This is a genomic window from Streptomyces sp. NPDC007025, from assembly GCF_042869455.1.
In the GTDB taxonomy this organism is placed as follows: domain Bacteria; phylum Actinomycetota; class Actinomycetes; order Streptomycetales; family Streptomycetaceae; genus Streptomyces.
Genome location: NZ_JBIAFT010000012.1, coordinates 1 through 227452, shown reverse-complemented (window position 1 = coordinate 227452; position 227452 = coordinate 1). Strand labels below are relative to the sequence as shown.

214 protein-coding genes, 5 tRNA genes and 3 pseudogenes (1 of these 222 cut by a window edge) are annotated in these 227452 nt (G+C 71.4%); 63 read left to right on the top strand and 159 right to left on the bottom strand.

The genetic code is table 11. The features are described 5' to 3' along the window. A protein-coding gene (locus ACFYMO_RS24075) for a DUF5682 family protein (RefSeq protein ID WP_388548791.1) crosses the window boundary here: on the bottom strand, positions 1-1694 show its 5' portion. Its footprint begins 817 nt before the window's first position; the window shows 1694 of its 2511 coding nt (coding positions 1-1694); its start codon is at positions 1692-1694; its stop codon lies beyond the left edge, outside the window. Further along, positions 1691-2803, bottom strand: coding sequence for an AAA family ATPase (locus tag ACFYMO_RS24070; RefSeq protein ID WP_366772505.1), 1113 nt, complete (start codon positions 2801-2803; stop codon positions 1691-1693). Before ACFYMO_RS24070 ends, ACFYMO_RS24075 begins: the two co-directional genes overlap by 4 nt. 226 nt (positions 2804-3029) lie before the next feature. Here ACFYMO_RS24070 and ACFYMO_RS24065 point away from each other — a divergent pair, with 226 nt between their 5' ends. Together ACFYMO_RS24065 and ACFYMO_RS24060 are read left to right on the top strand one after the other, a co-directional pair. After that, positions 3030-4487: an SWIM zinc finger family protein gene (locus ACFYMO_RS24065; RefSeq protein ID WP_366772491.1), complete on the top strand. Its 1458-nt coding sequence runs from the start codon at positions 3030-3032 to the stop codon at positions 4485-4487. Positions 4488-4723: 236 nt separating this feature from the next. Then, positions 4724-6493: a DUF5691 domain-containing protein gene (locus ACFYMO_RS24060; RefSeq protein WP_388548878.1), complete on the top strand. Its 1770-nt coding sequence runs from the start codon at positions 4724-4726 to the stop codon at positions 6491-6493. Between the two features lie 224 nt (positions 6494-6717). Here the strand turns inward: ACFYMO_RS24060 and ACFYMO_RS24055 are convergent, their stop codons facing one another. Beyond that, on the bottom strand, positions 6718-7128 hold the full coding sequence (locus tag ACFYMO_RS24055) for a cobalamin B12-binding domain-containing protein (protein WP_019354843.1): 411 nt from the start codon (positions 7126-7128) through the stop codon (positions 6718-6720). An 819-nt stretch (positions 7129-7947) separates the two neighbouring features. Between ACFYMO_RS24055 and ACFYMO_RS24050 the strand changes: the two genes are divergently transcribed. Next, a complete protein-coding gene (locus tag ACFYMO_RS24050) occupies positions 7948-9861 on the top strand; it encodes a M23 family metallopeptidase (protein ID WP_388548787.1) in 1914 nt (637 codons plus the stop codon). Positions 9862-9974: 113 nt separating this feature from the next. On the opposite strand, the gene ACFYMO_RS24045 is transcribed toward ACFYMO_RS24050, so the two are convergent. Both ACFYMO_RS24045 and ACFYMO_RS24040 read right to left on the bottom strand, forming a co-directional pair. Then, complete coding sequence (locus ACFYMO_RS24045) at positions 9975-12548, bottom strand: ATP-dependent DNA helicase (protein WP_366772488.1); 2574 nt, start codon at positions 12546-12548, stop codon at positions 9975-9977. A 193-nt stretch (positions 12549-12741) separates the two neighbouring features. Next, positions 12742-13095 carry a hypothetical protein gene (locus ACFYMO_RS24040; protein WP_366772487.1) on the bottom strand — a complete coding sequence of 118 codons (354 nt, stop codon included), beginning with the start codon at positions 13093-13095 and terminating at the stop codon, positions 12742-12744. 371 nt (positions 13096-13466) lie between these two features. Here ACFYMO_RS24040 and ACFYMO_RS24035 point away from each other — a divergent pair, with 371 nt between their 5' ends. Next, entirely contained in the window at positions 13467-14585 is a 1119-nt protein-coding gene (locus tag ACFYMO_RS24035) for an NlpC/P60 family protein (protein ID WP_366772486.1), read from the top strand. A gap of 211 nt (positions 14586-14796) precedes the next feature. Here the strand turns inward: ACFYMO_RS24035 and ACFYMO_RS24030 are convergent, their stop codons facing one another. Then, complete coding sequence (locus ACFYMO_RS24030; RefSeq protein ID WP_388548783.1) at positions 14797-15498, bottom strand: hypothetical protein; 702 nt, start codon at positions 15496-15498, stop codon at positions 14797-14799. 118 nt (positions 15499-15616) lie between these two features. On the opposite strand from ACFYMO_RS24030, the pseudogene ACFYMO_RS24025 reads away from it, so the two are divergent. From ACFYMO_RS24025 to ACFYMO_RS24015, 3 genes and pseudogenes are all read left to right on the top strand, one after another. Next, a pseudogene (locus tag ACFYMO_RS24025) lies at positions 15617-16132 on the top strand (class II aldolase/adducin family protein); the annotation flags it as partial. A 777-nt stretch (positions 16133-16909) separates the two neighbouring features. Next, positions 16910-18313: a hypothetical protein gene (locus ACFYMO_RS24020; RefSeq protein WP_388548780.1), complete on the top strand. Its 1404-nt coding sequence runs from the start codon at positions 16910-16912 to the stop codon at positions 18311-18313. Between the two features lie 271 nt (positions 18314-18584). Continuing rightward, positions 18585-19067 carry a DoxX family protein gene (locus ACFYMO_RS24015; RefSeq protein WP_366772483.1) on the top strand — a complete coding sequence of 161 codons (483 nt, stop codon included), beginning with the start codon at positions 18585-18587 and terminating at the stop codon, positions 19065-19067. A 190-nt stretch (positions 19068-19257) separates the two neighbouring features. Here the strand turns inward: ACFYMO_RS24015 and ACFYMO_RS24010 are convergent, their stop codons facing one another. Together ACFYMO_RS24010 and ACFYMO_RS24005 are read right to left on the bottom strand one after the other, a co-directional pair. Then, positions 19258-19530 carry a hypothetical protein gene (locus ACFYMO_RS24010; protein WP_366772482.1) on the bottom strand — a complete coding sequence of 91 codons (273 nt, stop codon included), beginning with the start codon at positions 19528-19530 and terminating at the stop codon, positions 19258-19260. Then, positions 19527-21389, bottom strand: a complete 1863-nt coding sequence (locus ACFYMO_RS24005; protein WP_388548776.1) for a PspC domain-containing protein — start codon at positions 21387-21389, stop codon at positions 19527-19529. The genes ACFYMO_RS24010 and ACFYMO_RS24005 overlap by 4 nt, the downstream gene beginning before the upstream one ends. A 151-nt stretch (positions 21390-21540) precedes the next feature. Here ACFYMO_RS24005 and ACFYMO_RS24000 point away from each other — a divergent pair, with 151 nt between their 5' ends. Both ACFYMO_RS24000 and ACFYMO_RS23995 read left to right on the top strand, forming a co-directional pair. Next, positions 21541-22890 carry a PspC domain-containing protein gene (locus ACFYMO_RS24000; protein ID WP_388548773.1) on the top strand — a complete coding sequence of 450 codons (1350 nt, stop codon included), beginning with the start codon at positions 21541-21543 and terminating at the stop codon, positions 22888-22890. Between the two features lie 83 nt (positions 22891-22973). Beyond that, positions 22974-23702: a LuxR C-terminal-related transcriptional regulator gene (locus ACFYMO_RS23995; RefSeq protein WP_388548875.1), complete on the top strand. Its 729-nt coding sequence runs from the start codon at positions 22974-22976 to the stop codon at positions 23700-23702. 399 nt (positions 23703-24101) lie between these two features. Here ACFYMO_RS23995 and ACFYMO_RS23990 read toward each other — a convergent pair whose 3' ends face one another. The 4 genes from ACFYMO_RS23990 to ACFYMO_RS23975 form a co-directional block, all read right to left on the bottom strand. After that, positions 24102-24704: a recombinase family protein gene (locus tag ACFYMO_RS23990; protein ID WP_388548771.1), complete on the bottom strand. Its 603-nt coding sequence runs from the start codon at positions 24702-24704 to the stop codon at positions 24102-24104. A 253-nt stretch (positions 24705-24957) separates the two neighbouring features. Then, positions 24958-25374: a Dabb family protein gene (locus tag ACFYMO_RS23985; RefSeq protein ID WP_366772478.1), complete on the bottom strand. Its 417-nt coding sequence runs from the start codon at positions 25372-25374 to the stop codon at positions 24958-24960. A gap of 51 nt (positions 25375-25425) precedes the next feature. After that, positions 25426-26673, bottom strand: a complete 1248-nt coding sequence (locus ACFYMO_RS23980; protein ID WP_366772477.1) for an MFS transporter — start codon at positions 26671-26673, stop codon at positions 25426-25428. 349 nt (positions 26674-27022) lie between these two features. Further along, a complete protein-coding gene (locus ACFYMO_RS23975; RefSeq protein ID WP_366772475.1) occupies positions 27023-27589 on the bottom strand; it encodes a TetR/AcrR family transcriptional regulator in 567 nt (188 codons plus the stop codon). Between the two features lie 385 nt (positions 27590-27974). Between ACFYMO_RS23975 and ACFYMO_RS23970 the strand changes: the two genes are divergently transcribed. After that, positions 27975-28274, top strand: a complete 300-nt coding sequence (locus tag ACFYMO_RS23970) for a hypothetical protein (protein ID WP_388548766.1) — start codon at positions 27975-27977, stop codon at positions 28272-28274. Between the two features lie 133 nt (positions 28275-28407). Here the strand turns inward: ACFYMO_RS23970 and ACFYMO_RS23965 are convergent. The 5 genes and pseudogenes from ACFYMO_RS23965 to ACFYMO_RS23945 form a co-directional block, all read right to left on the bottom strand. Continuing rightward, positions 28408-28695: pseudogene (locus ACFYMO_RS23965) on the bottom strand (transcriptional regulator); the annotation flags it as partial. A gap of 152 nt (positions 28696-28847) precedes the next feature. Continuing rightward, a complete protein-coding gene (locus ACFYMO_RS23960) occupies positions 28848-30017 on the bottom strand; it encodes a tetratricopeptide repeat protein (RefSeq protein ID WP_366772473.1) in 1170 nt (389 codons plus the stop codon). A 200-nt stretch (positions 30018-30217) separates the two neighbouring features. After that, positions 30218-31189, bottom strand: coding sequence for a hypothetical protein (locus ACFYMO_RS23955; protein WP_388548763.1), 972 nt, complete (start codon positions 31187-31189; stop codon positions 30218-30220). 242 nt (positions 31190-31431) lie between these two features. Next, positions 31432-31671, bottom strand: coding sequence for a DUF397 domain-containing protein (locus tag ACFYMO_RS23950; protein ID WP_366772471.1), 240 nt, complete (start codon positions 31669-31671; stop codon positions 31432-31434). After that, on the bottom strand, positions 31668-32453 hold the full coding sequence (locus ACFYMO_RS23945; RefSeq protein ID WP_366772504.1) for a helix-turn-helix transcriptional regulator: 786 nt from the start codon (positions 32451-32453) through the stop codon (positions 31668-31670). Before ACFYMO_RS23945 ends, ACFYMO_RS23950 begins: the two co-directional genes overlap by 4 nt. 165 nt (positions 32454-32618) lie before the next feature. On the opposite strand from ACFYMO_RS23945, the gene ACFYMO_RS23940 reads away from it, so the two are divergent. From ACFYMO_RS23940 to ACFYMO_RS23930, 3 genes are all read left to right on the top strand, one after another. Next, positions 32619-32837 carry a hypothetical protein gene (locus tag ACFYMO_RS23940; RefSeq protein WP_027760798.1) on the top strand — a complete coding sequence of 73 codons (219 nt, stop codon included), beginning with the start codon at positions 32619-32621 and terminating at the stop codon, positions 32835-32837. Further along, a complete protein-coding gene (locus tag ACFYMO_RS23935) occupies positions 32834-33085 on the top strand; it encodes a hypothetical protein (protein ID WP_019354868.1) in 252 nt (83 codons plus the stop codon). The genes ACFYMO_RS23940 and ACFYMO_RS23935 overlap by 4 nt, the downstream gene beginning before the upstream one ends. A gap of 197 nt (positions 33086-33282) precedes the next feature. Beyond that, positions 33283-34272 carry a hypothetical protein gene (locus ACFYMO_RS23930; RefSeq protein ID WP_366772470.1) on the top strand — a complete coding sequence of 330 codons (990 nt, stop codon included), beginning with the start codon at positions 33283-33285 and terminating at the stop codon, positions 34270-34272. A 25-nt stretch (positions 34273-34297) separates the two neighbouring features. On the opposite strand, the gene ACFYMO_RS23925 is transcribed toward ACFYMO_RS23930, so the two are convergent. The 3 genes from ACFYMO_RS23925 to ACFYMO_RS23915 all read right to left on the bottom strand — a co-directional run bounded on the left by ACFYMO_RS23925 (position 34298) and on the right by ACFYMO_RS23915 (position 36191). Beyond that, the gene (locus tag ACFYMO_RS23925; RefSeq protein ID WP_366772469.1) at positions 34298-35197 is read right to left on the bottom strand and encodes a polysaccharide deacetylase family protein; all 900 of its coding nucleotides are present in this window, start codon (positions 35195-35197) and stop codon (positions 34298-34300) included. 161 nt (positions 35198-35358) lie between these two features. Further along, positions 35359-35901: a hypothetical protein gene (locus ACFYMO_RS23920; RefSeq protein WP_366772468.1), complete on the bottom strand. Its 543-nt coding sequence runs from the start codon at positions 35899-35901 to the stop codon at positions 35359-35361. After that, complete coding sequence (locus ACFYMO_RS23915) at positions 35898-36191, bottom strand: helix-turn-helix transcriptional regulator (protein WP_366772467.1); 294 nt, start codon at positions 36189-36191, stop codon at positions 35898-35900. Before ACFYMO_RS23915 ends, ACFYMO_RS23920 begins: the two co-directional genes overlap by 4 nt. Before the next feature lie 129 nt (positions 36192-36320). Here ACFYMO_RS23915 and ACFYMO_RS23910 point away from each other — a divergent pair, with 129 nt between their 5' ends. Then, entirely contained in the window at positions 36321-37499 is a 1179-nt protein-coding gene (locus tag ACFYMO_RS23910) for a hypothetical protein (RefSeq protein WP_388548757.1), read from the top strand. A gap of 25 nt (positions 37500-37524) precedes the next feature. Here ACFYMO_RS23910 and ACFYMO_RS23905 read toward each other — a convergent pair whose 3' ends face one another. Next, complete coding sequence (locus tag ACFYMO_RS23905; protein ID WP_388548754.1) at positions 37525-38880, bottom strand: hypothetical protein; 1356 nt, start codon at positions 38878-38880, stop codon at positions 37525-37527. Positions 38881-38993: 113 nt separating this feature from the next. Further along, positions 38994-40577 carry a glutamine-hydrolyzing GMP synthase gene (gene guaA / locus ACFYMO_RS23900; RefSeq protein WP_366772464.1) on the bottom strand — a complete coding sequence of 528 codons (1584 nt, stop codon included), beginning with the start codon at positions 40575-40577 and terminating at the stop codon, positions 38994-38996. Positions 40578-40876: 299 nt separating this feature from the next. Here guaA and ACFYMO_RS23895 point away from each other — a divergent pair, with 299 nt between their 5' ends. Beyond that, complete coding sequence (locus ACFYMO_RS23895) at positions 40877-41182, top strand: chorismate mutase (RefSeq protein WP_388548751.1); 306 nt, start codon at positions 40877-40879, stop codon at positions 41180-41182. 770 nt (positions 41183-41952) lie between these two features. On the opposite strand, the gene ACFYMO_RS23890 is transcribed toward ACFYMO_RS23895, so the two are convergent. Beyond that, positions 41953-43803 carry a GMC oxidoreductase gene (locus tag ACFYMO_RS23890; RefSeq protein ID WP_388548748.1) on the bottom strand — a complete coding sequence of 617 codons (1851 nt, stop codon included), beginning with the start codon at positions 43801-43803 and terminating at the stop codon, positions 41953-41955. Positions 43804-43943: 140 nt separating this feature from the next. Continuing rightward, entirely contained in the window at positions 43944-45566 is a 1623-nt protein-coding gene (locus ACFYMO_RS23885) for a succinic semialdehyde dehydrogenase (RefSeq protein WP_366772461.1), read from the bottom strand. Positions 45567-45907: 341 nt separating this feature from the next. On the opposite strand from ACFYMO_RS23885, the gene ACFYMO_RS23880 reads away from it, so the two are divergent. Continuing rightward, a complete protein-coding gene (locus ACFYMO_RS23880) occupies positions 45908-46897 on the top strand; it encodes a BtrH N-terminal domain-containing protein (RefSeq protein ID WP_366772460.1) in 990 nt (329 codons plus the stop codon). A gap of 30 nt (positions 46898-46927) precedes the next feature. Here ACFYMO_RS23880 and ACFYMO_RS23875 read toward each other — a convergent pair whose 3' ends face one another. From ACFYMO_RS23875 to ACFYMO_RS23860, 4 genes are all read right to left on the bottom strand, one after another. Beyond that, the gene (locus tag ACFYMO_RS23875; protein WP_388548745.1) at positions 46928-48715 is read right to left on the bottom strand and encodes a serine/threonine-protein kinase; all 1788 of its coding nucleotides are present in this window, start codon (positions 48713-48715) and stop codon (positions 46928-46930) included. Between the two features lie 97 nt (positions 48716-48812). Further along, positions 48813-52208, bottom strand: a complete 3396-nt coding sequence (locus ACFYMO_RS23870) for a protein kinase (protein ID WP_388548742.1) — start codon at positions 52206-52208, stop codon at positions 48813-48815. A gap of 358 nt (positions 52209-52566) precedes the next feature. Further along, the gene (locus ACFYMO_RS23865; RefSeq protein WP_366772457.1) at positions 52567-54870 is read right to left on the bottom strand and encodes a serine/threonine-protein kinase; all 2304 of its coding nucleotides are present in this window, start codon (positions 54868-54870) and stop codon (positions 52567-52569) included. Positions 54871-55093: 223 nt separating this feature from the next. Continuing rightward, entirely contained in the window at positions 55094-56800 is a 1707-nt protein-coding gene (locus tag ACFYMO_RS23860) for a glycerol-3-phosphate dehydrogenase/oxidase (RefSeq protein ID WP_366772456.1), read from the bottom strand. A gap of 231 nt (positions 56801-57031) precedes the next feature. Between ACFYMO_RS23860 and ACFYMO_RS23855 the strand changes: the two genes are divergently transcribed. Next, positions 57032-58291 carry a nucleotide sugar dehydrogenase gene (locus tag ACFYMO_RS23855; RefSeq protein WP_366772455.1) on the top strand — a complete coding sequence of 420 codons (1260 nt, stop codon included), beginning with the start codon at positions 57032-57034 and terminating at the stop codon, positions 58289-58291. Between the two features lie 427 nt (positions 58292-58718). Here the strand turns inward: ACFYMO_RS23855 and ACFYMO_RS23850 are convergent, their stop codons facing one another. The 4 genes from ACFYMO_RS23850 to ACFYMO_RS23835 all read right to left on the bottom strand — a co-directional run bounded on the left by ACFYMO_RS23850 (position 58719) and on the right by ACFYMO_RS23835 (position 63146). After that, positions 58719-59834 carry a GuaB3 family IMP dehydrogenase-related protein gene (locus ACFYMO_RS23850; protein ID WP_366772454.1) on the bottom strand — a complete coding sequence of 372 codons (1116 nt, stop codon included), beginning with the start codon at positions 59832-59834 and terminating at the stop codon, positions 58719-58721. Positions 59835-59927: 93 nt separating this feature from the next. After that, positions 59928-61433: an IMP dehydrogenase gene (gene guaB, locus ACFYMO_RS23845; RefSeq protein WP_366772453.1), complete on the bottom strand. Its 1506-nt coding sequence runs from the start codon at positions 61431-61433 to the stop codon at positions 59928-59930. A 142-nt stretch (positions 61434-61575) separates the two neighbouring features. Next, a complete protein-coding gene (locus ACFYMO_RS23840; RefSeq protein WP_019354888.1) occupies positions 61576-62190 on the bottom strand; it encodes a sigma-70 family RNA polymerase sigma factor in 615 nt (204 codons plus the stop codon). 344 nt (positions 62191-62534) lie between these two features. Then, a complete protein-coding gene (locus ACFYMO_RS23835; RefSeq protein WP_003948568.1) occupies positions 62535-63146 on the bottom strand; it encodes a response regulator transcription factor in 612 nt (203 codons plus the stop codon). 367 nt (positions 63147-63513) lie between these two features. Here ACFYMO_RS23835 and ACFYMO_RS23830 point away from each other — a divergent pair, with 367 nt between their 5' ends. Further along, on the top strand, positions 63514-63954 hold the full coding sequence (locus ACFYMO_RS23830; RefSeq protein WP_366772452.1) for a WhiB family transcriptional regulator: 441 nt from the start codon (positions 63514-63516) through the stop codon (positions 63952-63954). Positions 63955-64089: 135 nt separating this feature from the next. Here the strand turns inward: ACFYMO_RS23830 and ACFYMO_RS23825 are convergent, their stop codons facing one another. Then, entirely contained in the window at positions 64090-65001 is a 912-nt protein-coding gene (locus ACFYMO_RS23825; RefSeq protein WP_366772451.1) for a LysR family transcriptional regulator, read from the bottom strand. Positions 65002-65091: 90 nt separating this feature from the next. Between ACFYMO_RS23825 and ACFYMO_RS23820 the strand changes: the two genes are divergently transcribed. Together ACFYMO_RS23820 and ACFYMO_RS23815 are read left to right on the top strand one after the other, a co-directional pair. Continuing rightward, complete coding sequence (locus ACFYMO_RS23820) at positions 65092-65781, top strand: MOSC domain-containing protein (RefSeq protein ID WP_366772450.1); 690 nt, start codon at positions 65092-65094, stop codon at positions 65779-65781. 133 nt (positions 65782-65914) lie between these two features. Continuing rightward, positions 65915-66688: an SDR family oxidoreductase gene (locus tag ACFYMO_RS23815; RefSeq protein WP_366772449.1), complete on the top strand. Its 774-nt coding sequence runs from the start codon at positions 65915-65917 to the stop codon at positions 66686-66688. A gap of 139 nt (positions 66689-66827) precedes the next feature. On the opposite strand, the gene groL is transcribed toward ACFYMO_RS23815, so the two are convergent. From groL to ACFYMO_RS23800, 3 genes are all read right to left on the bottom strand, one after another. Then, positions 66828-68456 (bottom strand): chaperonin GroEL, encoded by a 1629-nt coding sequence (gene groL / locus ACFYMO_RS23810; RefSeq protein WP_019354893.1) that lies wholly within the window; start codon positions 68454-68456, stop codon positions 66828-66830. A gap of 180 nt (positions 68457-68636) precedes the next feature. Next, positions 68637-68945, bottom strand: a complete 309-nt coding sequence (gene groES, locus ACFYMO_RS23805) for a co-chaperone GroES (protein ID WP_019354894.1) — start codon at positions 68943-68945, stop codon at positions 68637-68639. 181 nt (positions 68946-69126) lie between these two features. Next, positions 69127-69501, bottom strand: a complete 375-nt coding sequence (locus tag ACFYMO_RS23800; protein ID WP_366772448.1) for a hypothetical protein — start codon at positions 69499-69501, stop codon at positions 69127-69129. A gap of 57 nt (positions 69502-69558) precedes the next feature. Here ACFYMO_RS23800 and ACFYMO_RS23795 point away from each other — a divergent pair, with 57 nt between their 5' ends. Then, positions 69559-70746 carry a class I SAM-dependent methyltransferase gene (locus ACFYMO_RS23795; protein WP_366772447.1) on the top strand — a complete coding sequence of 396 codons (1188 nt, stop codon included), beginning with the start codon at positions 69559-69561 and terminating at the stop codon, positions 70744-70746. A 12-nt stretch (positions 70747-70758) separates the two neighbouring features. Here the strand turns inward: ACFYMO_RS23795 and ACFYMO_RS23790 are convergent, their stop codons facing one another. The 7 genes from ACFYMO_RS23790 to ACFYMO_RS23760 all read right to left on the bottom strand — a co-directional run bounded on the left by ACFYMO_RS23790 (position 70759) and on the right by ACFYMO_RS23760 (position 78909). Beyond that, on the bottom strand, positions 70759-72213 hold the full coding sequence (locus tag ACFYMO_RS23790) for a hypothetical protein (RefSeq protein WP_388548732.1): 1455 nt from the start codon (positions 72211-72213) through the stop codon (positions 70759-70761). Further along, positions 72203-74317 (bottom strand): hypothetical protein, encoded by a 2115-nt coding sequence (locus ACFYMO_RS23785; RefSeq protein ID WP_388548729.1) that lies wholly within the window; start codon positions 74315-74317, stop codon positions 72203-72205. Before ACFYMO_RS23785 ends, ACFYMO_RS23790 begins: the two co-directional genes overlap by 11 nt. A gap of 185 nt (positions 74318-74502) precedes the next feature. Then, complete coding sequence (locus tag ACFYMO_RS23780) at positions 74503-74760, bottom strand: hypothetical protein (RefSeq protein ID WP_366772444.1); 258 nt, start codon at positions 74758-74760, stop codon at positions 74503-74505. Beyond that, positions 74760-75881, bottom strand: coding sequence for a tRNA (adenosine(37)-N6)-threonylcarbamoyltransferase complex transferase subunit TsaD (gene tsaD, locus ACFYMO_RS23775; RefSeq protein WP_388548726.1), 1122 nt, complete (start codon positions 75879-75881; stop codon positions 74760-74762). The genes ACFYMO_RS23780 and tsaD overlap by 1 nt, the downstream gene beginning before the upstream one ends. Continuing rightward, complete coding sequence (rimI, locus tag ACFYMO_RS23770) at positions 75874-76428, bottom strand: ribosomal protein S18-alanine N-acetyltransferase (protein WP_388548871.1); 555 nt, start codon at positions 76426-76428, stop codon at positions 75874-75876. Before rimI ends, tsaD begins: the two co-directional genes overlap by 8 nt. Positions 76429-76547: 119 nt before the next feature. Then, positions 76548-77222, bottom strand: a complete 675-nt coding sequence (tsaB, locus tag ACFYMO_RS23765; RefSeq protein WP_366772442.1) for a tRNA (adenosine(37)-N6)-threonylcarbamoyltransferase complex dimerization subunit type 1 TsaB — start codon at positions 77220-77222, stop codon at positions 76548-76550. A 130-nt stretch (positions 77223-77352) separates the two neighbouring features. Further along, complete coding sequence (locus ACFYMO_RS23760; RefSeq protein WP_388548723.1) at positions 77353-78909, bottom strand: DUF2993 domain-containing protein; 1557 nt, start codon at positions 78907-78909, stop codon at positions 77353-77355. Positions 78910-79237: 328 nt separating this feature from the next. On the opposite strand from ACFYMO_RS23760, the gene ACFYMO_RS23755 reads away from it, so the two are divergent. Continuing rightward, positions 79238-79813, top strand: a complete 576-nt coding sequence (locus ACFYMO_RS23755) for a hypothetical protein (RefSeq protein ID WP_388548720.1) — start codon at positions 79238-79240, stop codon at positions 79811-79813. A gap of 108 nt (positions 79814-79921) precedes the next feature. Here ACFYMO_RS23755 and ACFYMO_RS23750 read toward each other — a convergent pair whose 3' ends face one another. The 5 genes from ACFYMO_RS23750 to ACFYMO_RS23730 form a co-directional block, all read right to left on the bottom strand. Further along, positions 79922-80137, bottom strand: a complete 216-nt coding sequence (locus ACFYMO_RS23750; protein WP_366772439.1) for a hypothetical protein — start codon at positions 80135-80137, stop codon at positions 79922-79924. 159 nt (positions 80138-80296) lie between these two features. Further along, positions 80297-80968, bottom strand: coding sequence for a tRNA (adenosine(37)-N6)-threonylcarbamoyltransferase complex ATPase subunit type 1 TsaE (gene tsaE, locus ACFYMO_RS23745; RefSeq protein ID WP_388548717.1), 672 nt, complete (start codon positions 80966-80968; stop codon positions 80297-80299). Then, a complete protein-coding gene (locus tag ACFYMO_RS23740; protein ID WP_366772438.1) occupies positions 80898-82295 on the bottom strand; it encodes an alpha/beta fold hydrolase in 1398 nt (465 codons plus the stop codon). The genes tsaE and ACFYMO_RS23740 overlap by 71 nt, the downstream gene beginning before the upstream one ends. Before the next feature lie 83 nt (positions 82296-82378). Then, positions 82379-83557: an alanine racemase gene (alr, locus tag ACFYMO_RS23735; RefSeq protein ID WP_388548868.1), complete on the bottom strand. Its 1179-nt coding sequence runs from the start codon at positions 83555-83557 to the stop codon at positions 82379-82381. A gap of 157 nt (positions 83558-83714) precedes the next feature. Further along, positions 83715-84272 carry a DinB family protein gene (locus ACFYMO_RS23730; RefSeq protein WP_366772437.1) on the bottom strand — a complete coding sequence of 186 codons (558 nt, stop codon included), beginning with the start codon at positions 84270-84272 and terminating at the stop codon, positions 83715-83717. 159 nt (positions 84273-84431) lie between these two features. Here ACFYMO_RS23730 and ACFYMO_RS23725 point away from each other — a divergent pair, with 159 nt between their 5' ends. Beyond that, the gene (locus ACFYMO_RS23725) at positions 84432-84959 is read left to right on the top strand and encodes a GNAT family N-acetyltransferase (RefSeq protein WP_388548712.1); all 528 of its coding nucleotides are present in this window, start codon (positions 84432-84434) and stop codon (positions 84957-84959) included. 75 nt (positions 84960-85034) lie between these two features. Here the strand turns inward: ACFYMO_RS23725 and ACFYMO_RS23720 are convergent, their stop codons facing one another. From ACFYMO_RS23720 to ACFYMO_RS23710, 3 genes are all read right to left on the bottom strand, one after another. Beyond that, entirely contained in the window at positions 85035-86525 is a 1491-nt protein-coding gene (locus ACFYMO_RS23720) for an NAD(P)H-hydrate dehydratase (protein WP_366772435.1), read from the bottom strand. A 50-nt stretch (positions 86526-86575) separates the two neighbouring features. Continuing rightward, the gene (locus tag ACFYMO_RS23715; RefSeq protein WP_019354917.1) at positions 86576-86944 is read right to left on the bottom strand and encodes a holo-ACP synthase; all 369 of its coding nucleotides are present in this window, start codon (positions 86942-86944) and stop codon (positions 86576-86578) included. Positions 86945-87065: 121 nt separating this feature from the next. After that, a complete protein-coding gene (locus ACFYMO_RS23710) occupies positions 87066-87311 on the bottom strand; it encodes a hypothetical protein (protein WP_276478286.1) in 246 nt (81 codons plus the stop codon). A 215-nt stretch (positions 87312-87526) separates the two neighbouring features. Here ACFYMO_RS23710 and coaA point away from each other — a divergent pair, with 215 nt between their 5' ends. Further along, positions 87527-88513, top strand: a complete 987-nt coding sequence (coaA, locus tag ACFYMO_RS23705) for a type I pantothenate kinase (protein ID WP_366772434.1) — start codon at positions 87527-87529, stop codon at positions 88511-88513. Between the two features lie 127 nt (positions 88514-88640). Here the strand turns inward: coaA and glmM are convergent, their stop codons facing one another. The 4 genes from glmM to ACFYMO_RS23685 form a co-directional block, all read right to left on the bottom strand. Next, positions 88641-90014: a phosphoglucosamine mutase gene (gene glmM / locus ACFYMO_RS23700; protein WP_366772433.1), complete on the bottom strand. Its 1374-nt coding sequence runs from the start codon at positions 90012-90014 to the stop codon at positions 88641-88643. Between the two features lie 275 nt (positions 90015-90289). Further along, positions 90290-90793 (bottom strand): 30S ribosomal protein S9, encoded by a 504-nt coding sequence (gene rpsI / locus ACFYMO_RS23695; protein ID WP_019354921.1) that lies wholly within the window; start codon positions 90791-90793, stop codon positions 90290-90292. A gap of 42 nt (positions 90794-90835) precedes the next feature. Then, positions 90836-91279: a 50S ribosomal protein L13 gene (gene rplM / locus ACFYMO_RS23690; protein ID WP_366772432.1), complete on the bottom strand. Its 444-nt coding sequence runs from the start codon at positions 91277-91279 to the stop codon at positions 90836-90838. 318 nt (positions 91280-91597) lie between these two features. Continuing rightward, complete coding sequence (locus tag ACFYMO_RS23685; protein WP_366772431.1) at positions 91598-93271, bottom strand: ATP-binding cassette domain-containing protein; 1674 nt, start codon at positions 93269-93271, stop codon at positions 91598-91600. A gap of 66 nt (positions 93272-93337) precedes the next feature. Between ACFYMO_RS23685 and ACFYMO_RS23680 the strand changes: the two genes are divergently transcribed. Further along, positions 93338-94258: a hypothetical protein gene (locus ACFYMO_RS23680; protein ID WP_366772430.1), complete on the top strand. Its 921-nt coding sequence runs from the start codon at positions 93338-93340 to the stop codon at positions 94256-94258. Between the two features lie 137 nt (positions 94259-94395). On the opposite strand, the gene truA is transcribed toward ACFYMO_RS23680, so the two are convergent. The 32 genes from truA to rpsJ form a co-directional block, all read right to left on the bottom strand. Then, complete coding sequence (gene truA / locus ACFYMO_RS23675; RefSeq protein WP_366772429.1) at positions 94396-95256, bottom strand: tRNA pseudouridine(38-40) synthase TruA; 861 nt, start codon at positions 95254-95256, stop codon at positions 94396-94398. A 95-nt stretch (positions 95257-95351) separates the two neighbouring features. Then, positions 95352-95843, bottom strand: coding sequence for a 50S ribosomal protein L17 (gene rplQ, locus ACFYMO_RS23670; RefSeq protein WP_366772428.1), 492 nt, complete (start codon positions 95841-95843; stop codon positions 95352-95354). Positions 95844-95967: 124 nt separating this feature from the next. Beyond that, positions 95968-96990: a DNA-directed RNA polymerase subunit alpha gene (locus ACFYMO_RS23665; protein ID WP_019354927.1), complete on the bottom strand. Its 1023-nt coding sequence runs from the start codon at positions 96988-96990 to the stop codon at positions 95968-95970. A gap of 149 nt (positions 96991-97139) precedes the next feature. Next, positions 97140-97766: a 30S ribosomal protein S4 gene (gene rpsD / locus ACFYMO_RS23660; RefSeq protein ID WP_019354928.1), complete on the bottom strand. Its 627-nt coding sequence runs from the start codon at positions 97764-97766 to the stop codon at positions 97140-97142. Positions 97767-97791: 25 nt separating this feature from the next. Continuing rightward, complete coding sequence (gene rpsK / locus ACFYMO_RS23655; protein WP_016473404.1) at positions 97792-98196, bottom strand: 30S ribosomal protein S11; 405 nt, start codon at positions 98194-98196, stop codon at positions 97792-97794. 67 nt (positions 98197-98263) lie between these two features. Further along, on the bottom strand, positions 98264-98644 hold the full coding sequence (gene rpsM, locus ACFYMO_RS23650) for a 30S ribosomal protein S13 (RefSeq protein ID WP_019354929.1): 381 nt from the start codon (positions 98642-98644) through the stop codon (positions 98264-98266). 174 nt (positions 98645-98818) lie between these two features. Next, a complete protein-coding gene (rpmJ, locus tag ACFYMO_RS23645) occupies positions 98819-98932 on the bottom strand; it encodes a 50S ribosomal protein L36 (RefSeq protein ID WP_003956441.1) in 114 nt (37 codons plus the stop codon). Between the two features lie 66 nt (positions 98933-98998). Next, on the bottom strand, positions 98999-99220 hold the full coding sequence (gene infA, locus ACFYMO_RS23640; RefSeq protein WP_003948620.1) for a translation initiation factor IF-1: 222 nt from the start codon (positions 99218-99220) through the stop codon (positions 98999-99001). A gap of 300 nt (positions 99221-99520) precedes the next feature. Next, positions 99521-100357: a type I methionyl aminopeptidase gene (gene map, locus ACFYMO_RS23635; protein ID WP_360290891.1), complete on the bottom strand. Its 837-nt coding sequence runs from the start codon at positions 100355-100357 to the stop codon at positions 99521-99523. A gap of 399 nt (positions 100358-100756) precedes the next feature. Further along, positions 100757-101407: an adenylate kinase gene (locus tag ACFYMO_RS23630; protein WP_027760768.1), complete on the bottom strand. Its 651-nt coding sequence runs from the start codon at positions 101405-101407 to the stop codon at positions 100757-100759. Continuing rightward, positions 101407-102720 (bottom strand): preprotein translocase subunit SecY, encoded by a 1314-nt coding sequence (gene secY / locus ACFYMO_RS23625; protein WP_019354932.1) that lies wholly within the window; start codon positions 102718-102720, stop codon positions 101407-101409. Before secY ends, ACFYMO_RS23630 begins: the two co-directional genes overlap by 1 nt. A gap of 184 nt (positions 102721-102904) precedes the next feature. Beyond that, entirely contained in the window at positions 102905-103363 is a 459-nt protein-coding gene (rplO, locus tag ACFYMO_RS23620) for a 50S ribosomal protein L15 (RefSeq protein WP_075002194.1), read from the bottom strand. A gap of 1 nt (position 103364) precedes the next feature. Continuing rightward, a complete protein-coding gene (gene rpmD, locus ACFYMO_RS23615) occupies positions 103365-103547 on the bottom strand; it encodes a 50S ribosomal protein L30 (RefSeq protein ID WP_019354934.1) in 183 nt (60 codons plus the stop codon). Then, positions 103547-104149: a 30S ribosomal protein S5 gene (rpsE, locus tag ACFYMO_RS23610; protein WP_366772426.1), complete on the bottom strand. Its 603-nt coding sequence runs from the start codon at positions 104147-104149 to the stop codon at positions 103547-103549. Before rpsE ends, rpmD begins: the two co-directional genes overlap by 1 nt. A gap of 43 nt (positions 104150-104192) precedes the next feature. Beyond that, entirely contained in the window at positions 104193-104576 is a 384-nt protein-coding gene (rplR, locus tag ACFYMO_RS23605; protein ID WP_075002196.1) for a 50S ribosomal protein L18, read from the bottom strand. A 3-nt stretch (positions 104577-104579) separates the two neighbouring features. Continuing rightward, the gene (gene rplF, locus ACFYMO_RS23600) at positions 104580-105119 is read right to left on the bottom strand and encodes a 50S ribosomal protein L6 (RefSeq protein ID WP_019354937.1); all 540 of its coding nucleotides are present in this window, start codon (positions 105117-105119) and stop codon (positions 104580-104582) included. Positions 105120-105142: 23 nt separating this feature from the next. After that, positions 105143-105541, bottom strand: coding sequence for a 30S ribosomal protein S8 (gene rpsH, locus ACFYMO_RS23595; protein WP_019354938.1), 399 nt, complete (start codon positions 105539-105541; stop codon positions 105143-105145). Between the two features lie 164 nt (positions 105542-105705). Next, positions 105706-105891 (bottom strand): type Z 30S ribosomal protein S14, encoded by a 186-nt coding sequence (locus ACFYMO_RS23590; protein ID WP_019354939.1) that lies wholly within the window; start codon positions 105889-105891, stop codon positions 105706-105708. Between the two features lie 2 nt (positions 105892-105893). Beyond that, positions 105894-106457: a 50S ribosomal protein L5 gene (rplE, locus tag ACFYMO_RS23585; RefSeq protein WP_019354940.1), complete on the bottom strand. Its 564-nt coding sequence runs from the start codon at positions 106455-106457 to the stop codon at positions 105894-105896. Continuing rightward, the gene (gene rplX / locus ACFYMO_RS23580; protein ID WP_026004359.1) at positions 106457-106780 is read right to left on the bottom strand and encodes a 50S ribosomal protein L24; all 324 of its coding nucleotides are present in this window, start codon (positions 106778-106780) and stop codon (positions 106457-106459) included. The genes rplE and rplX overlap by 1 nt, the downstream gene beginning before the upstream one ends. Positions 106781-106782: 2 nt before the next feature. Further along, on the bottom strand, positions 106783-107151 hold the full coding sequence (rplN, locus tag ACFYMO_RS23575) for a 50S ribosomal protein L14 (protein WP_019354942.1): 369 nt from the start codon (positions 107149-107151) through the stop codon (positions 106783-106785). Between the two features lie 124 nt (positions 107152-107275). Further along, positions 107276-107560, bottom strand: a complete 285-nt coding sequence (gene rpsQ, locus ACFYMO_RS23570) for a 30S ribosomal protein S17 (protein ID WP_019354943.1) — start codon at positions 107558-107560, stop codon at positions 107276-107278. Then, on the bottom strand, positions 107560-107784 hold the full coding sequence (rpmC, locus tag ACFYMO_RS23565; RefSeq protein WP_019354944.1) for a 50S ribosomal protein L29: 225 nt from the start codon (positions 107782-107784) through the stop codon (positions 107560-107562). The genes rpsQ and rpmC overlap by 1 nt, the downstream gene beginning before the upstream one ends. Next, entirely contained in the window at positions 107784-108203 is a 420-nt protein-coding gene (rplP, locus tag ACFYMO_RS23560; RefSeq protein WP_019354945.1) for a 50S ribosomal protein L16, read from the bottom strand. Before rplP ends, rpmC begins: the two co-directional genes overlap by 1 nt. Before the next feature lie 3 nt (positions 108204-108206). Then, the gene (rpsC, locus tag ACFYMO_RS23555; protein WP_075002197.1) at positions 108207-109037 is read right to left on the bottom strand and encodes a 30S ribosomal protein S3; all 831 of its coding nucleotides are present in this window, start codon (positions 109035-109037) and stop codon (positions 108207-108209) included. Continuing rightward, on the bottom strand, positions 109037-109384 hold the full coding sequence (gene rplV, locus ACFYMO_RS23550; protein ID WP_360290973.1) for a 50S ribosomal protein L22: 348 nt from the start codon (positions 109382-109384) through the stop codon (positions 109037-109039). Before rplV ends, rpsC begins: the two co-directional genes overlap by 1 nt. A gap of 43 nt (positions 109385-109427) precedes the next feature. Beyond that, a complete protein-coding gene (gene rpsS / locus ACFYMO_RS23545; protein ID WP_019354948.1) occupies positions 109428-109709 on the bottom strand; it encodes a 30S ribosomal protein S19 in 282 nt (93 codons plus the stop codon). Between the two features lie 13 nt (positions 109710-109722). Continuing rightward, positions 109723-110559, bottom strand: a complete 837-nt coding sequence (gene rplB, locus ACFYMO_RS23540) for a 50S ribosomal protein L2 (RefSeq protein WP_366772425.1) — start codon at positions 110557-110559, stop codon at positions 109723-109725. A gap of 47 nt (positions 110560-110606) precedes the next feature. Then, a complete protein-coding gene (rplW, locus tag ACFYMO_RS23535; RefSeq protein ID WP_019354950.1) occupies positions 110607-111029 on the bottom strand; it encodes a 50S ribosomal protein L23 in 423 nt (140 codons plus the stop codon). Continuing rightward, positions 111029-111676 carry a 50S ribosomal protein L4 gene (rplD, locus tag ACFYMO_RS23530; protein ID WP_019354951.1) on the bottom strand — a complete coding sequence of 216 codons (648 nt, stop codon included), beginning with the start codon at positions 111674-111676 and terminating at the stop codon, positions 111029-111031. The genes rplW and rplD overlap by 1 nt, the downstream gene beginning before the upstream one ends. Positions 111677-111683: 7 nt before the next feature. Further along, positions 111684-112328, bottom strand: a complete 645-nt coding sequence (gene rplC / locus ACFYMO_RS23525) for a 50S ribosomal protein L3 (protein ID WP_366772424.1) — start codon at positions 112326-112328, stop codon at positions 111684-111686. A 14-nt stretch (positions 112329-112342) separates the two neighbouring features. Then, entirely contained in the window at positions 112343-112651 is a 309-nt protein-coding gene (gene rpsJ / locus ACFYMO_RS23520; RefSeq protein ID WP_016909683.1) for a 30S ribosomal protein S10, read from the bottom strand. An 851-nt stretch (positions 112652-113502) separates the two neighbouring features. Between rpsJ and ACFYMO_RS23515 the strand changes: the two genes are divergently transcribed. The 6 genes from ACFYMO_RS23515 to ACFYMO_RS23490 all read left to right on the top strand — a co-directional run bounded on the left by ACFYMO_RS23515 (position 113503) and on the right by ACFYMO_RS23490 (position 121498). Further along, entirely contained in the window at positions 113503-114012 is a 510-nt protein-coding gene (locus tag ACFYMO_RS23515) for an SRPBCC family protein (protein ID WP_019354953.1), read from the top strand. 258 nt (positions 114013-114270) lie between these two features. Next, on the top strand, positions 114271-114672 hold the full coding sequence (locus ACFYMO_RS23510; RefSeq protein ID WP_388548684.1) for an SseB family protein: 402 nt from the start codon (positions 114271-114273) through the stop codon (positions 114670-114672). Beyond that, positions 114672-115358, top strand: a complete 687-nt coding sequence (locus ACFYMO_RS23505) for a hypothetical protein (protein ID WP_366772422.1) — start codon at positions 114672-114674, stop codon at positions 115356-115358. Before ACFYMO_RS23510 ends, ACFYMO_RS23505 begins: the two co-directional genes overlap by 1 nt. Beyond that, complete coding sequence (locus ACFYMO_RS23500; protein WP_366772421.1) at positions 115358-119890, top strand: putative T7SS-secreted protein; 4533 nt, start codon at positions 115358-115360, stop codon at positions 119888-119890. Before ACFYMO_RS23505 ends, ACFYMO_RS23500 begins: the two co-directional genes overlap by 1 nt. After that, positions 119854-120369: a S1 RNA-binding domain-containing protein gene (locus ACFYMO_RS23495; RefSeq protein WP_388548679.1), complete on the top strand. Its 516-nt coding sequence runs from the start codon at positions 119854-119856 to the stop codon at positions 120367-120369. Before ACFYMO_RS23500 ends, ACFYMO_RS23495 begins: the two co-directional genes overlap by 37 nt. 217 nt (positions 120370-120586) lie before the next feature. Beyond that, positions 120587-121498: an NADAR family protein gene (locus ACFYMO_RS23490; protein ID WP_366772419.1), complete on the top strand. Its 912-nt coding sequence runs from the start codon at positions 120587-120589 to the stop codon at positions 121496-121498. Between the two features lie 136 nt (positions 121499-121634). Here ACFYMO_RS23490 and ACFYMO_RS23485 read toward each other — a convergent pair whose 3' ends face one another. Further along, complete coding sequence (locus ACFYMO_RS23485; protein WP_366772418.1) at positions 121635-122264, bottom strand: helix-turn-helix domain-containing protein; 630 nt, start codon at positions 122262-122264, stop codon at positions 121635-121637. Positions 122265-122377: 113 nt separating this feature from the next. Here ACFYMO_RS23485 and ACFYMO_RS23480 point away from each other — a divergent pair, with 113 nt between their 5' ends. The 3 genes from ACFYMO_RS23480 to ACFYMO_RS23470 all read left to right on the top strand — a co-directional run bounded on the left by ACFYMO_RS23480 (position 122378) and on the right by ACFYMO_RS23470 (position 123945). Beyond that, positions 122378-123070, top strand: a complete 693-nt coding sequence (locus tag ACFYMO_RS23480; RefSeq protein ID WP_388548674.1) for an FMN-dependent NADH-azoreductase — start codon at positions 122378-122380, stop codon at positions 123068-123070. Continuing rightward, the gene (locus ACFYMO_RS23475) at positions 123067-123390 is read left to right on the top strand and encodes a DMT family transporter (RefSeq protein ID WP_388548671.1); all 324 of its coding nucleotides are present in this window, start codon (positions 123067-123069) and stop codon (positions 123388-123390) included. The genes ACFYMO_RS23480 and ACFYMO_RS23475 overlap by 4 nt, the downstream gene beginning before the upstream one ends. Before the next feature lie 201 nt (positions 123391-123591). Beyond that, complete coding sequence (locus ACFYMO_RS23470; RefSeq protein ID WP_366772415.1) at positions 123592-123945, top strand: hypothetical protein; 354 nt, start codon at positions 123592-123594, stop codon at positions 123943-123945. 99 nt (positions 123946-124044) lie between these two features. On the opposite strand, the gene ACFYMO_RS23465 is transcribed toward ACFYMO_RS23470, so the two are convergent. Continuing rightward, positions 124045-125064 (bottom strand): hypothetical protein, encoded by a 1020-nt coding sequence (locus tag ACFYMO_RS23465; protein ID WP_388548668.1) that lies wholly within the window; start codon positions 125062-125064, stop codon positions 124045-124047. Positions 125065-125180: 116 nt separating this feature from the next. Here ACFYMO_RS23465 and ACFYMO_RS23460 point away from each other — a divergent pair, with 116 nt between their 5' ends. Further along, positions 125181-125636, top strand: a complete 456-nt coding sequence (locus tag ACFYMO_RS23460; RefSeq protein ID WP_366772500.1) for a GNAT family N-acetyltransferase — start codon at positions 125181-125183, stop codon at positions 125634-125636. Between the two features lie 119 nt (positions 125637-125755). Here the strand turns inward: ACFYMO_RS23460 and ACFYMO_RS23455 are convergent, their stop codons facing one another. The 4 genes and pseudogenes from ACFYMO_RS23455 to ACFYMO_RS23440 form a co-directional block, all read right to left on the bottom strand. Beyond that, positions 125756-126139 carry a hypothetical protein gene (locus ACFYMO_RS23455; RefSeq protein ID WP_388548665.1) on the bottom strand — a complete coding sequence of 128 codons (384 nt, stop codon included), beginning with the start codon at positions 126137-126139 and terminating at the stop codon, positions 125756-125758. 77 nt (positions 126140-126216) lie between these two features. Next, complete coding sequence (locus ACFYMO_RS23450; protein WP_366772412.1) at positions 126217-126423, bottom strand: DUF397 domain-containing protein; 207 nt, start codon at positions 126421-126423, stop codon at positions 126217-126219. Then, a pseudogene (locus tag ACFYMO_RS23445) lies at positions 126420-126965 on the bottom strand (DUF5753 domain-containing protein); the annotation flags it as partial. The gene ACFYMO_RS23450 and the pseudogene ACFYMO_RS23445, both read right to left, overlap by 4 nt. A gap of 213 nt (positions 126966-127178) precedes the next feature. Next, a complete protein-coding gene (locus ACFYMO_RS23440) occupies positions 127179-127988 on the bottom strand; it encodes an alpha/beta fold hydrolase (RefSeq protein WP_388548662.1) in 810 nt (269 codons plus the stop codon). A 110-nt stretch (positions 127989-128098) separates the two neighbouring features. Here ACFYMO_RS23440 and ACFYMO_RS23435 point away from each other — a divergent pair, with 110 nt between their 5' ends. Further along, complete coding sequence (locus ACFYMO_RS23435) at positions 128099-128926, top strand: helix-turn-helix domain-containing protein (RefSeq protein WP_388548659.1); 828 nt, start codon at positions 128099-128101, stop codon at positions 128924-128926. Positions 128927-129082: 156 nt separating this feature from the next. On the opposite strand, the gene ACFYMO_RS23430 is transcribed toward ACFYMO_RS23435, so the two are convergent. Then, positions 129083-130069, bottom strand: coding sequence for an alpha/beta hydrolase (locus ACFYMO_RS23430; protein WP_366772409.1), 987 nt, complete (start codon positions 130067-130069; stop codon positions 129083-129085). A 141-nt stretch (positions 130070-130210) separates the two neighbouring features. Between ACFYMO_RS23430 and ACFYMO_RS23425 the strand changes: the two genes are divergently transcribed. Both ACFYMO_RS23425 and ACFYMO_RS23420 read left to right on the top strand, forming a co-directional pair. Then, positions 130211-130837, top strand: a complete 627-nt coding sequence (locus ACFYMO_RS23425; protein WP_366772408.1) for a helix-turn-helix domain-containing protein — start codon at positions 130211-130213, stop codon at positions 130835-130837. Positions 130838-130924: 87 nt separating this feature from the next. Then, complete coding sequence (locus tag ACFYMO_RS23420) at positions 130925-131359, top strand: glutaredoxin domain-containing protein (RefSeq protein ID WP_366772407.1); 435 nt, start codon at positions 130925-130927, stop codon at positions 131357-131359. A 63-nt stretch (positions 131360-131422) separates the two neighbouring features. On the opposite strand, the gene ACFYMO_RS23415 is transcribed toward ACFYMO_RS23420, so the two are convergent. The 6 genes from ACFYMO_RS23415 to ACFYMO_RS23390 all read right to left on the bottom strand — a co-directional run bounded on the left by ACFYMO_RS23415 (position 131423) and on the right by ACFYMO_RS23390 (position 137897). Continuing rightward, positions 131423-132199, bottom strand: coding sequence for a hypothetical protein (locus tag ACFYMO_RS23415; protein WP_388548654.1), 777 nt, complete (start codon positions 132197-132199; stop codon positions 131423-131425). Positions 132200-132471: 272 nt separating this feature from the next. After that, positions 132472-133164, bottom strand: a complete 693-nt coding sequence (locus ACFYMO_RS23410) for a hypothetical protein (RefSeq protein ID WP_388548651.1) — start codon at positions 133162-133164, stop codon at positions 132472-132474. A 161-nt stretch (positions 133165-133325) separates the two neighbouring features. Continuing rightward, entirely contained in the window at positions 133326-133748 is a 423-nt protein-coding gene (gene panD / locus ACFYMO_RS23405; RefSeq protein ID WP_019354973.1) for an aspartate 1-decarboxylase, read from the bottom strand. A 175-nt stretch (positions 133749-133923) separates the two neighbouring features. Then, a complete protein-coding gene (locus tag ACFYMO_RS23400; RefSeq protein ID WP_366774942.1) occupies positions 133924-134964 on the bottom strand; it encodes a LacI family DNA-binding transcriptional regulator in 1041 nt (346 codons plus the stop codon). A gap of 135 nt (positions 134965-135099) precedes the next feature. Beyond that, positions 135100-136899, bottom strand: coding sequence for a discoidin domain-containing protein (locus tag ACFYMO_RS23395; RefSeq protein ID WP_366774943.1), 1800 nt, complete (start codon positions 136897-136899; stop codon positions 135100-135102). Next, positions 136896-137897, bottom strand: a complete 1002-nt coding sequence (locus tag ACFYMO_RS23390) for a DUF1996 domain-containing protein (RefSeq protein WP_388548647.1) — start codon at positions 137895-137897, stop codon at positions 136896-136898. Before ACFYMO_RS23390 ends, ACFYMO_RS23395 begins: the two co-directional genes overlap by 4 nt. Positions 137898-138264: 367 nt before the next feature. On the opposite strand from ACFYMO_RS23390, the gene ACFYMO_RS23385 reads away from it, so the two are divergent. Continuing rightward, positions 138265-140127 carry a coagulation factor 5/8 type domain-containing protein gene (locus ACFYMO_RS23385; RefSeq protein ID WP_388548644.1) on the top strand — a complete coding sequence of 621 codons (1863 nt, stop codon included), beginning with the start codon at positions 138265-138267 and terminating at the stop codon, positions 140125-140127. A gap of 196 nt (positions 140128-140323) precedes the next feature. Here ACFYMO_RS23385 and tuf read toward each other — a convergent pair whose 3' ends face one another. The 15 genes from tuf to ACFYMO_RS23310 all read right to left on the bottom strand — a co-directional run bounded on the left by tuf (position 140324) and on the right by ACFYMO_RS23310 (position 159446). Beyond that, positions 140324-141517 (bottom strand): elongation factor Tu, encoded by a 1194-nt coding sequence (gene tuf, locus ACFYMO_RS23380; protein ID WP_276478322.1) that lies wholly within the window; start codon positions 141515-141517, stop codon positions 140324-140326. Positions 141518-141765: 248 nt separating this feature from the next. Then, a complete protein-coding gene (fusA, locus tag ACFYMO_RS23375; protein ID WP_366771776.1) occupies positions 141766-143889 on the bottom strand; it encodes an elongation factor G in 2124 nt (707 codons plus the stop codon). 39 nt (positions 143890-143928) lie between these two features. After that, positions 143929-144399: a 30S ribosomal protein S7 gene (gene rpsG / locus ACFYMO_RS23370; RefSeq protein ID WP_019354980.1), complete on the bottom strand. Its 471-nt coding sequence runs from the start codon at positions 144397-144399 to the stop codon at positions 143929-143931. Positions 144400-144401: 2 nt separating this feature from the next. Next, positions 144402-144773 carry a 30S ribosomal protein S12 gene (rpsL, locus tag ACFYMO_RS23365; RefSeq protein WP_003948652.1) on the bottom strand — a complete coding sequence of 124 codons (372 nt, stop codon included), beginning with the start codon at positions 144771-144773 and terminating at the stop codon, positions 144402-144404. A gap of 366 nt (positions 144774-145139) precedes the next feature. After that, positions 145140-145601, bottom strand: a complete 462-nt coding sequence (locus tag ACFYMO_RS23360) for a DUF1707 and DUF4190 domain-containing protein (RefSeq protein ID WP_366771775.1) — start codon at positions 145599-145601, stop codon at positions 145140-145142. Between the two features lie 312 nt (positions 145602-145913). Continuing rightward, complete coding sequence (locus ACFYMO_RS23355) at positions 145914-149813, bottom strand: DNA-directed RNA polymerase subunit beta' (protein WP_366771774.1); 3900 nt, start codon at positions 149811-149813, stop codon at positions 145914-145916. Positions 149814-149905: 92 nt separating this feature from the next. Then, entirely contained in the window at positions 149906-153388 is a 3483-nt protein-coding gene (gene rpoB, locus ACFYMO_RS23350) for a DNA-directed RNA polymerase subunit beta (RefSeq protein ID WP_366771773.1), read from the bottom strand. A gap of 530 nt (positions 153389-153918) precedes the next feature. Continuing rightward, positions 153919-154308: a 50S ribosomal protein L7/L12 gene (gene rplL / locus ACFYMO_RS23345; protein WP_099883455.1), complete on the bottom strand. Its 390-nt coding sequence runs from the start codon at positions 154306-154308 to the stop codon at positions 153919-153921. A gap of 150 nt (positions 154309-154458) precedes the next feature. Then, positions 154459-155031, bottom strand: coding sequence for a 50S ribosomal protein L10 (gene rplJ / locus ACFYMO_RS23340; RefSeq protein WP_366771771.1), 573 nt, complete (start codon positions 155029-155031; stop codon positions 154459-154461). 368 nt (positions 155032-155399) lie between these two features. Then, positions 155400-156278 (bottom strand): hypothetical protein, encoded by an 879-nt coding sequence (locus ACFYMO_RS23335; protein WP_366771770.1) that lies wholly within the window; start codon positions 156276-156278, stop codon positions 155400-155402. A 272-nt stretch (positions 156279-156550) separates the two neighbouring features. Beyond that, on the bottom strand, positions 156551-157276 hold the full coding sequence (gene rplA, locus ACFYMO_RS23330; RefSeq protein WP_366771769.1) for a 50S ribosomal protein L1: 726 nt from the start codon (positions 157274-157276) through the stop codon (positions 156551-156553). A 79-nt stretch (positions 157277-157355) separates the two neighbouring features. Next, the gene (gene rplK / locus ACFYMO_RS23325) at positions 157356-157790 is read right to left on the bottom strand and encodes a 50S ribosomal protein L11 (protein ID WP_075003444.1); all 435 of its coding nucleotides are present in this window, start codon (positions 157788-157790) and stop codon (positions 157356-157358) included. A 232-nt stretch (positions 157791-158022) separates the two neighbouring features. Beyond that, positions 158023-158901 (bottom strand): transcription termination/antitermination protein NusG, encoded by an 879-nt coding sequence (nusG, locus tag ACFYMO_RS23320; RefSeq protein WP_366771768.1) that lies wholly within the window; start codon positions 158899-158901, stop codon positions 158023-158025. Positions 158902-158974: 73 nt separating this feature from the next. Further along, complete coding sequence (gene secE, locus ACFYMO_RS23315; protein ID WP_366771767.1) at positions 158975-159256, bottom strand: preprotein translocase subunit SecE; 282 nt, start codon at positions 159254-159256, stop codon at positions 158975-158977. A 117-nt stretch (positions 159257-159373) separates the two neighbouring features. Beyond that, a tRNA-Trp gene (locus tag ACFYMO_RS23310) sits at positions 159374-159446 on the bottom strand. A 314-nt stretch (positions 159447-159760) separates the two neighbouring features. On the opposite strand from ACFYMO_RS23310, the gene ACFYMO_RS23305 reads away from it, so the two are divergent. Both ACFYMO_RS23305 and ACFYMO_RS23300 read left to right on the top strand, forming a co-directional pair. After that, positions 159761-160999, top strand: coding sequence for a pyridoxal phosphate-dependent aminotransferase (locus tag ACFYMO_RS23305; RefSeq protein WP_366771766.1), 1239 nt, complete (start codon positions 159761-159763; stop codon positions 160997-160999). 109 nt (positions 161000-161108) lie between these two features. Beyond that, a complete protein-coding gene (locus ACFYMO_RS23300) occupies positions 161109-162164 on the top strand; it encodes an adenosine deaminase (protein WP_388548632.1) in 1056 nt (351 codons plus the stop codon). A 101-nt stretch (positions 162165-162265) separates the two neighbouring features. Here ACFYMO_RS23300 and ACFYMO_RS23295 read toward each other — a convergent pair whose 3' ends face one another. From ACFYMO_RS23295 to ACFYMO_RS23270, 6 genes are all read right to left on the bottom strand, one after another. Beyond that, positions 162266-163339, bottom strand: coding sequence for a UDP-N-acetylmuramate dehydrogenase (locus ACFYMO_RS23295; protein ID WP_388548629.1), 1074 nt, complete (start codon positions 163337-163339; stop codon positions 162266-162268). Positions 163340-163504: 165 nt separating this feature from the next. Continuing rightward, complete coding sequence (locus ACFYMO_RS23290; RefSeq protein WP_366771763.1) at positions 163505-163939, bottom strand: MaoC family dehydratase; 435 nt, start codon at positions 163937-163939, stop codon at positions 163505-163507. 5 nt (positions 163940-163944) lie between these two features. Next, positions 163945-164406, bottom strand: coding sequence for a MaoC family dehydratase N-terminal domain-containing protein (locus ACFYMO_RS23285; RefSeq protein WP_366771762.1), 462 nt, complete (start codon positions 164404-164406; stop codon positions 163945-163947). A gap of 148 nt (positions 164407-164554) precedes the next feature. Continuing rightward, positions 164555-164719: a 50S ribosomal protein L33 gene (gene rpmG / locus ACFYMO_RS23280; RefSeq protein WP_019354206.1), complete on the bottom strand. Its 165-nt coding sequence runs from the start codon at positions 164717-164719 to the stop codon at positions 164555-164557. A gap of 90 nt (positions 164720-164809) precedes the next feature. Further along, a tRNA-Met gene (locus tag ACFYMO_RS23275) sits at positions 164810-164882 on the bottom strand. Positions 164883-164922: 40 nt separating this feature from the next. Continuing rightward, positions 164923-164995: transfer RNA gene (locus ACFYMO_RS23270), tRNA-Thr, on the bottom strand. Positions 164996-165270: 275 nt separating this feature from the next. Here ACFYMO_RS23270 and ACFYMO_RS23265 point away from each other — a divergent pair. Both ACFYMO_RS23265 and ACFYMO_RS23260 read left to right on the top strand, forming a co-directional pair. After that, positions 165271-166578, top strand: a complete 1308-nt coding sequence (locus ACFYMO_RS23265; protein WP_366771761.1) for an amidohydrolase family protein — start codon at positions 165271-165273, stop codon at positions 166576-166578. An 82-nt stretch (positions 166579-166660) separates the two neighbouring features. Continuing rightward, the gene (locus ACFYMO_RS23260) at positions 166661-167341 is read left to right on the top strand and encodes an NAD(P)H-binding protein (protein WP_366771760.1); all 681 of its coding nucleotides are present in this window, start codon (positions 166661-166663) and stop codon (positions 167339-167341) included. 178 nt (positions 167342-167519) lie between these two features. Here ACFYMO_RS23260 and ACFYMO_RS23255 read toward each other — a convergent pair whose 3' ends face one another. Beyond that, on the bottom strand, positions 167520-167993 hold the full coding sequence (locus ACFYMO_RS23255; RefSeq protein ID WP_366771759.1) for a carboxymuconolactone decarboxylase family protein: 474 nt from the start codon (positions 167991-167993) through the stop codon (positions 167520-167522). A gap of 227 nt (positions 167994-168220) precedes the next feature. On the opposite strand from ACFYMO_RS23255, the gene ACFYMO_RS23250 reads away from it, so the two are divergent. Continuing rightward, a complete protein-coding gene (locus ACFYMO_RS23250) occupies positions 168221-168613 on the top strand; it encodes a nuclear transport factor 2 family protein (protein WP_388548622.1) in 393 nt (130 codons plus the stop codon). A gap of 187 nt (positions 168614-168800) precedes the next feature. Here the strand turns inward: ACFYMO_RS23250 and ACFYMO_RS23245 are convergent. The 3 genes from ACFYMO_RS23245 to ACFYMO_RS23235 form a co-directional block, all read right to left on the bottom strand. Continuing rightward, positions 168801-168917, bottom strand: a tRNA-OTHER gene (locus ACFYMO_RS23245). 72 nt (positions 168918-168989) lie between these two features. Beyond that, a complete protein-coding gene (locus ACFYMO_RS23240; protein WP_388548619.1) occupies positions 168990-169562 on the bottom strand; it encodes a GNAT family N-acetyltransferase in 573 nt (190 codons plus the stop codon). Next, the gene (locus ACFYMO_RS23235; protein ID WP_388548616.1) at positions 169559-170332 is read right to left on the bottom strand and encodes a GntR family transcriptional regulator; all 774 of its coding nucleotides are present in this window, start codon (positions 170330-170332) and stop codon (positions 169559-169561) included. The genes ACFYMO_RS23240 and ACFYMO_RS23235 overlap by 4 nt, the downstream gene beginning before the upstream one ends. A 496-nt stretch (positions 170333-170828) precedes the next feature. Between ACFYMO_RS23235 and ACFYMO_RS23230 the strand changes: the two genes are divergently transcribed. The 13 genes from ACFYMO_RS23230 (at position 170829) to ACFYMO_RS23170 (ending at position 181523) form a co-directional block, all read left to right on the top strand. Then, positions 170829-171095, top strand: coding sequence for a DUF6284 family protein (locus ACFYMO_RS23230; protein ID WP_388548613.1), 267 nt, complete (start codon positions 170829-170831; stop codon positions 171093-171095). Beyond that, positions 171092-171538, top strand: coding sequence for a Pycsar system effector family protein (locus ACFYMO_RS23225; RefSeq protein ID WP_388548611.1), 447 nt, complete (start codon positions 171092-171094; stop codon positions 171536-171538). Before ACFYMO_RS23230 ends, ACFYMO_RS23225 begins: the two co-directional genes overlap by 4 nt. Before the next feature lie 337 nt (positions 171539-171875). After that, entirely contained in the window at positions 171876-173819 is a 1944-nt protein-coding gene (locus tag ACFYMO_RS23220) for an FtsK/SpoIIIE domain-containing protein (protein WP_388548608.1), read from the top strand. Then, positions 173819-174277, top strand: a complete 459-nt coding sequence (locus ACFYMO_RS23215) for a hypothetical protein (protein ID WP_388548605.1) — start codon at positions 173819-173821, stop codon at positions 174275-174277. The genes ACFYMO_RS23220 and ACFYMO_RS23215 overlap by 1 nt, the downstream gene beginning before the upstream one ends. After that, a complete protein-coding gene (locus ACFYMO_RS23210; RefSeq protein ID WP_388548603.1) occupies positions 174274-175344 on the top strand; it encodes a DUF2637 domain-containing protein in 1071 nt (356 codons plus the stop codon). The genes ACFYMO_RS23215 and ACFYMO_RS23210 overlap by 4 nt, the downstream gene beginning before the upstream one ends. Then, positions 175341-175547, top strand: coding sequence for a hypothetical protein (locus ACFYMO_RS23205; RefSeq protein ID WP_388548600.1), 207 nt, complete (start codon positions 175341-175343; stop codon positions 175545-175547). Before ACFYMO_RS23210 ends, ACFYMO_RS23205 begins: the two co-directional genes overlap by 4 nt. 20 nt (positions 175548-175567) lie before the next feature. Next, a complete protein-coding gene (locus tag ACFYMO_RS23200; protein ID WP_175488416.1) occupies positions 175568-175726 on the top strand; it encodes a hypothetical protein in 159 nt (52 codons plus the stop codon). A gap of 104 nt (positions 175727-175830) precedes the next feature. After that, positions 175831-176511: an SAM-dependent methyltransferase gene (locus ACFYMO_RS23195; protein ID WP_388548596.1), complete on the top strand. Its 681-nt coding sequence runs from the start codon at positions 175831-175833 to the stop codon at positions 176509-176511. Beyond that, complete coding sequence (locus tag ACFYMO_RS23190; protein ID WP_388548594.1) at positions 176508-177137, top strand: DNA cytosine methyltransferase; 630 nt, start codon at positions 176508-176510, stop codon at positions 177135-177137. Before ACFYMO_RS23195 ends, ACFYMO_RS23190 begins: the two co-directional genes overlap by 4 nt. Continuing rightward, a complete protein-coding gene (locus tag ACFYMO_RS23185; protein WP_388548591.1) occupies positions 177134-177970 on the top strand; it encodes a bifunctional DNA primase/polymerase in 837 nt (278 codons plus the stop codon). The genes ACFYMO_RS23190 and ACFYMO_RS23185 overlap by 4 nt, the downstream gene beginning before the upstream one ends. Before the next feature lie 3 nt (positions 177971-177973). Then, positions 177974-179449, top strand: coding sequence for an ATP-binding protein (locus tag ACFYMO_RS23180; protein ID WP_388548588.1), 1476 nt, complete (start codon positions 177974-177976; stop codon positions 179447-179449). A gap of 460 nt (positions 179450-179909) precedes the next feature. Further along, entirely contained in the window at positions 179910-180098 is a 189-nt protein-coding gene (locus ACFYMO_RS23175) for a helix-turn-helix transcriptional regulator (protein WP_388548585.1), read from the top strand. 57 nt (positions 180099-180155) lie between these two features. Continuing rightward, a complete protein-coding gene (locus ACFYMO_RS23170) occupies positions 180156-181523 on the top strand; it encodes a tyrosine-type recombinase/integrase (RefSeq protein WP_388548582.1) in 1368 nt (455 codons plus the stop codon). A 164-nt stretch (positions 181524-181687) separates the two neighbouring features. Here ACFYMO_RS23170 and ACFYMO_RS23165 read toward each other — a convergent pair. Then, positions 181688-181769, bottom strand: a tRNA-Tyr gene (locus ACFYMO_RS23165). Positions 181770-182039: 270 nt separating this feature from the next. Here ACFYMO_RS23165 and ACFYMO_RS23160 point away from each other — a divergent pair. Further along, positions 182040-182528: a YajQ family cyclic di-GMP-binding protein gene (locus ACFYMO_RS23160; protein WP_019354201.1), complete on the top strand. Its 489-nt coding sequence runs from the start codon at positions 182040-182042 to the stop codon at positions 182526-182528. A gap of 196 nt (positions 182529-182724) precedes the next feature. Here ACFYMO_RS23160 and ACFYMO_RS23155 read toward each other — a convergent pair whose 3' ends face one another. The 12 genes from ACFYMO_RS23155 to ACFYMO_RS23100 all read right to left on the bottom strand — a co-directional run bounded on the left by ACFYMO_RS23155 (position 182725) and on the right by ACFYMO_RS23100 (position 194406). After that, entirely contained in the window at positions 182725-183129 is a 405-nt protein-coding gene (locus tag ACFYMO_RS23155) for a YccF domain-containing protein (RefSeq protein WP_360296828.1), read from the bottom strand. Next, positions 183126-183992 (bottom strand): zinc metalloprotease HtpX, encoded by an 867-nt coding sequence (gene htpX / locus ACFYMO_RS23150; RefSeq protein ID WP_019354199.1) that lies wholly within the window; start codon positions 183990-183992, stop codon positions 183126-183128. Before htpX ends, ACFYMO_RS23155 begins: the two co-directional genes overlap by 4 nt. 245 nt (positions 183993-184237) lie before the next feature. Then, positions 184238-185839 (bottom strand): NADH-quinone oxidoreductase subunit N, encoded by a 1602-nt coding sequence (locus tag ACFYMO_RS23145; RefSeq protein ID WP_366771756.1) that lies wholly within the window; start codon positions 185837-185839, stop codon positions 184238-184240. Beyond that, positions 185836-187422 carry an NADH-quinone oxidoreductase subunit M gene (locus ACFYMO_RS23140; RefSeq protein ID WP_366771755.1) on the bottom strand — a complete coding sequence of 529 codons (1587 nt, stop codon included), beginning with the start codon at positions 187420-187422 and terminating at the stop codon, positions 185836-185838. Before ACFYMO_RS23140 ends, ACFYMO_RS23145 begins: the two co-directional genes overlap by 4 nt. A gap of 1 nt (position 187423) precedes the next feature. Continuing rightward, positions 187424-189478, bottom strand: coding sequence for an NADH-quinone oxidoreductase subunit L (locus ACFYMO_RS23135; protein WP_388548577.1), 2055 nt, complete (start codon positions 189476-189478; stop codon positions 187424-187426). After that, on the bottom strand, positions 189475-189915 hold the full coding sequence (nuoK, locus tag ACFYMO_RS23130) for an NADH-quinone oxidoreductase subunit NuoK (RefSeq protein ID WP_366771752.1): 441 nt from the start codon (positions 189913-189915) through the stop codon (positions 189475-189477). Before nuoK (ACFYMO_RS23130) ends, ACFYMO_RS23135 begins: the two co-directional genes overlap by 4 nt. Beyond that, complete coding sequence (locus ACFYMO_RS23125; protein ID WP_366771751.1) at positions 189915-190529, bottom strand: NADH-quinone oxidoreductase subunit J; 615 nt, start codon at positions 190527-190529, stop codon at positions 189915-189917. The genes nuoK (ACFYMO_RS23130) and ACFYMO_RS23125 overlap by 1 nt, the downstream gene beginning before the upstream one ends. After that, complete coding sequence (locus ACFYMO_RS23120; protein WP_366771785.1) at positions 190526-191134, bottom strand: 4Fe-4S binding protein; 609 nt, start codon at positions 191132-191134, stop codon at positions 190526-190528. Before ACFYMO_RS23120 ends, ACFYMO_RS23125 begins: the two co-directional genes overlap by 4 nt. Positions 191135-191241: 107 nt before the next feature. Next, on the bottom strand, positions 191242-192198 hold the full coding sequence (locus ACFYMO_RS23115) for an NADH-quinone oxidoreductase subunit H (protein ID WP_388548574.1): 957 nt from the start codon (positions 192196-192198) through the stop codon (positions 191242-191244). Continuing rightward, positions 192198-193379, bottom strand: coding sequence for an NADH-quinone oxidoreductase subunit C (locus tag ACFYMO_RS23110; protein ID WP_388548571.1), 1182 nt, complete (start codon positions 193377-193379; stop codon positions 192198-192200). Before ACFYMO_RS23110 ends, ACFYMO_RS23115 begins: the two co-directional genes overlap by 1 nt. Further along, on the bottom strand, positions 193376-194044 hold the full coding sequence (locus ACFYMO_RS23105; RefSeq protein WP_388548568.1) for an NADH-quinone oxidoreductase subunit B: 669 nt from the start codon (positions 194042-194044) through the stop codon (positions 193376-193378). The genes ACFYMO_RS23110 and ACFYMO_RS23105 overlap by 4 nt, the downstream gene beginning before the upstream one ends. Next, positions 194035-194406 (bottom strand): NADH-quinone oxidoreductase subunit A, encoded by a 372-nt coding sequence (locus ACFYMO_RS23100; protein WP_019354189.1) that lies wholly within the window; start codon positions 194404-194406, stop codon positions 194035-194037. The genes ACFYMO_RS23105 and ACFYMO_RS23100 overlap by 10 nt, the downstream gene beginning before the upstream one ends. Positions 194407-194888: 482 nt before the next feature. Here ACFYMO_RS23100 and ACFYMO_RS23095 point away from each other — a divergent pair, with 482 nt between their 5' ends. The 3 genes from ACFYMO_RS23095 to rarD all read left to right on the top strand — a co-directional run bounded on the left by ACFYMO_RS23095 (position 194889) and on the right by rarD (position 199217). After that, a complete protein-coding gene (locus tag ACFYMO_RS23095) occupies positions 194889-196817 on the top strand; it encodes a 2-oxoacid:acceptor oxidoreductase subunit alpha (RefSeq protein ID WP_388548565.1) in 1929 nt (642 codons plus the stop codon). Further along, on the top strand, positions 196810-197958 hold the full coding sequence (locus ACFYMO_RS23090; RefSeq protein WP_388548563.1) for a 2-oxoacid:ferredoxin oxidoreductase subunit beta: 1149 nt from the start codon (positions 196810-196812) through the stop codon (positions 197956-197958). Before ACFYMO_RS23095 ends, ACFYMO_RS23090 begins: the two co-directional genes overlap by 8 nt. A 242-nt stretch (positions 197959-198200) precedes the next feature. Further along, the gene (rarD, locus tag ACFYMO_RS23085; RefSeq protein ID WP_366771747.1) at positions 198201-199217 is read left to right on the top strand and encodes an EamA family transporter RarD; all 1017 of its coding nucleotides are present in this window, start codon (positions 198201-198203) and stop codon (positions 199215-199217) included. Positions 199218-199636: 419 nt separating this feature from the next. Here the strand turns inward: rarD and ACFYMO_RS23080 are convergent, their stop codons facing one another. The 4 genes from ACFYMO_RS23080 to ACFYMO_RS23065 all read right to left on the bottom strand — a co-directional run bounded on the left by ACFYMO_RS23080 (position 199637) and on the right by ACFYMO_RS23065 (position 204266). Beyond that, complete coding sequence (locus ACFYMO_RS23080) at positions 199637-200536, bottom strand: ABC transporter permease (RefSeq protein WP_366771746.1); 900 nt, start codon at positions 200534-200536, stop codon at positions 199637-199639. Further along, positions 200523-201494 (bottom strand): ABC transporter ATP-binding protein, encoded by a 972-nt coding sequence (locus tag ACFYMO_RS23075; RefSeq protein WP_366771745.1) that lies wholly within the window; start codon positions 201492-201494, stop codon positions 200523-200525. Before ACFYMO_RS23075 ends, ACFYMO_RS23080 begins: the two co-directional genes overlap by 14 nt. 178 nt (positions 201495-201672) lie before the next feature. Beyond that, complete coding sequence (locus ACFYMO_RS23070) at positions 201673-202896, bottom strand: DUF2092 domain-containing protein (protein WP_366771744.1); 1224 nt, start codon at positions 202894-202896, stop codon at positions 201673-201675. A 356-nt stretch (positions 202897-203252) separates the two neighbouring features. Further along, positions 203253-204266, bottom strand: coding sequence for a polyprenyl synthetase family protein (locus tag ACFYMO_RS23065; protein WP_366771743.1), 1014 nt, complete (start codon positions 204264-204266; stop codon positions 203253-203255). 383 nt (positions 204267-204649) lie between these two features. Here ACFYMO_RS23065 and fahA point away from each other — a divergent pair, with 383 nt between their 5' ends. Continuing rightward, a complete protein-coding gene (gene fahA, locus ACFYMO_RS23060; RefSeq protein WP_366771742.1) occupies positions 204650-205864 on the top strand; it encodes a fumarylacetoacetase in 1215 nt (404 codons plus the stop codon). Positions 205865-205921: 57 nt separating this feature from the next. Here fahA and recQ read toward each other — a convergent pair whose 3' ends face one another. The 16 genes from recQ to ACFYMO_RS22980 form a co-directional block, all read right to left on the bottom strand. Continuing rightward, on the bottom strand, positions 205922-207826 hold the full coding sequence (gene recQ / locus ACFYMO_RS23055; RefSeq protein ID WP_366771741.1) for a DNA helicase RecQ: 1905 nt from the start codon (positions 207824-207826) through the stop codon (positions 205922-205924). A 177-nt stretch (positions 207827-208003) separates the two neighbouring features. Continuing rightward, positions 208004-208387: a cupin domain-containing protein gene (locus ACFYMO_RS23050; RefSeq protein ID WP_026004235.1), complete on the bottom strand. Its 384-nt coding sequence runs from the start codon at positions 208385-208387 to the stop codon at positions 208004-208006. A 172-nt stretch (positions 208388-208559) separates the two neighbouring features. Next, positions 208560-210239, bottom strand: a complete 1680-nt coding sequence (gene nuoN, locus ACFYMO_RS23045) for an NADH-quinone oxidoreductase subunit NuoN (protein ID WP_366771782.1) — start codon at positions 210237-210239, stop codon at positions 208560-208562. Positions 210240-210244: 5 nt separating this feature from the next. Further along, positions 210245-211894, bottom strand: a complete 1650-nt coding sequence (locus ACFYMO_RS23040; RefSeq protein WP_366771740.1) for an NADH-quinone oxidoreductase subunit M — start codon at positions 211892-211894, stop codon at positions 210245-210247. Between the two features lie 3 nt (positions 211895-211897). Continuing rightward, positions 211898-213793, bottom strand: coding sequence for an NADH-quinone oxidoreductase subunit L (gene nuoL, locus ACFYMO_RS23035; protein WP_388548555.1), 1896 nt, complete (start codon positions 213791-213793; stop codon positions 211898-211900). Positions 213794-213806: 13 nt separating this feature from the next. Beyond that, positions 213807-214106 (bottom strand): NADH-quinone oxidoreductase subunit NuoK, encoded by a 300-nt coding sequence (gene nuoK, locus ACFYMO_RS23030; protein WP_019354175.1) that lies wholly within the window; start codon positions 214104-214106, stop codon positions 213807-213809. After that, positions 214103-215035 carry an NADH-quinone oxidoreductase subunit J gene (locus ACFYMO_RS23025; protein WP_366771738.1) on the bottom strand — a complete coding sequence of 311 codons (933 nt, stop codon included), beginning with the start codon at positions 215033-215035 and terminating at the stop codon, positions 214103-214105. The genes nuoK (ACFYMO_RS23030) and ACFYMO_RS23025 overlap by 4 nt, the downstream gene beginning before the upstream one ends. After that, a complete protein-coding gene (nuoI, locus tag ACFYMO_RS23020) occupies positions 215032-215658 on the bottom strand; it encodes an NADH-quinone oxidoreductase subunit NuoI (RefSeq protein ID WP_388548864.1) in 627 nt (208 codons plus the stop codon). Before nuoI ends, ACFYMO_RS23025 begins: the two co-directional genes overlap by 4 nt. 37 nt (positions 215659-215695) lie before the next feature. Then, positions 215696-217120, bottom strand: coding sequence for an NADH-quinone oxidoreductase subunit NuoH (gene nuoH, locus ACFYMO_RS23015; protein ID WP_388548551.1), 1425 nt, complete (start codon positions 217118-217120; stop codon positions 215696-215698). Continuing rightward, the gene (locus tag ACFYMO_RS23010) at positions 217117-219630 is read right to left on the bottom strand and encodes an NADH-quinone oxidoreductase subunit G (protein WP_366771735.1); all 2514 of its coding nucleotides are present in this window, start codon (positions 219628-219630) and stop codon (positions 217117-217119) included. The genes nuoH and ACFYMO_RS23010 overlap by 4 nt, the downstream gene beginning before the upstream one ends. Next, positions 219627-221015: an NADH-quinone oxidoreductase subunit NuoF gene (gene nuoF / locus ACFYMO_RS23005; RefSeq protein ID WP_388548861.1), complete on the bottom strand. Its 1389-nt coding sequence runs from the start codon at positions 221013-221015 to the stop codon at positions 219627-219629. Before nuoF ends, ACFYMO_RS23010 begins: the two co-directional genes overlap by 4 nt. Positions 221016-221020: 5 nt before the next feature. Then, positions 221021-221740: an NADH-quinone oxidoreductase subunit NuoE gene (gene nuoE, locus ACFYMO_RS23000; protein WP_388548858.1), complete on the bottom strand. Its 720-nt coding sequence runs from the start codon at positions 221738-221740 to the stop codon at positions 221021-221023. A gap of 11 nt (positions 221741-221751) precedes the next feature. Next, positions 221752-223083, bottom strand: coding sequence for an NADH-quinone oxidoreductase subunit D (locus ACFYMO_RS22995; RefSeq protein WP_019354168.1), 1332 nt, complete (start codon positions 223081-223083; stop codon positions 221752-221754). Further along, the gene (locus ACFYMO_RS22990; RefSeq protein WP_366771734.1) at positions 223084-223833 is read right to left on the bottom strand and encodes an NADH-quinone oxidoreductase subunit C; all 750 of its coding nucleotides are present in this window, start codon (positions 223831-223833) and stop codon (positions 223084-223086) included. A 175-nt stretch (positions 223834-224008) separates the two neighbouring features. Then, positions 224009-224563: an NADH-quinone oxidoreductase subunit B family protein gene (locus ACFYMO_RS22985; RefSeq protein ID WP_026004232.1), complete on the bottom strand. Its 555-nt coding sequence runs from the start codon at positions 224561-224563 to the stop codon at positions 224009-224011. 14 nt (positions 224564-224577) lie between these two features. After that, positions 224578-224937 (bottom strand): NADH-quinone oxidoreductase subunit A, encoded by a 360-nt coding sequence (locus ACFYMO_RS22980; protein ID WP_019354165.1) that lies wholly within the window; start codon positions 224935-224937, stop codon positions 224578-224580. Between the two features lie 754 nt (positions 224938-225691). Between ACFYMO_RS22980 and ACFYMO_RS22975 the strand changes: the two genes are divergently transcribed. Then, a complete protein-coding gene (locus tag ACFYMO_RS22975; protein WP_366771733.1) occupies positions 225692-226495 on the top strand; it encodes a C40 family peptidase in 804 nt (267 codons plus the stop codon). 405 nt (positions 226496-226900) lie between these two features. Here ACFYMO_RS22975 and ACFYMO_RS22970 read toward each other — a convergent pair whose 3' ends face one another. Continuing rightward, positions 226901-227428, bottom strand: a complete 528-nt coding sequence (locus ACFYMO_RS22970) for a transposase (RefSeq protein ID WP_388548855.1) — start codon at positions 227426-227428, stop codon at positions 226901-226903. Positions 227429-227452 lie beyond the last annotated feature (24 nt).

Genomic DNA, 227452 nt, shown 5'->3' with positions numbered 1-227452 from the left:
CCCGCGTCGGTACCCCGCACATCGCCGTAGCGCAGCGTGCGCACCAGCGCCGGGAGGGCCCGCGCCAGGTGGCCGACGTCGGACTCCAGCGCGGCCCGGTCGGCCAGCACCCGCATCACCACCGGAAGCGCGTCCGGCAGCCGGGCCAGCAGGCACAGTTCGGCGAGCGCGGTGACGTCGGCCAGCGCGGTGCCGGGTTCGACGGCCCGGGACCGCGCCTTGGCGGTGGCCGCCTCGTGCACGGTCGTGCCCCAGATCCCCGCCTCGGCCACCCGCACGGACAGCTCCGGCTCCCAGCGCAGCCGCCAGCTCTCCCGGAAGGTGCCGGTACTGCCGCTCCGGGAGCGGACGGGCTCGCCCCAGTCGATGCCGAGCAGCCGGAGCCGGTGCAGCAGCCGGCTGCGTGCCGCGTCGGTCTCTTTGCGCAGATCCAGGTCGAGCTCGCGTTCTGCGGCGGACGGCTTGAGCCGCACCGCGCGCTGACAGCGTGCGAGGTCGCGCTGGAGGGGGACGGCCGGGCCTCCCTCGGGCACCTCTCCCAGTACGTCACCCACCACGAGCCGGTCCCGGATCAGCTCCAGCGGCACGTCGGAGCCCTCGCACAGCACGGACCGCACCGCGTCCGTCGTCTCCGTCAGCCCGGCCAGCGGGCGCCCGCGCAGCGTGGCCAGCGTCCCGGCGAGCCGTACGGCCTCGATGAGGTGCGCGGAGGAGACCTGGTGGTCCTGCTCCCGCAGCAGCCCGGCCACTCGGGTCATCCAGCGCTCCACCGGCCGGTCCGGGGCGGTGAAGAGGTGGCGATACCACCCGGGCGAGGCGATGCCCGCGCCGTATCCGGACCGGCGTGCCAGTCGCCGGTGCGTCCAGGGCACCCAGGTGACCTCGGCCTTCACCTTGGGGAGCCCCTTGAGGGCACGCCGGTCCGCGGTGACCGTGGCGGCCTCGGTGAGCGCCGGTACATGCCAGGCGCCACAGACCACGGCGGTGCCGGCGTCCCCGAACTCCTTGCGGGCCTCGCGCAGGCGCAGCCGCATGTGCGCCTCCCGGACGAGGTCCCGCTGGTGGCCGCCCGCGCCGTGCACCGCGCGAAGTTCGGCCATCGCCTCGCCGAGCGCCGCGAACGGCTCGTAGGGGTCGGCGCCGGGAGCCGCGCCGCGCCGGTGCTCGACGGCGTCCTCCCACCAGCGCTCCGGGTCGTCGTACCCAGCCGCCTCGGCGAGCGCCGCCAGCGGGTCGAGCCGGACGCCGCTGCCGCCCTCGGGCGCGGCGTCCGGGTCGGCACCAGGATCGGCGTCCCCGGCGGCACCACCCCCGTCGGTGCCGCCGGGGACCGTCTCCTGCTCGCCCTCGCTCATGGCGAGCGTGTGGGCGGCGGGCAGGTCGATGAAGCGGACCGGGACCCCGCGTCGCACGGCCCAGCGGATCGCCACCCATTCCGGTGAGAACTGGGCCAGCGGCCAGAAGGCGGCCCGGCCCGGCTCGTCCACGGCGTGGGCCAGCAGCGCCACCGGCGGGACCATGCCCTCGTCCCCCGCCGCGGCGGCCACCGCGTCGGCCTCGGGAGGGCCCTCGATCAGGACGACGCCCGGTTCGTACGCCTCCAGCACGGCACCGACCGCCCGGGCCGAACCCGGGCCGTGGTGCCGGACCCCCAGCAGCAGCGGACCTGCCGCGCCCCCTGCGCCAGCCGTCATGCGGACACCTCTCGGCAGGCCCGGTAGAAGTCCTTCCAGCCGTCCCGCTCTCGGACGACGGCCTCGAGGTACTCCTGCCACACCACCTGGTCGGCGGACGGGTCGCGGACCACGGCGCCGAGGATGCCGGCGGCCACGTCCCCCGACCGCAGCACTCCGTCCCCGAAGTGCGCCGCCAGCGCGAGCCCGCCGGTCACGACCGAGATGGCCTCGGCCGTGGAGAGCGTCCCGGAAGGGGACTTGAGCTTCGTACGGCCGTCGCCGGTGACTCCCTCCCGCAGCTCGCGGAAGACGGTGACCACCCGGCGGATCTCGTCGAACCCCTCGGGCGCGGGCGGCAGGTCGAGGGAACGGCCGAGCTGGCCGACCCGGCGCGCCACGATGTCCACCTCCGCCTCGGCGGTCTCCGGCAGCGGCAGCACCACCGTGTTGAAGCGGCGGCGCAGCGCGCTGGACAGCTCGTTGACGCCCCGGTCCCGGTCGTTGGCCGTCGCGATCAGATTGAATCCGGCGACCGCCTGCACCTCTTCGCCCAGTTCGGGGATGGGCAGGGTCTTCTCCGAGAGCACGGTGATCAGCGTGTCCTGCACATCGGCCGGGATCCGGGTCAGCTCCTCGACCCGCGCCGTCATGCCCTCGGCCATGGCACGCATCACCGGACTCGGCACCAGAGCCTCCCGGCTGGGGCCCTGGGCGAGCAGTTGCGCGTAGTTCCACCCGTAGCGGATCGCCTCCTCCGCGGTGCCCGCCGTGCCCTGGACGAGCAGCGTCGAGTCGCCGCTGACGGCCGCCGCCAGATGCTCGGACACCCACGTCTTGGCGGTGCCGGGCACGCCGAGCAGGAGCAGCGCGCGGTCCGTGGCCAGGGTGCTGACCGCGACCTCGACGATGCGGCGCGGCCCGATGTACTTGGGGGTGATGACGGTGCCGCCGGGGAGCTCGCCGCCGAGCAGGTAGGTGGCCACGGCCCATGGGGACAGCCGCCAGCGGGCGGGCCGCGGACGGTCGTCGGCCGCGGCGAGGGCCGCCAGCTCCTCGGCGAAGGCTGTCTCGGCGTGCGGCCGCAGCGCGGCAGCGGGAGCGGCCGGGCCGGCGGCCGGCTCTCCCACGGACTCGGCAGCCGGATCCGCGACATGGCTCTCGGTCACAATTCCCCCTCGGAGCAGACCGGTTCTGGAAAAAGACAAGGGAATGGCCAAGGAAGGGAACCCCCCGCGCCGCAGCGCCTCGGCCGATCCGCGAACCACTCTGCACCCCGGCACTGACAATCGCTCTGACCTGCACTTCCGCCCGGTCGACGGGGAGTTGTCAGTGGCGCCGCCTACCGTCTTCGACATGGGTGGACAGGCGGTCCGCTGGACGGCGGAGCAGGTAAGGGCGCTGGCGCCGGACGATGCGTCACGTCGCGCGGGGAACAAACTCTCGGCTCCCGGGCCGTGGACGGAGGCCGGGTGGGGCAACGGCGCGGTCTGGGGACAGTGCAAGGGCAGTGGAAGCAAGCCGTACCAGACGGTGGTGGATCTCGACGGCGGCCAGGGGCCCGGATACCGGTGCTCCTGCCCCAGCAGGAAGTTCCCGTGCAAGCACGCGCTCGGCCTGCTCCTGCTGTGGGCAGGCGGCGAGACGACGGTCGTGGCGGGGGGCGAGCCGCCGGAGTGGGCCGACGGTTGGCTCGGCGACCGCAGGCGGCGTGCGGAACAGAAGGCGGGACGCGCGCCGGACGGGGCGGCAGCCGAACAGGCCGCGGCAGGCACCGGGCACGGCGCGGACGACGACGTACGGGCCGAGGCCGCGCACCGCCGTGCGGCGCAGCGCGCCGAGCGGATCACGGCCGGTACCCAGGAGCTGGAGCAGCGGCTGGCGGACCTGCTGCGCGGCGGGCTGGCGGGCGCGGAGCAGCGGGGGTACGCGCCGTGGGAAGAGATGGCGGCCCGCATGGTCGACGCCCAGGCTCCGGGCCTGGCGGCCCGGATACGCGAGCTGGGTGCGATACCCGGCTCCGGCGAGGGGTGGCCCGGTCGGCTGCTGGCCGAGTGCGCCCTGCTCCACCTGCTGGTCGGCGGCTGGCGGCGGGCCGCGGAGTTGCCCGCGCCGTTGGCCGACACCGTCCGTACCCGGGTGGGTCTGACTCTGGAGGCGGCCGACCTGTTGGCGGAGCAGGAGGCGCTGGTCCGGGACGAGTGGCTGGTCCTGGCCCAGCGGGACACCGACGAGGGGCGCCTGACGGTCCGCCGCGTGTGGCTGTACGGCCGGACAGCGGGACGGCACGCCCTGCTGCTGTCCTACGGCGCGGGCGGCCGCGCTCCGGAGCTGGCGCTGCCGGTGGGCGCGGCGTTGGACGCGGAGCTGGCCTACTACCCGGGCTCCGGTTCGCTGCGGGCTGCTCTCGGCCGGCGGCATGGCGCACTGCTGCCGGGCTTCCAGCCCTCCGGCGCAGGCGTCCAGGAGGCACTGGAGGGCTATGCGCGGATGCTCCGGGAGGATCCGTGGGCGGAGAGCCGTCCGTGTGTGCTGGAGCGTGTGCTGCCCGTGCCGCCCTCCGACGCCGACACGGCGGGCGGCGCCGTGAGGGCGGGCCGCGGCGGCCGGTCCGGTCAGGGTGCCGCCGGTTGGCAACTGGCGGCGGCGGACGAGGAGTCCGCGCTGCCGGTGGCGCCGGGCACCGGTGCGGCGGCCCTGTGGAGACTGCTGGCGCTCTCCTCGGAGGGTCCGGTCACCGTCTTCGGCGAGTGCGGCCACCGCGGCTTCGCCCCGCACACGGCCTGGCACGAGGGCCGGGCCGTCCCGCTGTGAGAGGGAGGGCGTCAGGCAGTCAGGCATCGGCCGGGACGACGCAGGGGCCGCCGGCCCGATCGGGGGGGGGCGGGAGCAGGGCCTGCCCGGTCGGGGCGGAACGGGGGCACCGGTGAGAGCGGAGCAGGACCGCGGGGTCGGAGGGGAGTAGAAGACTCCGATCGAGGTGGGCGGCGGACAGGCAGACGGACGGGCGGAAGGTGCCACGAATGGCAGGCGTGACGGGAGGGGCGGACATGGCGGTCGGCACGGAGACGGGACGGCACCCCCGCGAGGCGCAGCCGTCGCATGACGGCACCGGCGGGCAGCAGGAGGACCTGGGGCACGAGGAGCCCCGAGGGCACGGGGAGGAGCGGGCGGGCCAGGAGGAACGGGGGAACCAGGAGGAGCTAGAGGAGTGGGGGGAGTTGGTGACCGCGGCACTGCTGGGGGCCGAGCGGCGGCGGCCGCCCGGCGGGAGCGTGACGGCCCTCCTGGGCGCCGCGGCCACCGAGACGGTCCGCCGGCGGGCCGGTGTACGTCCCGCGGTCCCCGGGCAGCGGCCCGGGCCCGCACCGGCCGACGAGCGGCCACCGCTGCCGGGCGCGGCCGAGCGCCGGCTGGCGGCGCTGCTGGCCGACCGGGCACCGGGCGGAGCCTCGGCGTCCGGGCGGCGCGGCGCGGGTCCGGATCTGGGTGAGCTGTTGCCGCAATGGCTGACGGAGGCGAACGCCCACGGCTACCGGGCGCCGACCGCCCTGTTGCCCGCTCTGTTGGACGCGGCACGAGCCCGTACCGACCTGCGTGCCGAAACACTGGCGTTCGCCGGCCCGCGGGCACTGTGGCTGGCCCGGTACAACGCGGACTGGAAGTTCGCGCTGCGCGACGGCGTCCGCCGCCGGGCGCCGGACGGCGGACCGGACGAGACCGAGCGGGTCTGGCAGGAGGGCCTGTTCGCCGAGCGGGTCGCGCTGCTCACGGCGGTGCGCCGACGCGATCCGGACGCCGCGACGGCACTGCTCGCCTCCACCTGGCAGACCGAGCGGGCCGAGGACCGGCTGATGTTCCTGGACTCGCTGCGCGAGGGCCTGCACTCCTCCGACGAGCCGTTTCTGGAGCGCGCGTTGGCCGACCGCAGCCGCACAGTGCGGGCGACGGCGGCCGAGTTGCTGGCGGCGCTGCCCGGCTCTGCGCTCGCCGGCCGGATGGCGGACCGCGCCCGGGGCTGCGTGGCCCCGGACCCGACCGGCGGCAACGGCATCGCGGTGACGGCACCGAACACGTGCGATGCGGACATGCAGCGCGACGGGATCGTGCCCAAGCCACCGTCGGGCCGGGGCGAACGGGCCTGGTGGCTGTGCCAACTGGTGGAGTCGGCCCCGCTGGAGGTGTGGGGCGAGCAGTTGGGCGGGGCGACCCCGGCGGAGATCGTCGCGCTGCCGGTCGCCGACGGGTGGCGGGACGATCTGCACGCGGCCTGGTGCGGTGCCGCCGTACGGCAACGCAACGCCCAGTGGGCCCGTGCACTCATCGGTGAGCCGACCGAGCCGTTCACCGAAGGGCCCGGCGACCCGGCCAAGCTGCTGTCGGTGCTGCCCGAGGAGGAGCGAGGTGCGTGGGCCGCGCGGTTCGTGGCGGCGCACGGGCTGTCGGAAGCGTTCCGGGTACTGGGGATGTGCGGGGTGCCGTGGCCGCTGCCGCTGGGGCGGGCGGTGGTGGACGCGCTGGAGATCGCCCGGGACGCGGGCAGCTATCCGTGGAGCTTCAGCGGGGTGATGGGGCTGGCCGAGCGCTGTCTGGACCCGTCGGACACCGAGCGGCTGGCGCCGCTCGCCGCGGTGCCCGACGAGAAGGAAGGCGAGTCCCCGGGTGCGGGTGCGTACTGGGCGGAGTCATTCCAGCGGCTCCTGGCCACCCTGCGGTTGCGCGCCATGATGCTCGCGGAACTCCGGAACGAGGTGCCGGACAACGAGGTGCCGGACAGGGAGCCGGACCGAGAGCCGGAAGTCTCCGGGCCGACCGGCTGACGGACGGCGCGCGGCGGTCCGTCGGCTCCCGGGATCCGCCGCCGCAGCTCCCGGGGCCCGGCGGTTCCGGGGCCGGACAGCCTCGGGGACCGGCGGTCCAGCGGCGGGCGGCTTCGGGCGCGGCTCGTGAGGTGAGATGCCGAAGAGTCGGCCGCCGGGCAGCGGGGCCGCCCCTCGGGGCGGCTGGGCGAACGGAGACCGGCGGCCGACAGCCGCCCGTGGTCTCAGGCCGCGACCGGGCCCACGTGGGTGCGGATCCAGTCGACGACCTCGGTGGTGGTGGCACCCGGGGTGAAGATCTCGGCGACGCCCTGCTCCTTGAGCAGCGGGATGTCGTCCTCGGGGATGATGCCGCCGCCGAACACCTTGATGTCGGTGGCGTCCCGCTCGCGCAGCAACTCCAGTACGCGGGCGAAGAGCGTGTTGTGCGCGCCGGAGAGGATGGAGAGGCCGATGGCGTTCGCGTCCTCCTGGATGGCGGTGTCCACGACCTGCTCCGGTGTCTGGTGCAGCCCGGTGTAGATGACCTCCATACCGGCGTCGCGCAGGGCCCGGGCGATGACCTTGGCACCGCGGTCATGGCCGTCGAGCCCCGGCTTGGCGACCACCACGCGGATCGGACCCGTCACATCCATCACTGCCTCCCTCAAGGACGACCTCCAGGCCGGAACGGGCCCCGGGGTGTGAACGCACGTTATCTCCAGCATCCCGCACCCGTCCCGCTCCGCGCTCGCAAGGGAGGGGGAAATCACACACGGGCCCCGGATTCCCGCGCCCCCCGACCATCCTCTGACCCCTTGCCCCGATCCCGATCCCGATCCCGGCCCCGATCCCGGCCGGGGCCGGGGCCGGGGCCTTCTCGCCCTCCCTCAAGGAGGACCTCCCGGGCTCCCGGCCGCCCCGGCTTCCCGCCGTCGCCGCGGTCCCGCGGGCCGCGCAGCGGGGCGTGCTCGCCGCTCGGGGACGGCTGTGCGTGGGCGCAGCCCCATCACGCGGGACGCTCCGGTTTCGGCGCGCGGCCTCGACAGCTCCGCACGCCCGACCGAACGGTCTGCCCGCACCGCCCGGAGGCCTCGACCGACAGCCGGAAACGGCCGGTGCGGCTCGTCGGTCAAGGGTGTGAGAGGGCGACGCCGGCGGTGTCGGCCATGTGGTGCTGCCGGTGGGTTGCGACGCGTCCGCCCTATTCCGGGGTGAGTTGGAAGCGGGGGGCGTACCGGTGGCGATGATCGTCAGATCGGGCACCGGGACGACGGACTGGTCCGTCCGAGCGGCTCACTCTTTCGAACGAATTTCGAACTCAGCCGCTGCGGCCGGTCCGTAGTCCGCCGAAAGGCGGCCGATTGCCCTTTTCCTGCGTCGCCAAAACCTGCCGAAGATTGTGGCCGTCGCATACCCCCGGGTACAGTCGCCCGCATTGCTCCGCCCCTGTCGCCTAGGCGAAAGAGAAGTTGGTGGTGAACGACCGTCATCCGTCGGGAGTCCCGAATCCCGACGACGACCCCGGTTCCGGCTTCTCGTACGGCACCTACGGCGTGGACCACGGACAGTCCGCGTACGGCGCCTATCCCCAGGAGAGCTACCAGGCCGGTCCGCACGACGCGTACTCGGCCGATACCTACACACCTTCCGGTGACTCCTACCCCGCGGGCGGCTCTTACCCCTCCTACGGCGACGATCCGCTCTTCGGCGCTCTCCCGGGCAGTGACGGCGGCAACGCCGCCACCAGCGCCTGGGACGCCACCACCGCCTGGGGCACCGGCAGTTACCAGCCCGACGCGATGGCGGGCCCGGACGGTTCCGCAGGCGCCGCGGCCGCCCCCGGTTTCGGCCAAGGGCACCCCGTACCGGGCGACGGCACCGGCCAGTGGACCTTCGGTACGCAGGAGACGGGCAACTGGGACACGACATCCTGGGGCACCGGCGGCTGGCAGACCGCAGTTCCGCAACCCGGCGACTGGGCGACCGACGGCCACGGCACGGCGTTCGGCCACGACGGCCGGCCCGGATACGACGGCCGGCCCGGATACGACGGCCGGCCCGGATACGACGGCCGGCCCGGGTACGAGGGCCGGCTCGGATACGACGGCCGGCCCGGGTACGAGGGCGGCGCGTACGAGGGCGGCGCGTACGAGGGCGCCGCATACGGCGGTTTCGAGCACGCCGCGTACGACGCGCCCCCGGCCTACGACGCGCAGGCCGCGTTCAGCGGGTACGAACGGCCGCAGGACGACCAGGGGGGCTACGGCGTTCCCGGCGGCCACTCCGCGCAGGAAGGCTGTCACCCCCAGGGCGGCTACGGGGACCATGACGCTTTCGGCGGTGCGGAGACCGGTTACGGGGATGGGACCGCGCAGTTCGGCTTCGACCCCGGCTATACCGCCTCCGGACACCACCCCGAGCAGGAGCAGGAAGCCACAGCCCAGTGGAACTTCTCCGTGCTGGCGCAGGGCGAGCACGGAGCGGACGAGCACGAGCAGGCCGACGCCTTCGGCCACGAACCGCCGCATGAGCACGGGTTCGACTCCGCCGAGTCCGACTTTCTCGTGACGTCGGAGTCGGAGTCGGAGGAGGTCCGGGAGGGGCACCTCGGCGCACCCGCCGCACTCGGCGGCGGCGGGTCGCACGGGCGCGGACGGCGACGCTCCCTCAAGCCCCGCCGCCGGGCGCTGATGACCGTGGCGGTTCCGTCCGTCGCCGTCATGGGGGTCGCGGGCGCGGCGGCGGCGAGTGTGATGGGCGACGACGGCAAGGACAAGGACAGCACCACTGTCGCGGCGCCGGACGCCTCTCCCGTGAAGCCTTCGAACGTCAACAGCAAGCTGGACACCCAACTTCAGGGACTCTCCGCGGACGCCGACGACTTCGCCGACCGCGCCAGCCGCACCCAGGAGCGCATCGACCTCAAGCAGCGCCAGGAAGCGGAGAAGGAGCGCAAGGCGAAGGAGGCGGCGCGCAAGGAGGCACTGCGCCCCAAGTTCGTCATTCCCGTCAAGAACCACACGCTCAGCGCGCGCTACGGCCAGGCAGGCGTCAACTGGATGTCGATCCACACCGGGATCGACTTCCCCGTCAGCTACGGCACGCCCGTGATGGCCGCGACCGACGGCACCGTCTCCACGAAGCACAGTGTGGCGTACGGGAACATGGCCATCGTGACCGCGAAGGACGGCACCCAGACCTGGTACTGCCATCTGAGCAGCAACAAGCTCCGCTCCGGCTCGGTCAAGGCGGGCGATGTGATCGCCTACTCCGGCAACTCCGGCAACTCCACCGGCCCGCATCTGCACTTCGAGGTCCGTCCCGGTGGCGGTTCGGCGGTGGACCCGATCCCGTGGCTGCAGAGCAAGGGCCTCAGCATCAGCTGAGAACCGGACCCCGGATCAGCTGAGAACCGGCCCCGGCCTCCGGGGCGTGGCTCCCGGACGTGACCCGGCGCCCGGACCGTGCGGTCCGGGCGCGACGCGTCGGCGCCCTCGCCCTACAGCTTCTCCACGGGCGCGTAGCGCAGCAGCAGCCGTTTGGGCTTCTCGCCGCCGAAGTCGATCGTCGCCTCGGCGTTGTCCCCGCTGCCCTTGACCGACTGCACCGTGCCGAGTCCGAAGCTGTCGTGGGTGACGCGGTCGCCGATCTGGAGGGAGACCACCGGACGGTCGCCGGCCCGCCGGGTCGCGAACCCCGAGGGACCGCCCCGCCGGGCGGCGGCTCCCCTGCTGGAGGAGAGGGTCACCCCGATCCCGGCACCCGTCGCCGCACCCGTCCCGCCGACGCCCAGGCCGCCGCCCCCGCTGCCGGTGCGCTTCCAGTCGAGGAACTCGGCGGGGATCTCCTCCAGGAAGCGGGAGGGCGGGTTGTAGGAGGGCTGGCCCCAGGCGCTGCGCATTCCGGCGCGGGTGAGGTACAGCCGTTCCTGGGCGCGGGTGATGCCGACGTAGGCGAGCCGGCGCTCCTCCTCCAGTTCCTTGGCCTGGCCGAGTGCCCGCATGTGCGGGAAGACGCCGTCCTCCATGCCGGTCAGGAAGACCACGGGGAACTCGAGGCCCTTGGCCGTGTGCAGGGTCATGAGCGTCACGACGCCGTCGTCCTCGCCCTCCTCCGGGATCTGGTCGGAGTCGGCGACCAGGGCGACCCGCTCCAGGAAGTCGGCGAGGGTGCCCGGCGACTCGTCCTCACCCCGCTCCTGTTCGAACTCCAGCGCGACGGCGGCCAGTTCCTGGAGGTTCTCGATGCGGGTCTCGTCCTGCGGGTCGGTGGAGGCCTGGAGCTCCGCGAGGTACCCCGTCTGCTCCAGCACGGCCTCCAGCACCGTGGCCGGACCGGCGCCGGACTCCACGATGGTGCGCAGCTCCTCCATCAGCGTGTTGAACCGCTTGACGGCGTTGAGGGAGCGCGCGGCCATGCCGTACGCCTCCTCGACACGGGCGAGCGCCTGCGGAAATGTGATCTTCTCGCGCAGGGCCAGCGCCTCGATCATGGCCTCGGCGCGCTCGCCGATGCCGCGCTTGGGCACGTTGAGGATGCGGCGCAGCGGCACCGCGTCCTCCGGGTTGGCCAGCACCCGCAGATACGCCAGTATGTCGCGGACCTCGCGGCGCTCGTAGAAGCGGACTCCACCGACGACCTTGTAGGGCAGGCCCACGCGGATGAAGACTTCTTCGAAGACGCGGGACTGGGCGTTGGTGCGGTAGAAGACGGCGATGTCGCCGGGGCGGACGCGGGCCGCGCCGTCGTCACCACCGCTCTCGGTGCGGCCTCCGCTGCCCGTGCCGGAGCTCCCCGCCGTTCCGGGGCCGTCGGCCTCCCCGTCGCTGAGCCGGTCGATCTCCTCGGCGACGAACTGGGCCTCGTCGTGTTCGGTGTCGGCGACGTAGCCGGTGATGCGCGGGCCGGAGCCCGCCCGGGTCCAGAGGTTCTTGGGGCGGCGGTCCGCGTTCCGCTCGATGACCGCGTTGGCGGCGCTGAGGATCGTCTGCGTGGAGCGGTAGTTCTGCTCCAGCAGGATCGTGGTCGCGTCCGGATAGTCCTCCTCGAACTGGAGGATGTTGCGGATGGTGGCCCCGCGGAAGGCATAGATGGACTGGTCGGCGTCGCCCACGACGCACAGCTCGGCCTGCTCCTCGGCCGGGCCTACCAGCTCGCGCACCAGTTGGTACTGGGCATGGTTGGTGTCCTGGTACTCGTCGACCAGGACGTGCCGGAAGCGGCGCCGGTAGTGCTCGGCCACGTCGGGGAAGGCCTGGAGCAGATGGACCGTGGTCATGATCAGGTCGTCGAAGTCCAGCGCGTTGGCCTCGCGCAGCCGGGCCTGGTACATCGTGTACGCCTCGGCGAGGGTCTTCTCGAATCCGTCGGCGGCCCGGCCCGCGAAGTCCTCCTCGTCGACCAGCTCGTTCTTGAGGTTGGAGACCTTGGCGCTGAACGCCTTGGGCGGGAAGCGCTTGGGGTCCAGATCCAGGTCGCGGCAGACCAGGGCCATCAGGCGCTTGGAGTCGGCCGCGTCGTAGATCGAGAACGAGGAGGTGAAGCCCAGCTTCTTGCTCTCGCGGCGCAGGATGCGCACGCACGCGCTGTGGAAGGTGGAGACCCACATGGACTGCGCGCGCGGCCCCACCAGCTCGGCGACGCGTTCCTTCATCTCGCCGGCCGCCTTGTTGGTGAAGGTGATGGCGAGGATCTGCCCGGGGTGCACGTTGCGGGCACCCAGCAGGTGGGCGATGCGGTGGGTGAGCACCCGCGTCTTGCCCGAACCCGCTCCGGCGACGATGAGCAGCGGGGAGCCCGCGTGCAGCACGGCGTCCCGCTGCTGTTCGTTCATCCCCTCCAGCAGCGCGGCGGGGTCGATGACCGACCGGGGGGCGCCGTCGCGGTGGTGGGCGTCACGCGCGGCGGTTCCGCGGGCGCCGCCCGCGAAGGTGCCCGCGAAGAGATCGTCCGGGATCTCCTCGGCGGGGGCCGGGCCCCCGTCCTCCTCGGGGTCGGGCGGCGGCGCCGCGCCCGCCTCGGGTGCCGCGCCGTCGAGGTCCGCCAGGAAGCTGTCGTCGAAAAGGCTGCTCATCGTCGTCCGAGTCTAGGCCGCCGTGCCGACACTCCGGAGCCCTGTGGAAAACCGGGGTCACCCGCACCTTCAGCTGACCCTTTTGCGTATTTTCTGCGACTCGTTCCGTGCGGCCGATGCGGCGCCGCAGGCAGCCTGGCAGCCCTCATGCCGCCGTACCGCCGGATGCGCCGTACCGCCGAGGAGTGCACGCTCAGACCCAGAGCACGGCGATGAAGATGTTCGCCGTCGTCAGCAGGCCGACCGAGCCGAAGAGCGGGGCGCTCAGCCGCTCCTCGTCGCGCTTGACGTAGGTGACTCCGAGAATCACCACGAGCAGCGCCAGCTTGAGTCCGACCTTGACGTTGTTCACCGTGCCGCCGTCCGCCTGGTGGAGTCCGACCAGTGCCACGCCGGTGATCAGCATGGTCAGCGCCCCGTGCAGCATGCTGGGGCTGATCCGGGCCTCGCCGCTGCCGATCGCCTTCAGCTGGGCGAGGAAGCCGCCCAGCAGCGCGGCTATGCCGATGATGTGCAGGCCGACGAAGATATTGATCAGTACGTCCATGGCCGCGAGCGTATCCGGGTGTTTTCGGGGCCTTTAGCACGCCCCCGGCTTCCCCGCAGGCACTCGCCCCCGGCCGGTCAGGACCGCGCATGGACCCCCGGCTTCGAGTCGACGGGTGACGCGGTCCGGACGGCAAATGGACGAAACGGCTCACTTGCGGTCATCCCCGTGCCTCTTCGGTTCCCTTCCGCATAGCGTCCTCGTCACGTGGCCGCGCCCCGCCGGTCGGCGCGGCCACCCCCGCGGCAGGAGCAGGTGCGATGCGCCCGGCGCCGCCGCGGGAACGTGCCCGGCACCGTCGCACCGCACCGTGGACGTGCGCAGCCGCGCCCGTAGGACCCGTCAGCACCAGTGAGGAAGTGACGGCCGCCATGGCCTCGCACCGCAAGCCCACCCCCCGCCCCTTCGCCGCGTTCACCGCGCCCGCGGTCCGCACCGCTCTCACCCTCGTCCTCGCGGGCGCCGCGGGAGCCACCTCCCTCCAGGGGTCCGCCTCGGCGCAGCCACGGACCCCGCAGCCGGGCACGGCCCGCGTCAAGGCGAAAGTCGACCGGCTGCACCGGGAGGCCGAGCGGGCGACCGAGGCGTACAACGGTGCCCGGGAGAAGGCGCGGAACGCGCGGACCAGGCTGGAGGCACTGGGGGACGAGGCGGCCCGCCGGCAGCGGAAGTTGAACGCTTCCCGGCGGACGCTCGGCTCCTACGCGGCGGCGCAGTACCGCGACGGCAGCGGCGTCGACCCCGCCCTGCGCCTCGTGCTCACCGCCGCCCCCGAGGACTACCTTGAGCGCGCGGCGACCACCGAGCGCGCCGGGGACCGGCAGGCGGCGGCCGTGCAGCGCGCCGCGCACCGCGGGCGTCAGGTCGCCCAGGTGCGGGAGGAGGCGGCGGGGGTCTCCGCGGAGCTGGCGGAGGCGGCCGAGCGCACCCGCCGCCACAAACGCACCGTCCGCACCAAGCTCCAGCAGGCGCAGCGGCTGCTCGGCGAGCTCACCGCCGAACAGCGCGCAGCCGTGCTCGAGGAGAAGCCCCGCACAGCCCGCACTCGGCCGCACCGGCCGTCGCGGAAGGCGGATGCGGCCCGCGGCGGCGGCCCGGCAGTCCACCCGGCGCCGGAGGAGTCGCCCGGACCCGCGCCGGTCGGCCGCGCCGCGCGGGCGGTCGCGTTCGCCCGCGGCGCCCTGGGCACACCGTATGTGTGGGGCGGCACGGGCCCGTCCGGGTACGACTGCTCCGGTCTGACACAGGCCGCCTGGCGGGCCGCCGGCGTCTCGCTGCCGCGCACCACATACAGCCAGATCCACGCCGGCAGGCGGGTGCCGCGGGGCGACCTCGCCCCCGGTGACCTGGTGTTCTTCTACGACAGCGTCAGCCACGTCGGGCTGTATGTCGGCGGCGGCCGCATGATCCACGCCCCCCGGCCCGGTACCGCGGTGCGCGTGGCTCCGATCGATCAGATGCCGTACGCCGGAGCGGTGCGCCCCGCGTGACCGCCCCGGCAACCCGTGGCCCCGCTCGGGCCCGCCGCGATCCCGGCCGCCGCGGAAGCAGCCCTGGCGGGCGACGCCGTCCCAGTGGTCACCGGCCCCAGGGCGTCCGGGCCGCCGATACCAGCCGACACCGAGCGACACCGACCGGCCGGCACCAACACACCGACACCGGCCCACCCACACCGACCGGCTCAGCGTTCACGATCCGCGTTCAGCTACCGGGTGGCAGCAGGTCGCTGGTCAGCGCGAAGGCCGAACGCGCGGAGCCGAGCAGGGCGTTGATCCGGGCGAGGACCCGATCCGTCCGCTGTGGATTCTCGGTCTGGACCGCCTCCGCCAGGTCGTCGGCATACTCCTGTGCCCGTACGGCCTCCTCGGGCTCCGCGCTGCGTGCGTCCTCCCTCAGCGCGTCGATCAACTGCCGGTGTGAGACGTCGTGCACGCCGGCGGTGTTGCCGTGACCGCCTTGAGCCACAGCATGCGGGCTGCTGACGTTCGCCACGACGAAACCACCGGAATTGGCCGAGATATGCACCGCTTCGCTTCCCCCTGCCCACATGAAATTCTTCCGGTACTCGTCCCATCCCGCCTGCGTCGGACCATAGCTACCGGGCTTCCACCCGTATGTCTTGATCAGACGATGCTTGAGCGGTTCCGCGAGGACGAGCATGACATCGGCGCGGTTCCATCCCTGATCCGTGGAGTAGTCCGCCATGCGTATTCCCCGTCGGCCGGGCCCGGTGGATCTTCTGCAGATCTCCCGGAAGACCTGGTTCTGGTACGCCGCGGCCTGCGCGGGGGTGATGGACGGCGGAGGGAGCCGTCTCCTGTGCCGCCTGTCGCGCACCACCACGAACAGCTCGCGCAGCACGATGCAGAGGGTGGCGAGGACGATCAAGATGAACAGGAACAACGCCCGCCGCCTCCTTCCGCAAAGTGCTCTCATCCTAGGCAAGTTGGCGCACCGGGGACGGACGCGGGACCGCGTACCCGCCGGACCGGTCAGGCGAGGATGCCGACCGAAGCCACCAGTGCGGGAGGGGAGCCGCCACGTCAATCAGGCAGCGTGCGCGGTTCACTCTCACGTGCATTGCGCGCGACTCGATGTGGTGACCGTCGCCCACTGCCATACGACGTACGGGCGGGTCTTCGCGGCGCTCGGGGAACCGCTGGAACCGCTCACCCAGGAGGCGTGCGCCTGCTACGAGGACCACGCGCCTCCGGACCGGCGGACAGGCGTGACCGTGGACGACGGGGACGGCGCGCGGACTGCTGCCGTCCTCAACCCGCACAAGGCCGTCATCCTGCGCAATCACGGCTTGCCGGCGGTCGGGGACTCGGTGGACGCGGCAGCCCGGTGGTTCCTCCAGCCGGAGCGCGCCTGCGGGACACAGCTCCCCGCGAAGGCGGCAGGAAGGCCGTTGCCCGTCGAGCACCGGAATGTCGTGACAGCCCGCGAACCGCTCGGCGGCGATCTTGCCGTATGGCGCAGCTATCAACCTCTCTACACGAGGATCACCCGGCACGAACCGGACCGGCTGAGCTGACATCGGCTCATGTAAGGCACAATCCCCTTCCAACCCACGGAAGTTGAGAGGCGGGGTTGCACAGTGGCCGTGGACACGGCGCAGGACGGCCCGGAGGGCCCGGGCGACGACGACGGGCACGACCGCGGCGCACCGGACTCGAGTGCCGCCCGCGGCACGGGTCGGCCCTCCGATACGGGCTCCACCTCGGGCGCCACCGGCTCCGCCGCGAGTACCGCTCCCGCGGCGGGCGCCGCCCCGGCCGCGGGCACCGGCCGGAGCGGGGGCACCGGCCCGAACGCGGGCACCAGCCCAGCCGCGGGGAAGAGCTCCGCCGCGGCACGGGACTCCGCCGCGGGCAGGGGCAGCGCCGCCAGGGGCAGCGCAGCGGCACGGGGAACCGGCCCGAACAGGGGCGCCGCGACCGACCCGGGCGCTGCCACCGGCAAAGGCTCTGCCACCACGCCCGGCCCCGCGACAAGCTCAGGCGCCGCACCCGGAGCATCCGGTGCCACAGGAACAACCGGGAAGGCCGGGTCTACGGGGAAGGCCGAAACGACCGGGACCGCAAAGACGTCCAGGACCACAGGAACGGCCGGGACCACCGGGACCACAGGTACGGCCGGAACCGCAAGAACGACCGGAACCGCAAGAACGGCCGGGGCAACCGGCGCGGCCCGAGAGGCCTCCGCCCCCGGCGCGGGCCGCGTACCCGGCGCACGCTCCGCCACGTCCCCCTCCCACCGCGCCCCGCGCACCCCGCGCCCCCCGGAGGGAACGACCGCAAGGGTTCCACCGATGCCGACCCCATCACCCACCTCGCCCGCGTCACCCGCGTCACCCGCTTCGGCTCCCTCGGCTCCGCCGCGCCCCTCGACCCCGCCGTTCATCCCCTCCCGCCCCTCCGACGGCGACAGCGGTAGCACCGGCGGCGGCAGCAGCAGCGGAAGCAGCGGCGAGAACAGCGGCCGGGCGACCTGCCAGTGCGACGACTGTCCGCACGGCGCCCGCCAGAGCTACCGCAAGGCGCTGGCTGCCTTCGTGCAGCGCCGGGACGAGCTGGCGGCGGGCCTGGGTGTCCCGGTCGGGCTGGCGCACTCGGCGGGGGCCTCCCGCCAGTGGGTGTCCGACGAACTGACCGGAGCGGCGCGGGCGCTCGCCGACCGGAGCCGCGAGGAGGGCGAGGCGTGGGTGGCGCGGCTGTGGCGGCGCACCGTGGGCACCGTCTGGGCCGCGGCCGGGTTGCTGCTGCTGGTGCAGTTGCTGACCGCGCTGGCGGGCGGCTGGTCCACGGGCCGTACCGCGGGGCTGGTGGCGGCCGGTGTCTCGGCGGTGGGGCTGTCCGTCGCCGCCTGGCTGCACCGTTCGCGGGGCGGGGTGCTGGCGCCGGTCATCGGTGAGGACAACCGGCTGTCCACCTCCCGGACGGTGGCCGCCGGGTGGGTGCTGCTGTCCGTCTTCGCCGTGCTGGTGCTGGCCGTCGAGCTGGCAGCGGCACCCACCCCGGGGGATCGCCGGGCGCTGCTGACCGGGCTGGATCTCTCCCGCGGCGCCGGCGTGGTCACCGTACTGGCGCTCACCTGCGCGGTCGCGGTCGTGGTGCGCCGCACGGTGGCGGTTCGGGTGCAGGGCAGGCGGCTGCAGAAGGTGCGTGCCGACCGGCCGCACGCCGCCGATCTGCTGACCGACGACGCGGGCCGGGGCGCGTTCTCGGACGTGCAGTACGTGCTCATCAACGGAGTCGCGGTGGTCTTCGCCGCGGTCCGGCTGTCCCGCCAGCCCGAGCGGCTGCCCGACCTGCCCTGGGGGCTGGCCCTGCTGGTCGTCGTCTCGGCGGCGACGTATCTGGCCGGGAAGTACGCGGAGGGCGGCCGCCCCGTGGTGCTCTCGGTGGTGCGGGCCCGGGAGATGGGGGACCTGCACTCGCCCATCCGCACCGGCGACGACATCGAGATCCGGGGGGCGGGCTTCGTCCCGCCGGGCGCCACCGCACCCGATCGGCTGGCCCGGGTGGTGGTCCGGGTCGGCACCGTCCACGTGCACGCTCCGCTGATCCCGGTGACCGGCGGTTTCGCGGGCCCGGCGGACACCGTGCTGAACGTCCCCGTACCGGCCGAGGTCGAGCCGGGGCGGGTGGAGGTCCAGGTGGTCACGGCGGCGGGCGCGGAGACCAACCGCTATCCGATCGACGTGGTCGAGTGACCGTTCCTGCGGCGCTGCGCGGCAGGTCTCCCGGAGAGGTCGCGGGGCACTTGCCAGCCGGGTAGGCCGTGGGTGAAGAATCGCCTCCGCACGCGAACACGGCTGCGAGAGGCGGGAGCGACGCATGTCTGTGACAGGGCCGACGGGTGGCCAGGGGCCAACGGGTGGCCGTGGGCCGGCAGGCGGCCGTGGACCGGGACCGGCAGGCGGCCGGGCGGACGAGGGACCCAGGGCCGTCAGCGGCTACCCGGGGCCGGTCGCGGGAGGGCCGTTGGGCGCGCGCGGTCTCGCCGCCCGCCACGCGCTGCTGCCGCTGCGGCTCTTCCTCGGCGTCACGTTCCTCTACGCGGGCATCGACAAGCTGACCGACCCCGACTTCCTCACCGGTTCCGGTCCCGGTTCGTTCGCGGCGACGCTGACGGCCGTGCACGACTCCGCGGCAGCCGGCTGGATGGTCGAGTTGGCGCAGCAGAGCCCGCAGGGGTTCGGTACGGCCATCGGCGTCGGGGAAGTGGCCATCGGCCTGGGCACCCTGTGCGGCCTGTGGGCCCGTGTGGCGGCCGCGGGCGGGGCGCTGCTCTCCTTCTGCCTGTGGATGACGGTGAGCTGGGCCAGCGAGCCGTACTACTACGGCAACGACCTGCCCTATCTGATGGCATGGCTGCCGCTGCTGATGGCGGGGGCGCCGATGTTCTCGCTCGACTCGCTGCTGGCGGTGCGCAAGCGCCGCAAGGGTCAGCAGATCTTCGGCTGACGGTTCCTCGCCGACAACGGGCTGACAGTTCCTCGGCGGACAACTCTTCCGCTGACGGCAGCGGGCCGCCTCGGCCCGCGGTGGCCAGGACGCGGCGGCCGGAACTGGCCGGGACGCAGTGGCAGGAACGGAGCCCGAAGAGGCGGCGCGGCGGGTGCGGGTGCCTCGTCGTCCCCCGTCGGTCCGCCCGTCATGCCCCCCGCGCGCCGTGTCCGCCGCGCTCGCGTCCGCCGCTCTCGGGCCCGCCGGGCTCGCGCTGCTCCCGGCGGCGGGCGACCGAGCGGCGGGCCAGGAACGTCGCCAGCGCGGTGAGTCCCGCCAGCACCAGTGCGCCGGGCACGACCACCAGCAGCAGCCAGAAGGGGATGTTCACCTCTCCCGCGGCGTCCAGCAGGTAGAGCACCGCGACAGCGATCATGGCCAGCCCGAGCAGCAGCCGGGACGGTTCGAAGCGGTGCCTCATCGGGTCCCTCCCACCGTGGATGCGTCCGCGCCGCGGAACTGCCGTGCCCCGCCGGAATCCGCGCCGGGGCCGCCCCGGTTATCGGACGCGGCCTCCTCGGCGTGGGAGCGGAGACCGGGCTCGGCGGCGAGTGCGGCGCTCTGCCGGGTTCCGCCGCCGGACGATGTCCCGGTGTCGGTCCGTTCGCCCGAGGGCAGCGCCCGGACGATCTCGACGCGGCCCGCGCCGGCGCTCAGGTTCACCACGATCGTGCCCTCCGGCTTCGCGTCGTCGAACGGGCGCAGGGTCAGCTTCCGGTTCGTCCCCAGGCCGCTGGCCCGGTCGTGGACGACCTCTCCGTCGGCGTCCAGTGCGCGAGGGAAGCTCAGCTCACCCATACCGACGTCCGCGCGCACCTCGACCACCGCGTTCGCCGGTACCACGACCTTGATCTCGCCCGCGCCGACCCGCGCCCCGGTCCGCAGCGTCTGGCCCGCCTTCAGGCCCGTGCCGCTCAGATCCAGTTCCCCGGTGCCGGAGCCGAGCTCGTAGCGTGGCCGGACCTCGGCGGCGGAGGTGGGCATCCAGTGCGTCTCGCGGACGTGTGTGGCGATGTCGTCCGGCAGCGCGGAGGCGCCCGCCAGCAGCCCCGCCGTCAGCACGACGCAGACGAGGGTGCCCGGCCCGGTGCGGCCGACGAACGCGCTGAGCGCCAGGCCGAGGCCGAAGACCGCCAGCGCGCAGCTCAGACCGACGACGAGGGTCGTGCCGAGCGGATGGGTCTCCCACGCGGCTGCGGTGCCGATCCCGCCCGCCAGCAGCGCGAGGAGCAGGGTGAACCCGCCCAGTGATCCGCGGCCGCCCCGGCGGGCGGGGGGCATCCCGCCGGTACCGGCACCTCGGGCCGGCACCCTGGGCGGTCCCCAGGGGCTCCCGTAGGAGGCGGGCGGGGTCGCGGCGGGAAGGGCGTCCTCGGGGCCCCACAGGTAGCCGGTCGCCCCGCCCGGCTGCCACGGCGCGGGACCGGCGCCCTTGGTGGCACCGGCCTCCTTGGTGAGCGGCTCCCGCCACCAGGAGGCGGGTACCGCGACCGGCGGTGCCTGCGCCTCCGGCGGCGCGTCGGCAACGGCGTGCGCCGTCGCCGGATCGACCTGCGCCCCCTCGGCTCCGGCGGCCTCGGCCTGCCTGCGGTGCTGCGACCAGTACGCCGCACCCGCCACCGCGCCCACCAGCAGCAGCGAGAAGGGCACGCTGCGGTTGCCGATCGAGGCGAGGAAGAGGCCGCAGCCGACGAGCGCGACCAGGATCGCCGAGAGCGAGCTGCCCTCCACCCGGCCGGACAGCAGCCGCCGCCCCTCGTTCTGGGTCTCCCCCTCCGCGGGGATCAGCAGCCAGGCGAACCCGTAGAAGACGAATCCCAGTCCCCCGACGACGGACAGCACCACCAGCGGCACCCGGAAGATCACCGGATCGAGGTCGAAGTACCGGCCGAGCCCGCCGCACACGCCGCCCGCGACCTTGTGCGTACGGCTGCGCCGCAGCCTGCCCGAGCGCGGCTCGAGCACCGGATTGTGCGCCCCCCAGGAAGCGGTGCCCGCCTCCGCGGCCCCGTGACCCGCGCCCTTCCCCGTGCTCCCGTGGCCCGCGTTCGTCTCCGCGGTTCCGTGAGCCGGGTCCGTCTCCGCGCTCCCATGGCCCGCGCCGGTCCCCGCGGTCTCGTGGCCCGCACCGGTCCGCGCGCCTTCCCCCGTCACAGGACCCTCCCGGTCCGTACCGGAAGCGGACGCACGCCCCTCCCGGTCCGGACCGGACCCGGGCTCGCGGCCCTCCCGGCCGGCACCGGCGGCGGGCTCCGCCGGGTGCTGCTCCTCCTCGCTCATGGCCCTATGGTCGCGCCCCGCGCACCGGCGGGCATCGGGGGCCTACCCGGACACCTCCCTGAGATCCGGAACCGGAACCGGGGACGGTGTCCGGGACGGCTCAGGGCGAAACCCTGATGTCCCCCCGCGCGGCCCGTGTGACGATCGGTGCATGACAGCGCCCGCCTCGCCCGCCTCCGAGGCGGCCCCGCAGGGACCCCGACCCGCGTCCTCGGAGCCGCCGGCCGAAGAACCGCCGCTGCGCAAGCTCTACCGCAGCGCGGAGGGCCGGATGCTGGGCGGGGTGGCCCGCGGTCTCGCGGGGCACTTGGGGCTGCCCGTCTCGTGGGTGCGCATCGTCTTCATAGCGCTCAGCGTGGCCAACGGCCTCGGGGTGCTGCTGTACGCGGCGTTCTGGTTCGTGGTGCCGCTCGGTACCGGCGGGGTCGGCAGCGGGCACCGCCTCGGCGCGGGCGGGCTGTCGGAGGTCGTCACGGACCGCGACGGGTTGCGCCGCCGCTTCCTCCGCAAGCCGGAGAAGGGGCAGATCTTCGCCGTGCTGGCGCTGATCACCACTGTGGTGGTGATGGCGGACAACCTCCAGTTCGGCGCCGCCAACACCTATCTGTGGCCGGTCGTGCTGATCGGTGCGGGTGTCGCGCTGGTGTGGCGGCAGGCCGACAACTCCCGCCGGGCGCACTGGGCGGAGGTCGGCCGCCGCACCAGGCTGCTGCCGATCGCCCGCAGCGCGGCCGGGGTCGCGCTGGTGGCCGTCGGCGTGACCGGCATCGTCGTCGTACAGGGCTCGGTCAGCCATCTGGGGGCCGTGCTCCAGGCCGCGCTCGCGGTACTGGTCGGCATCGCCTTGATGGCGGGCCCCTACCTGGTACGGATGATGCAGGACCTGTCCGAGGAACGGCTGATGCGCATCCGGGCGCAGGAGCGGGCCGAGGTGGCCGCGCACGTCCACGACTCGGTCCTGCACACCCTGACCCTGATCCAGCGCAACGCCGAGAAGCCGCGCGAGGTGGCCCGGCTCGCCCGCGCCCAGGAGCGGGAGCTGCGCGCGTGGCTGTACCGGTCCGCCGACGGGTCGGGCGCCGCCGCCGAGGAGGAGGACGAGCCGAAGACGCTCGCCGAGGGGGTCAAGGCCGCGGCCGCCGAGGTCGAGGACCACCACGGGGTGCCCGTGGAGGTGGTCTGCGTCGGCGACTGCCCGCTGGACGAGGCGCTGAGCGCCCAGCTCCAAGCCGCGCGCGAGGCGATGGTCAACGCCGCCAAGTACGGTGGCGAGGGCGGCGCCGTGCAGGTCTTCGCCGAGGTGGAGGGCCGTACCGTCTTCATCTCCGTGCGGGACCGCGGGCCGGGCTTCGACCCGGACGCCGTGCCGGAGGACAGGATGGGCGTACGCGAGTCCATCGTCGGCCGGATGCGGCGCAACGGCGGCACGGCGCGGCTGCGCACCGCACCGGGCGAGGGGACAGAGGTCGAGCTGGAGATGGAGAGGGCGGCGGAGTCGTGACCAACGAGGCGACGGGCAGCGGGTCGACGGGCAGCGAAGGGACGGGCGACGAGGCGACGGCCGGCCCGGTGGCGGGCGGCCCGGTGGCGGGCGGCGCGCAGCAGGGCGTCGGCGGCACCGGCCCCGGTGGCGGGAACGGCGGGGACGGGGGCCGCCGGGTGCGGGTCGTCCTGGTGGACGACCACCGGATGTTCCGCGCGGGCGTGCAGGCGGAGATCGGCCGCACCGACGAGACGGGGGTGGACGTGGTCGGCGAGGCGGGCGACGTCGACCAGGCGATGACCGTCATCGAGGCGACCCGCCCCGACGTCGTCCTCCTCGACGTCCACCTCCCGGGCGGCGGCGGGGTCGAGGTGCTGCGCCGCAGTGCCCCGCTGATGGGCGACACCGAGCAGCCGGTGCGTTTCCTGGCACTGTCGGTCTCGGACGCCGCCGAGGACGTCATCGGCGTCATCCGCGGCGGGGCGCGCGGCTACGTCACCAAGACGATCACCGGCGACGACCTGGTCGGCGCGATCTTCCGCGTCTCGGACGGCGACGCGGTCTTCTCCCCGCGCCTGGCCGGCTTCGTCCTGGACGCCTTCGCCTCCACCGACGCGCCGCCGGTCGACGAGGACATGGACCGGCTCACCCAGCGCGAACGCGAGGTCCTGCGCCTCATCGCGCGCGGCTACGCCTACAAGGAGGTCGCCAAGCAGCTGTTCATCTCCGTCAAGACGGTCGAGTCCCACGTCTCGACGGTGCTGCGCAAGCTCCAGCTCTCCAACCGCCACGAGCTGACCCGCTGGGCGACGGCACGACGGCTGGTGTGAGCCCGGGGCGGAGTCCCGCGTACAGGCTGCGATCAGTTTCCGGAGGCGTTTCAGGAGGGGAGACCGCCGTGCCCGAGGCAGTGGGACAGCCGCACGACGAACCGTCGCCCCTCGCACGGAAGTGCGTCTGACGGAGTTCAAGACGTTCCGAGACACCGTCCTGCCCCTGGAGCCGCCGACTCTCATCATCGGACGCAACCGCGGCGGCGAGTCCAACGCGCTGGACGGGCTCGACGTGCTCTCCCGGCTCGCCGAAGGTGAGGAGATCCGGGACGCGCTCGACGGCCGCCGACGGGACACCGGGGCGGTACGCGGCGGGCTGGAGGGCTGCCCGTCGCACGGCTCGCACACGTTCACGGCCCGGGACTCCCAGCCCGGACACCAGCCGCAAAGCAGCGGTCAGGGCTTGGTGACCGTGGTCTTCTTCGGCTGTCGGGGGACGGTCTTGGTCTTGCCGAGGTGTCCGTACACCGTCGGCCTCGGTACGCCGAACATGTCGGCGATCTGCTGGACGGTCTTCTCCCGCTCGTCGTAGAGGCGCTGGGCGAGGGCGGCCTGGTCCGCGGTGAGCTTCGGCCGGCGACCGCCGACCCGGCTGCGGGCCAGAGCGGAGGCGAGCCCGTCGTCGGTGTTGGCCACGATCAGTTCGCGCTGCAGCCCGGCGAGCACGGACAGCATCCCGAACATGGCCCGGCCCTCCATCGTGGAGGTGTCGATGCCCTGCTCGACGACGTGCAGCCCGATCCCTCGCTCGCGAAGCTCGGCACCGAGGGTGACCAGGTGCAGCACGGAACGGGAGAGCCGGTCGAGGCGGGTGACCTTCAAGGTGTCGCCCTCCCGCAGCAGCTGCAGCACGAGATCGAGCTTCGGCCGTGATGCCTTCGCGCCGCTGGCGGTGTCGATGTGGATGTTCTCGCGGTCGACGCCGGCCCGGATGAGGGCGTCGATCTGATGATCCGGGTTCTGGCCGGCGAGGGAGACCCGCGCGTAGCCGATGAGCATGTGTCGGAATCCACCGGCCGGACCGTTCATCGGACGTTGTTTTCCGGCGCGAGTTGTCGAGACTCCTCAGCTGCGGGTTCGCGCTCACGGGTGTGAGTGTCGACAGACGTTCGTTTGCCGTCACTTGCCAGCGGCGCACTTGGAAGAGGCAACCCCAGTAACCCCCTTGCGATCAAGCAGAGGGGATTGCGGGCGCGCACGGGAAGGCGCCCGCAGGGTGCGGGCGCCTTCCCATGGTAGGGGTGGGTGGTGGTCAGGCACCGTGGGTGCCGGGGGCGGCGCTTCCGAGGTACTCCGGGAGGTCGGAGACGAGGTCGGCCACGTCGGGGATCTCGTCGTAGCGGCGCCGGTGCAGGTCGGCGATCTTCGTGCCGATCTCCGGGTCGGCGTCGTCGGTGATGTCGAACGAGGCGAATTTGTCGACGAGCGGCAGCCCGATCCGGTCGGTGTGGAGGTGGGCGGGATGGATGAGGTAGTCCCAGTAGCCGTCGATGTCCTTGATGACGTAGGTGGCTCCCCACGCGTACTCGCCGCCGAAGTCGCGGCCGACGACGAAAGACTCCACGGACGGGATGACCCGGCCCTGGTTGCGCAAGCTCTCGAGGGCCTCCTCGAGCTGCTCGGGGGCGACGCCGGGCTTGGTGGTGAAGCGGATGCCGTGGTGGATCATCGGTCTTTCCTTTCCCTGTTGGGTGTTTGTTGATCTGTCAGTGGTCAGTGGTCAGCGCACTGTTCGCATCCGCCAGGTCCCGAGGGCGGCGAGAGCGGCGCCCGCCGCCATCGCGATCCCGGTCCAGGTGAAGGCGCCAGCGATGCCGGAGATCTCGACGAGGGGCTGGGCGGCCAGGGGCGAGAGGAACTGCCCGAGGAAGATCCCCGTGACCAGTCCGCTGAGGACGCGGCCGCGCTGGTCGGGGTGGGCGAGCTCGCTGAGCCGCAGGTTGAGGTTGGGTACGGCGAGTCCGACGCCGGTGCCGCCGACGAGCAGCCCCGCCGCGATCTGGGCGACGGTGCCCGCGGTGCCGACCAGCAGCCAGCCCGCGCCCAGCAGCGCGACGCTGACCGTGCTGATCGCGGCGGGGCTCAGGCGTCGGCGCACGGCGGGGAAGGCCAGCGCGCCGACCGCGCTGGACAGCGTGCTCCCGGCGATCACCGCGCCGGTAGCGGTGGGGCCGCTGCCGTGGCTGCTGAGGAGGAAGGGCAGTTGGGTGGGTGCCATGTAGAACGCCAGCGTCGCGATGAGCGCCAGCACGTACAGACCGGTGACTCGGCCGGTGATGCGTTCGGCACTGCGGCCCGTGGTGTGGCCGGTCACCGGCTGTGGTGGGCCGCCGGGACGGGCTGCCGCCGCGGCGCGCTCGCCTCGCGGCTCCGCGCGCAGGGCGCGGATCGCGAACACGGCGACGACGGCCGAGGCGGAGTAGATCCAGAAGGGTGCCCGCCAGCTGACCGCGGCCAGCAGCCCGGCCAGCGGCAGGAAGACGACGCCGCCCAGGCTCGCGAAGACCTGCTGCAGCCCGAGGAAGGTCGCGCGCCGTGGCCCGTCGAACCAGTCGGTGATCGTGGCGCTGACCGCCGTCATGATGCCGCCGACCGCTACCCCGAGCAGTGCCCTGGTAGCCAGCAGCAGATACAGGTCGGTGGCGAAGAACCCGGCGGTGCCGCTGACGGCGTACAGCACGAGGCTGAGCACCAGCAACGAGCGCCGCCCGATGCGGTCGGCGACCACCCCGGAGACCGGAGCGCTGACAGCGATCGCCAACGAGGTGACGGTCAGCGAGAAGCGGACCAGAAGGCCGGCGCCGGGGGTGCCGGCGAATGCCTCCCTCATGGCGGGCAGGCTGGGTGCGATGATCGCCGCCGCCATGATGGTCAGCGTCGCCGCGGCCAGGACCGCGGCGCGTGCCGGGCGCGGGGGCACCGGCTGCGAACGGGTCGGCTGGGTCTGCTGAGCCAATGCGGTTGCCATGGGAATCCCTCCTCTTCGGGGGGTCGGCCGGGTGGTCAGTCCCAGAGCGTGACCATGAAGGCCAGCGCCAGGATCGAGGTGATGAGCGCGGCCCGCCAGGCGAAGCGCTCGATGCGGGAGCTCTGGGTGATCGGGGTGGTCATGGTGGTTTCCCTCACGTCGTCTGTGTGTGGTTAATTACTCACTCTTGAGGCCGAAAAAACGGCCACCGCGACCGGTGCCGCCCGGCGCTCAGCGCCACAGCAGGAACAGCACCACGTCCAGGGTGGCCAGCGGCGCGAGAGCGGCCCAGCGAACGGCGACGTTGCGGGTCATGTCATCACCTCCTCGTCTGCGGTTGTTCTGTGGATCAGTAGTGGCGCAGTCCGGCACTCAGCGTCCTGGCCCACGGAGTGTCGAGCTGGTGGGCGTCAACGCTGACCACCAGGTGGCACAGCATGCCCACGGAGAAGAACCGCTGGATGTCGGCTTCCGTCCCGCCGGAGACGCCGCGCACGTACTCGACCAGCCGGGCGTAACCGGCCTGCACCACCTCACGGATCGCCGGCTCCGAGGCCGCCGCGCACTGCGCGTGCATCTGCAGCAGGAGCAGGTCCCGGTCGGCGATGAGCCGGGCGTAGGCATCGCCCATCGCGTCCAGCACCGCCTCTGCCGAGCTGCCCTTGGCCGCGGCCGCACCGTCGCTGAAGCTGTCGCGGACGAGGGCGAAGCAGTGCTCCACCACCGCCGTGAACAGCGCCTTCTTGTCCGGGAACAGCCGGTACACGTAAGCCTGCGAGATACCCGCCCGCTGGGCCACGTCGGTGGTTGTGGTGCCGAAGTAACCTCGGTCGGCGAACGTGCGGACCGCCGTGTCGAGGACGGTCTTCCTTCGCTGGTCGGCGGTCGAGAGCTGTCGGCGGTTGACTGAAGTCATGTGAGTAATAAACCACTCACACCTCTGATCGTCAAGCACCCCTGACCACGCCAGGCGGCTGGGGCTCCTGGAGCCCGTCATCCGCGGAGCGGGTTCCGGACGTACACCGGGAAGCGGCTGAAGTCGCGGTCCGCGGACCAGAGTTCGCGTACGCCCTGCTGGTGGACTACCAGCTGCTACGGACCGCCCCGCTGGGACTGATCCCGCGGGACGCGCGGGTGGCCCGGAGCCATTGCAGCCGGCTCCGGACCACTGCTGACTCCACGGCCCTCAGCCGGCGTGGCTCGCGTGGCTCAGGGCATGAGGCGCTTGAGGTCGTCGCTGAAGATCTGCCCGTAGCGGTCGGCATCGCGGCGTCTTCCACCTGGATCCGGTCCCGCACCTCATGCGGCAGTACGTGCCTGCCCGCGACGCCGAGCTCCGGCGCAGTGCGGAGAAACTGTCGGCGTCCGTCCGGCGCATCGCCGAGCAGTCGCCCGCGGAGTTCGACCGCCTCGTCACGGGCCTGCGCCGGGTGGCCGAGCACCCCATCTCGGAGGTCCGCACGACACGCTCCGACCTGGGTGACGTCATGCTCGTCGTGGACGAGGGCCGACTGGGCGACGTGGTGACGCGCGGACTCCTCCCCACCCGCCGCGAAGAGCGCGACTGCACCGGGTTCGACCGCCTGCTGGGAATCGGCTGACAGCCATGCCACACCCCGTCACGTTCGTCGACACCTCGGTGCTCTGCAATCTCCTACAGGTCCCGCACATGGACCAGGACCGGGAAGCAGTGAGCGCGGAGCTGGTCCGCCGCCGTAAGGAAGTCAGGGACGGTCAGATGGCTCGTGCGACGGCGATGCTCAGTTCGCGGGCGCCGCTGCTGCGAGGGTGGTGCTGGGCCAGGTCGTGGACGATGCTGCGGATCGCCGGCCGGTCGCGGACTTCTCCGGGGCTGGCGCGGTAGGCGTCCAGCAGGGCCCGGATGGTCTGCTCAGGCCGATTCCAGGCCCACCAGGCGCGTGCCAAGTCGGTGCTCAGCCGCGCCTTCCGTTCCACGGTCGGGAACTGCCCGGTGCGCAGGTTCTTTCCGGCCTCCAGGGCGGCGCCCGCGTCACCGAGGGCCACATCGCCGGGTAGTCGGGTAGTCGGGTATGCGCCCTGTCCCACCCATGGCCGGCGCTCCCGTCGCGGCAATCGTCGGCGCCGGTACGGCTTCGGCTCGGCATGGGAAGGTCGAAGCCTTTGCCCCGACCTGAAGCGGGAAAGTCAATGCGTCAGGCGTTCCTGCGCCGCTGTTCGTCGACGAACTTGAGCACTTCGTAGGCCATGGTCAATCGCCTGCCCAATAGGGTGTCCGGTATCTGGTCACGCAGGTCGCGAGCGAAAGTATTGTAGGGGTTGATCTCAAGGGCGCGGTTCAAATCCCTGGAGGCTTCCTCATAGCGCCAGGTCGCCAGATACACGGCGCCTCGCTCGGCGAGAGCAAAGGCGTTGTCCGGGTCGACTTCGAGCACACGGTGGAGATCGTTGAGCGCCTGCCCATGACGGCCCGTGACGCGATTCACGGCACCGAGTTCCGCCAATGCCCACGTATTGTTGCGGTCGACCTGGAGTGCACCGTTCAAATCCCTGAGCGCCTGTTCGTAGTTTCCGGTGAGCCGGTTCAGGGATCCCCGCTGAGCCAGAGCCCAGGCGTCGTGGGGATTCACATCGATCATACGGTCCAGAGACCGCAATGCCTGCTCGTAGCGCCGTGCAGACACGTCCTGCTCAATTGCCGCTCTCTCGGCGGCCTGCTGATACGGGTTGGACGCGTACCCGGCTCCATAGATGCCCTGGACGGCGGGCTGCAACTCCCGCCGATCCGGGAGGTCGGGGAGATCGGGGAGGACGGGAAGATAGTATCCGGCGGCGCCCATGATGCGATAACGGTTCCGGGCGAGCCACAGACCTTCCGAAGCGTGCGGGTCGTTGTCGTAATCGGCCCGCCCGACAGCCTGTCCACTGATCCTCTCGCGTAGCGCCTCGCACAGTGTCTGGTCCACGTAGATGGCGCTGCCGGCCGAGGAGATTCCTTCCCGCAGTACTTCTGTGAGGGCAGTGGTCAGCCGCATGCCGCGAGCTTCCTGATCGGCTGCCGCAGCAGTGAGCACGGCCAACCGTGCCCGGCCCGAACGAACCCCACCGGCGAGGCGACTGGCGCTCGGTACGGCACCCCCCGCGTGGCAGGTGTCGATGAGGGCTATCACTCCGTCCACGCCGACCTCATCCGCCGCATCGGCCAGCAGTGATCCGACATGGACAGCGGACAGCGTGCTCTGGGTCGTCGAGGAACCGACCATGTAATAGAGGTCGGTCTGTTGAGGGGTGGTGAATCCGTGCCCGAGCAGGGCCACCACCATCGCAGCGCCGTCCGCAGTGGCCCTGCGCGTGACCTCGTGCACCGCCCTGCGTACGTCCTCCGGCTCCAGCTCCTCCCCCACCAGCAGGGAGGGATGGTGCCCATAGCGGGCTCGACACCCTCCGACCTCCGGATCCGTAAGGACAGCGTGCAGGTCCCTCGCGGCCTCCTCCAGCCGGGACAGCCTCCCCATCGACCGGCACTGCGCCCCGATGACCAGGACATGCCGCACCCCGCCGCCCGTCACCGCTTCAGCACCTCGGCGACGGGCCCGGCCACGGCCGGTTGCCGCAGATACTTCGTGGCCGTGTGCACCCATATGCCGTCAGAGTCCACCCGGTCCGTGGTCGGCACGACTCCGGATGTGTTCGGCAACATCCACTGCTGCAACCGGGGGCGGGCCACGACGATGTCGTCGCGGTCCCAGAAGTTCAGCCAACGGGCGACCAGTTCGGGAGTTCGCGCGGGAACCGGGCGTATGCGCTGCCTCACGGCCGCCCCCGTCGCCAGCGGCGAGCCCAGCGTCACCAGCAGTTCCACAGACCCCGTGTACTCGTGCAGCGCTTCGAATGACACCACGGTTCCCAGCGAATGCGCCACGACCACCAGCGGCCGCCCCGGATCTGTTTGCCGCAACAGCCGTTCCCGAATTCTCGCATCCAGTGTCCGACCGCGGCTGTCGCACTCAGCACGATTCAGATAGCGGCTGACCTGCGCCAGATGTCCCAGTAGGGACCAGCCGTTCGCCCATTGGGCAGCCCGGCGCAGTCCCGGAGCCTGCAGAATTGTCGTCAGCGCATTGGCCAGAACCCTTACCGGCCCCAACAGTCCCTGTGACTGGCCACCCGTCCGCTGCAACTGGTCCCGTGCATCGTCGGCGACTCTCAGAGTCTGCCGGTCCCCTTCGCGCTCCGCCTCTCGGGCGATCTCATCGACCGCATCCCGGACCAACGCTTCCAGGAATTCTACCTGTTCGCCAGGGATGTCATTTTCCGCACCCCCCTGCGCCTCACGGTCCGAGAACAGATCGCTGTAGTCCACAAACCGGGCTTCACTCAGCCATCCCTGCGTCAAACCGGAAACAGCATCCGCATGTCCGGCCTTACGCGCACCATCCGCCAGAGCCTCCAGCCAGGTGCGGCACTCCCGCTCCGCATCCCGTAAGCCGCCGATACCATGAACAAAAAGCAGTTGGGTTCTTCCTGAGCTGCTCACCAGGCGCCCTTCGCCGCTTCCCTCTACCCGAAACCACGAATCCCGGCGCTCGCCGGAAGGCAACGGCTGCACCCCCGTGCCGCGTTAGGACACCCCCACGGTACTGCCGTACCCGCCGGTAGGCGGGGGCTTTGCAGTGAACCCCGCCCTTCCCCTGCATGGGTGGGTCAAGCCGCGCATTGACAGGTCAAGAAAGTGCGTACGGCCGCGAGGGTCCGGGGCGCTCCGGTGTTCCGCCGGGGTCAGTGACGGGTGCGGGCGAGGAAGGCCGACCAGGCGGCGGGCGGGACGGCGAGTTGGGGGCCGACGGGGTTCTTGGAGTCCCGGACGTGGACGGTGTGCGGGCAGGCGGCCACCTCGACGCAGTTGCCGCCATCGTCGTTGCTGTAGCTCGACTTGCGCCAGGAGACGGCGACCTCGACGCAGGCACCGCCTTCACTGTTGCTGTAGCTGGACTTGAACCATGCCAGTTCAGTGCTCATAGCTCCTCCGCCAACTTGCTGATGAACCGTGCCGACTCCTCCGGGCTGAGAGCCTGCCGGAGGATCATGTCATGGCGCTGCCGGAGGATGCTGACCTTGCCCGGATCCGAGTAGAGCACCCCGGTGGTCTGCCCCTCCTCGTAGCCAAGGTACTCATGTTCGGACGTTTCCAGTAGGACGAACGGACCGAGCAGGCCAGGGTGGTAGCCCGCCGCCTCCAACATCACCTGGATCGTCACATTCCGCCGCTTCGCGTCCTCCAGCACGTGGAGAAGCTGCCTCTGGCGCGCTTGATTGCCCACCACAGGGTTGCGCAGTGCCGCCTCGGCAATGACGAAGCTGAACGCCTTGGTCTGCTTGTCGAGCAGGGCCTGTCGCTCCAGTCGCCCTCCCACTCGTTCTTCGATGGTCTCGTCGTCCAACGGCGGGCAATGCTCGGTGAGTAGCGACCGAGCAACGTCCCCTGTCTGCAACAGTCCCGGGATGAACTCAGCCTCATACCAACTGACGGCCACCGCCTCACTCTCCGCATGCATATAGTCGTGCGAGTACGACGGGAACGGCTCGGGTCGGAGGAACTCCACCGCAGCGGCCAACTTCCCCTGTGCCCCGGACATCTCGTCGGCGATCCGCAGCACATGGGCTTGGGCCTTGCGTACGCCGCGTTCCATGCCCTTGATGGCGTCGTAGCCGTAGCCGGCCTCGTCCGCGAGGGCCTGCCGGGAGATGCCGGCTGCCTCGCGCCAGCGTTTCATCTGGTCCCCGGCGTAGCGCCACGCCATGGGGCGGTCGTCGCCGTTGCCGTTCCTGTTGCCGCCGTTGCCCGCCAACCGGCTCACCTCCTGAGCCAGTACGCCCGATGGCCGAGGGGACACCCCGGGCACACTCACCGTCCGTACCTGTTCCGTTACTTCGCACCGTAGCCCGTGACCAGCAGGCTTTGCGCCATGGAGAGCGAGATTCCCCCGGCAGGGGCCTTCGCGGTCGATGTGCGGACGGGCCGGGTCGGCCAAGTGATGGGCCGCGAGGGACCGTACGTGCAGTTGCGGCCGCCCGGCGGCGGTTGCGAGTGGGACGTGCCGCCGGACGCGGTGCGCCCGGCGCGGGTCAGTGAGGAGCTGCGCGCCCGGGTGACCGATCTCAACTGGCAGAGCAGGCTGCCGTGAGCGGCGGTCACCGGCCCCGGTCCGTCATCCGGTACGAGAACTGGGTGTTCGTGCCCGATCAGGAGCCGGACGCCGAGCCGATCATGTACGCGATGCAGTGTGCGGTCTGCGACGAGCAGTCCGCCGCGAGCATCGACTACACCGAAGGGCACGCATGGGCGCTGCGCCACTCCGGGCGCAACCCTTCCCATCACACCTATCGGGAACTGGTCACCCGGCCCTGGCGGTGCTGGATGCGCGGCTGGTGAGTCGGGCGGCCGAAGCGGCCCAACGGACAGCCCAGGGCTGGGACTTACACTCCGCAACCGTCCGTCGCCAACTGCCCACAGTCCGTGTACGCTGCCGCCTGTCAGCTTGCCCCATGTGCCACACATGAGGCGGCCCCCGACGGTGTTGGAGCACCGGACGAGGGCCTTCACCGCCAAGGTCTCGGAGGGACCCTGGGATGCACAGGCATGTTAGCGCGCCCGCGCGCTTCTTCTCCCAGTTGCCGAACGACATCATCCGCCACCCCCGCCTTTCCGCGCATGCGGTACGGCTCCTGGCCTGGCAGCTCTCGCTCCCCGAGGGTGCCGACGAACCGCTGTGGCGGACGGCCGAGCGCGCCGGGATCGGGAAGGTCGCCTTCCAGCACGCCAAGCGTCAACTGCGCGCGGAGCAGTACCTGTTCGAGTGGCGTCGGCAGAACGCGGACGGCCGCTGGCAGACCGTGCAGCTCCTCACCAACGTGCCGCTCTCCCCGGACGAGGCGCGGGAGCACGCCGCGAGTGCGAGGGGCGTTCCTGCCGTCGCCCGACCAGCCTCCCGCCCTGCCGTCCGACCGGCAGTCACCGCACCGGCCGCCGGTGGGCCGACCCGTCGGTCCGCTGCCCCTCAAACCCTTGAAACACCCGTGGGGAACACCTCCCACCCACCGGCACCCACCTCATCTCACGCCGAGCACCAACTCGGCGCCGCGTCCTACCACCACGCGGCCGAAGCGCTGCTGCTGTCCCTCGCCCGCTCGGGGCCGCACCTCGCGCTGCCGCCGCGCAAGGCGCGACAGTGGGCGCCCCTCGCGGCGCGCTGGCTGGAGCGCGGGCTCGGCGCGGACGACATCCGTACCGTCCTGACAGCGGGACTGGAACGGGCCCGCTCCCCGCTCGGCGCGCTCCGCTGGCGGCTGGAGCACGCGCTCCCCGAACCGGTCGCACCCGTCGCGGCAGGGCGCCCGGACCCGGGTTCGACGCCGCTCCCCCGCGTGTCCGGTATGCGGGAGTGCGCGGGCCCGCACACCCAGCCGCTGCTGTTCGTCCCGGTCGGCGACGAGGAGCGGTGCCCCGCCTGCCGAACCGACGCAGCGGCGGCGGCAGCGACGGCAACTCCGTCCGGGCCCGGCCTGACGGCCTTCCGCGCCGCCCGCAGGGCCCTCGCCGTACCGCCGACGGGCACCTGAAGGCGACCGGCCGCCTGACCGGACCTCACACCTCGGGCCGTACACATGTGTAGCCGCGTTCCTGGAGGACGGGCAGGTAGCGGTCGACGGCGGCGACGGTCTGCTGTCGGGGGCCGCCTCCGTCGTGCTGGAGGACGATGACGCCGGGGGCCGCGTCCCGGGTGACGGCGCGGACGATGTGCGCCACGCCCGGCCGGGCCCAGTCCTGGGTGTCCACGGACCAGCCCATCGGCTCCATGCCCAGATCGGAGCAGACGCGCAGTGAGGGAGGGTGCCAGTCCCCGTAGGGGGCGCGGCACCAGCGGGGCGGGGCGCCCAGGACGCGGTCGATCAGGTCGCTGGTGCGGCCCAGTTCGTCGCGGACATGGCCGGTGTCCAGCCGGGTGAGCTGCTTGTGGTTCCAGGAGTGGTTGCCCACCACGTGGCCGTCGGCGGTGATGGCGTGCAACAGGTCGGGGAAGGCGGCGGCGTTCTCGCCGACGACGAAGAAGGTGGCCTGCACCCCGTGCCGCCGCAGCACCTCCAGCAGTGCCGGGGTGTGGACGGGGTGCGGGCCGTCGTCGAACGTCAGCGCGATGACGCGCCGTCCCTGCCCGGCGGGCAGGAACATCTCGGCGTGGGTGCGGACGGGGGCGTGGGCCTTCGGTTCGCCCATCGAGGTCTCACCGGCCAGGGGACGCAGCCGGTAGCTGTCGTGCGCCGCGGGACTCGGGTGCGCGCCCGCACCGCCTGGTGCGGGAGGAGCCGGACCGCCGGGATCGGGAGCGGAACCCTTCGGGGATCCGGCTCCCGACTTCGCGTGCCCGCCTCCGGTGTCCTCGTGGGTGAGCACACCCGCACCGACACCCGCGAGCGCCGCGGTACCGACACCGACGCCGACGCAGAGCAGAGTCCTGCGCGAAACAATATGACTATCGGATCGCATGATATTTGGTTAGCAGCGTCGGACGGCGCCGCGCGGGAGCCGCGCGCGTGCGGCCCCGGAGTCCACGCGAACAGCGCACCGCTCCCGCGATACGGGCTCCGCATTCCGCCCAGCGGAGCACGGCCGGGCGCTGGTGCGGCCGTGCGGCCGGACCGGCGAAGTCAGGCCGGCGCCGGCCATTCCTCGTCGTCGTCCTGCGGCTCGTCCCGCACCCGCAGCGCGGCGATCCACAGCGGCAGCAGCCGGTGCACCGCGTAGGCGACCAGCCCGGTGGCGGCGAGCGGACCCGCGAGGTCGGCCATCGAGGCCCCCGCGACCCACAGGACGTAGAAGCCCAGCAAGGCGGCCGTCAGCAGCCAGGAGTTGATCCGGTACGCCCACAGGTGCGCCGTACCGCGCTCGGCCACCTGCCGCTCGTCCAGGAACCGGACGCGCAACTCCAGCAGCCCGCGCGTCATGGAGTTCAGCAGGCCGGTGAGCGGAACCCAGACCAGCAGCGCCACCAGCAGCGCCACCACCGGCCACCGGGCCGCCGACGCGAAGCAGCCCACCATCCCCGTCAGCCCCAGGGCCGTCGTGGCCAGATGCCCCGCCACGATGCGGCGCCTCGCCCCTCGGGAGGCGTGGAAGCGCTTGGTGCGCGCGTCGTTCATCGTCCGCAGCAGCCACCTGTCGTAGCGCGTGCCGTGTGTGCCGGTGGTCATCCGGTGCTCCTCCCCGTGTGTGCGGTCGCGTCGGCCCCGCCCCGGCCGCCGCCCGCGCCGTACACCTCGTCCGTGAGCGGACGGAACGGCTCCAGGGAGAACAGGGCCTCCACCGGCAGCCGGAAGTACGCCGCGATGCGCAGCGCCAGATCGAGACTGGGGTTGTACTGGCCCCGCTCGATGTAGCCGATCGTCTGGTAGTGCGCGCCCACTGCTTCGGCCAGCGCCTGCCGGGACACCTTCCGTTCCGCCCGCACGACCGCCAGCCTGTTGTGCACGTGCTCGCTCATGTATAAGAAGTACTACATCTGACAGCAGGAGCACAACACCGCGGAGGCACGGACGACTGCTTCGCGGCCGCGATGCTCTGCCCGCGCGCACCCCACCCGCCCGCCGCGCCGCCCGGGTACGCTCGCCCGATGTCCTTCCTCGGCCGAATACGCGGCGCCGCATCCCGGCGCACGGTGCTGCTCGCCGGCGCGGGCGTGCTCACGCTGGCGCTGCTCGCCGTCCTCGTCCCCGCGCTGCTGCCCGGCGAGGACGGTTCGGACGAGTGCCGCCAGGCACCGGACTCCGCCCGTGCACAGGCCCGCGACCCAGAACGGGCCGCGAAGGAGCTGGACCCGGGTGAGGGCGTCAACCGCACCGGACCGCTCAAGCGGCTGCTGCGCGCCACCGGTTCCCCGCTGTGCGAGGGCGCGGACGGCGCCCAGCTCGCCGGACGCGCGCTCGTCGCGGCGACCACCGGCCGCACCACCGCCGACCAGCACGAGCCCGCCCGCCCGCACTCCGAGCGGGCGGCCCGCGTCGCCCACGCCGCCGTACTGCTGCTGAGCAGGGGGAACGAGACCTACCAGCCGGACTTCCCGCTCGGGCTCAACCCCTACCTGGCCCGGATGTTCGCCTCCTACATCCAGGACACCAGCAGGTCACTGGTGCGCGGGGCACCGCTGGACTGGAAGGCGCCCACCGCCACCGACAGGGAAGCCGAGTACTCCGACGGCAGCGGAAACTGGGCCACGCCCTTCCCCTCGGGGCACGACGTCCACGTCGTCTTCCCGGAGTTCGAGAGGGCGCAGAAGATCGTGCGGCGGGCGGCCACCTCACCGCGTGCGTTCGCCACGCTGTACGACGCCGAACGCGCCCGCTTCGCCTGGTATTTGGAGCGGCTGACCGACACAGCGCGGGAACCCGGCGGCAAACCGGAGTCGGGAGCGCTCTCCGCGGAGATGGAGCTGGAGCAGAGCGCCAGCTTCGTCGCCGAGCTGATGGGATCCCGTACGGTCGCCGTCCGGGACGGACTCGCGCCCTCCCTCGCGCAGTTCGACCGTGCGGTGCTGCGGCACACCCGCGGCCTCTACCACCCCGCCGACCACCGGGTACGCACCCGCTCCTCGGCCGCCGCCCTGGCGCAGCGCAGCCCCGACGCCTCCGCGGGCAAGGGCAAGCAGGCCGCCGAGCGGCTGATGGACGGCAGGGTCCAGCTCTTCGCGGTGTTCGACGCGTGGGCGCGCGAGCGCGGCATACCGGAGGGGCTGGCGGAGCGGATCAGGATCCGGATGGACACCCGGTACGCCAGTTCCCTGAACCTTCTGTAGGCCTGGGGCAGGCCGGGACTGGGGCTCAGTGCGCGGACGGAAGCCGCAGCCCGGTGCAACCGCGCGCGGCGCTCTCCTTCTCGGCGAACGAGACGAGCATGGCGCGCATCGTCTCCCGGCCCAACTGGCGGCGGCTCAGCACCTGCTCGTCCGGCTTGTCGGAGCCCTCGTCCTCCCGGCTGACGCGGAGCTTGAAGCCCGCCGGACGCCCCTCACACCGCGCGATGGCCCACGCGGTGACATCGTTCAGCCACGGCCGCATCCGTGTCTTGTCCGTACGCACGCCGCTGTGGCCCGCCTCGGCGGACATCACCCGCTTCACCTCCGGACCGTACAGACCGTAGAGCCTGGCCACCGGCGGGTACGGGTCACCGTCCTCGTCCTTGCCGGAGTGCCGCACCTTGCAGCTCGTCAGCGGAGCCGGGCCCTCGGGGATCCGGAGATCCACGGTCCACCCCCCGCCGCTGAAGGGGCCGCGGGCGAGCGCGGCGCACGTCGTGCCCGCCGCGCGTGCGGACGGCACCCCTTCGGGCTCGGTCTCTTCGATGTCCTTCGCCGGAACGGTGAGCGGGTCGCGGTCGCAGCCGAGCTTCCCGGCAGCCTTGTTGGCGACTGCTGCTCCCGCACGGACCAGCTGATGGGGCTCGGCACCCTGTCCGCCCAGCACGTCCACGAAGAGCCGCCGGGGCAGCCCGGCGGCGTCCTTGCCCAGCCCCGGGCAGTCGGGCACCAGCGCCACTCCGCCGAACCGGGCCTCGAACCCCGGCAGTCCGCCCGTCAGCGCGGAGGCGGGATGCGCCCCGTTGCTCTGGAAGTCCCGTACCAGGTTGCGGTCGACGTCGTCACGGCGGCTGTAGACACGGACTTCCAGGACCCGGCCGCCCTCGTCGTTGGTCACCTCGCAGGTGTAGCGGCCCAAGCCGGTGTCGGTCTCGGCGTCGGACTCGGTCAGATGCGCCTCCGGATCACCTGTGGTGCCGCGCAGCGTGTCCAGGCTGCCGTCCGGCAGTGCGCCGTCGCAGGCGTCCGAGGTGATCAGCCGGTCCTGGACGAACGGCTCGGCGATCCACCCCGCACCGCCGAGGAGCAGCACGCCCACGCCGCACCACGCCGCGATCCTGGTGCGGCGGCGCCGCCGGTCGTCAGCCTCCCGGGCCAGGCGCCACCGTTCACGCCGCTCGTCCTCGGTCTCGGGCTCAGCCTTGGGCTCGGCTTTGGACTCGGACGCGGCGGACTCGGATTCGGACCCGGTCGCGGACTCGGTCCCGGATGCAGCCTCGCCACGGGACTCCGGCGCGCGTTCGGGCTCCGGTGTCGCCTCGGACTGCTCCGGTATCGCCCCCGGCTCGCGCTCGCCCCGCCGCTGCTCCTCCTCCGACATCCCGGCACCGTATCCCACCCCGCACCCCGCAGCCCGAACACACGTGTGCCCCGGGCTCCGCGAGGGAGCACGGGGCACAGCGCGGGGCGCCCGCGGGGGAGTTCAGCCGGGGCTCACTCCCACTCGATGGTCCCCGGGGGCTTGCTGGTGACGTCCAGCGTGACCCGGTTGACCTCGGAGACCTCGTTGGTGATCCGCGTCGAGATACGACCCAGCACGTCGTAGGGCAGCCGGGACCAGTCCGCGGTCATGGCGTCCTCCGAGGAGACCGGGCGCAGCACCACCGGGTGGCCGTAGGTGCGCGCGTCGCCCTGCACTCCGACGCTGCGGACATCCGCGAGCAGCACCACCGGGCACTGCCAGATGTCGCGGTCCAGCCCCGCGGCGGTCAGCTCCTCGCGGGCGATGGCGTCCGCCTCGCGCAACAGGTCGAGCCGCTCGCGGGTGACCTCGCCGACGATCCGGATGCCCAGCCCGGGTCCCGGGAACGGCTGGCGCTGGACGATCTCGTCCGGCAGCCCGAGCTCCTGCCCGACCATCCGCACCTCGTCCTTGAACAGCTTGCGCAGCGGCTCCACCAGTTCGAACTCGAGGTCCTCGGGGAGGCCGCCCACGTTGTGGTGCGACTTGATGTTGGCCGCGCCGGTGCCGCCGCCGGACTCCACCACGTCCGGGTAGAGGGTGCCCTGCACCAGGAACGCCACCGGCTCGTCGCTCGGTGCCTCGGCGACGATCTCCGCCTGCGCCTGCTCGAAGACCCGGATGAACTCCCGGCCGATGATCTTGCGCTTCTGCTCCGGGTCGGAGACGCCCGCCAGCGCGTCGATGAAGCGGTCGGCCGCGTCCACGACCTTGAGCTGGACCCCGGTCGCCGCCACGAAGTCCTTCTCGACCTGCTCCGTCTCGCCCTTGCGCATCAGGCCGTGGTCGACGTACACGCAGGTGAGCTGGTCGCCCACGGCACGCTGCACGAGCGCCGCGGCCACCGCCGAGTCGACCCCGCCGGACAGCCCGCAGATGGCGCGCTTGCCGCCGACCTGCTCCTGGATCGCGGCGACCTGCTCGTCGACGATGCTCTCCGTCGTCCAGGACGGGGACAGGCCCGCGCCCCGGTAGAGGAAGTGCTCCAGTTCCTGCTGCCCGAACGTGGAGTGCATCACCTCGGGGTGGTGCTGGAGGCCGTACAGCTTCCGCTCGTCGTCCTCGAACGCCGCCACCGGCACCAGGTCCGTGGACGCCGTGACGGTGAAGCCCTCCGGCGCCGCCGAGCAGGCGTCACCGTGCGACATCCACACCTGCTGCTCTTCCGGGGTGCCCTCGAACAGCGTCGAGGATGCCTTGGCGACGGAGAGCTGGGTGCGGCCGTACTCGCGGCTGCCGGTGTTGTCGACCGTGCCGCCCAGCGTCGTCGCCATCAGCTGGAAGCCGTAGCAGATCCCCAGGACCGGGACGCCCGCCTCGAACAGCGCACGGTCGATGGCGGGCGCGCCCTCCGCGTACACGGACGACGGGCCGCCGGACAGGATGATCGCCTTCGGGTTCTTGGCGAGCATCTCGGCGGCCGGCATGGTCGACGGCACGATCTCGCTGTAGACCCGCGCCTCGCGCACCCGGCGCGCGATGAGCTGGGCGTACTGCGCGCCGAAGTCGACGACGAGGACGGTGTCCGGAGTGCTCTCGGACGGGTTGGAAGCCACGAAGCTGATGCCTTTCGGCGTGAAGCGGGGGTTCGGTTTTCGATGATAGCGGTGCCCCCGGGTGCCCGGCCCCGCCGCCGGGTGTCCCGGAACCGGTGGCATACTGACCGTATGCAGAACGCGCAGTGGTTTACCTATGGCACCGGCCCGGCCGGCTGCCATGGCCGTTCTGTGTGAGAGAAGCGACACACGAACTTCCCCAGGCGCCCCGGGCCGGTCAGGCCCGGGGCGCCGGTGTGTGTGCCCGCTTCCCCCGGGCCGCCGTCCGCGGGCTCCGCGACCCGAGGAGCGAACCGCACATGAGCGCCACCACCAGCAGCAGCACCAGCAGCACCACCCGCACCAGCACGCAGGCCGATCCGGCGCCGGAAGCGGTCATCGATGCCGAGCGGGCCCGCATCGACGCACTCGACGCCCGCATCGTGGCACTCGTCCGCGACCGTATGGAGGTCTCCGAGAACATCCAGCGGGTGCGGATCGATTCGGGCGGCCGCCGCGTGCATCTGACTCGCGAGATGCAGATCCTCGACCACTACAGCACCGAGCTCGGGGCACCCGGCCGGGAGCTGGCCCGGACCTTGCTGCGGCTGTGCCGGGGGCACTGACGACGCAGAGCGCGTCCGGCGCCATGGCGCGCGCCCGCCGGGCACGCGCGTCCCGTCCCGGTGCGCGTGCCGTCTCACTGCGCTTCCGGCCCTCACCCGTACGGCGCGTGACCGCCCCGGGGGGCCTTCGTTGGACCCGGTGTCCCTGATCTCCGCCGGGCGCCCGGCGGCGAGCGGGGCGGCGTCACCGGAGCGATGAGACGCCCGTCCTCCCCGCGAGGGGAGACGCCGGGTGTCGTGGGACCTCGCTCCGGTGCTGTGACCGGACGGCAGGGGACAGCAGCCCGGTCACGACAGCGGCCGGTCCCGGGGACGCTCTGGACCGGCCGCTCCGCGGCTTTCCCCCGGACCCCGCGGGCCGGCCGCCGGGGCGCCGGTCCGTGCGGGCCGCCCCGCACGGAATCTTCGCGGGCCCCCTGGAATCCCGCACCGTCGCAACGGTTGCGCAGGGTGCGACGGATCCAGCACGATGCAGACGTCCGGTGAGCAGAGCCACCTGACCACACGGCCGTTTGGTGAGCCATGACGGGATTCCGCCATTGGTTCGACCAACAAGGCGGCGCCCTCCCCCCGGCGCCGCTCTCAGCACGGGCGCTGCCCTGACGCCGGTGCTGACCCGAGGGCCCCGCGGCTGCCGCCACCCACCCGGCCGGCGCCCGGGGCCCTCAGCCGTGCTACCCGAGCCGCGTCCGTCCCACCGGGGCCGCGTCGCCGTGCCACCCGATGCCGCGGACGGAACGGCGACGCGACCGGCACGGCGGGCAGCCGCCTCAGTCGTGTTCCGTACCGGTGGCGGAACCGTCCCGCGCGGGGACCGGAGGCACCGGGAGCACCGGCAGCCGCAGCGCCCCGAACGCGGTCTCCGGTACCGCGGGTCGGGCCGGGGCCACGGGCGCCAGCCGCCGGTATCCGGCGTCCTGCGCGGGGCGCGGGTCCTCCTCGCCGCTGTTGGGCCAGAACGACATGGCGCGCTCGGCCTGCGCGGTGATGGTCAGGGACGGATTGACCCCGAGATTGGCGGAGACGGCGGAGCCGTCCACGACCGAGATGCCCGGATGCCCGTACAGCCGGTGGTAGGGGTCGATGACGCCGTGCTCGGCACTGTCGCCGATGGGGCAGCCGCCCAGGAAGTGCGCGGTCAGCGGGGTGCCCATCAGCTCACCGACGTTGGTCCCGGCGAAGCCGTTGATCTCCTCGGCGAGCGCGGTCGCCGCCTCGGCGCCCTCCGGTATGTGCACGGGGTTGGGCGCTCCGTGCCCCTGCCGCGCGGTGAGCATGCCTTTGCCCAGGCCCTTGTCCTTGCGGTAGGTGGTCAGCGAGTTGTCGAGCGTCTGCATGACGAGCCCGATGATGATCCGCTCGGACCACTTGCGCGCGGAGAGCGAGCGCAGGAAGAGCGCCGGGTGCCGCAGGCAGGTCAGCACGTGCGCGAGCACGCCCGGCAGCACCGTGTTCTGCCGCATCTGGAGGGTGGTCAGGGCGCTCATGGAGTTGGAGCCCTTGCCGTAGCGCACCGGCTCGATGTGGGTGTGGGCGTCCGGGTGCACGGAGGAGGTGATGGCGACGCCCTTGGTGAAGTCGGGCGCTGCGTCCCGGCCCCACTTCCTGCGGTACCGGCGGGGCACCGTCTGCGCGCCCACCAGCGCCTCGGAGTTGGTGCGCGTCAGCTCGCCCAGCCTGGGTGAGAGCCGGGGCAGGGTTCCGGTGTCCTTCACCTGGTGCAGCAGTTTCTGGGTGCCGTACGTGCCGGCGGCCAGCACCACCCGCCGGGCGCGGAGGATGCGCGGCTTGCCGCCGCGCCGCTTGTCGGTGCGGACGGTCAGTACCTCGTAGCCGTCCGTGTCGGTGCCCGGGGTGCGCTCGCGCAGGCCGACGACGGTGGTCAGCGGGCGGATCTCGGCTCCGGCGCGCTCGGCGAGGTGGAGGTAGTTCTCGTTGAGGGTGTTCTTGGCGCCGCGGCGGCAGCCGGTCATGCACTCCCCGCACTCCACGCAGGCCTTGCGGTCCGGGCCGGCGCCGCCGAAGTAGGGGTCGGGGACGGTCCCGCCGGCTGTGGTGCGGGCCGTGCCGTCGGCGTCCTGGCCGTCGCCGAAGAAGACGCCGACGGGGGCGAGGTGGAAGGTGTCGCCGTAGCCGAGGCGGTCCGCGGCGGCTTTCAGATGGACGTCGGAGGGGGTGGTGGTCGGGTTGAGCCGGACGCCGAGCATCCGCTTGGCCTGGTCGTAGAAGGGCGCCAGCTCGTCCTGCCAGTCGGTGATGTGGCCCCACTGGCGGTCCTCGAAGAACGGGGCGGGCGGCACGTAGAGGGTGTTGGCATAGTTCAGCGAACCGCCGCCCACCCCGGCACCTGCCAGGATCATGACATTGGCGAGCAGGTGGATGCGCTGGATGCCGTAGAGGCCGAGCGAGGGCGCCCACAGGAAGTTCTTCAGGTCCCAGGAGTTCTTCGGCAGCTCGTCGCGGGTGAAGCGCCGACCGGCCTCCAGGACGCCGACCCGGTAGCCCTTCTCGGTAAGCCGCAGCGCGGAGACCGCGCCGCCGAAGCCGGAGCCGACGACCAGGACGTCGTAGTCGAACGGGTCTGTGCCCGCCCGCTGCTGGGCACGTGGGGGCAGGGACACGGGTACCTCCGGTTCTGCGGTGGCGGTGCGGACGGAGCGGACGGACGGACAGAAGGTGCGGACACCGGCGACGGGCGGAGCCCGGCCGACGGCGGGCGGCCCCCGCCCGCACGGGCCGACGGTGCGGAGGCCGCGGGGCCTCAGCGGAAACGGAGCGTCTTGAGCGCCTTGAGGGAGCGGGACATGAACGCGGCGTACGCCTCGTCGCTCATGCCGAGGGACGGCGCCATGGGCAGCACCCGCTGGTGCGCCACCGTCTGCGACTCGGTGTACTTCAGGATGCCCTCCGAGCCGTGCCGGCGGCCGAGCCCGGAATCGCCCATGCCGCCCATGGGGGCCTGGGCGCTGCCGTAGGCCGAGGCATAGCCCTCGTTGACGTTGACGGTGCCGGTGCGCAGCCGGGCCGCGACCTCCCGTCCCCGGCGCCCGCTGCCCGACCACACGCTGGAGTTGAGGCCGTAAGGCGTGGCGTTGGCCAGGCCGACCGCCTCGTCGGTGTCGGAGAAGCGGTAGACGGAGACGACCGGGCCGAAGGTCTCCTCGCCGCAGACCGTCATCTGCGGCTCGACGCCGTCCAGCACGGTGGGCTCGTAGAACAGCGGGCCGATGTCCGGGCGCGCCCGGCCCCCCGCCAGTACCGCGGCGCCCTTCTCGACGGCGTCCGCCACGTGCTGCTGCACGTTCTGCAACTGCCGTTCGGAGACGAGCGAGCCCATGTCGGCGCCGTAGGCCAGCGAAGCGCCCAGCCGCATGGCGCGGACGCGGGCCACGAAGCGCTCCAGGAAGGCGTCGGCCACCGACTCGTGGACGTAGAGGCGCTCGATGGAGATGCACAGCTGCCCGGCCGAGGAGAAGGCGCCGCGCACCGCGCCCTCGGCGGCCTTGTCCAGGTCGGCGTCCTCCAGGACCAGCATCGCGTTCTTGCCGCCCAGCTCCAGCGAGCAGCCCACCAGGCGCGCTGCGGCCCGCCCGGCCACCTCGCGCCCGGTGCGGGTGGAGCCGGTGAAGGAGACGTAGTCGCCGCGGTCGACGACCTCGGGCCCGACGACCGGGCCCTCGCCCAGGACGATCTGCCAGACGTCGGCGGGCAGCCCGGCCTCGACCAGCAGGTCGCGTGCCCACAGCGCGGTCAGCGCGGTCTGGGTGTCCGGCTTGGTCACCACCGCGTTGCCCGCCGCGAAGGCCGGGAGCACGTCGCCGACGGAGAGTTCGAAGGGGTAGTTCCACGGGGCGATCTGGCCGACCACCCCGCGGGGGTGGCGCAGCTCGGTGACCTTGGTCAGCGCGGGGATCGCACCGGTGTGCCGCTTGGCCCGCAGGTAGGCGGGGGCCTTGCGGCCGTAGTGTCGGGCCGCGACGGCGACGGCCTGGACCTCCTCGTGGGCGTGCAGCCGCGCCTTGCCGGTCTCCAGCTGGACGAGGTCCAGCACCTCCGACTGGCGGGCCAGTACGAGGTCGTGGAAGCGCAGCAGCACCGCGGCGCGCTGCCGCACCGGGGTGGCCGCCCAGGCGCGCTGCGCCGCACGGGCCGTCTCGAAGGCGGCCGCGACGTCCTCGGGGGTGGACTCGGGCAGCTCGGCCAGCACCTCGCCGGTGAAGGGGGAGCGGCTGCGGGTCGTGCCGCTGCCCACCACACCGCGGGCCAGCGCCGCGACGAGGTCGGGGGTGACGACGTCGGCGGCCGTCCGGGCCCGGGCGGGTGCGGGAGCCACCGGGTTGCCGGCGGCGTGCTCGGTGCGGGTGCTGTCCTGCGAGTCCGTCATGCGAGTGAGCGTACGACCACGGGCGCGGCCACGTATACCCAGCGGTAACCCCTTTTCACGGAATCTGCCAGCGATTGCTGGCAGAACCAGTGGGAGGGGCCGGGAAAGGCCCGCTCCGGGCCGGGGCGGACTCGGCTCGCGGCCGGGGCGGGCCCCCTCGGCGCCGGGGGTGGCCCGGTACCGACCCGGAACGGGCCCGAACCGGGAAAGACCCCCCGGACAGCCGTCCGCCGTGCAAGAGTCCACCGGGGCGGCGCACGGAACGGACCGCGCGCCATCGAGCCCCTGGCCACCGGGGCTCCGCACGCCCCGGTCCGGAGCAGCCACACGGGGAGTACGGCATGAGCACGGTACAAGGGGTCGAGGCCCGCGGTACGCAGCACTGCGAGACGACAGCACTGGGCGTGCTGCTGCGGCACCAGGGGATCGACCTGTCCGAACCCATGCTCTTCGGGCTCGGCTCCGGGCTGTCCTTCATCTACTGGGACAGCAAGAACATGGACTTCCCCTTCCTCGGCGGACGGGTCAAGCCGTTCGAACTCACCCGGAACCTGGCCGCCACGCTCGACCTGGAACTGCTGGTCCGTGAGACCACCTCACCCCGCAAGGCATGGGCGGACGCGGCGGCCGGCATCGACGCCGGGCACCCCGTCGGACTGCAGCTCGACAGCTACCACCTGGAATACTTCACCTCGAAGGTGCACTTCGGCGGGCATGTCGTCGCCCTGTACGGCTACGACGAGCAGAACGCCCACCTGGTGGACACCGACCAGCAGGGCGGCGCGGTGTCCAGCAGCCTCACCAGTCTCGCCGAGGCCCGCGCCGCCCGCGGCCCGATGGCCGCCAAGCACCGCTCCTTCACCCTCACCGCCGCGCAGGACCCGCCCTCCCCGCGCAGCCGGATCGTGCCCGCCGTCACCGCCTGCGCCGACGCCTTCCTCGAACCGCCCATCGCCAACCTGGGGCACCGCGGCATCGAGAAGGCCGGGAAGCTGATCGGCAGCTGGCTGCGGCGCACCGACGACCCGCAGCGCGACCTGCCGCTGGCCGCCCGCCTGATGGAGCGGGCCGGCACCGGCGGCGCCCTGTTCCGCAACCTCTACCGGGACTTCCTCGCCGAATGCGACGAACTCCTCGACAGCGAGCACCTGCGCACCGGGCACCGGCTGTACGCCGAGGCGGCCACCGGATGGACGGAGGCCGCGGAGCTGATCACCAAGGCCGGTACGTCAGGCGACGAACAGCACCTGCTCCGGGCAGGTGCACTCCTGCACGAACTCGCCCGCGTCGAGCGCGAGGCCATGGAGGCGCTGCGCCGGCTGCGGGAGTGACGCGAGCGACCGTGGACGTGCTGCGGCGCCTCACAGGTCGTTGATCTTGAGGGACTTCTTCGCCTCCTGGAAGACGGCCTCGCCGTCCTTGCGCGACTTGCCCTCGGCGGGCATGTCCACGGTCAGCAGCCAGCGCACGCCCTTGTCGTTGACGAAGACCAGCTCGTGCCGGAACTTCTTCGCCTCCTTGGGCTCCCCGATGTCGGGTTTCGGCCGGAAGGTGGTGGAGACCTCGGCCGCGTCCTGCCCCTGCTGCTTCGCCTCGGTGACCCGGGAGCGCACCTCCACCATCGTGTCCGAGTAGTCTTCCTCGGCGCCGTCCTCGTAGAAGCTCTTCCGGGAGTTGGCCTCCTTGAGGGAGTTCTCCTCGATGTCCTTGCCGCTGCGGGTCAGCTCCATGGAGACGACGTCGCCGGGGTCGGTGTAGGCCACGGCGCCGTCGTCCGCACTGCGCTCGTACTCCTCGGGCACCGCAAGCCGGGCGCTCACCCGCGCATCCTCGTTCCGCGTCGTCCAGCCGTCCGGCGCCTGGTCGGCAGTGAGGACGAAGAACAGGGTGAGCGCGGCGGCAGCCGCGACGACCACACCGGCGGTGCCGAACTGCCAGGGCCGGCTGGTGCGCAGCTTGCCGCCGAACCCGCGCAGCGCCCGGCCGGCGCCGCTGCCGCCGCCGGGGGCACCGGTCTGCGGCCCCAGGTCCTGCTGGGGCGGACGGGCCACCTCCGCGAGGGTCTGCCGGATCTCCCCGGCGTCCGGGCGCAGCCCAGGCTCCCGGCTCAGCAGCCGGGTGAGCAGCATTCCGAAGGCCCCGGAATCGCTCAACGCACGTGCCGGGCGCTGCGGTTCGGCGGAGAGCACGGCTTGCAGGGTCGCCGGGCTGTTCGAGCGGCGGAAGGGCGAGACCCCCTCGACCGCCGCGTACAGCACGACCCCGAGCGACCACAGGTCCGACTCCGGTCCCGGCCGCTGCCCCAGCACCCGCTCGGGCGCCACGAACTCCGGCGAGCCGACGAAGGCGCCGGTCTCGGTGAGCCCCTGCTCCCCCTGGACCGCGGCAATCCCGAAGTCGGTCAGCACGACCCGGTCGTACCGGCCCAGCAGCACGTTGTCCGGCTTCACGTCGCGGTGCAGCACACCCGTCGCGTGCGCCGCCTCCAGCGCCCCGGCGACGGCGAGCCCGATCCGAGCGGCCTCCCGCACCCCGATGGTGCCCTCGTTCAGCACGTCGGCCAGCGAGCGCCCCTGGACCAGTTCCATGACGATCCACGGCTGCTCGTTCTCCACCGCGACGTCGTGGATCGTCACCACGGAAGGGTGGTCGATCCGCGCGGCCGTCCGCGCCTCCCGGCGCATCCGGGCGTACATCGTCTCGCGCTCCTGCGCGGAGAGGTGGTCGGGCAGCCGCGGCTCCTTGACCGCCACGTCCCGGTCCACCACCTCGTCGTGCGCCCGCCACACCGTGCCCATGCCGCCGTGCCCCAGCCGGGCCGTCAGCCGGTACCGGCCGCCGATCAGCCGCCCGGTCCCCGGCTCCGCACCGGGCTCGGCCGACGGGGCCGCGGCGACCTCCGTGGGCTCGTAGGCACCACCGGGCGCGGGGCGGCGCTGTCCGGACTGCTGCCCCGCCTGCGGGACGCCCGAGGGCGAGGCGGGCGCGGACGCCGCACCGGACGGCGCACCGGGTGCCGGGGACGGCGGGGGCGGGGCGGACGACGCCGACTGTGCGGGCATCCCCGGGTGCTGCCCCGCAGGTGTCCCCGCGGGCGGCTGCAACCCGTAACTGGTCGACTCGTCCACCCCGTCCCCCTCGTTCGTCATGCCCCACCATTACCCTGCTGGGCAGCGCAATCGCCACTTTGTTCACAGACCTGTGACGGGGGCCTCCGAAGGACCGAGGAGCCGAGGACCAGCGGGCTCAGCGCACGGCGGTCGGGCGGTAGGTGTCGGCGACGGCCTCGAAGTGCCGGTCGATCTCCGCCTTGTGTCCCTTGGAACCGAGCACGAGCAGCAAGTGGTAGCGGCCGTCCACGATCATCGCACGGTTGCGCGCGTACACCTGGCGCCCGCCGGGCTCCCGCCAGGAGAAGGTGCCCTCGGCCATCGCCCGGTCCCCGACGTCGATGCGCCGCAACCCGCCGGTGCTCGCCCAGTCCGCGGCCCGGTACGCGGACAGCTCCGGCTCGTCCTCGCTCTGGTAGGCCATCGGATCCTTGCCGAACTTCCCGGTGGTGTCCCGGCCGTTGACGACGACCATCTCGACCTCGCCGCCGTTGTAGCGCACCTGACCGCGCCCGTTCGCGGACCGGCGGTCCCACTCCTGCGGCACGGCGATCCGGAACCCGGCCGGATCGCGGCTGATCCGGTACCCGTCAGGCGCCTCGGGGCCGGCGGCGGGCGCGGAACTCCCGGCGCCCCCGTCGCCCTTGCGGTCCTTGTCGTTCTCACGGTCCTTGTCGTTCTCGTCGCTCCGGTCGCCCTTGCCGGCTCCCTCGTCGGACCCGCCGTCCCGCTTCCCCTCCGGTGAGGGGCCCGGGTCGCGCTCCTCCGGCACCACGACCGAGCCCCGCTGATTGTCCTCCCCCTGCTCGCCACCGGGCAGGAACCACGCGACGAACGCCACCGCCGCCGCCATGCCGACCAGTATCAGCGTCAGGACGAGCACCCCGAGCCGCCGCGGGCCGCTGCCGCGCCCCCGGTCCGGATCCGGGGCCCGCTCCGGGCTCCGGCCCGGGTCGCTTTCCAGGCTGCGGTCCGGGGTCCGCCCGCCCCGCGGCCGCCGCCGGTGCCCCACCGGCTCCGCCCGCTCGGCATGCAGCGGTGCCTCCTCGTGGTGCGGCGCCTCCTCGTGGTGCGGCGCCTGCTCGTGGTGCGGTGCCGGGTGCTGCTCGCGGGGCGCCAGCGGTTGCGGCTCGCGCCCGCGCCGCGGCGCTCCCGTGGCCCGCTTCCGCCACCGCCTGCGCACCAGTTCGCCGCGGCGCCGCACGATCGGCAGCCGGTGCGGATCGGCGGGCGCCCCCGGATCCAGGGTGAGCGGCGCCGTGACGGTCCGCAGGCCCACATCCGGCTCGGGCGCCGACCGGATGATGGAGCGCAACCAGCCCCGCAGCTCCTCGAAGTCCGGCCGCTCGGTCGGGTCCTGGCGCATCAGCGACTCGACCACCGGACGCAGCGGTCCGCAGTCCTCCGCGAACGCGGGCGGCTCCGCGCACACCATCTGCACCAGCTCGGCCGCACTGTCCTCCGGGTACGGCGCATGGCCCTGCACACAGCGGAAGAGCAGCACACCCAGCGCCCACAGGTCGGCGGCCGGGCCCACCGGCGGCGCCAGCCGCCAGTTCTCGTACACCGGCCCCGCCTGCTCCGGGGCCCAGCGCTCCGTGACCGGCCCGACCACCGTCGTACGGGCGTGCCGGGCGCGCTCCGCCGCCAGCGCGGTCGCCGGTCCGCGGTAGCGGCCGTCGACCGCCTCCGCACCGCCCCACGGCGCCTCGTCCGGAGCCGGGTATCCCGCGCCGCCGTCCCAGGGCACCTCTTCCGGGTCCGGGTGGTATCCCTCCCCGCTCCCCCAGGGGATCTCGTCCGCAGCGGCGGGCCGCTCCCCCACCGGGCCGGGCCCGGCCTCGTCGGCTCCGTATCCGCCGGGGGCAGCACCCTGGTCCCGCGCCGACGGCCCCGCGGTCCACGGCGCCGGAACACTGCGGGTACCGGCAGGCCGGGGACCGGGCAGGGCCGTGGGGCCCGTGCCGCCCCCGGTCCCGCGACCGCGGCGCGGGCCGGTGCCGGGCCGGCCGGTGGTGGAGTCACCGTACGGGCCGGTGCCGGGACGGCCGTGGGGAACGCTGCCAGGGCGGCCGTCGGGATCGGTGCCGTTGCCGGGGAATGTGCCATTGCCGGGAACGGTGCCGTTGCCGGGTTCCGCGTACGGGGCGGAAGCGGCCTCCGGCGCCGGACCCTGCCCACCGGGGGCGGGGCGGCCGAACGGCGGAGGCACGCCATAGGGGCCCGACGCGTGCGGGCCGTAGATCTCGTCGCGCTCGACCTGGCGCACCCCGCCACCGGTCAGTTCGTCGGGGTGCACCTCGTCCTCGGCGGACGGCAGCCAGCGCACGTCGTCGTCGAGCGTGTGCCCGGGGCCGTGGTCCGCCGGGCCGCCGTCCGGGCGGGCGGACCACCAGTCGGTGCCGGGCATCGGCCGGTCCGCCTCGGCCTCGCCGCGGGCACGCAGCGCCGCGTCCCGGGTGTCGGCCACCGCGCGCTGCGCTCCCTCGCGGTAGGCGGCGATCGCGCCGCGCCGCGCCGCCCGCGTGGAGACCCCGTCGGCGGGACCCTCCCGGTCCGGCAGCCCCTCGCCATGCGGACCGCGCTCGTCCCGCGGGCCGCGTACGTCCTCCTCCGGCCCGATCCTCTCCAAGCCGAAGATGCCGCGGCGCCGCTCCTCGGCGTGGGGCGCGTCCGCCGCGGGACCGCCGTCCCGTGCGGTGAATCCCTCGGGCAGCCGCTCCCCGGTCCAGGTCGCGGGCTGCGGCGCGGGGGCCGGGCCCGGGGCGGGGGCCGGGCCCGGGGCGGGTTCCCGCCGGGTGCCGGGCGCCGGCGGACCACCGGGTCCACCGTGCGGGTCGTGCTCGTCACGCCCGCCGCGTGCCGGGGCGAACGCGGAGCTTCCGGCTTCCGCCCCGGCATCGTCCGGCGGGGGCGGAGGCAGCGGGTCGTAGCCGCACAGCGCTTCCTCGGCGGCCCCCAGCGCGAGCCCGGTGAGCACAGCGCGCCCGTCCTCGCAGACGAGCACCGTGCGCGCCGTGATGTTGCGGTGCACCCAGCCGTGCGCGTGCACGATCCGCAGCGCGGCCAGCAGGTCGGCGGCGATCTCGGCGGCACGGTGCGCCCCCAGCGGGCGCTCGGCGAGCAGAGCCGCCAGGGACCGGGCGGGTACCGACTCGCTCACTATCCACAGCCCGTCGTCCTCGACGAAGACGTCGAAGATCTGGTCGAGCCTGGGATGGTCCGGAAGCTGCGCAGCGGCGACGGCGGCCTCCATCGCCCTGCGGACCGCGGGGTCCGCGGGGCTCGGGGACAGCTGCGGGCCGCTGGCGCGCGGTCCGCCGTCCGGCCCCCGGCCCGGGACACCGTGGGCCCCGTCCACCACCTCGGCCTCGACGACCTCGGGCAACGGGACCTGGCGGACGAGGACTTCCTGACCGCTGGCGACGTCCCAGGCGGGGGACTCGGCGAGTTCGTAGGCGTCGGCGGGCGGCAGGGGCAGCCGGTAGCGGTCGGCGAGCAGCCGACCGGTGTACTCCGCGTGCTCCTCCACGACGCCCTCCCCACCGCGCGCGAGACCGCCGACTGCGTTCGGTTCCGGCCTTCTTGCGGATAGCTACGGTCCGCGTCCTTCACAATACGTCCGGGAACCGGCTACGTCACCGCGCGACGGCGGTCCGGTCCGCCGTCCGGCCGGTTCCCCGGGCCGTTCCGGTGCGGCGTCCGCGCCACCCGCGCACAGCGGGCGCGTGCCATGGATTCGTGCGCCGGGCAGATGCTCCGGGCGCAGCACACATGCGTGCGGCAGCTGGTCGGACGTCAGATCCGAGGCGCCGGACGGTCGTCAGGTACCCGGCCCGGAACAGCGTGCGACCTGAGAAAGCGTGCGGACCGAGACAGCGTGCGGGCCGTCAGGCGCTCGGCTCGAAGGTCTCGAACGCGGCCTTCCGGAGCGTCGTGCACGCCTTGTCCTCCCAGGCATCGGCCTCGCAGGTGATGAGGATCGCGTAGCCGTTCTTGCCGTCGACCTTGAAGCCGCGGTCGAGCGCGTGCACCTTCTTGCCGTTCTCCTTGCGCAGGAACTGCCAGTCGGCCACGGTCGGGTAGTCACGCCACTCGACCTTCTTGATGCCGAGCGACTTGTAACCGGCGCTGGACCCCTTGACCGCGGACTCCAGATCGCGCCAGGCCCCGACGGCGTCGCCGCCGGGGCTGCTCGTGTGGTCGATCTGGATCCGCGGATAACCGCCGCCGGACGGAGCGTACTTGCGGCCCGAGTTCTTGCCCGCTATCCCGGCGGGCTTCCAGCCGTCGGGCAGGGCGACGGAGAAGTGGAACCTGCTGTCCTTGACCACGGCGTACCCGTCGGGCAGCCCGGAGCCGTCCTCCTCGCCCTTCTTGTCGTCCTTCTCGCCCTCGCCCTTGTCGTCGCCGGCGCCCTGCCCGCCGTCACCGCCGGAGGCGTCCCCCTCCTCGCCCGCCTTCCCGGCGGTGGCCTGCTCGCCCTCGCGGGTGCCGCCCGCGCCGTTCCCGGCGCTGCTGCCGGCCGAGCCGGACGCCTTGCCGCCGCCGTCGCCACCGCTGTTCACCACGATCAGCACGATGACCAGAACGACGGCCAGCACCGCAGCCGCCGCGATCGCCAGCGTCCGGGGCGAGAGGCCCTTGCGCAGCTCGGGCAGCTCCCGCAGATCACGCAGCGAGGTGATCGCACCGCTGCCCCCGCTCTCCGGCGGGAGCGCCCTGCTGCCACTGCCCGGACCCGGCAGCGGACCACCACCGGAGCCGGAGCCGGAGGAGCCCGTGGCGGGGGAGCCGGAGCCGGTGGCGGAGGAGTCCGCCGCGGCATCGGACGTCCCGGAGATCTCTCCGTCGCCCGCGCCGCCGCCGGCCGCCGGCGCGTCGCCGCTCTTCCGGCCCCGGGTCCCGCCCGGCGCCGAGGGCGGCGGTGCCGAGGAGCGGGGCGGTGCCGCGGGCGGCGAAGACGCCGCGGAGGCCGCGCCGGAAGAGGTGCCGCGCGGGGAGTCCGTACGGGCGGGAGGGGCGGACGAGCTCTCCGGGCCGCCGCCCCGGGGCGGAGTGCCCGAGCCGGTGCGCTCCGGGGCTCCAGTGGCGCCCGCGGCGGCCGAGCCGACGCCGACGGCACCCGCCGCGTTGCGGACCGACTTCAGCGCGCCCCGCAGCCGTTCGCCCGAACCGGTGCTCTCCGAGCGGCGCTTGCGCCTGCCGCCGGTCGTCCCGGCGCTGTAGGCGGGGCCGTCCGCGCCGGGATCGGCGGCCGCGGCGGAACCCTTGGCGCCCGGTGCGGCCGCGGGCGGCACCGGGGGCAGGACGGAGGTGCGCTCGGCGCGGCTCTCGGCGTCCCGCCCGGACGAACCCAGCGGGTTGCGGTGCCCGGAGGCGACCGGTTCCAGCAGCAGCCGTGCCCCGCTCACGTCGAGCCGCTTCTCCGGCTCCTTGACCAGCAGCCCGGCGATGACCTCGCTCAACTCGCCCGCATGTTCGGGATACGGCACGGGTTCGGTCATCACGGCCGTCAGGGTGGAGATGGCCGAGCCCTTGTCGTACGGGGGGTGGCCCTCGACGGCGGCGAACAGCAGGCCGCCCAGCGACCACAGGTCGGCGGGCGGGCCCGGGGGCTTGCCGCGCGCCCGCTCGGGAGAGATGTAGGAAGGGGCGCCGACGAGCATGCCGGTCGAGGTGACGGACGGGTCGCCCTCGACCTTGGCGATGCCGAAGTCGGTGAGGACCACGCGGCCGGTGCCGTCCTCCAGCAGCACGTTGGAGGGCTTCACGTCGCGGTGCAGGATGCCCTCGCGGTGGGCCGCGCGGAGCACGTCGAGGATGGCGAGGCCGACCTCTGCCGCGCGCTGCGGATCCAGCGGACCGTCGTTCTTGATCTTGTCGGCCAGGGAGCGGCCCTCGACCAGTTCCATCACGATCCACGGCCGGCTGTCCTCGTTGACGACGTCGAAGACGGTGACGGCACTGCCGCTGCGGATCCTCGCGATGGCCTTCGCCTCACGCAAGGTGCGCGTGATGAGCCGCTGCTTCTCCTCCTCGTCGACGCTGGAGGGAAAGCGGAGCTCCTTCACGGCGACCCGGCGGCCCAGGACTTCGTCCTCGCCGCGCCAGACAGTGCCCATACCGCCGCGCCCGAGGACCTCCCCGAGCCGATAGCGCCCGCCTACCAGCCGTCCCGCGTCCTCGCTCATGAATCCCCTTGTGTCCCCTCTGCGTGAGAGCCCGCCCCCGGCAGAGCCTTCATTGTGAACCATCACCCCGACAAGACGTGTACGGGGGCAGCACAGTTACACCACAGCCCCACCACTCCTCACCGGGGTTCACACGCCCAACAGCCGCCGCGGCCACGACCAGTCCGACGGGGGACCCGCGACCGGGTCCCCCTGGCACCAGCACTCCCGCGAAACCCCCGCGCTACACGGGCGCGATGTCGGGCGCCCCCAACCGCGCGGCGTCCGCCGTCTGGTCGTCCGGCTGCAACTGCGACTCGCGCTCCGCCTCGACCCGCTTCCGGTAGTGCTCGACCTCCCGGTCCACCTGGCCGGAGTCCCAACCCAGCACCGGCGCCATCAACTCGGCGCACTCCCGTGCGCTCCGTGCGCCCCGGTCGAAGGTCTCGATGGAGATGCGCGTGCGGCGGGTCAGCACATCGTCCAGATGACGGGCACCCTCGTGCGTGCAGGCGTAGACGACCTCCGCCTTGAGGTAGTCGTCGGCCGCGGGCAGCGGCTCGCGCAGCGCGGGCTCCTTCGCGATCAGGTCGAGCACCTCCTCCGTCATCGAGCCGTAGCGGCCCAGCAGATGTTCCACCCGGGCCACATGCAGTCCGGCGCGCTGCGCCAGGCGAGCGCGCCCGTTCCACAGCGCGGCGTACCCCTCGGCCCCGGCCAGCCGCACCTCCTCCGTGACGCACTCGGCGACCCGGTGGTCGAGCCCGTGCACCGCCTCGTCCACCGCGTCCTTGGCCATCACCCGGTAGGTCGTGTACTTGCCGCCCGCGACGACGACGAGCCCCGGCACCGGATGGGCCACCGTGTGCTCGCGGGACAGCTTGCTCGTCGCCTCCGACTCGCCCGCCAGCAGCGGCCGCAGACCCGCGTAGACGCCCTCCACGTCGTCCCGGGTCAGCGGGACCGCCAGCACCTCGTTGACATGGTCGAGCAGGTAGTCGATGTCGGCGCTGGACGCGGCCGGGTGCGCCTTGTCCAGGTCCCAGCCGGTGTCCGTGGTGCCGATGATCCAGTGCCGGCCCCACGGAATGACGAACAGCACGCTCTTCTCCGTACGGAGGATGAGCCCGGTCGTGGAGTTGATGCGGTCCTTGGGGACGACGAGATGGATGCCCTTGGAGGCGCGGACGTGGAACTGGCCCCGCTCGGCGATCAGCCCCTGGGTGTCGTCCGTCCACACACCGGTGGCGTTGACGACCTGCCGGGCCCGCACCTCGTACTCGCCGCCCTGCTCCAGATCCTCGATCCGGGCACCGACGACGCGTTCACCCTCCCGCAGGAAGCCGACCACCCGCGCACGGTTGGCCGCGCGCGCCCCGTACTCCGCCGCCGTGCGCACCAGCGTGGCGACGAAGCGGGCATCGTCCACCTGCGCGTCGTAGTACTGCAACGCACCCACCAGCGCACCCTTCTTCAACGCGGGAGCGACTCGCAGCGCATGACGGCGCGAGAGATGACGGTGCCTCGGCAGTCCGCGGCCGTGCCCGGAGGAGACCGACATGACGTCGTACATCGCCACCCCGCTGCCCGCGTACAGCCGCTCCCAGCCGCGGTGCTGCAAGGGATAGAGGAATGGAACCGGCTTGACCAGGTGCGGCGCCAGCCGTTCCAGCAGCAGGCCGCGTTCCTTGAGCGCCTCGCGCACCAGTGCGAAATCCAGCATCTCCAGATACCGCAGCCCGCCGTGGATGAGCTTGCTGGAGCGGCTGGAGGTACCCGAAGCCCAGTCACGGGCCTCCACGATCCCGGTGGACAGGCCGCGGGTGACCGCGTCCAGCGCCGTACCCGCGCCGACGATGCCGCCACCGACCACCAGCACATCGAGTTCGGTCTCGGCCATCCTCGCCAGCGCGTCCGCGCGCTGCTCCGGTCCCAATGCCGCTGTCCTCACTGCTGCCTCCCAAGCTGCTCGACTGGTGCTCGTCAGTACTCGGACACCGCCCCGTGGTCCCCCTGACGATGGTCCCCCATTCCCGCGACTTTGGCCGAGCGTCGGCCCTGCTGAGTGCGCAATCCGACTTGTCTGTCATATGGGCTCTTAACCTTAATTTGCGCCGCTCGCCACTCCCGGTGCTGCCCGGGGACAGAACCGGGACGATAAGGGGAAGGGAAGACCGCTGTCATGCCCGCAGATCTCGCCGTGCTGGGACTCGCCCATTCGGGGCTGCCGCTCGCCCAGGCAGCGACAGCGAACGGAATCAGCACCATCGGGTACGACCCCGACCGCGGCGTCGTCGCCGACATCGGCGCCGGCCGCCCGCCCGGAGACGCGCCGCTCGCCGCCGCCGAGGTACGGCGGATGCTCGCCAAAGGCTTCACCGCCAGCAGCGACCCGGCCGTCCTCGGACGCGTCCGCACCGCCGTCATCTGCGCGGCCACCGCACTCGGCCCCAACCGCGCCCCCGACCTGAGCGCCGTCCGCACCACCGCCCGCACCCTGGCCGCCCGGCTGCGCCCGCGCACCCTCGTCGTCGTCGAATCCAGCGTCCACCCCGGCTGCACGGAGGACGTCGTACAGCCCCTGCTGGAAGAAGGCTCCGGGCTGCGGGCCGGGCGCGACTTCCACCTCGCCTGCTCACCCTCCCGGGTCGACCCCGGCAACCGCACCCACGACTACACCGCCATCCCCAAAGTCATCGGCGGGCTCACCCCCGCCTGCACCGAGGCCGCCGCCGCGTTCTACGGGCGGCTCACCAAAGTCGTCCGCGCCCGCGGGCCGCGCGAAGCCGAGACCGCCAAACTCCTGGAGACCAACTACCGGCACGTCAACATCGCCCTCATGAACGAGATGGCCGTCTTCTGCCACGACCTCGGCATCGACCTGTGGGACGTCGTGCGGTGCGCCGAGACCAAACCCTTCGGCTTCCAGTCCTTCCGGCCCGGCCCCGGCGTCGGCGGCCCCAGCGTGCCCGTCGACCCCAACTACCTCTCATACCACAGCCGCTCGCTGGGCTACCCACTGCGCATGGTGGAACTCGCCCAGGAAGTCAACGACCGCATGCCCCGCTACGTCGCCCAACGCGCCGCCGTCCTGCTCAACGAACACGGAAAATCCGCCCGCGGCGCACGCATCCTGCTGCTCGGCGTCACCTACAAACCCGACCTCGCCAGCCAGGAAGGCGCCCCCGCGCGCGAAGTCGCCGGCCGCCTCAAAGAACTCGGCGCCCAGCTGAGCTATCACGACCCCTACGTGCCGCAATGGCGCGTCGCGGGCCAACCCGTACCCCGCGCCGACGCGCTGTACGAGGCCGCGGCGGAGGCGGACCTCACCCTGCTGTTGCAGCACCATCGCCGGTACGACCTGCAGGGGCTCGCCGCGAAGGCGCAGCTCCTCCTCGACACTCGCGGAGCGAGTCCCACCGGTGCGGCCCACCGGCTCTGACGCTTTCGCCGGCGCCGTCTCTCCCCTTCGCGGGGTGCGGTTCCCTTCGCGGGGTGCGGTCCCCCGTCTGTTGTTCGCCTCCGTGCGGCGGCGTTGTCGGAGGCTTCGCCCCCGAACCCCCTTGTCCTCGCCGGACGGGCGTCGGGGCGGCTCCTCCCCCAGACTTCGTCCGGGGGCCCCACCCGACGGCCCCCCGCTAGGAGGCTCCGCCCCCTAGAACCCCCAGCCGCACCGAAGTGAGCCCTTGCGGACCCTGCTCCGGGTCTCTTCTTCGGCCCCTCGGGTGCGGGAGGAGTCCTGATGCCGTCCGGCACAGCCCAACAGCGCCCCCCGACACCACCGCTCGGCGGCAGCCGAAGGACAACGGGGGGGGTGTGCCCCCATGGAGCCAGGCCACCCGCGGAGGGGAACCGGCTCGGCGAAGGGGTTAGCGGGAGCGGGCTACGGTCACCTCTACGCGCTGGAACTCCTTGAGGTCGGAGTAGCCCGTGGTGGCCATGGCGCGCCGGAGTGCGCCGAAGAAGTTCATCGAACCGTCGGGGATGTGCGAGGGGCCGAGCAGGACCTCTTCCATGGTGCCGACCGCACCCAGGTCGACGCGGCGGCCGCGGGGGACGTCCTCGTGCACGGCCTCCATGCCCCAGTGGTGACCCTTGCCGGGCGCGTCGGAGGCGCGGGCCAGCGGGGAGCCCATCATCACGGCGTCGGCGCCGCAGGCGACCGCCTTGGGCAGGTCGCCGGACCAGCCGACGCCACCGTCCGCGATGACATGCACATAGCGCCCGCCGGACTCGTCGAGGTAGTCGCGCCGGGCCGCGGCGACGTCGGCGACGGCGCTCGCCATCGGCACCTGGATGCCCAGCACGTTCCGCGTGGTGTGCGCGGCACCTCCGCCGAAGCCGACGAGGACGCCGGCGGCGCCGGTGCGCATCAGATGGAGCGCTGCGGTGTAGGTGGCGCAGCCGCCGACGATGACCGGCACGTCCAGCTCGTAGATGAACTGCTTGAGGTTCAGCGGCTCGGCGGCGCCGGAGACGTGCTCGGCGGAGACCGTGGTGCCGCGGATGACGAACAGGTCCACGCCCGCGTCCACCACGGCCTTGGAGAACTGCGCCGTGCGCTGCGGCGACAGCGCGGCGGCGGTCACCACGCCCGAGTCGCGGACCTCCTTGATCCGCTGCCCGATCAGCTCCTCCTTGATCGGCTCGGCGTAGATCTGCTGCATCCGCCGGTTGGCTGTCGCCTCGTCGAGTTCCCCGATCTCCTGCAGCAGCGGCTCGGGGTCCTCGTACCGGGTCCACAGGCCCTCGAGGTTGAGCACGCCGAGGCCGCCGAGCTCTCCGATGCGGATGGCGGTACGCGGGGAGACGACCGAGTCCATGGGCGCGGCGAGGAACGGCAGCTCGAAGCGGTAAGCGTCGATCTGCCAGGCGATGGAGACCTCCTTCGGGTCGCGGGTGCGCCTGCTGGGCACCACCGCGATGTCGTCGAAGGCGTACGCCTGCCGCCCGCGCTTGCCGCGCCCGATCTCGATCTCAGTCACGTCTGCTGCCTCTCACTCTGGTGTGCCGCGGTCCAGTATCGCCGACACGCCGGAGCCCGCGGCTCCGGGAGGACCGCGGGCTCGGGGACGGGGTCAGCTCCGGGAGTAGTTCGGAGCCTCGGTCGTCATCTGCACGTCGTGCGGGTGGCTCTCCTTGAGCCCGGCCGCGGTGATGCGCACGAAGCGCCCGCGGTCCTGCAACTCGGGGACGGTACGGCCGCCGACGTAGAACATGGACTGCTTCAGACCGCCGACCAGCTGGTGCACCACGGCGCCGAGCGGGCCGCGGTAGGCGACCTGGCCCTCGACGCCTTCGGGGATCAGCTTGTCGTCGCCGCTGACGCCCTCCTGGAAGTAGCGGTCCTTGGAGTAGGACTTGCTGTCGCCGCGGGTCTGCATCGCGCCGAGCGAGCCCATGCCGCGGTAGGACTTGAACTGCTTGCCGTTGATGAACAGCAGCTCGCCGGGGGACTCCTCGCAGCCCGCGAGCAGGCTGCCGAGCATCACCGTGTCGGCACCGGCGACCAGGGCCTTGGCGATGTCGCCGCTGTACTGCAGGCCGCCGTCGCCGATCACCGGGACACCGGCCTCCCGCGCGGCCAGCGACGCCTCGTAGATGGCGGTGACCTGCGGGACGCCGATCCCGGCGACGACGCGGGTGGTGCAGATGGAGCCGGGGCCCACACCGACCTTCACGCCGTCGGCACCGGCGTCGATCAGTGCCTTGGCGCCGTCGCGGGTGGCGATGTTGCCACCGACGACGTCGACACGCGGATGGTTCGACTTGATCTTGGCGATCATGTCGGCGACGAGCCGCGAGTGGCCGTGCGCGGTGTCGACGACGACGAAGTCGACACCCGCCTCGATGAGCGCCTGGGCCCGGTCGTAGGCGTCGCCCGCGACACCGACGGCGGCGCCGACGACCAGCCGGCCCTCGGCGTCCTTGGCGGCGTTCGGGTACTGCTCCGCCTTGACGAAGTCCTTGACGGTGATCAGGCCCTTGAGCGTGCCCCCGCCGTCCACCAGCGGCAGCTTCTCGATCTTGTGGCGGCGCAGCAGCTCCATCGCGGCGTCCCGCGAGATCCCGACCTCGCCGGTGACCAGCGGCATCGGCGTCATGACATCCCGGACCTGGCGGCTGCGGTCCAGCTCGAAGGCCATATCGCGGTTGGTGACGATGCCCAGGAGCTTGCCCGCGGCGTCGGTGACCGGGACGCCGCTGATGCGGAACCGGCCGCAGAGCGCGTCGGCCTCCTGGAGGGTGGCGTCGGGCCGGATGGTGATGGGGTCGGTGACCATCCCGGACTCGGACCGCTTGACCTGGTCGACCTGGTTGGCCTGGTCCTCGATCGAGAGGTTGCGGTGCAGCACGCCCACGCCACCCTGCCGGGCCATCGCGATGGCCATCCGGCCCTCGGTGACCTTGTCCATGGCGGCGGACAGCAGCGGCACGTTGACCCGCACGTTGCGCGAGACGTACGACGCGGTGTCGATGTCCTGCGGTGCCATGTCCGACTCGCCTGGCAGCAGCAGTACGTCGTCGTATGTCAGGCCCAGAGTGGCGAATTTTGCAGGCACTCCGTCGACGTTCTCAGTCATGACACCTTTCCCATGCTTGCCCCGGCCGGATGTCCATGCTAGCGGGCCCGGACGGGTGACCGGACCGCCTGTGGACGAGCTCCGGTTCTCGGGCGTCCGTGTGCGCGAGAGCCCCCGCGCACCTCGCTCCCGTGCGGCGGAACTACTGCTCTGCCAGCGCCCGCAGCCGGCTGAGCGCCCGGTGCTGGGCGACGCGGACGGCTCCGGGTGACATTCCCAGCAGTTGCCCGGTCTCCTCGGCCGTGAGACCCACGGCGACCCGCAGCAGCACCAGCTCACGCTGGTGTTCGGGCAGGTTCGCCAGCAGCTTCTTGGCCCATTCCGCGTCGCTGCTGAGCAGCGCCCGCTCCTCGGGGCCGAGGGAGTCGTCGGGCCGCTCGGGCATCTCGTCCGAGGGCACGGCGGTGGAGCCGGGCCCGCGCATCGCGGCCCGCTGGAGGTCGGCGACCTTGTGCTGGGCGATGGCCACGACGAACGCCTCGAACGGCTTGCCGGTGTCCCGGTAGCGCGGCAGCGCGCAGAGCACCGCGATGCAGACCTCCTGGGCGAGGTCGTCGACGAAGTGACGCGCGTCACCGGGCAGTCGCGTCAACCGCGTACGGCAGTACCGCACGGCCAGCGGATGCACATGGGCGAGCAGATCGTGCGTGGCTTGGCTGTCGCCCTCGACAGCGCGCTGAACGAGTTTGCCGACCTTGGCGACCTCGGCCGCGTCCGCGGCCCCGGCCGGCGGCGGCCCGCTCTCGTCGTCGCGCATCGGTCCATGGTGCACCGACGCCGCGCGGTTCGCCGCACCGCGCTCGTAGAAGTGAGCCGAAGCGTTATGAGCAGGCGCACTGGCCCTCATGTCCACGCCCTCCCCTCACGCCTGACCGACAGGTCCCCGAGGAACTCCATACAACAAGCATGCGGCACGCGCGAGATTTCTCGGCAGCCGCGGGGAAAATCCGCGGGAACACCGGCCCGGCCGGGGCCGCCGTCCCACTCGCCGGCGACCGGTTCCGGGCGCGGACGAGCGGGCGGACGGGCGGTTGCCGTGCGAGGCGGGACGTGCTCGGCCTGCGGCCGGGAGGTGCCCCCGGGCGGACACCCGGCACCGGGTCAGCGGACGAGACCCCAGCGGAACCCGAGCGCCACCGCGTGCGCGCGGTCCGAGGCGCCGAGCTTCTTGAAGAGCCGCCTGGCGTGCGTCTTGACGGTGTCCTCCGAGAGGAAGAGCTCCCGCCCGATCTCCGCGTTGGAGCGGCCGTGGCTCATGCCCTCCAGCACCTGGATCTCCCGCGCGGTGAGGGTCGGCGCGGCGCCCATCTCGGCCGACCGCAGCCGCCGGGGGGCGAGCCGCCAGGTGGGGTCGGCCAGCGCCTGGGTGACGGTCGCGCGCAGCTCGGCGCGGGAGGCGTCCTTGTGCAGGTACCCGCGGGCGCCGGCCGCCACGGCCAGCGCGACGCCGTCCAGGTCCTCGGCCACCGTCAGCATGATGATGCGGGCGCCGGGGTCGGCGGAGAGCAGCCGCCGCACGGTCTCCACTCCGCCCAGGCCGGGCATCCGGACGTCCATCAGGATCAGGTCGGACCGGTCGGCGCCCCAGCGGCGGAGGACTTCCTCGCCGTTGGCCGCCGTCGTCACACGCTCGACGCCGGGCACGGTCGCGACCGCGCGGCGCAGGGCCTCTCGGGCGAGCGGGGAGTCGTCGCATACGAGGACGGATGTCATGGCCGCCCTCCGCTGCTGATGCGCATCACCTTGAGCCTCCAGGCTGCTTGAGAATCGTCACCTGCGCGATTGACGGCCGCGGAGGCCTGCCGCCCCGGACCGGTTCCGAACCAATCGCTTTCGCTCTCTCAACGACGGTCACCCGAAAGAGTTACGGCTTCCAGCCGCCGTTCTCAGCACTCTACGTGAGCGTCCGTACACAGAGCAGCAACATCCCGGCTTTGCAGCGACCGACGCACCATTGATCCTGAAGTGCCCTATTCAGATGCATTACTTCCGTTTTGCGAGTTTGATCGCTAGATTCGCGAAAGAGTCATATTTACGCACGAGTGTCAGATCACCTCCAGCAGCACTCAGGAGAGACGCGATGGCAGACTTCTCCCGCCTTCCTGGACCCAACGCGGATCTGTGGGACTGGCAGCTTCTGGCCGCCTGCCGGGGGGTGGACAGTTCGCTGTTCTTCCACCCCGAGGGGGAGCGCGGCGCCGCCCGCAGTGCGCGGGAGGCGTCCGCCAAGGAGGTGTGCATGCGCTGCCCCGTGCGCGCCGAGTGCGCGGCACACGCTCTCCAGGTGCGCGAGCCCTACGGGGTGTGGGGCGGGCTCACCGAGGACGAGCGCGAGGAGCTGCTGGGCCGGGCCCGGAACCGGCTGGTGACCACACACGGCCCCGCGCAGGACCAGCGGCCGTCGGCTCCGGGCGGGGCGGCTCCGGGGGGAGCGGCTGCGGGCGGCGCGGGGGCTGCGGACGACGGGCCCGCGCACGGAGGTGCGGCCGGGCACACCGCGGAACCGGTCGGCGAGATGTGAGCGGATCCCGCCCGGCCGACCGCGCGCCGGGCACCGCGCGGCACCGACGAATCCCCGGACGCCGCGCAGAATCGTTCCCTCACGCGGCTGACCGCCGCCCGGGCCGACCGCCCACCGCGCCCGGCCGGGCGGCGGTCAGCCGCGGGCCGCCGCGAGCCGGTCCAGCATCGCGGCGACGGCGGGCACCCGCGCCAGGTCGGGCAGCGTCAGCGCGACCACCTCGCGCTGCACGGCCGGCGCCACCCGGACCGCACGCGTCCCCCGCGGGCGCACCGACTCCACGGCCAGCTCCGGCAGCACCGCGACCCCCAACCCCGCGCCGACCAGGCCCACCACCGCCGGATAGTCGTCGGTCGCGAAGTCGATCCGCGGCGTGAACCCCGCCGCCTCGCACACCTGGACGAGGTGCCGGCGGCAGCGGGGGCAGCCCGCGATCCAGGGCTCCTCGGCGAGGGTGCCGATGCCGACCTCCGCGGCGTCCGCGAAGGGGTGCCCCTCCGGCACCAGCCCCACCAGCCGGTCGGTCAGCAGCGGCCGGACCACCAGGTCGTCCGCCTCCCAGTCCTCGGCCGGGACGTGCTCCCCCGGCACGGGGTCGTAGCGGAAGGCCAGCGCGATCTCGCAGTCCCCCGCCCGCAGCATCTCCACCGAGCGCGGCGGCTCCGCCTCCACCAGCGAGACCCGGGTGCCCGGGTGAGCGGCCCGCATCGCCGCGACGGCGGTGGGCACCAGCGTGGAGCTGCCGCTGGGGAAGGAGACCAGCCGCACCCGCCCGGCCCGCAGCCCGGCCAGCGCCGCCACCTCCTCCTCGGCGGCCGTCAGCCCCGCCAGGATCCCGGTGGCGTGCCGTACCAGCGCCTCGCCCGCCTCGGTCGGGCGCGTCTCACGTCCCGTCCGCACCAGCAGCGGGGTGCCCGCGGCGGCCTCCAGCGCCTTCATCTGCTGGCTGACGGCGGGCTGCGTACAGCCCAGCTCGCGTGCCGCCGCGGAGAAGGATCCGGTTCGGGTGACCGCACGCAGGACGCGCAGATGACGGGCCTCGATCATGCGCCCGAGCATAGGCGAGCATAAGGCTGCCTTGGGTAGCACTGCCGGAATCGGCTCGCGGCTTGGGGTGCTCCTCGGTAGCCTCGGCGCATGGAGCTGCTTTCCGTGAACCTCGCCGAGCCCCACCGCTCGGAGCACACCGCCGCCGAAGGCGGTCTGACCGGCATCGACAAGCGGCCCGTCGAAGGCGCCGTCACCGTCACCGCCCCCGGCCCGCGCGGCACCGGGGGCAGCGGACTGGCCGGCGACACCATCGGCGATCTGCGCCACCACGGCGGCGAGGAGCAGGCGGTCTACGCCTTCGCCCGCGAAGAGCTGGACTTCTGGGAGGGCGAGCTGGGCCGGACGCTGCCCAACGGCGTCTTCGGCGAGAACCTCACCACCCGCGGCGTCCCGGTCGACGACGCACGCATCGGGGAGCGCTGGCAGCTCGGCACAGCCGGCACCGGACCGCTGCTGGAGGTGTGCTCCATGCGGGTGCCCTGCCGCACCTTCGCCGGCTGGCTGAGCGAACAGGGCTGGGTCAAGCGGTTCACGAACCGCCGGATGCCCGGCGCCTATCTGCGCGTCGTCGAGCCGGGCGAGGTGCGCGCGGGCGATCCCGTCGCCGTCGTCCACCGCCCCGACCACGAGGTCTCGGTCAGCTTCGTGTTCCGCGCCCTGACCCGGGAACCCGAACTGCTGCCGCGCGTGCTGGCGGCGGGCGAGGCACTGGACCCGCAGGCGCGGGAGCACGCGCTGCGCCGCATCCCCGGCCGACAGCCCGCCACACCCGACTGACGGCCCGCCACGACGCGGCGGCCGAGCGGCAGTCCGCCCCGCGGCGGGACGGCGGGTTCGTACGGGTGCCCTACCGTCGCCGAGGCGGCCGGACGGCGAATCAGCAGCGGTGCGGGGCCGATAGCGTGGCCGCATGACGACTGCACTGATTACGGGAGCCACCGCCGGTATCGGCGCCGCCTTCGCCCGGCGGCTGGCCGGCCGCGGCTACCACCTCGTGCTCGCCGCGCGGAACACCGACCGGCTCTGGCGGGAGGCGACCGAACTGCACGACCGGCACGGGGTGGAGGCCGACGTCGTCACCGCCGACCTGGCGACGGAGGAGGGCATCGCCGCGGTCGAGGACCGGCTCAACTCCCGGGAGCACCCCGTCGACCTGCTGGTCAACAACGCGGGATTCGGCAACAAGGGCCGCTACCTGGAGGTGTCCGTCGCCGACGAGCTGACGATGCTCAAGGTGCACTGCGAAGCCGTGCTGCGGCTGACGTCGGCGGCGACCGCCTCCATGTGCGAGCGGGGGCGCGGCGGGGTGATCAACGTCGCCTCCGTGGCCGCCTTCTTCCCCCGCGGCACCTACGGCGCCTCCAAGGCCTGGGTCACCCAGTTCACCCAGGGCGCCGCCAAGGACCTGGCCGGTCAGGGCGTGCGGCTGATGGCCCTGTGCCCCGGATTCGTCCGCACGGAGTTCCACGACCGGGCCGGGATGGACTCCGCCGACATTCCGCGGTGGATGTGGCTGGACGCGGACCAGGTGGTCGACGCGGCGCTGCGGGACCTCGCGCGCGGCAAGGTGCTGTCGGTCCCCGACCCCCGGTACAAGGCCCTGCTGGGCGCCTCCCGGCTCATCCCGCGCGGCGTGCTGGCCAAGGCCTCCTCGAGCACGGGACGCAAGTACGGCCCGAAGTAGGGCCTGGGCGGACCGGAGTGACGCCTCGGCGCCCCGGAACAGGCCGCCGAGGAGGGCCGCGAAAGGCATCCGGCCTCGGCGGAGAGCAGCGAGGGCGCACCCCGCGACGGGGTGCGCCCTCACCGGACGGCTGGGTGCCTCAGTGGGCGTGCCCGTGGCCGTGGCCCGCGCCCGCGGACTCGTCCTCCTCGGCCGGCTTCTCGACGACCAGCGTCTCGGTCGTCAGCAGCAGCGAGGCGATCGAGGCGGCGTTCTCCAGCGCGGAGCGCGTCACCTTCACCGGGTCGATGACACCGGCCTTGACGAGGTCGCCGTACTCGCTGGTGGCGGCGTTGAAGCCCTGGCCGGCCTCCAGCTCCGCGACCTTGGCGGTGATGACGTAGCCCTCCAGGCCCGCGTTCTCGGCGATCCAGCGCAGCGGCTCGACCGCGGCGCGGCGGACGGTGGCGACACCGGTGGCCTCGTCGCCCTCCTTGCCGAGGTTGCCCTCCAGCACCTTGACCGCGTGCACGAGCGAGGAGCCGCCGCCGGAGACGATGCCCTCCTCGACCGCCGCACGGGTCGCGGAGATCGCGTCCTCCAGGCGGTGCTTCTTCTCCTTCAGCTCGACCTCGGTGGCCGCGCCGACGCGGATCACGCACACACCGCCGGCCAGCTTGGCGAGGCGCTCCTGGAGCTTCTCGCGGTCCCAGTCGGAGTCGGTCGCCTCGATCTCACCCTTGATCTGGGCGACGCGGCCCTGCACGTCCTCGGCCTTGCCCGCGCCGTCGACGATCGTGGTGTCGTCCTTGGTGACGGTGACGCGGCGCGCGGAACCGAGCACGTCGAGACCGGCCTGGTCGAGCTTGAGGCCGACCTCCTCGGCGATGACGGTGGCGCCGGTGAGCGTCGCCATGTCGCCGAGCATCGCCTTGCGGCGGTCGCCGAAGCCGGGCGCCTTGACGGCGACGGCGTTGAAGGTGCCGCGGATCTTGTTGACGACGAGGGTGGAGAGGGCCTCGCCCTCCACGTCCTCGGCGATGATCAGCAGCGGCTTGCTGGAGCCGGCCTGCATGACCTTCTCCAGCAGCGGCAGCAGGTCCTGGATGGAGCTGATCTTGCCCTGGTGGATCAGGATGTACGGGTCGTCGAGGACGGCCTCCATACGCTCCTGGTCGGTGACGAAGTACGGCGAGAGGTAACCCTTGTCGAAGGCCATGCCCTCGGTGAAGTCCAGCTCCAGGCCGAAGGTCTGGGACTCCTCGACGGTGATGACCCCGTCCTTGCCGACCTTGTCCATCGCCTCGGCGATCAGTTCGCCGACCTGCTTGTCCTGCGCGGACAGGGCGGCGACGGAGGCGATGTCCTCCTTGGAGTCGATCGGGCGCGCGGTCTTGACCAGCTCGTCCGAGACGGCGGCGACCGCGGCGTCGATGCCCTTCTTCAGGGCGGCCGGGGAGGCACCGGCGGCGACGTTGCGCAGGCCCTCGCGGACCAGCGCCTGGGCCAGCACGGTGGCGGTGGTGGTGCCGTCACCCGCGATGTCGTTGGTCTTGGTCGCCACCTCCTTGAGGAGCTGGGCGCCCAGGTTCTCGTACGGGTCCTCGACCTCGACCTCGCGGGCGATGGTGACGCCGTCGTTGGTGATGGTGGGGGCGCCGAACTTCTTGTCGATGACGACGTTGCGGCCACGGGGGCCGATGGTCACCTTCACGGTGTCGGCGAGGTTGTTGACGCCCCGCTCAAGGGCGCGACGGGCGTCCTCGTCGAACTTCAGGATCTTCGCCATGGAAGCTGTTGTGTCCTCTCACACGTCTCGCACGTCTCGTACGCGCCCGTGTCGGCCCGTACGAGCCGCGCCCTGGTCCCTGCTACCTCGCGCGAGGAGCGGGCACCAGGGCGCGTATCGACTGCACGCTGCGGCTTCGGGAAGCTGCCGCGTCCGTAGTCCGTACTGCTTCTCGCCGTACTACTTCTCGACGATCGCGAGAACGTCGCGGGCCGAGAGGACGAGGTAGTCCTCGCCGCTGTACTTCACCTCGGTGCCGCCGTACTTGCTGTAGAGCACGATGTCGCCGACGGACACGTCGAGCGGCAGGCGGTTGCCGTCCTCGAAGCGGCCCGGACCGACGGCCAGGACGGTGCCCTCCTGGGGCTTCTCCTTGGCGGTGTCCGGGATGACCAGGCCCGAGGCCGTGGTCTCTTCGGCGTCGAGCGGCTGGACCACGATGCGGTCCTCGAGCGGCTTGATGGCAACCTTGGAGCTGGCGGTCGTCACGATCCGACCTCCCCCTTCGGAGATCTCAATACGTCAAACTGAGGGCTTATGTCTGGAGTGGCGACCTGGTAGATCCGTCGTCGCGGGTGCCGGATCTGCCCGTCGCGTACTGCTGGCACTCACACGGGGAGAGTGCCAAGGTCGAGATTATGCCTGGCTTAGCACTCGGTCAAGCGGAGTGCTAGCCGCACCGACTCGTGCCGAACCGGACGGGCGCCCCCTCCCGGTCCCGCACGGCGGCCCCCGCCCCTTCCGCGCCCCCCTTCGCGCCCCGCCGACCCACGGCCTCCAGCAGCGCCCCGGCCCACTCGACGGCCGGGACGAGAGCCGCCGGCTCCGGCCCCAGCCCGCCGATCAACGCGTCGAAGCAGCGGAGTCCGGCCAGGGTGAGCAGCCGCTTCTCGTCGGTGATCCACTCGCCATGCGCGGCGAGCACGGCGTGGCCCGCCTGCGCCGCCGCGGTTCCGAGCGCGCCGGAGACCTCGGTGACCTGGCCGCGCGGCGCATCGGCCGCCTCGGCGCACCGCAGGGTCGGAGCGCGGTGCGCTCCCGCCACGCCGTGCACCGCGGGCCCGGCGCACGGGACGCGGGAGCCGCACGGGACAATGGGCGGGTGGATCGTGAGGTGTTCGCGGAGCTGCTCTCCGACGAGGGGCAGGCACTGCTGCGGGAGGTACGAGGGGTCGAGCCCGCGCAGGAGCTCGCCGTGGCGACGCGGCTGCGACAGCGGCACGAACCCGCGCTGGTGTCCGCGGCCCTGGCCCAGAGCCGGCTGCGCGCCCGCGCCGAGGCGAAGTTCGGCCCCGCCGACGCGCAGGCCCTCTACTTCACCGCGGACGGACTGGAACAGGCCACCCGCACCCCGGTGGCCGGGCACCGCGCCCGGCGGATGCGCCGCCTCGGAGTACGCAGCGCCGTGGACCTGTGCTGCGGCATCGGCGCCGACGCGCTGGCGCTGGCCCGGGAGGGCATCCGGGTGCTGGCCGTGGACCGCTCGCCGCTCACCTGCGCGGTGGCCCGAGCCAACACCGCGGCGCTCGGGCTCGCGGAGCTGGTCGAGGTGCGGTGCGCCGACGTCACCGAGGTGGACACCGGCGGCTGGGACGCGCTCTTCGCCGACCCGGCCCGCCGCACCGGACGGGGCCGGGTCTTCGATCCCGAGGGCTACTCGCCGCCGCTGAGCTGGGCCGTGCGGACGGCCCGTACCGCGCCGCTGGCCGCGCTGAAGGTGGCGCCCGGCATCCCGCACGAGGCGGTGCCGGCGGAGGCGGAGGCGGAGTGGGTCTCCTGCGGCGGCGACGTCAAGGAGGCGGTGCTGTGGTTCGGCGGCGGCCGCACGGGCACCGGCGGGGTGCGCGCCACGCTGCTGCCCGCCGGGGAGACCCTGGCCGGTGAGGGGCTGCCCGACCCGGAAGCGGGTCCGGTCGGCCGGTATCTCTACGAGCCGGACGGCGCGGTGGTCCGCGCCCACCTGGTCGCCGAGCTGGCCGAGCGGGTGGCGGGGCGGCTGATCGACCCGACGATCGCGTACGTGACCACCGACGCGGTGCACCCCACGCCGTTCGCCACCGGGTACGAGATCACCGACGCGCTGCCGTTCAACGTCAAGAAGCTGCGCGCCCTGCTGCGGGAGCGCGGCGTGGGTGTCGTCACCGTCAAGAAGCGCGGCTCGGCCGTCGAACCGGAGGAGCTGCGCCGGAAGCTGAAGCTGGACCCGAAGGCGGCGCCCGGCTCCTGCACCGTCTTCCTCACCCGGATCGCGGGCGCGCCCAGCATGCTGCTCGGGCATCCGCTGGCCTGACCCGCGCGGACCTCAGCGCCCGCGGCGGGTGCGGGTGGTGCGGGTACGGGAGGTGCGGGTGCGGGTGAAATCGCCGCGCAGGACCCGCCCGGTGAGCGTCTCCTCGGTCAGCGAGCCGTAGCCGGTGGCGGCCCACAGGCTGTGCTCGGGCGGGACCTCGAAGTACGGGACCCGGCGGCCGTCGTGCCTGTGGGTGAGGACCTCCGGCGCGCGGCGCGCGGAGACCGCCGCGGAGCACTCCCGGCACGCGGCGACACGCAGGGCCTCGCGGCGGCCCAGCGGGCGCCAGCGGATCCGCTCGGCGGCGGCGCCGTGCAGCGGGTCGAAGAAGCACAGCGGCAGCGTCGGCGCCGCGGCACGGGCCTTGCGGCGGCTGCGGGGAGCCGGTTCGGACCGCTCCAGCGCGTCCGCGCCCTCGTGCAGGAGCACGAGGACGCCCGCGAGGTCGGGGGTGTCGCGGGCCTCGTCCAGCACGGTGCACGCAGCGGCGTAGGCGTCCAGGGAGAGCTGGAGCAGGTCGCTGTCGGCGTGCTCGTCCGGCTCGTGGGCGAGCAGCTTCTCGTTGTACGCGAGGAGTTCACGCTGGGCGCGCTTGCGCAGGTCGCGCACGCCCGCCGTGCGCGCGGTGGCGAAGACGGAACGCGGCGAGGTGAACGGCGCCCGCGCCGAGCTCCGCGCACGCCGCCGCACGGTGCGGAGGACCAGCGCCGCGGCGGCGAGCACCGCCACCAACGACCCGGCCAGCACCCCGAGCAGCAGCGGGGAGGGACCGGCGTCCGCACCGCCGCCGTCCGCGCCACCGCGATGGTGCGCACCTCCGTCGCGCTCCGCCGGATCGTCGTCGTGCAGGTCAGCGGTGGCCTTCTCGTACTGCTCCCTGCCGTCGCCGGACCGCACGATCTCCAGCGCGCGGGAGAACTTGGCGTAGAGGCTCCGGTCCTTCATGTCGTCCTGGTGGCCGACCGCGGCGACGCCCCAGAACGCCTCGTACCGGCCGTCGCGAGGGAACTCGTAGCCGTCCAGGAAGCCCTCGTTGGTGCTGAGGGTCATGTAGACGGCCTTCTTCCGCGCGCCCTCCGCCATCCGGTAGCGCACCACGTCGACCATCTTCTCCGGGTCGCCGCCCCACGCGTCGCCGGAGATGAGCGGGACGACGACGACCCGGACGGGCAGACCCGACTTTTTGATCCTCGCGGCCAGCCGGCGCTGCTCGTCGGGCGGGAACGCCGACCGGTAGGCGGGGTCGACGTACACGGGTGAGGTGCGCAGCGCGTCGGCTATCCGCTGCCCCGCGGAACCGGCGTCGGAGGCCGCGGCCGGATCGTCGTCGGCCCGGGCCGGCACCCCGGCGGCGAGCGCCAGCGCCAGTGCGGCGAGGACGGACACCAGGGCGGCGGCGAGGAACCGGGCCGGGCCCGCCGCGGACGCGGACCGTGCGCCGCGCCCGGCGCGTCGTTCAGTGGACACCCAGTTGCTCCCGGACTCGGCGGACGATCAGGTCGGCGGTCAGCTCCGTGCTGCCGCCGGTGCCCTGGGCAGCGAGCGGCCCGGGGAGGCGGTGATAGGGCTCGTACGGTGCGGAGCGTCCCGCGCCGGGTACGGGTAGGCAGAGCAGCCGCGCCGCCACGGTCTCGGCGGCCGGTGCGGGCCGCGAGCCGCCCGTCGGCAGCGCGGCACGGCACTCGGCGCAGAGCGGGCGGGGCCGTGCGGCGCCGGTCTCACCGGGGAGTTTCAGCCGCCCGGTCGCGGACGCGGGTCCGTGCAGCGGGTCGAGGATGCACAGCCGGAGCTTCCCGGTGCCGCGGGCCGCAGGGCCGGCGCCGCGCTCCAGCAGGGCGCGGCCGGCCCGGACCAGCGCGAGACCGGCGGCGAGGGTCGGCGCGTCGGCGTCGGCGTCCACCCGGTTGTCGCCCTCCTGGTCGAGGAGGAGGGTCGCGGCGTCGAGGCAGTCCCAGACCCGGGCGCGCACCGCGTCGGGCAGCCTGTCCGGCGCCGCTTCGAACGCGGCGTTCAGCTCGTCGAGTTCCTGCCGCGCCGTCCGGCGCAGTCGCCCGGCCGGAAGGCGCGCCGGGAGCTGCGACGGGGTACCGCCCGCGCCGCTCCCGCGGACGGCCGGTGCGGGCCGGATCGCGGTACGTATCCGGCCGGCGGCGGCGAGACCGGCGGCCGTCACCCCGAAGGCCGCGGCGGCACCCACCACCCCCATCAGCAGTCCGGGCGCGAAGTCCCCCGCGTAGAGGGAGGGCAGCACGTCCTCGGTCACCGCGTCGTCCGCGGCCGACGGTTCCAGGTAGGGGCGCCCGGGCGGGGCGTGCGGGGCGCGGCCGACGGCCCGGAGCGCGCCGTCCAGCCGCCGGTAGAGCCCCCCGTCCTCGGAGTCCTCGGCGTCCTCCGTGCCGCCCCCGCCGAAGCGCAGGTCCTCCGTGGCCTCCCGGAGCGCCGCGCTGTCCAGTCGGGCGCCGTAGTTGACGAGTTCCAGCTCGCCGCGCTCGGAGGCGTCCGCGATCACGTAGAGGCCGTCGCCGTCCTTCCCCAGCCGGTCGTGCAGCCGATCGTGCAGCCGCTTGGCGAGACGGGCGCCGTCCCCGGCCGACTCGTCCGCGGTGACGAGGGGGACGACGGCGACCCGGACCGGAACGTCCAGGCGCGCCACCCGCTCCCGCAGCCGCTCCAGCTGAGCCGGGCTCAGCAGTCCGGCCCCGAGCGGGTCGATGTAGACGGGGTCGGCGCGCAGCCCCTCGGCGACCCGCACGGTCCTGGCCCGCAGGTCGGCGGCGGTGGGCGGCGGGTCGGCGTCGGAGCGGGTGTCGTCGAAGACGAGCGGCGCACCGGCGCCGATCGCCAGGGCCGCTCCGGCGGCGACGGGCACCAGCAGCCGGAGCCGCAGCCCCTTCCCGCCCCGCCGGCGCCGGATGTACCAGCCGGTGACGACCAGGAACACCGGTACCCCGGTGAGCAGGATGCCGGTGAGGAAGCTCTGGTCCTCGCGGTCGGTGCGGCCGGTGTGCAGCTTGTCCGGCTCCTCACCGGCCCGGCTCACCTCCAGTCCGCGCTCGGCGCGCCGCGCCGCCTCGCCGGACCGCAGCACCCCCACGAAGTGCCGGAACACCTCCAGGGTGCCCGCGTCGTAGGGCAGTTCAAAAAGGGTCGCCGTGGCCGCGTCCCGGGCCGGTACGTCCACTCCGAACGTCTCGGTGCGCGGGCTCCCGCCGTCCTCGCCGAGCAGGACGTAGAGCCCGTCCTTGCCGAGCCGGTCGTGCACGGCCGCCAGCAGTCCCTTGCCGCGCGCGGCCCCGGACCCGGGGAGCACCAGCACATACGTGGGCACGCCGGTGCGCTTCGCCGCCTCGGCGAAGGCGGATCGTGCGGAGAGCGGATTGGTTCGCGGAAGCTGGTCGGAGAGGTGGACGGGGTTCTCGCGCAACTGCTCGGCCAGGTAGGCGGCGGGCGTCGCCGGTCCGTCCGCGGCCGCCGCCGTCCCGGTGGCCGCCCCGAGCCCGGTCGTGGCCGTCAGCAGCACGGCCGCGCTCAGGGCCCGCCACCGCGCGCGGTGTCCCGCCCCCCTGGCCATCCGCGTCCCCCGCTTCCGACATCGATCCCGGCCCGCACCATCCTGCCGGGTGACACACCGTGAGCACATCCGCCCCACGCGTACATCAGTTCGCACCCGACGCAAGGGGGCGCGCCCCGCGCAGGGCTCCGCGGGTCAGCCGTACGGCGCTCCGGCACGAGGCACGGCGACGGTCCGGAGCACCGTCACACGCGCTCGAACCGCCACCGGTGCACCGGGCGGGCGGACAGCTCCGGCGGGGGGTCGGGCAGCTCGGGGACGTCCGCGTCGTATCCGCCCGCCCAGCAGGTGATGACCAGGACCCGGTCGCCCGGAGCTGTGAAGTGTTCGCGGCGTTCGCAGCGGGCGTCCGGGGGCAGTCCCCGGCTGCGGGCCCAGGAGAGCAGTTCGGCCCCGCGGCCGGGGGCGGCCTTGGCCTCCCACATGAGGGCGACGGTCGGCATCAGGCGTAGAGGTTCTTCCTGCTCAGCTCGTGCACGTGGTCGTGGCCATGGCCGTGGTCGTGGTCCGGGACCGCCGACGGGTCCGGCACATGCGGTTCCGTCACCGGGAGCGAGGAGTCCGCGGGCAGGTCCCAGGCGGACGCGGCGCGGTTGCGTGCCACCATCTCGGCGCCGAGCGCCGCCACCATGGCGCCGTTGTCGGTGCACAGCTTGGGCCGGGGGACCCGGAGGGTGATGCCCGCGTCGGCGCACCGCTCCTGGGCCATGGCCCGCAGCCGGGAATTGGCCGCGACCCCGCCGCCGATCATCAGATGGTCCACGCCCTCGTCCCGGCAGGCGCGCAGGGCCTTGCGGGTCAGCACATCGGTGACGGCCTCCTGGAAGGAGGCGGCGACATGGGCGACGGACACCTCCTCGCCCGCGTTCCGCTTCGCCTCGATCCAGCGGGCGACGGCCGTCTTGAGGCCGGAGAAGGAGAAGTCGTAGGGCGCGTCGCGCGGTCCGGTCAGCCCGCGCGGGAAGGCGATGGCCGCCGGGTCGCCCTCCTTCGCGTACTTGTCGATCACCGGCCCGCCGGGGAAGCCGAGGTTGAGCACCCGGGCGACCTTGTCGAACGCCTCGCCCGCCGCGTCGTCGATGGTGGAGCCGAGCGGCCGGACGTCCGAAGTGATGTCGGGCGCCAGCAGCAGCGACGAGTGGCCGCCGGAGACCAGCAGCGCCATCGTGGGCTCGGGCAGCGCGCCGTGTTCGAGCTGATCGACGCAGATGTGCGAGGCCAGGTGGTTGACGCCGTAGAGCGGCTTGCCCAGCGCGTACGCGTACGCCTTCGCCGCCGAGACACCGACCAGCAGCGCCCCCGCGAGCCCCGGGCCCGCCGTCACCGCGACGCCGTCCAGGTCGGTGGCGGCGACCCCCGCCTGCTCCAGCGCGCGGTCGATCGTCGGCACCATCGCCTCCAGGTGCGCCCGGCTGGCGATCTCGGGGACGACGCCGCCGAACCGGGCGTGCGTGTCCACGCTGGAGGCGACGGCGTCGGCCAGCAGCGTGTGGCCGCGCACGATTCCGACGCCGGTCTCGTCGCAGGAGGTCTCGATGCCGAGAACGAGCGGTTCGTCAGCCATGGCTCTTCGTTCCTTGGTGCGGGTGCGGAAGGGTGTTCGCGGGGGCGTCCCCCGAGGTGTCGGCGGCCGCCGCGTACACCGCGGGGTCGGCCAGCCGCATCACCAGCGCGTCGGTACCGGTGGGCTGGTAGTAGCCGCGCCGGATGCCGATGGGGACGAAACCGAAGCGCTCGTACAGGCGCTGCGCGGGCGCGTTGTCCACCCGCACCTCAAGCAGCACCTCAGCGCACTCGAAGTCCGTGGCGGCCTGCAGCAGCGCCCGCAGCAGCCGCGCGCCGAGGCCGGTGCCCCGATGGCCGGGCAGCACGCCGATGGTCTGGATGTCCCCCGTGCCGCCGACGGCCGCAAGGCCGCCGTAACCGACGAGTCGGCCCGCCGGCCCCGCTGCCGCGGCCGGGGCCGCGTCCTCGGCGACCAGATAGCGCCGAGTGGCGTCCGCTCCCCGTGCGTACGCCAGCTCGGACCAGAACATCCCGGCCGACCAGGCGTCCTCGGGGAAGAGCCGTTGCTCCAGCGCGAGCACGGGCTCGATGTCCCACCAGCGCATCTCGCGCAGTCCGACGCGGCTCTCCCCGCCCTCCGCGCCGCCCGCCCGCGCGGGGCCGGAACCGCGGCCTGCGGCGGTCACGTGGTCCGGGGCGTGGTCGGCGGCTCGGTCGGCGGCGCTCACCGCGGGGTGACCACCTTGTAGTTGGCGGGCACCTGCGCGTCGGGCCGCCGCAGATACAGCGGACGCGGCGGCAGCAGCTCCTCGCCCCGCGCCAACCGCTCGGCCGCGAGCCGGGCGAGGGCCGCGGCCGACTGGTCGGCGGGCAGGTCGTGGCGCACGCCCCGGAAGACCGACTCGTACAGCACCGCGCCCGCGCCGACCGCGGGCAGTGCGCCGATCTCCTCCTCGCGGGCCTCGATCTCCGCGGGCCGGTCCACCGCCGGGTCGGTGCTGCGGGTGCGCGCGTCGGCGTACCGGGCCCAGTAGACCTCCTTGCGGCGCGCGTCGGTGGCGACGACGAACGGCTCCGCCAGGCCCGAGGCGTACGCGATGCCGTCGAGCGTGCACACGCCGTGCACCCGCTGGCCCAGCGCCGCCGCGAACGCCTCCGCGGTCGCCAGACCGACCCGCAGTCCGGTGTAGGGGCCCGGTCCGACGCCGACCACCACGTCGGTGACCTCGGCCAGCTTCCGGCCCGCCTCCGCGAGCACCGCGTCCACGCAGGGCAGCAGCAGTTCGCCATGGCGGCGGGCGTCGACCTGGTGGGCGGCGGCGAGCGTGCGGTCGCCGTCCGCGTCGTGGAGTGCGACGGTGACGGCGGGTGTGGCGGTATCCAGCGCGAGCATCAACACCCGACCAGCGTACGGCGCCCGCACGGCCCGCTCTCACCCGCGCGGGCCCGCCGCCCCCTGCCGGGCGGCCGGGCCGTGCCGTACACCGGAGAGCTCCACCCGGTGCGTCGGCGATGCGGGCAGCGGTACGTCAGCGGTGCGGCACCAGGTGCTTCACCGGGTGCATCGCCGCGTTCCCGCGCTCGTCGGCGCCGTTCCCGCGCCCGTCGGTGCCCTCGTGCGCCCCGGCCTCCTGCCGGTGGCCGGGGGCTTCCCGCCGCGCGTTCTCCCGCGCGTTCTCCCGCTCGTTCGTGCCCTCGTCGCCGCCGTCGTCTCCCCCGTTTCCCTCGGTGTGTCGCTCGTTCGTGGCTCCCTCGCCGAACGGGACATCAGCGCCGGTCAGCTCGGCGCGGATGCCCTCCTCGGCCACCGAGACGCCGCGCAGCCGCACGTCACCGGGGAGGTCGGGCAGCGTGACGCGGAGGGCGAGCTTGTCCGCGAGCTTCGGCTCCTCGATCTTCTCCAGGGCCGCCACCAGGGCCGGGTCGATCCCCGCCTTCTCCAGCAGCTTCGGATGCCGCACGGCGACATCGAGCAGATTGAGCCGCATCACCTTGTCCACGAAGTCCGGTGTCCCCGTCACCCGGCTCAGCTCCCGGTCGCTGTGCCGGGCCTGCCGGGCCTGCTCGGGCGTCATGCCGAACCGCCGCGCGATGGACCGCGCCCCGAACAGGGCACGGGCCTTGTCCCGGTCGTGCCGGATGCGCTCGGCCAGCGGACGGGAGAGCCGCAGCCCGGCCTCCTCGCCGGTGCCCGGGGTGAAGCTGAACAGCTTGGGCACGACCAGCCGCATGTCGTCCACCGTGGTGCCCACGCCGTGATCACCGGTACGGGCGAGGTGGGCGCGGGCCCGCACCTTGACCTCGGTGTCCGCGACGGGCAGTTCGCCCGCCGCCAGCACGGTGTGCGTACCGCCCGGGGTGAACGTCACCTGCGAGGTGCCCAGTTCGCGGTCGAGGTCGTCGAAGTCGAGCAGCACGTCGCCCTTCATCCGGCCGAGCACCGCGCCGCGGACGGAGGAGGGCGCGTCGCCGATGATCCGCACATCCTTGACCCGGCCGCTGACCTGGGCCACCGAGACCCGGCCCGCGGGCACATCGGGAATCGTCACCTCCACATCGTCCAGCCGGTTCCGCGCCACCTGGGTGAGGAAGGGGAAGCCGTTGATGTGCACTTCGGGGCGGGCGTGCAGCTTCAGCGCGCTCTGGACCTGGTCGGCGGCCTTGCCCTCGGCGTAGAGCGCGGCCCACCGGTCGGCGACGCCGAGGAACGCCAGCAGTGCGCAGCAGACCACGCCGAGCTTGACGGTGCGGGACAGCCGGGAGCGGCGGCGCCTGCGGACGGCCCGCAGATACGGCATCCGGTCCTCGTAGGCGGGCTCGTCGTAGTCGGAGCGCAGACCGAGGCCCCGCAGTCCGCCCTCGTACGGCTCCTCGGCCCCGGAGGCAGCGCCGGACCCCGCCACGCCGTACCCGGTGTACCCGCCGTCCGCGCTCGCCGCGCCGTCCCCGAGCGCCTCGTACGGGTTGGGGACGGGGGTGCCGGACGGAGCCGTGTCCGCCGGGGCCAGCGACGCCAGTTCGTCGTAGGGGTTGGCCGGAGCGTGGGGGTGCTCCGGCCCGCCGCCCCCGCCCTGGGAGCCGTCCACGCGTCGGCCGGCCGGGGACCGCTCCCGGTGTACCCGGAACCGGCCCTGCTGGTCCTGGGGTTCGGGAACTTTCGGTATGGGGGTTGTGGAGTTTGTCGATGAACCGTGGGGGGTCATCGGCTTATGCGAACACAAGCGCGGACGTTACTCCAAGTTCCTCCCCTCCGCCGCCTGCGGTCCTCCCAGCACTGCACACCGGCCCTGTGCTCCGCCCCGAACCGTGCGCGGCGCGCCTGCTGCTACCGTCGACCCGAGGTCGGCTCCCGGACGGGACGGACGGCAGCAGTCCGCCGCAGGAGCCCGCGGGCAGGAGAGGTGGCAGCGCACGGTGGCACGCAGCAGCGGCAGCAGCGCCGGGGTGATCGTGGCCGGGCTGACGGCGGCGGCGCTCGCCGTGGTCGGCTTCTTCGCATACCAGGCGTCAGCCGCCCAGGACCGCTCCGAGAAACCGTCAGCGGCCAAGTCGGCCAAGCCCTCTCCCGGCGCCTCGGACGGGAAGAACCGCACCCCCGCCGAGCGGGACACCGCGCTGCCCGGCGACTCCGGCCGGGGCCATCGCGTCGTCTACGCGCTGAAGCGGCAGCGGGTGTGGCTGGTCGGCAAGAACGGCAAGGCCAGCATGACCTTCGAGGTCTTCCCCAGCACCGTCGACCCCGAACCGGGCGCCTACCAGGTCACCTCGCGCGCCTCCCATGTGACCGGCTCGGACGGTGTTCCGGTCGAGAACGTGGTGCGGTTCGCCGATGTGGACGGTGTCACGGTCGGCTTCAGCGCGGCACTCGACGGCTCGACGCCGGAGCCGGACGCCTCCCGCAGGACGGGCGGCATCCGCGAGAAGCGCGCCGACGGTGAGGCGCTGTGGCTGCACGCGCCCATCGGGACCCGCGTCGTGGTGGTGCGCTAGCACCCCCGTTCACCCCGTTGCGGGCTCCCGGGATGCGCGGGCCGCACCACCCGCGGCGTGCGGCTGCCGGTCGCGTACGGGCACGGCGGCCGCTTACGGGCACAGCCCTCAGCGGCGTGTGGAAGGTGCCCGCCCAGCCGGGGTGGTCTCCTCGTCGGGAGTCCCGGTGTCCGAGGGCGGGCTGGAGACGGCGGCCGCGGCGGCGCAGGACGCGAGCAGTTCACTCATGGGCGGCGTGCCGTGCGGGGTGTGTCCACCGGCGGACGCCGACTCGTCCCGCGCGGGCGCGTGCGGCGCCCGCTGCTGAGACTGCTGTGCGGTCATGGCTCCTCCAGGGGCGTCGGCACGGTGGCACCTGGACATACACTTAGGCATACCTAACCGTGCTCTCACCTCCCATGGGACCACGGTCCGCGCCGACCGCGCAACATCTTGCCGACACCATGTCGGCACGCCGGGGCGCCCGGACCGGGCGCCGGGCGGCTATCCGAGGGCTCCGAAGTCCTCCGCGGCCCAGCGCGGTCCGACCCCCACGAGAGTGACCGTCCGCACGTCCTCGGCCGCCTCCGGCCCGGAGTCGCCGACGCCGTCGCCGGAGGGCCCAGCACCCTCGCCGGGCGAGGCGTCCTGGCCCGTCGCACGGGTGAGGACGACGTGCAGACGCTGCTCGGTGAGCTCCTCTACCTTGCCCTCGCCCCACTCCACGACGACCACCGAATCCGGCAGCGAGACGTCCAGATCCAGGTCCTCCATCTCCTCCAGTCCGCCGCCCAGCCGGTAGGCGTCCACATGCACCAGCGGCGGGCCGTCCGCCAGCGGCGGGTGCACGCGGGCGATGACGAAGGTGGGCGAGGTCACGGCGCCGCGCACACCCAGGCCCTCGCCCAGGCCGCGCGTCAAGGTGGTCTTCCCGGCGCCGAGTTCACCCGTCAGGAGGACGAGGTCACCGGCGCGCAACAGTCCGGCCAGCCGCAGGCCGAGCGCCCGCATGGCGTCGGCGGTGGGCACGGTGAGGGTGGCCTCGTTGCGCGGGCCGCCCCCCGTACCGTCAGGGGCGCCGGTACTGCCGGTGCTGCCGGTGCCGTCAGCGCCGGTGCGGTCGCCGGGAGGAGCCTGCGGAGGCGGAGCGGGATGCTGGTCGTGCGGTGCTTCCATGGGTCCGGATGGTACGCGCCAGCAACTCGGCCAGCTGCTCGTTCACCGGCTCCGGACGCTCCAGCATGGCCAGGTGACCGGTCGCCTCCAGGAGCACGTACGCGGCGCCCGGCAGCGCCACCACGATCCGCTCGCTGTGCTCGCTCGGCGTCATCAGGTCCCGGTCCCCGGCCAGCACCAGCGCCGGGCGGTCGGCGAAGGCGGACAGCGCGGCGGTCTTCTCGTGCTCGGCGAAGGCGGGATAGAACTCCGCGACGACATCCACCGGCACGGACTCGATCAGCCGCTCCGCGAACCGCGCCACCCCCGGGTCCACCTCGCGGGGGCTGCCGAACGAGTACCGCTTGACCACCCCGGCGAACAGGTCGGCGGTGACCCGGCGGCCGCGCTCGACCAGCTCGGACTGGGCCGCCAGCGCGCGGAGCACCCCCGGCACCACCCGGCGCACGGTGCGCACCCCGGCGGCCGGCAGCCCGTAGGTCACCTCGCCGAGCCCGCCCGCGCTGGTGCCCAGCAGCGCCACACCCGCGACGCGCTCTTCGACATACTCCGGGTACTGCTCGGCCAGCGCCATCAGCGTCATCCCGCCCATCGAATGACCCACCAGCACCACCGGCCCCTCGGGTGCGGCGGCGTCGAGGACGGCCTTCAGATCGCGTCCCAGCAGGTCGATGGAGACCGGCTCGCCGGCCGCGGCCCGCGCCGAGCGGCCGTGGCTGCGCTGGTCCCAGTAGACGCACCGGACGGCGCCGCGCAGCGCGGCCCGCTGGAAGTGCCACACGTCCTGGCTGAGGCAGTAGCCGTGCGAGAACACCACGGTCAGCGGCGCGCTGCCGGTGCCGCCCCGGCCCCGCACCAGCTCCACCAGCCGCGACCAGTACCCGGCCACCGGCCCGGCAGCACCCTCGGCCGCGTCCCGGCCGCGCCGCGATGCCGACTGCGCCCCGGGCAGCGGGACCGGGCTGACCTCGGGACCGCCCAGCCCGTCGCCGGACCCGGGGGCGGGCACCGCGGGGCCGGTGCGCGGGAGCGGAAAGTCGGCGGGCTCTTCGACCTCGTAGTACAGCTCCGTACCGTCCGCGGCCCGGACCCGGCCGGGGGTCCCCCGCAGCGTGCCGTACGGCCCCGCGGCGTCCAGCGCGAGCCGCGCCTTGCGGCGTACGGAACGGTGCACGGTGAGGCGTTCGAGCGCGACCCCGGCCGCGACGGCGCCGAGGGCGGCGCCCGCGACACCCGCCCGGCGGGTCCAGCCCGCCCCGCCGGAGGCGCCGGACGCGCTGCCGGCGACCGCCCCGACCGCGTCCCGTGTGCTGCTGCCGTCGCTCATGACCGCCCCCGTCCGTCCCGTACGCGCGGATCCGTCCCGTCCGTCACCGGTGTCCGCGGCCGACCGCCGTGCCGCTGCCCGGCTCAGGCCTCGGCCTGCTCATTGGCGTATACCCGGGGTACCCGCGCGCTGATCCGGGTGACGATCTCGTAGGAGATGGTGCCCGCGGCGCGGGCCCAGTCCTCGGCGGTCGGCTCGCCGCCGTCGCCAGGGCCGAAGAGGACGGCGCGGTCGCCCGCCGCCGCCTCGTCGCCGCCCAGGTCGACGACGAACTGGTCCATGGCCACCGTGCCGGCGACCGTGCGCCACTTCCCGGCGACCAGCACCGGACCGGCGCCGGACGCGTGCCGCGGCAGGCCGTCGCCGTAGCCGAGCGGAACCAGCCCCAGGGTCGTCTCGCCCGGGGTGGTGTAGGCGTGCCCGTAGCCGACCCCGTGGCCGCCGGGCACCTGCTTGACCAGCGCCAGCGAGGCGCTGAGCGTCATCGCCGGGCGCAGCCCGAGGCTGTCGGCCGTACCGACCTCCGGCGACGGGGAGAGCCCGTAGACGGAGACACCGGTACGGACGAGGTCGAAGTGTGACTCGGGCAGCGTGAGGGTCGCGGGGGAGTTCGCGTGGTGCCGCACCTCGGGGTCGAGCCCGGCGCGCTCCGCGACCGCGACGGCCTCCCGGAAGGCGTCGAGCTGCGCGGCGTTGGCGGGGTGGCCCGGTTCGTCGGCGCAGGCGAAGTGCGCCCACACCCCGGTCACCCGCAGCGCGCCCTCCGCCTCGGCCGCCCGCGCCGCCGCCACCAGCCGCGGCCAGTCGGCGGGCTGGCAGCCGTTGCGCCCGAGCCCGGTGTCCACCTTCAGATGCACCCGCGCGGTGCGCCCGGTCGCGCGGGCCGCCGCCACGATCTCCTCCAGCGCCCAGTGGCTGCTCGCCGAGACGTCGATGTCCCGTTCGACGGCCTCCTGCCACGGCCCGCCCGGCGTCCACAGCCAGCACATCAGCCGGCCGGTGTCCCCGGCGTCCCGCAGCGCGAAGGCCTCCTGCGGGGTGGCGGCCCCCAGCCAGCCGGCCCCGGCCTGCCGTGCGGCCCGGGCACAGCGCACCGCACCGTGCCCGTAGCCGTCCGACTTGACCACGGCCATCAGCTCGGCCCGCGGCGCGTAGCCGCGCAGAGTCCGCACGTTGTCCCGCACCGCGCCGAGATCGATCTCGGCGCACGCCCGGCCGGGTTCGGCGGGGGCCCCGCCGGGACGCGGGGCGGAGGCCGACACACGCCGACCGGACGAGGGTCCGCTCCCGCCGCACTCGGCAGCCGCCCGTCCGGCGTCGGCGTCGTCCGCGCCGGGGACGGGCAGGTGGGTGGGGCGGGACACCTGTGGCACGTCGTTCACGGGTTCAGTGTCGCAGGTGCCCGGATCGGCGCGGCCCTCAGTAGCCGGTCGCGCCGTCGAGGCGTTCGCGCAGCAGGTCGGCGTGGCCGCAGTGGCGCGCGTACTCACCGATCTGGTGGAGGAGCACCCGGCGGACCGAGACGGGTTCGCCCGTGCGCGCGTGCGTACCGGTCGCGTCCAGGTCCCTGGCCGCGACGATCTCGCGGGAGCGCGCGCACTCCGCACGCCACACCGCCAGTGCCTCGGCCGGGTCGCCCGCCAGGGAGTCGAAGTCCTGGTCGGGGTCGTCGTCCGAGTAGTACAGCAGCGGCACCTCCTCCCCGGCGAGCTGGATGCGGAACCACCAGCGCTCCACCCCGGCCAGGTGCCGCAGCAGTCCGTGCAGGGTCAGCCCCGAGGGCGGTACCGCGCGCTCCGACAGCGCCTCGGCCGGCACACCCGTGCACTTCAGCAGCAGCGTCTCCCGGTAGTGGTCGAGATAGCGGGTCAGCAGCTCCCGCTCGTCCCCCACCAGCGGCAGCGGATCCCGGTTGTCGTCCCCCCACGGCACGGAGAACGCGGTCGGCATCGCGCCCGCGGCGCTCTGTTCGCTCATGTACGGAGTGTGGCACCGCCCACCGACAGCGCGGGTCGGCGTCCCCGGCGGGGCCTGCCGGGGACCGGCGGAACCGCCTCGCCGGAGCGCCGGCGCAAGCACCCCCGGGGACAGCGAAAAGGCGTTGCCGGGCTCTGCAGGGGTTCGGACAATGACCCCGTGACGTGGACCATTGAACCCGAACCTGTGCAGAGCCCGGCCGCGGTCGCCACAGTGCGCACCTACATCGGCGAGATCGCGGGCCGCTACTACGGCCGCCCCGCGACCGAGCAGGAGATCGACGCGGCGCTGGTCGCGGAGCCGGACGACGCGCTCACCCCGCCCGCGGGAGCCTTCCTGCTGGCCCGCGGGCACGCCGACGGAGCCGTCGCCGGCTGTGCGGCCGTCCTGATGATGACGCCCACGACGGCCGAACTGCGCCGCGTCTGGGTCGCCCCGCACGCCCGCAAGGGGGGCCTGGGCAAGCTGCTGGTCGACGCCGCCGAGCGCACCGCGCTGCGGATGGGTGCCGCGACGGTGCGGCTGGACACCCGGCACGACCTGGTGGAGGCCAGGCGGCTGTACGCGCGGCTCGGGTACGAGGAGATCGCCCCGTTCAACGACTCGCCCTACGCGGACCACTGGTTCGGCAAACAGCTCACCCCGGCGCCCGTCCCGCCGCAGGAGCAGACGGCCGCCCCGGAGTAGGCCACCGGCCCCGGCGGCCCCGGAACGGGCCGCGGTGCCGGGCCCAGCGCACGACACCGCGGCGCGGCAGGCGGCTCACGCCCCCCGCAGGACGTCCTGCCACGCGGGGGCCAGCGCCTCGGCGAGGTCCGTCGCGGCGGGCGGGTCGGTGGCCAGCCGACCGGCGAGGCCGTGCAGATAGGCGGCGGCGGAGGCGGCGTCGAGGGCTGAGAGTCCGGCCGCCAGCAGTCCCCCGGCCAGCCCGGTGAGCACGTCACCGCTGCCCGCCGTCGCCAGCCACCCCGTACCGGTCGCATTCACCCGCACGGGGGCCATCGGGGCGTCGCCGGTGCCGGGCGGTTCGGCGACCAGCGTCGTGGAGCCCTTGAGCAGCACGGTGGACCCGGTGCGCCGGGCCAGCTCGCGCACCGCGGCCAGCCGGCCCGCCTCGACGTCCTCGCGGGCCGTGCCGAGCAGCGCCGCGGCCTCCCCGGCATGCGGCGTCAGCAGAGTGGGGGCGGTACGGGCACGCACCACGTCCGGGTCCATCAGCCGCAGCCCGTCCGCGTCCACGAGCACGGGGACGTCCCCGGCCAGCACCTCCTCGACGGCCTGCCGGGCGGCCGGTTCGTCGCCCAGCCCGGGGCCGACGGCCCACGCCTGCACCCGCCCGGCGTGCCCGGGCGGGCCCTCGGAGACCAGGGTCTCCGGATAGCGGGAGACCACCGCCTCCGTTCCCGGCCCCACGTACCGCACCGCGCCCGCGCCGCTGCGCAGCGCCCCGGAGACGGCCAGCACGGCGGCCCCCGGATAGCGGCCGGAGCCGGCGACGACGCCGACGACGCCGCGCCGGTACTTGTCACTCTCCGCCTGCGGCCTCGGCAGCAGGCGGGCCACGTCGGCGTGCTGCAGGGCCGCCACGTCCGGGACGGCGGGCAGGTGGGGCTCCAGACCGATGTCGATCAGCCGGACGGCGCCGGCCAGCTCCCGGGCGGGGTCGACCAGCAGGCCGGGCTTGTACGCGCCGAAGGTGACCGTCGCCTCGGCGGGCAGCACCGGGCCCGGCACCTCGCCGGTGTCGGCGGCCACCCCGCTGGGCAGGTCGACGGCGACGACCGGCACCCCCGCCTGCCGCACCAGGTCGGCCAGTTCGACGGCGGCGGGCCGCAGCCCGCCCGTGCCGCCGATCCCGACGATCCCGTCCAGCACCAGATCGGCGCGGGCCAGCACGGGAGCCACCGGCGGGGCGACGCCCTCCACCACCGCACCGGGCGCGGGCAGCGCCCGTCCCCCGGCGGCCCGCAGCGCGGCCAGTCCACCCTCGTGCGCGCGTTCGGGCGCCAGCAGCACCGCCGTCACCCCCGCGCCGCGCCGGGCGAGCCGGGCACCCGCATAGAGGGCGTCCCCGCCGTTGTCGCCGCTGCCGACGAGGAGCACCACCCGGGCTCCGTAGGTCCGCCCCAGCAGGCCGCTGCACGCCGCCGCCAGTCCGGCGGCGGCACGCTGCATCAGCGCGCCCTCCGGCAGTCGGGCCATGAGCGCCGCCTCGGCGGCACGCACGGTCTGCACCCCGTAACCAGTCCTCATGCCCCCAGTGTGGCGTCCGTCGCATCCGGTCGCGCCCCGGGGGGCCGGGCTCAGCCCTCCGCGACGACGACGGCCGAGGCGACCCCGGCGTCGTGCGAGAGGGAGACGTGCCAGCCCCGCACTCCCAACTCGGCGGCGCAGGCCGCGACCGTGCCCCGGACCCGCAGATAGGGCCGCCCCGAGTCGGCGGTGCACACCTCGGCGTCGGTCCAGCGCAGTCCGCCGGGCGCGCCCAGCGCCTTGGCCAGCGCCTCCTTCGCCGCGAACCGGGCGGCCAGCGAGGCGGTGCCGCGGCGTTCGCCGCTGGGCAGCCACAGCTCGCGGTCGACGAAGATCCGGTCCGCCATGCCGGGGGTCCGCGCCAGCGAGGCGGCGAAGCGGTCGATCTCCGCGACGTCGATCCCCACTCCGATGATCATTGCTGTCCCACTTCCGCACACCCCGTCCCGGCCCTGCCGTCCTGCCGCGGCCGCGCCGCGGATCACCGACGGGGCGAGGGTACGCGCCGCGAGGGCGCGGAACGGGCTCTCCCCCGCCGGGTCACTCGCCGCGTGCCATGCGCTCTATGGCGTCCTCCATCAGTTCCAGGTACTCCGACTCCTCGCAGCGCGGCTTGCTGCCCATCACGTACAGCTCCAGCGAGTCCGTCAGGTCCTCGGTCAGGTCCTCGTCGGGGAGTCCGTCGGCCAGGTCGCTGTAGACGTGCCCGGCGTGGCCGGTCAGCGCGGCGGCATCGGAGGTGCGGCGGAGGCGGGGGCGACGTATGCGGCTCAAGGGGTGCGACATGGGCGGAACATAGCCCCCATCGGCACACCACGTACACCGTTTGTCCGCAGATTGTCCGACCGATATGACCGGCGGCCGCCCGTACAGCAGGCCGACCGCCCGCGACGACCCGCCCACCGCACCGCCCGCAGACGGCGGCCAACGGCGTACCGGGGTCACCGGAGGTCCGAACCCCCGGCCGCCGGCACCCCGCACCGCCCGCGCAGAATGGCACCGTGCCCACGAAGCCCTACGTCGACCTCGGCCGCTCGGAGTGGAGCGCCCTGCACGAGCGCACCCCGCTCCCGCTGACCGCCACCGAGGTCGAGGCCCTGCGCGGACTCGGCGACGTCATCGACCTGGACGAGGTGCGGGACATCTACCTGCCGCTGTCCCGGCTGATCAACCTGTACGTCGCGGCCACCCACGAGCTGCGCAGGTCCCTCAACGCCTTCCTCGACGACCCGCGCCGCCCCGAGCGGCCCGCTCCACAGCGCGGCACACCGTTCGTGATCGGCGTGGCGGGCAGTGTCGCGGTCGGCAAGTCCACCGTCTCCCGGCTGCTGCAGGCGCTGCTCTCCCGGCCCCGGCCGCCGGGCGAGGAGTCCCCGCTGCCGACGCACCCCCGCGTCGAGCGGGTCACCACGGACGGCTTCCTGCTGCCCACCGCCGAACTGGAACGGCGGGGGCTGATGTCCCGCAAGGGCTTCCCCGAGTCCTACGACCGGCGCGCCCTCACCCGGTTCGTCGCCGACGTCAAGGCGGGGAAGCCGGAGGTGACGGCTCCGGTCTACTCGCATCTGCACTACGACATCGTCCCCGGGGAGCGGCTGACCGTGCGGCGGCCCGACATCCTCATCGTCGAGGGCCTCAACGTCCTCCAGCCGGCACTGCCCGGCAAGGACGGCCGCACCCGGCTGGCCGTCGCCGACCACTTCGACTTCTCCGTCTACGTGGACGCGCGCACCTCCGACATCGAGCGCTGGTACCTGGAGCGGTTCCGGGCGCTGCGCGCCACCGCGTTCCAGGACCCGCGCTCCTACTTCCACCGGTTCACGGCCGTCTCCGAGGCGGAGGCCCTCGACTACGCGCGCACCACCTGGCGCACCGTCAACGAGCACAATCTGCGGCAGAACATCGCTCCCACCCGGGGCCGGGCCACCCTCCAGCTCCACAAGGCGGCCGACCACACGGTGCAGCGGCTGTCCCTGCGCAAGCTGTGACCGCGGCGGGCGGGCGTGGAGCCGGACCGGGAATCGGGCCGGGGGCAGGCGGTGACCGGGACCAGCCGAGGGGACCCGAGGGCCGGCGGGAGGCGCCGCGCCCCGCACCCGGTCACCGCGGTGCCGGTCAGCCCAGCGCGCGCTTGACCACGTCGGCGAGCCGCCCCGCGACCGCGCGCGCATGCTCGATGTCCGCGGCCTCCACCATCACCCGCACCAGCGGCTCGGTGCCGGAGGGCCGCAGCAGCACCCGGCCCGTCTCCCCCAGCTCCCGCTCCGCCTCCGCGACGGCGGAGAGCAGCTCGGGCGCTGTCGCCACCCGCGCCTTGTCCACGTCCGGTACGTTCACCAGCACCTGCGGCAGCCGCTCCATCACCCCGGCCAGCTCCGCCAGCGGCCTGCCGGTGGCGGCGACGCGCGCGGCGAGCATCAGACCGGTCAGCGTGCCGTCGCCGGTGGTGGCGTGGTCGAGCACGATCACATGCCCCGACTGCTCGCCGCCGAGCGAGAACCCGCCGCGCTTCATCTCCTCCAGCACATAGCGGTCGCCGACCGCCGCCTGCAGCAGCTCGACGCCCGCCCGCTCCATGGCGAGCTTGAAGCCGAGGTTGGACATCACCGTCGCGACGACGGTGTCCTTGCGGAGCTGCCCGGCCTCCTTCATGGCGAGTGCGAGAACGGCGAGGATCTGGTCGCCGTCCACCTCGTGCCCGGCCCCGTCGACGGCCAGGCACCGGTCGGCGTCGCCGTCGTGCGCCACGCCGAAGTCCGCGCCGTGCCGTACGACGGCCTCGCGCAGTCCGTCGAGGTGGGTCGAGCCGCAGTCGTCGTTGATGTTGAGGCCGTCGGGGTCCGTGCCGATGGTGACCACGTCGGCCCCCGCCCGCCCGAACGCCTCCGGCGAGACGCGCGCGGCGGCGCCGTGCGCCCCGTCGATGACGACCTTCAGCCCGTCGAGCCGGTTCGGCAGCACCCCGACCAGGTGGGCGACGTAGTTGTCGAAGCCCTCGTCGTAGTCCTTGACCCGGCCCACCCCGGCACCGGTGGGCCGCGCCCACGGCTCGCCGGCCGCGTGCTCGCGGTGCAGGGCCTCGATCCGGTCCTCCAGCTCGTCGGCCAGCTTGTGGCCGCCGCGGGCGAAGAATTTGATGCCGTTGTCGGGCATCGGGTTGTGGCTGGCCGACAGCATCACGCCCAGGTCGGCGCCGAGGGAGCCGGTCAGATACGCCACGGCGGGCGTCGGCAGCACACCGACTCGCAGCACGTCGACACCCGCGCTGGCCAGCCCCGCCACGACAGCGGCCTCCAGGAACTCGCCCGAGGCCCGCGGGTCCCGGCCCACGACGGCGACCGGCCGGGAGCCATCCCGCTCCGACTCGGCGCCGGGCTGCGCCTCGGTGAGCACATGAGCCGCCGCGACGGACAGCCCGAGCGCCAGTTCTGCCGTCAGCCCCTCATTGGCGACGCCGCGTACGCCGTCGGTTCCGAAGAGTCGTGCCACAGTCGTTCCTCCGAGTTCTGGGGGCGTTGTGCGGGATGGTGCGGGTTGTTCACCGGGCGGATCCCGGAAGGCCCGGCACACCAGGTATACGCCCCGTTGCCGACGTGGTCGGCGTGGCCGCGCGGGCGCCGCCGTTCGCGGCGCCGGATGTGTGCCGGGGCCGGGCCGGATGCCGAACCGGGAGTCGGGTCCGGGCCCGAACGACCGATGCCCCGTCGGCACCGAAGAGAGGTGCCGACGGGGCATCCGGAAAGCTCGCAGCAGCGAGCGCCGGGTCAGCGCTTGCTGTACTGCGTGCCCTTGCGGGCCTTCTTGAGACCGGCCTTCTTGCGCTCGACCGCGCGGTCGTCACGCGTGAGGAAGCCGGCCTTCTTCAGCGGGCCGCGGTTGTTGTCCACGTCCGCCTCGTTCAGCGCACGGGCCACGCCCAGGCGCAGCGCACCGGCCTGGCCGGAGATGCCGCCGCCGGAGATGCGGGCGACCACGTCGTAGCGGTCGTCCAGCTCCAGCACCTTGAACGGCTCGTTGACTTCCTGCTGGTGCACCTTGTTGGGGAAGTAGCCCTCCAGGGTGCGACCGTTGATCTTCCACCGGCCGGAGCCCGGGATGATCCGGACACGGGCGATGGCGTTCTTGCGACGACCTGTGCCGGCGGCCGGCTGCGGGTCGCCGAAGCGGGAGGCGAGGGACTCGGAGGTGTACTCCTCCGGCGCCTCGGGGGTCTCGGTCGTGTACTCCTCGACGCCCTCGACAGGGGTCTCGGCGGTGGTCTCGGCCACGATTCTCCTCAGCTTCTCTTCTGTCTTAGGGGGTGGCCGGACTTACTGCGCGACCTGGCTGATCTCGAACGGCACGGGCTGCTGGGCACCGTGGGGGTGCTGGTCGCCCGCGTAGACCTTCAGCTTCGAGAGCATCTGACGGCCCAGGGAGTTCTTGGGGAGCATGCCCTTGACGGCCTTCTCCACCGCCTTCTCCGGGGTCTTCTCCAGCAGCTCGTCGTAGCGGACGGAGCGCAGACCACCCGGGTACCCGGAGTGGCGGTAGGCCATCTTCTGGGTGCGCTTGTTGCCGGAGAGGTGCACCTTGTCGGCGTTGATGATGATGACGAAGTCACCGGTGTCGACGTGGGGCGCGTACACGGGCTTGTGCTTACCCCGCAGGAGAGTGGCGGCCTGGGAGGCCAGCCGGCCGAGGACGACGTCCTGGGCGTCGATGACGTGCCACTGGCGCTGAATGTCGCCAGGCTTGGGGCTGTACGTACGCACGGTCGTAGCCTTCGCTTCTTCAGTGATTGGGTCCTGACAGGGCCAACCAGGCAGATCACGACAGGCAAGATCGCATGCGGTGACGCATCCGCATGCTGATCGCTGGTCATCGACCGGTAGGCCGGTGTATAGACCCCCCACGTGAGAACAGGCAAGCCAATACACACAACGAACCAGCAGGATACCGACCCTCCCCCGCAAGGGTCAAAACAGCCCCCCGGACGGCCTCCCCGCCCAGCCCGGGACCGGGGACCCGGGACCCGCCGGCCGACCCGGCCGCACCGTACGGCCGCCGGGCAGCGGCACCGCCCCACGGCCTCACCGCTTCCGCGCCACCCGGGCCTCGTCCCACACCGGCTCCGCGGACTCCCGGACCCGGCCGTCGGCACCGAAGACGAGATAGCGGTCGAAGGAGCGGGCGAACCAGCGGTCGTGCGTCACCGCCACCACCGTCCCCTCGAATGCCTCCAGCCCCTCCTGCAACGCCTCCGCCGACTCCAGGTCCAGGTTGTCCGTCGGCTCGTCCAGCAGCAGGGCCGTGGCCCCGGCCAGCTCCAGCAGCAGGATCTGGAAGCGCGCCTGCTGCCCACCCGACAGCCGCTCGAAGGCCAGCTGCGCCTGCCGCGTCAGTTCGTACCGGCGCAGCACCGACATCGCGGCGCCGCGGTCCCGGGCGTGCTCCTTCCACAGGATGTCCAGCAGAGTGCGGCCCTCCAGTTCGAATGAGGAGGTGCCGGCGCTCAGCGCCGTCGATGAGGGGCGGTGGCCGGGCGGCGGGTGGGCGTGGGTCTGCGCGAAGTGGCCCGGCACCACGCGGGCGCCCAGCTTCCAGGCACCCGTGTGCGCCACCTCCCCACCGGCCAGCAGCCGCAGGAAGTGCGACTTGCCCGAGCCGTTGGAGCCCAGCACCGCGACCCGCTCCCCGTAGAAGACCTCCAGGTCGAAGGGGTGCATCAGACCGGTCAGCTCCAGGCCCGCGCAGGTGATCGCCCGCACCCCGGTGCGGCCGCCCCGCAGCCGCATCCGGATGTCCTGCTCACGCGGCGGCTCCAGCGGCGGCCCCGCCTCCTCGAACTTCTGCAGCCTGGTGCGGGCCGCCTGCAACCGCGAGGCCATGTCGGAGTTGAAGGCGGCCTTCTGCTTGTACATGACCACCAGCCGCTTGAGCTTCGCGTGCTCCTCGTCCCAGCGCCGCCGCAACTCCTCGAACCGCGCGAACCGCTCCCGGCGCGCCGCGTGGTACGTCTCGAAGCCGCCTCCGTGCACCCACACATCGCTGCCCGCAGCGCCCGGCTCCACGCTGACGATGCGATCGGCGGCCCGGGCCAGCAGCTCCCGGTCGTGGGAGATGAACAGCACCGTCTTGGCCGTCTCGCGGAGCCGGTCCTCCAGCCACCGCTTGCCGGGGACGTCCAGATAGTTGTCCGGCTCGTCCAGCAGCAGCACCTCGTCCGTGCCGCGCAGCAGCGACTCCAGGACGAGCCGCTTCTGCTCGCCGCCCGAGAGGGTCCGCACCTGCCGCCACTGCGCCTTCTCGTAGGGGGCGCCCAGCGCGGCGACCGTGCACACGTCCCACAGCGTCTCCGCCTCGTACCCGCGTGCCTCCGCCCAGTCGGCGAGCGCCTGCGCGTACTGCATCTGCGCCGCCTCGTCGTCGACCGTCATCACCGCGTACTCGGCGTCGTCCAGCGCCCGAGCCGCCGCCCTGATCCGCGGGTGCGCCACGGAGACCAGCAGGTCGCGGACCGTGCTCTCGTCCCGGACACCGCCCACGAACTGCGGCATCACCCCCAGACCGCCGCTGACGGTCACCGTGCCGCCGTCCGGGGTGATCTCCCCGGCGATCAGCCGAAGCAGCGTCGTCTTGCCCGCGCCGTTCGCCCCCACCAGCGCCACCGAGGAGCCCTCGCCCACGCGCAGCGACGCATCGTCGAAGAGCGCTCTCCCGTCGGGCAGCAGGAAATCCAGGTGCGCGACTTCGACATGTCCCATGAACCCGATTGTCACGGTCCGACGACGCCCGATCCAAGCGAATATCACGCGCAATAGGATGCGGTCATGAGCTTTGGGCAGGGGGGACCTCCGTGGGGTTCCCAAGGCGGACCCGACGGGCACTGGGGCGGCGGCCCCGGCGAGCAGAACTCCGGGCACCTCGGCGGACCGGCCCCCGACTGGGCGGCACTCGCCGAGCAGGCCGAGCGCAGCCGCGCCCGGCGGCGGCGCTGGCTGATGGCGGGCGGCGGAGCTCTGGCGACCGCCGCCGTGGCGGGCATCGTCGCGGTGGCCGTCGTCAACGAGAACGGTTCGCAGGCCTCCGACAAGCCCTCGGACAGCCTGCCGCCCTCCTCCAGCGTCCCGCCGGGCGACAAGGACCCGGAACCGACCTTCAAGGACGAGCCGCCGCCCCCGGCGCCGCCGCGCGACTTCATCTCGGACGCCTCCCGGGACAAGGCCCCGCTGAGCGCCAAGACGCTCTACCCCACCCGCCGCGTGACCATCAACGACCATCCCTACAAGCTGACCAAGACCGACTCCAGCAAGAACTGCGCGGCGGCCGCGCACGCGGGACTGGGCCCCGTGCTGACCCGCAACGACTGCACCGCCCTCTTCCGCGCCACCTACACCCACGACGGCATCGCCGTCACCGTGGGGATCGCCGTCTTCAAGGACGCCGCCACCGCCGAGAAGGTCAAGAAGCAGTACCAGCCCAACCTGGTCGCGCTCCCCGGCGGGGGCGTCCCCGACTTCTGCCGTACGGTCACCTGCCGCACCACGGCCAACTCGCTGGGCCGGTACGCGTACTTCACCATCGCCGGCCGCACCGACGGCCAACCCTCCGGAGCGGGCGACAAGAAGGCCCAGCAGGCCGCCCTCGACGGCTCCAACTACGCCTACGCGCGAGTTCTCAAGCGCGGCAAGGACCAGTCGGAGGCGGCGGCGAAGTCCCCGGAACCGGAGAAGTCCTCCGAGTCGGACTGACCGCCGGAGCGTCCCGGCGGGTACCCACCGGGTTCCCGGCGCCCGGCAGCCACCCGCGCCGGGCCGGGCAACAGCGCGCTCGGCAGAGCGACCATGCGCCGCGGCACTCGACCGCGGCGCCCCGGGGCGCCGCGCCGTCAGCAGCAGCCCGCGGCGGCGCCGCGGCCGGGCAGCGGGGGGAGGGTGCGCTTGTTGCGGGAGGCCAGGTTGCGGGCCGCCAGCTCCGAGTCCGCCGGGTAGCCGACCTCCTCCAGGGTGAGGCCGTGCGGGCGCACCACATGGACGGCGGAGTCCCGCACACCCGCGGCCAGCACCCGCGCGGGCCACTCCGGGGGGCGGTGGCCGTCGCCGACGAAGAGCATGGCACCCACCAGGGCGCGCACCATGTTGTGGCAGAACGCGTCGGCCCGCACGGTCGCCTCCAGCACCCCGTCCGGGCGGCGCACCCAGGCCAGTTGCTGCAGCGTGCGGATGGTCGTCGCACCCTCGCGCTTCTTGCAGTACGCCGCGAAGTCGTGCTCCCCCAGCAGCCCGCGGGCCGCCTCGTTCATGGCGTCCAGGTCCAGCGGCCAGTTGTGCCAGAGCACATGGCCGCGCAGCAGCGGATCGGCGCCCCCGGGATGATCGGTGACCCGGTAGGCGTAGCGCCGCCAGATCGCCGAGAACCGGGCGTCGAAGTGCGTCGGCGCCTCGCCGACGCGGCGGACCCGGACGTCCATCGGGAGCCGGCCCGCCAGCCGGCGCAGCAGCTGCGTGCCGTGCTCGGCCCACACCTCGGCGGGCAGGTCGACGTGTGCGACCTGCCCTCTGGCGTGCACTCCCGCGTCGGTGCGCCCGGCGACGGTCAGCTCCGGGGTCTCGTCGCGCCGCAGGACGACCCGCAGCGCGTCCTCGATCTCGCCCTGGACCGTGCGCCGGGCGTGCTGCCGCGCCCATCCGGAGAACTCACGTCCGTCGTAGGACACATCCAGCCGCACTCGCACCAGGTCGTTCGTCACGGCCCGATCCTCTCATCCGGCCCGGACCGGGAACGACGAGCGGGCCCGCCCCCCGGCAGGGGAACGGGCCCACTCGTACGTCAGCCGTGCGGTGCTCAGGCGTCCTTGGACTCGCCCTCGGCGTCGGCCGACTCCTTCTTCAGGTCGGCGACGGCCTCGTCACCGGCGGCGTCCTTGGCGGAACGCTTGGTCGCGGCCTCGGCCTCGCCGACCGCGGCCTGCTGCACGGTCAGCGGCTCCACCAGCTCGATGACCGCCATCGGGGCGTTGTCGCCGCGACGGGGGCCGATCTTGGTGATGCGGGTGTAGCCACCGGGACGGTTCTCGTACCGGGGACCGATCTCGGTGAAGAGCGTGTGGACGACGCTCTTGTCCAGGACGGTGCGCATGACCTGGCGACGGTTGTGCAGGTCGCCCTTCTTCGCCTTGGTGATCAGACGCTCGGCGACCGGACGCAGGCGGCGGGCCTTCGCCTCGGTCGTCGTGATGCGGCCGTGCTCGAACAGCGCGGTCGCCAGGTTGCCCAGCATCGCCTTCTGGTGCGCGGCGCTGCCGCCCAGGCGGGGACCCTTGGAGGGCTTCGGCATGGTGTCTCTCCTTCGTTGTCACTGCACCGGCCGTGTCAGGCACCGGAGGCAGTCCCGGCCGTGCGAGGTACCGGGGAGGGGTTCACGGGGGCTCCGGGCGGAGCCCCCGACGGTCGGCAGTCGCTCAGTACTGCTCGGTCTCGACGAACCCGGCGTCCGCGTCGTCGTCGGCGCCGAAGGCGTCGGCGGCGGCGGTCGGGTCGAATCCGGGCGGGCTGTCCTTGAGGGCCAGGCCCATCCCGGCCAGCTTCGCCTTGACCTCGTCGATGGACTTCGCACCGAAGTTGCGGATGTCCAGCAGGTCGGCCTCGGAGCGGGCCACCAGCTCGCCCACCGAGTGGATGCCCTCGCGCTTGAGGCAGTTGTAGGAGCGGACCGTCAGCTCCAGCTCCTCGATCGGCAGCGCCAGGTCGGCCGCGAGCGCGGCGTCCGTCGGCGACGGGCCCATGTCGATGCCCTCGGCGTCGACGTTCAGCTCGCGGGCCAGGCCGAACAGCTCGACCAGCGTCTTGCCCGCGGACGCCATGGCGTCGCGGGGCCGCATGGCCTGCTTGGTCTCGACGTCGACGATCAGCTTGTCGAAGTCGGTGCGCTGCTCGACTCGGGTCGCCTCGACCTTGTAGGTGACCTTGAGGACGGGCGAGTAGATGGAGTCGACCGGGATCCGGCCGATCTCCTGGCCCACCTGCTTGTTCTGCACGGCGGAGACGTAGCCGCGGCCGCGCTCGACGGTCAGCTCCATCTCCAGCTTGCCCTTGCCGTTCAGCGTGGCGAGGACCAGGTCCGGGTTGTGCACCTCGACACCGGCCGGCGGCGCGATGTCCGCGGCGGTGACCAGGCCCGGGCCCTGCTTGCGCAGGTACATCACGACCGGCTCGTCGTGCTCGGAGGAGACGACGAGGGACTTGATGTTGAGGATGAGGTCGGTGACGTCCTCCTTGACGCCCGGCACGGTGGAGAACTCGTGCAGGACACCGTCGATCCGGATGCTGGTCACGGCAGCACCGGGGATCGAGGAGAGGAGCGTACGACGCAGGGAGTTACCGAGGGTGTAGCCGAAGCCCGGCTCCAGCGGCTCGATCACGAACCGGGAGCGGAACTCGTCGACGACCTCTTCGGTCAGGGAAGGGCGCTGAGCGATCAGCATGAGATGTTTTCCTCCAGTTTTCGGCAACCGCTATTTGATGCCGGTACTGCAAGGGTACGGGCGGTCCGGCCGAAACCGACCGGAACCGCCCCGCACCCGAGTGAGCGGACCCGGCGGACCCGGGCACGCTCGACGATCAGCCGCCTCGGCTACTTCGAGTACAGCTCGACGATGAGCTGCTCCTGCACCTGGGTGTCGATCACCTGGCGCTCGGGCATCGAGTGGACGAGGATCCGCATCTTCGCCGGAATGGACTCCAGCCACGCCGGAACGGTCTTCTCGCCGGCCTCCGCAGCCGCCACCTGGAAGGGGGTCAGGTTACGGGAGGACGGACGGACCTCGACGATGTCGTTGACGGAGACCCGCGCCGAGGGGATGTCGGTCTTGCGACCGTTCAGCGCGATGTGACCGTGCTTGACGAGCTGGCGGGCGTGGTCCCGGGACTTGGCGAAGCCGGCCCGGTACACGACGTTGTCCAGACGGGTCTCCAGAATCCGCAGCAGGTTCTCACCCGTCTTGCCCTGCTGTCGGTTGGCCTCGTTGAAGTACCCGCGGAACTGCTTCTCCAGCACGCCGTAGATACGGGCGGCCTTCTGCTTCTCGCGCTTCTGCAGCAGGTACTCGGAGTCCTTGGTGCGCCCGCGCCCGTGCTCACCCGGGGGGTAAGGACGGATCTCGATCGGGCACTTCGCGCTCTCGCACTTAGCTCCCTTGAGGAAGAGCTTCTGCTTCTCCCGACGGCAACGCTTGCAGTCGGCCCCGGTGTAACGCGCCATGTGTGGTGATCTCCTACTTCAGTTCTCAGACCCGGCGACGCTTCGGCGGGCGGCAGCCGTTGTGCGGGGTGGGGGTGACGTCCTGGATGGAGCCGACCTCGAGGCCGGTGGCCTGGAGCGAGCGGATCGCGGTCTCACGGCCGGAGCCGGGACCCTTGACGAAGACGTCGACCTTCCGCATGCCGTGCTCCTGCGCGCGGCGCGCCGCGTTCTCGGCGGCCATCTGCGCGGCGAACGGCGTCGACTTGCGCGAGCCCTTGAAGCCGACGTGGCCGGCGGAAGCCCAGGAGATCACGTTGCCGGTCGGGTCGGTGATCGAAACGATGGTGTTGTTGAACGTGCTCTTGATGTGAGCGTGCCCGTGGGCAACGTTCTTCTTCTCCTTGCGGCGCACCTTCTTGGCGCCGGCCGTACGGCCCTTCGGAGGCATATAGAGATAACTCCCGTGAGGTGGTCGGTCCTACAACGCGGACCGCTTGCAGCGTGTCCGGTGTGGACTACTTCTTGCCCGGCTTCTTCTTGCCGGCGATGGCGCGACGCGGGCCCTTACGGGTGCGGGCGTTGGTCTTCGTGCGCTGGCCGTGGACCGGGAGACCGCGCCGGTGACGCAGGCCCTCGTAGCAGCCGATCTCCACCTTGCGGCGGATGTCGGCCTGGATCTCACGGCGGAGGTCACCCTCGACCTGGAGGTTGTTGTCCACGTATTCGCGGAGCTTGACCATCTCCTCCTCGTCCAGGTCCCGGACGCGGGTGTCCGGGCTGACCCCGGTCTCGCGCAGGGTCTGCTGGGCAAGGGTGCGGCCGATGCCGAAGACGTAGGTGAGGGCGACCTCGACGCGCTTCTCGCGCGGGAGGTCGACGCCAGCGAGGCGTGCCATGGATGTGGCTCCTGATGATTTCGTCGGAGGTCTGAAGCAGTCCCGCTCCCGTCCCCTGGAGGACAGGTCCCCGGCCTCCGACCGGGGGTGTCGACACCGCGTACGGCGCCGGGTTCTGCTTATGCAACTGTTGCTCGCGTCGCGCGAAGGAACTGCGAAAGGCAGGTCGTCTAGTCAGCCCTGGCGCTGCTTGTGGCGCAGGTTGTCACAAATGACCATGACCCGTCCGTGGCGGCGGATCACCTTGCACTTGTCGCAGATCTTCTTGACGCTCGGCTTGACCTTCATGGTGTGAGGTTCTCCGGGTCTGGCCTTCTCCCCACGGGAGCGGGGAAGCCGGCACGATCTGTCGATCTACTTGTAGCGGTAGACGATCCGTCCGCGCGTCAGGTCGTAGGGAGACAGCTCCACCACGACCCGGTCGTCGGGAAGGATACGGATGTAGTGCATCCGCATCTTGCCGCTGATGTGCGCGAGGACCTGGTGCCCGTTCTGGAGCTCAACCTTGAACATCGCGTTCGGGAGAGACTCGACGACGGTGCCCTCGATCTCGATGGCCCCTTGTTTTTTGGCCATGCTTGAGCGCTTCACCTTCCGGGATCGGCTACCTGGGAGGCCCGGGCTCGCCGATGGCAAACGGGTACACCTGGGCCGACGAGCCAGTCTACGACACCGCTCCCCGAATAGACGAATCGGGGGAGTCTCCCCGCGGCGCGCACTGCCTAATCCGCCGAGCCGCGATCCGGGCCGATTCACCCGGGTGGGTCCACCTGGGTGGCTCCGGGGTGGGTCCGGAGCCGGAAACCCCCCGGGGCCCGGGACGGAGGACCGGGCGCGCGCCGGAAGCCTCCGGACCGCTCCGCGGCGACCGGGCGCTCAGCCCAGCGGGTCCGGCGCGGCCTCGATGCCGAGCTCGGCCAGCTTGGCGCGGCCGCCGTCCGGCGCGGTGAGCACCAGCGGCCCCTGCTCGGTGAGGGCGATCGAGTGCTCCCAGTGGGAGGACCAGGTGCCGTCGTTCGTCTTGACCGTCCAGTCGTCCGACAGCACATGCGTACGGGCCGTGCCCAGGCTCACCATCGGCTCGATGGCCAGGCACATCCCCGGCACCAGCTTCGGGCCCCGGCCGCGGCGCCGCTCGACGTAGTTCAGCAGGTGCGGGTCCATGTGCATCTGCGAGCCGATGCCGTGGCCGCCGTAGTCCTCGATGATCCCGTACTTGCCGCCCGCCGGGCGCGGCTGCCGCCGGATGTAGCTCTCGATCGCCTTGGAGATGTCCACCAGCCGGTTGCCCTTGCGCATCGCGGCGATGCCGGCCCACATCGACTCCTCCGTCACCCGGCTCAGCTCGCGCAGCTCCGCAGAGTGCCCCTCGCCGACGAAGACGGTCAGCGCGGCGTCCCCGTGCCAGCCGTCGATGATCGCGCCCGCGTCGATGGACAGCAGGTCACCGGCCTTGAGGACGGTCTCCTTGCTGGGGATGCCGTGCACCACGACCTCGTTCACCGAGGTGCAGATGTTCCCGGGGAAGCCGCCGTACCCGAGGAAGTTCGGCTTCGCACCGTGGTCGGCCAGCACCTTCGCCGCGACCTCGTCCAAGTCCTTCGTGGTCGCGCCGGGCACCGCGGCCTCGGCGCACGCCCGGTGCATGGCCGCGACGACCAGCCCCGCCTCGCGCATCTTCGCGATCTGCTCCGGGGTCTTGATCTCGACCATGCCGACGTCCGCCTTCCCTGGCCGACGGCTCCCGCCGCCGACTGCTCCCTGTACGAAAACTGCCCCCACAAGTCTGCCAGCCCCGGTCCGGAGGCGGGAACGCCGTCCCGGCCACCGTTCCCCGGCGCAGCCAACCTGCCCCGCCGGTCCCCGGCGCGGCCACCTGCCGCCGGTCCCGGCCCGCGGGCGCGGGGGCCGCCGCCCGGCCGGGCCCGTCGCGGGCCGCGGTCGCACAGGTGCCGTCTCCCCTCCCGGTCCGGGCGACGCCCGCGGTCCGGAAGGCAGCCGGAACAGCCGACGGGGCCGGACCCCTGGTCCGGCCCCGTCGCAACGGCCGATGCCCGGCGCGGCGTGCACGCCCCGGGCTCCCGGGCGCCGCTCTCGCGCGCCCGGTCCCTGCTACTCCGCGGAGATCGCCTGCATCGCGCGCTCCGTCACCTCGCTGACCGCACCCAGCGCGGAGATCGTGGTCACGAGCCCCTGCGCCTTGTAGTGGTCGATGATCGGCTCGGTCTCGCTGTGGTAGACCTCGAGCCGCTTGCGCACGGTCTCCTCGCGGTCGTCCTCACGCTGGTAGAGCTCGCCGCCGCAGGTGTCGCAGACGCCCTCGGTCTTGGCGGGGCTGTACTCGACGTGGAAGACGTGGCTGCTGTCGTTGCGGCAGATCCGCCGACCGGCGATCCGCTTGACGACCTCGTCCTCGGGGACCTCCAGGTCGAGCACCGCGTCCAGCTTCAGACCGGTCTCGTCCAGGTAGCCGTCCAGCGCCTGGGCCTGGGCGATGTTCCGGGGGAAGCCGTCGAGCAGGAAGCCGCCCGCGGCGTCCTGCTCCTCCATGCGCCCCTTGGCCATCCCGATGGTGACCTCGTCGGGGACCAGCTGGCCGGCCCGCATGTACTCCTGCGCTTTCTGCCCGAGCGGAGTGCCCTGGCTGATGTTGGCGCGAAAGAGGTCGCCGGTGGCGATGTGCGGGATCGCGAGGTTCTTGGCGAGGAACGCGGCCTGCGTCCCCTTGCCTGCACCAGGCGGCCCGACCAGGACGATACGCATCAGCGGAGGAACCCTTCGTAATGGCGCTGCTGAAGCTGGCTCTCGATCTGCTTCACGGTCTCGAGACCGACGCCCACGATGATCAGGATGCTCGTTCCGCCGAACGGGAAGTTCTGGTTGGCGTTGAACATGATCAGCGCGACGGTCGGCACCAGTGCGATCAGACCCAGGTACAGAGAGCCGGGCCACGTGATCCGGTTCAGCACGTAGCTCAGGTACTCCGCGGTGGGACGACCAGCCCGGATACCCGGGATGAAGCCACCATACTTCTTCATGTTGTCGGCAACTTCTTCGGGGTTGAAGGAGATGGCGACGTAGAAGAAGGCGAAGAAGACGATCAGCAGGAAGTAGGTCGCGATGTAAAGCGGGTGGTCACCCTTTACGAAGTGCGACTGGATCCACTGCGCCCAGCCCGCCTGGGATCCGCTGAACTGCACGATCAGCGCGGGGATGTAGAGCAGCGACGAGCCGAAGATGACGGGAATCACACCGGCCTGGTTGACCTTCAGCGGAATGTAGGTCGAGGTGCCGCCGTAACTCCGTCGGCCGATCATGCGCTTCGCGTACTGCACCGGAATACGGCGCTGGGCCTGCTCGACGAAGACCACCAGGGCGACCATCGCCAGGCCGCAGAGGATGACCGCACCGAACTCGATCCAGCCGTCCGCGAGCTTGCCCTGCTTCTTGATGGCCCACAGCGCGCCGGGGAAACCGGCCGCGATGGAGACGAACATCAGGATCGACATGCCGTTGCCGATACCGCGGTCGGTGATCAGCTCGCCCAGCCACATGATCAGGCCGGTACCCGCGGTCATCGTGATGACCATCACAATGGTGCTGAAGATCGACTGGTCGGGGATGATCTGACTGGCGACGCTGCAGCTCTGGAAGAGGCTGCCGCTGCGCGCGGTGGCGACCAGACCGGTGGCCTGGAGGATGGCGAGCGCGACGGTCAGATAACGGGTGTACTGCGTGATCTTCGCCTGTCCGGCCTGCCCCTCCTTCTTCAGAGCCTCCAGCCGGGGGATGACCACCACCAGCAGCTGCAGGATGATGCTCGCCGTGATGTACGGCATGATCCCGAGCGCGAAGATGGTGATCTGCAGCAGCGCGCCACCGCTGAACATGTTGACCAGGCCGAAGAGGCCCTGCGCGCCCTTGGCCTCGTCCATACAGGCTTGGACGTTCTCGTAGCTGACGCCCGGCACCGGAACGTGCGCTCCGATTCGGAAGAGCACCATGATGCCGAGCGTGAAGAGCAGCTTCTTGCGCAGGTCGGGCGTCTGGAACGCCCGGGCGAACGCGGTGAGCACGGTGCCTCCTGCGCCCCCCGCGATCTACTGGCGCGAGAGGTGACGGTCTTGAGGATCGACAGTTATCAACGTGGTGCCACCTTACCGGCCGGTGCACCACCGAGAAACGACCAGCTACGCAAACAACCAGCCGGGGATGTCCCGTTGGGACATCCCCGGCCTGTCGTTCACCTGGTCAACGAACTCAGAGGAGTTCGGTGACGGTGCCGCCGGCGGCGGTGATCTTCTCCTTGGCGGAGCCGGAGACCTTGTCGACGGTCACCGTCAGCGCCACCGAGATGTCGCCGTCACCGAGCACCTTGACCAGCTCGTTCTTGCGCACAGCGCCCTTGGCGACCAGGTCGGCCACCGTGACCTCGCCACCCTGCGGGTAGAGCGCGGCCAGCTTCTCCAGGTTCACCACCTGGAACTGCTTGTGGGCGGGGTTGTTGAAGCCCTTGAGCTTGGGCAGCCGCATGACCAGCGGCATCTGCCCGCCCTCGAAGCGCTCCGGAACCTGGTACCGGGCCTTGGTGCCCTTGGTACCACGGCCCGCGGTCTTGCCCTTGGACGCCTCACCACGACCCACGCGGGTCTTGGCGGTCTTGGCGCCCGGGGCCGGACGGAGGTTGTGCACCTTCAGCGGGTTCTCGGAGTCAGCCATCTCAGTCGACCTCCTCGACCGTCACGAGGTGGCGCACGGTGTGCACCTGACCGCGAACGACGTCGCTGGCCTCGCGGACGGCCACATCGTTGACGCGCTTGAGACCCAGGGTCCGCAGCGTGTCACGGTGGTTCTGCTTGGTCCCGATGACGGAACGCGTCTGCGTGATCTTCAGGCGAGCCATTACGCGCTCACCCCTGCACGCGCCCGCAGCAGAGCGGCGGGTGCCACGTCCTCCAGCGGCAGGCCGCGACGGGCCGCGATCTCCTCCGGGCGCTGAAGCCCGCGGAGCGCACCCACCGTGGCATGCACGATGTTGATCGGGTTCGACGAGCCGAGCGACTTGCTCAGCACGTCGTGGATGCCCGCGCACTCCAGCACGGCACGCACCGGGCCACCGGCGATCACACCGGTACCGGGCGAGGCCGGCTTGAGCAGCACGACACCCGCGGCTTCCTCACCCTGGATCGGGTGCGGAATGGTGCCCTGGATGCGGGGGACCTTGAAGAAGTGCTTCTTGGCCTCCTCCACACCCTTGGCGATGGCGGCCGGCACCTCCTTGGCCTTGCCGTATCCGACACCCACGGTGCCGTCACCGTCGCCCACCACGACCAGCGCGGTGAAGCTGAAGCGACGACCACCCTTCACAACCTTGGCGACACGGTTGATCGCGACGACGCGCTCAACGTACGCAGTCTTCTCGGCGGCGGCGCCGCCGTCCCGGCCCTTACGGTCCCGCCGGTCGCCGCCACCGGCGCCGCCACCGCGGCGCTGGGGTCCAGCCATTGGAATTACCTCTCTCGATTAACGTCCGCTTGCAGGACCGTGCTCAGAACTTGAGCCCGGCCTCGCGGGCGGCGTCGGCCAGAGCGGCAATCCGCCCTGCGTACTTGTTGCCACCGCGGTCGAACACGACAGCCTCGACACCCGCGGCCTTCGCACGCTCGGCGACCAGTGCGCCGACCTGCTGGGCCTGGGCGCTCTTGTCGCCCTCGCCGCCGCGGACCGAACCGTCCAGGTGCGACGCCGAGGCCAGCGTGTGGCCCGCGAGGTCGTCGATCACCTGCGCGGTGATTCCGCGGTTGGTGCGGGTCACCACCAGACGGGGGCGCTCGGGCGTGCCCGAGACCTTCTTCCGGATGCGGATGTGCCGGCGCTTGGCAGCGGAGCGCTTGTAGGCGTCGCCCTTGGCGATCTTCACGCCGTATGCCATGGCTTACTTACCAGCCTTTCCGACCTTGCGGCGGATGACCTCGCCCGCGTACTTCACGCCCTTGGCCTTGTAGGGGTCGGGCTTGCGCAGCTTGCGGATCTTCGCGGAGACCTCGCCGACCCGCTGCTTGTCGATGCCCTCGACCGTGAACTTGGTCGGGGACTCGACCTTGAAGGAGATCCCCTCGGGGGCCTCCACCAGGATCGGGTGGCTGTAGCCCAGCGAGAACTCCAGGTCGGAGCCCTTGGCCTGGACCCGGTAGCCGACACCGCTGATCTCGAGGTCCTTGCTGAACCCGTTGGTCACGCCAGTGATCATGTTCGCCACCAGCGTGCGGGACAGGCCATGCAGGGCCCTGTTCCGGCTCTCGTCGTTCGGACGGGTGACGACGAGCGCGCCGTCCTCGCCCTTGGCGATCTCGATGGGCGCGGCAACGGTGTGCGAGAGGGAGCCCTTGGGGCCCTTCACCGCGACCGTCTGGCCATCGATGGTGACGTCCACACCGGCGGGAACCTGGATGGGGAGCTTGCCGATACGCGACATTGCTTTACCTCCGTTCCCTTCCGTTACCAGACGTAGGCGAGGACTTCCCCACCCACGCCCTTCTTCTGAGCCTGCTTGTCGGTCAGCAGACCGTGCGACGTGGAGATGATCGCCACGCCCAGGCCGCCGAGCACCTTCGGCAGGTTGGTGGACTTTGCGTAGACCCGCAGACCCGGCTTGGAGATCCGCTTGATACCGGCGATCGAGCGCTCGCGGTTCGGGCCGAACTTCAGCTCGAGAACGAGGTTCTTGCCGACCTTGGCGTCCTCGGTCTTCCAGCCGGTGATGTAACCCTCCTGCTGGAGGATCTCCGCGATGTGCGACTTGATCTTGCTGTGCGGCATCTCGACGGCGTCGTGGTACGCCGAGTTCGCGTTCCGCAGACGCGTCAGCATGTCTGCGATGGGATCGGTCATGGTCATGTGATGGCCTTCGGCCTCTCTCGCCGGGGTTTCCCTGTCTGCGTCGTCCTTCTCCCCGTCCGCCGGCCTTGCGGCCGACGACGGGACGGGTGCGTCGCGGGGGACCTACGGCGTAGTAAGCGACTTTTCAGCTTACCGAGAGTCCTGGCTTGTCCCCGAAGGGATTACCAGGAGCTCTTGGTCACGCCCGGCAGCTCGCCACGGTGCGCCATCTGGCGGAGGCACACGCGGCACAGGCCGAACTTGCGGTAGACGGAGTGCGGACGGCCGCAACGCTGGCAACGCGTGTAGGCACGCACCGCGAACTTGGGCTTGCGGCCGGCCTTGGAGATCAGGGCCTTCTTCGCCATGGTCAGTTCTCCTTGAACGGGAAGCCGAGGTGACGAAGCAGGGCGCGGCCCTCGTCGTCGGTGGTCGCCGTGGTGACCACGGTGATGTCCATGCCCCGGACCCGGTCGATCTTGTCCTGGTCGATCTCGTGGAACATGACCTGCTCCGTGAGACCGAAGGTGTAGTTGCCCCTGCCGTCGAACTGCTTGGGCGACAGTCCGCGGAAGTCGCGGATGCGCGGCAGCGCGAGGGACAGCAGGCGGTCCAGGAACTCCCACATCCGGTCGCCGCGCAGCGTCACGTGGGCGCCGATCGGCTGCCCCTCGCGCAGCTTGAACTGCGCGATGGACTTGCGGGCCTTGGTGACGGCGGGCTTCTGCCCGGTGATCGTGGCGAGGTCCTTGATGGCACCCTCGATCAGCTTGGAGTCGCGGGCGGCGTCGCCCACACCCATGTTGACCACGATCTTGGTCAGCCCGGGGATCCGCATGACGTTGTCGTAGGCGAACTCGTCCTGCAGCTTGCCCTGGATCTCGGCGCGGTAGCGCTGCTTGAGGCGGGGGGCCTCAGAGGTGGTGGCAGTCATCAGATGTCCTCACCGGTCCGCTTGGCAACGCGGATCTTGTTGCCTTCGTCGTCGAAGCGGTACCCGACGCGGGTCACGACCTTCTTGCCGTCCGCTTCCACGATCAGCTGAACGTTGCTGACGTGGATGGGGGCCTCGGTCGTCACGATGCCGCCGGTCTTCGAACCGCGGGCCGTCTGACCGGCCTTGGTGTGCTTCTTGACCCGGTTGACACCCTCGACCAGGACACGGTCCTCGCGGGGGTAGGCCACGATGACCTTGCCCTGCTTGCCCTTGTCCTTGCCGGTGATGACCTGAACCAGGTCGCCCTTCTTGATCCTCATGGTCACAGCACCTCCGGCGCGAGCGAGATGATCTTCATGAACTTCTTCTCGCGCAGCTCACGACCGACCGGGCCGAAGATGCGGGTACCGCGAGGGTCGCCGTCGTTCTTGAGGATGACGGCGGCGTTCTCGTCGAACCGGATGTACGAGCCGTCGGGGCGGCGGCGCTCCTTGACGGTGCGCACGATGACAGCCTTGACGATGTCGCCCTTCTTCACGTTCCCGCCCGGGATCGCGTCCTTGACGGTAGCGACGACGACGTCACCGATGCCCGCGTAGCGCCGGCCCGAACCGCCGAGCACACGGATGGTGAGAATCTCCTTCGCACCCGTGTTGTCGGCGACGCGAAGCCGGGACTCCTGCTGGATCACGTCTATCTCCTGTATGTCTGCCGGTTCCCGGCAGGGATCTCGCGATCCCTGCCGAGCCTGGCGGAACGAACCTGCGGGGGTACCCCCTCAGGCAGCTTCTCCGGGACTCCCCAGAAGGGAGGTCCTACTTGGCCTTCTCGAGGATCTCGACGATGCGCCAGCGCTTGGTGGCGGACAGCGGCCGGGTCTCCATCAGGAGGACGCGGTCGCCGACACCGGCAGCGTTCTGCTCGTCGTGCGCCTTGAGCTTGTTGGTACGGCGGATGACCTTGCCGTACAGGGCGTGCGTGACGCGGTCCTCGACGGCGACGACGACGGTCTTGTCCATCTTGTCGCTGACGACAAGACCCTGCCGGGTCTTGCGGAAGCCGCGCTCCTGCTGTGTCTCAGTCACATTCGTCTCGCTCATCAGGCGCTCTCCACCGTCTCGATGCCCAGCTCGCGCTCACGCATCAGGGTGTAGATCCGGGCGATGTCCTTGCGGACGGCCTTGAGCCGACCGTGGTTCTCGAGCTGCCCGGTCGCCGCCTGGAAGCGGAGCTTGAACAGCTCGTCCTTGGCTTCGCGGAGCTTGGAGCCAAGCTCCTCGTCGCCCAGCTCGCGCAGCTCGGACGCCTTGGTTCCGGCCGCCATCACGCGTCACCTGCCTCGCGCCGCACGATGCGGCACTTCATCGGAAGCTTGTGAGCAGCGCGGGTGAGCGCCTCACGAGCAATCTTCTCGTTCGGGTAGGACAGCTCGAACATCACGCGCCCCGGCTTGACGTTCGCGATCCACCACTCGGGCGAACCCTTACCGGAACCCATGCGGGTCTCGGCGGGCTTCTTGGTCAGCGGGCGGTCGGGGTAGATGTTGATCCACACCTTGCCGCCACGCTTGATGTGACGAGTCATGGAGATACGAGCGGCCTCGATCTGCCGGTTCGTCACGTAGGCACCGGTCACAGCCTGGATGCCGTACTCACCGAACGCGACCTCGGTACCGCCCTTGGCCATACCCGTGCGCTTCGGGTGGTGCTGCTTGCGGTGCTTGACCCTGCGCGGGATCAGCATGGGTCAGCTCTCCTTTCCTGAAGCGCTCGGCTCGGCAGCGGCACCGGCCGGCGCGGACTCCGTCTTGGGAGCCTCGGCCGAACCCTGGCCCTGCTGCGGCTTGCGACCGCGACGCTCGCCGCCCCGACCACGGGGACGGTCGTTGCCACCGCCGCGCGACGGGCGGTTGCCCGCGCGGGCCGCGGCGTTCTCGGCGCGCACCTCGGAGATGTTCTTGACATCGCCCTTGTAGATCCACACCTTCACACCGATGCGGCCGAAGGTCGTACGGGCCTCGAAGAAGCCGTAGTCGACGTTGGCGCGCAGCGTGTGCAGCGGGACCCGGCCCTCGCGGTAGAACTCCGAGCGCGACATCTCGGCACCGCCGAGACGGCCGCCGCACTGGATCTTGATGCCCTTGGCACCGGCCTTCATCGCCGTCTGCATGCTCTTGCGCATGGCGCGGCGGAAGGAGACCCGGGAGGAGAGCTGCTCGGCGACCGCCTGGGCGACGAGCTGCGCGTCCGTCTCGGGGTTCTTCACCTCGAGGATGTTGAACTGGATCTGCTTGCCGGTGAGCTTCTCCAGGTTGCCGCGCAGCCGGTCCGCCTCGGCGCCGCGGCGGCCGATGACGATGCCCGGACGGGCGGTGTGGACGTCGACGCGGACGCGGTCACGCGTGCGCTCGATCTCCACCTTGGAGATGCCCGCCCGCTCCATGCCCTGAGTGAGCATGCGGCGGATCGAGACGTCTTCCTTGACGTAGTCCTTGTAGAGCTTGTCGGCATACCAGCGCGACTTGAAGTCGGTGGTGACGCCGAGCCGGAACCCGTGCGGGTTTACCTTCTGGCCCATTACCGGGTTCCTTCCTTGCTGCTCACGACCACGGTGATGTGGCTCGTCCGCTTACGGATCCGGTAGGCGCGGCCCTGGGCGCGCGGCCGGAACCGCTTCAGGGTCGGGCCCTCGTCGACGTATGCCTCGGAGATGTAGAGGCTGTCGGCGTCGGTGTGGTCGTAGTTGTGCGCGGCGTTGGCGATGGCGCTGTCGAGCACCTTGCCCACCGGCATGCTCGCGGCCTGCGGGGCGAAACGCAGGACCGCCTGAGCCTCCGTGGCGTCCATGCCACGAACAAGGTCCACCACCCGGCGGGCCTTCATGGGCGTGACGCGCACATAGCGCGCTGAGGCCCTGGCTTCCATGGTTGTCCCTTCGGTGTCAGTCATAGTCTTCGCACCCAGCCGTTCAGCGACGACGCGACTTGCGGTCGTCCTTCACGTGGCCGCGGAAGGTGCGGGTCGGCGCGAACTCGCCGAGCTTGTGGCCGACCATCGACTCGGTGACGAACACCGGGACGTGCTTGCGGCCGTCGTGCACCGCGATCGTGTGGCCCAGCATGGCCGGGACGATCATCGAGCGGCGAGACCAGGTCTTGATGACGTTCTTGGTGCCCGCGTCGTTCTGGCCGTCCACCTTCTTGGCGAGGTGGTCGTCGACGAAGGGCCCCTTCTTGAGACTGCGCGGCATCTAAACCCGCCTCCTAGCGCTTCTTGTTCGTCTTGCGGCGGCGGACGATGTACTTGTTGCTGGCCTTCTTCGGCGAGCGCGTACGCCCCTCCTTCTGACCCCACGGCGAAACCGGGTGGCGGCCACCGGAGGTACGACCCTCACCACCACCGTGCGGGTGGTCGATCGGGTTCATGACCACACCGCGGACGGTCGGGCGGACGCCCTTCCAGCGCATACGGCCGGCCTTGCCCCAGTTGATGTTCGACTGCTCGGCGTTGCCGACCTCGCCGACGGTGGCGCGGCAGCGGACGTCGACCAGCCGGATCTCACCGGACGGCATACGCAGGTGGGCCATCCGGCCCTCCTTCGCCAGCAGCTGCACCGAGGCACCGGCCGAGCGGGCGAACTTGGCGCCGCCGCCCGGCTTCAGCTCGATCGCGTGGATCGTCGTACCCACGGGGATGAAGCGCAGCGGCAGGTTGTTGCCGGGCTTGATGTCGGCGCCCTGGCCGTTCTCGATGCGGTCGCCCTGCTGGATGCCGCGCGGGGCGAGGATGTAGCGCTTCTCGCCGTCCGCGTAGTGCAGCAGCGCGATGCGCGCGGTGCGGTTCGGGTCGTACTCGATGTGCGCGACCTTCGCCGGCACGCCGTCCTTGTCGTGCCGACGGAAGTCGATCACGCGGTAGGCGCGCTTGTGGCCACCGCCCTGGTGGCGCGCAGTCACACGACCGGCGTTGTTACGGCCGCCCTTGCTGTGCAGCGGGCGGACCAGCGACTTCTCCGGCGTGGACCGCGTGATCTCGACGAAGTCGGCGACGGATGAGCCGCGACGGCCCGGAGTCGTCGGCTTGTACTTGCGGATACCCATTTCTCAGTCCTCGGAAGATTCCGGACTTCAGAACGACCTGGCCCCCGTCAGGAGGCCGGGCCGCCGAAGATGTCGATTCGGTCGCCCTCGACAAGGGTCACGATGGCGCGCTTGGTGTCCGCGCGCTTGCCGTAACCGGTGCGGGTGCGCTTGCGCTTGCCCTGGCGGTTGATCGTGTTGACCCCGGCGACCTTGACCGAGAAGACCTCTTCGACGGCCTGCTTGATCTGGGTCTTGTTCGCACGCGGGTCGACGATGAACGTGTACTTGTTCTCGTCCAGCAGCGCGTAGCTCTTCTCCGACACGACCGGCTTGACCAGCAGGTCGCGCGGGTCGGTGAAGACCTTGCTCGGGTCGGCCGGCGCGATCGGGCCCGGACCGTCGGCGGCCCGGCGGGCGGCCTTGGCGACGCGGGCGGCCTTCGCGGCCTTCGCTGCCTTGGAGGCAATGCTCGGGTGTCGCGTAGCCATCAGGCGTCGCTCCCTTCGGTGTGGGCCTGCGGGCCAGCAACGAAGGACTCGAGCGCGGCCCGGGTGAAGACCACGTCGTCCGAGACGAGCACGTCGTAGGTGTTGAGCTGGCCCGGCTCCAGGATGTGCACCTGGGGCAGGTTGCGGGCGGACAGCCAGGCGGCCTCGTCGGAGCGCTCGGCGACCAGCAGCAGGTTCTTCCGCTCGCTGATCCGGCCGAACAGGTTCTTCGCGGCCTTCGTCGAGATCTCGCCCTCGACCACACCGGAGACGGCGTGGACGCGGCCGTGGCGGGCCCGGTCGGAGAGGGCGCCACGCAGCGCGGCGGCCTTCATCTTCTTCGGGGTCCGCTGCGAGTAGTCGCGCGGCACCGGGCCGTGCACGACGCCACCGCCGGCGAACTGCGGAGCGCGGGTCGAGCCCTGGCGGGCGCGGCCGGTGCCCTTCTGGCGGTACGGCTTCTTGCCGCCGCCGCGGACCTCGCCGCGCGTCTTGGTCTTGTGCGTGCCCTGACGGGCCGCTGCCAGCTGGGCGACGACGACCTGGTGGATCAGCGGAACGCTGACCTGCACGTCGAAGATCTCCGCGGGGAGCTCGACGGTCCCGGTCTTGTCGCCGGCCGGCGAAAGGATGTCAATGGTGCTCATCGGTTCCTCAAGCCCCCTTGGCCGCGGTACGGACCAGGACGAGGCCGCCGTTCGGACCGGGGACTGCGCCCTTGATGAGCAGCAGGCCCTTCTCCGCGTCAACGGCGTGGACGGTCAGGTTCTGGGTGGTGACCCGCTCGTTGCCCATCCGGCCGGCCATCCGGGTGCCCTTGAAGACACGGCCCGGGGTGGCGCAGCCACCGATGGCGCCCGGCTTGCGGTGGATGCGGTGCGCACCGTGGGACGCCTTGCCGCCGCGGAAGCCATGGCGCTTCATGCCGCCGGCGAAGCCCTTGCCCTTGGAGTTGCCGGTGACGTCGACCTTGAAGCCGGCCTCGAAGGTGTCCGCGGTCAGCTCCTGGCCGAGCGTGTACTCGGACGCGTCGGAGGTGCGGAGTTCCACCAGGTGGCGGCGGGGGGTGACGTCGGCCTTGGCGAAGTGGCCCTTGAGGGGCTTGTTCACCTTGCGCGGGTCGATCTCGCCGAAGGCGATCTGGACGGCCTCGTAGCCGTCCCTGTCTGCGGTGCGGACCTGGGTCACAACGTTCGGACCGGCCTTGACGACGGTCACGGGGACAACGCGGTTGTTGTCGTCCCAGACCTGGGTCATGCCGAGCTTCTCGCCCAGGACGCCCTTGATCTGCTTAGCCATCTCTACGACACCCCTCAGAGCTTGATCTCGATGTCGACGCCGGCCGGGAGGTCCAGGCGCATCAGCGAGTCAACGGTCTTGGGAGTCGGGTCGAGGATGTCGATCAGACGCTTGTGGGTACGCATCTCGAAGTGCTCGCGCGCATCCTTGTACTTGTGCGGCGACTTGATGACGCAGTACACGTTCTTCTCTGTGGGCAGCGGCACCGGGCCGGCGACCGACGCGCCAGTACGCGTCACCGTCTCGACGATCTTCTTCGCCGAGTTGTCGATGACCTCGTGGTCGTAGGCCTTGAGCCTGATGCGGATCTTCTGTCCCGCCATGGCTACTTCGTAGTCCTGTCTCTCGTAACGCTCCGGAACCCATGGGCTCCCACCCTCACTCGACCCACGCGGTCGGGCGTGTCGGCATCCTTCTCGCAGTTCTGCTCAGCAGTACTCCGCCGAGGTTCCACGGACGCATACGCGATCCGTCCGCGATCCACATGAGGAAGGAGCCGGGGGAGGAATCCCACCGGGTGCCTGGCTGGAAGCCCCTCCTACGCTTCCCGGAAGATTCCCGTACTTCCGCCCCTGACGAGGGGCGACGAATACCTGGGACTCGCTTCCGGTCCTCCCGGCGGGAGGCGCGCAGCATCGGCACTCAACCGAGCAACCTGGACAGTGTGCCACAGAGGCCGGAGCCGTAGCCAATCGGGCCACTAGCACATCCAGCCCCTGGGCGCGGAATGAGGGGCAGCTCACAGGTGGTGTGCCGCACATCCGGAGCACCGGGGTCCTGGGAAGATCCGGGGTGCCCTCTCGATCGTACCGGTTGCCCCGCGTACGCCCCAGCGCTTCACCACCCGCCCGCACTTCGGGGCGCCCCCTCGGCATCCGTCTGCCCTCCGGTGCGCCCGCACTCGCGAGGGCGGCCCGTCCCCTCATGGGCAGTCCGCACTCCCGAGAACCCCTGACAGCCCGACTACCGACAAGTAGGGTCACGCGGGCCGGGAGCCCCGTCCGCGGCCCGGTCCGCGCCACCGCGCACCGTGCCGCCGCGTACCCCCGGCCCGACGCGATCCGGTCGGGCCGGCGGAGAGATGGCCGAACCGGTCGGTCCGGCACGAGCCGGACCGACGACGCAGCCCGCACCGGGTCCGCGCTCCCGGCATCCGCCGAGGAACGGAGTGCCCATGCCCCGCGAATTCACCGTGTCCCGCAGCATCCGGATCGACGCGGCACCCCAGGCCGTGTACGAACAGATCAGCCGGCCCGCCCGGATGGGCCGCTGGAGCCCGGAGAACCTGGGGGCGACCGTGCCCGGCGGGGACGGACCCGCCGAGGTGGGCACCGTCTTCGAGGGCCGCAACAAGCGCGGCGTCTTCCGCTGGACCACCCGCTGCACCGTGACCGAGGCCGACCCGGGCCGCCGCTTCGCCTTCCGCGTGCACGCCATCGGCCTGCGGCACCCGAAGCTGAAGTCCCCCATCGCGACCTGGGAGTACCGCTTCCACAGCACGGAAGGCGGCACGAAGGTCACCGAGACCTGGACCGACGACCGGCGCTCCTGGCCGGACGCGGTGGCCGGGGTCTTCGACCGGATCGCCACCGGAGGCAGCACCTTCGCCGCCTTCCAGATCCGCAACATCGACCGGACGCTGCGCAACCTCAAGCGGGAGCTGGAGCAGCGGCCCGAGGCGTGACCCCGGGCCCACCGGAACGCGTCCGGCGGAGGTGTGAACACGCCGGGCGCGCTGTGGAATGCGGCACAGCTTCCCCGCCCCGGCCTGCGGGTATGCAACCGGAGAACGGTGCGTGAGCGTCTGTTCACACGGTTGCAGGATCGCCGGGACGCCCGTGGCACAAGGCCTCACCCACGGAACCGGCCGGGCCGGCCGCGGGGCGGGGCAGTCGCCGGGGGGCGGCGGCGGGCGACATGAGGGGAAGCAGGAGGGGGCGGGATGGAACTGTCCGAGGAGATCGCGGCACGGCGCGCCGGAACCGGGGACCCCGAGGCGCTGGTGGGAGAGTTCCGCCGCACCGCGGTGCTGGTCCCGACCGTGGGCGAGGACCAGGTGATGTCCGGGGTGCACGGCGGCGTCCGCTGGATCTTCGCCTTCACCGACGAGGCGGCCCTGGCCCGCTTCGCGCTCGCCCGCGGCGAGGCCACCGACCGGCCGTGGGACTACGCGGCGGTCCTGGGGGCCCGGCTGCTCGACGTCGTCGTGCCGGCGCAGGACGGCCCGGCCGGTGTCGTGGTGAACGCCGCCGACGAGGACGGCTCGATGCTCTTCCCGCCCGCGCCGGGGATCGTGCCGGACGCGGTGGCCGTGCCCGCGCCGGGCGACGGAGGGGACGTCTGATGGGGGACGGCGGCAAGAGCAGCGACGGCGTCCACTGGAACAAGGAGTCCCTCGATCTGGTCGAGAAGGGGCTCAACGGCGCCATCGGTGAACTGAAGGAGTCGGGCAGCTCTGCGACGTCGGCGCTGCAGGGCGCCGGCTTCGAGGAACTGTCACTGACCGGTATGGAGATGGGCCATCACGGCCTCTCGGTCGACTTCGAGGACTTCTGCGAGAGGTGGGAGTGGGGCGTGCGCGCCCTGGTGCAGAACGCCAACGCGCTCGCCAAGAAGCTCGGCCTCTCGGCGGGGATGGCGCACGAAGAGGACCAGTACCGGGCGGGCACCCTCAAGATCGTCATGAACTCCGCCCTCTACACCGGCAACCCGCACGCCACCGAGGAGGAGGTCGTCGAGCAGGGCTACGGCGACATCCTCACCCCGGACGCCCCCGACTACAGCAAGGAGTCCTGGGAGAAGGCGGGTCAGGACATCAAGCAGGACTGGCAGGACACCGGGCGCGAGCTGTCCTCCAAGGGGCGCGGCGGGATGTACATGGACCTCGCCCAGAAGGCCACCGGCATCAGCGACGAGCAGGTCGAGGCCGAGCAGGACGAGTGGTTCGGCCCCTCCCCCGAAGAGCGCGCGGCCCAGCAGCAGCGCGGGCAGGGTGCTGACGGCGACGGATCCGACGGGGGCAACGGCTGATGGGCTGGCGGGATTTCGTACCGGACTCGGTCGAGGACAAGGCCGAGGACCTCGCGGAGGGCGCCGGGGACTTCGTCGAGGGCGCCGGGAACTGGACGGGCGACCGGCTGGACGACGTCGGATGGGAGAGCGGCGGCGACTGGGTGCGGGACAAGTCCCGCTCGGCGGCGAACGCGCTGGGCGCCGAGACCGCCGAGTTCCAGCTGGACGAGACCGACGACCCCAAGAAACTGGTCTACGGCAGCCCCGGCAGGATCCGTTCGACGGCCGAGCACATCGGCAACCTCAAGACGGCGTTCGACAACGTCGCCAAGGGCCTCAAGGGCCTGCACAAGGGCACGCTGAAGGGCAAGGCCGCCGACGCGTTCTGGGAGAAGGTCGGCCTGGAGCCCGCCAAGTGGGTCAAGGCCGCGAACGCCTGCGAGAAGGCCGCCGACGCTCTGGAGTCCTTCGCGACCACGGTCGAGTGGGCGCAGGGCCAGGCAGGAGAGGCGGCCACCAAGTACAAGAACGACAAGAAGAAGGACGCCGAGGAGCAGCTCAAGGAGGCCCGCACCCAGCGCAACACCGCCGCGGCCGAAGCGCAGAAGAAGGTCAAGGAGGCCCGCGACGCGGCCCCGCCCAAGCCGGACTACTGGGAGCAGGCCGAGGACGGCGTCACCGGACTCCAGCTCGACAGCGAACATCTGGTCGGCGGCGTGGTGAAGGGCGTCGCCGGCCTCAACAACTTCGTCCGCAGTATCAACCCCGTCGACCCGTACAACATCACCCACCCCGCCGAGTACGTCACCCAGCTCAACTCGACCGTCACCGGCATCATGCGCACCGCCAACGACCCCGTCGGCACCGGCAAGCAGATGTGGGAGACCTTCAAGAAGGACCCCTCCGAAGGGGTCGGCCGCCTCCTCCCCGAACTCTTCGGCACCAAGGGCCTCGGCGTGGCGACGAAGGCGGGGCGCGCGGGGAAACTGGCGAAGGAACTGTCGGCGGGGCGGAAGGCCGTCGAGAAGAAGGGTCCGCACCAGGCCGCCCGCAAGGGCGAGGAGACCCCCTCCGGCAGGACCGACCCGATCGACCTCGCCACCGGGAAGATGTACCTCCCGCAGACGGACCTGTCCCTGCCGGGCACCCTGCCGCTCACCTTCACCCGTCGCGTCGAGTCCGGCTACACCCTCGGCCGCTGGTTCGGCCCGTCGTGGAGCTCCACGGTGGACCAGCGGCTGGAGGTCGACCCGGAGGGCGTCGTCTTCGTCGCGGAGGACGGCCGCCTGCTCACGTTCCCGCACCCGGCTCCCGGGGTTCCCACCCTGCCGTCGGCGGGCTCGTCCCGGATGCCGCTGGAGCGCACCCCGGACGGCGGCTACACGCTGACGGAACCGGAGACGGGCCGGGTACGGCACTTCGCGCCGCCGCAGGAGGGCAAGTCGGAGGACGGCGCGGCCCGGATCGAGCAGATCACGGACCGCAACAGCAACAGCATCACTTTCGAGTACGACGAACAGACCGGCGCGCCGCTGCGCCTCGTCCACAGCGGCGGCTACGTGGTGCGGCTGACGGTCGAGGACGACCGGGTGACCGCGCTCTCCCTGGCCGGCTCCGAGACCGGCACGACGGTGCTGCGCTACGCCTACACCGACGGCAACCTGACCGACGTCACGGGCTCCTCCGGGCTGCCGCTGCGCTTCGAGTACGACGACGAGCAGCGCGTGGTGTCCTGGACCGACACCAACGACCGCCGCTACGACTACGTCTACGACAACCTGCACCGCGTCATCGCCGAGGGCGGCACAGCGGGCCACATGCAGGTCCGTATCGACTACGACGGCGTCGACGAAGCCACCGGCCACAAGGTCACAACGGTCACGAGCGCAGCGGGACACGCGACGCGCACGCTGTTCGACGACCGCGGCTTGGTCGTCGGCGAGATCGATCCCCTCGACCACCGCACCCGCACCGAGCGCGACGCGCGCAACCGTCCGCTGTCGCACACGGACGCGCTGGGCCGCCGCACGACGTTCACGTACGACGAGGCGGGCCGCCTGGCGTCGGCGAAGCGCCCCGACGGTACGACTGTCGCCGTCGAACGCAATGAGCTGGGACTGCCGGTCACCACGACGGACCCCGATGGCGCAGTCTGGCGCCAGGAGTGGGACGAGCACGGCAACCGCGTCTCGCTCACCGACCCGGCAGGCCACGCGACGCGATTCACGTACGACGGACAGGGCCGTCTGACGGCAGTGACAGACGCCCTCGGCGCGACGACGCGGGTCCGCTGCGACGCGGCGGGCCTCCCGCTGGAGATCACCGACCCGCTGGGCGCGACCACCCGCTACGAACGCGACGCGTTCGGCCGCCCGGTGCGTGTGGTGGACCCGCTGGGCGCGCGGACCACGCTGACCTGGACGACCGAGGGCCGGCCGGCCTCCCGCACGACGCCCGACGGCGCCACGGAGCGCTGGGAGTGGGACGGCGAGGGCAACTGCACCCGCCATGTGGATGCCGCAGGCGGGGAGACCCGGTACGAGTACACCCACTTCGACATGCTGGAGGCCCGCACGGGCCCGGACGGCGTGCGCTACGAGTTCGCGTACGACGCCGAGTTGCGCATGACGCGGGTGACCAACCCCCAGGGCCTGACCTGGGACTACACCTACGACCCGGCGGGCCGCCTGGTCGCGGAGACGGACTTCGACGACCGCACGCAGCAGTACGAACTGGACGCCGCCGGCGAACTGATCCGCCGTACGACACCGCTCGGCGAGGACATCACCTACGAGCGGGACGCCCTGGGCCGCACGCTGCGCAAGGACGCGGCGGGCGCGGTGACGACGTACGCCTACGACCCGGCAGGCCGCCTCCTGGACGCCGTCGGCCCGGACGCGGAGCTGCGCTACCAGCGCGACAAGCTGGGCCGCGTCAAAACGGAACTGGTCAACGGCCGGGCCCTCACCCATACCTACGACGCCCTGGGCCGCCGCACCCGCCGCACCACCCCGACCGGCGCCGTCTCCACCAGCACCTACGACGCGGCGGGCAACCGCACCGCGCTCACCGCCTCGGGCCGCACGCTGGACTTCACCCACGACGCGGCAGGCCGCGAGACGGAGCGCCGTATCGGCACCGAGGGCCTCACCCTCTCCCAGGTGTGGGACCCGGCGGGCCGACTGGAGGCCCTGTCCCTGGCCACGGCGGACTCGACCGTCCAGCGCAAGGACTACGAGTACCGCGCGGACGGCTATCTGACCGGCGTGGACGACCTGCTCTCCGGCCGCGCCACCTTCGACCTGGACGCGACCGGCCGCGTCACCGCCGTCCACGCCAGCGGCTGGACCGAGCGCTACGCCTACGACGAGGCAGGCAACCAAACCGAGGCCAGCTGGCCCGCCACCCACGCCTCCCCCGAGGCCATCGGCCCGCGTGTGTATGAGGGCACCTCGATCCGGACAGCGGGCAAGGTCCGCTACGAACACGACGCAGCGGGCCGCACCACCCTCCGCCAGAAGACCCGCCTCTCGAAGAAACCGGACACCTGGCACTACACCTGGGACGCCGAGGACCGGCTCACCCAAGTCGTCACCCCGGACGGCACCGTCTGGCAGTACACCTACGACCCCCTGGGCCGCCGCACGGCCAAGCACCGCATGACGGCGGACGGTGAGCAGGCCGAATCGGTCCTCTTCACCTGGGACGGCCCCACTCTCATCGAGCAGACCACCGCCGCGCCCGACCTCCCCCACCCGGTCACCCTCACCTGGGACCACAAGGGCTTCACCCCCCTCACCCAGACGGAACGCCGCACCGACGAGTCCACCCAGCAGGAAATCGACTCCCGCTTCTACGCCATCGTCACCGACCTCGTCGGCACCCCGACCGAACTGGTCTCCGAATCGGGCGACATCGCCTGGCGCACCCGCTCCACCCTCTGGGGCACCACCACCTGGCACGCCGACAGCACCGCCTACACCCCCCTCCGCTTCCCCGGCCAGTACTACGACCCGGAGACGGGCCTCCACTACAACTACTTCCGGTACTACGACCCGGAAGCCGCGCGGTACACGGCGCCCGACCCTCGCGGACTGGCACCTGACCCGAACCCGACGGGATATGTTGACAATCCGCTCTACCGGATCGATCCCCTCGGACTTGCGCCGAGGTACCCGGGCGAAGAACCACTCAGGCTCTATAGAGCACCGGCGCGAGGTAATCGTGCTCGCGAAGCCGATGGGCTCGATCCTGACCTGCACCCCTCTACCCCAGAAGGCGGAGAAGGGACTGCCTACCTAGGAGAATCCGAGGAGGTTGCCCGTAAATATGCAGATCAGGGAACCCACGAGGATGGCTACCATGAATTCACAATGAAGGATGGGTTCGAGGAGAATTTCCCTCCGGAGAAATACAGGAGGACGCACGACAACAAGCCAGGAGAATATCAATGGATAATCCCACAGGGGGAGATCCCGCGATTCAATTCCTTCATCGAGGGTAGCCCCAAGTGGTGGAATTTTTACAACGGCTACAAATGGGAGGATTGATGCAGGAAATCAATAATCTGCAGCCCGGCACGGTCTGCAGAGGTGTCGTCACCGCAGCATCCGCCACCATTCTATTCATCGATCTAGACGGAGTCTCTGGTGTGGTAACAGCACCGAATCTCTCATGGAGGAGATTCACCCACCCAGAACAAGTTGCGCACATCGGCGAAGAAGTCGTAGCAGTTGTCCTGAGTATTGACACGGACCGCAATCAGGTTTCGTTGTCACTGAAAGAGCTGCAACACGATCCCTTCGTGGACTTCGCGGCAACGCAACTGGGTACAACAACTACAGGAACCGTCGAAAAGGTCACACCTATCGGCGTGTTCCTCACCCTCCAGGGGGATATTTCCGGGCTCCTTCCTGCAGCCGACCTCACAGGCGCGCTGAAGTCAGCAGCGATCGGGGAAGAATATCCCGTCATTGTTTCATCAATCAACCTCAGCGAGCGAAGAATCACTCTTGCCCCCACCGGTTGACCTTGATTCACATGCGCCCGGCGTATTCCCGCAGTTCCCACGCTCGCGTAGGGAGCGTGCTTGACCATCAATCATGGAGCTTCGCGGGAGAGGTCTGACTCGAACACCCTGGGCCGGATCTGAAGTACCAACTTGACCGCAGAGGACGAACGAGTTCCGTCACTAGGACTGCAGGAAATTCTATATCTGTCAAGGTTCGAAATGCTCTGATCTCACGATGGAGCACAAAGAGCGGTGCTGGGCCATCCAGAAGCCCGTCGGCCTGAGCCGACTACTGGGAATGCTCCCTCACGAAAAAATGGCGCAAGTTATACCTCAAGCCGCATGGAGACAACTAGACGCGACTCCAGACGACGACGCGTACAGGCGTAACGCTGAACTCTTCCAGCACCTCGGATTGTATGACCGGCTGGCTGACCTCTGCCGTCGTGCGGCTGCCAGCGACGCCCCCGATATCCGAGAGTGGCGGATAATTTCAGACAATCCTGCGATGATTTGCGCGACTGACTTCACGCCGCCATGCGAATCAAGGAAGAAGAGGGAAAGAAAGCCGATGACGTCGGAGTCGCCGAAATCATTGCCAATGTCAGCCGAAGAAGGAGCGCTCTGGGAGCAATCACGCCACCCCATGCGCTTTCTGTTCTTCTGGGGCAACCAGCGCGAAGCGGACGGCAGGGTCGGGCGAGGGTGCCTCAGCCAGTGGTGGGAAAGCGAATTCACCACAGAGGGGCATGTATTTCGGTCCGCAGAACACTACATGATGGCCCATAAAGCATGGCTGTTCAACGATGACGAAACAGCAGAGCACATTCTTGCGGCGCCCCACCCCGGTGCAGCGAAGACACTCGGCCGCCAGGTAGAGGGCTTCGAGGAAGACGTCTGGCTCGAGCACCGGTACGGAATCGTTCTGCGCGGTAACCTCGCAAAGTTCTCCGCCGATGGAGAAATACGCGACTTCTTGCTGAATTCCCGGGACCGCGTACTGGTCGAAGCAAGCCCCTTGGACCGCATCTGGGGTATTGGCTTAGCTGCGGACGACGAACGAGCTTCTTCACCATCGTTGTGGAAAGGCCTGAATCTGCTGGGGTTCGCGTTGATGGAGACTCGAAATACACTGCTGTCGCCTTGAAACACAGCGGGCGATACTGAGTCGCCACCGGAGCCCATCGACGCATACCTCGTCGGCCGATCTCCTCCGATGCCAGATCGCACCAAGTTTCATACCCTCCCAGAACGGCCAAATGGTCGTGCCGGCTCAGGCCGGCTCATGCCGTGACCCCGTGGGCGAGTCGGGTGAGGGCGGATTTCAGGCGGGCCGTCGAGATGCCTCGGCCGCGCTGGTGGAGGAAGACCTCGGGGGCCAGCGGCGCCAGGAGCGTGTCCGCGAGCGCCTCGGGGTCGGACGTGCCCGCCTCCCGCAGGAGTGCCAGAACGTGGGCGCGCCAGAACCCGTAGGCGCCGACAGCGAAACGTTCGGCGCCGGTCTCGGCTCCGAGGACGAGATGGCTGTGCTGCTCCAGCAGGTCGATCATGGCTGCCAGGAAGGCCGCCAGCCGCTCCCCCGGCGCTGCGCCGGGGCCCAGCGGCGGTGCGCCCTGCAGCAGTTCGCCCTGCAGTGCGTGCTCGTGCTCGTCCAGGAGTGCCGCCGCGATGGAGGCGATGTCCGGGTAGCGCCGGTAGAGCGTGCCCCGACCGATTCCGGCGGTGCGGGCGATGTCCTCCATCGTGACCGCGCGCGGATCCCCCTCTGCGAACAGTTCGGACGCCGCGGAGAGGACTTTCGCCCGGTTCCGCGCCGCGTCCGCGCGCTCCCTGGGCCGTTTCGGCTCCCCCGGTCTCGCCGGGTCCCCGAGCCTCGCCGGGTCCCCGGACTGCTCGGGCTCCTTGGTCTCCACGGCATCAGCCTACGTCAGCCCGGCGGAATAACTGGACGCCGCGTCCGGTTATGCTGGCCACAGCTGAACCGGACACGATGTCCGGTTCCCTCTTCCGAGGCAGGAGCCTTTCCATGTCCACCACCGCCACCCGGCCGACGACGCCCCCCGCTCCGCAGACCCTGCTGCACCTCGACGCCAGCGCCCGCCGCCGCTCCTTCAGCCGCGAGCTCGGCGACGCCGTCGCCGACGCCTGGCGGTCATCCCACCCGGACGGCACCTACCTCCACCGCGACCTCGCACTCACCCCCGTTCCGCAGATAGGCGAGGCGTGGACCGAGCTGTGCGACTACGTACTGGAACACCGGATCACCGACATCGCCCGCTACCGCGAAGCCGTGCGCACCCCGGCCCAGGCGGACGCCTGGGCGATCGTCGAGCCGCTGCTCGCTGAACTCGTCGCCGCCGACGCCGTACTGATCGCCGCGCCCATGTACAACTTCTCCGTCCCCGCCTCGCTCAAGGCGTGGATCGACCAGGTGACGTTCCCCAGGATGTCGCTGGCCGGACGGCGCTTCGTCGTCGCCTACGCGCGCGGCGGCGCGTACGGTCCGGGCACCCCGCGTCGGCCGTACGACCACCAGGAGCGCTACCTGCGGGACTTCTTCCCCGGCCACTTCGCCGTCCCCGAGGAGGACATGACCTTCCTCGGCACCGAGTTGGTCAACTCCCTCACCGATCCCGCACTCGCCGCCCGCCGCGAGACCCACGACGCCTCCCGGGCCGCCGCGCTGGCCGCTGCCCGGACGGTCGGAGCCTCGCTGTGAGCTGGCTGCTGCTCGTCGCGGCCGGACTGGTCGAGGTCGCTTGGTCGCAGAGCATCAAGCCCACGGCCGGCTTCACCCGTCCGCTTCCCACGCTGGTGTGCTTCGCGCTCGCCGCCGTCGCGGTCTACCTGCTCTCCCTGGCGATGCAGGGGCTGTCTGTCGGGACGGCCTACGCCGCGTTCACCGCAATCGGCGCGCTCGGCGCCATCGCCCTCGGCATCGTCGTGCACAAGGATCCGGTGACCACCGGTCGCATTCTCGCCCTCGCCCTGATCGTGGGCGGCGTCGCACTGGCCCGCTCAACCTCACCGGAAGGCTGACACCCCATGACCGGCATCAGCGATGATGCCGGTCATGGACGGCGGGAGCGTAGGGCAGAGCCCACGGCACGGCGGCCGGCAGAGCGGAGTACCGCCCTTGCAGAAGGGAGGACATCGGTGAGTCGTCTTCACCTGCGCATACTCAGGCGGGGCCGCGTGACCTCGCCGTTCCACTGGCCGGTTCCGGGAGAGGTCCGTCGAGTGGACACCCGCACCCTGCGGCAGCTCATCGCAGAGGCGGAGAACTCCGGTTTCAGCCGTAGGGGGGAGCGCATCGACCTGAGCGCGGATCAGGACACCCAGTACCTGCTCGTGCCAGTGCTCCCGGAGAGCATCCCGTCCGACAGCTGGATCTGCGCGCTCCTGGCCTATGCCCCAGCAACAGTGGGAGAACGGCATTCCCCGTTCCGCCGCATCCCCCACCGTCTGGACGTGGCTCCACGCACCTTCGAAGGTCTGAAGAGACTGACGCGGAAGCAGAAGAACCAACTCCTGCACGCCCTGATCTGGGAGGCGACCTCCCCCGCTCTTCCGGCACGGAGGAGTTCTGACTGATCGAACCGCCGGATCCGGGCTGCCGCCGAGGCGCCGCAGGGCCGAGCGCCGCCGCGGGACCCCTTCTCCCGTGAGGCGCTCAGCCCTCGGGCTGCCGGGTCACTGGATGACGAGATGGTGGGGATGCTCGGGGTACGCGGGGCAGGTGAGGATGAAGAGGCTTCCCCAGCGGCCGACCGTGACATGGGTGGGGGTGTTGGCGTCCATGGCGTCTGCCGCCGGCCGGTCCTCCAGCGGGGTCCAGCTCCCGGTGCCGCCGTCCCATTCGGAGCTGGCGACGGTCAGCAGGGGCTCCAGTGCCCGGCCGCAGGGCCCGCAAGTGATCGTCGCGGGGCCGGTGGTGTGCCAGGAGGCGAAGCCGCCCACCTTCCAGCCCGGGGCGATCGACAGATCGGACTCGTACGTGAGCGTGTCCGGCTCCCAGTCGTCCTCGGGCCCCTCCCACTCGGCGATACGGCGGACCAGGCCGTCGGGAAGCTGCTCGATGTACTCGTACTCGACGACCCGTTCGGGGTGGAGGACACAGGGCTCGGGCACGTACCCGTCGTGGCCGACCACCACGGGTTCCGGCTGTTCTTCCCGTACTTGGCGCACGTCCGCCGAGCGGCGCCAGCGCAGGTGGAGCGACATGTCGTGGCCGCCTCCATGCGCGTCGAACGGGCACCAGAACACCTGGAGCAGATTGCAGTCCGCGGGTCCGCCGACGAGGTCGGGTATGTCGCGCCGGTACAGCTGGGCGACCGCCGCCATGGGGATCGGGTCGGTGCGGCCCAGCCACGGCGCGTGCCGTCCCCGCTTCAACGTGTCCAGGACGGCGCGCTCCTCGTCCGTCGGCCCGGGACGTTCACCCGGGGCGGGAGTGCGGCTCCACGCCTCGGCCAGAATGCGCCGCCGGAGCCTGACGTCCCGCACCCGCTCACCGCTGCGCCGCTTGTGCGGCTCGATGCACATCGGCCACGGTTCCTCGGCCGGCCACAACAGTGGACCGCCGACGGAGCTGTCCCGCACCCCAGGGGTTCCCGGGCGGGGATGGAGCCGGGTGGCCGTACGCCGGTGGCGGGCCAGTTCCGGGAAGAGCGCTTCGACGTCGGCGGGACGGCGCGGTGTGGTGCGGGTCATGGCGTCCTCTCGTCGCAGGCCGTACAACATAGCCGCGGGGTCGGACACGCATCACGACGCTCGACTTCCAGCCGTCTGCGGGTCGGCGACGACACATGGAGAGAGGACGTGACGCGTTGCGGATCTCGGTGGATGACCTCTCCGGGCCGGACATCGCCGGGTTCCTCGACGAACATGTCCAGCAGATGCGGTCCCTCACGCCTCTGGAGAGCAAACACGCCCTCGACCTGGACGGTCTCCGGAAGCCGGACGTCACCTTCTGGTCGGTCGTGGACGGCGGCAGCCTGGTGGGCTGCGGTGCGCTCAAGAGACTGGACGCGGGCCACGCGGAACTGAAGTCGATGCGTACCCGGCCGACGCGGCAGCGAAGCGGGGTCGCCTCCTCGCTGCTGGCCCACATCCTGCGCGAGGCCTCCGGCATGGGGTTCACGCGCCTGAGCCTGGAGACCGGCTCCGCCGAGTTCTTCCTGCCGGCCCGAAGGCTCTACGAGAAGTTCGGCTTCCACCGCTGCGAACCCTTCGCGGACTACCAGCCCGACCCGAACAGCACCTTCATGACCAGGGTCCTGTGAACGTCCCACGTCGTGCACGCGTCGCGTCGGTTCCTCCGTCCCCGCCTCCGGTCACCCCGTGGAGCAGAACCGGTCCTCGTGGAGGGTACTGCCGCGCCTGTTGCCCCGGTCGTCTCGTCTCAGGCGGAGAGGTGCTTGCGGAGGAAGGGCGTGACGACGACTGCGTACAGCGCGAAAATCGTGAGCCGTTGGAGGCCGGGCTCGGCGAGAAGCCCGCTGTGCTGAATGCCGTAGACGGCATACCAGTTGGCGGCGACGTCGGTCACCATGATGGCGCAGGCCAGATCCGCGCCACGGCGCCTGCCGCCGAGCAGGAGCACCGCGGCGAGCGGATCGAGGACCGCCAGCGAGGTCCAGTAGAGGTTGAGCCAGGTCGGCGCCCAGCCGTACGGGTACAGACCGTGCTGGACGAGGTCCACCAGGTGTGCGACCGCACCCACGTACAGCAGGGCCGCCGCCATGACACACGCCGCCGCCACGGCCCAGGCCGGAGTACGCCGCATCCACCTGCCACCCCGTCGAACCCGTGCCGCTCCCCCGTCCTCATCCCGATGGGGCAGGGGCATGTTTCGGCTGCGCGTCAGCCAGCGGCGGCGTACGCGATGAAATCGGCCCAGGTAGCTGGGGTGACCTTCAGGCGCGGCCCCGTGGCGTTCTTGGAGTCACGGATGTGGATGGCCTCGGAGGAGGCAGCGACTTCAACGCAGTCCGGGCTGTCGTTGCTGCTATAGCTGCTCTTCGCCCATTCCAGCGTGGAGTCATCCTCGACGGAAGGCTTCAGCGTCATGTCTCTCCCAGCACTTTCTCGATGAAGGCCAACGACTCACGCGGAGCGAGCGCCTGCGAGCGGATGATGCCATACCTCATTTCGAGGATCTGCACTTCCTTGGGGTCAGAGATCACCCGGTGCGTGAGCTGTGCGTCCGTGGACGCCAAGGCCGTTCCGTCTTGAAGCTTCAGCACCCGATGCTCGCCCGCCATACCCGCGTGTTCTTCGCTCTCCGTGGGCATCACTTGCAGTGTGACGTGCCGCATCTGCGCCACATCCAGCAGGCGTTCGAGCTGTCGCCGTAGCACCATTCTGCCGCCCAGACGCCTCCGTAGCGTCACCTCTTCCTGGACAAATGTGAGAGCAGGCGCTGGCTGCCGTTCGAGGATGGCCTGCCGGGCCATCCGTCCGCCGACCAGCCGGTCGATCTCTTCCTCGCTGAACGCAGGGCGCCGCATGGCGAACAGCGCCCGCGCGTACTCTTCCGTCTGCAACAGCCCGTCGATGTTGTAATCGCCGTAGGCGCCGCACTCCACCGCCTTGGCCTCCAGTTTGGCCAGCCGCATTCCGGTGCCCCGCGGCATCAGAGGCGTGAGGGACGGGCGAAGCACACCGCACCACCGGCCTCCGGTCACCCACCGAGGCGTATGCCGCAAACACGTCCTGACGGCGGGCTGTTGGCCGCCATGGGCTCCGACCGAGCACCCGTCGGCTCTCCAGGACCTTCCAGGATCTCCCAAGGCCTTCCGGGACCTTCCGGCGGGCGCTCGGGGTCACGACACGTTGGCAGGCCGCGCATCAGGCCGGGCAGCTCCCGGCGCGAACGCCGTGATGGTGTCCACGAGGTCGGCCGGCGCCTCCAGCGGGATCAGGTGGCCCGTCTTCGGGATCACCATGAGTTCGGCCGCGGAGAGGTAGGGCACCAGGTTGTCGCGGAGTACGTCGACCGGCTCGACGAGATCGTGCTCCCCGGCGACGACGAGGGCCGGGACGCTGATCATGCGGGTGTGCTCGGAGACGTCCTCCGCGATACCGCGCAGCGGCCACTCCGTGCGGGCCGCGTCGGTGCAGGCCCGCGAATCCGTCACGATCTGCGACCTGACCGATTCGGGCAGCTCGGTCGCCGTGAGAATGTGGTCCCGTGCCCCGGCGACGGACTCGTCGGAGTCATAGGCGTGGGAGAGACCTTCGCGGTACTCGGCGGTGACCCCGGCCGCGGGCTTGGCCGGGCCGGAGCCGACGAGGACGATCCCGCGGAGGCCGGTGGGCCGGGTCGCCGCGACCAGTTGCGCCACCTTGCCCCCCATGGAGTGGCCGACGAGGACGTAGTCGGTGACGCCCGCGTCGGCGATCACCGCGAGCGTGTCGTCCGCGAGCTGACGAAGCGTGCAGGGGCCGGCCAGGTTGCTCGAACGGCTCCACCCGCGGAAGTCGACGGTGAGCATGTCGCGCCCCGCCAAGCGCTCGACGACGAGGTTCCAGGTGCGGGCGGAACCACCCCAGTAGTGCAGGAACACCAGGGTCGGCCCAGCACCCGAGAGGTGGTCATAAGTGGGCAGTGGCGGCTGCTGCGTCATGTTCATCGCGTTTCTCCCGATCAGCTTTCTGGGGCATTCGGACTACGTTCATTGCATCTCGTCCGCTGTGCCCGGGCATCGGCACGACTGGTCGTCCAATGGTGGAAACTGGACACATGACCGCGATCCGGCAGATGACCTACCACCCCGTGCGACGCCGTGCAGCCGCTGTCGAGACGATGACCTTCGACCGTCTGCGCGAGCTGAACGACGGCGGGACGCAGCGTGCCGACTTCCACGTCCTCGCTGTCGTCGACGCGGGGAACGGAGCAGTCACGGTGGACTTCCTCCGGTACCCGCTCCGGAAGCGGTCCGCGGTGTGGGTCGTCCCGGGGGCGGTGCACCGGTGGGAGGACATCTCCGCGCTGACAGGGCACCTCGTGCTCTTCGTCCCGACCGCACCGGTCACCCGCGCCACCCGGGAGTTCGCCGCGTCCCCGGACGTGGTCGCGCACTGGACCGTCCCCGACGCCGACTGGCCGTTCGTCGACGCCGCGCGCAACCATCTCCTCCTCGAGACGTCCGCCCCGTCCGGGGACACCCCGACCGAGCTGCCCGAGATCCTGCTCTCCGCACTCGTCGCCCGTCTCCGGCCGCCGCACACCGAAGCACAGTCCACGCATCCGGCGTTCCGGCTGTTCCTCTCCAGCGTCGAAGCGCACTTCCGCGAACATCACGACGCCGGCTACTACGCGCGGGCACTGGGATACGCGCCCCGCACGCTCTCCCGAGCGGTGCAGCAGGCCACCGGCCGCACGGCGAAGACGTTCCTCGTCGATCGGATCGTCCTGGAGGCCAAACGGCTCCTCGCGCACGACCGCCTCACCGCGGCAGCCTGCGCCCACACGCTGGGCTTCCCCGACGCCTCCAACTTCTCCGTCTTCTTCCGGAAGGCGACAGGGATGCGTCCGGGCGCGTGGCAGGCGGCGGCGACCGCCGGTTGAGGAGCGTGCTCAAGCCCGGACCCCGGCGGCGTGACCGGTCCGCCGTGACGCCCCGGCCCGACCGCTCCTGCCGGTTCAGTCCCGGCTGAGCCCTGCTCAGCCCGGTTCAATCCGGCTGCCCGGCTGCCCGGCTGCCCGGCTGCCCGGCTGCCCGGCTCAGTCTGCGAGGGTGTCGAGCCAGCCGGCCAGCAGCCGGTTGACCTCCTCGGGGCTTTCCTGCTGGATCCAGTGCCCGCAGCCCTCCAGGAGGTGGGAGCCGTGCAGACCGGGGAGCGTGGTGGGGAAGGCGTCGACCGCGTCGGACATCCAGGTGGTGGAGGCGTCCAGGGCACCGCCGAGGAACAGGGAGGGCTGCTCGATCGGCGCTCCGCGGTGGGGGGCGAGGTCTTCCCAGTCCCGGTCCACGTTGCGGTAGCGGTTGAGCGCACCGGTCAGCCCCGTCCGCTCGAACTCCGCGGCGTAGATGTCCAGGTCGTCCTCGGTCAGCCAGGCCGGGAGGGTGGCGGCGGGAAAACGGTCACGCAGCCGACCGCCGTAGGTGACGAAGTGCGGGTCGGGCTCGTCCTCGGCCGGCATGGTGTCGGCGGACAGAGCTGCGTAGAAGCCCGCGAGCCAGCCCCGGACATCCGGCTCGATCTCCGCCTCGGCGCGGCCCGGCTCCTGGAAGTAGGAGACGTAGAACTCCTGCTCGGGGCCGCCGACCCGGCCGAAGATGTCGGTGGGACGGGGGCCGCCGGGTGGCGCGTACGGAACGCTCAGCAGGGCGACGGCCCGGAAGATCCCGGGGTGCAGCAGAGCGGAAGTGGCGGCGATGTTGGAGCCCCAGTCATGGCCGACGACCACCGCGTTCTCCTCGCCGAGTGCGTGCACGAGGGCGACGTTGTCCGCCACCAGGTCGAGCATCCGGTAGGCGTCGGTCGCCGCGGGCTTGGACGAGCGACCGTAGCCGCGCACGTCGAGCGCCACCGCCCGGTAGCCGGCCGCGGCGAGGGCCGGGAGCTGGCGCCGCCAGGAGTACCAGGACTCGGGGAAGCCGTGCACGAGCAGGACCAGCGGGCCGGTGCCCTGTTCGACCAGGTGCAGGCGCCCGGCAGGGGCCTCGACGGTGCGGTGACGGAGTGCTGCGGACGGCTCGGAAGGCATCGGGTCTTCTCCTCGGATCGCGGGCGGACGCCGGTACGACCGATCATGCGGCACCGCGACCGGACGACGCGATCATCGTTGCCAGTCTGGCAAACTCGCAGGACAGAGGGGCGGAACAGCGCATCAGGATGGGGTGAGCAGATGGCAGGCGACGATGTGGCCGAGGCACTGGCGGCGATGGGCCCCCGGCTGCGGGCCGCGCGCGAACACCGCGGCGCCACGCTCACCGGCGTCGGCTGCGCGACCGGCATCTCCCCGAGCACCCTGTCGCGGATCGAGACCGGCCGCCGCAAGCCCACCCTGGAAGTGGTGTTGCAGTTGGCGAAGGAGTACGGCGTCTCCCTGGACGAGCTGGCCGGCACCGCCCCCGTCTCCTCGGCCCCGGAGCCCCGCGCCTCCGCGGTCGGGCGTTTCGGCGACGAGAAGGCGGTGCTGCCGCTGACCCGGTACGTGGGGGGCCTGCACGCCCACAAACACGTCCTGCCCGCCGCCCAGGACCCGCCCGCACGCCCCCGGCAGGTGTCCCACGACGGCTGGGAGTGGCTGTGCGTCCTGTACGGACGGCTGTGGCTCGCACTCGGCGACCAGGACCTCGTCCTGAGTTCCGGAGACATCGCCGAGTTCGACACCCGCACCCCGCACGGGGTCGCGAACGCCGGCCTCGGCGGCCCGGTCGAGTACCTGATCATGTTCGGGCCGCAGGGCGAGCGCCTCCGGCCCCGCACCCCGCCCGCCCCGGGGCCCGGCTCCGGCTCAGGGGCGGGGTAGCGGGGGAGCGGGCCGCCGGGAACTGATACCTCATCGTCGTCCTCGACGGCATCGGCGCCGCGGAAACGGCCGGTAGCCTGCGTCACCATGATGCGCTCTTGGATTCTGCCGATGCTGTTCGTACTCAGCGGCTCAGTCGTCGCAGTGGCGCAGTTCTTCGAGGGGAGCCCCGGCATCGCCACAGCGATCCTGCTGGTCTTCCTGACGCTCGGCGGTGTGAACTCGCCCCTGATCTTCCCGAGGTCGACCGGCGAGCCGGAAGCACGACGCCGCAGTGCGGACGACGGCCGACCGGTCGTCTTCTGGCGGCCGGGCTGCGCCTACTGCATACGGCTGCGCTTCCGGCTGGGCCGCAGCGCCCGCCAGCTGCACTGGGTCAACATCTGGCGCGACCCGGCCGGAGCCGCAGCGGTGAGAGCAGCCAACGACGGCAACGAGACCGTGCCGACCGTCGTGGTGGCAGGCCGACCGCACACCAACCCCAGTCCTGACTGGGTGCGCGAACAGCTCCCTGCCACCTGATCGGAATCCGCGCCTACGGAGAGGCGCCAGCAGCCACAAGCGCACAGGGGCCAGAGCACAGGCTCAGTTGATGGCTTGGATTTCCTGGACGGTGACGTCCTGCCGGCCGCCGAACTCACCGTTCGGCAGGTCCTGGGCACCGGCGCCGCCACTGCCCTCCCACGACGCCGTCCACGTCAGCGTCGAACGCAACGTATAACTCCCCCCGCCCCGGGTGGCCTTCAGATACGTCACCCCGCACGGCGGCGCCTTCTTCCCGCTGCCCTTCACATACTCCGTGCCGATGCTGCCGTCATCCTCGACACCGCACTCACCCGAACCCGGATACAGCCTCGCACTGTCCGTGCCCGGATCCAGTTTCAGCGCCTCCGGCTCCACCGTCGTCCGCGCCCAGATCTCCCGGCCCCCACCCAGATCCACCGACGCCCGCACCGACAACTTCCTGTACCGGCCCTCATCCAGCCACACCCACGTCGGCAGATTCACCGTCTGCCGACCCGCAGGATTCATCTCCACCCGCGTATCCGGCACCCTGATCCGCGCATACGCCAGCCTGGAGAGGATCTGCGGACTGATCGCATGCTCCACATCCGGCACCTCGCCGTTCTCCACCCAGAACGGCAACTCCGTACACGACTGGGCCCTCGCCGCATCCTTCTCATCCGGATTCGGCACCGCCGCCCAGAACCGCCCCTCCCCCTCCTTCTCCAGATTATAGTTGTCGTAATCCCCCGACTCATATTTCTCCCGGATCGCCAGATCCGTATCCTGCTTCTGCCCACCGTTGTCCGGATCCCGCCCCGTCACCGAAAACGGCGAATCATCAATCTTCTCCTTCAACTCCCGAGGAGAATACTTCGGCGCATACCAACACGGCGGCGGCGACCAATCCCCACCCGGAACCGAAAGCCTCCCACCCCCACCCTCACTACTGCCACCCGCACCACTGCCGGAATAGCTGACCTCCCGACTCCCACGAGCCCCAGCCGCCGCCTCACCGTTATTGAAGCTTCCCAGGGCGCCAGACATCGAGTCCTCGTCAGCGTGCGCAGTTGAATTGCACCCGACCAGTCCTGCGAGACATACGCTCGCGACGAGCGCTCCTCTCCTCATCACTCCTGGCACTGCTTCACCGCCTTCTCTTCAGCCCCGAAGGTCCGAGCCTTCCAAGGCCGCTGCGACTCCTCCGGCTTCTGCATCACCAGAGTGAAATACAGGTAGCTGGACGAGCTCTTCTCCGTCCGCAGCACCTTGCCCGTCTTGATCTTCTTACTGAAGAACTTCGACTGATCCACACAGAAGGAGACCTCAGCAAGCTTCTGGTCGGTTACATCGCCCACATTGGACTTGTAGTACCGCTCCTCCCCCGTGACGGTGTACCCCTTCTCGACATCCAATTTGACCTTGGTCGTCGCGAATTTCTGGGCACTTTGGAGCGGCACCACATGTTTCACCAGCACCGGATCTTTCGGGTCCTGCTTGACTGTGCCGTGCATCAGTGCCCGCATATAGTCCGCTGCCCCGTCCAGCGCGGCGGCCTTGTCCGGGTCCGAGGGCTGGTCCCAGTCGAAGACGAGCTTCACATCGTCCGGCAACTCGATGTCGGACGTGCGGAAATCACCCGGCGCATCCTCCTTGCCCGGCGAACTCGACTCGGCGCTCGGCGACTTCTTCCCCGCGTCCTCGGCGCCGTCGATCGTGCCGCTCTTCCCGTCACCGTCGTCACCCCCACCGCACCCGGAGACAAGCAGCGCAACGGCCGCCGCGGCAGCGGCCAGCGGAACAGCAGAACGGGTCGGACGCACAACAAACTCCCGGTAGCATCAGGTAACTGTCGTGCACCTGACGGTAGCAGCGCACCCCGCACCCCACCCACCGACATCAACAGCGAGAAGCGGAACACAACAGTCCCGCCCGAAAGACGACTTCGCCGCGTAGGCGCCCCGTGGAGAGTCGGCGGCGCGGGTCAGCTCCGGGCCACCGCGTGCGGAGCGCGCTCCGCGGAGGAGCCCGGCGACGGCTCTCCGGCGTCGGCTCCCAGTGCCACGATGCGGTTGTCCGCGTCCACGTGCACCACACGCGGTTGCAGGGTGCGGGCCTCGGCGTCGTCGACCTGTGCGTAGCTGATCAGGATGACCAGGTCGCCAGGGTGTACCAGGTGGGCGGCGGCACCGTTGATGCCGATGACGCCCGAGCCCGGCTCGCCCTCGATGACGTAGGTCTCCAGCCGGGCGCCGTTGGTGATGTCGACGATGTGGACCAGTTCTCCGGGGAGCAGGTCGGCGGCGGACATCAGCTCCGCGTCGATCGTGACCGAGCCGACGTAGTGCAGGTCGGCCTGGGTCACGGTGGCGCGGTGGATCTTGGACTTGAACATCGTGCGCAGCATGGCGTCACTCCAGGATGTGTGCTCCCTGCCCGCAGCAGCGCAGGTCAAGGGCGTTCCGTGGTCGAGTCGGGTTCAGGGTACTACGGGGTAGGGGCAGAACGCCCGGCCGCTCAACACCCAACAACGACAACACCAGGCCGCACAGCGCCAGGCCTCGGCAGGGCCCGGCGGCGGCCTACGCCGAGTCCCGGACCACCAGTTCCGGGGCGAAGACCTCGGAGGCCGGTTCGGTGCGGTCGCCGCGGATGTGCTCGTCCAGCAGGCGTGCCATCGCCGCGGCCATCTGCTCGACGGGCTGGCGCACGGTGGTCAGCGGGGGGCGGCAGGTGACGGCGGCGCTGGAGTCGTCGAGGCCGACGACCGCGACGTCCTGCGGGATACGCCGGTCCCGCTCCCGCAGCACCTCGCAGGCGCCCTGCGCCATCAGGTCGTTGGCGGCGAACACCCCGTCCAGGTCCGGGTGCTCGTCCAGCAGGGCCGACATGGCCGTTCTGCCGCTGTCGAGCGTGAAGGCACCCTCGGCCACCGGGACGCTGGGGTGCCCGCGGCGGGCCATCGTGCCGCGGAATCCGGCGAGCCGCTCCTGGCTCGCGGCGACGGCCAGCGGCCCGGCGATCGTGACGCTGCGACGGCAGCCGCGGGCCAGCAGCCGCTCGGCGGCCAGCTGGCCGCCGTCCCGGTGGGCGAGGTCGACGCAGCTGAGCGGGAGCGGCCGGGCCGGGCGGGCGAAGAGGACGGCGGGCAGCTCCGCCTCGGCGAGCAGCGGCGGCAGCGCGTCCTCGGCGTGGGTGGAGACCACCAGGGCGCCGTCCGCGCGGCCCTGGCGCAGGTAGGCCACGACGTCCCGGCGGGCCTCGGGGGTCTCCGCGAACATCAGGACCGGGTACATCGAGCGCGGGCGCAGATAGCCGGTGACGCCCGCCACCACGCGGCCGAAGAACGGGTCGGAGAACGCCCGGGAGGCGAAGGCGTCCTGTGCCTCGTCGGAGACGTCACCGGCGCCGGAGACGACGAGGGCCACCGTTTCGGTGCGCCGGGTCACCAGCGAGCGGGCGGCCCGGTTGGGTGCGTACCCGGTCCGTGCGACGGCCCTTCGGACCAGGTCCTGGATGGCCGGGTCCACGTTGCGGACGCCGTTGACGACACGGGAGACCGTCGCACGGGAGACACCCGCCTCCCGTGCGACGTCCTCCAGGGTCGGAGCCCGGCTGCTCATGCCCGGCACCCTAGCGGCGGAGGCACGCGCCGTATAGAGCGCTCTCCGTTCGGTCCCGGGCCGGGCCCGCCCACGGCCGCGGGAGGGTGCCCGCAGCGCGCACCGGCCCGTACGGGTCCTGGCGCAGCCCCCGCGTCAGGTGTAGACGCCGAACTCGTAGAGCGAGTAGCCCCAGCCGGTGCCGCGCTGCGTGCCGTGGACGCGGACGTAGCGGCCGGTGCCGGAGACGTCGAGGTCGTCGACTCCGCCGTCGCCTCCGGTGACCTCGCGTACGGTGCGCCAGTTCCGGCCGTCGTCGGAGGTCTGGACGGTGTACTCCGTGGCGTAGGAGGTCTCCCAGACGAGTTGCACGTGCCGGAACGCGGTGCGGGTGCCGAGGTCGACGCTCAGCCACTGCGGGTCGCTCCAGTCGCTCGCCCAGCGGGTGGTGAGGTCGCCGTCCACGGCGCCGGCGGCGGTGCAGGGGCAGTCGCCGCCGCCCTGCTGCTCCGAGGAGGCCGTCGCAGGGGCGCCGAGGGCCGCGTTGGTGCCGTCGACGTCCGGCGGGACGACGCGCACGGAGCGGGACTCCACACCGACGTTGCCCTTGCCGTCCGTGGCCTTGACGTACATCTTCCACACGCCCGGACGGTCGGGTGCGGTGACCCTGAGCCGGCCGCCGCCGAGGTCGGTGGCGGGCAGCGGAGTCAGCTGGTTGCTCTCGTCGAGGTACTTGCTGTTGCTGAGCACCTCGTAGGAGAGCGGATCGCCGTCCGGGTCGGTGGCCCGCACCGACAGGGTCAGTTCGCCGCCCGCCGGCACCCGGGCGGGATCGCCCTCGACTGACATCGAGGAGATGACCGGCGGGGTGTTGTCGGCATCGGTGGCCGCTCCGTAGGCCCGTTTGACGGCGTAGTAGGAGAGCCGTTTCTGGCCTGCGGGCAGCAGGTTGAACCAGATGCCGCCGAAGTCGTACTCGGTGCCGTAGTGGAACATCGTCGCGCCCAACGCCACGCCCCGGTGCCCGGTCACGCAGTTCCACGCCGCGGTGTAGCCCTCGGCCTTGGCCTGGTCGGTGGGTTCCTCGGGGACGCCGTTGGCGTCGTCGGGGACCTCCCACTCGCCGGGCGGGCCGGTCTCGGTGACGATGTAGGGCTTGGTGTAGCCGCCCTGCTCCCAGGCGGACCGGATGCCGCACACGTCCTGGTAGGCGTTGACGGCGTACAGGTCCAGATCGGGTGCGTTCTTCTTGTAGTACGGCCAGGCGCCGGTCCACGCGTCGGTCGAGGTGACCGGGTGGTCCGGGTCGAGGGCGTGGATGCGCACGGCGACGTCGTTGACGAAGGAGGTGTAGGCGTCGCGCTGCTCTTCGAGTGCGTCGCCGCTGTAGCAGTTCTGGAGCCCGAGCACGGACTCGTTGCCGACGTTCCACATGAGCACGCCGGGGTGGTCCTTGTACGCGTCGACCCAGCTGGTGAACTCCTCCAGCATGCTGCTCTTGTAGCTGTCGTCGGTCACGTAGTCCACGCAGCCGCCGCTGCCGGGGCCGCCGCCGGGCTGGAGCCAGAATCCGGCGACGACCTTGATGTCGTTGGCCGCGGCCGCGTCCAGCAGCGGCTTGCTGGTGGCGTCGGTGCCCCAGGTGCGGATCGTGTTGACGCCCATGGAGCGCAGGTCGGGCAGATACTTTCCGGCGTCGGAGACGGCGGGCCCCCAGGTGAGGCCCTTGACCTGGTAGGGGCTGCCGTCCACGGTCAACTGCCAGTCGCCCTGGCTGCCGGTCACCTCGACGACGCTGCCCGCCGCCTGCGCCGGCTGCGCGGGCAGCGCGAGCGCTCCGGCGGCCAGCGCCCCGGCGACGAGCGGCACCGCGAGACGGCGGGCGAGGGGCGCCGGGAGGAGACGGCGGACGAGAGGTGCCGCCCGGCCGCGGGTGCGAGTGCGGGGTCCGGTCATGGTGTGGCCACCCCCGCGGGCAGTTCGTAGTCCTCGTTCAGCGCCGCGCCTTCCTCGGGATGCGTCTGGTCGTAGCCACGTGCGTCGCACTGGAGGCCGCCGACGATGCAGTGGCCGACCAGGGCGTCGAGGGTGGCGTCGTCCCAGGCGTTGAAGAAGTCGTAGTGGAACGAGTAGCTCGGGCCGCTGGCCAGCCGCGCGGCGGAGAGGTCTCCGTTGACGGGGAAGGCCATCTTGAACTCGATCATCGGCAGCGCGACCGGATGGCCGGCGGGGCAGACGTTGTCGTTCGTGCCCTCCTTGACCACCGGGTAGGCCATGTGGCTGCGGTGGTCGGCGGAATCGAGGGAGGAGCCGTCCCAGCAGTTCGGGGCCTGGAGGCGGATGTTGAGCTGCACGTCGGCGCGGTCGGGGCAGTCGGTGGGGAACTCGGTGTTGAAGTAGCTGTCCCCGCACTCCCAGCCCTCGACGTACCCGGGGTGGTCGCGGAAGTCCTGCGGGCTCTGCGCCGGGCTGCCCACGACGAACCGCAGCCCCTCGGGGAAGGGGCGGACGCTGGTGTAGTCGGTGACACCTGCCTTGTAGTAGATGGTCTGCGGGCCGACGGGCAGGATCGGCCGGTCGCCGTCGAAGAGGGTGGGCATCCAGTACGCAGACTTGTCGCCGGGCGCCTTGCAGGTGGTGCCGCCCGCGTCGAGCGAGGCGGCGGTGCTGTCGGCGTCGGTGGTGGTGTTGCCCATGAAGGTGTGGTTGTGGGACGCGCCGGGCTGCCCGGGGAAGACGATCGGATCGTCCGGACCGGTGTGGCTGACCGCGCAGTTGGCCTGGAACTCGTGGAAGTAGCGGTGCGGCGGCTGCGCCGCGGCGGGGGTCCCGGCCCCGGTCGCGGCTGCGGCGGGCGGGCCGGAAGCGGTCGCGGTCCCGGTGGCGCCGAGTGCCGCCAGCAGTAACGCGACCACGAGCAGCGTTCCCGAGCGGTACGTCGATCTCCGTGCCATGGAGCCCTCCTGAAGGCGAGGGATGGGGGCGGCGCGGCGAGCGGGCCGCCGCGCCGATGGATCGGAAAGCGCTCTCCCGTTCCGGAGTGTTGAGGCAGGCGGCAGAGGTGTCAAGGAAGTGAACCAAAGGATCAGCAGCTTGCCCGCGCCGCGCACTTCGGCTCAGCGGCCCTTCCCGCACATCGCTACAGGTCAGCGCCGAACTCCGGGCCCACAGGGCCGACCTGGGCGGCAACCGCCACCCGACGGAACGCGCCAGCATTCCGTCACAACTCTTGACGTCCTGTACACACGGATGAACCATTCAGCGGCGAGAGAGCGCTCCCTCACCCCCCATCGTTCATCTGATGAACAAGGAGAAGCGCCCATGCCCCCTTCCTCCGACAGTTCCTCCGACAGTTCCTCCGGCAGCTCCGCCGCCCGTTCCTCCGGCACTTCCGCCGCTCGCCCCGTGCCCGGCCGCCGTACCGTTCTCGGGGCCGCCGCGGCCGCCGTCCCCACGGCCCTCGTCGGCATGTCCGCACCCGCCTCGGCCGCCCCGGCACGGCGTCCGCGACCGACGGGCGGCGACGGCGCCCAGGACCTGCCCGGCGGCGGCGACCTCGGCCCCAACGTCATCGTGTTCGATCCCGCGACGCCCGGTATCCAGGCGAAGCTGGACGAGATCTTCCGGCAGCAGGAGTCCGCGCAGTTCGGCAGCGGCCGCTACGCGCTGCTGTTCAAGCCCGGCACCTACCAGGGACTCAACGCGCAGCTCGGCTTCTACACCTCGATCGCCGGTCTGGGCCTGTCCCCCGACGACACCACCATCAACGGCGATGTGACCGTGGACGCCGGATGGTTCGACGGGAACGCGACCCAGAACTTCTGGCGCTCGGCGGAGAACCTCGCGCTCGTCCCGGTCAGCGGCACCAACCGGTGGGCCGTCGCGCAGGCCGCGCCGTTCCGCCGGATGCACGTCCGCGGCGGCCTCAACCTCTCCCCGGCCGGCTACGGATGGGCCAGCGGCGGCTACATCGCCGACAGCCGGATCGACGGCCAGGTCGGACCCTACTCCCAGCAGCAGTGGTACACCCGGGACAGCGCGGTGGGCGGCTGGCTCAACGGCGTCTGGAACATGGTCTTCTCCGGCGTCGAGGGCGCTCCGGGGCAGAGCTTCCCCGAGCCCCCCTACACGACGCTGAACACGACGCCGATCTCGCGCGAGAAGCCGTTCCTCTACCTCGACGGCGCCGACTACCGGGTCTTCCTGCCGGAGAAGCGGACCGCGGCACGCGGCGTCACCTGGGGCAACGGCACTCCGCGCGGCACCTCGCTGCCGCTGTCCCAGTTCTACGTGGCACGGCCCGGCGACTCGGCGGCCACCCTCAACCAGGCGCTCGGCCAGGGGCTGCACCTGCTGCTCACGCCGGGTGTCTACCACCTCGACCAGCCGCTGAAGGTAGACCGGGCCGGGACGGTCGTGCTGGGTCTGGGCTACGCGACCCTGGTGCCGGAGGGGGGAGCCACCGCGGTACGGGTCGCCGACGTCGACGGGGTGCGGCTGGCCGGCTTCCTGGTCGACGCCGGGCCCACCAACTCCGAGACGCTGGTGGAGGTCGGGCCGCGGGGCGCCTCGGCGGACCACTCCGCGAATCCGATCACGGTGCAGGACGTGTTCGTCCGCATCGGCGGCAGCGGCGCGGGCAAGGCCACCACCAGCATCGTCGTCAACAGCCGGCACACCATCGTGGACCACACCTGGGTGTGGCGGGCCGACCACGGCACCGGCGTCGGCTGGGAGACGAACCGGGCCGACTACGGCGTCGTCGTCAACGGCGACGACGTGCTGGCGACCGGGCTGTTCGTGGAGCACTTCAACAAGTACGACGTGCAGTGGAACGGCCAGCGCGGCCGCACGATCTTCTTCCAGAACGAGAAGGCGTACGACGCGCCGAACCAGGCCGCGATCCAGAACGGTTCGATCAAGGGCTACGCCGCCTACAAGGTCGCCGACTCGGTCACCTCGCACGAGGCGTGGGGCCTGGGCAGCTACTGCTACTACAACGTCGATCCGACGATCGTCCAGCACCACGGCTTCGCCGCCCCGAACACCTCCGGGGTGAAGTTCCACGACGTGCTGGTGGTCTCGCTGGGCGGCAACGGCCAGTACGAGCGCGTCATCAACGACACCGGCTCGCCCACCTCGGGGACCTCGACCACGCCGTCCACGGTGGTCTCCTACCCCTGATCCGGGCGGGACACCGTCCTGGCGGAGCCGCGCGGGGAGCCGGCGGACCCGGCCCCGTCCCGCGGGCCGCGCATGCGAGAGGGCCCGTACGGCAGTACTGCCGTACGGGCCCTCTCGTCAGCCGAAGCCGATGCGCCGGCCGGGGCCGGCTGTCAGCCGAAGCCGGGATGCGCCGGGCGGACCCGGCGCAGCGAGGTCACTTGACGATCTTGGTGACCTGGCCGGCGCCCACGGTGCGGCCACCCTCACGGATGGCGAACTTGAGGCCCTCCTCCATGGCGACAGGCTGGATGAGCTGGACGCTCATCTCGGTGTTGTCGCCCGGCATGACCATCTCGGTGCCCTCGGGGAGGGTCACCACGCCGGTCACGTCGGTGGTGCGGAAGTAGAACTGCGGGCGGTAGTTGTTGAAGAACGGGGTGTGGCGGCCGCCCTCGTCCTTCGACAGGATGTACGCCTGCGCCTCGAACTCCGTGTGCGGGGTGACCGAGCCCGGCTTGATGATGACCTGGCCGCGCTCGACGTCCTCGCGCTTGATGCCGCGGAGCAGCAGACCGACGTTCTCACCGGCCTGACCCTCGTCCAGCAGCTTCCGGAACATCTCGATGCCGGTGACCGTGGTCGAGGTCTTGGTGTCCTTGATGCCGATGATGTCGACGTTCTCGTTGACCTTCAGCACACCGCGCTCGATACGGCCGGTGACGACCGTGCCGCGGCCGGTGATGGTGAAGACGTCCTCGATCGGCATCAGGAACGGCTTGTCGGTGTCGCGCTCCGGGGCCGGGATGGCCTCGTCGACGGCCGACATGAGCTTGACGACGGACTCGCCCCACTCCTTGTCGCCCTCCAGCGCCTTGAGCGCGGAGACCTTGACGACCGGAACCTCGTCGCCCGGGAACTCGTACTCCGAGAGCAGCTCACGGACCTCGAGCTCGACGAGCTCCATGATCTCCTCGTCGTCCACCATGTCGGCCTTGTTCAGGGCGACGACGATGTACGGAACGCCGACCTGGCGGGCCAGGAGCACGTGCTCCTTGGTCTGCGGCATCGGGCCGTCGGTGGCGGCGACCACGAGGATGGCGCCGTCCATCTGGGCGGCACCGGTGATCATGTTCTTGATGTAGTCCGCGTGACCCGGGCAGTCGACGTGGGCGTAGTGACGGTTCTCCGTCTGGTACTCGACGTGCGCGATGGAGATGGTGATACCGCGCTGGCGCTCTTCCGGCGCCTTGTCGATGTTCTCGAAGGCCGAAGCCTGGTTCAGTTCCGGGTACGCGTCGTGCAGCACCTTGGTGATCGCCGCGGTAAGAGTGGTCTTGCCGTGGTCGATGTGACCGATGGTGCCGATGTTGACGTGCGGCTTAGTCCGCTCGAACTTCGCCTTCGCCACTGGGGTCCTCCTGTGGACTGGTGCTGTACACCCTCCACATTTTGCGGAGGGGTTCAGGTGGTCGTACCGAACCGGTCAGGACCCCGAGGGGGATGCCCTTGACCTGTTCGCTTGGGTGGGCCGGCGGCCGGGGCGCTCCGGCACAGTCCGCGTCGGCGACCGAGCGATCTGTACCGGAGTGCCCCGAATGCCTTTGCTCAAGCCTAAGGGGTGAGGACAGGTGTCCTCCCCGCCCCTGGACGAGTGGGTTACTCGCCCTTGGCCTTCGCGATGATCTCCTCGGCGACGTTCTTGGGAACCTCACCGTAGGAGTCGAACTGCATGGAGTAGGTCGCACGGCCGGAGGTCTTGCTGCGCAGGTCTCCGACGTAGCCGAACATCTCCGACAGCGGTACCAGGCCGGTGACGAGCTTCGCGTTGCCCCGCTCCTCCATCGACTGGACCTGGCCGCGCCGCGAGTTGATGTCACCGATCACGTCGCCCATGTAGTCCTCGGGCGTCGTCACCTCGACCTTCATCAGCGGCTCCAGCAGGGCCGGGCTCGCCTTCCGGGCGGCTTCCTTGAACGCCATGGAACCGGCGATCTTGAACGCCATCTCGGAGGAGTCGACATCGTGGAAGGCACCGTCGAGCAGCGTCACGCGGACGCCGGTCAGCGGGTAGCCCGCCAGCACGCCGAACTCCATGGCCTCCTGGCAGCCCGCGTCCACGGACGGGATGTACTCCCGCGGGATACGGCCACCGGTGACCTGGTTGACGAACTCGTACCCGTCGCCCTCAAGCGGCTCGACGGCGATCTGCACCTTCGCGAACTGACCGGAACCACCGGTCTGCTTCTTGTGGGTGTAGTCGACCTTCTCGACCTTCTTGCGGAGCGACTCGCGGTAGGCCACCTGCGGCTTACCGACGTTGGCCTCGACCCGGAACTCGCGCTTCATACGGTCGACCAGCACGTCGAGGTGCAGTTCGCCCATACCGGCGATGATGGTCTGGCCGGTGTCCTCGTTGGTCTTGACCTGGAAGGACGGGTCCTCCTCGGCCAGCCGCTGGATCGCGACGCCCAGCTTCTCCTGGTCGCCCTTCGACTTGGGCTCGATGGCGACCTCGATGACCGGGGCCGGGAAGTCCATCGACTCCAGGACCACCGGGTTGCTCGCGTCGCTGAGGGTCTCACCGGTGGTGGTCTGCTTCAGACCCATGACGGCGACGATGTCGCCGGCACCCACCGACTCGATCTCCTCACGCTTGTTCGCGTGCATCCGGTAGATCTTGCCGATGCGCTCCTTGCGGCCCTTCACCGAGTTCAGGACCTGGGTACCGGTGTGCAGCCGGCCCGAGTAGACGCGCAGGAAGGTCAGCTTGCCCAGGTGCGGGTCGCTGGCGATCTTGAACGCCAGCGCCGACATCGGCTCCTCCTCGGAGGGCCGGCGCTTGATGACCTCGTCGGCGTCCTTGGGGGACTGGCCTTCGACGGCCTCGACGTCGATCGGGGCCGGCAGGTAGCGGGCGATCGCGTCGAGCAGGGGCTGCACGCCCTTGTTCTTGAACGCCGTACCGCAGAACACCGGGGTGACGGTGATGGTGCCCTCGGCGCCGGTGGAGGCGAGGGTGACCCGGCGGATCGCCGCCATGAGCTGGTCCTGGCTGGGCTCCTCGCCCTCCAGGTACAGCTCCATCATCTCCTCGTCGTTCTCCGCGACGGCCTCGAGCAGCTTTCCGCGCCACTCCTCGGCCGCCTCGACGTGGGTGTCCGGGATGTCGACGGTGTCGTACATCTCGCCCATCTTGGCCTCGGGCGACCAGACGAGGGCCTTCATCGACACCAGGTCGACGACGCCCTTGAAGTCCGCCTCGGTGCCGATCGGCAGCTGCATGACCAGCGGCACCGCACCCAGGCGGTCCACGATCATGTCCACGCAGCGGTGGAACTCGGCACCGGTGCGGTCGAGCTTGTTGACGAAGCAGATACGCGGAACGCCGTAGCGGTCGGCCTGCCGCCAGACCGTCTCGGACTGCGGCTCCACACCGGCGACACCGTCGAACACCGTCACGGCACCGTCGAGCACGCGCAGCGCACGCTCCACCTCGACGGTGAAGTCGACGTGGCCCGGGGTGTCGATGATGTTGATGGTGTAGTCGACGCCGTTGAGCGGCCAGTGAGTGGTCGTCGCGGCCGACGTGATCGTGATGCCGCGCTCCTGCTCCTGCTCCATCCAGTCCATCGTGGCTGCGCCGTCGTGGACCTCACCGATCTTGTAGCTGCGACCGGTGTAGAAGAGGATCCGCTCGGTGGTCGTCGTCTTGCCCGCGTCGATGTGCGCCATGATCCCGATGTTGCGGACCTTGGCAAGGTCAAGTGAAGTGGTAGCCATAAGGCTTCAGTCTTCTCTCGGTCTCGATGGGGGTAGCGACTACCAGCGGTAGTGCGCGAAGGCCTTGTTGGACTCGGCCATCTTGTGCGTGTCCTCGCGCTTCTTCACGGCGGCGCCGAGCCCGTTGGAGGCATCGAGCAGCTCGTTCATCAGACGCTCGGTCATGGTCTTCTCGCGGCGGGCGCGGGAGTAACCCACGATCCAGCGCAGCGCGAGCGTGGAGGAACGGCCGGGGCGGACCTCGACCGGAACCTGGTAGGTGGCGCCACCGACGCGGCGGGAGCGGACCTCGAGGGTCGGCTTGACGTTCTCCAGCGCGCGCTTCAGCGTGATGACCGGGTCGTTGCCGGTCTTCTCGCGCAGCCCCTCCATGGCGCCGTAGACGATGCGCTCGGCGGTGGAGCGCTTGCCGTTCAGCAGCACCTTGTTGATGAGGGAGGTCACCAGAGGAGAGCCGTAGACCGGGTCGATGATGACCGGGCGCTTCGGGGCGGGGCCCTTACGAGGCATTCTTACTTCTCCTTCTTGGCGCCGTAGCGGCTGCGAGCCTGCTTGCGGTTCTTGACGCCCTGCGTGTCGAGGGAGCCGCGGATGATCTTGTAGCGAACACCCGGCAGGTCCTTCACACGGCCACCGCGCACGAGCACGATGGAGTGCTCCTGCAGGTTGTGACCCTCACCCGGAATGTAGGCGGTCACCTCGATCCCACTGGTCAGGCGCACACGGGCGACCTTGCGCAGGGCCGAGTTCGGCTTCTTCGGGGTGGTCGTGAAAACACGCGTGCAGACGCCGCGACGCTGGGGCGAACCCTCCAGTGCGGGCGTCTTGTTCTTCTCGACCTTGTCCTGCCGGCCCTTGCGGACCAGCTGCTGGATCGTAGGCACCGTTTCTCCGGTTTCTGTGTGCCAGTCTCGGTAAAGCTAACCTGGGCCATACCCGACCCACGAGGTCGGGTGTGTCGAAGACTGCAGATCCCCGCTGAGGGCGGAAGACTTCTCCATGGTGAGAAGCATGCAGATCCCGGTATCACCTGCTGCGCGCACCGTCACCGCGTTCGCGGGGGACAACAGCGCAGGGGACACCCCAGGCACAGGAATTGAGGGTACCTACCTCATGGGCTGGGGTCAAAACAAATGGGGCGGCCACGATAGCGCCCCCGACCTGCGAGAAGAAGGGCACCGGGCCGCCCCCGGAACCGACGCGCCGCGCGGCTGCACCCCGCACCCGCCCGCCGGCAGCGCCGGAACCCGTCACGCTGTCGCCAGGATCACCCCGAAGACGATGGCCAGGAACACCCCGATGGCCACCCAGCCGAGCACCAGACCCGCCATCGCCAGACCCGCGCCCTGCTCCCCCGTCCTGCGGATCTCGGCCCGCGCCTTGTGCCCCAGGATCACCGCGGGGATCGCCGTCAGCCCGTACATCGGCGTCAGCACCCCGCAGACCAGTGCGCCGATCGCCGAACCGTTGGTGCTCGGCGGGGGCGGCGGCAGGAAGGTGCGCGGCACCGCCGGATAGGCGGGCTGCTGCGACGGCATCGGGACCGGCCCCTGCGGCAGATCCGCGATGAGCATGTTCAGCTCCCCGTACGTCTGCGCGTGCGAGGCGCGGGCCAACCGCTGCTCGTACTCCTCCTGTCCCAGCCGGCCCTCGCTGAAGCCGGCCTTCAGCACGTCGATCGCCCGCTCCCGGTCCGTGTGCGCGGCGCGCATCTGGCCCACCTGCTGGCCCTGGGCCGCAAAGGCTCCCGGACCGTTGCCCTGACTCGGGACAAGACCGGGCTGCTGCCCCTGGCCCGGGACACCCCGGGCATTCCACGGTCCGTACGCCACCGGCCCCCACCTCCCAGCTCGCTTACCGTCCCCTCCATCATCCATGACGCGGGCGGCCCGCGGACGGTTCGGCCGGTGCCGATACCGCGGGCCGGTAGACGACCGCGGGGCGGCCACCCCTCTCGGGTGACCGCCCCGCGGCGGATACCTCCGTCATCCGCCGTATCCGGCGGTGACTCGGGCACAGGCGACTCAGGCGTTGTACGGCCCGTAGTCGTAGTCCTCCAGCGGGACCGCCTGGCCGGAGCCGGTGCCGAAGGGCGAGTAGTCGATGTCGTCGTAACCGACGGCCGAGTACATCGCGGCCTTCGCCTCCTCGGTGGGCTCGACCCGGATGTTGCGGTAGCGGGACAGGCCCGTACCGGCCGGGATGAGCTTACCGATGATGACGTTCTCCTTGAGGCCGATCAGGGAGTCCGACTTGGCGTTGATCGCCGCGTCGGTCAGGACCCTGGTCGTCTCCTGGAAGGACGCCGCCGACAGCCACGACTCGGTGGCCAGCGACGCCTTGGTGATACCCATGAGCTGCGGACGGCCGGAGGCCGGGTGGCCGCCCTCCTGCACCACGCGCCGGTTCTCACCCTCGAACTTGGTGCGCTCCACCAGCTCGCCGGGCAGCAGCTCGGCGTCGCCGGACTCGATGATCGTCACCCGGCGCAGCATCTGCCGGATGATGATCTCGATGTGCTTGTCGTGGATCGACACACCCTGCGAGTTGTAGACCTTCTGGACCTCGCCCACCAGGTGCACCTGGACCGCGCGCTGGCCGAGGATACGGAGCACGTCGTGCGGGTTCTCCGTACCGACGGTCAGCCGCTGGCCGACGGAGACGTGGTCGCCCTCGCCCACCAGGAGGCGGGCCCGCTTGGAGACCGCGTAGGAGGTCTCATCCGAGCCGTCGTCCGGGGTGACGATGACCTTCTTGGTCTTCTCCGTCTCCTCGATCCGCGCCCGGCCGGCCGACTCGGAGATCGGCGCGACGCCCTTGGGCGTCCGGGCCTCGAACAGCTCGACGACACGCGGCAGACCCTGGGTGATGTCGTCACCGGCCACACCACCGGTGTGGAAGGTACGCATCGTCAGCTGGGTGCCGGGCTCACCGATCGACTGGGCAGCGATGATGCCGACGGCCTCGCCGATGTCGACCAGCTTGCCGGTGGCCAGCGAACGGCCGTAGCACATGGCGCAGGTGCCCACGTGCGACTCGCAGGTGAGGATCGAGCGGGTCTTGACGGTCTCGATGCCGTGCCGGACCAGCTCGTCGATGAGCACGTCGCCCAGGTCGGTACCGGCCGGGGCCAGCACCATGCCGTCGACGACGATGTCCTCGGCGAGGCAGCGCGCGTACACGCTGGTCTCGACGTCCTCCGCCTTGCGCAGCACACCGTCCTCGCCCTTGGAGGCGATGGACAGCTTGAGGCCGCGGTCGGTCCCGCAGTCCTCCTCGCGGATGATCACGTCCTGCGAGACGTCCACCAGACGCCGGGTGAGGTATCCCGAGTCCGCCGTACGCAGCGCCGTGTCGGCGAGACCCTTACGGGCGCCGTGCGTGGAGATGAAGTACTCCAGCACGGAGAGGCCCTCGCGGAAGGACGCCTTGATGGGACGCGGGATGGTCTCGTTCTTGGCGTTGGACACCAGACCGCGCATACCCGCGATCTGACGCATCTGCATCATGTTCCCTCGGGCGCCCGAGTCCACCATCATGAAGATCGGGTTCGTCTTCGGGAAGTTCTCGTTCATCGCCTCGGAGACCTCGTTGGTCGCCTTGGTCCAGATGGCGATGAGCTCCTGCGTGCGCTCGTCCTTGGTGATCAGACCGCGCTCGTACTGCTTCTGGACCTTCTCGTCCTGGGCCTCGTAACCGGCGATGATCTCCGGCTTGGCGTCCGGGACGACGACGTCCGTGATCGCGATGGTGACACCCGAGCGGGTCGCCCAGAAGTAACCGGCCGACTTCAGGTTGTCCAGCGCAGCGGCGACGACGACCTTGGGGTAGCGCTCGGCCAGGTCGTTGACGATCTGGGAGAGCTGCTTCTTGCCCACGGTGTAGTCGACGAACGGGTACTCCTCGGGCAGCAGCTCATTGAAGAGCGCCCGGCCCAGGGAGGTGTGCAGCCGGAACGGGTCACCGGGCTGCCACTCCTGCTCGCCCTCCTCCGGCGCCGGCGGGGTCCAGCCCAGCGGCGGAGTGGTGCCGACCGGGAACCGGATGTCGATCTTCGCCTGGAGCGACAGCTCCCCGGCGTCGAACGCCATGATCGCTTCCGCGGTGGAGTTGAACGAGCGACCGTCGCCCTTGGTGACGCGCTGCTCCTCGTCAGTGGTGAGGAAGAACAGACCCAGGACCATGTCCTGCGTCGGCATCGTCACCGGCCGGCCGTCGGCCGGCTTGAGGATGTTGTTCGAGGACAGCATCAGGATGCGGGCCTCGGCCTGCGCCTCCGCGGACAGCGGCAGGTGCACGGCCATCTGGTCACCGTCGAAGTCCGCGTTGAACGCGGTGCACACGAGCGGGTGAATCTGAATGGCCTTGCCCTCGACGAGCTGCGGCTCGAACGCCTGGATGCCGAGGCGGTGCAGGGTCGGCGCACGGTTGAGCAGCACCGGGTGCTCCGCGATGACCTCTTCCAGCACGTCGTAGACGACCGTGCGGCCGCGCTCGACCATGCGCTTGGCGCTCTTGATGTTCTGCGCGTGGTTGAGGTCCACCAGCCGCTTCATCACGAACGGCTTGAACAGCTCCAGCGCCATCGCCTTGGGCAGCCCGCACTGGTGCAGCTTGAGCTGCGGGCCGACGACGATGACCGAACGGGCGGAGTAGTCGACGCGCTTGCCCAGCAGGTTCTGCCGGAAGCGGCCCTGCTTGCCCTTGAGCATGTCGGACAGCGACTTGAGCGGGCGGTTGCCCGGACCGGTGACCGGACGGCCGCGGCGGCCGTTGTCGAACAGCGCGTCGACGGCCTCCTGGAGCATCCGCTTCTCGTTGTTGACGATGATCTCGGGCGCGCCGAGGTCGAGAAGCCGCTTCAGGCGGTTGTTCCGGTTGATCACCCGGCGGTACAGGTCGTTCAGGTCGGAGGTGGCGAACCGGCCACCGTCCAGCTGCACCATCGGACGCAGGTCCGGCGGGATGACCGGCACGCAGTCCAGCACCATGCCCTTGGGGCTGTTGCTGGTCTGCAGGAAAGCGGAGACGACCTTGAGCCGCTTCAGGGCGCGGGTCTTCTTCTGTCCCTTGCCGGTGCGGATGACCTCGCGGAGCCGCTCGGCCTCCTCGTCCAGGTCGAAGGTCTCCAGGCGCTTCTGCAGCGCGGCAGCGCCCATGGAGCCGTCGAAGTAGGTCCCGAAGCGGTCGCGCAGCTCGCGGTAGAGCAGCTCGTCGCCCTCCAGGTCCTGCACCTTGAGGTTCTTGAAGCGGTTCCAGACCTCGTCCAGCCGGTCCAGCTCACGCTGGGCGCGGTCGCGGATCTGCTTCATCTCGCGCTCGGCGCCCTCGCGCACCTTGCGGCGCACGTCGGCCTTGGCGCCCTCGGCCTCCAGCTCGGCCAGATCGCCTTCCTGCTTCTTGGCGCGGGCCTCCAGGTCGGAGTCCCGGCGCTGCTCGATCTGCTGGCGCTCCACACCGACGTGCGCCTCCAGGGAGGGCAGGTCGCGGGTGCGGCGCTCCTCGTCGACGTACGTGATCATGTACGCCGCGAAGTAGATGACCTTCTCCAGGTCCTTCGGGGCCAGGTCGAGCAGGTAGCCCAGCCGCGAGGGAACGCCCTTGAAGTACCAGATGTGGGTCACGGGCGCGGCCAGCTCGATGTGGCCCATCCGCTCACGGCGCACCTTGGCGCGGGTCACCTCGACGCCGCAGCGCTCGCAGATGATGCCCTTGAAGCGGACGCGCTTGTACTTGCCGCAGTAGCACTCCCAGTCCCGGGTCGGACCGAAGATCTTCTCGCAGAAGAGTCCGTCCTTCTCGGGCTTGAGGGTGCGGTAGTTGATGGTCTCCGGCTTCTTGACCTCGCCGTGCGACCACTGACGGATGTCGTCAGCGGTGGCCAGGCCGATTCGCAGTTCGTCGAAGAAGTTGACGTCGAGCACTCTCGTCAATCCCTCTCAGGGTCGTGTGTCAATGGTCTGAACGGGGTCGCGGGGAGGGCCGGGGCACGCGGAGCGTGCCCCGGCCGACTCCGTCAGACCTCTTCGACGCTGCTCGGCTCGCGCCGGGACAGGTCGATTCCGAGCTCCTCCGCCGCGCGGAAGACGTCCTCGTCGGTGTCACGCATCTCGATCGACATGCCGTCCGAGGACAGCACCTCGACGTTGAGGCAGAGCGACTGCATCTCCTTGATGAGCACCTTGAAGGACTCGGGGATGCCCGGCTCGGGGATGTTCTCGCCCTTGACGATGGCCTCGTAGACCTTCACGCGGCCGGTGACGTCGTCGGACTTGATGGTCAGCAGCTCCTGCAGCGCGTACGCGGCGCCGTACGCCTCCAGGGCCCACACCTCCATCTCACCGAAGCGCTGGCCACCGAACTGGGCCTTACCACCCAGCGGCTGCTGGGTGATCATGGAGTACGGACCGGTCGAGCGGGCGTGCAGCTTGTCGTCGACCAGGTGGTGCAGCTTGAGGATGTACATGTACCCGACCGAGATCGGGTCCGGGAACGGCTCGCCGGAGCGCCCGTCGAACAGGTGCGCCTTGCCGGAGGGCTGGACCATCCGGTCGCCGTCCCGGTTGGGCAGCGTGGCCTGGAACAGACCGGCGATCTCGTCCTCGCGGGCGCCGTCGAAGACCGGCGTCGCCACGTTGGTCTTCGGGGCGACCTCGTCGGCACCGATGGACTGCAGGCGCTGCATCCACTCCTCGGAGCCCTCGACCTTCCAGCCCTGCGAGGCCAGCCAGCCCAGGTGGATCTCCAGGACCTGGCCCGGGTTCATCCGGGAGGGGACACCCAGCGGGTTGAGGATCACGTCGACCGGGGTGCCGTCCTCCAGGAACGGCATGTCCTCGACCGGCAGGATCTTCGAGATGACGCCCTTGTTGCCGTGTCGGCCGGCGAGCTTGTCACCGTCGGTGATCTTGCGCTTCTGGGCGACGTAGACCCGCACGAGCTGGTTGACGCCGGGCGGCAGTTCGTCGCCCTCCTCGCGGTCGAAGACGCGGACGCCGATGACCTTGCCGGTCTCGCCGTGCGGCACCTTCAGCGAGGTGTCGCGGACCTCGCGCGCCTTCTCACCGAAGATCGCGCGCAGCAGCCGCTCCTCGGGGGTCAGCTCGGTCTCACCCTTGGGGGTGACCTTGCCGACGAGGATGTCGCCCGCCTCGACCTCGGCACCGATGCGGATGATGCCGCGCTCGTCGAGGTCGGCCAGGACCTCCTCGGAGACGTTCGGGATGTCCCGGGTGATCTCCTCCGGGCCGAGCTTGGTGTCGCGCGCGTCGACCTCGTGCTCCTCGATGTGGATCGAGGAGAGGACGTCGTCCTGCACCAGCCGCTGGCTGAGGATGATCGCGTCCTCGTAGTTGTAGCCCTCCCACGGCATGAAGGCCACGAGCAGGTTCTTGCCGAGCGCCATCTCACCTTCGTCGGTGGACGGGCCGTCGGCCAGCACCTGGCCCTCGATGACGCGGGCACCCTCGTCCACGAGCACCTTCTGGTTGAAGGAGGTGCCCTGGTTGGAGCGGGTGAACTTGGCGACCCGGTAGGTGTTGTACGTGCCGTCGTCGTTGGCCACCGTGACGTAGTCGGCGGAGACCTCCTGGACGACACCGTCCTTCTCGGCCTTGATGACGTCGCCGGCGTCGACCGCGCAGCGGTACTCCATGCCGGTGCCGACCAGCGGGGACTCGGCCTTGATGAGCGGCACGGCCTGCCGCATCATGTTCGACCCCATCAGGGCGCGGTTGGCGTCGTCGTGCTCCAGGAACGGGATCATGGCGGTCGCGACCGACACCATCTGGCGCGGCGAGACGTCCATGTAGTCCACGTCGTCACCCGGGATCAGGTCGACCTCGCCGCCGCGGCGGCGGACCAGCACCCGGTCCTCGGCGAACCGCATCTCCTCGGTGAGGGGCGCGTTCGCCTGGGCGATCACGAAGCGGTCCTCCTCGTCGGCGGTGAGGTAGTGCACCTCGTCGCTGACGACGCCCTCGATCACCTGGCGGTACGGGGTCTCGACGAAACCGAAGGGGTTCAGCCGGCCGTAGGAGGCGAGCGAGCCGATCAGACCGATGTTCGGTCCTTCCGGCGTCTCGATCGGGCACATCCGGCCGTAGTGCGAGGGGTGCACGTCACGGACCTCGAAGCCGGCCCGCTCCCGGCTGAGACCACCCGGGCCCAGCGAGTTGAGGCGCCGCTTGTGGGTGAGCCCGGAGATCGGGTTCGTCTGGTCCATGAACTGGGAGAGCTGGCTGGTGCCGAAGAACTCCTTGATGGAGGCGACGACCGGCCGGATGTTGATCAGGGTCTGCGGCGTGATCGCCTCGACGTCCTGGGTGGTCATCCGCTCGCGCACCACGCGCTCCATACGGGCGAGACCCGTACGGACCTGGTTCTGGATCAGCTCGCCGACGTTGCGCAGCCGGCGGTTGCCGAAGTGGTCGATGTCGTCGGTCTCGATGACGATCGTGTCGCCCTCGGCGGACTGCGACTCGCTCTCGCCCGCGTGCAGCTTCACCAGGTACTTGATCGTGGCGATGATGTCGGCGGTGGTCAGCACGCCGGAGTCCAGCGGCTCGTCGCCGCCGAGCTTCTTGTTGATCTTGTACCGGCCGACCTTGGCCAGGTCGTAGCGCTTCGGGTTGAAGTAGAGGTTCTCCAGCAGCGTCTGCGCGGCCTCGCGGGTCGGCGGCTCACCCGGGCGCAGCTTGCGGTAGATGTCGAGCAGCGCGTCGTCCTGACCCTGGGTGTGGTCCTTCTCCAGGGTGGCGCGCATGGACTCGTACTGGCCGAACTCCTCCAGGATCTGCTCGGTGGTCCAGCCGAGCGCCTTGAGCAGGACGGTGACGGACTGCTTGCGCTTGCGGTCGATGCGGACACCGACCATGTCGCGCTTGTCGACCTCCATCTCCAGCCAGGCACCGCGGGAGGGGATGACCTTGGCGGAGTAGATGTCCTTGTCGGAGGTCTTGTCGATCGAGGAGTCGAAGTAGACACCCGGGGACCGGACGAGCTGGGTGACGACGACACGCTCGGTGCCGTTGATCACGAAGGTGCCCTTGTTGGTCATGAGCGGGAAGTCGCCCATGAAGACCGTCTGCGACTTGATCTCGCCGGTCTCGTTGTTGGTGAACTCGGCGGTGACGAACAGCGGAGCCGCGTACGTGAAGTCGCGCTCCTTGCACTCGTCGATCGAGTTCTTGGGGGGCTCGAAGCGGTGGTCGCGGAAGGTCAGCGACATCGACCCGGAGAAGTCCTCGATCGGCGAGATCTCCTCGAAGATCTCCTCCAGACCGGACTTGGTGGGAACGTTCTGTCCGCTGTCCAGCGCGGCCTCGACGCGAGCCTTCCAGGCGTCGTTGCCGAGCAGCCAGTCGAAGCTCTCGGTCTGGAGTGCGAGAAGGTTGGGGACCTCAAGAGGCTCCCTGATCTTCGCAAAAGAGATACGCAGCGGGGCAGTGCTGGCGCCGTTGTTCGAATTTGCAGTCGAGGCAGTGCGCGAGGCGGCCAAGAGGGGGTCCTTCCGAGGGCTCGGACTCTCTACACGCATACCGGTGCCCCTGGTGACGGGCAGGGGGCAGCTAATAGGCAGCGCAAAGGGTCAGTGTAGCCACAAGGCCCACTGATGTCCAGTAAGGATGACGGGAAACCGGCTCACGCCCCGGTCTCCACCTCCTGCGATTGTTCTGCTCCGTCCCGCCCGGTCCCCGGCGGCCTCGATTCGCCGGGGGTGGACGCGCCTGCCGCGGCTCGTCGTGCCTGCCGCAACACTTCCCGCTTCGCCGCCGATCCATGCCTCGGAGTTCGGATCGATGTGACGACGCGCCCCGAGAATTACGCGCTGCGTGCCGTTCGTCAAGGGCCTCAGGGACAACGAAGATCACCATACCCGCCGAGGCCCGCGCAGCACGCGACCGTCCAGCAAAGGCGAAGGGCGACCACCCGTCTGGGTGATCGCCCTTCGCCGCCCGGCTACCCCGTGCGGAGTAGCCCGCGGCCTGCCGTGCTGACTCGGTGAGCCGGTGGCTCAGCGAGTACGGGTCACTTGACCTCGACCGACGCGCCGGCGCCCTCGAGGGACTCCTTGGCCTTGTCGGCGGCGTCCTTGGCGACCTTCTCGAGGACCGGCTTCGGGGTGCCGTCCACGAGCTCCTTGGCCTCCTTCAGACCCAGCGAGGTCAGCTCGCGCACGACCTTGATGACCTGGATCTTCTTGTCGCCGGCGCCGGTCAGGATGACGTCGAACTCGTCCTGCTCGGGCTCGGCCTCGGCGGCGGCACCCGGCGCACCCGGCGCGGCGACGACGGCGGCGGCCGGGGCGGCGGCCTCGACGTCGAACTTCTCCTCGAACTTCTTCACGAAGTCCGACAGCTCGATGAGGGTCATCTCCTCGAACTGGGCAAGCAGTTCGTCCTGGCTGAGCTTCGCCATGGTTGTGGTCCTTCCACTTCAGTCGGCTGGTGCCGGATCAATATGTCGGCGGGCTTACGGCCCGCTGTGACCGAATACGGTGAGTGAGCTGAGGCGAACGGTGCGCGGTACCCCGCCGGAGCGGGCCACCGGGTGCGCCGCGCCCCGGAACTACTCGGACTCGGTCTCGGCGGGAGCCGTGGTGTCGGCACCGCCCTGCTCTTCGACCTTGCTGCGAAGCGCGTCCGCGGTGCGGACGAACTTCGAGAGCGGGGCCTGGAAGGTCGCCGCGGCCTTGGCCATGGACGCCTTCATGCCACCGGCCAGCTTGGCGAGCAGCACCTCGCGGGACTCGACGTCCGCGAGCTTCTTGAGGTCGTCGGCGCCGTACAGCGTGCCGTCGACCATGCCGCCCTTGATCACGAGGGCGGGGTTCTCCTTGGCGAAGTCACGAAGACCCTTCGCCGCCGTGACCGGGTCACCGGTCACGAAGGCCACAGCCGAGGAGCCCGTCAGGAACTCGTCGAGCTCGTCGATCCCGGCCTCGTTGGCCGCGATCTTGGTCAGCGTGTTCTTCACCACACGGTACTGAGCGTTCTCACCGAGTGCACGGCGCAGCTGCCTGAGCTGCGCCACGGAGAGTCCGGTGTACGCGGTGACCACAGCGGCGTTGGAGTCACGGAACTTGTTCGTGATCTCGTCGACGGCTGCGATCTTGTCGGGAGCGACCTGTTCCCTCGCCATGAGCCTCGGCCTCCTTCCGGGTGATGAGGACCGCTCGGAAGGGGCTGAACACGACAAACGCCCCAGCGCAGGCGCATGGGGCGTCACCTCGACCGGAGCACGCACGGCGCCCCGGGAGTTCTTCCTCAATCACCTGCGCGGGTCGTCCGCAGCGAGCGGATCCTTCGGCCGCCGGCGCTCTGAGCGCGCACGACGACGACCAGCGGTCTTTGGCTTCACGTGGAGAGTACGCGAACGTGCCCGGGACCGCCAAATCCGGTCCCGGGCACGCGGAGCACGCGGCAGACCGGCGCCCTCTCGGCGCCGCACCGGTTCCGGGCGGGCGCCGTCAGCTCTGGCAGGCGCCGGTCAGCTCTGGCAGGCGCCGGTCAGCTCTGGCCGGTGCCGCCGTTCAGCATCGCTGCGGCGTCCGTGGTCTCGGAGGCGGGCGGCGCGGTCACGTTCACCGACGTGCCGTAGTCCGAGTAGTAGTTCGTGGCGTCGATGCTCGTGGAGCCGTCCGCATTCTTGGCCGTCTCGTGCTTCTTGACCAGCAGGTCGTCCTCATCGATCCACAGATCGATCTTCTCCTTCTCCAGACCCTGCTGCTTGAACTGCTTCTCCAGCGCGTCGAGGTCCTTCTCGGAGAGGTCCTTCGACTGCATCCGGGTCAGCTCGTTGACGGAGATCGTGCCCGAGTAGCGCGTCGCCTTCTTGCCGCGCACCGTCTCGGTACCGAGCGCCTTGACCTTGCCCGAGGCCAGCACGAGCTGCACCGAGCGGGCCGGGTTGTTGTTCTGCATCTGGTCCTTGAGCATGGCGCCCGAGGCGCCGCCCTTCTGAGCCAGCACGTCGTAGTCGTACTTCATCCACGGCTTGCCGCCGGGCGCACCGGACGCGGGCTGGACGTACATGGCGTCGGGCAGATAGCGCGCCTTGGCCGACTGGTTGCCGGCCCCGCCCATGGTCAGGTCGGCCTCGCCCTTCATGCCGCCGCCGGACCAGTCGAAGGCGCCCTCCATCTCGGTCTTCATCGACTTGCCCTGGACCGTCTGGTTGTTGACGCCCTCGACCTTGGCGGAGTTCTGGTTGTCGGTGGCCGTCGACGCCTTCTTCAGCGCCGCCAGCGCGCCCTGGAGAGCCGACCCTCCGGCCTTGTCCGCACCGCCTCCGCCGCCGTCTCCGTTCGCCTTCTCGCTGCCGCACGCCGTCAGCCCGGCTATGAGCGCGATACCCGCGGCAGCAGCCGCCGCCCTCGTCTTCCGCATGGGATTCAGCCCCCCTGTTGCTGGACGGGCCCCGAGGGCCCCCGTTCTTACCCGCACCTTATGCAACACAGGAGACGCGGCACACACCGGTCGGGGTTCCACGATCCCGGGGACCCGGCGCGACGGGCCCGCAGCAGCGGCGGGCAGCACCGAAGAACACGGCGCAGCCGGCCCTGGAGACAACGCCCGGGAGACGACGCGAGGCCGGTGTCCGCCCCCCAGGGAGCGGACACCGGCCTCGGTGCGCCGTACGGTGGCCGACCGGTCGCGGATCAGGCCGCGGCGGCCGGGTCCTCCTCGACGAGGAGGTTGCGGGTGCGGTTCGGGTCGACCGGCACACTCGGGCCCATCGTGGTGGTGAAGGAAGCCTTCTTGATGTACCGGCCCTTCGCCGCCGCGGGCTTCAGCCTGGTGATCTCCTCAAGGGCGGCGGCGTAGTTCTCGACGAGCTGCTGCTCGCCGAAGGACGCCTTGCCGATGATGAAGTGCAGGTTGGCGTGCTTGTCGACGCGGAACTCGATCTTGCCGCCCTTGATGTCGTTCACGGCCTTGGTCACGTCGGGGGTGACGGTGCCGGTCTTCGGGTTCGGCATCAGGCCACGCGGACCGAGCACGCGGCCGAGGCGGCCGACCTTGCCCATCAGGTCCGGGGTGGCGACGACGGCGTCGAAGTCGAGACGGCCGCCGGCGACCTCCTCGATGAGCTCGTCGGAGCCGACGATGTCGGCCCCAGCGGCCTCCGCCGCCGCAGCACGGTCGCCGGTCGCGAAGACCAGGACCCGGGCGGTCTTACCGGTGCCGTGCGGGAGGTTGACGGTGCCGCGGACCATCTGGTCGGCCTTGCGCGGGTCGACGCCCAGGCGCATGGCGACCTCGACGGTCGCGTCGAACTTCTTCGTGGAGGTCTCCTTGGCGAGGCGGACGGCCTCCAGCGGCGCGTACAGCCGCGCCTTGTCGATCTTCGCGTCCGCTTCGCGGAGAGTCTTGCTGCGCTTCACTGCTGCTCCTGACGGTATGGAGTCGTGGTGCGGACCAGCGCCTGGCCCTGCCACGGGGGTGGGATCGGTTGCCGGGGGCTCAGCCCTCGACGGTCACACCCATGGAACGGGCGGTACCGGCGATGATCTTCTCCGCCTGGTCCAGATCGTTGGCGTTGAGGTCGGGCATCTTGGTGGTGGCGATCTCGCGCACCTGGTCGCGGCTGATCTTGGCGACCTTGGTGGTGTGCGGGGTGCCCGAGCCCTTCTCGACGCCCGCGGCCTTGAGGATCATCTTCGAGGCCGGCGGCGTCTTGGTGATGAAGGTGAAGGAGCGGTCCTCGTAGACCGTGATCTCCACCGGGATCACCCAGCCGCGCTGCGACTCGGTCGCCGCGTTGTAGGCCTTGCAGAACTCCATGATGTTGACGCCGTGCTGACCCAGCGCCGGGCCGACCGGCGGAGCCGGGTTGGCCGCACCGGCCTGGATCTGGAGCTTGATCAGCCCCGCGACCTTCTTCTTCTTGGGAGGCATGTTCTCTCCGGGTCCTGGTGAGAGGTGATTCGTCCGCCGCCCGTCACCCGGGCGGAGGCATACCGCACAACGATAGCCCGTACCGTCACGCGGCTTGAAACCGAGCAGGTCAGGAAGGGCGCGAGGGCCCTTCCTGACCTGTCCGGAAGCTGGTTTGTCCGCTCCCCGGGCGGTAGCCGCGGCCGGGAGCCGGCACGGGGGTGCCGTCCGGCCGGGGCCCGGGTGGGGAGCGTCAGTTCTTCTGGATCTGGTCGAAGCTGAGCTCGACCGGGGTCTCACGGCCGAAGATCTCGACGAGGCCCTTGACCTTCTTGGAGTCGGCGTTGATCTCGTTGATGGTCGCCTGGAGGGTGGCGAACGGGCCGTCGGTGACGGTGACCGAGTCGCCGACCTCGAAGTCGAGGACCTGGACCTCCACCTTGCGGCCGGGGGTGCCCGCAGGCTTCCCCTCCTCGTCGGCGGCGGCGGCCTTGGCGGCCTTCTCCTCCGCCTCGGGGGCCAGCATCTTGACGATCTCGTCGAGCGTCAGCGGGTACGGGTCGTAGGCGTTGCCGACGAAGCCGGTGACACCGGGCGTGTTGCGGACGACGCCCCACGACTCGTTGGTGAGGTCCATCCGGACCAGCACATAGCCGGGGAGCTTGTTCTGGCGCACGGTGCGGCGGTCGCCGTTCTTGATCTGGACGACCTCCTCCTGCGGCACCTCGGCCTGGAAGATGAAGTCCTCGACGTTGAGCGAGACGGCGCGCTGCTCCAGGTTGGTCTTCACCCGGTTCTCGTAGCCCGCGTAGGTGTGGATCACATACCACTCGCCGGGCAGGAAGCGCAGTTCGTCGCGGAGCTGGGCGACGGGGTCGATCTGCTCCTCCTCGGCCTCCTCGGCCTCGGCTGCGGCGGTCTCCTCGGCCGCGGCGGCAGCGTCCTCGGGGGACTCGACCGCGATCCCGGCCTCGTCCTCCTCGCGGACGGCGGCCTCCTCGGCGGGCTCACCGGCAGCGGCCTCGGCGGCTTCCGCCCGGTCGACGCTGCTGTCCGCGGCCTCGACGATGTCGCGCGCCGTGTCATCACCCTCGGCGGGCTCGACGGCATCGTTCATGTTCGGCTCAGACACGGTGGCTGCTTCTTCCTGGCTTCAAGGGGTCGAACATGCGGAAAGCCCCGCGAAGGGGGCTCTGCGCGGAGGGTCAGCCGAAGACGTGTTTCATGACTTCGGTCAGCCCATAGTCAATCACGAACACCAAGGCGATGATGATGACCACGAAGACGATCACCACGCTCGTGTACGTGGAGAGCTGCTGCCGCGTCGGCCAGACGACCTTCCGGAGCTCCGCGATGATCTGGCGGTAGAAAAGGCCGAGTCGAGCCAGAGGCCCCTTCTTCGCCCGCTTTCCGCCCTTGCGCGGCTTCTTGCCCTCGGACGACCCTCCGGGCTCGGGGACCTCGGTGGTATCCGTGATCTCCGTCACTCGTCCTCACCTGATCCGGGTCGTTGCCCTGCGGCGTCCGGCCCGGCCGCACGGCGGTGCAATTCAGTGCAATTCACGCATGGTACGCACGCACACACCTTGGCGACGTGTGTGTAGCAGGGCCGGAGGGACTCGAACCCCCAACCGCTGGTTTTGGAGACCAGTGCTCTTCCAATTGAGCTACGACCCTTTGTGTTCCCTCAACCTACCGCATCCATGCCCTCGCACGGAGTGCGCATCGCGAGCGGGCTGCGAGTGACGGTTGAAGGCCAACGACATGGGAGTGTACGTGCTCAGGAGCCGGGCGTCGAACAGGATCCACCCCACCGTCCCCGCCGGAGGTCCCGCCGAAGGCGACACCGCGGCCGCCCGGAGGCCATCCCACCACTCCGCCGGAGGCCCTTCAGCCGCCCGCCGGAGGAGGTGCTCCGCCCGCGCCGGATGTGACGCGGTAGCCGCGGAACCCCGGTGCCCCCGGGCTGCCGGGTCTGGGAACATGCCTCTATGACCGCAGCGACTCCCCCTGCACAGCCCTCGTCCGAGCGGCGCCTGTCGGCCCGCATCAGCGCGATCTCCGAGTCCGCCACCCTGGCCGTGGACGCCAAGGCCAAGGCACTGAAGGCCGCCGGACGCCCCGTGATCGGCTTCGGCGCCGGCGAGCCGGACTTCCCGACGCCCGACTACATCGTCGAGGCGGCCGTGAACGCGGCCCGCGACCCGAAGAACCACCGCTACTCCCCCGCCGGTGGACTCCCCGAACTGAAGTCCGCCCTCGTCGACAAGACGCTCCGCGACTCCGGCTACCAGGTCGACGTCTCGCAGGTGCTCGTCACCAACGGCGGCAAGCAGGCGATCTACGAGGCGTTCGCCGCGCTGCTCGACCCGGGCGACGAGGTCATCGTGCCCGCGCCCTACTGGACGACGTACCCCGAGTCCATCCGGCTGGCGGGCGGTGTGCCGGTGGAGGTCGTCGCGGACGAGACCACCGGATACCGGGTCTCGGTCGAGCAGTTGGAGGCCGCGCGCACCGAGAGGACGAAGGTGCTGCTGTTCGTCTCCCCCTCGAACCCGACCGGCGCCGTCTACCCGCGCGAGCAGGTCGAGGAGATCGGCCGCTGGGCGGTGGAGCACGGGCTGTGGGTGCTCACCGACGAGATCTACGAGCACCTGGTCTACGGCGACGCGGAGTTCACCTCGCTCCCGGCGGTCGTCCCGGAGCTGCGCGAAAAGTGCGTGGTCGTCAACGGCGTGGCCAAGACGTACGCCATGACGGGCTGGCGCGTGGGGTGGCTGATCGGCCCGCAGGACGTGATCAAGGGCGCGACGAACCTGCAGTCGCACGCCACCTCGAACGTCAGCAACGTCTCGCAGGCCGCCGCGCTGGCCGCCGTCTCCGGCGACCTGGACGCCGTGGCGGAGATGCGCGCGGCGTTCGACAGGCGCCGCCGCACCATCGTGCGGATGCTCAACGAGATCGACGGCGTGCTCTGCCCCGAGCCGGAGGGCGCGTTCTACGCGTACCCGTCGGTGAAGGCGCTGCTGGGCAAGGAGATCCGCGGCAAGCGGCCCGCCACCTCCGTCGAGCTGGCCGCACTGATCCTGGAGGAGGTCGAGGTCGCGGTCGTCCCGGGTGAGGCGTTCGGCACCCCCGGCTACCTGCGGCTGTCCTACGCGCTGGGCGACGAGGACCTGGCCGAGGGCGTCTCGCGGATCCAGAAGCTGCTCGCGGAGGCCCGCGACTGAGCGGTCGGCCCCGAAGGGGAGCGAAGCGGGCCCGGAGGCGCTGCCTCCGGGCCCGCTCGCGTTTTCGGAACATCCCCTTCCGGGAACCGGCTGTCTCTCCGGGGCCCTGATGCGGCAGGATCTGGGAATGTTGCACTCTTCCGGGGAGCGGGACCCGCGTACGCTGCCGAAGGCCCATCTGCATCTGCACTTCACCGGGTCGATGCGCCCCTCCACACTGCTCGAACTGGCGGACAAGTACGGCGTGCACCTGCCGGACGCGCTGAGCGGCGCCGAGCCGCCGAAGCTGCGGGCGACCGACGAGCGCGGCTGGTTCCGCTTCCAGCGGCTGTACGACATCGCGCGGTCCTGCCTGCGGGAGCCGGAGGACATCCAGCGGCTGGTGCGCGAGGCGGCCCAGGAGGACCTGCGGGACGGCTCGCGCTGGCTGGAGATCCAGGTCGACCCCACCTCCTACGCGCCGCGGCTGGGCGGACTCACGCCCGCGCTGGAGATCATCCTGGACGCGGTGGAGTCCACGTCCCGGGAAACCGGACTCGGCATCCGGCTGCTGGTGGCGGCCAACCGGATGAAGCACCCGCTGGACGCCCGCACCCTCGCGCGGCTCGCGGTGCGCTACCGGGACCGCGGCATCGTCGGGTTCGGCCTCTCCAACGACGAACGCCGCGGCTTCGCACGGGATTTCGACCGCGCCTTCACCATCGCGCGGGAGGGCGGGCTGCTCGCGGCGCCGCACGGGGGCGAGCTGTCCGGACCGAGCAGCGTACGGGACTGCCTGGACGATCTGCGCGCCGGCCGGATCGGCCACGGGGTGCGCGCCGCGGAGGACCCCTGGTTGCTGGCCCGGCTGGCCGAACGGCAGGTGACCTGCGAGGTCTGCCCCGCCTCCAACGTCGCGCTCGGTGTCTACGACAAGGCGGCCGACGTCCCGCTGCGGGCGCTGTGGGACGCCGGGGTGCCGGTGGCGCTCGGCGCCGACGACCCGCTGCTGTTCGGCTCCCGGCTGGCCGCGCAGTACGAGCTGGTGCGCCGGGAGCACGGCTTCTCGGACGCGGAGCTGGCGGAGCTGGCCCGGCAGTCCGTGCGGGGCGCCTCGATGCCGCAGGGCATCCGGGAGGAGACCCTGGCCGACATCGACGCCTGGCTGGCGGCCGAACCGGGCTGACCCGGGGGGGACGCCGGGGCGGCCGGCCCGCGGGAGGCCGGGCCGCTGCGCCCGGTGCGGGGGCCGGGCGCGGGCGCCGGGCGCCCGTCCGTGCGCTGCGGCTACAGCGCGCAGCCGACCATCACGGGCTCGTTGGTGAGGTCGACGCCGAAGGCGTCCCGTACCCCCCCGCGCACCTCGCGGGCCAGTCCGAGCAGGTCCGCCGTGCTGGCCGAGCCGCGGTTGGTGAGCGCCAGCGTGTGCTTGGTGGAGATCCGGGCCGGGCCCTGGCCGTAACCCTTGGTGAAGCCCGCCCTGTCGATGAGCCAGGCCGCGGACGTCTTCGTCCGTCCGTCCCCCGCCGGGAAGGCCGGGGGTGCCACGTCCGGACCGAGCCGCTCGGCCACCCGGTCGAGGAAGGCCGCGTACTCCGCCTCGTCCAGGATCGGGTTGGTGAAGAAGGACCCGGCCGACCAGGTGTCGTGGTCCTCGGGATCGAGCACCATGCCCTTGCCGGCGCGCAGTCGCAGCACGGTCTCGCGGGCCTCGGCGACCGGCACCCGGTCCCCCGTCCCGACCCCGAGCAGGCGCGCGGTCTCGCCGTACTTGATCGGCGCGGACCTGCCTTGCGCGTCCTCCAGTTCGAAGCGGACCCGCAGCACGACGTGGCGCGCGGGGTCGGCCTTGAAGCGGCTGTGCCGGTAGGAGAAGTCACACTCGGCGTTCGAGAGGGTGACCGTCTCGCGGGTCCGCCGGTCGTAGGCGACGACCTCGGTGAGTGTGCTGGAGACCTCCTGGCCGTACGCGCCGACGTTCTGGATCGGCGTGGCGCCCGCGGAGCCGGGGATGCCGGCCAGGCACTCGATGCCCGCCAGCCCGGCCTCGACGGTGCGTGCGACGGCGTCCGACCAGTTCTCGCCCGCCGCCAGCTCCAGCCGGGTGCCGGCGAGCGAGGAACCGCTGGTCGCGATGTGCAGGACGGTCCCCGCGAAGCCGTCGTCGGAGATCACGAGGTTGCTGCCGCCCGCGATGATCAGCAGCGGCGTACCGCTGTCGTCGGCCTCGCGGACCGCCGCGATCACCTCGTCGTCGGTGGTCGCCGTGACCAGCCGCCGGGCCGGGCCGCCGAGGCGCAGCGTCGTCAGCGGGGCGAGCGAGACCAGGGGGACACCGGGGTCAACGTAGAGTTCCTGCACGCGCTCCAGAGTACGGGGGCGCGGGCGCTGCTCGACCGGAGGCCGCGCTGGACCGCGTCGACCCGCCCGCTCGGCTCCGGTCCGCAGCGGGCCGGCAGCCGGGGAGCCGGAGGCTCAGGGCCCACGCTTCGGGGCCCCCGGTACGGGACCGGGGCCGCCGGTCCGTCAGGCGAGCCGGACCACGGCGCGGGACATCCCCAGCACCTTGGCGCCGGCGCTGCTGACGGTCAGGTCCACCTGGACCGTACGGGCCTCGTCGTCCAGCTTCTTGGCGACCTTCGCCGCCACCTCGATGGCAGCGCCCTGGTCGTCGTCCGGGACGACGACCGGCTTGGTGAAGCGCACTCCGTACTCGACCAGCGCGCCGGGGTCGCCCGCCCAGTCGGTGATCACCCGAGCGGCCTCGGCCATGGTGAACATGCCGTGTGCGATCACGTCCGGCAGCCCGACGTCCTTGGCGAACCGCTCGTTCCAGTGAATGGGGTTGAAGTCCCCGGAGGCGCCCGCGTACCGGATCAGCCGCTCGCGGTCCACGGGGAAGGTGCGGGCGGGCAGCTCCGTGCCCACCTCCACGTCGGCGTAGGCGATCTGCGCTGTCATGTCCGTCACTCCCCTTCGGCCGCTTCCACCGCACGCGCGACCAGCTTGGTGTACACGGTCACCACCGGCTCTCCCGCCGCGTCCCGGACGTCGCCGCGCACGTCGAGGACCTCGTTGCCCGCCAGGGACTTGATGGACTCGATCGTCGAGGTGGTCGAGAGCAGGTCCCCGGCGCGGACCGGGCGGTGGTGGACGAAGCGCTGGCCGCCGTGGACCACTCGCGCGTAGTCCAGCCCCAGTTCCGGGTCCTGCACCACGGTGAAGGCTTCCCGGAACGTGACGGAGAAGACGAAAGTGGGCGGCGCGATCACCTCGGGGTGACCGAGCGCCCGGGCCGCCTCGGCATCCGTGTAGACGGGGTTGTCGTCCCCGATGGCCTCCGCGAACTCGCGGATCTTCTCCCTGCCGACCTCGTAGGGCCTGCCGGGCGGGTACGTCCGTCCGACGAAGGACTGGTCGAGTGCCATCTGCGGCGCCTCCTGCGGCGGTGCGGCGAATTCACGACGAGTACGACGAGTACGGCTGCGCGGGACGTCCGGTTCCGGGGCGCCGGACACCGGACACAGCACGAGGCCGACCCCGATCGACGGGGACGGCCTCGGAGCACGAGACGATTCAGCGCGTCTCGCGGTGCACGGTGTGCCGGTTGTCGCGCGGGCAGAACTTCTTCATCTCAAGCCTGTCCGGGTTGTTGCGCCGGTTCTTCTTCGTGATGTAGTTCCGCTCCTTGCACTCCACGCAGGCCAGCGTGATCTTCGGGCGGACGTCTGTGGCAGCCACGTGAGTGCTCCTTGACGAACGGACGGGTTTTAACGCAGAAAGAGTAGCCGATCGGAGGACCGACCCCACAACCGGCTACTGTCGGTGAAGTAGCGGTGACCGGACTTGAACCGGTGACACAGCGATTATGAGCCGCTTGCTCTACCGACTGAGCTACACCGCCACGATGCGGCGACCTCCCGACGGAAGATCTCTCACATCAGAGCCCCAAAACGGAATCGAACCGTTGACCTTCTCCTTACCATGGAGACGCTCTGCCGACTGAGCTATTGGGGCGAGCGATGAAGACATTACACGCCCCGCCGCCAAACGTGAAATCGGTATTCGCCCCGCCGACGCCCCCCGGACCGGCCTCCGGATCGCCGCTGATCCGCCCCCGGCTCGCCGCCCGCGCGGCCGTCGGGCCGGGGGCGGACCTCAGCAGCACCCACCGGCTCCGGCGCACCACCCGGAACGGACCTGGCACACCACACCGGTACGACTATTCGTCTCCTCCCCGTCGGCGCTCACTGCGCGTCCTACTCTCGTCCCACATACGACGTGGGAGTCCGATGACCGACAGCGAGCCACAGGAACCGGGAAAGGCGGGGCGGGATTCCCGCGACGCCGCCCGGCGGTCCGCCCGCCCGGCACGCTCCCTCGTGCTGTGCGGCGCGCGACTGGCCGACGGCCGCACGGTCGACGTACGCCTCGTCGGCGAGCGCATCGAAGCAGTCGGCACCGCCGGCAGCCTCGGCACGGAACAGGACAGCGCCACCCGGATCGACCTGTCCGGGTATCTGCTGCTCCCCGCCCCCGCCGAACCCCACGCGCACTACGACACCGCGCTGACCGCCGACCCGCCCGGCCGCCCCGACCTCGGCCGGTCCGGCGACAGCGCCGATCCCGCCACGGACGACGTGCAGCGGCGCACCACCGAGGCGGCGCTCCTCCAGCTCAGCCAGGGCGCGACCGCGCTGCGCACCCATGTGCACATCGGCGACGTCGCGGGACTGCGCTCCCTGGCGGCGGTGCTCCAGGCCCGCAGGTCGCTGCGCGGTCTCGTGGACCTGAGCGCCGTCGCCGTGCCCCGGCTGCTGACCGGGGCCGCGGGAGCCGAGGGGCTGTCGATGCTGCGGGACGCCGTGAAGATGGGTGCCGCCGCCGTCGGCGGCTGCCCCGACCTGGACCCCGACCCGGGCGGCTACGTGGAGGCAGTCCTGGACGTCGCGGCCGAGCACGGCTGCCAGGTCGACCTGCACACCGACGGCGGCGACCCGGCGCGCCTCGCGCGCCTCGCGGCCGCGGTCGGCGGGCTGCGGCCCGGCGTCGCCATCGGTCCCTGCGGCGGCCTCGCCCGGCAGCCGCTCCAGATCGCGCAGCGGGCCGCCGGCCAACTGGCCGCCGCCGGGGCGACGGTGGTGTGCCTGCCGCAGGGCAACTGCGGCGTACTCGAACGCTCCACCCCCACCGCGCCGTCCCGGACGGCGCCCGTCCGGATGCTGATGGCAGCCGGGGTCGCGGTCGCCGCGGGCAGCGGGGCGCTGCGGGACGCCGCCAACCAGGTGGGCCGCGGCGACCCGCTGGAAGCCGCCTACCTCCTCGCCTCGCACGGAGAGGCCCGCCCCTACAGCGCCTACGAGGCGATCAGCACCCGTGCCCGCGCCGCGATGGGACTGCCCGAGGTGCGTGTCGAGGCCGGCTTCCCCGCGGAACTGCTCGCGGTCCGCGGTACGGAACTGGCCGCGGCGCTCTCCCTCGCCTACAGCCGGATCGTCGTCCACCGGGGGCGTGTGGTGGCACGCACCAGCGCCGTACGGGAGTACTGCGACCTGGTCGGAGCACGCGAGTTGGGCCTGCCGCGCCAGTCCCAGGGGTGACGGAGCGGGCGGACGGGTGCGCGCCCGCTCCGGCGGACCGGGGGTGCGCCGTCGGCCGCCGCGGGAAGCGTACGGTCGGGGGATGCGCACAGTTATCGCAGGTGGACACGGTCAGATCGCGTTGCGGCTGGAGCGGCTGCTCGCCGGGCGCGGGGACACGGTGGCGGGAATCGTCCGCCGCCCCGGACAGGCGAGCGACCTCCTGGCCGCGGGTGCCGAACCCGTCGTGTGCGACCTGGAGACGGCCGGTGTGGAAGAGGTGACACGGCATCTGGAGGGCGCCGACGCGGCCGTCTTCGCCGCCGGAGCCGGGCCGGGCAGCGGCAGCGACCGCAAGCAGTCGGTGGACCATCGCGCGGCCGTCCTGTTCGCCGACGCGGCACAGGCAGCGGGCGTGCGACGCTACGTGATGGTCTCCGCAATGCGAGCCGATGCACTCCTCGACGGCACCCCCGACGGCATGGACCCCGTCTTCGCGGACTACCTGCGCGCCAAGGGCGCCGCCGACGACGACCTCCGGGCCCGCACGGACCTCGACTGGACGGTGCTGCGCCCCGGCCGGCTCACCGACGCGACCGGCACCGGCCGCGTCCACCTGGCCCCCGAGACCGGCCGCGGCGAGGTGACACGGGACGACGTGGCCGCCGTCCTCATGGCCCTGCTCGACGAGCCCCGCACCGCCGGACTGACCCTGGAACTCATCGGCGGCCGGATGCCGATCCCCGAGGCCATCGACGAGGTCGCCGGGGTGGAAGGAAGCTGACGGCGGGAATCCGCCGCTCCCCGGTCGGGCGTGGGCGCGGGTTCGGTGCCGACGCGGGCCGGCGCCCGCACGGGCACCGGCAATTCGCCCGCCGTGGAACGGCGCTGCCCGGGCGGCGCTCGTCCCGAGACGGGACCAGCGCCGCCTCCCGCCGCCCCTGCTCACCCCTGACTCTTCGTCACCCGAACTGGCCGGGCTGGTAGGTCCCGGCGGGCTGCTGGACGAGGACGTTCCCGCGGTTGAAGGCATTGATCAGGGCGATCAGCGACACGAGGGCCGCGAGCTGCTCCTCGTCGTAGTGCTCGGCGGCGGCCGACCACGCCTCGTCGGTGACCCCGCCCGCCGCGTCCGCGATGCGGGTGCCCTGCTCCGCCAGCTCCAGCGCAGCCCGCTCGGCCGCGGTGAACACGGTGGCCTCCCGCCAGACCGCGACCAGATGGAGCCGGGTCGAGGTCTCGCCCGCGTACGCGGCTTCCTTGGTGTGCATGTCGGTGCAGAACCCGCAGCCGTTGATCTGGCTGGCGCGGATCTTCACCAGTTCCTGCGTCGCGGACGGCAGCGCCGAGTCCTCCACCACCTTGCCGGCCGCGACGATGTGCTTCATGAACCTGCTCAGCAGCGGGCTCTCGAAAAGGTTCAGACGAGCTTCCACGGTGCACTCCCTGCTTGCCGTTGTCGATGACTGCACCCGTTCCGACGGCTGTGCCCCCGCACGATGTGACATGGCAGGAATGTGACGTGCGTCTCCCCCGCCTCCGGCTGCGCCGGGCTCGTCTCCGACCGGATGGCAGGTGGCCATGACGCCCCCTCTCACCTGCGTCGGATACGCCAACAGCGCAACGAAGGAGACCTGGGCGATCCGGCCGCCATAGTGATCGGATGCCGAACGACGAGCACACCGAAAGCCTCCGGGCAGCCGAACGCCGCCTCCAAGCTGCCCAACTCGCCTCCGATACCGATGCACTGGCCGAGCTGATCGACGACAGGGGACGGTTCACCGGACCGGACGGAAACCTCCACACCAAGCAGGACGACCTGCGCGCACACGCATCCGGCCGCCAGGTGCTGACTCATCTCGAAGAGGAGGAACTCCAGGTACTGGCCACCGCGCACACCGGTATCATCTGGTTCCTCGGCACACTGGAGGGCTCCTTCGAGGGGCAATCCGTACGCGCCCGGCTGCGCTATACCCGGACCTGGACCCGTGACCGGACGAGCTGGAAGATCATTGCGGCCCACGCCTCCCTCGTCGCCGACGAGCCCTCTCCCTGACCGTGCCGGAGTGCGGCCTGCAGGGGGGGGGGACGCCTGGGGGAAAGTTCGCTGATCAACCCCGGTGGGCCGACGGAACAGGGGGCCTCGAATCGCCCTCTTCGCCCCTCCTTCGCGTCGGGGTGTTCGAGCACGAAAAACCCCTCCGACTCTGCTCTCTCGCAGGTCGGAGGGGCTTCCTTCAAAGTGGCGGCGCCAGGATTCGAACCTGGGAAGGCTGAGCCGGCAGATTTACAGTCTGCTCGATGGATAAGCCCCTACCTGCGGTTCCTTCGATCGGAACCGCGCGTGCCCCACGCTGGCCCCACAAAGGCCGCCTGAAGCGCCTACGGTCGCACAAGCTCTGTCGCCCTGTGGCACCGGCAGGCACGGGCGCCTAGGAATCCGCGGACGTGACCCGCACAGGCTCCGGGCTCAAATCCACGAAGGGATGCGCCGCGGGACGAGTCGGCCGCTGGGCAAGCCAGCCGGACACACGGGGGCCACCATTGACAGCCGACCCTTCACGCATAGTTCGTACGTGCTCGAATCCCTGGTTGAGGTAATACCGCTGAAGCGCTTCGTTTGTGGTCCACGCATCAAGCCGCAGCCACTTCGCGCCGCACTTGTAGGCACGGTCTCCAGCCCAGTTGAGCAACTGACCACCGAGATTCTGACCTGCGTGGGAGCGCGCCACGGTGAGCTTGTTTATGAACACCGACGGCTCAGCCAACTCGGCCGCAGTCCATAGACCAGCCTCAGCCTCGAACGTAAGCGTGACGGTCCCAACAGTGGCGTCGCCATCTCGGACCATGAAGACCGTCCCCGCCTCGATGGTGGCAAGAAGGCGGTCCGCCGGGTAGGGGCGCCGCCACTGATCCGTACCCAGCTCGGTGAGCCAAGCCGCTGCCTCCTCACGGAAGGCGAGCAGCTTGGCCACGTCACAGGGTTCTGCAGGCGCAATGATCACTGGGGCTCGTTCTCGCTTCGCGCAGAAAGGTCACCGATCTCATAGTTCATGCGGTTCAAGTCCCCTCGGAACGTGGTTGTGGTACACCGAATCGGCCGGTCTTCGGAGTAGCCCGTTCGCGTCCAGAGCAGCACCGGGACCCCGGCACCGACCTCCAGAAGCCGCGCTTCTTCGGGTGTGGGCATCCGCGTGGCGATTTCGTCGAAGTACCCCACCTGCTCGATGCCGACCCCAGCGAGGTAGCGCGTCGTTCCCTCGTCGATGTCCCCCGGTTCTGTGAGCCGAGGGGCTTTGCTGATCAGCCAGTCCGGATAGTGGGTCGCCTGAGTCGACCACGGCACGTCGTCCACGAAGCGGTGACAGAAGCGCAGCACCGCAGTGGAGCCAGCAGCGACGTGCAGCCGCTCAGCCACGAAGTCCGGGGCCGGCTTCAGCTCTACCCGGAACGTCTGGTGCGGCCGACGCCCTGCGTTCTTCACGTCGGTGCTGTATGCGTCACCAGCCTGGGGAAGATCCAGATTTTCGAACCGGGAAGCGTTCAGCTCGAAGACTTCGTGCTTGGCCACCTCGTAGCCAAGCCCCTGGCTGGAGGTCACCAATCCTTGCGTGACCAGCAGCCCCAGCCCCGACCTGACGGTGTTCCGCGAGGCATCGAAGCGCGCTGAAAGCTCGCTCTCCGACGGAAGCCGCGCACCAGGCGCGAAGGTGCCGTTGTCGATCTCGCGGCGAAGCGCATCGGCAACCTGTCGGTACTTGGGCTGCTTACTCATACCCCCATCATGCAGCACTCGCGCAACTTGTTGGTACATGCGGGCTCCCATCGCTTGACGGCTGCCACTGCGGCAGTGCAGTCTCTTCTTATCCAGCTTGTACCAACAAGCTGAGCAAGCGGAGCATTCCCAGCAAGTGTGCTCGCTTGTGCATGGAACGCGGCCCAAGCGGGTCGAAGGGGCCCGGGACAGAGCGGGCCGAGGCAGCCCGGGGCCTTGTCATCCGGAGGGCTAGGCCGAAAGGCCATGTCTCCATACGCCTACACGGGACAGGGCGGCTCTACCTGATACGGGAGCCGTCGCCCCCGAAGGAGACGAACAAGCACGTCACACACCTTCCGCAGCGCTTCATGCGCTTCGGCCGGTTGCCTCCCCTGCCCGTCTCGTACGGGCGGGGCCGAGGGGAGCCGGATTCCCCGACTTCAACGGCGCGGCCCCGGTGCTGGAACACCGGGGCCGCTTTCGGGCCGTTCCACTGCGAAGGGAGCACGACCCAATGGACCACATCGTGACTGTTCAGGACGCTGTTACCGGGTTCGAGCCGTGGATGGAGCCCACGGACGCGGAGCTGGATGCCATCGAGGCGGAGATGCCCGCCATCGCCGCCGACGTCGACTGGCTGGAGGCGGTCATCGTCACGTTGGACCGCACTCCGACCGAGCTGGACACCCGCCGCATCCGCCGCGCCCGGCGCCGGGCGCTGGACGCGCGCCGGGACCTGGCCAACCGGACCGCCGAGAGCTTCGCGGGAGGTGCGGCATGAACGCCGTGAAGGATGCGAAGAGCGAGGTGAAGGCGGAGATCGCCCGCACCGACAGCAAGGCGAGTCTGCTGCTGGCGTTCAACGGTGTGGCGCTGGCCGGCGTGTGGTCGGTGGGTGCGCAGCCGTGGGTGCCTGTGGCGGCCCGGATCGTCGGTGCCGGCGCGCTGGGCCTGCTGCTCGCTTCGGTGACCCTGCTGCTGCTCGTGGTCCGTCCCCGTATCAGCCCGACCGCGGCCCGGGTGGGTTTCCCGCACTGGGCCAAGCTCACGGCCGGCGAGCTGACTGCTGAGCTGGCTGCGGACCGCACTGCCGACCACGTGGTGGCGCTCTCGCGGATCGTGGTGGTCAAGATGCGCGCTTTGCAGCGCGCGGTGAACCTCACCCTGGCGACCGGCGCCCCGCTGGCCGTGGCCACCCTGATGACGGCGCGCGGCGCGCTGTGAACCGACCTGCCCCGACCAGCCGGACGCCGCAGACGGCTTCCTGAGCGTCTGACACTCCTTCCGTGTGGGGCGAAGCCTCCGAAGGGCTGTCAGGCCGCGAGAGGCCCTGTAGCAGCCCCGCGTGAGGGCTGTTTACCGCCTCGCGCGCACACGCGCACGCGTAGAGCCCCCTCCCCCGAATCCGGCTCAACCTGCAACTTCGCAGGTCAGAGCCGGTTGCAGGGGGTCAACCGCCCGCCGAGCTGCAACCGGTGGGCGCAACCAGTCATGCAGGGACGGGCCGGAGCCCCGCGCCAACGAAGTCTCCGGCCCTGATCCACGAACTTGGAGGAGCCTCGTGGACCACACAACAGCATGGGACAAGGTCGGTGCCGCCACCAAGGCGGCCCGTCGGTTCTCGGCGGAGCGGATCAACCAGGTCTCGGCGCTCGCGGATGCGGCGGCCCCGCTGTGCGCCCCGTTCGCGGCCCGCTGGGACACCGAGGCCGACCGGCGCCGCCAACTGCGCACCGAAGAGAACCTGAAAGCGCTTCTCAAGGCGCAGAAGGAGCACAACTCCGCGAAGGTGCAGGCGTCGTCGGCGCGGTCGCAGCGCGCGTTGGCGCGCAGGAACGAGAAGAACCCGCTCTCGTCGGCGCGCCGGTCGGCGAAGCGGGCGGACAAGGCGGCGTCCAAGCACGCCCGCCACGCCAAGCAGGGTCTTGCGGCGGCCCGGAAGAACTACCCCGCCACGCTCACATCCGTGGCGGCCAAGGCACACGCCGCGCACGCCTCAGCGGCGGGGCTGTCCTCCTACGTGCTCTCCACCGGGCAGGACTGGACGGTGTGGCCGGCATCGGTCTCGGCGGTGCTCATCGCGGCGAACGTCGGTGGTCTGCTGCTCGGGCGGCGGAAGGTCACCGCCTCGGTGACCGAGGAGGTGAGCGAGGAAGAGCGGCAGTTGATGGAGCGGCTTGACCCCTCGTACTGGGTCGAGCACGCCGATGCGCGCGGCCTGGGCGGGACGGTCACCACCCCGCCGGCCGTCACCACGGCGGGGATCGAGTGCGAGATCCGGCTGGACGGGCAGTGGACGGTCAAGAAGCTGCGGGCGGCTGCCGACTCGGTCCGCGCGCTGCTGGGCGCCCGCACCGAGCTGCCGATGCTGGTGGCCGCCGCTTCGCGGGGCGGCTGGGCCGTGATCCGGCTGCGGACCCGGTCGGCCGCGCCCGATGGTGCGATCCCCTTCTGCCCCGGGGACGCGCTCGGGGTGGACATGGTCACCGGTGAAGAGGTCGATGTCCCGCTGGGGCTGCGGATGCTCATCGCGGGCATGTCCGGGGCGGGCAAGTCCACCGCCTCGCGTCCGCTGCTGTTCAAGGCGTCCGAGGGGCCGGAGAACGTGCTGGTCATCATCGACCTGAAGAAGGTCGAGGGGCGGCTGTGGGACCACCGGGCCCGCGTCGCCCATAACCCGGCCGCCGTGGTCGAGCTGGTTGACGAGCTGGTGGCGGAGCTCGAAGAGCGCCTGGACGTGCTGCCCAAGGGACAGGCCACCCTCATCCCCACCGCCGAGCGGCCCCGGATCACACTCGTCGTGGACGAGGGTGCCGAGGTCATGAGCTCGTGCACGGCGGTGGAGACCGTCACCGGCTACACCGACAAGGGCAAGGCAGTCGTTGAGAAGCGCGATGCCCTGGAAGGGCTGGACAGCATCGCGCGCATGGGGCGTGCGGCGTGCATCGACCTGTGGTGGATGACGCAGTCCCCGACCTACGGCGACGGCGTCCCGCGGCAGATCGCCAAACAGCTCGGCACCCGCCTGGGCCTGGCGGTCGAGTCCCCGACCGAGGCCCGCGTCGTGTTCGGGGAGTCGGCGCAGGACAAGGGCTGGCGGGCCGATGAACTGCCCATGCCCGGCGTCGCGATGCTGCGTGACGGGCAGCGCTCGCCCGACCCGGTCAAGGTGCGCTTCATGACCGACCAGGAAGTCGTGAACCTCCCCGACACCGCGATCTGGCAGCGCCCCGACACCCCGGCGCCCCGCCCCTCGCTCAGCTTGGTCAAGGACGAGGAGGTGCCGGCGCCCCGCGCCGAGGACCCCCGGCCCGCCGCTGAGGCGACCAACCGTGACCGGGTGCTTGAGGCGGTGCGCTGCGGTGCCCGGTCCGCGGCTGCCGTGGTCACCGAGACCGGACTCAACAAGGGCACGGTCAGCCGGGAGGTCAAGGCCCTGGTCACGGCCGGTGCCCTGGTCAAGGGCGACGACGGGGCCCTCACCGACCGGGAGGCGGCAGCGTGATGCGAGAGCCCATGACGCCCCGGCAGGCGGAGAGCGAAGCCCGCAGGATCATCACCGAAGCGTTCGACGCTCCCGCGTGCACGTCCTACCGCGACACCTCCCCCGCCGAGCCGACCGGGGCCCAGCCGGTGGCGCAGCCCGAGACCCGCACCGTCCCAACCTGGGCGGTGGGCACGGCCGTCGCCTCAATCGGGGTGGGTGCCGGAGCGGTCGGCCTGGGCTGCGCGGTCTGGCTGGCCGCACAGGGCCTTGCCGCCATCACCCTGGCCGGCGTGCTCGCCGCGCTGGCGCCGTTCCTCGGCGTCGCCCTGGTCGTGCTCGCCGCCGGCGCCGCCCTCAACCGGGCCAAGCGCAGCAGCACGCCCCACATCCACACCGGCACGGTCGTGAAGAACACCCAGGTCACGACACAGACGCGCGGGATGCTCTCCCGCACCCGCACGGAGGTGACCCAGTGAAGCTCGACACTCAAGAACAGGTCAACGCGGCGGAACGCGTCCTGCGGCTGTCGTGGGTCATCGTCTTCGGTGCTGTCTTGTACTCGGTCCTGACGGTGACTCCGCTCGTGCAGCGGGTCACCCCGGATGGCTGGGGGCTGACCGCCCCGATCCTGCCGATCGTCGTGGACGCGGCCGTTGTCATCGTGGTCCGGGTAGACGCGATCGTCGCCCGACTCGATGGGGATGCCGGGTTCTGGCCGGCACTCCTGCGGTGGCTCACCGGGATCATGACGCTCGCGCTCAACGTGGGCGACTCCGCCCTGAGCGGCGACATGGTCGGGGTCGGCGTTCACGCGGTCGCGCCGATCCTGCTCATCGTCACGGCCGAGGCGGGCTTGAAGTGGCGACGCGCGATCACCACGGCGGTGGAACGGATCGAGCGTGAACACCGCGAGGAAGTGGAGCGTGAACGCGCTGAGCGGGAGGCCCGTGAACAGCGCGAGCGCGACGAGCGTGAACAAGAGCGGGCCGTCCGTGAACGTGCGGAGCGCGAGGAGCGTGAACACGCCGAACGGCTGGAGCGTGAACGTACCGAGCGGGCGGCACGCGAGCGGCGCGAGGAGCGTGAACACGCTGCCGCCCTGGAGCGGGAGAAGGCCGACCGTGAGGCCCGTGAGCGCCAGGAAGAGCGCGAGCACGCCGAGCGTCTGCGTCGGGAACAGCAGGCCCGCGAGGATGCCGAACGCCAGCGCCGTGAACAGCACGAGCGGGACGAGCGCGAACGCCGTGAACAGCAGGAGCGGCAGGCCAGTGAACACCGCGAGCGGCAGAAGCCTGAGCACCCCAAGCCCGGCACCGTGAACACCTCCAAAACCAAGCCCGTGAACACTCCGCAGACCGACGACAAGATGCCCGAGGCTGACGCCCGCGCCGCCGTCGCACGCGGCGTCATGAACGGCGCTTCGGTCCGTGAACTGGTCGAGCTGACCGGCTGGTCCATCGGCTGGGTGACCGCCCGCCGCAAGGAGGCCCACGAGCCGAGCAACGTTCCCGGCCAGACTGAGCTGGAGGTGGCCGCCGCGTGATCGTGGTCGCCTACCTGCTGTCCGTGGCGGTCGCCCTGGTGGTCCTGGCGACGGCTCTCCGCCGCCGCCCGACCGCGGCCCTTCCGACACCCCCGACGCCGACACCCGCACCGGCCGCCCTGCCCGACGAAGCCCAGGCGGATATCCGCGTCATCCTCGCTGCCGCCGCCCAGCTCGCAGCCCGCCTCACCCCCACCGCCTGACCAACCGAAAGGGAAGCCCCATGGAAGCCGACACCTACTGCGACGAGTGCGCCAGCGAGTACTGCACCGGACACGAGATGTGCGACGCGTGCAGCGGCGACATCTGCGCGGACTGCGGGGGCTGCAACTGCCCCGACAGCGAGTGCCCCGGCTACGTCGCCCACTACCAGGGCGCCTGAACCCCACCGACCCACCGCACAACGACGGCGGCGGCCCCCATTCCGCCAAGAACCCGGGGCCGCCGCCAATCCAGCACAACCCAATGAACTGGAGGACACCCAGCATGACCCAACCCACCGACATCCGGCGAGCGCGCATCCGGCCGCGCCTGCTGGATCTGTTCTGCTGCCAGGGCGGCGCCGCCCGGGGCTACACCGACGCCGGGTTCGACGTCGTCGGCGTGGACAAGGACCCGCAGCCGCGGTACCCGTACACGTTCATCCAGGCTGACGCGCTGGACTTTGTGCGCGAGCACGGTGCCGGGTTCGACTTCATCCACGCTTCCCCGCCGTGCCAGCTTGATTCGGACTGCCAGCGCATCCAGGGCAGGACTCACCCGGATCTGATCGCACCGGCCCGCGCCGGCCTGGAGGCCACCGGCCGCCCGTGGGTCATCGAGAACGTGCGCGGTGCCCTCCCGAAGCTGCGGGAGCCGGTGCTGCTGTGCGGGGCCATGTTCGGGCTGGCCACCTACCGGCACCGGTACTTCGAGACCGGCGGCGGCTTCACCCTCACCCAGCCCCCGCACCCTGCCCACACCGCCCCGCAGGCCAAGATGGGCCGCCCCGTCCCGCCCGGCCACTACGGCCAGTACGTCGGCAACTTCTCCGGCGTACCCCAGGCCCGGACCGTGCTGGGGGTGCCGTGGATGAACCGCGACGGCATCCGCGAGTGCATCCCCCCGGCCTACACCCAGCACATCGGCCGCGCAGCCCTGGCGGACCGCATGGGGGTGGCGGCGTGAGTGCGCGTGTGCTGCCGCTGCGGCGGCCCAACGGGCTGCGGGTGCTGGATCTGTGCTGCGGTGCGGGCGGGCTCTCGATGGGCTACTACCTGGCCGGGTTCGACGTCGTCGGCGTCGACAGCGCCCCGCAGCCCAACTATCCCTTCGCCTTCCACCAGGCCGACGCCCTCACCTTCCCGCTGGGCGGCTTCGACCTGGTCCACGCCTCCTGGCCCTGCCAGCACTACGCCCGCGTCACCGCCTGGCGCGGCAGCCGCAGCGACCACCCCGACCTGCTGGCCCACGGCCGCGCACGGCTGGCAGCCTCCGGAATTCCGTGGGTGATGGAGAACGTGCCCGAAGCACCGATGCGCCCGGACTACCTGCTGTGCGGGACCCAGTTCGGTCTGAACGTCAAGCGGCACCGGGCCTTTGAGACCTCCTGGGGCGGCGGCGGGGACCTGGTGGCCCCCTGCTGGCACCGGCCCGGCCTGCTCGCGTTCGCCCACAAGGGCGAGCGCGCCTACGCAGACGCCATGGGCTGCACCTGGATGACCAACAAGGAAGCCCGCCAGGCCGTACCCCCCGCCTACAGCCAGCACATCGCCCGCCAGTTCCTCACCCTCGAAGGGAGCGCTGCCGCATGAGCACCCACCCGCTGAAGACCGCCCTGGCCGCCGCCGGGCGGGGACTGCCCGTGCTGCCGCTGCGCAGGGGCAAGGTGCCCTTCGGGAACTGCCCGGCCTGCGCACAGAACGCCTGCGGCGGCCGGCCGAACATGAAGACCCCCGGCCCCTGCACCTGTGAGCGCCCGTGCCACGCCTGGGCGGCTGCCACCACCGACCCGGACATCATCGGTTCGCCCGCGTGGGCGCGGGTGTGGCGGGAGGCGGCGGCGGTGGCCTACCACCCCGGCGGCGCCGGACTCACCGTCGTCGACCTCGACCACGCCGACGCCGTCGACTGGGCCCGCGCCACGCTCCCGGCCACACGGACCGTGGCCACCACCCGCGGGGAGCACTGGATCTACCGGGGTGCCATGCGGTCGGTGAACAACGTCCGGGATGGCGTGGACCTCAAGTCCACCATGGCCTACGCCCGCTGGCTCGGACCCGGCACCGGTGCCACGACGGCGCTGCCGGACGTGGTGCGCGCGCTGGCCGTCAAGGAACCCGCCCCGGTGCGGCCGGGGCCGCTCGCCGTCACCGTTCCCGCTCAGGGCGGGGAGTGCCGGCACCGCACGCCCGTCTTCCTGGAGCGGGGAATCGCCATGGCCGAGCAGCGCATCACCGAAGCCCGCAGCGCCATCCACGCGACCACCTACCGCACGTTCCTCGCGGTGCTGACCACGCACGGCCGGTGCGGCTGCCTCACCGACACGCACGTCAACCGGCTGTTCGCCGCCGCGCAGACCAAGGGCGAGAGCGCCCGGCACTGCACGGAGGCGTGGAACAACGCCCGCACCGCCCTGGGGATGTGAACCATGTCCGACGAGGAGAAGACACCGGCGCGTGAGGTCATCACCGACTACGCGCAGAGCCATTTCCGATACTTCCGCACCGCCGACGGGACCGTGTACGCGCAGAGGAACGGCCACCCCGTGGCCCGTCCTATCCGCTCGCAGGGCACGACCGGCAGCCACCGGCAGGAACTCATGGTCGGCCTGTACCGGGACGGGTGCGGTGTGTTCAACGGGACCGCTTTGAAGGAGGCGTTGGACCTGATCGAGGCACTCGCGCTGACCGAGGACGTGCAGCCCACCCACATCCGCGTCGCCCCCGGATTCGACGGCGCAACGTGGCTGGACCTGGGCCGCGACGACGGGCAGTCGGTCCGTATCCACCCCACCGGGTGGGACATCACGACCCCCGACCCGCGTGAGGTGTGCTGGCGCCGCACCCAGCTCACCGGAGAGCTGCCGCTGCCGGTCAAGGACACGGACGGCAAGGGCATCGACCTGCTGTTGAGGCTGACCAACTTCGCCAACGCGGAGACCGAATGCCTGGCCCTGGCCTGGCTCATCGGCAGCCTCGAACCGTCCGTTCCGGTGCCGGCGCCGTTCCTGACCGGGCCGCAGGGGGCGGGCAAGTCCACCGCGGGGCGGATGCTGGTACGCATTGTCGAGGGCATGAGCAGCGACCTGCGACGGGCACCCAAGGATGAGGAGAACCTGATCACGGCCGTGGCCGCAGGGTGGGTCACGGCGCTGGACAACCTCTCCCACCTGACCCCGGACCTCTCGGATGCGATGTGCTGCATCGTCACCGGAGCGGAGAACGTCAAGCGCTCCCTGTTCACCGACGGGGACGTCTTCCGCGCCCGCTACCGCCGCCCCCTGCTCCTGACCGGTATCGACGTCGGAGTGATCCGGCCCGACCTGGCCGAACGGCTCCTGCCCCTGCGGCTGGTACGGCCCACGATCCGCCGCACCGAGGCAGAGCTGTGGGCCGAGTACGCGCAGGTGCTGCCCGTGGTGCTGGGGTCGCTGCTGGACCTGACGGTCAAGGTCCGCGCCGTGGAAGCGGAGACTCCCACGGACCTGCGCATGGCCGACTTCGCGCACCTGTGCGCCCAGCTCGACGCGGCCACCGGGTTCGGATCGCTGGCCGCCTACCGGGCGAGTCTGGACGACCTGAACGACGACGTGATCGAGGGCGATCTGCTCGCGCAGACCGTGCTGCAGCACGCGGCCGGCATGGAGCCGGGAGAAGAGACGCGGATGACCTCCACCGGGTGGCTGGACTGCCTCACCCGCCTCTACAGCGGTGAGGACTGCCGCCCCCTGCCCAAAGGGTGGCCCACCACGGGCAAGGTCCTCTCCGACCGCCTCAAGCGTCTCCAGCCCACCCTCGCGGCCCGGGGCGTACTCATCGACACCGGCCGCACCAAAGAGGGCCGCTACCTCGAACTGACCCGCCAGCCGGCGCGGGCCCTGTACGAGCAGCCGCAAGCGTTCTGACCGGCAACCGCGCGGACAAGCAAGAAGAGCACCAGGCGCCACGCCCCGGCTGCTCTTCTTGCTGTTCGGCGCTCGCGCCGCCCAAAGGACGCGCCGCGAAGCGGCTCCTTCTTCACGTCCTGAGCCGCACCGCACCACAACAGAAACCCCGCCTCTTTTTTCCTAAGAGAGGGAATCCTGCGTCACCTGCGTCACCCAAGGGCCGAAACGGCCCGATGACCTGCGCAGACGACGGTGACGCAGACGGCCGTTTCTGCGTCACCCCTGCGTCACCTGCGTCACCTGCGTCACCGCCCAGCGGCGGCCTGCGTCACCGGTGACGCACGGCAGAGCCTCTGCGTCACCCCGAAACCGCAGGTCAACAGGCATGGGGTGACGCAGGTGACGCGGTGACGCAGAAATCCGCACCTCGGACACACACGCACTCTCGCACGCCCGGAACTCGCAGAGGAGTTGTCCCATGGCACACCCCCAGAAGCTCAAGCTCAGCGAAGTCCTCGAAGAGATCGGGATGAGCCGCGCAGCCTTCTACCGCATGCGGGCCCGCGGCCAGGCACCGACGCTCATCAAGCTCCCCAACGGCCACCTTCGCGTTCGACGCAGCGACCTCGATGCCTGGTGGGCCCGCTGTGAGGACGCAGCAGCCTGACGAACCATCCGTACGGGGCCCGGCGGACGCCGGGCCCCGCTCAGTGAAAGGCCCCGAATGGGCACGACGTACGACGTTCGTATCTGGGCAGTGCGGCAGCGCAAGGACCGCAGGCAAGCTTCGGCAGAATTGCGCTGGAGGACGGGCACCACGCCGCACTCTCAGACCTTCCAGACCAAGACCCTTGCCGACGGCCGCCGCGCCGAGCTGCTGCGGGCGGTGCACGCCGGGGAACCGTTCGACGAAGAATCCGGTGTCCCGGTCAAGGAACTTCGTGAGCGCAACGACGTGAGCTGGTACCAGCACGCCCGCGACTACATCGCGATGAAGTGGCCCCACTCCCCCGGCTCCACCCGGCGGACGCTGGCCGAAGCGATGGCAACGGTCACCCCGGCGCTGGTGAAAGACACCAAGGGCATGGCCGACCCCCAGACGATCCGCACTGCGCTCTACGGCTGGGCGTTCAACATCTCGCGGCGCAACGAGGAGCCACCCGCCGACGTTGCCAAGGTGCTCGACTGGTTCGAGCGGAAGTCGCTTGCGACCTCTGCACTGTCCGACCGGATGCACGTAAGGGCGGCGCTCGGAGCGCTCACCAAGAAGCTGGACGGTACGACGGCCGCAGCGAGCACCATCCGCCGGAAGCGCGCCATCTTTCACAACGCGCTTGGCTACGCGGTCGAGGCTGAGCGTCTGCCCGCCAATCCGCTGCCACAAGTGCAGTGGAAAGCCCCTGAGCAAGTGGCGGAGGAGGTTGACCCCGCATGTGTGCCAGGCCCTCGACAGGCTGGGGCACTGCTCGACGCCGTGCGGACGCAGAGCCCGCGAGGCCGCCGGCTGGTGGCGTTCTTCGGCTGTATGTACTTCGCGGCAGCGCGGCCGGCGGAGGTGATCGGACTCCGCCGAGAGGACTGCGACCTGCCCCGCCGAGGCTGGGGAACCCTGCGGCTCCGGGAGACGCGCCCACGGTCCGGCTCGGCGTGGACCGACACCGGCAAGTCGCACGACAGGCGGGGGCTGAAGCACCGGCCCCGAAAGGCGGTCCGGGTGGTCCCGATCCCGCCCGACCTGGTGGCGCTCCTGCGTTGGCACATCACCGCGTACGGCGTCGCTCCCGACGGCCGTCTCTTCCGGACGCTGCGCGGCGGTCTCATCCAGGACACCGGATACGGAGAGGTCTGGGCAGAAGCCCGGAACCGCGCACTGACACCTGCCCAGCGCGCCTCTCCACTGGCCAAGCGGCCGTATGACCTCCGTCACGCGGCCGTCTCCATGTGGCTCAGCTCCGGGGTGGAGCCGCAGGCGGTTGCCCAGCGCGCCGGCCACAGCGTGGCGGTGCTGTTCCGCGTCTACGCGAAGTGCCTGGACGGTGCGGCGACCACCGCGAACGCGCGGATCGAGGCCGCGCTGAGGGACGGCCGGTAGCCCCGCGTGGGGCTGCCCCACGGCTGCCCCACACGCGCTGGTCACCACGCGATTCAGGGTGAGACACACCGGGATATTCGGCACATCTCGCCGCTACGGCCGCCCCACGCAGCAGAAAGGGCCCGCTCCAGCGTTTCCGCTGGTCGCGGGCCCTTTCGAGGCTGTGGCGGCGCCAGGATTCGAACCTGGGAAGGCTGAGCCGGCAGATTTACAGTCTGCTCCCTTTGGCCGCTCGGGCACACCGCCAGGGGGTTGCTGCCGTGCACCCCGCCTGGGGCGGTGCGCCGTGGCAACGGTGTAAACCATACCCGATGTACCGGGGTGGTTCGCCACCCGGTTGATCAGCCGCGCGGGGCCGTCGGGCGGGTCACCGGGCGAGGGCGCGGGACGGGCCGGGTGCTCCGCCGCGACGCCCTTCGCGGCAGGGGCCGGGGCACGGTCGCGGGTGGCTAGGCTTTGCGCACGGCCCTCCGGGGTCGTTCTCTGCCGGATCTATGTACGAGGAGCCAACTCACCATGGCCGACTCCAGTTTCGACATCGTCTCGAAGGTCGAGCGGCAGGAGGTCGACAACGCGCTGAACCAGGCCGCGAAGGAGATCTCCCAGCGCTACGACTTCAAGGGTGTGGACGCGTCCCTCGCGTGGTCGGGCGAGCGGATCGAGATGCGGGCGAACTCGGAGGAGCGGGTCAAGGCCGTGCTCGACATCTTCCAGTCCAAGCTGGTCAAGCGCGGTATCTCGCTGAAGGCGCTGGACGCCGGCGAGCCGCAGGCGTCGGGCAAGGAGTACCGCATCTCCGCGTCGCTCCAGGAAGGCATCTCGCAGGACAACGCGAAGAAGGTCGCGAAGGTGATCCGGGACGAGGGGCCCAAGGGCGTGAAGGCCCAGGTGCAGGGCGACGAGCTGCGGGTGACCTCGAAGAGCCGGGACAGCCTGCAGGAGGTCATCGGCCTGCTGAAGGGCAAGGACTTCGACTTCGCCCTCCAGTACGTCAACTTCCGCTGACTTCGGCGCCCCGTTCCGGCCCGCTCGGTCCCGCCGTGCGGCGGGGCCGGGCGGGCCGGCACGTGTTCCGGGGGATTCGGGGGCCGGCTCCTTCTGGCTCCCGGCGGAACAGCGCTGTCCCCGCCGCGGACTCCGGGAAGCCGGCGCCGTCGTGTCGAGGGGGCCGGGCCCGCCCGCGGTGCGGGTGGGCCGGCGTTCACCAGCGGTAGCCCGGGTAGGCCGCCGGGGCGCTGGTGGAGACGATCTCGCGGCCCAGCGGCATCAGCGAGATCGGGACCATCTTGAAGTGCGCCAGCCCGAAGGGGATGCCGATGAGGGTGAGGCACAGGCCCACTCCCAGCGTGATGTGGCCGAGGGTGAGCCAGATGCCCGCGAAGACGAGCCAGACGATGTTCCCGGCACCGGACGCGGCGCCCGCTCCGGGGCGCTGTACGACTGTTCTGCCGAACGGCCACAGGGCGTAGGCGGCGATGCGGAAACAGGCCAGGCCCCAGGGCACCGTGATGATGAGCACACAGCAGATGAGTCCGGCCAGGACGTAGCCCAGGGCCATCCACAAGCCGGAGAAGATCAGCCAGATGAGATTGAGGAGGGTCTTCACCCGGGCCAGCCTGCCATCTTCTCCAGCCGGGCGACACGTTCCGCCATCGGAGGATGGGTGGAGAAAAGTTTCGTCATACCGCCCTCGCCGCGGCGGAACGGGTTGGCGATCATCAGGTGGCTCGCCGTCTCCAGCCGCGGCTCGGGCGGCAGCGGCAGCTGGGCCGTGCCGGCCTCCAGCTTGCGCAGGGCCGAGGCGAGCGCCAGGGGATCCCCGGTGAGCTGCGCCCCGGAGGCGTCCGCCTCGTACTCGCGGGAGCGGGAGACGGCCAGCTGGATGAGGGAGGCCGCGAGCGGGCCCAGCAGCATGATCAGCAGCATCCCGACCAGACCCGGCCCCTCGTCGTCGTCGGCGCGCCCCACCGGGATCAGCCAGGCGAAGTTGACGAGGAAGAGCACCACCGAGGCGAGGGCGCCCGCGACGGAGGAGATGAGGATGTCCCGGTTGTGGACGTGGCTCAGCTCGTGGCCCAGGACCCCGCGCAGCTCGCGCTCGTCCAGCAGCCGCAGGATGCCGTCGGTGCAGCACACCGCAGCGTTGCGCGGGTTGCGTCCGGTGGCGAAGGCGTTGGGTGCCTGGGTGGGCGAGAGGTAGAGCCGCGGCATGGGCTGGCGGGCGGCTGTGGACAGCTCCCGGACCATGCGGTACAGCTGCGGCGCCTCGAACTCGCTGACCGGGCGGGCGCGCATGGCGCGCAGTGCGAGCTTGTCGCTGTTCCAGTACGCGTAGGCGTTGGTGCCCAGCGCGACCAGCAGTGCGACGACCAGGCCCGTGGTGCCGAAGAAGCTCCCGATGACGACGATGAGAGCGGACAGCCCTCCCAGGAGCAGGGCTGTCCTCAGCCCGTTGTGCCGGCGGTGCACGGTACGCCCTCCAGATGGTGCTGCGGAGCCCTGACCCGGGCAGACCTTCCGCCCTCAGCAACCCCGTCCAGTGGACCCTCCCTTTTGCGTCAACGGAGAGCGGGCGTTCTCAGTTCCCCCGGGTGTTCCCGTCGGCGATTCGGCCGGGCGGTCCCGTCGGCAACACACCACAGCGGTCCCGTCGGCACCGCGACGGCGCTGCCGCGGCGTTCCCCGGCGACGCGGCGCTTCCCGCCGCCGCGCGGTCAGAAGAGCGCGGCGGTGGTGAACCGGAGCACGAGCTGCGGCGCGCCGGAGGTGGCCAGCGCGAGCGCCCCGGTCAGCGCGAGGGTCGCGGTGAGCGGGGCGGAGAGCCGCGGGAGGGCCGGGAGGGGCTCAGCCGTCCGCTGCTGGTCCGCGACGGGGCGGAAGAGCAGCGCGGTCCAGGTCAGGTAGTAGACGAGCGCGACCACGACGTTGAGCGCCATGACGACGGCGAGCCAGCCCAGCCCCGCGTCCACGGCGGACTGGAAGACGGCGACCTTGGCGAACAGGCCGACGACACCCGGCGGCAGTCCGGCCAGGCACAGCAGGAAGAACGCGAGGGCCGCGGCGGCGACCGGGCGGGTGTGGACCAGGCCGCGGAAGTCGTCGAGGCGGCCGTCCGCACCGGAGGGCCGGATCGCGGCGACGACGGCGAAGGCGCCCAGGTTCACGACGGCGTACATCAGGGCGTAGGCGAGCGTGGTGCCGACGGCCCGGTCCGGCTCGTCCGCGTACCCGGCGGCGGCGATGGGGACCAGCAGATAGCCCGCCTGTCCGACCGAGGACCAGGCGAGCAGCCGGACGGCTCCGTGGGCCCGGTCGGTGCGCTGCCGCAGCGCGCCCAGGTTGCCGACGCTCATGGTCAGCGCGGCGAGTACGGCGAGCGCGGGCCCCCAGGCGTCCGCGTACGAGGGGAAGGCCCGCACGGCGACCAGGATCAGTCCGGAGAAGCCCGCGGCCTTGCCGATGACCGACAGGTAGGCGGCCACCGGCACCGGGGCGCCCACATAGGTGTCGGGGACCCAGAAGTGGAAGGGGGCCGCGGCGGTCTTGAAGGCGAAGCCGACCATGGTCAGCGCCACGCCGGTGGCCGCGAGGGTGTTCAGCCGGCTGTCGGTCCCGGGCAGCGCCTCGGCGACGGTGCTCAGATGCATGCTGCCGGTGGCGGCGTAGACGAAGCTGACGCCCAGCAGCATCACGGCGGTGGCGACCACGGACGACAGGAAGAACTTCAGTGCGGCCTCGGACGAGAGCCGCTCCCCGCGCCGCAGACCGACCAGCGCGAAGGCCGGGAGCGAGGCGACCTCCAGGGCGACGACGAGCGTCGCCAGGTCGCGCGCGGCGGGCAGCAGGGCGGCACCGGCGGCCGAGGAGAGCAGCAGGAACCAGAACTCCCCTGCGGGCAGCCGCTCCCGGCGGACCGCGGTCATGGACAGCAGCGCGGTGACGAAGGCGCCGCCCAGGACGAGGAGCTGCACGGTGAGGGTGAAGGTGTCGGCGACGTAGCTGCACGCGCGCGTGCCGGAGGTGAGGCAGAAGGTGGCGCGGTCCTCGCCGACGAGCGGGACGAGGGCCAGCCCGGCGAGGGCGAGCGCGGCGGCGGAGACCACGCCGAGCAGCCCCTTGTGCCGTTCGGTCAGGAAGAGTTCGGCCACGAGCACGACCAGCGCGGCCACGGCGACGAGGGCGGGCGGTGCGACGGCGGCCCAGTCGATGCTCTGCACGAGGCCGGTGCCCTGGGCGAGGTCGGCGCGCGGCGCCGTCCGGGTGAGGCCGGGCGCGGCCTGTCCGGCGGTGAGCGCGGTCATCGGGAGCGCGGTCATCGGGCCACTCCTGGCAGGAGGTTCTGTACGGCCGGCTCCATCAGGCCCAGGAGGGCTCCGGGCCACAGTCCGGCGACGAGGGTCAGGACGACCAGCGGGGTCCAGGCGGCGAACTCGTGGGCGCGCATGTCCGGCACCGTGGCGAGCGCTTCGGGCCGGACCTCGGCCGGGTCGCCCATGCAGACCCGGCGGACGACCTGGAGCAGATACGCGGCGGTCAGCAGGGTGCCCAGGGCGCCGAGGGCGAGGAAGACCAGGAAGGCGGGCCGGCTCAGTCCGGGCGCCGGATGGTAGGCACCCAGCAGGGCCAGCAGCTCTCCCCAGAACCCGGCCAGTCCGGGCAGTCCCAGGGAGGCCACCGCGCCGAAGGCGAGCAGCCCGCCGAGCCGCGGCGCCCGGCCGTAGAGGGCGCCGCCGGTGGTTCCGGCCAGGGTGTCGAGGTCTCCGGTGCCGGTGCGGTCCTTGACCGCGCCGACGAGGAAGAACAGCAGCCCGGTGATCAGGCCGTGGGCGAGGTTCGCGTACAGCGCGCCGTTGACGCCGGTGCGGGTGAGCGTGGCGATGCCCAGCAGGACGAAGCCCATGTGGCCCACCGAGGAGTAGGCGATCAGCCGCTTGAGGTCGCCCTTGGCGCCCCGGCGCGCGAGGGCGAGGCAGGCGAGCGAGCCGTAGAGGATGCCGGCGACGGCGAACGCCGCCAGATAGGGCGCGAAGGTGTGCGCTCCTTCGGGGACACCGGGCAGCAGGATCCGCACGAACCCGTAGGTGCCCATCTTCAGCAGCACACCGGCCAGCAGCACGGAGCCCACGGTGGGTGCCGCCGTGTGGGCGTCCGGGAGCCAGCTGTGCAGCGGCCACATGGGCGCCTTGACCGCGAGTCCGACGCCGATCGCCAGGGCCGCGACCACCTGGGTGGTGTGGCCGAGGCCGGAGCCGTGCGCCTGGGCGAGCCGCACCATGTCGAACGTTCCGGCGTTCAGTCCGAGCACCAGCAGCCCGAGCAGCAGTACGACGGAGCCGAGCACTGTGTAGAGCACGAACTTCCACGCCGCCGGGCCCCGGCCCGCGCCGCCCCAGCGGGCGATGAGGAAGTACATCGGGACGAGCACCGTCTCGAACGCCAGGAAGAACAGCACCAGGTCGAGCACCGCGAAGGTGGCGAGGGTGCCGCATTCGAGCAGGAGCAGCAGCGCGACCAGCGCCTTGGGGCCGGGCCCCGGCGGCCGCTTGGCGTAGCAGTGGAGCGCGCACAGGAACGACAGCAGCGCGGTGAGGACGAGCAGCGGCAGCGAGACGCCGTCGGTCCCCAGGTGCAGTCGGACGCCCAGCGCGGGGATCCAGTCCACGTTCGTCTCGGCCTGCATGGTGCCGGGGCGGTCGTGGTCGAAGGCGAGGGCCAGCAGGACCGCGAGGGCGAGCACGGCGCCGGTGACGGTCACCCCGTGCCGCAGCACGGCCTGCTCGGGGCTGCGGCCGCGCAGGCCGGGCGGTGCGGGCAGCAGCGCTGCGGCCGCTCCGAGCAGCGGCAGGGCGACGACGGCGATCAGGAGCGCCTGCAGGACAGTGTCGTCGAGCGGGATCACGTCACGCCCCTCCGTTTCCGGTCATGGCCACCACGGCGATGACGGCGAGCGCCAGGGAGCCCGTCAGCAGCGCGCCGAGGTAGGTCTGCACGTTGCCCGTCTGGGCACGCCGGACGGCGGCGCCCAGCAGGCGCGGGGCGCGTCCGGCGGCTGCCACGTAGGTGTCGACGACCGCGCTGTCCAGGAAGCGCACCAGCCCGGCCGCGCCCTGGACGGGGCGGACGACCACGGTGCGGTAGAGCGCGTCCAGATGGAATCCGGCCGCCGCGTGCCGGTGCAGCGGTCCGAGCAGCAGCACGCCCGGGTCGGCGTCGTGTTCGGGGTGGAGGGCGGCGAGCGCGCTGCTGTGCCGCCAAGTGGCGTAGGTGAGCAGGCCGCCGACCAGGGCGACGCCGGTGGCGAGCACGGAGGTGGTCGGCGTGGGGGTGAGGGACGCGCCGTCGAACCAGTGGGGCAGTACGGGGAAGGCGATGCCCAGGGCGAGGGAGGGCAGCGCGAGCGTCCACAGGACGAGGTTCATGACGGCCGGGGCGGGGCGCTGCTCGTCGTGGCCGGCGTGCCGGTGCACGGGGCCCGGGGTGGCGAGTTCCGTCTCGGGCGCCTGCTGCGGCACCGCTTCGGGGACGTGTTCGGCGGCTTTCTCACCGGTGACGGCGAGCGGTGCGACGGCGGGGCCGCCCCGGAAGGCGAGCAGCCACAGGCGGGCCGCGTAGGCGGCGGTCAGCAGCGCGGTGACCAGGCCGGCGGCCAGGACGATCCAGCCGGCGCCCGCGGGCACCGCGTGCGCTCCGGCGAAGGGGGGATGCGCGTCGCCGAAGGCGGCGTGCTCGGCCGCGGCCAGCACGGCTTCCTTGGAGAAGAAGCCGGAGAACGGCGGGATCGCGGCGAGGGCCAGCAGGGCGATGGTCATCGTCCAGTAGGCGTCGGGGACGCGCCGGGCGATCCCGCCCGTGCGGGCCATCACCGTCAGCGAGTTGGTGCCGGCCGCGTGGATGACGACCCCGGCCGCCAGGAACAGCAGCGCCTTGAACGCGCCGTGCACCAGCAGGTGGAAGACGGCCGCGCCGCGGTCGGCGACGGCCAGCGCGCCGGCCATGTAGGCGAGCTGGCTGATGGTCGAGTAGGCGAGGACGCGCTTGATGTCGTCCTGCGCGAGCGCGGCGAGCGCCGAGCCGGTCATGGTGAGCGCCGCCAGCACCGCGAGGACGAGGAGTGCGGCGGCGGAGGCGGTGAAGACGGGCAGCAGCCGGGCCACGAAGTAGACGCCCGCCGCGACCATGGTGGCGGCGTGGATCAGCGCGGAGACGGGGGTGGGGCCCGCCATCGCGTCCGGCAGCCAGGAGTGCAGCGGCAGCAGCGCCGACTTCCCCGCGACCCCGGCGAGCAGCAGCAGGGCGATCACCGTGGGGTGGGTCAGCTCGTAACCGGAGAGGCTGGAGGTGAGGCGGGTGACGACGGTGCTGATGCGGAAGCTGCCGGCCTCCGAGGCCAGCGCCAGGATGCCGATCAGGAACGGCACATCGCCCAGCTTGGTGACCAGGAACGCCTTGAGGGAGGCGGCACGCGCCGCCGGGGTCTCCCAGTAGTGCCCGACCAGGAAGTAGGAGCAGATGCCCATGACCTCCCAGCCGACGAGCAGCACGATCAGGTCGTCGCTGTAGACCACGAGGAACATCGCGGCCGTGAAGAGCGAGACCAGCGCGGCGTACGAGGCGTAGCGCGGGTCGTCGCGCAGGTAGCCGGTGGAGTAGAGCTGCACGCAGGTGGCGACGGCTCCGACGAGGACGGCGACCAGGACCGCGAAGCCGTCGAGGTTGAGCGCGAGCTGGAGGGGGAGCGCGTCGTTGCCGGTGGGTGCGAGTTCGGTGGCCGCACGCAGCGCCGGGCCGCCTCCCTGGCGGGCCGCGACGACGACGGCGAGGACCGCGGCCGCGAGGGTGGGCAGCACCGCGAGCGGGCGGACGAAGCCGGGGGCGCGGCGGCCGAGGAGCAGCCCGGCGAGCGCACCGAGCGCCGGCAGGACGGGGACCAGCGCTGCGAGTGTCGTGGTGCTCACGCGTGCCGCCTCCCTGCGGCGGGGCTCTGGACCTGCCGGTCGGAGCCGCTCTCGGCGTCGTTGTCGGTGGCGGGCGCCGGACTCTTCTCCTCGCGTGCACCGCCGCCGGAGCCGACCCCTGACGGGCCGTCGCTCTCGCGGAGGTCCCGGAGTCCGTCGATGTCGGAGCTGCCGCGGTTGCGGTGGACGAGCAGGACGATCGCCAGCCCGATGCCGATCTCGGCCGCGGCGATCGCGATGGTGAAGAGGGTGAGCGCCTGGCCCGCGTGCAGGGTGTCGCGGAGCCAGACGTCGAAGGCGACGAGGTTGATGTTGACGGCGTTGAGCATCAGCTCGACGGCCATCAGGACGAGGATCGCGTTCCGGCGTGCGAGGACGCCGTAGAGGCCGACGCAGAAGAGGAGGACGGCGAGTACGGCGGGATAGGCGAGGTGCATCAGCGCTCACCGGCCCCGATGCGCCCGGTGCGGAGGTCGCGGTCCCCGTCGCGGCGGGAGAGGACGATGGCGCCGACGAGCGCGGCGAGCAGCAGCACCGAGAGCGCCTCGAAGGGCAGCACCCAGTGCCGGAAGAGGGCCGTGCCGGTGACCTCGGAGGAGCCGCTGCCGGGTCCCGCGGGGTCCGCCAGGTCGATCCAGGTGGCGCGGAAGGCATCGACGACGACGGTCACCAGGGTGGCCGCCGCGGCGAGGGAGACGGCGAGCGCCGCCCACCGGTTGCCGGAGTCCGCGTCGGGTGAGCGCCCGATGGGAGCCCTGGTCAGCATGAGTCCGAAGAGGATGAGGACGACGACGGAGCCGACGTAGATCAGCACCTGCACCCAGGCGATGAACTCGGCGGTCAGCAGGAGGTATTCGACGGCGACCCCGCCGAGCGCGACGACCAGCCACAGCGCGGCGTGCACGAGCTGCCCGGTGGTCACGGTGGCGAGGGCTGCGCCGAGGGTGACGAGTCCGACGAGCACGAAGACGATCTCCACCCCGGAGGGGGAGAGAAAGCCGTGGTGGTCGGCGGCCACGTGGGTGGCGGCGCTTCGCGCGAGAGCGTTCACTCGGCACCGCCCCGCGTGTCCTGGTCCTTCGCGGCTCGGTCCGTCGCCTCCGGGTCCGGGGCCCGCGGCGGCTGTCCGGTCGTCGCGGCGGTCTCCTCGGCGGGGTGCTCGCGGTGTGCGGCGAGCATGTCGGCCTCCGCCACCTGGGCGGCCTTGTCGGCGGCCTTGCGAGCGGCGGCCACCTCTTTGGCCTCCTCCGCGCTCTCGTCCAGCGGCGGCGGCTCGGGCACGGTCCACATCCACTCGCGGAGGGTGTCCCGTTCGTGGGTCAGCTCACGGATGTCGGTCTCCGCGTACTCGAACTCCGGCGACCAGAACAGCGCGTCGAAGGGGCACACCTCGATGCAGATACCGCAGTACATGCACAGGGCGAAGTCGATGGCGAACCGGTCGAGGACGTTGCGGCTGCGCTCGCGGCCGCCCGGCGCGGCGGGGGGCACCGTCTCCTTGTGCGAGTCGATGTAGATGCACCAGTCCGGGCACTCGCGGGCGCAGAGCATGCAGACGGTGCAGTTCTCCTCGAACAGGCCGATGACCCCGCGGCTGCGGGGCGGCAGTTCGGGCTGGGTGTCCGGGTAGTGCTCGGTGACCGAGCGCCGGGTCATGGTCCGGAGCGTGACGGCGAGGCCCTTGGCCAGTCCGGAGCCGAACACTCCGCGCCGCGCGCCGGGCCGCTCGGCGGGCGTGCCCGCGGAAGAGGCGTGGGACACGGCTACATCACCACCTTGACGACACCCGTGAGGGCGATCTGGAAGAGGGCGAGCGGGACGAGGGCCGTCCAGGCCAGCCGCTGGATCTGGTCCTCGCGCAGCCGGGGGTAGCTGACCCGCAGCCAGATCACCCCGAAGGCGAGGACACCGGTCTTGAGCAGCATCCACAGCCAGCCCAGGCCGTCCGCGAAGGGACCGTGCCAGCCTCCGAGGAAGAGCACGGCGGTCAGCGCGGAGAGGACGACGATGCCCGCGTACTCGGCGAGCAGGAAGAGCGCGAACCGCAGCCCGGTGTACTCGGTGTACGCACCGAAGATGATCTCCGAGTCGGCGACCGGCGCGTCGAACGGCGGGCGCTGGAGCTCGGCGAGGCCCGCGGTGAAGAAGACCACCGCCCCCACCGCCTGCCACGGCAGCCACCACCACTCCCACACCCCGAGGATCCCGGGCAGCGAGAGAGTGCCGGCCGCCATGGTGACGGACGCGGCGGCCAGCAGCATCGGCAGCTCGTAGGCCAGCAGCTGGGCCGCGGTCCGCAACCCGCCCAGCAGCGAGAACTTGTTGGCCGACGCCCAGCCGCCCATCAGCGAGCCGAGGATGCCGACACCCATCACGGCCAGCACGAAGAAGATCCCGGCGTCCAGAACCTGTACGACACCGCCGTCGGGTGCCACCGGAATCGCGACGAGGACGAGCAGATACGGGATCAGGGCGAGGGCCGGAGCGAGCTGGAAGACCCGCCGGTCGGCGCCCTCGGGGACGATGTCCTCCTTCTGCGCGAACTTCACCCCGTCGGCGACCAACTGGGCCCAGCCGTGGAAGCCGCCCGCGTGCATCGGGCCGACCCGCCCCTGCATATGGGCCATGACCTTGTGCTCGGTCTGCCCGACCAGCAGCGGCAGCACGAGGAAGGAGAGCAGCACGGCCAGCAGCCGCACCGCGACGTCGACGGCGTCCATCAGGCTCCGTCCCCCTCTTGACGGTCCCGCTCGTGATCCCGAGCGGGACCCCGCTCCCGACGGTCCCGGTCGGTGTCCGGCCCCGGGTCCCCGCCGGTGCGGGAATCCTGGTCACCTTCGGAGTCCGCTGCCGGGTCACCGTCGGAGCCAGGTGCCGGATCCCGGCCGGAGTCCGACGGCGGGTCCTGGGCGGTGTCCTGGGTACCGGAGGGCGCCGTCTCGTCGCCGCCGGACGGGGCGGGCTGATGCCAGGGGGCGTCGGCGGAACGCGGTGGGGCGGGAGCAGTGCTCTCGGCCCGGTCCGCGGCTCCGGGACGCTTCGCCGGGCGGTCCCGCTCCGCCGCAGACTGCTCCGGCTGCTCCGCCCCGGGCTTCCCCGATTCCGTCGCCGCGGGCGTTCCCGGCTCCGCCGCGCGCTGCGACGCCGAACCGGCACTCGCACTGCGGGTGCGCCGCGGACCGCGCGAGGGAGCCGGGGCCGCCGCCTCCCCGTCCTGCTGGGAGACCGAACCGGCGCGTGTGCTGCGGGTGCGGCGCGGGGTGTCGCCCGCGGCCCGGCGGGTGCGTTCACGGGTGGGGGCCGGGGGGAGCTGGCCCTTGAGGGGTCCCCACTCGTTGGGGTCGGGGACGCCCGGGGGGAGCATCTGGCGGCGCTTGGGCCCGCCGTGCCCGGACTCGCCGGGCTCCTTCGCGCCGGGCCAGGCCTTGGCGACCCGGGCCGCGAGGACGAAGTCCTTGCGCAGCGGATGTCCCTCGAAGGAGTCGGGCAGCAGCAGCGGCACGAGGTGCGGATGGCCGGGGAAGTCGATGCCGAACATCTCGCGGGTCTCCCGCTCGTGCCAGGCCGCACCGGCATAGACCCCGGTGGCGGTGGGCAGCGCCGGCGCCTGGTGGGGCAGCGTCGTACGCAGGACCAGCCGGCGGACGCCGCGGCCCGCCACGGGCAGCGCCACCAGGTGCGCGCACACCCGGATGCCGGTGCCGGGCTCGTCGACGGCGCTGAGCCAGTCGAAGTAGGTGCAGCCGAGTTCGTCGCGGGCCGCGGTCAGCGCGGGGATCCAGGCGTCGGCCGGTACGTCGGCGGTGAGCAGCCCGTAGGCGTCCTCGGCCGTCGCGCCCGCACCGAAGAGCTCCTCGGCCGACCGCGGCAGCCAGCCGGGGTGCTGGGGCGGCTCGGTCACCGTCCGTCCTCCTCCGGTTCGCCGCCCGGGTCGCTCTGCGGCCCGGCGGACGCCGCGGGCGGGGCGACCAGGCCGCTGGTGAGCGCGCGGGCGGAGGGCGCGGCCGCGTCGCGCCCCGCGTAGCGGTCGGCGGTGGACTCGGCGGCGATCTTCTCCTGGAGCTTGAGCACGCCCTGGAGCAGCGCCTCGGGCCGGGGCGGGCAGCCGGGCACGTAGACGTCGACGGGGATGATCTGGTCGACGCCCTTGGTGACCGCGTAGGAGTCCCAGTAGGGGCCGCCGCAGTTGGAGCAGGCGCCGAAGGAGATGACGTACTTGGGCTCGGGCATCTGCTCGTAGAGGCGCTTGACCGCGGGTGCCATCTTGTCGGTGACCGTGCCGGAGACGACCATCAGGTCGGCCTGCCGGGGGCCGGGGGCGAAGGGGATGACACCGAGCCGGATGAAGTCGTGCCGTGCCATGGAGGCGGCAATGAACTCGATGGCGCAGCAGGCCAGCCCGAAGTTGAAGACCCAGAGGCTGTAGCGGCGGCCCCAGTTGAGGACCACCTTCATCGGTTCGGGCGCCAGCCGGGAGAGCAGCCCGAGCTGGGATCGCCCCTCGGCGCGCGGCACCGCGGCGGGAGCAGGTGCCGCGGCGGAGGTCGGGGTGTTCGTTACGTCCATTCCAGGACGCCCTTCTTGTATGCGTAGAGCAGGCCGACGGCCAGGAAGCCGAGGAAGACGAACATCTCCGCGAGCGTGGTGGCGCCGTAGCCGGGCGCTGCGAACACCGTCGACCAGGGGAACAGGAAGACGGAGTCGACGGCGAAGACGACGTAGAGGAAGGCGTAGACGTAGTAGCGGACCTGGGTGTGCGCCCAGCCCTCGCCGACGGGGTCGACGCCGCACTCGTAGGTCAGCATCTTCTCGGGGGTGGGGACCACCGGCCGCAGCAGTCGGCCGGCGGCGAAGGCCGCGCCGACGAAGAGCACACCGACGACGGCTACCAGCCCGACGACCGTGTAGCCGTGGAAGTAGTCCGGCACGCCTGCCCCGTCCTGAGTGTCGGTGTGTACGTTCGAGGATCTGTACGCACGGAGTGTAGGCCCTACGGGAGTCGCCGAGGACGGCCGCGTCACACTCGCGGGCCTCTCCCGCGAGGCCGCGGCCGACGCCGCCCGACCCCGCCGGCGCAGATCCGGAACTGTCGCCTCCGGTGTTGCTCCGGCGCCGCGTCCGGCAACCGCGTCCGGCGGCGTCCCCGGCCCGGCCCCCGGCGCCGCGCCGCAGGCGTTCGGCCTTTCCGATGGTGATCCGCGTCACCCCGGGGCGGGGTCCGGCCCGCCGCCCGTTCGAGGAGCCCTCCAGCAAGGAGGCGGAGTCTGGCGGCACGGCGTACTCCGTGGCGGCAGCAGCGCACGCCAGATGTCTCAAAAATCTGTCCACGATGGGAACAGCCACGGGAAGGCAACCCTTAGCAACGTACGATGGCAGGCGAGCCGCCGCCTTGAGGGAGGTCCGATCCACCGTGACCAGTCAGGTCAGCAGCCCAGCCGGGCCACAGTCCGGCCCCGAGGGGGGCCGGGACAGCGGACGCGACAAAGAGGTCCGGCGCCTGGACCGGGTGATCATCCGGTTTGCGGGAGACTCCGGCGACGGTATGCAGCTCACCGGAGACCGCTTCACATCCGAGACGGCCTCGTTCGGCAACGACCTGTCGACGCTGCCGAACTTCCCGGCCGAGATCCGCGCCCCCGCGGGCACCCTGCCGGGCGTCTCCAGCTTCCAGCTGCACTTCGCCGACCACGACATCCTGACGCCGGGCGACGCCCCGGACGTGCTGGTGGCGATGAACCCCGCCGCGCTCAAGGCGAACATCGCCGATGTGCCGCGCGGCGCCGAGATCATCGTGAACACGGACGAGTTCACCAAGCGCGCCATGGCGAAGGTCGGCTACGCCGCCAGCCCACTGGAGGACGGCTCGCTGGACGGCTACAGCGTCCACCCCGTACCGCTGACGACGCTGACGGTCGAGGCACTCAAGGACTACGAGCTGGGCCGCAAGGAGGCCGGGCGGTCCAAGAACATGTTCGCGCTGGGCCTGCTGTCGTGGATGTACAACCGGCCGACCGAGCAGACCGAGGCGTTCCTGCGGACGAAGTTCGCCAAGAAGCAGACGGTCGCCGAGGCGAACATCGCGGCCTTCCGCTCCGGGTGGAACTTCGGCGAGACGACGGAGGACTTCGCCGTCTCCTACGAGGTCGCTCCCGCCTCCGGCGCCTTCCCCGCCGGGACGTACCGGAACATCTCCGGGAATCTGGCGCTGTCCTACGGGCTGATCGCCGCGTCCCAGCAGGCGGACCTGCCGCTCTTCCTCGGCTCCTACCCGATCACCCCGGCCTCCGACGTGCTGCACGAGCTGAGCAAGCACAAGAACTTCGGCGTGCGCTCCTTCCAGGCCGAGGACGAGATCGCGGGAATCGGCGCCGCGCTCGGCGCGGCCTTCGGCGGTTCGCTGGCGGTCACCACCACCTCGGGGCCCGGTGTGGCGCTGAAGTCGGAGACCATCGGCCTGGCCGTCTCGCTGGAGCTGCCGCTGCTGGTCATCGACATCCAGCGCGGCGGCCCCTCCACCGGCCTGCCGACCAAGACCGAACAGGCCGACCTGCTACAGGCCATGTACGGGCGCAACGGTGAGGCACCGGTGCCGATCGTGGCCCCGGCCACCCCGGCCGACTGCTTCACCGCGGCCCTGGAGGCGGCACGGATCGCACTCACCTACCGGACCCCGGTGTTCCTCCTCTCGGACGGCTATCTGGCCAACGGCTCCGAGCCGTGGCGGGTCCCCGAGGTGGACGAGCTGCCCGACCTGCGGACGCAGTTCGCTTCGGGGCCCAACCACGAGCTGGACGACGGCACCGAGGTCTTCTGGCCCTACAAGCGCGACCCGCACACCCTCGCGCGCCCCTGGGCGGTGCCCGGCACACCGGGGCTGGAGCACCGCATCGGCGGCATCGAGAAGCAGGACGGCACCGGGAACATCTCCTACGACCCGGCCAACCACGACTTCATGGTCCGCACCCGGCAGGCCAAGGTGGACGGCGTCGAAGTGCCGGACCTGGAGGTCAGCGACCCGGGCGGGAACGCCTCGCTGCTGGTGCTCGGCTGGGGCTCGACCTACGGCCCGATCACGGCCGCCGTACGCCGCGTCCGCAACGCCGGGGGCGAGATCGCGCAGGCCCATCTGCGCCACCTCAACCCGTTCCCGGAGAACCTCGGCGAGGTGCTGCGGCGCTACGAGAAGGTCGTCGTACCGGAGATGAACCTCGGCCAGCTCGCCACCCTGCTCCGCGCCCGCTACCTGGTCGACGCGCAGTCGTACACACAGGTCCGCGGCCTGCCGTTCAAGGCCGAGCAGCTCGCGACCGCACTCAAGGAGGCCATCGCACATGGCTGAGACGTCCCCCGGTCCCGCTGCGGAGACCGCCCGGCCCCAGCAGAACGGCGCCCCCGCACCCGTGTCCGAGGCACTGTCGCTGGTACCGCGGGCGGTCGGCAAGCAGTCGATGAAGGACTTCAAGTCCGACCAGGAAGTCCGCTGGTGCCCCGGCTGCGGCGACTACGCGGTGCTCGCCGCCGTCCAGGGGTTCATGCCGGAGCTGGGTGTGGCGAAGGAGAACATCGTCTTCGTCTCGGGCATCGGCTGCTCCTCCCGCTTCCCGTACTACATGAACACCTACGGGATGCACTCCATCCACGGCCGCGCCCCGGCCATCGCCACCGGCCTGGCGGCCTCGCGGCGCGACCTGAGCGTCTGGGTGGTGACCGGTGACGGGGACGCGCTCTCCATCGGCGGCAACCACCTGATCCACGCGCTGCGGCGCAACGTCAACCTGAAGATCCTGCTCTTCAACAACCGGATCTACGGGCTGACGAAGGGGCAGTACAGCCCCACCTCGGAAGCCGGGAAGATCACCAAGTCCACGCCCATGGGGTCGCTGGACGCGCCGTTCAACCCGGTCTCGCTGGCGCTGGGCGCCGAGGCGTCCTTCGTGGCCCGCACGGTCGACTCGGACCGCAAGCACCTCACCGGTGTACTGCGGGCGGCAGCCGACCACCCGGGCTCGGCACTGGTGGAGATCTACCAGAACTGCAACATCTTCAACGACGGCGCCTTCGAAGTCCTCAAGGCTGCGTCTTCCCAGGATGGGTCACAGGCGCAGGAGGCCGTGATCCGGCTGGAGCACGGGGAGCCGATCCGCTTCGGCACCCCCGCAGAGGACGGCCTCGGCTCCCAGGGCGTGGTCCGCGACCGGGCGACCGGCGACCTGCGGATCGTGGACGTCCGCGACGAGGGCACCGCCGAGGTGCTGGTGCACGACGCCCACGCCGCCTCGCCGACCACGGCGTTCGCGCTCTCCCGGCTCGCCGACCCGGACACGCTGCACCACACTCCCATCGGAGTGCTGCGCGACGTGCGGCGCCCGGTGTACGACACGGAGATGGCCGACCAGCTCGAACGTGCCGTCGAACAGAACGGCAAGGGCGACCTGTCCGCGCTGCTGCACGGCAACGACACCTGGACGGTCGTGGGCTGACCCGCACCCCGCCCCGGCGGCCCGGCACCCTCCCTGGGTGCCGGGCCGCTGCGCGTCGTGCCGGCGCAGGACGACGGCCGGACGACGGCCGCCCCGCCGACCGCCGGGCCCGTATCCCGGCGGTCGGCTCCGCGGAGTCCGGCGACAGGACCAAAGCTCGGAACGGGAATGACAAGACGGTCGGCTCCCGTTACCTTGCGGAGAGCTTGCACAACACATCCGGGCAGAAGGCAGGGAGGGTCATGCAGACACCGAGTAGTACACAGCGCACGGGGCTGCTGTTCGGCTTCGCGGCGTACGGGATGTGGGGCCTGCTGCCCCTCTACTGGCACGCGCTCTCCGACATCGGCGCGGGCGAGGTCCTCGCCCACCGCATGGTCTGGTCGCTGCCGACAGCACTGCTGATCCTGGCCCTGCTGCGCCGCTGGTCCTGGGTGACCGAGCTGGTGCGCCAGCCCAGGAAACTGGGACTGGTGGTGCTGGCCTCCGCCGTGATCTCGCTCAACTGGGGACTGTTCATCTGGGCGGTCAGCACCGACAAAGTACTCGAATCCTCCCTCGGCTACTTCATCAACCCGCTGGTCTCCATAGCCTTCGGCGTCCTGCTGCTGCGGGAACGGCTGCGTCCCGCTCAATGGGCCGCCGTCGCGGTCGGCGCCGCGGCCGTCGTCGTGATGACCGTCGCCTACGGCAAACTGCCCTGGCTCTCCCTCTGCCTGGCGTTCAGCTTCGCCACCTACGGGCTGATCAAGAAGCACGTCAAGCTCGACGGAGTGGCCGGCTTCAGCGCGGAGACCGCCGTGCAGTTCCTGCCGGCTCTCGGCTTCCTGCTCTACCTCGGCTCGCGCGGCGACTCCTCCTTCGCCACCGGCGGACTCGGCACCACGGTGCTGCTGGCCTTCGCCGGTGTCGCGACCGCGCTGCCGCTGATCTTCTTCGGCAGCGCGGCGGTGCGGCTGCCGCTCTCCACCATCGGGCTGCTGCAGTATCTGGCCCCCGCCTTCATGTTCCTGCTGGGCCTCACCGTCTTCGGCGAGGAGATGCCCCCCGAGCGGTGGGCCGGATTCGGCCTGGTGTGGGTGGCGCTGACCATCCTCACCTGGGACGCGCTGCGCAACGCCCGGCGGGGGCGCGCCGAGCTGCGGGCCGCGGCGCGACGGGCGCGCGAGGAGACCGCGGAGGCCGCTGCCGCGGAGGCCGCTGGTGCGGCCGGCGCGGCCGGCGCCGGTACGGCCGTCGCGGGGGCTGCCGAACGCTGACCCCGGGTGCGGTCCCCCTTCGCGGGGTGCGGTCCCCCGTCTGTTGTTCGCCTCGGTGCGGCGCCGTTGTCGGGGGCTTCGCCCCGAGCCCCCCTTGTCCTCGCCGGACGGGCGTCGGGGCGGCTCCTCCCCCAGACTTCGTCCGGGGCCCCCACCCGACGGCCCCCCCCCGCTAGGGGGCTTCGCCCCCTAGGACCCCCAGCCGCAGTGGTGTGAGCCCTTGCGGACCCTGCTCCGGGTCTCTTCTTCGGCCCCTCGGGTGCGGGAGGAGTCCTGATGCCGTCCGTCACAGCCCAACAGCGCCCCCCGACACCACCGCTCGGCGGCAGCCGAAGGACAACGGGGGGCGTGCCGCCACAACGCACGGCCGCCCGCGACGACGGACTCCGCGAAGCGGGAACGACCGTGCGGCCAGGCCGTCAGGCCGTTACGTCGCGGCTGGTGAAGGCGGCCCACGCCGCCGAGCCGAAGAGTGCCGTGTAGAGGGCCTGCACTCCGAGGTTTTTCAGGATGTCGTCCCAGTAGACGGGGTCCCGCAGCAGGTCGGCGAAGCTGAGCCAGTAGTGCGGGAACAGATACGGGTGGAACGCGTCCAGCTGCGGGATGGCGTTGAGGATCTGCACCGTGATCAGCAGCCCGACCGTGGCGGCCATGGCGGCGATGCCGCTGTTGGTGAGGGACGACACGAACAGCCCGAGTGCCGCCAGGCCGAGCAGGCTGGCGGCGACCAGCGCGGCGATGGCCCCAGCGCGCAGCAGCCCCTCCCCGAAGGAGACCGCGGTGCCGGACAGCAGGGTGACCTCTCCGGTGGGGAAGAGCAGCGCTCCGGTCAGCAGCGCGGCGACCGCCACCGTCAGCGTCGCCGCCAGGCAGAAGGCCATCACGGTGGCCAGCTTCGCCAGCAGCAACCGGGTGCGGCCCGCCGGGGCGACCAGCAGGTAGCGCAGGGTGCCCGCACCCGCCTCTCCGGCCACCGCGTCCCCGGCGACCACACCGACCGCCATCGGCAGGAAGAACGGCAGTGTGGCGGCGAGCGAGGTGAAGACCAGGAACAGCCCGTTGTTGGTCACCTGGGAGATGAAGGCCGGGCCCTCTCCGCCGCCGGACCCGACCGACCCGCCGTCGCTGGTCTCGACCTTCACCGCCACCCCGACCAGCACCGGGACGGCCGCCAGCACGCCCAGCAGTGCCAGGGTGCGCCAGCGCCGGAAGGTGACCAGCAGTTCGCTGCGGAACAGCCCCAGCAGCCACAGCGGCGACACCCGCGGAGCAGAGCGTACGGCCTCCGGCGGGTCGTACACCGGTTCAGTCCGCGACATCGAAGCCCTCCCCGGTGAGTGAGACGAACACGTCCTCCAGCGAGGCCTGCCGCACCCCGAAGGCCCGGACCCGTACTCCGGCCCGGACGAGGGCGGTGTTCAGCTCCGCGGGGTCGCCCGGCGGCGGATCGCCGCTCAGCTCCTCCCCCGCGGTGCTCAGGTCGGACACCCCGTGCTCCTTCAGGACCCGGGCGGCCTCGCCCGGGTCCGGGGTGGTGACGGTCAGCCGGCCGCGGGCGCCTGCCGACATCTCCGCGACGGTCCCCTGGGTGACCAGCCGGCCGTGGTGCATGACGGCCGTGTGGGTGCACACCTGTTCGATCTCGTCCAGCAGGTGGGAGGAGAGGAAGACCGTGCTGCCGTCCTCCGCCAACTGCCGGACCAGTGAGCGGATCTCCCGCATGCCCTGCGGGTCGAGCCCGTTGGTCGGCTCGTCCAGGACGAGCAGTTCGCGCGGCTGCAACAGCGCGGCTGCCAGGCCCAGGCGCTGCTTCATCCCCAGCGAGTAGGCCCGTGCCTTCTTCGCGGCGACCCCCGAGAGGCCCACCCGTTCCAGGGCCCGGTCCACCCGGGACGCACGAGTGCGCGGGTCGGCGGTGGGGTCGGCGGCGTCGTACCGCAGCAGATTGGCCCGCCCCGAGAGGAAGCCGTAGAGCGCGGGCCCCTCGATGAGGGCACCCACCCGGGGCAGCACCCGGCGTCCGGAGCCGGGCATCGGTTCACCGAGCAGATGTGCGGCACCGCCGGTGGGTTCGATGAGGCCGAGCAGCATCCGGATGGTGGTGGTCTTGCCCGAGCCGTTGGGCCCGAGGAAGCCGAAGACACTGCCGCGCGGGACGGACAGGTCGAGCGCGTCGACGGCGAGCTGACCACCCCGGTAGCGCTTGGTGAGTCCCTGGGTAGCGATCACCGCGCCGGTGTCCCGCGCCACGGCGTTCTGCACGGTCTGCTCGGCCATAGGCCCCGTTCCCTGCCCTTCCTCGTGGTGCCCGATCGGCCACCCGATCCCTCGTCCTCGTGCCCCGTCGGCCGCTGCCGACGCCCGCCGGCGTTCCACCGGGTGCCGGCCGCTCCGGTGGTTCACCGGAGCGGCCGGCACAGCCGACACGGCACGCACCGAGCGCCGCGGAGAGCCGCTACTCGGCGCCCACGTGCTCGTCGGCGGCCTTGACCAGGCCCTCCTTGGTGACGGCACCGACGTAGACCTGGCCGTCCTCGGTCATCAGGGCGTTCACCAGGCGGGTGCTGAAGACCCGTCCGGTACCGAAGTCGCCCTTCACCTTGTCGGTGAAGTTGTCCAGCAGCTCGTCGGCGCGCTCGTCGCCGCCGGACTTCCCGCCGCCCGGCCCACCGGGCATCCCGCTGTCGAACGTGGCGACCTTGCCCCAGTCGCCCGCCGACCCGCCCAGGAGCTCCAGACCGGACAGTCCGCCGGGACCCTTCGGGGCCGACCGGTCGCCGTGCGGCTTCGCCTCGGTGACCTTGGCGTCCTTGGGCGGCCGGAAGGTGAAGCTGCTCCCGTCCGGCTTCCCGAAGTCCACCTTGGTGTAGGCCACGTCGATCGCCGGATCGCCGCCCCTCTTCGGGTCGACGGTGAACCTGAGCGGCAGCCCCTTGTCCGCGTCCACCGCTATACGGACCGACTCGATGGTGGAGTCGTTCGCCCCCTTGGGTTTGACGACCAGTTGGTAGGCGTCCCGCCCGGCGACCTTCGCCGTCCCGTCGACGGCCACGGAAGAGGACGAGTCGAGGTTCTTCAGCAGCTGCTTCGCGGCCTTCTGCGGGGTGACCGCGTCCGGGCCGGCCGGCCCGTCGTGCTTCCCCGCACGCCCGGCGCCCGCGGGCGCCTCGGCGTGCCAGGCCGCGTTGCTGCCGCTGTCGTAGGCCCACAGGTCCCGTCCGCTGTGCACCAGGCTGTACTCGGCGGCGTCCTCCATGATCGAGACGCGCTGCCGGTCGGGGCCGTCGGCGGCGAAGCGCAGGAGATGCTCCCCCGAGGCCAGCTCGGCCAGCTTCTTCCCGGGAGCGGCGTCCGGCTGCCCGGCCTTGCCCTCCGCGCCGTCGGCGGAACCGGAGCCGGGCCCTCCGCCGCCGAAGCCGCCACTCCCGCCGCCACCACCGGGCAGCGAGGGCAGGCCGAGATCGGTCTTCACCCGGACGGTGCCGGACAGCTGCTCGACGTCGGACGCGGCCACCTTGGCGACCAGTTCCTCCGCCGTGATCTGCGGCAGATCGGGATCGCCCGTGCTGGCGAGCGCGGGTACCAGGCCGACGGTCGCGGCGGCGACCCCGGCGACGGCTACCGGTACGCCGTACCGCACCGCCCTGCGCCGGGGCTTCCTCGGTTGGATCTGTGCCATCTGTCTGTCCTACCTCCGTGTCGGCGGCGGCTCCATAGGTCGCACTCGTCCACCCCTTGCCGCCATTCTCACCCGAATCGGTGCGGGGTGGTGCTTCCATGGCACCAAATCCTGCGCTCCACCGCGTCAGCCGTCGGAGGCACATTCCGCTACTCCCCCGGGATGACGGTGCTCCGCCTGCGGGTTGGTGCCGGGCGCGACCGACTCAGGGTCGGGTACGGGCCGATGCCCGGAATCCCGCGGTCACCGGCACGCGGAACCGGAGCCGGGCACAGGCGGTCACCATGCGCGCATGGACCAGCAGCCCGGGAGCCGGGCCGTCAGCCCGGAGCGGGAGGTCAGCCCGGAGCGGGAGGTCAGCCCGCCCGGTCCACCACGGCCGTGCACAGCCCGGCCAGGGCGGCCTTGGCGGCGTTGTCGGGCAGCGGGGCGAGCATCTCGCGGGCCTCGTCGGCGTACCGGACGGTCGCCCGGCGGGCCTGCTCCAGTGCGGGGTGGACGCGCAGCGCGGCCAGCGCCTCGGCGAGCCGTCCGTCGTCCCCGAGGTCCCCGTCGAGCAGCGCGCACAGTTCGCGGTCCTCGCGGGTCCCCTCCGGGCTCGCCGCACGCGCGCGCAGGTACAGCACCGGCAACGTGGGGATGCCCTCGCGCAGATCGGTGCCGGGCGTCTTGCCGGACTCGTGCTCGTCGCTGGCGATGTCGAGGACGTCGTCGGCGAGCTGGAAGGCGACGCCGACCCGCTCCCCGTACTGGGTGAGCACCGAGACGGTCCGCTCGTCGGCACCGGACATCATGGCGCCGAAGCGCCCGGCGACGGCGATCAGCGAACCGGTCTTGCCCGCGATCACCTCGAGGTAGTGGTCGATGGCGTCGTGGCCGTCGGCGGGCCCCGCGGTCTCCATGATCTGACCGGTCACGAGCCGTTCGAACGCCTGGGCCTGGACCCGGACGGCCTCGGGGCCGAGGTCGGCCAGTATGTGCGAGGCGCGGGAGAAGAGGAAGTCACCGGTCAGGACGGCGACGGAATTGTCCCAGTTGGCGTTGGCGCTGGGCACCCCGCGCCGTACGTCGGCCTCGTCCATCACGTCGTCGTGGTAGAGCGTGGCGAGGTGGGTCAGTTCGACGACGACTGCGGAGGGCACCACCCCGGGCGCGTGCGGATCGCCGAACTGGGCCCCCAGCATGACCAGCAGTGGCCGGAAGCGCTTGCCACCGGCCCGCACCAGGTGCTGCGCCGCTTCCGTTATGAAGGCGACGTCGCTCTTGGTGGCCTCCATGAGACCCTCATCGACGGCCGCCAACCCGGCCAGGACGTCTGCTTCGACAGCCTGGTCCCGCACGCTCAGCCCGAAGGGCCCGACGACGGTCACGAGGGGTACTCCTGTCTGCGTACGTGGAACGAACGGGTCCGGATGGTGCGGCACCGGTCGGCGCCGCCTCCGGCAGGTGGCTGCACCCGCCCGGCGCTCCCGGTGCTGCGGTTTTCCTGGTGTGCGGTGTTCTTCACGTCTTCTCGGCCGGATGCCACTGTCGGCCAGGTGCACCCTCTCGTGGCAGGGTAGCCGGTCACATAACGATCACGGTCGGCGCCTGCCCAGCAGAACACTCCTGACACGCCATGCCGGTATGTACCGGATGCGGGTAACGTCCCGCATCAGGCGCCTTCCGCGCGGGAGACGCCGGCGCGATCGGGCCGATCTTTCGCGGAATCGGGTAGGGCCAGGGCAGGCACCGGGCACATAGCCTGACCCCCATGAGTGACAGTGCCCTTTTCGGCCCGGACAACCTTCCGTACGGCCTCTTCAGCACCCCGGACCGGCCCGGCCACCGCCGGATCGGCGTCCGGTTCGGCGACGACGTGCTCGACCTGGGCGCCGCGGCCGCCGCGTTCGGCTCCGCCCACGCCGACGTGCTGCGAGCGCCCTCGCTCAACCCGCTGCTGGCGCTGGGCCGCCCCGGTTGGCAGGAGGTGCGGACGCAGCTCCGCGCATGGCTGACCGAGGACACGCACCGCGAGACCGCGGCCCGCCATCTGCTGCCGCTCTCCGAGGTGCGGCTCCATCTGCCGTTCGAGGTCGCCGACTACGTCGACTTCTACGCCAGCGAACACCACGCCACCAACGTCGGCCGGATCTTCCGCCCGGACGGCGACGCCCTCACCCCCAACTGGAAGCATCTGCCCATCGGTTACCACGGGCGCGCCGGGACGGTCGTCGTCTCCGGTACACCCGTGGTGCGCCCGCAGGGCCAGCGCAAACCCCCGAACGAGCCGCTTCCCGTCTTCGGCCCCTCGCGGCGGCTGGACATCGAGGCGGAGGTCGGCTTCGTCGTCGGCGCCCCGAGCCCGCTGGGCACCCCGGTGGGGATGGCGGGATTCCGCGACCATGTGTTCGGCGTGACGCTGCTGAACGACTGGTCCGCACGGGACCTGCAGGCGTGGGAATACGTACCGCTGGGCCCCTTCCTGGGCAAGTCGTTCGCCACCTCCGTCTCGCCCTGGATCACCCCGCTGGACGCACTGGACGCCGCACGGGTGGCGCCCCCGCAGCGCGACGCCCCGCTGCTGCCCTACCTGGACGACGGGGCCGACGGGGCCGAGCCGGGCGGGTTCGATCTGCGGATCACCGTACGGCTCAACGGCCACGTGATCGCCGAGCCGCCGTTCTCCACCATGTACTGGACCGCGGCGCAGCAGCTCGCACATATGACGGTGAACGGGGCCTCCCTGCGGACCGGGGACCTGTACGCGTCCGGCACCGTCAGCGGCCCGGAGCCCGCGCAGCGCGGCTCCCTGCTGGAGCTGACCTGGGGCGGGCGCGAGCCGCTGGAGCTGCCGGACGGGGAGCGGGCCTTCCTGGAGGACGGCGACGAGGTGGTCCTCACCGCCTGGGCCCCCGGCCCGGGCGGCACCCGCGTCGGCCTGGGCGAGGTCCGCGGTCGGGTGGAACCCGCCGCCGACGCCGCTTGAGGCACCCGGCACACGTCCGGCCCGCCGCGGCGGGCCGGACAGCCGGGCACAGGCGCCTCACTCCGGAGGTACGCGCGCCAGTGCCGCCAGCACCCCTTCCCCGTACGTCGCCAGCTTCTTCTCCCCGACACCGGTGATCTCGCCGAGCTCGCCCAGGGTCGCGGGCCGCCGCACCGCGATCTCGCGCAGGGTCGCGTCGTGGAAGACGACATAGGCGGGGACGCCCTGCTCCCGCGCCTGCTCGGCCCGCCAGCCGCGGAGGGTCTCGAACAGCGGTACGGCCTCTTCGGGCAGCTCGGCGGCCACCGCCGCCTTGCCGGCGGAGCCGCCGCCCGACCGGCTTCCGGCGGACCCGGCCGCGCGGGACCTGGCCGGGGCCGGGTCCTTGCGCATCCGCACCTCCCGCTCGGCCCGCAGCACGGTGGTGCTCGCGTCGGTGAGCACCAGCGTGCCGTGCTCACCCTCGATCTCCAGCAGCCCCTGGGCGATCAACTGCCGGATGACGCTGCGCCACTCGCCCTCGGCCAGCTCGGTGCCGATGCCGAAGACCGACAGCCCGTCGTGGTCGAACTGGATGACCTTGGCGGTCCTGCGGCCCAGCAGGATGTCCACGAGCTGTCCGGAGCCGAACTTCTGGCCGCGCTCCCGCTTGAGCCGGACGACGGTGGAGAGCACCTTCTGCGCGGGTACCGTGCCGTCCCACGACTCGGGCGGGGACAGGCAGGTGTCGCAGTTGCCGCAGGAGAGTTCGGCGGCGCCCTCGGCCGGCTCCTGGCCGAAGTAGGCGAGGAGCTGACCGCGCCGGCAGCGGACCGTCTCGCACAGCGAGAGCATCGCGTCCAGATGCGACCGCGCCCGGCGCTGGAAGGCCGGATCGCCCTCACCGCTCTCGATCAGCTTGCGCTGCTGGACGACGTCCTGGAGGCCGTAGGCGAGCCAGGCGTGCGAGGGCAGCCCGTCGCGCCCGGCCCGGCCCGTCTCCTGGTAGTAGCCCTCGACCGACTTGGGCAGGTCCAGATGTGCGACGAACCGCACGTCGGGCTTGTCGATTCCCATGCCGAAGGCGATCGTGGCCACCACGACCAGTCCGTCCTCGCGCAGGAAGCGGGCCTGGTGCGCGGCGCGGGTGCCCCCGTCCAGCCCCGCGTGGTAGGGCACCGCCTCGATGCCGTTGGCGCACAGGAACTCGGCGGTGCGCTCGACCGCGTTCCGCGACAGGCAGTAGACGATGCCCGCGTCGCCCTCGTGCTCCTCCTCGAGGAAGCGCAGCAGCTGCTTCCTGGGGTCGCGCTTGGGCACGATGCGGTACTGGATGTTGGGCCGGTCGAAGCTGGCGACGAAGTCGCGCGCCGCGGGGAGCCCGAGCCGCTGGACGATCTCCTGGTGGGTGGCGCGGGTCGCGGTGGCGGTCAGCGCGATGCGGGGCACGTCGGGCCAGCGCTCACCGAGCATCGACAGGTTCAGATAGTCGGGCCGGAAGTCGTGGCCCCACTGGGCGACGCAGTGCGCTTCGTCGATCGCGAAGACCGACACCTCGGCGCGCTCCAGCAGCGCCGTCGTGGTCTCCAGCCGCAGCCGCTCGGGGGCGATGTAGAGCAGGTCGAGCTCGCCCGCCAGGAACTCGGCCTCCACCACCCGGCGCTGGTCGAGGTCGAGCGTGGAGTTGAGGAACCCGGCGCGGACACCCAGCGCCTTCAGCGCGTCCACCTGGTCCTGCATCAGGGCGATGAGCGGCGAGATCACCACGCCCGTACCCCGTCTGACCAGCGCGGGGATCTGGTAGCACAGGGATTTGCCGCCACCGGTCGGCATCAGCACCACCGCGTCGCCACCCGCGACGACGTGGTCGATGACGGCTTCCTGCTGTCCGCGGAAGGCGTCGTAGCCGAAGACCTTGCGCAGTACCCGCAGCGCCGCCGTCTCGGACGTCCCACCCGGCCTCTCGGCACTCTCCTGAAGCATGCCCGCCACGATAAGCCGGATGGCCGACATCCGGTGCCCGCTCCTGGGGAGAGCCGCTGCCGGAGACCACTGACCTTTGTCGTGCGCCTGCCAATTCAGTCACCGTCCGGCGCCCGCGGCACCCCGCACCGCCCCGGCAGCCCGGACCGCGCGGGGCACCCCCCTGAAGAGCGTCCCTCAGGGATCGCGCGGCGAGAGCAGATGCACCGACTCCTGTTCGCGGGGATCGGTACGGGCCACCACCACGGTCACCGGCTCCTCGCCGGTGACCGGCATGTGCGGCATGTTCGCGGGCACGTAGACCATGTCGCCCGGGTGCAGGGTGTCGCGGTGCGAGAGGTCCTCCCCGTGCCAGATCTCATGCGCCCCGCTGACGACGTATATGGCCGACTCGTGGCCCGCGTGCAGATGGGGCTCCCCGCGGGAGTTGGCCGGGATGTGCAGGACGTGCAGACACAACCCCTTGGCCCCCACCGACTCGGCTGACACCCCCTCGGTGAAGACGCCGCCCTGCTTCCCCTCGTAACCGCCGTTCTCCCGGCGGAGAATCACACAACCCATGACTGGAATTCCTACCGTTTCAGCGCGCTTGTTGTCACCGACAACCTCACAAGAAGCCGCCAGAGGCCCGGTCGCGGGTCTCTGGCGGCATCTCCCCGGTCGGTCCGTACGACCGGCGGCTACGTCGTGGAACAGCGGGCGGTACGAGGGCGCCGCGCAGTCGCTCCTCCGGTCATCGCACGAACACCCCCGCCTGCCCCGCCAGGTCGAGGAAGTACTGCGGCGCCACCCCCAGCACGACCGTGACCACGACACCGAGCGCGATCGCCGACGTCGTCATGACACTCGGCACCGCCACACTCGGCCCGTCGGCCCGCGGCTCGCTGAAGAACATCAGCACGATGACCCGCAGGTAGAAGAAGGCCGCGATGGCCGAAGCGATCACACCCACCACCACCAGCGCACCCGCTCCGCCCTCGGCCGCCGCCTTGAACACCGCGAACTTCCCCGCGAACCCGGAGGTGAGAGGGATACCCGCGAACGCCAGCAGGAAGACCGCGAAAACCGCGGCCAGCAGCGGCGAACGCCGCCCCAGCCCCGCCCACTTGGACAGGTGCGTCGCCTCGCCGCCCGCGTCCCGCACCAGCGTGACCACCGCGAAGGCGCCCAGCGTCACGAACGAGTAGGCGGCCAGGTAGAACAGCACCGAGGAGATGCCGTCCTCCGAGGTGGCGATGACGCCCGCCAGCAGGAAGCCCGCGTGCGCGATCGAGGAGTAGGCCAGCAGCCGCTTGATGTCCGTCTGGGTGATGGCGACCACGGCACCGCCGAGCATCGTCAGGATCGCCACGCCCCACATCACCGGACGCCAGTCCCAGCGCAGCCCCGGCAGCACCACGTACAGCAGCCGCAGCAGCGCGCCGAACGCCGCCACCTTGGTGGCCGCCGCCATGAACCCGGTCACCGGCGTCGGCGCACCCTGGTACACGTCCGGGGTCCACATGTGGAAGGGCACGGCACCGACCTTGAACAGCAGGCCCATCACCACCAGCGCACTGCCGATCAGCAGCAGCGCGTCGTTGCCCGTGGTGTCCGCCAGCACGGGGTCGCTGACCGCGTCGGTCCCGGCCACCACCCGGGCGATGGCCGAGTAGTTGACGGTGCCCGCATACCCGTACAGCAGCGCGATGCCGAACAGCAGGAACGCCGAGGAGAACGCCCCCAGCAGGAAGTACTTGACCGCCGCCTCCTGGGACAGCAGCCGCCTGCGGCGGGCCAGCGCGCACAGCAGGTACAGCGGGAGGGAGAAGACCTCCAGCGCGATGAAGAGGGTCAGCAGATCGTTCGCCGCCGGGAACAACAGCATGCCGCCGACCGCGAACATCAGCAGCGGGAAGACCTCGGTGGTCGTCCAGCCCGCTTTGACCGCCTGCTGCTCCCCCTCACCGCCGGGCACCGAGGCGGGCTGCGCCGCGAAGGAGTCCACCCGGCTGCCGTGCGCGGCCGGCTCCAGCCTGCGCTCGGCGAAGGTGAAGACGCCCACGATCCCCACCAGGAGCAGCGTGCCCTGGAGGAAGAGCGCGGGCCCGTCGACGGCCAGCGCGCCCATCCCGGCGATCTGCGCCTTCGTGGTGGCCGCGCCGCTCGCCGCCAGCCCGATGACGGCGGCGAACGCGGCGGCCAGTCCGGCCAGCGCGACGAACAGCTGGGCGCTGTAGCGGGCCCGCCGCGGCGCGAACGCGTCGATCAGGATGCCGAGGGCGGCCGCACCCAGGACGATCAGCACCGGGGAGAGCTTGCCGTACTCGATGCTCGGGGCCTGCAGTGTGTCGCCCGCGCCCGCCGCGACCGTCCACAGGCTGGGGACACCGGACGCCGCGGACACACCGCCCGCCGACGCCGCGTCTGTCATACCGATCACTCGTGGTCACCTCCGCCGTGTCCGGCCGGCTTGTAGTCGAACCACGCGGTGTGGTCGGCCACGGGATGCTGCGGCTCGGGGTCCTTCTTCTGTACGTCCGAGAGGGTGTGCTCCACCGCGGGGTTGACGATCTCGGTGAGCGGCTTGGGGAAGACACCGAGGAAGAGCAGCAGTCCGACCAGCGGCGCCACCACGGCCAGCTCCCGCACCTTCAGGTCCGGCATCCCCTCGATCTCGGGTTTGCGCACCGGGCCGGTCATGGTGCGCTGGTAGAGCACCAGCACATACAGCGCGGCCAGGACGATGCCGGCGGTGGCGATGATCCCGGCCACCGGGTAGCGGCTGAAGGTGCCCACCAGCACCAGGAACTCGCTGACGAACGGCGCCAGCCCGGGCAGCGAGAGCGTCGCCAGCCCGCCCACCAGGAAGGTGCCCGCCAGCACCGGCGCCACCTTCTGCACTCCGCCGTAGTCCGCGATCAGGCGCGAGCCGCGGCGCGAGATGAGGAACCCGGCGACCAGCATCAGCGCGGCCGTCGAGATGCCGTGGAAGACCATGTAGAGCGTGGCGCCGCCCTGGCCCTGGCTGGTCATCGCGAAGACGCCCAGGATGATGAAGCCGAAGTGCGAGATGGAGGCGTAGGCGATCAGCCGCTTCATGTCCCGCTGTCCGACCGCCAGCAGCGCCCCGTACAGCACGCTCACCAGCGCCAGGCCGAGCACCACCGGGGTGGCCCACTCGCTGGCGTTCGGGAACAGGCCCAGGCAGAAGCGGAGCATCGCGAAGGTGCCGACCTTGTCGACGACGGCGGTGATGAGCACCGCGACCGGGGCCGTGGCCTCGCCCATCGCGTTCGGCAGCCAGGTGTGCAGCGGCCACAGCGGGGCCTTGACGGCGAACGCGGCGAAGAAGCCGAGGAACAGCAGCCGCTCGGTCGTCGTCGAGATCGTCAGATCACCGCTGGCCCGCGCCTTGAGCAGCTCCGGCAGCGAGAAGGTGCCCTCGCCCAGGCTGTCCGCGCTGACGACGAACAGCCCGATGACGGCGGCCAGCATCACCAGCCCGCCCGCCAGGTTGTAGAGCAGGAACTTCACCGCCGCGTACGAGCGCTGCTTGGCGCCCTCCTCCTCACCGGCCGCGTGCGCCCGGTCCCCGAAGCCGCCGATGAGGAAGTACATCGGGATGAGCATCGCTTCGAAGAAGATGTAGAAGAGGAAGACATCGGTGGCCGCGAACGAGACCAGCACCATCGCCTCGACGGCGAGGATCAGCGCGAAGAAGCCCTGGGTGGGCCGCCAGCGGCTGTTCTCCCGCTCCTCGACCTGGTCGGCGTCGTGCCAGCCGGCGCCGATGACGAACGGCACCAGCAGCGCCGTCAGCGCCATCAGCGCGGCGCCGATCCCGTCGACGCCCAGTTCGTAGCGGACCCCGAAGTCGGAGATCCAGGCGTGCGACTCGGTCAGTTGGTAGCGGGCGCCGCCCGGGTCGAAGCGGGCCAGCACCACGCCCGAGAGCACCAGCGTGGCCAGTGAGACGGCCAGCGCCAGCCATTTGGCGGCGGTGCGCCGGGCCGCCGGAACGGCCGCCGTGGCGACGGCCCCGACGGCGGGCAGCGCTGCCGTGACCGTCAGCAGGGGAAATGACATAACTCAGACCGCCCTCATCAGCAGGGTCGCGGCGATCAGCACAGCCGCGCCGCCGAACATCGAGACCGCGTAGGAGCGGGCGAACCCGTTCTGGAGCCGCCGCAGCCGTCCGGAGAGACCGCCGAAGCCGGCGGCCGTGCCGTTGACGGCGCCGTCGACGACCTTGTTGTCGACGTAGACCAGGCTGCGGGTCAGATGCGTACCGCCGCTGACCAGCACCACGTGGTTGAAGTCGTCCTGCAGCAGGTCCCGGCGGGCCGCGCGGGTCAGCAGGCTGCCGCGCGGGGCGAGGGCGGGGACCGGCTTGCGCCCGTACTGGATCCAGGCGATGCCCACGCCCAGGACGAGCGAGACGATCGTCGAGGCCGTCACCGCGGTGGCCGAGACCGGGGAGTGCCCGTGCTCGAACGCCGTCACCGGCTCCAGCCAGTCCACGAACGCGTCGCCCGCCTTGAAGAGGCCGCCCGCGAAGACGGAGCCGAAGGCCAGCACGATCATCGGGATCGTCATGATCTTCGGGGACTCGTGCGGGTGCGGCTCACGGCCCTCGGCGTCCGGCTGCCAGCGCTTCTCGCCGAAGAAGGTCATCAGCATCACGCGCGTCATGTAGTAGGCGGTGAGCGCCGCGCCCAGCAGGGTGACCGCGCCCAGGATCCAGCCCTCGGTGCCGCCCTTGCCGAACGCGGCCTCGATGATCTGGTCCTTGGAGAAGAACCCGGACAGGCCGGGGAAGCCGATGATGGCCAGATAGCCCAGCCCGAACGTCACGAAGGTGACCGGCATGTGCTTGCGCAGTCCGCCGTAGCGCCGCATGTCGACCTCGTCGTTCATGCCGTGCATCACCGAACCGGCCCCCAGGAAGAGCCCGGCCTTGAAGAAACCGTGGGTGACCAGGTGCATGATGGCGAACGCGTAGCCGATCGGCCCCAGTCCGGCGGCCAGGATCATGTAGCCGATCTGCGACATGGTCGAGCCGGCCAGCGCCTTCTTGATGTCGTCCTTCGCGCAACCGACGATCGCACCGAAGAGCAGCGTGACGCCGCCGACGACGACCACCACGAGTTGCGCGTCCGGGGCGCCGTTGAAGATGGCGCCGGACCGGGTGATCAGGTAGACGCCCGCGGTCACCATCGTCGCGGCGTGGATCAGCGCGGAGACCGGGGTCGGGCCCTCCATCGCGTCGCCCAGCCAGGACTGGAGCGGCACCTGCGCGGACTTGCCGCAGGCCGCCAGCAGCAGCATCAGCCCGATCGCGGTGAGCGTGCCCTCGCCCGCCTCCCCGGTGGAGGAGAGGACCGGTGCGAAGGCGAAGCTGCCGAAGGTGGTGAACATCAGGAAGATCGCGACGGCCAGCCCGGCGTCACCGACCCGGTTGACCAGGAACGCCTTCTTCGCCGCGGTGGCCGCGCTCGGCTTGTGCTGCCAGAACCCGATCAGCAGATACGAGGCGAGCCCCACGCCCTCCCAGCCGACGTACAGCAGCAGGAAGTTGTCGGCCAGCACGAGCAGCAGCATCGCGGCCAGGAACAGGTTGAGGTAGCCGAAGAAGCGCCGCCGTCCCGGGTCGTGCTCCATGTAGCCGACCGAGTAGATGTGGATGAGCGTGCCCACGCCGGTGATCAGCAGCACGAACGTCATCGACAACTGGTCGAGCTGGAAGGCCACATCGGCCTGGAAGCCCTCCACCGGCACCCAGGAGAACAGCTTGCTGTGCATGGCCCGGTCCTCGGCGCCCTTCCCCAGCATGGAGAGGAACAGCGCCGCGCCGATCGCGAAGGAGGCGGCGGACAGCAGTGTGCCCAGCCAGTGCCCTCCGCGGTCCAGGCGCCGCCCGCCGCACAACAGCACGGCGGCGCCGAGCAGGGGCACCCCGACGAGCAGTCCGATCATTGACTCCACTGGTTCGTACCCCTTACAGCTTCATGAGGCTGGCATCGTCGACCGAGGCCGAGTGGCGGGCGCGGTAGAGCATGACGATGATCGCCAGGCCGACCACGACCTCGGCGGCGGCGACGACCATGACGAAGAACGCCATGATCTGGCCGTCGAGGTTGCCGTGCATCCGGGAAAAGGCGACCAGCGTGAGGTTGGCGGCGTTCAGCATCAGCTCGATGCACATGAACACCACGATGGCGTTGCGCCGGATGAGGACCCCGGCGGCGCCGATGGTGAACAGCAGCGCCGCGAGATAGACGTAGTTGATCGGGCTCACTTGGCGGCCTCCTCGCGCTCGGTCCCGGCCGCGTCCTCGGGCTCGGACGGCTGCCCGTTCCGTGCGGCCTCCTCCTCGCCCGCCGTCTCCCGCTCCAGGGCGCGTTCGCCCGGGTCCTTGGGGCCGGGGTAGGTGGGGCGGCCCTGGTACTCGGCGGTGCGCTGCTCGATGGCGGCGAGCCGGGCCAGCTGCTCGGAACTGACCTCGCGGATCTGACCGCGACTGCGCAGGGTGGGGCTGACGCTGAGCTCGGCGGGCGAGCCGTCGGGCAGCAGCGCCGGGCGGTCGACCGCGTTGTGCCGGGCGTAGACGCCGGGCGCGGGCAGCGGCGGCAGTTGCGTGCCGCCGCGCACCCGCTCGATCGCCTGCTCACGCTGGGACTTGGTCTTCTCCACCCGCTCCCGGTGGGTGAGCAGCGTGGCACCGACCGCGGCGACGGTCAGCAGCGCCCCGACGACCTCGAAGGCGACGACGTACTTGGTGAACAGCAGCGAGGCCAGCGCCGGGACGTTGCCCTGCGCGTTCGCCGCCGCCAGGCCGTTGAAGCCACCGACCGACACCTGGCCGATCCCGACGATCAGCAGCGTGCCGAGCCCCAGGCCGCACAGGGCCGCCATCCAGCGCTGGCCCTTGAGGGTCTCCTTGAGGGAGTCGGCGGCGCTGACCCCGACGAGCATCAGCACGAACAGGAACAGCATCATGACCGCGCCGGTGTAGACGACGATCTGTACGACGCCGAGGAAGTAGGCGCCGTTGGCGAGGTAGAACAACGCCAGGATGATCATGGTGCCGGCCAAGCAGAGCGCGCTGTGCACGGCCCGGCGCAGCAGCACGGTGCCGAGCCCGCCCAGCACGGCGACCGTGCCCAGCACCCAGAACTGGACGGCCTCACCGGTCGAGGTGGCGGCGGTCGCGGCGAGCACGGTCATCGTTCGCCCTCCCCGCTGGCGGTGACGGTGCCGCCGGTCTGCTCGCCGTGCGGCGCCGCGTCGAAGGTGGCGTCACCGGCGGCGGCCGGTTCGTCGGCGCCGAAGGTGTCGGCGGACTCCTGCGGCACGCCGGTGTCGGTGACGGTCTGCCGCACCGTCCCGGGCGCGGCCTCGGTGACCAGTCCGCGGTAGTAGTCCTTCTCCGTCGTGCCGGGGTGGATGGCGTGCGGCGAGTCGACCATGCCGTCCTCCAGACCGGCGAGCAGCTCCTCCTTGGTGTAGATGAGGGACTCGCGGCTGTCGTCGGCCAGTTCGTACTCGTTCGTCATGGTCAGCGCCCGGGTGGGGCACGCCTCGACGCACAGGCCGCACAGGATGCAGCGCAGATAGTTGATCTGGTAGACGCGGCCGTAGCGCTCGCCGGGCGAGTAGCGCTCCTCCTCGGTGTTGTCGGCCCCCTCGACGTAGATCGCGTCGGCGGGGCAGGCCCAGGCGCACAGCTCGCAGCCCACGCACTTCTCCAGCCCGTCCGGATGCCGGTTGAGCTGGTGGCGGCCGTGGAAGCGGGGCGCCGTGGGCTTCTTGTACTCGGGGTACTGCTCGGTCAGCCGCTTCTTGAACATGTCCGTGAAGGTCACGCCGAAGCCGGCCACGGGGTTCTCAGGCACCGTCAGCCCCCTTGCTCTCGATGGTTGCGTCAGTAGCGGTGGTCGCCCCGCCCGCCTGGGCTCCGACCGGCTCCGGCTCCCGGCCGCGTTCGGCACGCGAGGGGCGCCGCGGCACCGGCGGCAGCGTCTGCCCCGGCAGCGGTGGTACGGGATAGCCGCCCGCCATCGGGTCGAACGGCTTGTCGGGGACGGCCGCCTCGTCCTGCTCCTCCTCGGCACCGCCGCGGAAGAAGTCCACGACGAAGGTGATCAGCAGCAGCGCCAGGGCGGTACCCGCGACCCAGTAGACGACCTCGCTGTAGTCCCAGCCCTCGTTGCGCATGGCGCGGACGGTGGCCACGAGCATCAGCCACACCAGCGCGACCGGGATCAGCACCTTCCAGCCGAGCTTCATGAACTGGTCGTAGCGCACCCGGGGCAGCGTGCCGCGGATCCAGATGAAGACGAAGATCAGCACCATGAGCTTGGCGGTGAACCACAGGATCGGCCACCAGCCGTGGTTGGCGCCCGCCCACCAGGTGGAGATCGGCGCCGGGGCGCGCCAGCCGCCCAGGAAGAGGGTGACCGCGAGCGCGGAGACCGTCACCACGTGGATGTACTCGGTCAGCATGAACATCGCGAACTTGATCGAGCTGTACTCGGTCTGGAAGCCCGCGACCAGGTCACCCTCGGACTCCGGCATGTCGAAGGGCGCGCGGTGCGCCTCGCCCACCATCGAGACCAGGTAGATCAGGAAGGAGACCGGCAGCAGATAGGCGAACCAGCCGTCCGCCTGCTCGCCGACGATCGTCGAGGTGGACATCGAGCCGGAGTAGAGGAAGACCGCGGCGAAGCTGAGCCCCATCGCGATCTCGTAGCTGATGATCTGGGCCGTGGCCCGGACACCGCCCAGCAGCGGATACGTCGAACCGGACGACCAGCCGGCCAGCACCACGCCGTAGGAGGCGATGGACGCCGTGGCCAGGATGAACAGGACGGCCACCGGCATGTCGGTGAGCTGCATCGGCGTACGGTGGCCGAAGATCGAGATCTCGTTGCCCGCGGGCCCGAACGGGATGACCGCGATCGCCATGAAGGCCGGCACCGCGCCGATCACCGGTGCCAGCAGATAGACCAGCTTGTCGCTGCCCTTGACGATGATGTCTTCCTTGAGCATCAGCTTCACGCCGTCGGCGAGCGACTGGAGCATGCCCCAGGGGCCGTGCCGGTTCGGGCCGACGCGCAGCTGCATCCAGCCGACGATCTTCCGCTCGAAGACGATGGAGATCAGCACCGTCAGCATCATGAACGCGAAGCAGAAGACGGCCTTCAGGGCGACCAGCCAGAACGGGTCCGTGCCGAACATCGACAGGTCCTCGGCGGCCAGCCGCGGCATTCCGGCGAACGGATCCTGCGGGCTCAGCGTCGCGGCGCTCATGCGCCCACCTCCTGCGTGTTCTCCCGCTCGGCGGCGTCCGCCGGAGCGATCCGCACCACGTCACCGGGGAGCGCCCCGGTGTCGGCCGGGACACCGGAGCCGACCGAGTTGAGCGGCAGCCACACGACCCGGTCGGGCATCCCGGTCACCTGGACCGGCAGCCGCACCGCACCGCGCGGACCGCTGACCGACAGCAGGTCGCCGTCCCGGACGCCGACCTCCTCGGCGGTCGCCGCGGACAGCCGGGCGAGCGCCGCGTGCCGGGTGCCGGCCAGCGCCTCGTCGCCCTCCTGGAGCCGGCCCTGGTCGAGCAGCAGCCGGTGCCCGGAGAGCACCGCCTCGCCGGTGCGCGGCTGCGGCACACTCCGCGTCCCGGGGGTCGCGGCGGCGCCGCCCGCACCGCCGGAGCGGTGTCCGAGCCGGTCGAGTTCGCCGCGCACCGTGCGCACGTCCGGCAGTCCGAGGTGCACATCGAGCGCGTCCGCGAGCATGTGCAGCACCCGGGCGTCGGGCTGCGCGTGCCGGCGGGTCATCTGGTCGGGCTTGAGCGCCGCCTCGAACAGCCGCAGGCGGCCCTCCCAGTTGAGGAAGGTGCCGGACTTCTCCGCCGCCGCCGACACCGGCAGCACCACATCGGCCAGTTCGGTCACGGCGCCGGGCCGCAGCTCCAGGCTGACCAGGAAGTCCACGGCCTCCAGCGCCTGCCGGGCCCGGACCGGGTCGGGCAGGTCCTCCACCCCGACCCCGCCGACGACCAGCGCGGACAGCTCGCCCTCGGCGGCGGCCTCGACGATCTGCCCGGTGTCGCGGCCCGGCTGCGCGGGCAGTTCGGCGACCCCCCAGGCGCGGGCGACCTCCGCACGCGCCTCCTCGCTCTCGACCGGCCGGGCCCCGGGCAGCAGCCCCGGCAGGCAGCCCGCCTCGACCGCGCCCCGCTCACCCGCCCGGCGCGGCACCCACACCAGCGTGGCGTTGGTGGCGGCCGCGGTGCGCACGGCGGCGGTGAGAGCGCCCGGCACGGTGGCCAGCCGCTCCCCGACCAGGATCACCGAGCCCTCACCGCGCAGCGCCTCGGCCGCCGCGGAGCCCTGCTCGTCCAGCCCGACGCCGCCCGCGAGCGCGTCCAGCCACTCCGTCTCAGTGCCGGGTGCGGCGGGCAGCAGGGTGCCGCCCGCCTTCTCCAGTCCGCGGGTGGCGTGGCTCGCCAGCGCGAAGGTGCGCTGCCCGTGCTTGCGCCAGGCCTTGCGCAGCCGCAGGAAGACGCCGGGCGCCTCCTCCTCCGCCTCGAGTCCGGCCAGCAGGACCGCGGGCGCGGCCTCCAGCGCCGTGTAGCTGACCCCGGTGCCGTCCAGATCCCGGCCGCGGCCCGCCACCTGGGCGGCGAGGAAGGCCGCTTCCTCGGCCGAGTGCGGCCGGGCACGGAAGTCGATGTCGTTGGTGCGCAGCGCCACCCGGGCGAACTTCGCGTACGCGTAGGCGTCCTCGACGGTGACCCGGCCACCGGTCAGCACCCCGGCCCGGCCCCGGGACCCGGCCAGCCCGAGGGCTGCGGCCGCCAGCGCCTCCGGCCAGCTGGCGGGGGCCAGTTCGCCGTCGGCGCCGCGGACCAGCGGGGTGTGCAGCCGGTCGGGGCGCTGTGCGTAGCGGAACGCGAAGCGGCCCTTGTCGCACAGCCATTCCTCGTTGACCTCCGGGTCGTTCTCGGCCAGCCGCCGCATGACCTTGCCCCGCCGGTGGTCGTGCCGGACGGCGCAGCCCCCCGCGCAGTGCTCGCAGACACCGGGCGAGGAGACCAGGTCGAAGGGGCGGGAGCGGAACCGGTAGGCGGCCGAGGTGAGCGCACCGACCGGGCAGATCTGGATGGTGTTCCCGGAGAAGTACGACTGGAAGGGCTCGTCCTCGCCGGTGCCGACCTGCTGCAGGGCGCCGCGCTCCAGCAGCTCGATCATCGGGTCGCCCGCGACCTGGTTGGAGAAACGGGTGCAGCGCGCGCACAGCACGCAGCGCTCGCGGTCCAGCAGCACCTGGGTGGAGACGGCGACGGGCTTGGCGAAGGTGCGCTTGCGGCCCTCGAACCGGGAGTCGGCCTGGCCGTGTGACATCGCCTGGTTCTGCAGCGGGCACTCGCCGCCCTTGTCGCAGACGGGGCAGTCCAGCGGGTGGTTGATGAGCAGCAGCTCCATCACCCCGTGCTGGGCCTTGCTCGCCACCTCGGAGGTGAGGTGCGTCCTGACGACCATGCCGTCGGTGCACTGGATGGTGCAGGAGGCCATCGGCTTGCGCTGGCCCTCCACCTCCACGATGCACTGCCGGCAGGCCCCGGCGGGATCGAGCAGCGGGTGGTCGCAGAAGCGGGGGATCTCGATGCCGAGCTGCTCGGCGGCGCGGATCACCAGGGTGCCCTTGGGGACGGAGAGCTGGGCGCCGTCGATGGTCAGCGACACGAGGTCTTCGGGCTGCGGAGCGACCTCCCCTCCCCCTCCGGAGGCAGCAGGAGTGGTGACGGTCACGCGTTCACCTCCAGGTGAGCGGAGCTGGGGTCGTCGCCCCACGCGGTGGACTTCTCGGGGTCGAAGGGGCAGCCGCGGCCCGCGAGGTGGGCTTCGTACTCGTCGCGGAAGTACTGCAGCGAGGAGAAGATCGGGGACGCCGCTCCGTCGCCCAGGGCGCAGAAGGACTTGCCGTTGATGTTGTCGGCGATGTCGGCGATCTTGTCCAGGTCGGCCAGGCCCGCCTTGCCCGCTTCGATGTCGCGGAGCAGTTGGACGAGCCAGTAGGTGCCCTCCCGGCAGGGGGTGCACTTGCCGCAGGACTCGTGCGCGTAGAACTCGGTCCAGCGGGTGACGGCCCGCACCACGCAGGTGGTCTCGTCGAAGCACTGGAGTGCCTTGGTGCCGAGCATGGAACCGGCGCTGCCGACGCCCTCGTAGTCGAGGGGCACGTCCAGGTGCTCGTCGGTGAGCATCGGGGTGGAGGAGCCGCCTGGGGTCCAGAACTTCAGCCGGTGGCCGGGCCGCATGCCGCCGCTCATGTCCAGGAGCTGGCGCAGGGTGACGCCCAGCGGCGCCTCGTACTGGCCGGGGCGGGCGACGTGCCCGCTGAGCGAGTAGAGGGTGAAGCCGGGGGACTTCTCGCTGCCCAGCGAGCGGAACCAGTCCTTGCCGCGGTCGACGAGCGCGGGAACCGAGGCGATGGACTCGACGTTGTTCACCACGGTGGGGCAGGCGTACAGACCGGCGACGGCCGGGAAGGGGGGCCGCAGCCGGGGCTGGCCGCGGCGGCCTTCGAGCGAGTCGAGGAGCGCGGTCTCCTCACCGCAGATGTAGGCGCCTGCTCCCGCGTGCACGGTGAGTTCCAGGTCCTTGCCCGGGCCCAGCGCATCCGGGCCGAGGTAGCCGGCCTCGCGCGCCTCCCGCACGGCCAGGTGCAGCCGGCGCAGCACGGGCACGACCTCGCCGCGCAGATAGATGAAGGCGTGGTGGGAGCGGATCGCGTGGCAGGCGATCACGATGCCCTCGATCAGCGAGTGCGGATTGGCGAACAGCAGCGGGATGTCCTTGCAGGTCCCCGGCTCGGACTCGTCGGCGTTGACGACGAGGTAGTGCGGCTTGCCGTCGCCCTGCGGGATGAACTGCCACTTCATCCCGGTCGGGAAGCCGGCGCCGCCGCGGCCGCGCAGGCCCGCGTCCTTGACGTAGGCGATCAGGTCGTCGGGGTCCATGGCCAGCGCCTTGGGCAGCGCCCGGTAGCCGCCGTGCCGCCGGTAGCCGGCCAGCGTGTAGGAGTCCGACTCGTCCCAGTGCGCGGACAGCACCGGAGTGAGCAGCTTCTGCGGATCGGCCGCGCCGCCGCCCGGCTGGGGGGAGGCCCCGTCCTGGCCGCCGTCGTGAGTCACTGCCGTCACTTCCCCTCCTCGTCGGATGCCGCCTCGCGGGGGGCGACGACGCCCGGGGTGCTCTCGCCCTTGGCCAGCCGCAGCCCGGCCAGCGAGGCGGAACCCGCGCTGCCGGACGCCTCCACCGCGCCGGGCCGCTCGTCGGGGAAGCCGGCCAGCACCCGCGCGGTCTGCTTGAAGGTGCACAGCGGGGCACCGCGGGTGGGGGTGACCTCGTGGCCGGCGCGCAGGTCGTCGACGAGGGCGCGGGCGCTGTCGGGGGTCTGGTTGTCGAAGAACTCCCAGTTGACCATCACGACCGGGGCGAAGTCGCAGGCCGCGTTGCACTCGATGTGCTCCAGCGTGACCTTGCCGTCCTCGGTGGTCTCCCCCTCGCCCACCCCCAGGTGTTCGCGCAGCGCGGCGTGGATGGCGTCGCCGCCCATGACCGCGCACAGGGTGTTGGTGCACACCCCGACCTGGTAGTCGCCGGACGCCTTGCGCCGGTACATGGAGTAGAAGGTGGCGACCGCGTTGACCTCGGCCGTGGTCAGCTCCAGCACCTCGGCGCAGAAGCGCTGTCCGGTGCGGGTGACATGCCCCTCCTCGGACTGCACCAGATGCAGCAGCGGCAGCAGCGCGGAGCGGCTGTCCGGGTAGCGGGCGACGATCTCGCGCGCGTCCGCCTCCAGCCGCTCGCGTACCTCGGCGGGGTAGTCGGGCGCGGGCATCTCGGGGATGCCCATCTCGATGCTGGTCACCGGTCGACGCCTCCCATCACGGGGTCGAGGGACGCGACGGCGACGATGACGTCGGCCACCTGGCCGCCCTCGCACATCGCCGCCATGGACTGCAGATTGGTGAAGGAGGGGTCGCGGAAGTGCACCCGGTAGGGGCGGGTGCCGCCGTCGCTGACGACGTGCACGCCCAGCTCCCCCTTGGGCGACTCGACGGCCGCGTACGCCTCGCCCGGCGGCACCCGGAAGCCCTCGGTCACCAGCTTGAAGTGGTGGATCAGCGCCTCCATCGAGGTGCCCATGATGTTCTTGATGTGGTCGAGCGAGTTGCCCAGCCCGTCGGGGCCGAGGGCGAGCTGCGCGGGCCAGGCGATCTTCTTGTCGGCGACCATGACCGGGCCCGGCTCCAGCCGGTCCACGCACTGCTCGATGATCCGCAGCGACTGGCGCATCTCCTCCAGCCGCAGCAGGAACCGCCCGTAGGAGTCGCAGGTGTCGACGGTCGGGACCTCGAAGTCGTAGGTCTCGTAGCCGCAGTAGGGCTGCGCCTTGCGCAGGTCGTGCGGCAGCCCGGCGGAGCGCAGCACCGGGCCGGTGGCGCCGAGCGCCATGCAGCCGGCCAGGTCGAGGTAGCCGATGTCCTTCAGCCGGGCCTTGAAGACCGGGTTGCCGGTGGCGAGCGCGTCGTACTCCGGCAGGTTCTTGCGCATCTTCTTGAGGAACTCGCGCAGCGCGTCCACGGTCCCGGGCGGGATGTCCTGGGAGAGCCCGCCGGGGCGGATGTAGGCGTGATTCATCCGCAGCCCGGTGATCAGCTCGTACAGGTCCAGGACCAGCTCCCGGTCCCGGAACCCGAAGATCATGACCGTGGTCGCGCCCAGCTCCATGCCGCCGGTGGCGATGGCGACCAGGTGCGAGGAGAGCCGGTTGAGCTCCATCAGCAGCACCCGGATGACGTTGGCACGGTCGGGCACCTCGTCCTCGATGCCCAGCAGCCGTTCCACGCCCAGGCAGTACGCCGTCTCGTTGAAGAACGGCGTCAGATAGTCCATGCGCGTGACGAACGTGGTGCCCTGCGTCCAGGTCCGGTACTCGAGGTTCTTCTCGATGCCGGTGTGCAGGTAGCCGATGCCGCAGCGGGCCTCGGTGACCGTCTCGCCGTCGATCTCCAGGATCAGCCGGAGCACCCCGTGCGTGGACGGGTGCTGGGGACCCATGTTGACGATGATCCGCTCGTCGTCGCTCTTGGCGGCGTGCGCGGCCAGCTCGTCCCAGTCCCCTCCGGTGACGTCGTAGACGGTGCCTTCGGTGGTCTCCCGAATGCCTGCGGGTGCGTGGGTTGTAGAGGACATTTAGCTGTACGACCTCCGCTGGTCAGGAGCGGGAATCTGGGCGCCCTTGTACTCGACGGGGATACCGCCGAGCGGATAGTCCTTGCGCTGCGGGAAGCCCTGCCAGTCGTCCGGCATCAGGATCCGGGTCAGCGCCGGATGACCGTCGAAGATCAGACCGAAGAAGTCGTAGGTCTCGCGCTCGTGCCAGTCGTTCGTCGGATAGATGTCGACGGTCGAGGGGATGTGCGGATCCGCGTCCGGCGCGGTGACCTCCATGCGGATCAGCCGGTTGTGGGTGATCGAGCGCAGGTGGTAGACGGCGTGCAGCTCGCGCCCCGCGTCCTCCGGGTAGTGGACGCCGCTGACGCCGGTGCACAGTTCGAAGCGGAGCGCCGGGTCGTCCCGCAGGATGCGGGCCGTGCGCGACAGGTGGTCGCGGGCGACGTGGAAGGTCAGCTCGCCGCGGTCCACCACCGTCCGCTCGATCACCTGCTCGGGGTCCAGCCCCTGCTCCTCCAGGGCGCCCTCCAACTCGTCGGCGACCTCGTCGAACCAGCCGCCGTAGGGCCGGGAGCTGCCGCCGGGCAGCCGCACGGTGCGCACCAGCCCGCCGTAGCCGGAGGTGTCCCCGCCGTTGCGGGCGCCGAACATGCCGCGCCGCACCGCGATGACCTCGCCGGTGTCCCCCGGCGGGACGGGCAGCGACTCCTCGGCGCGCTGGGCCGGATCGTTCTCGAAGGGCGCCTTGGGACGCTTCTCGTCACTCATCCCCGCACCCCGCTCGCTTCTCCGCCCAGAGGGCACACGTCCCGCCTCGTACTCGCCCGCGGCCCGGCAGCCGCCGGTGCGTCGCTCACGCCGCCACCCCGCTCGCTTCTCCGCCCAGGCGGCACACGTCCCGCCTCGTCTCCGCCCTGCGGCCCGGCAGCCGCCTGTGCGTCGCTCACCGGAGCAGCCCCTTCATCTCGATCGTCGGTACCGCCTTCAGCGCCGCCTCCTCGGCCTCGCGGGCCGCTTCCTGCTGGTTGACGCCGAGCTTCGAGTGCAGGATCTTCTCGTGCAGCTTGAGAATGGAATCGAGCAGCATTTCGGGGCGCGGGGGGCAACCGGGCAGATAAATGTCGACGGGCACGATGTGGTCGACGCCCTGCACGATGGCGTAGTTGTTGAACATTCCGCCGGACGAGGCGCACACCCCCATGGAGATGACCCATTTGGGGTTCGGCATCTGGTCGTACACCTGGCGCAGTACCGGTGCCATCTTCTGGCTGACCCGGCCCGCCACGATCATCAGGTCGGCCTGGCGCGGCGAGCCGCGGAAGACCTCCATGCCGAACCGGGCGAGGTCGTAGCGTCCGGCGCCGGTCGTCATCATCTCGATGGCGCAGCAGGCGAGCCCGAACGTCGCCGGGAACATGGATGATTTACGTGCCGCCCCGGCCATCTTCTCGACCGTGGTGAGCAGAAAACCGCTCGGCAGTTTCTCTTCAAGTCCCATTGCTTATCCTGCCCCTAGTCCCATTCCAGGCCGCCGCGCCGCCAGTCATAGGCGTACGCGATACCGATGAGGGCGACGAAGACCAGCATTTCGACGAGCCCGAACATCCCGAGTGAGTCGAAATGCACGGCCCACGGGTAGAGGAAGACGATTTCGATGTCGAAGATGATGAAGAGCATCGCCGTCAGGTAGTACTTCACCGGGAAGCGGCCGCCTCCGGCCGGCTGCGGCGTCGGCTCGATGCCGCACTCGTACGCCTCCAGCTTTGCCCGGTTGTAGCGCTTGGGGCCGACGATCGACGCCACGACCACGGAGAACACCGTGAACGCGGCCGCGATCGCTCCCAGTACGAGGATTGGTGTGTAGACGTTCACCGCTCCCGTCTCCTTCCAGGCGTCGACTCTGACTGCCGGCAGACCGCTGGGCCGCTGCGCACCCCCACGAAGATCGCTCCTATGTGAGGCAGTTCACAAGCCCTGTTCGCAGGCATCTTAAGCCCGCCCCTCTGTGATCTGCGACACGGGTGCGGCCAACTGGTTTGTGATCTCCACCACCTGACGCCCGATCATCCGATCGGATCGGCGTCAATCTTCATACGCAAAGCCCATGGATGATCACCTGAGGTGACATGCGGACGTGCTCACAGCCGTCGGAGGCGGGTCGCTGTACCAAGCACTTGACTGCAACGGCAAATTCGCGCTGGACGGTTTCACCTGCTATGCGCGAACCACCGATGATCGTGCACTTGTGAAGCCCGGCACAAGCGGCGAGACCCGCGCGCGACCCGGCCGAGTCCTGCCCGTGACCGAACAGGATGGGCGATAAGCGCCCAACATCCGCTTTGCACCAAGAGTTGGTTTCACCCTCCGGCCGGGAATGTGAACTGCGCCACGCGCGTTCCCGTCAGCCGCTGACTTCTTTGCGCGGGTCTTTTCACCGTGGTACACGCCGCGGGAATTCCGGCAATGCGGACAACAACGTGGTCACGGCCCCGTAGTTGGGCAATGATCACGTCCGGGAAACCCCTCCGGAAGGCGTCCGCAGGGCTCAAGTAGCCGCTCGAGCGGCGACTGTGGCGCATCGCACGATTGTTGAGGCGAGGGTTTCCGGCCTGCTAGGCATTCCCTCATGTCCCCGAAAGCTCAGATTCCCAGCCACCGGAAGCCCCGCTCCAGCAAGATGAACACGGCGCTGCGTGCGGGTATGACGGGTGGCGTCATGGGCACCATCGCCCTGACCGCGGCGGCGGCACCGGCCCTGGCGGCCGACAAGAACGCACCGGCCGACACGGTGGAGATGCCCACCCTCTCCACGGCCGACTCCAACACCCTCGCGGCGGAGTCCCTCCACCACTCGGCCCAGCAGTACAGCCTCCAGCAGGCCCAGCAGGACGCGGCCGCCGACGCCAAGCAGGAGGCCAAGGAGACCAAGAAGAAGGCCGAGGCCGAGGCGAAGCGCAAGGCCGAGGCCAAGAAGAAGGCCGAAGCCGCCCGCAAGGCCGCGGCCGAGGCCAAGGAGCGCGCCTCCCGCTCCACGGAGCGCTCCTCCCTCACCACCAACGCCGCCGCGCCGCAGGGCGGCAACGTGGCCACCCTTCTGAGCTTCCTGCGGGCCCAGGTCGGCAAGTCCTACGTCATGGGCGCCACCGGCCCCTCCGCGTACGACTGCTCGGGCCTGACCCAGGCGGCCTACAAGCAGGTCGGCGTCAACCTGCCGCGCACCTCGCAGCCGCAGTCCACCGCGGGCACCCCCGTCTCGCTGGACAACCTCCAGCCGGGCGACCTGCTCTACTGGGGCGGCGCCGGCAGCGCCTACCACGTGGCCGTCTACGTGGGCGGCGGCAAGTTCATCGGCGCCCAGAACTCCTCCACCGGCATCGTGGAGCGCCCCCTGAGCTACGACCAGCCCACGGGCGCCGTCCGCGTGCTGTAATACCAGGCGCGGCCCGGTGCGCCGAAGCCGGCAGGAAGGAGGGCTCCACCGTTTCGGTGGGGCCCTTCTTCGTGCGCCGGTTCCCGAGGGCGACCGCTCCCCCCGCGGACCGGCAGTCGGGACGCCGCGGGCGCGCACCTCCGGCGCGAAGGGGCCCGCAGTGGGAACCCGCCGTACAGGGCTCAGCACGTGTCATGTGTTCACGCCCGGAGTCTCGCTCCACCACCGAATCCGCCTGTCCGGCCCTGGTCACCACAGGCGGTATCAGCCCCGCGGCCACACCCGCCGCTTCCGCACTCCACATCCGCGGCACAGAGCCCGGTGCTCGTGCCCACAGCAGCGTCACTCCGTGCGCGAATACGGCGAGCACAACTACTGAGGTTGAACTCGTGGTGTCGCCTCCGGTCAGGGGCTGATGGCGAGACCGGTCTCGGCGAGGCAGCCGTCGATGAGCCGGGGTCGGTACTGGATGTGGCGTAAGCCGCGGCGGATGCGCTGGATGAGGTGCTCCGGCGTGCTGAAGGCGACGTTGGACAGCCAGCCGCGCCGCAGCAGTGACCAGATGCCTTCGACCGGGTTGAGGTCGGGTGCGTAGGGCGGCAGGTAGTAGATGGTCAGCCAGTCCCGGGAGGCGGCAAACTCGCGGAGTCCGGCGGCTTTGTGCACGTTCAGGTTGTCCCAGACCAGGACGATCGGGCCGTCGAGCTGCTGGTGTGCGGCGATCAGCAGGTCGCGGTAGTCGCGCCAGGAGAAGCTCTTGCGCCCGTCGCGGCGGTCGTCGTCCTTGCGCGGCCGGTAGATCAGCCGGGATCGCTCTCCGGGCTTGTAGCAGGTCAGGGCTGCGATGGATATCCGCCGGCGAGAGCGGCCACGGACCCGCACGACCGGTGTGCGGCCTCTCCTGCTCCAGGTCCTGGCCTGCGGCGGCGTCATGGAGAACCCGGCTTCGTCCTCGAA

Bases quoted from the DNA above. Each gene is read 5' to 3' on its own strand.
- ACFYMO_RS24065 (WP_366772491.1), top strand. From the start codon at position 3,030: ATGGGTGGACAGGCGGTCCGCTGGACGGCGGAGCAGGTAAGGGCGCTG.
- ACFYMO_RS24060 (WP_388548878.1), top strand. From the start codon at position 4,724: ATGGCGGTCGGCACGGAGACGGGACGGCACCCCCGCGAGGCGCAGCCG.
- ACFYMO_RS24055 (WP_019354843.1), bottom strand. From the start codon at position 7,128: ATGGATGTGACGGGTCCGATCCGCGTGGTGGTCGCCAAGCCGGGGCTC.
- ACFYMO_RS24045 (WP_366772488.1), bottom strand. From the start codon at position 12,548: ATGAGCAGCCTTTTCGACGACAGCTTCCTGGCGGACCTCGACGGCGCG.
- ACFYMO_RS24040 (WP_366772487.1), bottom strand. From the start codon at position 13,095: ATGGACGTACTGATCAATATCTTCGTCGGCCTGCACATCATCGGCATA.
- ACFYMO_RS24035 (WP_366772486.1), top strand. From the start codon at position 13,467: ATGGCCTCGCACCGCAAGCCCACCCCCCGCCCCTTCGCCGCGTTCACC.
- ACFYMO_RS24020 (WP_388548780.1), top strand. From the start codon at position 16,910: ATGCCGACCCCATCACCCACCTCGCCCGCGTCACCCGCGTCACCCGCT.
- ACFYMO_RS24010 (WP_366772482.1), bottom strand. From the start codon at position 19,530: ATGAGGCACCGCTTCGAACCGTCCCGGCTGCTGCTCGGGCTGGCCATG.
- ACFYMO_RS24005 (WP_388548776.1), bottom strand. From the start codon at position 21,389: ATGAGCGAGGAGGAGCAGCACCCGGCGGAGCCCGCCGCCGGTGCCGGC.
- ACFYMO_RS24000 (WP_388548773.1), top strand. From the start codon at position 21,541: ATGACAGCGCCCGCCTCGCCCGCCTCCGAGGCGGCCCCGCAGGGACCC.
- ACFYMO_RS23990 (WP_388548771.1), bottom strand. From the start codon at position 24,704: ATGCTCATCGGCTACGCGCGGGTCTCCCTCGCCGGCCAGAACCCGGAT.
- ACFYMO_RS23985 (WP_366772478.1), bottom strand. From the start codon at position 25,374: ATGATCCACCACGGCATCCGCTTCACCACCAAGCCCGGCGTCGCCCCC.
- ACFYMO_RS23980 (WP_366772477.1), bottom strand. From the start codon at position 26,673: ATGGCAACCGCATTGGCTCAGCAGACCCAGCCGACCCGTTCGCAGCCG.
- ACFYMO_RS23975 (WP_366772475.1), bottom strand. From the start codon at position 27,589: ATGACTTCAGTCAACCGCCGACAGCTCTCGACCGCCGACCAGCGAAGG.
- ACFYMO_RS23970 (WP_388548766.1), top strand. From the start codon at position 27,975: ATGCGGCAGTACGTGCCTGCCCGCGACGCCGAGCTCCGGCGCAGTGCG.
- ACFYMO_RS23950 (WP_366772471.1), bottom strand. From the start codon at position 31,671: ATGAGCACTGAACTGGCATGGTTCAAGTCCAGCTACAGCAACAGTGAA.
- ACFYMO_RS23945 (WP_366772504.1), bottom strand. From the start codon at position 32,453: ATGGCGTGGCGCTACGCCGGGGACCAGATGAAACGCTGGCGCGAGGCA.
- ACFYMO_RS23940 (WP_027760798.1), top strand. From the start codon at position 32,619: ATGGAGAGCGAGATTCCCCCGGCAGGGGCCTTCGCGGTCGATGTGCGG.
- ACFYMO_RS23930 (WP_366772470.1), top strand. From the start codon at position 33,283: ATGCACAGGCATGTTAGCGCGCCCGCGCGCTTCTTCTCCCAGTTGCCG.
- ACFYMO_RS23925 (WP_366772469.1), bottom strand. From the start codon at position 35,197: ATGCGATCCGATAGTCATATTGTTTCGCGCAGGACTCTGCTCTGCGTC.
- ACFYMO_RS23920 (WP_366772468.1), bottom strand. From the start codon at position 35,901: ATGACCACCGGCACACACGGCACGCGCTACGACAGGTGGCTGCTGCGG.
- ACFYMO_RS23915 (WP_366772467.1), bottom strand. From the start codon at position 36,191: ATGAGCGAGCACGTGCACAACAGGCTGGCGGTCGTGCGGGCGGAACGG.
- ACFYMO_RS23910 (WP_388548757.1), top strand. From the start codon at position 36,321: ATGTCCTTCCTCGGCCGAATACGCGGCGCCGCATCCCGGCGCACGGTG.
- ACFYMO_RS23905 (WP_388548754.1), bottom strand. From the start codon at position 38,880: ATGTCGGAGGAGGAGCAGCGGCGGGGCGAGCGCGAGCCGGGGGCGATA.
- ACFYMO_RS23895 (WP_388548751.1), top strand. From the start codon at position 40,877: ATGAGCGCCACCACCAGCAGCAGCACCAGCAGCACCACCCGCACCAGC.
- ACFYMO_RS23885 (WP_366772461.1), bottom strand. From the start codon at position 45,566: ATGACGGACTCGCAGGACAGCACCCGCACCGAGCACGCCGCCGGCAAC.
- ACFYMO_RS23880 (WP_366772460.1), top strand. From the start codon at position 45,908: ATGAGCACGGTACAAGGGGTCGAGGCCCGCGGTACGCAGCACTGCGAG.
- ACFYMO_RS23875 (WP_388548745.1), bottom strand. From the start codon at position 48,715: ATGACGAACGAGGGGGACGGGGTGGACGAGTCGACCAGTTACGGGTTG.
- ACFYMO_RS23865 (WP_366772457.1), bottom strand. From the start codon at position 54,870: ATGAGCGAGGACGCGGGACGGCTGGTAGGCGGGCGCTATCGGCTCGGG.
- ACFYMO_RS23855 (WP_366772455.1), top strand. From the start codon at position 57,032: ATGCCCGCAGATCTCGCCGTGCTGGGACTCGCCCATTCGGGGCTGCCG.
- guaB (WP_366772453.1), bottom strand. From the start codon at position 61,433: ATGACTGAGAACGTCGACGGAGTGCCTGCAAAATTCGCCACTCTGGGC.
- ACFYMO_RS23840 (WP_019354888.1), bottom strand. From the start codon at position 62,190: ATGCGCGACGACGAGAGCGGGCCGCCGCCGGCCGGGGCCGCGGACGCG.
- ACFYMO_RS23835 (WP_003948568.1), bottom strand. From the start codon at position 63,146: ATGACATCCGTCCTCGTATGCGACGACTCCCCGCTCGCCCGAGAGGCC.
- ACFYMO_RS23830 (WP_366772452.1), top strand. From the start codon at position 63,514: ATGGCAGACTTCTCCCGCCTTCCTGGACCCAACGCGGATCTGTGGGAC.
- ACFYMO_RS23825 (WP_366772451.1), bottom strand. From the start codon at position 65,001: ATGATCGAGGCCCGTCATCTGCGCGTCCTGCGTGCGGTCACCCGAACC.
- ACFYMO_RS23820 (WP_366772450.1), top strand. From the start codon at position 65,092: ATGGAGCTGCTTTCCGTGAACCTCGCCGAGCCCCACCGCTCGGAGCAC.
- ACFYMO_RS23815 (WP_366772449.1), top strand. From the start codon at position 65,915: ATGACGACTGCACTGATTACGGGAGCCACCGCCGGTATCGGCGCCGCC.
- groL (WP_019354893.1), bottom strand. From the start codon at position 68,456: ATGGCGAAGATCCTGAAGTTCGACGAGGACGCCCGTCGCGCCCTTGAG.
- ACFYMO_RS23785 (WP_388548729.1), bottom strand. From the start codon at position 74,317: ATGGCCAGGGGGGCGGGACACCGCGCGCGGTGGCGGGCCCTGAGCGCG.
- ACFYMO_RS23780 (WP_366772444.1), bottom strand. From the start codon at position 74,760: ATGCCGACCGTCGCCCTCATGTGGGAGGCCAAGGCCGCCCCCGGCCGC.
- tsaD (WP_388548726.1), bottom strand. From the start codon at position 75,881: ATGGCTGACGAACCGCTCGTTCTCGGCATCGAGACCTCCTGCGACGAG.
- rimI (WP_388548871.1), bottom strand. From the start codon at position 76,428: ATGCGCTGGTGGGACATCGAGCCCGTGCTCGCGCTGGAGCAACGGCTC.
- ACFYMO_RS23750 (WP_366772439.1), bottom strand. From the start codon at position 80,137: ATGACCGCACAGCAGTCTCAGCAGCGGGCGCCGCACGCGCCCGCGCGG.
- tsaE (WP_388548717.1), bottom strand. From the start codon at position 80,968: ATGGAAGCACCGCACGACCAGCATCCCGCTCCGCCTCCGCAGGCTCCT.
- ACFYMO_RS23740 (WP_366772438.1), bottom strand. From the start codon at position 82,295: ATGAGCGACGGCAGCAGCACACGGGACGCGGTCGGGGCGGTCGCCGGC.
- ACFYMO_RS23730 (WP_366772437.1), bottom strand. From the start codon at position 84,272: ATGAGCGAACAGAGCGCCGCGGGCGCGATGCCGACCGCGTTCTCCGTG.
- ACFYMO_RS23720 (WP_366772435.1), bottom strand. From the start codon at position 86,525: ATGAGGACTGGTTACGGGGTGCAGACCGTGCGTGCCGCCGAGGCGGCG.
- ACFYMO_RS23715 (WP_019354917.1), bottom strand. From the start codon at position 86,944: ATGATCATCGGAGTGGGGATCGACGTCGCGGAGATCGACCGCTTCGCC.
- ACFYMO_RS23710 (WP_276478286.1), bottom strand. From the start codon at position 87,311: ATGTCGCACCCCTTGAGCCGCATACGTCGCCCCCGCCTCCGCCGCACC.
- ACFYMO_RS23685 (WP_366772431.1), bottom strand. From the start codon at position 93,271: ATGGGACATGTCGAAGTCGCGCACCTGGATTTCCTGCTGCCCGACGGG.
- ACFYMO_RS23680 (WP_366772430.1), top strand. From the start codon at position 93,338: ATGAGCTTTGGGCAGGGGGGACCTCCGTGGGGTTCCCAAGGCGGACCC.
- rplQ (WP_366772428.1), bottom strand. From the start codon at position 95,843: ATGCCGAAGCCCTCCAAGGGTCCCCGCCTGGGCGGCAGCGCCGCGCAC.
- ACFYMO_RS23665 (WP_019354927.1), bottom strand. From the start codon at position 96,990: ATGCTGATCGCTCAGCGCCCTTCCCTGACCGAAGAGGTCGTCGACGAG.
- rpsD (WP_019354928.1), bottom strand. From the start codon at position 97,766: ATGGCGCGTTACACCGGGGCCGACTGCAAGCGTTGCCGTCGGGAGAAG.
- rpsK (WP_016473404.1), bottom strand. From the start codon at position 98,196: ATGCCTCCGAAGGGCCGTACGGCCGGCGCCAAGAAGGTGCGCCGCAAG.
- rpsM (WP_019354929.1), bottom strand. From the start codon at position 98,644: ATGGCACGCCTCGCTGGCGTCGACCTCCCGCGCGAGAAGCGCGTCGAG.
- rpmJ (WP_003956441.1), bottom strand. From the start codon at position 98,932: ATGAAGGTCAAGCCGAGCGTCAAGAAGATCTGCGACAAGTGCAAGGTG.
- infA (WP_003948620.1), bottom strand. From the start codon at position 99,220: ATGGCCAAAAAACAAGGGGCCATCGAGATCGAGGGCACCGTCGTCGAG.
- map (WP_360290891.1), bottom strand. From the start codon at position 100,357: ATGGTCGAGATCAAGACCCCGGAGCAGATCGCGAAGATGCGCGAGGCG.
- ACFYMO_RS23630 (WP_027760768.1), bottom strand. From the start codon at position 101,407: ATGCGTATCGTCCTGGTCGGGCCGCCTGGTGCAGGCAAGGGGACGCAG.
- rplO (WP_075002194.1), bottom strand. From the start codon at position 103,363: ATGGCTGACTCCGAGAACCCGCTGAAGGTGCACAACCTCCGTCCGGCC.
- rpmD (WP_019354934.1), bottom strand. From the start codon at position 103,547: ATGGCTCGCCTGAAGATCACGCAGACGCGTTCCGTCATCGGGACCAAG.
- rpsE (WP_366772426.1), bottom strand. From the start codon at position 104,149: ATGGCTGGACCCCAGCGCCGCGGTGGCGGCGCCGGTGGCGGCGACCGG.
- rplR (WP_075002196.1), bottom strand. From the start codon at position 104,576: ATGGCATACGGCGTGAAGATCGCCAAGGGCGACGCCTACAAGCGCTCC.
- rplF (WP_019354937.1), bottom strand. From the start codon at position 105,119: ATGTCGCGTATCGGCAAGCTCCCCATCCAGGTTCCCGCCGGTGTGGAC.
- rpsH (WP_019354938.1), bottom strand. From the start codon at position 105,541: ATGACCATGACCGATCCCATCGCAGACATGCTGACGCGTCTGCGGAAC.
- ACFYMO_RS23590 (WP_019354939.1), bottom strand. From the start codon at position 105,891: ATGGCGAAGAAGGCCCTGATCTCCAAGGCCGGCCGCAAGCCCAAGTTC.
- rplE (WP_019354940.1), bottom strand. From the start codon at position 106,457: ATGACTGCCACCACCTCTGAGGCCCCCCGCCTCAAGCAGCGCTACCGC.
- rplX (WP_026004359.1), bottom strand. From the start codon at position 106,780: ATGAGGATCAAGAAGGGCGACCTGGTTCAGGTCATCACCGGCAAGGAC.
- rpsQ (WP_019354943.1), bottom strand. From the start codon at position 107,560: ATGAGCGAGACGAATGTGACTGAGACACAGCAGGAGCGCGGCTTCCGC.
- rpmC (WP_019354944.1), bottom strand. From the start codon at position 107,784: ATGGCGGCCGGAACCAAGGCGTCCGAGCTGCGCGAGCTGGGCGACGAG.
- rplP (WP_019354945.1), bottom strand. From the start codon at position 108,203: ATGCTGATCCCGCGCAGGGTCAAGCACCGCAAGCAGCACCACCCGAAG.
- rpsC (WP_075002197.1), bottom strand. From the start codon at position 109,037: ATGGGCCAGAAGGTAAACCCGCACGGGTTCCGGCTCGGCGTCACCACC.
- rplV (WP_360290973.1), bottom strand. From the start codon at position 109,384: ATGGAAGCCAGGGCCTCAGCGCGCTATGTGCGCGTCACGCCCATGAAG.
- rpsS (WP_019354948.1), bottom strand. From the start codon at position 109,709: ATGCCGCGCAGTCTCAAGAAGGGGCCCTTCGTCGACGACCACCTCGCC.
- rplB (WP_366772425.1), bottom strand. From the start codon at position 110,559: ATGGGTATCCGCAAGTACAAGCCGACGACTCCGGGCCGTCGCGGCTCA.
- rplW (WP_019354950.1), bottom strand. From the start codon at position 111,029: ATGGCTACGCGACACCCGAGCATTGCCTCCAAGGCAGCGAAGGCCGCG.
- rplD (WP_019354951.1), bottom strand. From the start codon at position 111,676: ATGAGCACCATTGACATCCTTTCGCCGGCCGGCGACAAGACCGGGACC.
- rplC (WP_366772424.1), bottom strand. From the start codon at position 112,328: ATGGCTAAGCAGATCAAGGGCGTCCTGGGCGAGAAGCTCGGCATGACC.
- rpsJ (WP_016909683.1), bottom strand. From the start codon at position 112,651: ATGGCGGGACAGAAGATCCGCATCAGGCTCAAGGCCTACGACCACGAG.
- ACFYMO_RS23515 (WP_019354953.1), top strand. From the start codon at position 113,503: ATGCCCCGCGAATTCACCGTGTCCCGCAGCATCCGGATCGACGCGGCA.
- ACFYMO_RS23510 (WP_388548684.1), top strand. From the start codon at position 114,271: ATGGAACTGTCCGAGGAGATCGCGGCACGGCGCGCCGGAACCGGGGAC.
- ACFYMO_RS23505 (WP_366772422.1), top strand. From the start codon at position 114,672: ATGGGGGACGGCGGCAAGAGCAGCGACGGCGTCCACTGGAACAAGGAG.
- ACFYMO_RS23500 (WP_366772421.1), top strand. From the start codon at position 115,358: ATGGGCTGGCGGGATTTCGTACCGGACTCGGTCGAGGACAAGGCCGAG.
- ACFYMO_RS23490 (WP_366772419.1), top strand. From the start codon at position 120,587: ATGGAGCACAAAGAGCGGTGCTGGGCCATCCAGAAGCCCGTCGGCCTG.
- ACFYMO_RS23480 (WP_388548674.1), top strand. From the start codon at position 122,378: ATGTCCACCACCGCCACCCGGCCGACGACGCCCCCCGCTCCGCAGACC.
- ACFYMO_RS23465 (WP_388548668.1), bottom strand. From the start codon at position 125,064: ATGACCCGCACCACACCGCGCCGTCCCGCCGACGTCGAAGCGCTCTTC.
- ACFYMO_RS23455 (WP_388548665.1), bottom strand. From the start codon at position 126,139: ATGCGGCGTACTCCGGCCTGGGCCGTGGCGGCGGCGTGTGTCATGGCG.
- ACFYMO_RS23450 (WP_366772412.1), bottom strand. From the start codon at position 126,423: ATGACGCTGAAGCCTTCCGTCGAGGATGACTCCACGCTGGAATGGGCG.
- ACFYMO_RS23440 (WP_388548662.1), bottom strand. From the start codon at position 127,988: ATGAACATGACGCAGCAGCCGCCACTGCCCACTTATGACCACCTCTCG.
- ACFYMO_RS23435 (WP_388548659.1), top strand. From the start codon at position 128,099: ATGACCGCGATCCGGCAGATGACCTACCACCCCGTGCGACGCCGTGCA.
- ACFYMO_RS23430 (WP_366772409.1), bottom strand. From the start codon at position 130,069: ATGCCTTCCGAGCCGTCCGCAGCACTCCGTCACCGCACCGTCGAGGCC.
- ACFYMO_RS23425 (WP_366772408.1), top strand. From the start codon at position 130,211: ATGGCAGGCGACGATGTGGCCGAGGCACTGGCGGCGATGGGCCCCCGG.
- ACFYMO_RS23420 (WP_366772407.1), top strand. From the start codon at position 130,925: ATGATGCGCTCTTGGATTCTGCCGATGCTGTTCGTACTCAGCGGCTCA.
- panD (WP_019354973.1), bottom strand. From the start codon at position 133,748: ATGCTGCGCACGATGTTCAAGTCCAAGATCCACCGCGCCACCGTGACC.
- ACFYMO_RS23400 (WP_366774942.1), bottom strand. From the start codon at position 134,964: ATGAGCAGCCGGGCTCCGACCCTGGAGGACGTCGCACGGGAGGCGGGT.
- ACFYMO_RS23395 (WP_366774943.1), bottom strand. From the start codon at position 136,899: ATGACCGGACCCCGCACTCGCACCCGCGGCCGGGCGGCACCTCTCGTC.
- ACFYMO_RS23390 (WP_388548647.1), bottom strand. From the start codon at position 137,897: ATGGCACGGAGATCGACGTACCGCTCGGGAACGCTGCTCGTGGTCGCG.
- ACFYMO_RS23385 (WP_388548644.1), top strand. From the start codon at position 138,265: ATGCCCCCTTCCTCCGACAGTTCCTCCGACAGTTCCTCCGGCAGCTCC.
- fusA (WP_366771776.1), bottom strand. From the start codon at position 143,889: ATGGCTACCACTTCACTTGACCTTGCCAAGGTCCGCAACATCGGGATC.
- rpsG (WP_019354980.1), bottom strand. From the start codon at position 144,399: ATGCCTCGTAAGGGCCCCGCCCCGAAGCGCCCGGTCATCATCGACCCG.
- ACFYMO_RS23360 (WP_366771775.1), bottom strand. From the start codon at position 145,601: ATGCGCGCCGCGCACACGGACCGGGAGCGGGCGATCGACGTGCTGAAG.
- rplL (WP_099883455.1), bottom strand. From the start codon at position 154,308: ATGGCGAAGCTCAGCCAGGACGAACTGCTTGCCCAGTTCGAGGAGATG.
- rplJ (WP_366771771.1), bottom strand. From the start codon at position 155,031: ATGGCGAGGGAACAGGTCGCTCCCGACAAGATCGCAGCCGTCGACGAG.
- ACFYMO_RS23335 (WP_366771770.1), bottom strand. From the start codon at position 156,278: ATGCGGAAGACGAGGGCGGCGGCTGCTGCCGCGGGTATCGCGCTCATA.
- rplK (WP_075003444.1), bottom strand. From the start codon at position 157,790: ATGCCTCCCAAGAAGAAGAAGGTCGCGGGGCTGATCAAGCTCCAGATC.
- ACFYMO_RS23305 (WP_366771766.1), top strand. From the start codon at position 159,761: ATGACCGCAGCGACTCCCCCTGCACAGCCCTCGTCCGAGCGGCGCCTG.
- ACFYMO_RS23300 (WP_388548632.1), top strand. From the start codon at position 161,109: ATGCGGCAGGATCTGGGAATGTTGCACTCTTCCGGGGAGCGGGACCCG.
- ACFYMO_RS23290 (WP_366771763.1), bottom strand. From the start codon at position 163,939: ATGACAGCGCAGATCGCCTACGCCGACGTGGAGGTGGGCACGGAGCTG.
- ACFYMO_RS23285 (WP_366771762.1), bottom strand. From the start codon at position 164,406: ATGGCACTCGACCAGTCCTTCGTCGGACGGACGTACCCGCCCGGCAGG.
- ACFYMO_RS23265 (WP_366771761.1), top strand. From the start codon at position 165,271: ATGACCGACAGCGAGCCACAGGAACCGGGAAAGGCGGGGCGGGATTCC.
- ACFYMO_RS23260 (WP_366771760.1), top strand. From the start codon at position 166,661: ATGCGCACAGTTATCGCAGGTGGACACGGTCAGATCGCGTTGCGGCTG.
- ACFYMO_RS23250 (WP_388548622.1), top strand. From the start codon at position 168,221: ATGCCGAACGACGAGCACACCGAAAGCCTCCGGGCAGCCGAACGCCGC.
- ACFYMO_RS23235 (WP_388548616.1), bottom strand. From the start codon at position 170,332: ATGAGTAAGCAGCCCAAGTACCGACAGGTTGCCGATGCGCTTCGCCGC.
- ACFYMO_RS23230 (WP_388548613.1), top strand. From the start codon at position 170,829: ATGGACCACATCGTGACTGTTCAGGACGCTGTTACCGGGTTCGAGCCG.
- ACFYMO_RS23225 (WP_388548611.1), top strand. From the start codon at position 171,092: ATGAACGCCGTGAAGGATGCGAAGAGCGAGGTGAAGGCGGAGATCGCC.
- ACFYMO_RS23215 (WP_388548605.1), top strand. From the start codon at position 173,819: ATGCGAGAGCCCATGACGCCCCGGCAGGCGGAGAGCGAAGCCCGCAGG.
- ACFYMO_RS23200 (WP_175488416.1), top strand. From the start codon at position 175,568: ATGGAAGCCGACACCTACTGCGACGAGTGCGCCAGCGAGTACTGCACC.
- ACFYMO_RS23195 (WP_388548596.1), top strand. From the start codon at position 175,831: ATGACCCAACCCACCGACATCCGGCGAGCGCGCATCCGGCCGCGCCTG.
- ACFYMO_RS23185 (WP_388548591.1), top strand. From the start codon at position 177,134: ATGAGCACCCACCCGCTGAAGACCGCCCTGGCCGCCGCCGGGCGGGGA.
- ACFYMO_RS23180 (WP_388548588.1), top strand. From the start codon at position 177,974: ATGTCCGACGAGGAGAAGACACCGGCGCGTGAGGTCATCACCGACTAC.
- ACFYMO_RS23175 (WP_388548585.1), top strand. From the start codon at position 179,910: ATGGCACACCCCCAGAAGCTCAAGCTCAGCGAAGTCCTCGAAGAGATC.
- ACFYMO_RS23170 (WP_388548582.1), top strand. From the start codon at position 180,156: ATGGGCACGACGTACGACGTTCGTATCTGGGCAGTGCGGCAGCGCAAG.
- ACFYMO_RS23160 (WP_019354201.1), top strand. From the start codon at position 182,040: ATGGCCGACTCCAGTTTCGACATCGTCTCGAAGGTCGAGCGGCAGGAG.
- ACFYMO_RS23145 (WP_366771756.1), bottom strand. From the start codon at position 185,839: ATGACCGCGCTCCCGATGACCGCGCTCACCGCCGGACAGGCCGCGCCC.
- nuoK (WP_366771752.1), bottom strand. From the start codon at position 189,915: ATGCACCTCGCCTATCCCGCCGTACTCGCCGTCCTCCTCTTCTGCGTC.
- ACFYMO_RS23120 (WP_366771785.1), bottom strand. From the start codon at position 191,134: ATGACCCGGCGCTCGGTCACCGAGCACTACCCGGACACCCAGCCCGAA.
- ACFYMO_RS23115 (WP_388548574.1), bottom strand. From the start codon at position 192,198: ATGGACGCCGTCGACGTCGCGGTGCGGCTGCTGGCCGTGCTGCTCTCC.
- ACFYMO_RS23105 (WP_388548568.1), bottom strand. From the start codon at position 194,044: ATGGACGTAACGAACACCCCGACCTCCGCCGCGGCACCTGCTCCCGCC.
- ACFYMO_RS23090 (WP_388548563.1), top strand. From the start codon at position 196,810: ATGGCTGAGACGTCCCCCGGTCCCGCTGCGGAGACCGCCCGGCCCCAG.
- rarD (WP_366771747.1), top strand. From the start codon at position 198,201: ATGCAGACACCGAGTAGTACACAGCGCACGGGGCTGCTGTTCGGCTTC.
- ACFYMO_RS23080 (WP_366771746.1), bottom strand. From the start codon at position 200,536: ATGTCGCGGACTGAACCGGTGTACGACCCGCCGGAGGCCGTACGCTCT.
- ACFYMO_RS23075 (WP_366771745.1), bottom strand. From the start codon at position 201,494: ATGGCCGAGCAGACCGTGCAGAACGCCGTGGCGCGGGACACCGGCGCG.
- ACFYMO_RS23070 (WP_366771744.1), bottom strand. From the start codon at position 202,896: ATGGCACAGATCCAACCGAGGAAGCCCCGGCGCAGGGCGGTGCGGTAC.
- fahA (WP_366771742.1), top strand. From the start codon at position 204,650: ATGAGTGACAGTGCCCTTTTCGGCCCGGACAACCTTCCGTACGGCCTC.
- recQ (WP_366771741.1), bottom strand. From the start codon at position 207,826: ATGCTTCAGGAGAGTGCCGAGAGGCCGGGTGGGACGTCCGAGACGGCG.
- ACFYMO_RS23050 (WP_026004235.1), bottom strand. From the start codon at position 208,387: ATGGGTTGTGTGATTCTCCGCCGGGAGAACGGCGGTTACGAGGGGAAG.
- nuoN (WP_366771782.1), bottom strand. From the start codon at position 210,239: ATGACAGACGCGGCGTCGGCGGGCGGTGTGTCCGCGGCGTCCGGTGTC.
- ACFYMO_RS23040 (WP_366771740.1), bottom strand. From the start codon at position 211,894: ATGTCATTTCCCCTGCTGACGGTCACGGCAGCGCTGCCCGCCGTCGGG.
- ACFYMO_RS23025 (WP_366771738.1), bottom strand. From the start codon at position 215,035: ATGACCGTGCTCGCCGCGACCGCCGCCACCTCGACCGGTGAGGCCGTC.
- nuoI (WP_388548864.1), bottom strand. From the start codon at position 215,658: ATGTTCAAGAAGCGGCTGACCGAGCAGTACCCCGAGTACAAGAAGCCC.
- nuoH (WP_388548551.1), bottom strand. From the start codon at position 217,120: ATGAGCGCCGCGACGCTGAGCCCGCAGGATCCGTTCGCCGGAATGCCG.
- nuoE (WP_388548858.1), bottom strand. From the start codon at position 221,740: ATGGGCATCCCCGAGATGCCCGCGCCCGACTACCCCGCCGAGGTACGC.
- ACFYMO_RS22995 (WP_019354168.1), bottom strand. From the start codon at position 223,083: ATGTCCTCTACAACCCACGCACCCGCAGGCATTCGGGAGACCACCGAA.
- ACFYMO_RS22990 (WP_366771734.1), bottom strand. From the start codon at position 223,833: ATGAGTGACGAGAAGCGTCCCAAGGCGCCCTTCGAGAACGATCCGGCC.
- ACFYMO_RS22985 (WP_026004232.1), bottom strand. From the start codon at position 224,563: ATGGGACTTGAAGAGAAACTGCCGAGCGGTTTTCTGCTCACCACGGTC.
- ACFYMO_RS22975 (WP_366771733.1), top strand. From the start codon at position 225,692: ATGTCCCCGAAAGCTCAGATTCCCAGCCACCGGAAGCCCCGCTCCAGC.
- ACFYMO_RS22970 (WP_388548855.1), bottom strand. From the start codon at position 227,428: ATGACGCCGCCGCAGGCCAGGACCTGGAGCAGGAGAGGCCGCACACCG.